This window comes from Myxococcus virescens, assembly GCF_900101905.1.
Taxonomy (GTDB): Bacteria; Myxococcota; Myxococcia; order Myxococcales; family Myxococcaceae; genus Myxococcus; species Myxococcus virescens.
The window spans coordinates 1,361,022-1,544,918 of record NZ_FNAJ01000001.1 but is presented as its reverse complement, the minus strand read 5'-3'; the positions used below and the strand labels follow the sequence as shown (position 1 = coordinate 1,544,918).

Here is a 183,897-nt window from a genome sequence, read left to right as displayed (position 1 = left end):
GCCCCCTCAAGGGGAGTAAGGGACTCGGGGCCAAGGCCGAGGCTCGAGTGCTTTTGGCACTCGCCTGGAAGACTCACACTGCGCACAGCGAGACTTCGCTCAGCAATGAATTGAAACTTACCCTTTGTATGCACTGTCGCTTGTTTTCCGGTGGCTATGTCGGAGGGGTCCCACCCGTTCCCATCCCGAACACGGAAGTTAAGCCCTCCAGAGCCGATGGTACTTCGCGGGAAACCGCGCGGGAGAGTAGGTCGCTGCCGGATTCTTTTTGAGAAATCCCCGGTGTCCCTCGTGGACACCGGGGGTTTTCTGTTTTGGGGCTGTGTGGGGTTTCCGCGCGTCACCGCGGGCGCTGGGCCTGGCGCCGCATGCGCAGCCGGCGCACGGCCCCCACCGCCAGCAGGGCCGCCGTGGTGGCCAGCACCAGCAGGTGCTCGGCTCGCGCCGCCCCTTTCGCCACCGCGTCCACGCTGTGCGAGAAGGCGTACCCCAGCGCCACCACCACCGGGGCGCTGAGGCACAGCGCCAACCCGTCCCACAGCAGGAAGTCGCGCAGCCGCATGCCATGCACCGCGGCCATGATGAACACGGCCCCGCGCAGCACCGAGAGAAAGCGCCCCACGAAGATGCAGCGCCCGCCGTGGCGGGCGTAGAGCCGGGCCAATCGCTCGCGGCGTTCCGGCGGCAGGAGCTTCTTCATCCGTGGATGCTCGTACAGCGTGGGCCCCAACCTTTGGGCGGTGAGGAAGAGGGCCGTGTCGCCGCAGAGCACTCCGGCCACTGCGACCGCGACCGCCAGGGCGATGGGCAGGACGTCCCGGTGCGCGAGGATGCCCAGCGACAACAGCACCAGGTCTTCTGGAATGGGCACCCCCATGCCTCCGGCGACCAGTGCGGCGAAGAGCAGGGCCGCTGTGCCATGAGTCAGCAGCCATGGGAGTGGACCCGCGGCCATCGTGTCCCCCTTTCAGGGCGTCATTCAGGTTCCGCGGGGTGGATTGCGCGCGCCGCCCTGCGCTCCTGCCGGAAGAGGAGGACCTCCCGGGCGATGATTTGAAGGGTCGCGGCCACGGGCACCGCCACCACCGCGCCCACGATGCCGGCCAGCTCCGCGCAGAACAGGACTGCCAGGAGGACGAGCAGCGGATTGACGTGGACCGTGCGTCGGAAGACGAGTGGGGCCAGCACGTTGCCCTCGAGGGGCCCGTACAGCAGGAAGTAGGCGAGCGCGACCGCCGCCGCCCAGATGCCCTGCGTGGCCCACGTCAGCAAGGTGATGACGCCCCCTGCGATGAGCGGCCCCACATAAGGGACCAGGCTGGAGAAGCCACTGGCGATGCCCAGGGGCAGGAAGTACGGCAAGCCCAGGAGCGCCAGCGTCACCGTGGTCAGGGTGGCGTTGATGGTGCAGATGAGCACCAGCCCGGACAGGTAGCCGCCCGTGGCGCTGTAGATGTTGTGGAGGACCCGGACGTATCGCATCCGGTGCTCGGGGCCGACCAGGGTCAGCCCCCTGCGAATCAGGTCTCCTCCGAATGTCAGCATGAACACGACGAGGAAGAAGACGGTGAGGGCCGAGATGACCACCCCCACCACGCCTCCGATGGCTCGGATGAGCAGCGTAGGCAGGGCGCCGGTCGCGAGCCGGGGAGTTGCTTCCTCCAACCGCCGCGCCCAGCCGAGCGCCTGCAGCCGGTCGCTGAGCACCTGGATGAGCCGAGAGCTCCGCAGTTCCGCCATCAACTGCGGCCACTGGCGAACCAGGGCGTCCAACTGGTCCGCCGCGGCCGGAATCACGAGCAGCGCGAGGGCGGCGACGACGACCAGCAACGCCGTCATCACCAGGGCAATGGCGGCCAGTCGAGGCAGCCTGCCGCGCTCCAGTCGCGCGACGCCATGTTCCAACGCGAGCGCCAGGATGGTGGCGATGCCCGTCAGTGTCAGCGCCACCCGCGTCTTCGCCACGAAGGTGACGAGTACGACCACCGCCAGCACGGAGGCGCAGACGGTGAACACCGTCGTCGGTGTGACTTGCGAGCGTTGCCCCCCGCCGTCTCGCTCCGCCACCACCGCCCACGCTCCCGTGCCATAACGCGGCCCCCGACGTGCCCACCCTGCCGGGAACGGGCCACCCACCCCGCAGTTCAGGGTCGTTGCGGACCTGGAAGGGTGGCTCGTGGGGACGGATTCGCGGCGGCCGTCCGCGTGGCTCCCCTGCGCCTCGCACGCGTGGATGGAGCGAGGCGCTGAGCCCTTGGGGCTCACGGTGCGTCAGTTGCGCGACGGGTAGATGCCTTCCAGCGCGATGATGAAGTTGATGCACAAGAAGGGCGACATGTTGTTGTGCGGCTGGCTTCCCCCCGCGACGCCGATGGCCGCGGGGTTCATGGTCCCGTCGATGGGGGCAGCCCGGTAGTTGAGCACGGTCGCCGTGGAGTCCGACGCGAGCACGGTGCCAATGGGCGTTTCGGTATCGCCGTGCTGACTGCTCACATTCAGGGTGTGATTGTGCGCCGGCATCTGCGTCGAAATCAGCGTCACGGTTTCGGTTCCACCCTGTTCGCCCAGCGTGCGGGGGGACAGCCCGGGGCCCTGGCCCGGCTGCATGGGATAGCGGCCCCGCAGGTCCGGCAGGGCGAACGTCGTCTGTCCATTGCCTCCATAGGTGGTGCCAAGAATGGAGAAGAGCGCCGAGTTCTGGGCGATGGAGAGAAGCTGCCCTTGGCAGAATGCCCAGCCCCGCGGAGCGAAGTTGCCTGCGAACATCATGATCTGACCGATGAAGGGCTCTGACACGTGCGTCTACCTTTCGAGGAGAGGACTGCCTGACTGCGCTTGCTGCGCTTCCTCCCTGAGCAAAGGTCCGGCCAGCGCTGAAATCGCGCGTGTTTCATGTGCGTGTGACGGCGGCATGCAATGAAACGTGAGACGCGGTGCCTCCATGTCTCGCTGTGTCACGCGCGCTCGTGCGTCCGATACAGACGCGCATGCGTCCAACCCAGACGCCGCAGCGGATCCGCGTGCCGATGAAACGCGGGTGCGTCTGACCCGGACGCCGGGGCAATGCCTCGTAGGTTCTCTCCCACGAGAGAATCTGCCCGGTTACCGCCGAACCTCTTGGGGGCGCCCCGGTCTTCTTGGCGTGGCGTGCGGCTTGCTCAGAGGCCTGCGGCGTGACGTTCCACGACGAGGAGGCCGGCAGATGACGCAAGAGAACTGGCGACGCCCGCTGTATCAGAAATGGTTTCAGGCGCTTCCGTTGACGGCACTGCTGGTGCTGTCGGCGTGTGAGGAAGGCACGCCAGGACCGCAGGGGCCGCAAGGTCCCGCGGGCGCAGAAGGCCCTCCGGGAGCGCCGGGCGCCGAGGGGCCCGCTGGCCCTCAAGGCGAGCCAGGTGCGCCTGGCGCTACGGGCCCACAGGGGCCGCAAGGTCCTCCGGGCCCGGCAGGTGGGCCGGAGGGACCTCCAGGGCTGACGGCGCTGGTTCGGACCGACTCCGAACCCTCCGGTGAGAACTGCGCCCAGGCGGGTGTGGTGGTGGAGACGGGCATCGACCTCAACCGGAACGGTGAGTTGGAGGATGAGGAGGTCGACGCCTCGCTGACCCGTTACGTGTGCAACGGGGCACAGGGGCTCATGGGGCCCGAGGGGCCGCAGGGCGCCATGGGCCCGCAGGGCCTCCGGGGTGAGCAGGGCGTGCAGGGGCCAACCGGTCTTCAGGGCGAGACGGGCATGCAGGGTGAGCGGGGACCGGAGGGGCCCGCTGGCGCGGTCGGACCTGCCGGGCCGGCGGGACCGCAGGGCTCCGAAGGACCTGCGGGCCCGATGGGCCCAGCGGGTGCCACGGGCCCCCAGGGGGATGTCGGTCTGGGCACGGTGACGCGGACCACCGTGGAGCCGGCGGCCGGCAACTGCGCCACCGGTGGCGTGCGGCTGGAGATGGGCGTCGACGCCAACCGCAATGGGACGCTGGATGCCGGCGAGGAGAATGTCGCGCTCACCCGCTTCGTGTGCAACGGGCCGGCGGGACCGCAGGGAGGGCAAGGTCCTGCGGGCGCGACGGGACCTGCAGGGGCCCAGGGCCCTTCGGGACTGGTGGGTCCGCAGGGTCCGCAGGGGCCCACGGGCTCGCTTGGTGCCTACGGTGATGGGTCGGCTGGGGCGTACAACGTCCCCAGCGGCAACACCGTGGATCTGACCACGGCCTCTGGCTACGGCACACTGGCCGGCCGGCAGCACCTCCAGTTCACGAACGTCACCATCTCCGGCACGCTGATTGTCCCGAGTGGAACGGTCATCCGGGCCACCGGCGACGTCACCGTCAACGGTACGATCATCGTGGACCCCAGTGCCGAGGACAACGGAACCGGGCCTGCGGAGGCAGGCGTGGCGCGTGCGGCCGCAGGCGAGCCCCAAGGAGGGCGTGGGCTGTTGCCGCTCCAGGCCGCGCAACTCCTGCGACCCGGCGGCCTGGGCGGCGGCGCGGGGGCCAAGCAGGTCGGTGTGACCGGTGGCCGGGGTGGCGGCTCCCTGGTCATTCTCGCGCAGGGAGCGATCCGCATTCCCCCGGGGGGCGCCATCAATGCCAATGGTGAGGCGGGTGGAACCGCCGCCAACCTGCCCGGCTCGGGCGGTGGCGCGGGGGGCGCCGTCGTCCTCGTGGGCAAGGGCTCCATCACCGTGGGGGGATTCGTCCGAGCGGTGGGCGCCAATGGTGGCGCTGGCAACAACGCGGGGGGCGCGGGCAAGGGCGGCGGCGGCGGCGGCGGCGGTGGCATCGTCCAGCTCCTCTCCAGCACGACGCCCAGCGTGACAGGCGGCATTCTCGTGACTGCGGGCGCCGCGGGTGCCACCGCGAATCCCACGGGCGCAAGCCAGGCCATCTCCGCGGGCGGTGGGGGCGGCGCGTGCGGTGGAAATGGTGGCTCGGGTGGTGGCGGGACGCTGGCCGCGCCTCAGCCGTCCGAGGCGGGTGCCGCCGGATATGACCTCCGGACTGTCACGCCCACGCCGGAGAACGTGTTCCTGTAGGTCCTGGCGGTTTGGGGGGATGCGGGCGGCTCGCGGGCAATCAGCTCGCGGGCCGTTCGTGTTTCCGGAGCATGGTTCCGCTGTGCATCAGTCCTGACGTGGTGCGGGGTTCCACGTCATGGCGACGTAAGGGGCGGCGGCCTCCTCGGGAGGCTCGGCGTCCACCTCGAAGCCCAGGCGCTCGTACAGCCTGCGCGCGGGGTTGGTTCGTAGCACTCGCAGCCGGAGGGGGACGCCTGCTTTCCCGGCCTCGTCCCGCACCTGGGTCAGCAGCCGGGTCCCCACGCCGCGGCCTTGGTGCGCGGGCAACAAGGCGATGTCCACCACCCGCCACGCCGCCGCGTCCTTCGCGACCAGCAGGCGCCCCACGGGTTGGCCTTGGAGACACACCACCTGGTGGTCGGCGCGAGGATGGCGGGCGGCCCAGTCGTGCGACTGCGCCACCCACTGCATGCGGAGGAAGGCGTCGCGCTGTGCGGGCGCCCAACCCCAGGCCGCGAGCTCGGACTCCCGGGTGCTGGCGTACAGCGCGAAGAGGAAGGGGTCGTCCGCAGCCGTCGCGGCGCGCAGGTCGATGGACACGGTGGCGAGCAGCATGGCTCGACGGGCGACGACGCGTCCATCAGCGGACGGCCACCGCGGTGCTCCGTCATCCGCCCAACGGCGGATGCAAGCAGCGGTAAATCCGGACGTCCTCGCAATCGTGGTTGGACGTCAGACCCGGATGAGATTTTCGGGAGCAGTTCCCGAAGGAGCCACACGATGAAGAAGACGCGAGACGAGGCACTGAACCTCCAGGAAGTGGGGGACATGGAGGCGCGGTGGCGGGGCCTCGCCACCCAGCTGCTGGAATTGGGGGACGACGCGATGGATGCGCAGCTGCTGGTGGCCTTCCGCGCCGCGCGTGAAGAAGGGGTGGTGCCTCCCGATGCGGGCTTCTTCCTGGTGGCCCACATCCTCACCTCCATGGCGGACGAGGCGATTGGTGACGAACCCCGCGTGTGCCGCCTGGCGCTGGAGCTGGAGTTGATGGAGCGGGAGTACGGCGTGGAGCAGGGCGTCTGGCTCAGCGGCGAGGAGACTCCACCCGAGGACTGGGAGGCCCTGCGCGCGGCGTATGAGGCCGCTTGCGACGAGGCCCGCGCCACCTTCTTCACGGCCTATGGCGAGGAGGAGATGGCCCGCCTCTACCTGGATGACCGCATCTGCTTCCACCGCCGCTTCGAGAGCGGGCGCCGCTTCTTCCACGGCCTGCCCATGCTTCCCGAGCACCTGCACTGACTCTCCGTTCTCAAATTCTCTCATTCAAATGATGTGAGCCGTCTTTCACGCATCTCAGGCGGAATGTTGCGGCTACAAAGTTTGGATTAGCAGGACTTCAAGCTAGCTCAACGCTGCGTTGGTGAGGCGGCTTGCGGCGTCCTGGCATTTTCCTTCGCCACACCCTATTCCGGCGCTCGCTTCCGGGTGGCGGGTGGAGTGGCGGGGAAGAAGTCAATGCATACCAGACCCTCGGTGTGAAGACTCGAAACTCCAAGGCGAGTCTTCAGCAGCTTCGCTGCTCGGCGGCGCGCGTCTCTGGCTGAAGTCCCCTCCAAGGACCCGGGGCCGCGCGCCGCCGCTCTTTTTTCCGCGGGACGGTGGCTCGGGCCGTCAGGCGGCCTGCGGCGGGTGGTGGCGCTAGATTCGCGCGCCATGACCACCGACTCCGCCCACCGTCTCCTGGACCTGCTGTGGGAGCGCTACGCCGCGGAGGTGCCCTATGCGCGCACCTTCGTGCAGCTCTCCGGGGGCCGCTTCCGCAATGACCACGTCGCGCTCCGCTCGCTGGCCCGGCCCGGTGGTGGCATCGCGCTCTTCTCGCAGCCCTTCATCCGGCTCGGTTGGAAGGCCGCGGGCGCGTACACCTTTCCGGATGCGCACCTGTCCGCCATCTACTTGTCACATCCGGCGGGGCTGCCCCGCATCTTCATCTCCGAGCTGAAGCAGGAGGAGCTGTCCCCGCGCGCTCGCGAGCTGCTCGCCCGGCTGCCCGAGGACCCCGCACCTCCCGAGGATGTGGACGCACTGGCCGCGTGGTTCGGCCCGCCGTCCCCTCCAGACGAGGCCGCGCTGCTGGAGCTGGAGAAGGAGTCCCAGTATGGCGCCTGGCTGCTCGCCTTCGGCCGCAAGGTGAACCACTTCACCGGCTCGGTGGACGACGTGGAGGCGTGGCAGCGACGCATGCGCGAGGCCGGTGTGCCGATGAAGGCCGACATCGAGGGCGCGCCCGGGACGTCGCTGCGGCAGACGGCCACGCAGGCCGCGCTGCTGCCCGTGCCGCTCAAGGGCGGTGGCTCGCGCTCCTGGCCCTACGCCTACTTCGAGATTGCCCAGCGCACGCCGGACTTCGACGGCTTCCTGGGCTCCCAGGCCCGGGCGCTCTTCGACATGACGAAGCGCGGCGAGTAGCCCCGGGTCATCCCCGCCGGCCAGGGGCAATCAGCGCGTTGAGGACGTGGTCGCGCCACTGGCCGTCGATGAGCAGGAGCTCCCGCGCGATGCCCTCCACCTGGAAGCCCAGGCGCTTCAGCACCGCGGCGCTGCGCAGGTTCTCCGGCAGGTGGTTGGCCTGGAGCCGGTGCAGGCCCATGACGTTGAAGGCGTAGTCACACAGCGCGCGCAGGGCCTCCGTCATCAGGCCCTGGCCTTCGTAGTGGTGGTCCAGGCCGTAGCCCAGGTCCGCGGACTGCAACGGGCCCCGGCGGATGTTCGTCAGTGAGGCGTTGCCAATGATGGGCGATAGCTGGATGGGCTGGTTTCGCGGCAGCAGGAACACGCGCAGGGACAGGTCGAGCCGGAAGTCCTCGCGGTCCTGCGCCAGCCGCGTGCGCCAGTACGTTACCGAGAAGAAGTTGGCCGGCCGTGCCGGTGACACGGTGGAGACGTGCTCCCGGTTCGCCTCGTGGTACGCGAGCACCCGCCACGCCGCATCCGGTGGGAGCTGCACCAGATGCAGGCGTTCGGTGCTCAGCAGGTTGAAAACTGCGCCTGGGCCCATGGCGGGCATTCAACTCCGGCGTCCGTGGGATTTCAGCGCCGAGGCGTCGTCGGGGGCTCGGCGCCGCTGCCGCCCGTGGCCTCCTCTCCTCCACGCGGGAGGATGATTTCAACGCGCCGGTTGTTGGCGCGGCCCTCTGGGGTGGAGTTGTTGGCGACGGGGCGGTACTCGCCCAGGCCGCGCACCTGGATGCGGTCGCGACTCACGCCCTGGCTGATGAGGAACTCCCGCACGTGCTCCGCCCGCCGGTAGGACAGGGCTTCGTTCATCGCGTCCGAGCCCATCGAATCCGTGTGGCCTTCGATGACCAGGGGACTGTCGGACACCTTGAGCGCGTTGGCCACCTCCGTCAGCTGCTCACGCGCCGTCGGGAGCAGGTCCACGGCGTTCGACGCGAACAGCACCTGCCCTGACATCGTCAGCACCAGGCCTCGCGCCTCCTCGCGGACCTTCACGTCGCGCGCCGTCGACTCCAGCTGTGTCAGCGCCTCCGTGGCGCGCCGTTCCGCGTCGAGCCGCGCCTGTCGCTCGCGTTCCAGCTCCCGCTCCACCTGGCGCCGTGCCTCCTGCTCCGCTTCCAGCTCCGCCGAGCGCTGGAGCAGTTCGTGGTTCTCCTGGGCCAGGCGCCGGGATTCGGACTCGGCCCGAGCCCGGCGCTGCTCTTCTTCCTGGAGCCGCGTGGTCTTCGCCTCCAGCCGCCGCGACTCCGCCTCCTGCTGCTGGGCCAGCCGCCGCAGCTGTTCCGCTTCGTGCTGGCGCCGCTGGGCATCCATCCGCATGCGCTCGGCTTCCTGCTGCTGCGTCACGGCGTGCTGCCGGGCTTGTTGCTGTTGCTGGAGGGCTTGCAGCCGCTCACGCTCGGCCTGGGCGAGCTGCTGCCGCGCCGCATCCAGCTCCGCCTGCGAGCGCTGCCACTGCCGCGCCTGCGCTTGCTGGAGCGTGGCCTGGGCCTCCGCCTGACGGCGCGCCGCCAGGTCCGCGGTGCCGCGTGCCCCCGCCGTCTCGGACTTGCGCAACGCCACGTAGGACAGCGAGCGGGTGCGAGGAGAGTCCTGGCTGCGGTCATACTCCCGCTCGGCTTCCAGCAGCGCATCTCGCGCCGCCGCGACGTCTCGAGGACGCTCTCGGCCCTGGGGGCTGGTGGAGACCTCCTGGTAGGCCGCGCGCGCGTTGAGGAGCTCCTGTGGCGGTGGTGCGTGTGCACACCCCACGGCGGCCAGCGCCGTGACGCCAGCGAAGGCCTTCCATCCACGCTTCAGCATGTCGCTCTCCTGTCGAGGTTGTCTGCTCACGGCTGGCCGCGGCGCAGGGACTCCGCCTGGGCGGCCGTGCGTCGCGACTCGCGCTCCAGCGGGACGGCCCGGGCCAGCGCCTGCGCCAGCTCCGCGTCCGCCTCGGCCTGCATGAAGCGCAGCTCCGCGGCTTCCTGTTCGCCTTCCACCCACAGCCGCTCCGCGTCGGCAATCTGCTGCCGGGCGAACTCCAGGTGGAGGGCCGCTTCCGGGACTCGGGCGGCGCCTGCGCCTTCCGCCGCGCGCAGCGAGGCTTCCGCCTGCACACGGCGCTCATTCGGCGCGGGAAGCACCTGCCGCCCGGCGCATCCCACCATCGTCAGGCCCAGCAGCACCGCCGCCAGCTTCAGGCGCATGGTTTCACCTCCTGCCGCTCGAGGACGTGGACACGCGTCATGGCGCGCCCAGACGTAGAGGTGAGGCCTCGGAGACAGGCCGGCAATCCGACCGTGGCAGGGTTGGCCGAAGGGCGGGCGGGCAGCCTGGCAAGCGCCTTCCGGGCGCACCGGGGCACTGGCCGGCGTGCGCCACCGGGGGTAGAGAGGGCGACATGCGCCTGCACCTGGTCGACGGCACCTACGAGCTCTACCGCGCCCACTTCTCGCCCCGTCCGGGCCATGCCGCGCCGGATGGACAGGACGTGAAGGCCACGGTGGGGCTGATGTCCTCGCTGCTCGCGCTGCTGCACGACGCGGACGAGGCGGTGACGCACGTGGCGGTGGCGTTCGACAACCCCATCCGCTCGTTCCGCAACGCGCTGTTCGACGGCTACAAGAGCGACGAGGGCGTGCCCCCGGAGCTGCGCGCGCAGTTCGACCTGGCGGAGGAGGCCGTGCGCGCGCTGGGCGTCACCGCGTGGTCCATGAAGGACCAGGAGGCGGATGACGCGCTGGCCACCGCCGCGGCGCGCTGGGCGGACGCGGTGGAGCAGGTGCGGCTGCTCACGCCCGACAAGGACCTGGGCCAGTGCGTGCGTGGCAGCCGCGTGGTGCAGGTGGACCGGCGGCAGGAGAGGGTGCTCGACGAGGACGCGGTGCGCGCGAAGCTGGGCGTGCCCCCCGCGAGCGTGCCGGACCTGCTGGCGCTGATGGGCGACGCGGCGGATGGCATCCCCGGGCTGCCGGGCTTCGGGGAGAAGGGCGCGTCGGCATTGCTGAGCGCGCATGGCCACCTGGAGGACATCCCCGCGGAGGCGTCCGAGTGGAAGGTGCGTCCCCGGGGCGCGGAGAAGCTGGCCGCGACGCTGCGCGAGCACCGTGACGCCGCGCTGCTCTACCGCCGGCTGGCCACGCTGGTGACGGACGCGCCGCTGCCGGGCACGTCATCGCTGGAGGACCTGGCGTGGAAGGGCGTGCCGGCCGCCGTGTACGAAGCGTTCTGTGACCGGCTGGGCCTGACGACGCTCAAGCGCCGTCCCAAGCGCTGGGCGCCGTGAGCTCGTGCACGGGCAGCGCCGTGGGCGCATGGCGTGGCAGCCGCACGGTGAAGGTGGTGCCCGTCTCCTCCTGGGAGTGGGCCTCCACCGTGCCACCGTGGGCCAGGACGATGCTGCGCACGATGTAGAGTCCCAGGCCGATGCTGCGCCGGCCCTGGTCCTCCGGGCGCACCGTGGCGCGCTCCAGCGGCTCGAAGATGCGCGGCTGCCGCTCCAGGGGAATCGCCGGGCCCAGGTTGTGGACCTCCAGCACGACGCCGTCGTCATCGCCTCGGGACGTCACCCGCACGGGCGTGCCGGGCGGGCTGTACTGCAAGGCGTTTCCCACCAGGTTGCCAATGAGCTGCGCGAGCCGGTCCGGGTCCCACGTGCCCAAGCCATTTCCGGTGCGTTCCGTCTCCAGGTGACGGTCGGGCCAGCCGGCGTGCACCTCGTCCAGCACCGCGCGAACGACTTCGTGCAGGTCCATGGGCTGCGGGTACACCGGGAGCCCCGTCCCCTGACGCGCGCGGGTGAAGTCGAGCAGGTCGCGAATCATCCGCGTCGCGCGGTCCGCCGAGCTCCGGATGCGCTGGGCCTGACGCTCCTGCCGCTCATCCAGCGGTCCGCGCTGGAGCATCATGGACACCGCCAGGGTGATGGCCCCCAGCGGGTTGCGCAGGTCGTGGCTGACGATGCCGATGAGTTGCCGCTCGAAGTCCGCGCGGGCCTTCATCTGCTGCGCCAGCTCCGACTCCTTGTGCCTCGCCAGGACGGAGTCTGTGACTTCCACCGCGAACAGGATGACGGCCGCCAGCCGTCCGCTGGCGTCCCGCATCGGCTGGTACATGAAGTCGAAGTAGCCCTCCGGCGGAAGGGTGCCGGGCACCTGGGCGATGCGCACGGGCAGCTCCCGCGCGCTGAAGGGCTCGCCAGTGGCGAAGACGGTGTCCAGCAGCTCGAGGACGTTCTGCCCCTCCAGCTCCGGCAGGGCCTCGCGGAGCGTGCAGCCCACCAACTGCCGCTGGCCGAAGCGCTGCCGCAGCCGCGCGTTGGCCACCACGCAGCGTTGGTCCGGCACGCTCAGCACGCCGAGCAGCGCGGGCACCTGTTCAAAGAGCGTGGCCAGCATGGCACGCTGCCGGTCCGACTCCTCCCGGGCGCCGCGCTCCAGCTCCAGCAGCCGGGCCCGGGCGACCTCGGCCTCCTGGCGCACGGTGACGTCTTGCATGGCGCCCACCACCTGCGTGGCCTTGTCCTGCGCGTCGCGGATGATGTGGCAGCGGTCCGCCACGTAGGCCCAGGAGCCGTCTCCGCGCTGGAAGCGGTAGGTGGCCTGCCACTCGTGCTCGGGGCCTTCCAAGGTGGCCTGGAGGCTGGCGACGACGCGCGCGCGGTCGTCCGGGTGCAGCCGTTCCTCCCACCAGTGATGCTCGTCCCGGATGGTGCCGGGGGCGTAGCCGAAGACTTCGTGCAGGCCGCTCGTCCAGTCCGTGAGGCCCGTGCGCGGGTCCCACTCCCACACCGCGTCCCGCGTGGCGCGCGCCGCCAGCCGGAAGCGCAGCTCGCTGCGCCAGGCGCGCTCCTCGGCGGCCTGGACCTCCGTCAGCGTGCCTTCCAGTTGCCGGCGTCGCGCCCGTTCGTCCTCCAACGTCTTGCGTCGCGTGCGCTCCCACTGCGCCAGGGCCTGGACGCGCGCGGCGAACTCCACCGGGCGGAAGGGCTTGAAGACGTAGTCATTGGCCCCCGCGGCCAGGCCCTCCACCACGTCCTCCGCGCGCGTGTTCCCGGTGATGAGCAGGACGGGGACGTGCTCGGTGGCGGGATTGCTCCGGACGAAGCGGCAGACCTCCAGGCCCGACATGCCGGGCAGGTGCCAGTCCAGCACGAGCACCTCGGGAATGGGCCCCTGCGTCAGGGACTCCAGCAGCGAGGCTCCGTCCAAGAACCCGGTGACCCTGCAGTAGGGCTCCAGCGCGCGGCAGATGGCCTGGGTCTCTACCGGACTGTCGTCGAGCACCCAGGCCACGGGAGGGGAGGGTGCGACGCGGGGGGGAATGGGCACGGGTGGCCGGCTCTAGCAACCGCCTCTCTCCCAGGTCAAATCTTCCAGGGCAAGCGGACCCTGGAGCGCCTGCCTCTCTGTCCGCCGGAGGTCAGCCGGGCGTTTCGAGGGGAATGACGAGTCTCCATGAACCCGGGCGCTTCCAGCGGTAGAAAGAAAGCATGTCCGTACAACTGAAGATGCCCACCGAAGACGACTGGGTGCCGAGCCCGGACGACCTGCCGTACCACCGGCTGGGCGGCACCGACGCGGCCATGGCCCTGGCCGAGGCTTTCTACGACGCCATGGACGCCCACGAGCCGGAGCTGGCGCGCCTGCACGAGTTGGACGCCGAGGGCCGGGTGAACCGCGGCACGCGTGAGCGGTTCGGCTTGTTCCTCGCGGGATGGCTGGGCGGGCCGCAGGACTACACGGAACGTCATGGCCACCCCCGCCTGCGCATGCGTCATGGCCACCTGTCCATCGGCGTCGCCATGCGGGATGCATGGGTGCGCTCCATGCAACGGGCCATGGACGCGCGGGGCATCACCGGGGGCCTGCGCCGCTTCCTCGATGGGCGCTTCGCCCACGTGGCGGACTTCCTGCGCAACGTCGAGGAGTGAAGCACGCCCACATCGGAGCGTTAGGCCCGGCGTAGGGCGAGCACGCAGAGGCGCCGGGTTCGACGAGGCTCCGGACGGCGCGGGCGGGCGCCCGGACGCGGCGGCAGGTGAGCCAGCGACTTCACGTCATGCACCAGCCGCAGCGCGGCCAGCCCGCGCACGGCCCACCAGCCCGGGTCCGGCTGTCGCCACCCGAGCCCCATCTGCGCCGAGGCCGGGTAGACGTGGTGGGTGTTGTGCCACGACTCGCCCATGCTCAGCAGCGCCAGCCAGCCGGCGTTGCGTCCCTGTTCGGCGCAGCCCGGCAGTTCGTAGGGCTGCTCGCCCTCCACGTGGCTCACGTAATGGACGCACCAGAAGCCGTCCTGGGTGAGCGCCAGCCGCACCAGGATGCCCCAGGCCACCCAGGGCGCCCCGCCCAGTGCGTACAAGGCCAGGGCGAGCGGCACCTGGAGCCACAGGCCCGCGCGCTCCAGCCCGCGGAAGAACACGTCCTGCGTCACATGGGGCGCCGCTGGCACGTCCGCGGCGCCGCTTCGCGGGTGCCAGGTGTGGAAGAGGGCGTAGGCCATGGCGCGCGTGAAGCCCTCGCGGTAGCCGAAGTAGGGCGGACAGTCCGCTTCCGGCTGGTTCTGGTGGAAGTCGCGCAGGTCATGCATGCGGCTCATCGCGATGGGGCCGCCCAGCCCGGCCAGGGTGCCGAGCAGCGCCAACGCGCGCTCCACGGGCGCCGAGGCACGAAATGCCCGGTGGATGAGTCCCCGGTGCAGGCCCACCGACACGCCCAGGCACATCGTCACCGCGGTCATCCCGGCGAACACCGCCACCGCGCTCCACGAGAAGAAGCAGGTGCCCCCCACCAGCGCTCCCGCGTGCAGGAGGCTCCAGCGCAGCACCTTGCCTCCGTCCAGCCTCGCCGTTCCCCACCGCGTGTTACCCGTCTCCGCCATGGCCCGCTCCTTTTGGAGGGGCGCCATCGCAAGGGGCCTGCCACCGGAGGACGGGCCTGTTTCCGCGGAGTTGCGCGAGCGGGGTGGGCCTGGGTGTCAACGTCGTTCACGGCGCGTGCCCACGGCGTGGGCGGTGGACTCCCGCCGGCCCCTCCCTGGCGGGATGGCCACCGCGCCGAAAGCAATTCCCGGGGGTTACCCCAAGGTGCATGACGGGCCGGTATCCGGTGTCCACACTGCCGTTAGTCAGCTGGGGATGAAACCGTACGAGGAGGTCTCCACATGAAGCGCATGCTGATGCCGCTCCGCCGGAGCGTGCTGGTGTTGGGGGTGGTGCTGGGGGCAGGCGTGGCGATGGCCGAACGGAAGCAGGACGCCATCAACATGAAGATTGCCTACCAGTCGTTCAATCTGGAGATGACGCCAGAGGCGGTGACGGGGGCGGACTTCCAGGTGGCTCGCTCGCCCGGGATGCTGAAGGGCCGCGGGCTGAAGGGCAGCTTCGCCCTGACGCTGAAGGACGGGGCTGTGGAGGGCGCCGTCGGCGGCGCGCCGGTGAACCTGACGGTGACGAAGGAGGGGGACGCCATCGTGGCCAAGGGCGGATTTGGCGGACGCCCCGTCAACCTGAAGCTGAGCCCCAGCGAGCTCACCCTCTACGTCCGCGACTGCACCTACCGGCTGAAGGCGCAGAACACGAACCGCTTCTACACGGGCCGGCGCAGCTGCGACCGGGCCATGACGCCCGACTCGGAAATCTGGCTGCCGGACGAGTTCCTCGCGGCGAGCCCCGAGGAGAAGGCCGCCATCCTGTTCCTCGCGCTGTGAGGGGCGCGCCCGCGCGGGTGGGCCCTGGGCGTCCTCACCCGCGCGCACGCGGCAGCACCACGGTGAAGGTGGAGCCCACGCCCAGCTCGCTGCTCACGGTGACGTGGCCACCCATGGCCTCCACCACCTCGCGGACAATCCACAGCCCCAGGCCGACGCCGCTGTAGTCCCGGCCGGACACGGCGCGCTCGAAGCGGTGGAAGAGGCGGGACAGGTGCTCCGGCGGGATGCCGATGCCCGCGTCGCGCACGTCCAGGCGCACGTGGGTCTCGGTGCTGGACAGCGCCACCTGGACGGGGTTGCCCCGCCCGTACTTCATGGCGTTGGACACCAGGTTGGTGAGCACCTGGTCCAGTCGCAGCCGGTCCCAGTGGCCGTGGGCCTCCAACGGCAGCGTCAACGTCAGGTGTGTGCCCGCGCCCGCCAGCTCCGGCTCGAAGCGCTCCGCCACTTCGCGGACCAGGGCGCCCAGGTCCAGCGGCTCCGGGTTCAGCTCCAGCCGTCCGGCGTGGATGCGCGACACGTCCAGCAGCGCGTCGATGAGCTTCGCCTGACGCTTCGCCTGCCGGCCCACCAGGTCCAGCCCCCGGTGCAGCCGCTCCCAGGGGACGGCGTCCGGTGAGCGCTCCAGGGCGGTGCGCAGGTTCTGCACCTGGAGCTGGAGCGCGCTGAGGGGGGACTTCAGCTCATGGCTGGCGATGGCCAGGAACTCCTCGCGCGCGCGGATGGCCTGGCGCGCCTCGTGGTACTGGCGCGCGTGGTCCAGGGCGAGTGACGCCCGGCGCGCCAGCTCCCGAGCCAGTGCCATGTCCCGCGCGTCGAAGGTCCGTCCGGTGCGCGAGAAGACAAGCGCGGCGCCCTTCCGCCCCGGCCACGCCAGCGGCACGCCCAGCCAGGACGGCGGCTGCGCGTCGTGCAGCGCCGGCTCTCCGGACGCGATGATTCGCGACACCGCCGCTTCGTCCGGGACCTGAGGCGTACCCGCATCAAGGGGCTCCCGCGCGTCCAGGCCCGCGGCCACCACGCATCGCACCTCACCCGGGGCCTCCTCGAGGAACACGCGGCAGGAATCCGCGCAGCCAGGCACGGCGAGCCGCACCAGGTGCTCCAGCGTCGCGTCCTGCTCCAGGCTGGCGCCGAGGACTTCACTGGCCTCTGACAGGAGCTGTCGGTGGGCCTCGCCCCGGCGCCGCTCGGTGACGTCCACCAGCATGCCCAGGCACTGGGCGGGACCGGTGGTGGACGGTGGCATGGGCGCCGCCCACAGCTCCACGTGGAGGGGCGTGCCATCTCGCCGGTGGAGCTCCAGCTCCAGACAGGGCGGCTCCAGGCCCTGCGTGGCCTGCTCCTGATGGCGGCGGAACTTCTCCCAGCGGGCGTCGGTGGCCCAGGGAGCGCGGTGGCCCAGCACGTCCTCCCGGCTCCAGCCGAAGAGCCGCTCGGCGGCGGGGTTCCACAGCCGCACCGTGCCATCCAGGTCCATCAGGTGGATGGCCAGGGGGGAGACCTGGAGGATGGCTTCCAGCATCGCTGGACCTCGTGCTCCGGACCGCCGGGCTTCTGCCTGACCAAGTGCCGCCACCATCGTCATCGAGTCCCCCCACCCATCGTGTTGCATGGGAGCATGGCTGTAACGGGGCGAGGAGCGTCCCTCCAGGCAGGGCGGCCGTGCCGTCGCGAATGTCGAACATCCCTGGCCTGGGAGTGTTCGTTCCAGACGCACTCCCCGCCCTAGGGCCCTGTGACGCCGAGGCGGGGAGGCGTCAGGCGCACAAGGGAATACTCCGCGCGCGACACGGTGGCGGTTGCTCCAGGCCCGGGTTCAGCTAAAGCGCGGTTTCGTGAAAGCGACCACCACCGGAGTGCCGGGCGGCGAAGACGTCAAAAAGGGCCCGGACACCTTCAAGCGCTCGGCGCTGCTGGCCCTCGGGGCCTTGGGCATCGTCTACGGCGATATCGGCACGAGCCCGCTGTACGCGTTGCGGGAGTGCTTCACGGGGGCGCATGGGATTCCGCCGACGCCCGCGAACGTGCTGGGGGTGCTGTCGCTCATCTTCTGGTCGCTCATCATCATCGTGTCGGTGAAGTACCTGCTGCTGGTGATGAAGGCGGACAACCGGGGCGAAGGCGGCATCCTGGCGATGATGGCGCTGGTGATGCAGCGGCAGCGCGCGCAGCCGTCCCACCGGGCGCGTCCGGTGTTGATTACGCTGGGCATCTTCGGCGCGGCGCTCCTTTATGGAGACGGCATCATCACGCCGGCCATCACCGTGCTCAGCGCGGTGGAAGGCCTGCATGTGGCCACGTCCGTTTTCGACCCCTACGTCATCCCCATTGCCCTGGTCATCCTGGTGGGGCTCTTCCTGGTGCAGCGGCACGGTACCGCGGACATCGGCGCTGTCTTCGGTCCCGTCATGTGCGTCTGGTTCCTCACGCTGGCGGGGCTGGGCGTGAAGGAGCTGGTCCACAACCCGGCGGTGCTGGGGGCGCTGTCGCCCTGGCACGCGGTGGAGCTGTTCCGCCACAACCACCTGCATGGCTTCCTGGTGCTGGGCGGCGTGTTCCTGGTGGTGACGGGCTGTGAGGCCCTCTACGCGGACATGGGCCACTTCGGCCGCAAGCCCATCCAGCTGGCATGGTTCTCCATGGTGCTGCCGGCGCTGATGCTCAACTACCTGGGGCAGGGGGCGCTGCTGCTGCGCGACGCGAGCGCCGCGCGCAATCCCTTCTTCCTGCTGGCGCCGTCCTGGCTGCTGTACCCGCTGGTGGCGCTGGCCACGGTGGCGGGCGTCATCGCCTCGCAGGCGCTCATCGCGGGGGTGTTCTCCCTGACGCGCCAGGCGATGCAGCTGGGCTACAGCCCGCGCATGGAGGTGGTGCACACCTCGGCGGAGGAGATGGGGCAAATCTACCTGCCCGGTCTGAACTGGGCGCTGCTGGTGGGCGTGGTGGCGCTGGTGCTGGGCTTCCGCTCCTCCAGCGCGCTGGCGTCGGCGTACGGCATCGCGGTGTCCACGGCCATGGTCATCACCACCCTGATGGCCTACGTGGTGGCCCGGGAGCTGTGGGGCGTGCGGCGGTGGGTGGCCATGCCCGTGGTGGGGCTGTTCCTGACCGTGGAGCTGGCCTTCTTTGGCGCCAACGCGGTGAAGGTGGCGGACGGCGGCTGGTTCCCGCTGCTGATGGCTGTCGTCGTCTTCACGCTGATGACGACGTGGAAGCGGGGGCGCGACATCCTGGCGGCCAAGCTGCGCGCGTCCAGCATCCCCCTGAAGGAGCTGCTGGGCAGCTTCGGCGACCACCCTCCGGTGCGGGTGCCGGGCACGGCCATCTTCATGACAGGCAACGCGGAAGGCACCCCGCCCGCGCTGCTGCACAACCTCAAGCACAACAAGGTGCTGCACGAGCAGGTGGTGCTGCTGACCATCCTCTCCGAGGAGCTGCCGCACGTGCCGCACAGCGAGCGCGTGGAGGTGGAGCCGCTGGAGCAGGGCTTCGTGCGCGTGGTGGCGCGCTACGGCTTCATGGAGAACCCGGGCATCCCCGACGTGCTGAAGCGCTGCCGCGAGAAGGGGCTCCAGTTCCAGCTGATGGGCACCAGCTTCTTCCTGGGACGGGAGACGCTGATTCCCACCAAGCGCCCGGGCATGGCCGTGTGGCGCGAGGCGCTGTTCGCCTGGATGAGCCGCAACGCGCGCAGCGCCACCTCGTACTTCCGCATCCCGCCCAACCGGGTGGTGGAGCTGGGGGCGCAGGTGGAGTTGTAGCCCCGTGAACGCCTGAGCCAGGGCGGGTGTGCTTCACCCCACATCTGCCTTGACTCTTTGCGTTGAATGACGATTCTGTGTCCTGGGCTGCGCCTCCCTGCCACATTTGCGTCCAGTTTTACCTCTCGGACGGAAAATTACGGCAGGAAGCAACAAATCGGACCGTATGCCGATAATCATTTTCGTCCGCCGGAATTTGTCTTCTGTCGGCGGAACGAAGCTCGGCATCTCGAAAACTGGTGTCCCCCGGCACCCCTTGTCCGAAATCAGGTCAGTCCATGCTCCTCGACATTGCGCCCTCGTCCGCGAATTCCGCTGTTGCCCCTGTTTCTGCCTGGGCTTCGTCGGAGCAGACGCTGGAGACGCTGTCGGGGCTGGCGCCGCACACGCTGCTGACGCACGCGGACCTCTATCCGCGCATCTGCGTGCGGGACCCCTACTACGCCCTCAAGGACGTGACGGTGATGGGGGAGGGCGAGGTGGTGGCGCGCATCCCGGTGCAGCAGGACCCGGACGCGGAAGCGGGCCCCATTGGCCTGGGTGAGGCGGGGCGGCACCTGGCGATTCTGGGCTCGTGCGCGTCCGCGCTGATGTCGCCCAAGGACGGCCAGCACTTCTACCTGGCGTGCGGCGCGCGCGGGCAGTGGCTGCGCCCGGAGCCCATGGCCCGCGCCACGGACCTGCTGTGGGGGCTGGCGAAGGCGGAGTTCACCGGCCGCCGCTCGGCCACCGCGCACACGCTGCTGTCGCTGCCGGACGGCACGCCGTTCTTCCGCCTGGAGGTGGACTACAACGTGCTGTCCGCCGCCGCCTTCACGCGCCTGTTCGGCGAGGCCCGGGTGGACATGCGCCGCGAGCCGCGCCGCGACGACGGCGTGCAGCGCACCCCCGAGGAGTGGGCCAAGCTGCGGCAGAACCCCTACAGCAAGCCGCTGGCGCTGCGTGACTGGCGGCCGGATGGTGAGAGCCTGTCGGCCACGTTGGGGCCGGTGACGGCGGAGATGTGCAAGGGGCACTTCGCGCTGCACCCGGTGATGCCGGTGGCCGTGGTGGCCAGTGGGATGACGCGTGTGGCCACCACGCTGCTTCGCCGGCTGGAAGGCGCGCCGTGGGCCCGCTGCATGGCGAAGGACGTGCGCCTGAAGGCGGACACCCTGGCCTACGCGGGCCAGACGGTGACGTTCGGCGCCGTTCGCAGCGCGCATGACGGTGACGCGCACACCTTCACCTGCCAGGCGTCGGTGGGCGAGCGCGTCGTCGCCGAGCTGGACGTCACCTACACCCGCGTGGACTGAGCGCCGCGCCTCAAGCCCATTGGATGTCGTAGTCCGCGCTGTCGATGCCTCGCGGCGTCGCGCGCGCGGTGCCTTGCAGGCCCAGCACCTTCAGCGCGCCGGTGAGGATGCCCTCGTGGTAGGCGGGCGGCAGCATGTCCCGGCGCATGTGCAGCGTGCCGGAGGTGGGGCCGGTGGGCACGTAGTCGCGGCTGCCGTAGCTGACGGCCGCGCCGTAGCCCATTTGTGCGCCCGCGAAGAGCTTCTGCGGGTCCCCGCGGGAGATGATTCCGAAGATGAGCATGCCCGGCCCGGTGGAGAAGCGCGTCACGTCCTTCTCGCCGCAGGCGTGGAAGACGGCGTCCTCGGGACCCAGCAGCGGCTCCAGCGCGTCCGCCGCGCGGTAGAGGAGCGTCAGGAAGTCCCGCGCCGGGTACGTGAGCAAGTCGGTGTACGCCGCGCCCAGCGCCCCCTGGCGCACCGTCTCCAGCGCCGTCAGGCCCGCCTGCTGCTGGACGAGGCTGAGCACCGACTTGAAGAACAGCCCGCGCACCGAATCACCAGGGTGCACGGCCGCGAGCCGGGCCTCGAGCTCCGCCTTGTTGGACGGCATGGCGCGCCTCCTCACACCTCGTCGAGCAGCACCGGGGCGAAGCCCGCCGCGTCACACGAGGCCAGCACGTAGCGTACGCCGCCGCGCTCGCCCGTGAAGCCCGCGGCGATGCCGGCCGCGTGCAGGTGGCCATAGACGCACACCTTCGGTCCGAAGGCTTCAATGGGCTCGCTGAAGGCGGTGGGCTTCTCGTTCGCGTACACCGGCGGGAAGTGCACGGCCACCACCCGCACCAGCGGCGTGGCGCTGGCCGCCTCCTTCTTCTTCGCGTCCTCCATGGAGGCCGTCAGCCGGCGCGTCTCCCGCTCCACGTAGCCGGTGTCCGCCGCCTCGTCCCCCATTTCGCCTCCGGGCATGGGCGGCGCCTCCGGCGCGGTCCACAGCCGGCTGCCCGCAATCACCCACGGGCCCATGACGACGGCGTTGTTGTGGAGGAAGCCCTCCAGGGTGCGGAAGGGCTCCAGCAGCTTGCGCAGCTTGGACGCGGAGTCGCCCCACCAGTAGTCGTGGTTGCCGCGCACCAGCACCTTGCGGCCCGGGCGCGCGTCCAGCCACGCCAGGTCATCCATCACCTCGTGGGCCCGCGTGGCCCAGGAGATGTCCCCCGCCACGATGACCACGTCCTCCGGAGCCACCCGCTCATCCCACGCGCGCTGCAGCGGCAGGGGGTGCTCGGACCACCCGAAGCGGTGCATGTCCTTCTGTCGCGTGGAGGGCAGGTGGGTGTCGCCGATTCCGAAGAGCCGCATGGCCCCCTCATAGCGGAAGCCCTCGCCCCTGTCGGCCCCCTCGTCCTATCTCCTGCATCCGGTGTCACGCCAAAAGGTGGGGAGGACTGGAAAGGTAGTAAAATATTTTTACGCGAGGCTGTCTCAAAACACGTCAGTGCGACATCGGTTGGCCAATCCGATGCCTTCGTTGTCAGGGCTTACATGTGCGTCATCCCTGATTCCAGGGGGTTGCGCCGTCAGGGGCCCGGGTTCGGGGGCGGATTTCTTGACAGGAAGGTGGAGCATCCATGCTCCACCTGAGGTCGGGGAAAAGAGGTGCTCCCTGGGAGCGCGTGGCTGGCATGCATGGTGCTCAGGCATGGCGCCCTGCGCCGCTCCCGTGGGACGGGAGCGACCGTGGAGCTGCTGACCCCCCTTCAAGGAGTTTCCATGCACGTGTTGCGCAAGACGTTCGCGGTGACGGCCGCGGCCATGGCCCTGACGGCCTGTGGCCCCCAGACCGAAACGTCTCCGGAAGAAACGGCACCTGAGTCGCAGGTTCCCGCAGGCGCGGTGGACGACGCCGCCCGCGCGGTGGCCGATGCGGCTCGCCGCACGCCCAACGAACTGGACGCGCAGTTCGCGAAGGCCGCTGGTGAGTTCAACGTTCCGGTGAGCCTGCTCAAGGCCATCTCCTACGCGGAGACGCGCTGGGAGCACGTCCGCGGCGAGGAGGAGTTCGAGGGCCGCCCGGCGGCCTTTGGTCTGCTGGCCCTGCGCGGTCAGCTCATCACCGACGGCGCCGCCCTGGCGGGCGTGTCCGCGGACGCGGTGCGTGACGAGCCGCTGGCCAACCTGCGCGCCGGCGCCGCGCTGCTGTCGAAGTACGCCGACGAGGCGGGCATCGACCGCGCGGACCTGGGCGCGTGGGCCCCGGTGGCCGTGCGCCTGACGGACATCTCCGACCCGGACATCCAGGCGCACTACATCCACAACGACGTGTACGCCGTGCTGCGCGAGGGCGCGGGCGCGTTCACGCCGGCGGGCAAGGTGGCGGTGTCGCTGGATGCCACCCAGGTCGAGCCGAAGTTCGCCCTGCCGAAGATGCAGGCCCTGGCGGCCGGTCCGGACTACGCGGCCTCCATCTGGCGCCCGTCGCCCAACTACAACGCGCGGCCCGCTGGCATCGGTCAGCAGATGGTCGTCATCCACACCTGTGAGGGTGGCTACTCGGGTTGCTGGAGCTGGCTGACCAACTCCGCCGCGGGCGTGAGCGCGCACTACGTGGTCAACGAGAGCGGCACCGAGGTGTCGCAGTTGGTGCGTGAGTCGAGCCGCGCCTGGCACGTGGCCGCCGCCTACCGCAGCAGCCTCAACGGCGGCGTCAAGTCGCACCTCAACGGCCGGTCGACGAACGACTTCTCCATCGGCATCGAGCACGGTGGCTACGCCAGCTCGGCCTCGTTCTCCTCGGGGATGATCACCACCTCCGCCAAGCTGACGTGCAACATCACCCGGGACCAGGGCATCCCGCGCGACAGCTACCACATCGTGGCGCACGGCCGGCTGCAGCCGGAGACCCGCACGGACCCGGGCCCCAACTGGCCGTGGTCCACGTACATCAGCAAGATTCGCAGCGAGTGTGGTGACGGCGGCGGTGGAACGAACCCGGCCATCGTCGTGGACAGCAACAACGCCAACAACGACTCCAGCAAGGGCTACATCGCGGTGCCGTCCTCCTGGGCGCGTGGCACCAGCGCGGGCTACTACGGCAACGACTACTACTACGCCTCCACGCAGCCCATCTCCGAGCCGGCGGTGTTCCACTTCCACATGCCTGCGGCGGGCAGCCGGACCATCCAGGCCTGGTGGGTGCAGGGCACCAACCGCTCTCCCGCGGCGCCCTTCATGATTACGCACGCGGGCGGCAACAGCACGGTGACGGTGAACCAGCAGACCAACGGCAGCAAGTGGGTGACGCTGGGCACCTACAACTTCAACGCCGGCTGGAACAAGGTGCAGCTGAGCCGCTGGGCCACCGAAGGCTACGTCGTCATGGCGGACGCCCTCCGGATTCAGTGAGGTGGTGATGCGGGGCCTTGAACGGCTTCAACGTTCCTGGCCGTGGCGGGCGCGGTGTCTGACCGCGCTCGCCGTGCTCGGTGTCGGGTGTTCCGGCCGGTGTGGCGGGACGTCCGGCTCCGGGCCGCTGTCCAAGGAGGAGGCTCGCGCCATTCCAGGCGCGGTCATCTTCTTGTCGGAGCGGGCAGGGCGGAAGGATGTCTGGAAGGTGAGTCCGGAGGGCGTGGAGACGCAGCTGACTCGCGGCGAGGAGGACATGTACCCCGGTCCCCTGTCGCCGGACGGCAAGTCGCTGCTCGTCATCTCCGCGACGGAGGAGGACGGGCTGCACCGCCAGCAGATGCGGGTCCTGCCGCTGGATGGCAAGAGCCCGGCGGTACCGCTGCACCCGCCTCGGGCGCGTGCGCGCAACGCGAGCTGGGCGCCGGATGGCACCTGGTTGGTGGCCGAGTCCGACGCGGAGGGCTTCAGTGACGTGGTGCGCCTGGAGCCCCGCGAGGGTGTGCCGGAGGTGCGCCTCACGCAGGTGCCGCAAGGCTGCTTCGAGCCCGCGGTGTCTCCGGATGGCAAGGAGGTGGCCTTCGTGTGCAGCCGCGAGGGCGACCCCGAAGTCTACGTGGCGAACGCGGACGGCAGCGGTGAGCGCCGCCTCACCTTCTTCCACCATGAGGACCGCACGCCGAAGTGGAGCCCGGACGGCAAGTGGCTCGTCATCGTCAGCGATCGCGAGCGCAAGGACCGGCTGTACTTCCTCCGTCCGGACGGTTCGGACCTGCGCGCCGTGTCGGGCGAGTCCTTCGAGGGCGACGAGCGCGAGGCCGCCTGGAGTCCGGATGGGCAGCGGCTGGTCTACGTGAGCCGTCTGCCGGATGGGAACGCCCGCATCTGGATGGTGCCGGTGGCGGGCGGCGCGCCGGTGGCCCTGACGGATGGCAAGCACCGGGACGACATGCCCGCGTGGAGTCCGGACGGGAAGTACCTGGCCTTCGTGTCCGAGCGCCAGGGCGACACGGACGTGTACCTCATGCGCGCGAATGGCAGCGGGCAGACGCGTCTGACGACCGCCAAGGGGCCGGACTGGCTGCCGCGCTGGGCCCCTACGCGCTGACGGCCGAGCCGTCTCCCGCCGCCGGGGCCTGGTCATCCGGGACCTGGGGCGGGAGCGGGTTCGCGCCGGGCGGGGCCACGGGCAGGCTGAAGCTGAAGGTGGAGCCCTGGCCGGGCTCGCTCTCCACCCAGATGCGCCCGCCGTGCGCTTCGATGATGAGGCGGCTGATGTACAGCCCCAGGCCCAGGCCCTTCGTGTCCGACGCGCCGCTCTTCTGCGTGCGGAAGTACTTGTCGAAGACGCGCGCGGCGTCTTCCGGGCTCAGCCCCGGGCCCAGGTCCTTCACCGACACCACCACCTGTTCCGGCTGGAGCTGGGCTCGCACGGTGATGGGCTGCCCGCCGGGGCTGTACTTGGCGGCGTTGCTCAGCAGGTTGGCCATCACCCGCTCCAGCCTCGCCGCGTCCATCCAGATGGGGGGCAGCGCGCCTGGGACCTCCAGGTGGAAGCGCTCGCGCACGTCGGGGGCCACGTCCCGCTCCATCACCTCTTCCAGGAAGCGCGCCAGGTCCCGGGGCTCGCGGCGCATCGTCTCCCGCTGGGACTCCAGCCGCGAGCCTTCCAGCAGGTCCTCAATCATGGTGTTCATCCAGGCCACGCTGCGCTGGATGGCCTCCGTCATGGATTCCTCCTGCTCCAGGTTCCGCTCGCGCAGGGCGCGCCGCAGCAGTCCCACGCGCAGGCTGATGGTGTGGAGCGGATTGCGCAGGTCGTGGGAGATGAGGCTGACGTATTCCTCGCGAAGCCGGTCCAGCTCGTGGCGCGTCGTCACGTCCTGCGCCGTGGAGACCACGCCGCGCACCTTCCCGCCGGGGCCGAAGACGGGAGCCGCGGTCATCAACACCGGCAGCCGGCTCCCGTCGGGGTGGAGGATGAGGAACTCCTCGGGTCCCGCGAGCTGGCCCGTGAGCAGCGCGCGGACGATGGGCACGTCCTCCCTGCGGACCGGCTTGCCGTCGGTGGTGAGCACGATGGGGTTGACCCCCGTCATCTCCAGCGACACCCCCTTCAGCGGACGCCCGAGCAGCTGCTCCGCGACGGGATTGGCCACCAGCCCGCCGCCGTCCGCCTGCGCGAAGACGATTCCCACGGGCGTGTGGTCCAGCAGGGCCTGCACCTGGCTGCGCTGCATCTCCGCTTCCTCACGGGCGCGCTGGACCTTGGCGAGGTACCGCTCCCGCTCCGACACGTCGCGGACGACGGCGAGCACGCTGGGACCCTCCGGGCCTGATACCGGGCTCAGCCGCACCTCCAGCGACAGCAGGCTGCCGTCCTTGCGGCGGCCTTGGATGGCGCGCTCGCCCAAGCCGGTGTCCAGGCTCCGGCCACCGAAGAGTCCTTCGGGGACCAGCACCTCCACCTCGCGTCCCAGCAGCTCCTCGCGCGGGTAGCCGAACACCCGCTCCGCCTCCGCGTTGACGAAGCGCAGCAGGCCTTGCGCGTCCACCGTCAGCAGCGGCGCGGGGGTGGTCTCCAGCAGGCCCCGGTAGCGTGCTTCGGAGGCCTCCAGCGCCGCGGTGGCCTGTTGGCGGTGGGCTTCAATGTGGTCCAGGGCCCGCGCGGACAGGAGCACGAGCGCCGCGCCGCCCGCGCTCACGAAGGTGGCGAAGATGGGGAGCTTCGCCTCCAGGTTGATGGCGCGCACCTCGTGCAGGAGCATCAACACCATGCCCAGCACCGAGGGGCCGATCAGCGTCACCGGCACCAACCGGCGCGCAAGGAAGCCGCCGAGCGAGTCGCGGGTGATGCGGCTCATCAGCCCCAGCGCCGGCCGTGCGCAGAGCGTGCCCACCGCCAGCAGCATCAGCGTCAGCGCGGTGGGCAGGCCCATGCTGCGCTCGGCGAGGAAGGGCAGGGTGCCCACCGTCAACAGGGGGCCCATCAACAGGCCGTTGAGGCCCAGCGTCGAGGTCACCAGCGACAACACGACCAGCGTGTCACGCAGCCGGACGGAGTGGCTCCGCTCCGGGAGGGCCAGGGCCACGCCCAGCAGCGTCATGCAGGTGGCGGACAGGGGGGAGGGCCGAGGGAGCACCGACGAGGCGTGTCCATCGAGCAGGCGCAGCATGAGGTGCTCCATCCCCACGTCCCAGCCGGTGATGTCGCGCAGGAGACTCATCGCGCCGATGGCCACCATCACCAGCGCGCAGGCGGTGGCCGTGGATTCCTGATGGCGGAACGGGCGGGAGCGCAGCCGCAGGCCCAGTGCGGCGCCGCCGAAAATCATGGCGATGCCTGTCACCGGCGTCATGGGGATGCCGGCCATGCCGGGCCTCAGCATCTCCACATCCCAGGCCCAGCCCAGGAGGTACAGCACGCCCACGAGCGGGGCGCCCAGCGTCGCGAGCCAGGCAATGCCGTAGGCCATGGCTGCGCTCCGACGCTGCGGCCTCCAGCACTCGTTCATCGTGGCGTCCCCCACGAACGCACAGGGCTCCTCCCGTGACGCCACCGGCCCGAGGCCCCCGGTCGAGACGCTCCTGTGAGAGATGCGTCGCGCCCTTGCTTCCGGCATCGGACGCGAGTGCGGCGCAGCGATGGGTGCGGACGGTGGGGGCGCCGCCAGTCATTGGCTCGGGCCGTGCGCGCCTCCGTCGGAACATGGGGGCGGCCAGCGCGCGGGGCAGCAGACCCCGAGCAGCCGAGTCGCGAGCGGAAGGCCGGGCGCCGCGCTGTCTAGGGAGGCGGGTGGAGGCCGGGATGGACGGTGAGCACCAGTCCCCAGCCCGGCGCCACGCCCACGTTGCGCGGCGTGTAGCCGTCCGTGCCCGTGACGGACAGGAGGAAGGCCTCCGCGTCCGCGCCCGAGTGGACGTAGACGAACAATCCGTCCGGGCCGGTGCCCTCCTGGTTCGCTCCCTGGAGGTCGGCGGTGGGGTAGTAGATGCGACCGGCCAGCGCCTCGCCGTCGGGGGCGACCTTCGCGCCAGCGACGGGATGGCCGCTGGCATCCACCACGCGCCCCAACACGAAGCCGGCGTCGCGCAGGGTGGCCGCCCGGTTGTCGGTGTGGCCCCGGATGGCGCTCTCCCCCACGGCGACGCTGAGCGCGTCATGGAAGGCGTCCGGCAGCGCCCACACGCGCGCGCCGATGATGTCCGTGCGCGGCCGGGCACCGGTGAAGGCGGAGTCGTAGACGACGGTATGGGCGGGCACCAGGCCCGCGGCCTCCGCGCCCACCGCGAGGCTCAGGTGCATCTCCCGCACCGCCACGTCGCGCACGGTGAAGGCGCCATCCGCGGCGGCCGGCGCGGTGCCGAAGGTGGCGTTGGCGTCATTCACCGCCAGGCGCAGGGGCTCCGCGGCGGTGAGGGGCGCTCCCTCCAGCGTGGGCAGGGGCAGGCCCCGGGCCTCGAGCAACCGCCGGGCTTCGGGGAGCAGCTCCACCGTGCCGCTGACACCAATGCGGAGGTTGTCCAGGTCCACGGCCTCGGCGTCGTCGGTCTGCACGCCAGGGTCGGGTGTGTAATCGCCAGGGCCGCAGCCCAGTGAGAGTCCCAGCACGGCACATGGAACCATCAGGAGAGGACGCATCATCGCGGGAAAGCTCTCCACGGCCTCACGTGGCGGCAATCCACCCCACGCTCCGTTCGTCCCCTGGTCGACGCCGCGGTGGTGCTGGCCATCGGGCTGGAGGGCGCCGCGCTGTCCGAAAAACATCAGCGCCGCGCCCCGGAGTGGGACGCGGCGCCGGTCATGTGGAAGCCAGGTGTTGTCCGCGGGCGTGGCCCGCCTCAGCGCCAGCGGCCGTTGCCGCCGGAGGAGGACGACGAACCCGAGCGGCCGGACGGAGGCGCGCTGGAGCCCGAGGACGACTTCCCGCTGCTGCTCCCCCCGCGTCCCCAGCCCCCGCTGCTGGAGCTGGAGCCCGAGCTGCTGCTGGAGCTCCGGTTGCTGCTGCCGGAGCTGCTGCCACCGCGTCCCCAACCGCTGCCGCTGGAGCTGGAGTTGCTGGAGCCCGAGCTGCTGGAGCCCGAGCTGCTGCCTCCCCGCGTGTTCCAGCCGCTGCCGCTGTTGGAGTTGCCGCTGTTGGAGTTGCCGCTGCTCCCGGAGTTGCCGCTGCCCCAGCGGTTGCCGCTGTTGTTGTCACGCGAGTCGTCGTCCTTCGACGCGGCGTTGTTCGAGGAGCGTCCCGCGGGAGGGCTGCTCCAGCCGCTGCCGGAGTTGTTGCTGGGCGCGACGTTGTTCGAGGAGCGCCCCGCGGGAGGGCTGCTCCAGCCGCTGCCGGAGTGGTTGCCCTGGCCACGCGACGGCCGGTGGTTGCCGCCCGAGCTGGAACCGCGCGGCGTGGTCCAGCGCGTACCTCCCGGGGGCGGCCGGGTGCCGCTGTACGTGTTGCCGGGCACCACGGGGCGGTTGGAGGGGCGCGTCGCCGGGCGCACGTAGCCGTAGCCCGCGGAGGCGCTGTGCGTGCGGCTCCACACGTAGCCGCGGTTGCGCTCGTAGCGGTAGATGCTGCCCGTGCTCGGGTAGTAGTCGTGGGAGTGGCGCCCGTGCATGTTGCAGAGGCCGCCGTGCGCGTGTGGGTGGTCGTTCCAGTACCAGACCACCGACGGGCCACTGTAGTAGTACGCGTTGTCCGAGTAGACGTAGTACGTCGTGGTCGGCTCGTAGTCGTGGACGTGCACGTGCGAGTACGGGCACCAGCCGCCGCCGAATTCATCGGGGATGGGGTGGTCGCTCGAATAGCTGTACTCGATGACCTGAACCGGGGCGTGGTGCCGCGCCGGCCCGTGGACGTGGGCGACACAGCCAGTGCCCATCATCAGGGCAAGCGGAACGGCGAGGGCGAGCAGGCGGCGCATGTGGTGACTCTCCTGGGCGGAGTGGACGGCCGGGCCGTCCACCTTGCGGCCACGCGAGGAAGACGGCTGGGCGTGGAGAAAATTCACGCCCGGGGCAGTCCCGCTTTCGTCCACCCGCCAGCCCGAGGATAACGCCCTTCGTCCTCTGGTGGACACCGCCTGGGTGGTGTAGGGGGAAATGTGCGTGCCGCCTGTCCCAGAAAGGTGAGCAGCGGCGCGAGGGGAGACGCACCATGGCGGAGACTGAGTTCACTTCGGGCGCGAGCTGTCCGCTCCACCCGGGATTCGATGCGGTGGGCACCTGCTCCCGCTGCGGCAACTTCATGTGCCGCACCTGCGGCGAGGGGGGCTCGCAAGCCTGGTGCCCGGCCTGCCGTCAGCGCGAGGGCGTGGGGCAGGCCTTTCCGCTGAACCGCGAGAACTGGAGCGTCTCCGGGTTGATGGACCTGTCCTGGGATGCGTTCAAGCGCGAGTGGGTGATGCTCTGTGTCGGCGTGCTCATCTTCCTGGCGGGCTCCTTCGCCGGGCAGGTCGTCTCGCAAGTCTCCTCGATGGCCGGTGGCGCGACGGGGAACATCGTCATCACCGTCCTGGGCTTCTTCATCGGGATCATTGGTTCCTACGCCATCCAGGGCGGGATAACGCTGGGTTTCCTCCGGATGAGCATGGACGTGCTCAACGGACGGCGCGCGGACCTGGGGCGGATGTTCAGCCAGTTCGGCAAGATTCCCACGTACCTGGGGACGCTGTTCCTGTCCTTCCTGTTGATGCTCCCGCTCCTGTTGCTCATCGTCGTGGGCGCGTTGGGCGCGGGGCTGGCGACTGGCGCCGTGTCCTGGTCGGAGCTGATGGCGCTGAAGGACCTGCCTCCCTCGGAGCTGGACGCGGCCGTGACGCCCCTGTTGCCGGGCTTCGCGGTGATGGGGTTCGTGGCCTTCGCGCTCTACGTCTTCCCGGGTGGGTGGCTCCTCACGCCGCTCATCCTGATGCAGCCGGAGCTGGCCCGGACCGAATCGCCCGGCGCCGTGGAGACGCTGCGCCGCTGCTTCGCCTACTCGCGCGGTCAGCGCCTGCCCATGATTGGAACGGTGCTGCTGGGGGGCTTGCTCGCCATGGCGAGCGTGTTCCTCTGCTGCGTGCCCGTGATTCCCGCCCTGGGCTTCTTGCAGGTGCTGATGGCCGGGCTCGTCATGGCGCTCAGCAGCGGCGCCGAAGAGGCCTGAGCCTTCCCTCCACACGGGGCCTTGCGCGCCCGTCGCGCGCAGGGCCTCCGGGAGGGTGGGGCGCCTCAGTGCACCACGCGCTCGGGTGAACCCGAGCGGGGCACGGACACCTTGCCCAGGCACGCGAGGATGTGCTCGCGGTACTCGGCCAGCTCACGCAGGCCGCACAGCATCCACCGGCCGCCGATGACGAGCGTGGGCACGCCCCGCACGCCACGGTGGGTGGCATCCCGGTGCTCGTCGAGGATGAGGCGGCGCGTCTCCTCCGAGCGGAAGGCCGCGGAGAATTCGTTCATCGCCAGGCCCACGCGCGAGGCCAGCTCGAACACCACGTCCGGGCGGGACACGTTGACGCCCTGCTCCAGCGCCGCGCGCTGCATGGCGCGGGCGAGGAACGCGCGCGCCTGCGGGCCCTGCAGCCGCGCCGCTTCCAGTGCCGCCAACGCCGGCACGCTGGTGCGCGGTGGATCTCCCCCGAGCCACAGGTCCGTGGACAACATGCGCGCGGCGGCATCCGGTTCGCGCTGTGCGCGCTCGACCTCTTCCACCAACGCGCGTTGTTCGCGCATCGTGGGCAGCACGTCATGGACGCGCAGCGGATACGGCCTGACGCTCCAGCGAACGGCTTCGCCCAGCTCCTGGCGCAAGACATCGAGACGCAGGTCGGCGAGGTAGCACCAGGAACACAGCACGTCCTGGTAGACGGTGATCTGCAGCGGCTTGTGCAGCGTTTTCATTTGAGGGCCGCCAGATTAGAGGGGCACCCGCGTCGCTGCCAACTCCTCAGGACACGCGGGCCACGGAGGCATTCCTGAGTTCCTGAGGAGCATGCAAGGTGCCTTGCCCCGGCTGTGTGTCTGCTCGAAAGCAGGCGAGCAACCTCACGTGACCCGGGTTCGCGCTCACCCGGCGCGCTTCGCCTCGGCGTACTTCAGCGCGTGGTCGATGATGGCCCCCGCGATGTCCATGCCCGTGGCGCGCTCCAGGCCCTCGAAGCCAGGGCTGGAGTTGATTTCCATCAGCCGGGGGCCGGCGCGGCCCTCCAGCATGTCCACGCCCGCGACCTCCAACCCGACGACGCGCGCGGCCCGCACGGCTGCTTCCGTGTAGGGCTCGGTCAGCTCGATTGCCTGCCCTTCGCCGCCGCGGTGGATGTTGGAGCGGAACTCGCCGGACTTGGCCTTGCGCCGCATGGCGCCCACCACGCGGTCACCCACGACGAGGGCCCGCACGTCCCGTCCCTCGCTCTCCGCGACGAACTCCTGGAGCACGATTTCCTGTCCCAGGTCCCAGAAGGTGTCGAGGATGGTCTGCACCTCCGACAGCGTGTGGGCAATCATCACGCCCACGCCCTGGGTGCCCTTGATGAGCTTGATGATGACGGGCAGCCCGTTGACCTCCTCCACCAGCCGGCGCACGTTGCTGCGGTCGTGCGCCATGACGGTGCGAGGGATGTCCAGCCCGGAGCGCGACAGGTACTGCAGCGCGCGCAGCTTGTCGCGGCTGCGCGCGATGGACGTGTGCGGGTTGAGGACGGGCACGCCCATCATCTCGAAGTGGTTCACCACCGCCAGGCCATAGGCGGTGATGGACGCGCCGATGCGCGGCACCACCACGTCCACGCCACGCACCTCCACGCCGCGGTACGTCATGCGCGGCGCGTCTTGTGCGAGCAGCAGGCAGCAACGCAGCGTGTCCAGCACCAACGGGCGGTGGCCCCGCGCGCGGATGGCGGCCACCAGCCGCCGCGTGGAGTACAGCGCGCGCTTGCGGGACAGGATGACGACCGTCTTCTTCGCGTGCCCTCGCCGGGGGGCCCGTTCGGGACGGTCGAGTGCCTGGGACCCGGGCAGGACCGGGACCTTCTTCGGCTTCACTTTGCGCGGAGGCATGGGCGGGGCGCGAGAGCCTAGCACGGACGCCCGCGAGGGGCGGGCCTCGTGGGGGGCCTTTGCTATCCTCGTGCGAAGATGAGTGCTCCCCCTCTGCACCCTGACGACATCCACACCAGTCCCGGCGACGTCGGACAAGACCTGAACCACTCTCCGTTGTTGAGCGAAACGCTCGTGGTGGACCCGCGCACCACGGTGAAGCTCCACAAGTGCCGTCTGGCCGTCACCTCCGGGCCAGACACCGGCCGCTCGGTGGTGAGCGACAAGGAGCGGCTGCGTTGCGGCGCGCATCCAGGCAATGACCTGGTGCTGGTGGAGGACCGCACCGCCAGCCGTCACCACTTCGAAATCCAGTTCACCGAGCGCGGCTATCTGCTGGTGGACCTGGGCTCCACCAACGGCACCTTCCTGGATGGCCGGCGCATCGAGCGGGCCTACCTGTCACCGGGCTCGCAGATTCGCGCGGGCTCGTCGGTGCTGACCTTCGCGCCACTGGATGAGGAAGTCACCATCGAGCCCGACCGCGAGGGCGAGCTGTGCGGCATGGTGGGGCAGAGCATGAAGATGCGGCAGATATTCGGCCTCATCAAGAAGATCGCCCCCATGGGTGTGTCCGTCATCATCCAGGGTGAGACGGGCACCGGGAAGGAGCTGGTGGCGCGCGCCATCCATGAGCTGTCCGGCCGCACGAAGGGGCCCATGGAGGTACTGGACTGCGGCGCCATTCCCCCCAACCTCATCGAAAGCGAGTTGTTCGGCCATGAGAAGGGCGCCTTCACCGGCGCGGTGAGCAGCCGGCCAGGCGCCTTCGAGCGTGCGCATGGGGGCACCATCTTCCTGGATGAGCTGGGCGAGCTGCGGCTGGACCTTCAGCCCAAGCTGCTGCGCGTGCTGGAGAACCATGAAGTGCGGCGCGTGGGCGGCAACGACGTCATCGAGGTGGACTGCCGCGTCATCGCCGCCACCAACCGCGACCTGATGAAGGAGATTCAGGGCGGCGGCTTTCGCGAGGACCTCTACTTCCGCTTGTCCGTCATCACCATCCAACTGCCGCCGCTGCGACAGCGCCGTGACGACATCCCCCTCATCCTCAAGCGCGCGCTCGCGGATCCGGAAGTGGTGGGCAAGCACGGCAAGAAGCGCTTCTCCGCGGAGTCCCTGGGCCTGCTGATGTCGTATTCATGGCCCGGCAACGTGCGTGAGTTGATGAACGTGTTGTCTCACGTCCTCACTTTCAGTGAGGGCGAGGAGATTCAGCCCGCGCACCTGCCGCCCCGCGTGCGGGGACAGGTCCGCGAAGGGCCGCTGCCCTTCAATGAGCACCTCTCCTTCAAGAACGCCAAGGAGCAGCTGCTGGAGAACTTCGAGCGCGAATACATCACCAGCGTTTTGACGCGCTGCGAAGGGAACCTGTCTCGCGCCGCGCGTGAGAGTGGGCTCCACCGGAAATCGATTGAACGGCTGGTGAAAAAGTACCAGTTGGACACAAAGGGGATGAAGTCACGCTAGCCCCATGAGTCATCGGTGGATGTTGTAACTCGGTTGTTTCACGCCAGAAAAGCGCGTTTGTCGCAGAGCCGTGTTCTCCTGTTCTCGATGCAAGGAACGTCCCGTCAAGTTGACGTATGTCCGATCTGGACTGAATTCCCGGAACATACGCCCGCCATGAATTCAATGCGCCCGAGCGGAAGACGCGAATCCGGACAGGCGATGGTGGAGTCCGCCCTGACGCTCCCCTTGATGGTGTTCCTCATCTTGGGAACGCTGCAGCTCTTCCTGATGCTGCAGGGGCGGCTGTTGGCGGAGTACGCCGCCTTTCGCGCGACGCGGGTGGGCAGCGTCAACCATGGCGACTGTCAGGCCATGACTCACGCGGCCATCCTCGCGCTGATGCCCAGCTACTATTCGTTCCTGGGCGGCGCGGGCGGCTCACCGGGGCAGAAGCTGGCCAATGCCTTCGCGGCCCGCCGCGACAACCAGTACAATGGGGCGACAGGGCGGGCCAACCGGGTGTCGATGCCCGATGGGAATCATACCGGGGCCATCGTGTGGATCATCCGCGACAGCCCACTGGCCACGGCGGTGCCGAACGAGGACGCGCTCTTCGACCAGTTCGACAATCCGGCGGGCATCGTGCGGCTCGAAACACGGCTGGTTTACTGGTTTCCGCTCAAGATTCCCTTCGCCAACTGGGTCATCGCCCGGTTGACGATGGCGCGCTGGGGCTGGCGGGATTACACGAACCAGAACCCGTTGATGCAGACCCAGCGCGCCCGGTGGACCCAGGGCCCTCCGTCCATGGGGCTGGAAGGGTTGATTCGTGAAGAGGCGCTGCGGCGGATGAACTCCGAGCAGTACGTCATCCCCATCCACGCCTCCGCTTCCCTTCGGATGTTGACGCCGGTGCAACGGCGCTTCTTCCAGACGCAGAACTGCGCTCCTGCTCCCGAGGCACTATGACGCACAAGCTCCTGAGCCGCGGACAGACGCTGGTGCTGTTCGCCTTGACGCTGTTGCTCCTCACCCTGCTGGTGACCTTGACGTTGTCGTTTGGCTCCAAGGTGAAGGAGAAGATGGAGGTCCAGGCCGCGGCGGATGCCGCTGCCTACAGCCAGGCGGCGACGACGGCGCGCGTCTTCAACGAGATGGCCTTGATGAGCCGGGCGCAGATTGGCCACCTGGTCTCCAAGGCCGCGGTGAACAGCCTCATCGACTGGAGCAGCTACTACCGCGCGCAGATTGGCGCCACGCGGAATGCCTACACCATCGCGATGCTTCCCTACATCGCGTTGTTGCCGTGCTGCATTCCCTATTCGGGGTGCAGCAGCTTCTGCAGGTGCGCCATCCAGGGCGTCCGGGACATCACCCGCAGCCAGAACGCGCTCTCTCGCTACGACCGGACGGAGATTGCTCCTCAGTGGGATCAGCTCGAGCGGCCCGCCGCGCAGCGAGCGTTGCGGCTCAGCCAGGCCGCGCAGCAGATGTTCGTCGTGGGGCAGGTCGTCCAGTACGGACGCATGATGCTCGAATTGAACAACCAGTCCGCCGCGAACGACATCATCGACAGCGCCGGCGCGGGCAGCCGCTGGGCGGGTGAGCTACGCGTGGACGGTGTCTCGACGACGCGCCGCGAGGTGACGCCCTACCTGGGGGCCGTGGCGTGGCCCAACCTCATCAACGGGCATCACGTCTACGCGGCCATGGGCAGCCGGGGGCACAGCTTCGTCGCCAACCGTGGCATCTACCCCACCGATGACTGGCTCGTCACGGCGGGTATCCAGCGGCGGTTGACTACCCCGGACACGGTGATGATTCAGGGGGATGGCAGCACCTACTGGGCCCGCACGCCGCTTCATGGCACGTATCTGGGCACGACGGACACGTACTCCATCGCGGATGACCATGGTCTGGCCTTCGTCACCTTCGCCCGTGGCCGGTCCCCGTGTCCCACGCAGACTTTTGGAGTCGGTGTCGCGGAGTCGCTGCTCATCGCTTCGGATTCGAGCGACCCCAGGGACCGGCACCGCTGGTCTCCGCGCCTGGGAACGGGTGACCAGGAGCCGGCGCAGACGCGTCACAACATGGGGACCTGTTATGGCCGCAACCGGATGGGGTGCCCGTCCGTCTGGCCCATGTTCGTCGACTACAACGGCGTCAAGGTCATGGACAAGGATGACAACTGGGGCCAGCCGAAGAACTTCGCGGTCATCCAGCGGGACTATGCCGTGCGTGGCACCCAGGCGGACCCCTGGAACCTGCTGTTCCGCTTCCGGTTCGGGGGGACGGACAGCGGGTTCGACAACAGCGGACTCGTCCTGGGGCCGGCGGGCGGTGGGTTGAACATCAGCCGCCAGACGGCGGTGTCCACCGGGTTGGCCTACTACCATCGTCGCGAGCACTGGCGCGAGCCTCCCAATCTGCTCAATCCGTACTGGCGTGCCACGTTGGTCCCCGCCACCGTGGACTCCAGCGGCGCGGAGGATTTCGTGGATGAGCTGAACGGCGCCGGCGTGGGCTGGGCGGCGGAGGCATACGAGGCCCTGCGTGCACAGGGCTACAGGGGAGGGCCGTGACATGGAGCAGTCTCCTTCGCGTCGCACCCAGCGAGGCCAGGCGATGGTGGAGATGGCCATCGGCTCGCTCGTCTTCATCACCATCCTCCTCTTCGTCATCCACTTCGCCGAGGTGTCCTTCCTTTCGGTGAAGGTGACCGAAGCGGCGCACTCCGCCTTGTTGGAGGCGCCGGGACACAAGCTGCATGAGTGGCCCAATGACTCATCGCCTTCTTCCGCGGCGGCGGAGCGCGCGGGGCAGGACGCCGCCATGCGCTACCGGGACTTCGACAGCCGCACGACCACCAACAGCGCGGGCGTCATCACGCTCGCGTTGACCCGGACGGACGGGATGCAGGTGTCGTGTACCCAGGGCGGTCCGACCTTCGACCCGCATCCCGTCTTCACGTCGGTGGCCTACCGCGACGGCGGCGGCATCTCCTGTACCGCGCAGGCGGACCTCACGGCCTTCCGGATTCCGCAGCGTGTTGCCCAGCGGGAGACGGGGGGCTTCTTCCAGGCGGAGCACTACGAGATGCTCCCCATTCGCGTGTGCGCCATGGGGCGCGCCCAGGGCGGCAACTGCACGGGCCGTCTGACCAGCATGCTGGATGACTGGGGACTGACGGGCTCGGGTGAGTCAGGCTCGTGCCCCATCATCCCCGATTTTCCCGGCCCCTGCCCCTTGAACCTGCCGTACTGGGGAATGGCTTCCAGCGTCTATGGCGTCAGCCTGATGGTGAATGCCTTTGGACCGGACTTCTCGGCGAGCCGTCTAGCGCAGACGGTTGTCGGAGGGCTGCCGCTGCCCTTCTTCTTTGGCGCGGAGAACATGTTCTGGATGAGCGCCGTGGGAGAGGAAGCCTTCTTCGGTCAGCCGCTGCCCGCTGATTCCATGGGCGGCCTGGCGACCATGGGGTTCAAGGGCTGGCCCACGTCTCCGGGCTTGTTGCCTCCGGGGCTCAACTGGCAGGCCATTCCGTACCCCGTTTCCTATGGCCGCCGGGACTCGTGCTTCCTGGGGAATGAGTGTCCCTGATGCGCGTGTGGCTGATGTGCGTGGCGCTCGCGACGGCGCCCTCCGTGGGGCTGGCTGAAACGTCGAAGAAGCCCGCTGACCCGAAGGTGCGTCCCTCGGCGGAAGCGAAGGCGGGAAAGCCTCCTCCCAAGAAGGCTCCGGCCGCTGGCGCCAAGCCTGCGCCGGCGCCGCCGCCCGAGCAGGACGCAGGCACGCCACCGGCTCGCCCGTCCTTCCGCTGGGACATCCCCGCCGTGACAGCCTGGGTGGAGTCTCCCGGGCTCCAGGTGACGGATGGTGTGCCCATGCACCTTCAGCTCGCGCGCTCGTCCTGGCAGATGGACCCGCTCATCCAGCACATGGTGGACCGCTTCCGGGCCGCGGGGCTCTTCATCTCCACTTCACCGGAGGCGCTCAACTCGCCGATTGCCGAGCCCATGCTCACGGCGCTGGATACCGAGACGCTCACGGCCTACACGGTCATCTTCCAGAAGAACCAGGACAACACCGTCACGTTGATCCTGGGGACCTCCGATGTGTCCAAGTACACCCCGGGCGGCAGCACTCAGCTGGACTGGGCACCGATGATGGCTGGCGCCGAGCAGGTGACGCGGTCCAATCTGGAAGGCTCGCAGATGGCCATGTACGCCGTGAAGGCCACGTCCGCGGAGGTCCGGGAGTTCTATCAGGTCGAGTTGACCCGGGCGGGCTTTGTCGAGGACCCGGAGCAGCCCGGTGTGTTTCAGCGAGGCACGGAGCAACTGACCATCCGCACTCAGCCCGAAGGCGACATGCTGATGGTCGGGCTCTATCGCAAGCTGGGGGTGCAGCCGAAGTGAGGCCCCGGGGCCCGCCCCGTCAGAGCTGGACGCCGCACTTTCGGGCGCAGCGCTCCATGGTCTGCGCACAGCGCAGCTGGCATTTACGGTCTCCCCCTTCACATCCGCTGATGCACTTCGCGACAGGCTCCTGGCACTTCGCGATGCATTGGGTTTGTTTGGCATCGTGCTTGGGCAGCTCGATGTCATTGCCATCCTCGTCCTTGACGGACGAGGTGTCGCTGGCCTGGCCAATGCTGACCGGCGCCTCCGCTCCCGAGATGGGCGACGCGGCTTCGACGGAGCCTGCCAGGAGCAGGACCGTCAGTGGGAAGAGCATCAGTCCAAAGGTCTTCATCGTCAGTTCTCGCAGTGGTGTTGGGCGGAGGGGCTGACAGGTTCCTCCTTGCCTGGCTGTCCAGCATAGCGTGGGGATTGAGCGCATTGAAGCCCTGGGGGCCGCGTGTTACGGCCGCTGTCGACATGAGCGACACGCCCCCGAAGGACAAGGACTTCAAGGACTCGGTCAACCTGCCGCGCACGGATTTCCCCATGAAGGGGAACCTGGCGCAGCTCGAGCCGCGCATGCTCGGCTGGTGGGCGGAGCGGGGGATTTGGGGGAAGATTCTGGAGCAGAACGCAGGCGCGGAGCCCTTCGTTCTGCCTGATGGTCCGCCCTACGCCAACGGCCATCTGCACGCGGGCCACGCGCTCAACAAGGTCCTCAAGGACATCGTGGTGAAGTACCGGAACATGTCCGGCCGCCGGTGTGACTTCATCCCCGGCTGGGACACGCACGGGCTTCCCATTGAGCAGGCGGTGGAGAAGCGGCTCAAGGACAAGAAGATCGACAAGCGCACGCTGTCTCGCGACGCCTTCCTGGAGGCGTGCCGCGCCTACGCGCTGGAGTTCGTCGACATCCAGAAGGCGGAGTTCCAGCGCCTGGGCGTGTTCGGCTCGTGGGAGCAGCCGTACAAGACGCTCGACTTCACCTACGAGGCCCAGGAGATTCGCGAGCTGGCCGTGTTCGCGAAGCGGGGCATGCTCTACCGCCGCAAGAAGCCCGTGTATTGGTGCCTGTACGACCAGACGGCGCTGGCGGAGGCGGAGGTGGAGTATGAGAATCACACCTCGCCCTCCGTGTACGTGGCCTTCCAGGCCGGGGCGGAGCTGGCCGAGCGCGTGCCTTCGCTGAAGGGCAAGGACGTGGCCTTCGTCATCTGGACGACCACGCCGTGGACGCTGCCGTCCAACCTGGCCGTCTCCGTCAACCCGGAGTTCGAGTACGTCTTCTACCAGCTCGGCACGCGCGTCATCTGCGTGGCCCGGGAGCTGCTGCCCAAGGTGCTGGCGGAGGTGAAGGCGGACGAGCTGGCGGTGAAGCACGTGGAGCTGCCCGGCGGTGAAGTCTCCGCGGCGGCGCTGGTGGACCCGTCGCGCATCCTCGCGTACGCGCGCGGCGAGGAGCTGGAGCACCTGACGTACCAGCACCCGTTCTACGAGCGCCGGGGCCGCGTCATCCTGGGCGAGCACGTGACGCTGGAGGCCGGTACGGGCCTGGTGCACACCGCACCGGGGCATGGCCAGGAGGACTACGAGGTCGGCCTGAAGTACGGGTTGGACATCTACAACCCCGTGCGTCCGGACGGCCGCTACGACGACACGGTGGGGCCGGTGCTGGAAGGCCGGCGCGTGTTCGATGCGAACCCCGTCGTCATCCAACTGCTGGTGGAGAAGGGCGCGCTGCTCAACGGCGCCACGGACACGGTGGCGCACACGTATCCGCACTGCTGGCGCTGCCGCAATCCGGTCATCCTGAGCGCGACGTACCAGTGGTTCATCCCCATGGACGCGCCCTTCCATGGGACGCAGACGTTCCGGCAGGTGGTGCTGGAGCAGGTGGACAAGGTGCAGTGGGTGCCCTCGTGGGGGCACAGCCGCATCCGCGGCATGCTGGAGACGCGGCCGGACTGGACCATCAGCCGGCAGCGGACGTGGGGCGTGCCCATCTGCATCGCCTACTGCGAGGGCTGCGAGGAAGCCGTGGTGTCGCCGGAGCTGATGGAGCGGGTGGCGGCGGCGGTGGAGAAGGAGGGCGTGGGCGTGTGGTACCGCACGCCGGTGAAGGACTTCCTGGGCGCGGACTTCCAGTGCCCGCGCTGCGGCAAGGGTGAGTTCCGCCGCGAGACGGACATCCTCGACGTGTGGTTCGACTCGGCGTGCATGTTCTCCGCGGTGCTGGAGAAGCGGCAGAGGATTCCGGCGGACCTCTTCCTGGAGGGCAGCGACCAGCACCGCGGCTGGTTCCATTCGTCCATGCTGGTGGCGGTGGGCACGCGCGACATGTCGCCGTACAAGGCCTGCCTCACGCACGGCTTCGTGGTGGATGGTCAGGGCGAGAAGATGTCCAAGAGCCGCGGCAACGTGGTGGCGCCGGACAAGGTCATCCAGCAGTACGGCGCGGAGGTGCTGCGCCTGTGGGTGGCGGCCAGCGACTACCGCAATGACGTGCGCCTGTCGGACCAGATTCTGAAGGGCCTGTCGGAAGGCTACCGGAAGATTCGCAACACCGTTCGCTACGCGCTGAGCAACCTCTACGACTTCGACCCGGCGAAGCACGCGGTGCCGGAGGCGGAGCTGCTGCCGTTGGACCGCTGGGCGTTGGGGCGGCTGGCGGAGGTGGTGGCGCGGGTGCGCAAGGCGTACGAGGACTACGAGTTCCACCTCGTCTACGCGACAGTGGTGGACTTCGTCGCCGGTGACTTGTCGGCGGTGTACTTCGACATCCTCAAGGACCGGCTCTACACGTGGCGCGCGGACGGGCAGCCCCGGCGCGGCGCGCAGACGGTGCTGTACGAGGTGGCCTCGGTGCTGCTGCGCCTCCTGGCGCCGGTGATGAGCTTCACGGCGGAGGAGGCGTGGCAGACGCTGCCGGGGAAGCCGGCGGAGAGCGTCTTCCTGGGCGGCTTCCCGGTGGTGTCCGCGAAGTTGGACCCGGCGCTGGCCGAGCGCTACGCGAAGCTCTTCGCGGTGCGCGGCGCGGTGCAGGGCGTGCTGGAGGCGGCGCGGCGGGACAAGCGCATCGGCTCATCGCTGGAGGCGCGGGTGGTGCTGACGGCGGAGGGCGCGGCGCGCGACTTCCTCCAGGCGAACCTGGCCGAGCTGCCGGGCCTCTTCATCACCAGCCAGGTGGAGCTGGCGGACGTGAAGGGGGATGCGGCGCAGACATTGGAAGTGGCACAGGCCTTCGGAGAAGGCGTCCGCGTCACGGCCGAGGTGCTCCCAGCGCACGGCGAGAAGTGCCCGCGCTGCTGGACGTACTCGGAAGCGGTGGGGCAGGGCGGCGACGTTTGCCTCAAGTGCCGCGAGGCCCTGGCGGCGTAGCGGGCCGTCTTCGAGGAGCCCTCCCCGGCGTGTGTCCGGGGAAGGGTCCTCTTCAGGTGCCAGCAGTGCTCAGTTCAAGCACTCGATGACCTGGTTCTGGGTCGATGCGTGAGGGTCGCAGTCGAACACGTTGGCGAGGCCCGTCCGTGGCTCCACCTGGATGAGGCTGCGTGCGCGGCCCGAGGTGAAGTCGAAGCGGAGGTTGCCGGGGGCCGCGGCGTCCAGCGCGGGCAGGTCATCGAGAAAGTCCCGCATGCAGGTCAGGTCGCCCGGGCTGACGGGGCGGCCGGTGCCGGGCATGTAGCAAAGCCCGTGAATCGCGGCCGCGTTCATGGAGACGGGAATGACGATGTCCGGTCCCAGCTCGCTGCAGCAGTCCGGGTTGGCGCGGCAGGTGGTGTTCTCACAGCCGTTCGCGGGGCAGCTCGCGTTGTCCCAGTCATTGTCGCACCGAAGCTGCTCCCACCGGGCCACCGTGCGCGAGGTTCCATCGCCGCGAGGGACGTTCTCCTCCACGACGATGCGCACGGGTTGGTTGGTGGTGAGGGCGCGCTGCCGGGCGCGGAGCGTGGAGGCCCACAGCTCGCGCGTGGCCTCATTCTCGCGTTGACGGTTGACGGGCGTCTGGATGCCCATCAGCGCCGCTGCGAGCAGGATGCAGGCGATGGCCACCGTGACCATCATCTCCAGCAGTGTGATTCCGCGTGTGTGCCTCATGCTCAATTTTCCGTCAGGAGGGGCTGAAGTCCACCCGCCGCGAAGTTCCGGAGCATCACCCGGAACGTGAAGGTGCGCCGCTTGAAGCCATCAATCGGGAACCGCTCCCCGTCCACACCAATGGGCTGGTCCGGGTCGAAGGCTTCACGGTCCTGCCGTGGCGTGCGGACGACCAGGGTGACCTCCACCTCACGGACGCGCTGGAACAGCCGCTGGCGCAACTCCTCGTCCGTCGCGGGCGCGACAAGTTCATTGGGGTGCTGTTCAATGGGGCAGGTGGTGATGGTGCAGGCATCCAGCCCGTTCGGTCGCCCGTTGTCCACATCCGGGAACCAGCGCATGCCTCCGAATGGCTGTGTGATGGCCGCGACCCCCAGCCGCACCGAGAGACGTTCGACGTCCCGGCTCAGGACCACCCAGTTCGCTGCGCCCGGCCCCAGGTACTCCAGCGTCGGCGTTCCACTGGCCCAGTTCACGCGGTAGGTCGCGCTCTGGGCCGGCATGATGCGCCAGGATTCCCGGTCGGGCTCGGTGTTCCAGAAGTTCGGCTCCGAGGCGAAGTCACCACAGCGGCCTGTCGTCGTGGTCTCGATGCCAGTGCCCGGAACGACGTTGATTCGCCGCCCCGCGGTGTCCACGTTGGTGACCTCAACATGGCAGGCCAGATTCCTGGCGGGATTCACGAGCAGGGCCGGAGTCGTCGGCGCGATGGTGGGCTGGAGCCTGGGCGAGGGATTCTCAACCGTGCAGAACGTCCGTGTGTCTTCGCGCACGTTGGTTCCAGCGCAGGGACTCAGCGTCACCATGCCTCGCGTGTCCCCCCAGTGAATCCGCAGGACGTCCGACACTGATTCTTCAAGGTGCCCCGCGGGCGGCAGCGCGAAGGCGGGGACCTCGGGGAAGGGACGCGTCAGGTCCGGAATGGACAGGTCGGGCTCCGTCCACATCTGGATGGCTGGATGGGTGCGCGTGTCACTGAAGACGATGGGGGCATTCCCCATGCCTGAGCCGGCCCGCTGCAGGTCGGCGGCAATCAACTCCTTCACCGTGCGCCCGGTGACCTGCGCCAGCATCGTCTGCTCTTCGAAGAGGGCACGCCGCTGCATCTGCATGGCCGCGACCAGTCCCGCTCCCAGCACGATGAGGCCAATGGCAGTGGCAATCATCACCTCGAGCAGCGTGAAGCCATGGAGCGACCGGCGGCGATGGCGCGTCAAAGTCGTCTTCACGGCGCCATCCTCGTCTGGAGCACCACCACCTGCCGGTCGCTGCGCTCCTGCTCCTGCCAGCTCACGACGACGCGCACGTTGGCGATGTTCCCCGCGGTGTCTGGCACACCCGGGACGAGGTCCCGCTGCAGTTCCTCCGGAACCAGGGAGCCCGGCTCGATGGTGCTCAGGATGGAGGGGACGTCCACGTCCACGACGACCTGGTACTCACGCGCGATGACGGTCGGGTCGGCGGGACGCACGTTCCTCAGCGCGCCCGCGCTCGTCTGGAAGAGGACGTAGCTCTCATCCAGTCCTTCCAGGTTGCCGCACGGGGGCTGCAGCGAGCAGCCCAGCAGCGTGATGTTCTCCAGCGCCTGCTCGGCGATGAGCTGCGCCTGGGTGGCGCTGAGGCTGCGGCGGTTGGAGTAGCTGGTCTGGGTCACGACCAGCATCGCCGCTCCGACGCCCATCAGCAGGATGGCCATGGTGGCCAGCACTTCCAGGAGCGTGATGCCCCGGTGCTGGCGCCTCTTCAGCGCTGTCACTGCGGCATCCTCCCGTCCGGGCTGGGGGCGTAGATAAGGACCTTCGAGCGGGCCGCGCCGCCGTTCGCATTGCCGTTGCCCCACTTCCCGCTGCCCTGCACCTTGACCTCTCCCGTGACAGTGGGGATGAGCAAGTGATTGTCATGCACCACCGGGGCGCTCACGCCGTGGCCACCGAGCGAAGCGCTGGTTATCGCGGGGGCGCTGTTGCCATCCGGAAGCAGGCCGGACTCGTAGAACCGGCCGCTCTCGTCCTGGCTCAGGTTGCAGACGTCCGCCGCGGCTCCGACGGCCGTGGTCGCGTAGACCTTGTCGTCCGAGAGCGTCACGCCGCCCCACACCGCCTGCCCCGGGTCCAGTTGCTGGACCCAGAGCGGGTCCAGCAGCGCGCACGCGCGGGTGCCGGAGGGGTCCGTGTCCTCGTAGCCCAGCAGGTGGTAGCGATAGGCGTTCTTGTTTTCGGGGCCGTCGGAGAACTCGTCCGGGTTGTCACCCGTGCCGAAGTAGAAGCGAACCACGGGGCTGCCAGAGTTCCGGACGATTCTCACGCCCAGGTTGGAGTGAATCTGCTGGTAGACGGGGTCCTGTCCCTCGGCCGCGTCGTCATGGTCCGACAGCGTGACGGGCGCGCTGGCGATCTTGCAGACCTTCACCTTCTGTCCCAGGGGCGCGCTCGGGTTCACCTGGTCCAGGTTGACGCGGTAGACGTTGCCCGCGGTGGTCGGCACGTACATGACGTCATAGTTGCCGTCTCGGTCCAGGTCCACCAGCGCGGTCTCCGCAGCGATGCCAGAGCCCGTGTCCAAGGTGATGATGCCTGCCATGGCTCCAGCCGGTGAACTTCCGTAGTTGAGCGGCTGCCCCGTCTTCATGTCGATGAGATAGAGGGCGCCAGCGCGGCCCGGCGACGAAGGCACCTGGCTGGTGCCCACGACGGCCGTCCACTTGCCCTCCGCCTCCGAGCCCCACGTCAGGCGGCCAATGGAGGGTGCGTGATTCGTGCCGGAGTTGTCTGGCAACTGCACCTCCGGGGTCGTCACCTTGGCCGTGGAGAAGGCGTGCTCGATGTTCGGGGACCGCAGGTCGAACTCCCACAGCGGGAGCGGGTACCACGCGTCATCGGGGTGGGTGATGTCCAACGCGATGACGGCGGGGCTGTTCTTGCCCGACCCGCTGACGAGGACCGTCTTGGCGCCCTGCGTCTTCGATTCGGTGGGCGAGCGCGTCCACGCGGCCGTGTTGGGGATGCCGAAGTCCACGTTGGCGATGCTGGGGGATGCGTCCATGGAGGGCCTGGACAGGGCACCCGAGCCGTTGAATCGCACGTAGAGGTTGCGGTACTGGCTCAGCAGCATTCGCGGCAGATAGGCGAAGCGCTCCTGGCCGGAACCGTAGTCGCGGTTGTTGATCTGGTTTTGAATGCAGGTCGTCGTCTCGAAGTAGCCGCGTGCCTGGGTTTGGCTATTGCACGGGTCATGCGTGGAGTTGCGGAATTCGCCCGCGTCGAAGGCGTGCAGGTATCCATTCATGGTGCCCACGAAGGCCACGGTCGGCCGGTCCGCCAGCGGCTCCAGGAAGTTGCGGCGATACAGGTCGCGCTCGCTCGCTCGGGCATTGTTGGCCCAGGTGTCGAGATACGGCGGCAGGCTGATGGCGACCGTGGACATGTTGATGCCGCCCAGCGCCCATGGCCGGCGGTCGTCACGGGTGCCCGGGGCATGGCGGTCCTCCCAGCCATACAGCCACTCACGCAGGAAGTTGCGGTCGTTGGTGACGCCCTCGATGCGCTTCTCGTCGGACTCGCTGGACGGCGTGCCGCACTTCCCATCGTTGTTGAGGTCGTAGAGGTACCGGCCATTCCGCTCCTCGTCGCAGAGCGCGTCCGGGAAGAGCAGGCTGTTACTGCTGGTGTCCGACATCTCGTCGGTGATGGTGCTGCGTCCACCCGACGCGCCCATCGTGTAGAGCTTGCGCTGGAGCGGCTCAAGGCTATGGCCGTTGGTGCCGAAGGACAAGGCCATCACCTTGCCCGCGTCCCACCGCTGAACGGCCCGGGTGACGCTCGGCTCCTCTGGGTCATAGAGCGAGCGGAAGTAGAGCCGGCCGCGGAGGGTGAAGTCCTTCTGTCCGTCATAGGCGCGGGTGCCTGGCGCGGGCATGCCGACGCCGGGCCATGCCCCATCCCGGCCCCAGGCGCTGCCCGGCGTCTCGTTCACGCCCCAGACGATGACGTTGGCCAGCGCGGACGGTGAGGCACGCGAGTAGCTGCCGGCGCGGACGGCCTGATAGCCCACCTCGACGTCGTCGATGATGGGGCGGCACTGCTCGTTGGGGCTGGTGATGTCCACCTTCCAGCAGAGCTGGGAGCCGGTGAAGCCCATGGCCATGATGTCCAGCTCCACCTCCTGCGTGGGCGGCGACGTGTCGGGGAAGTGGACCGGGAACCACGTCGGTGAATTCGGATTGGCCACGCACTCCATCTGTCCGGTGTCCGGGTGGGGACGGCAGACGCGGCAATCCACCGCCAGTGAGTAGGTGATGGTGGGCTCGGGCCCGTCCTCCGGCGTGCACGCCCCTGGGGAGTCTTCACTGAAGCAGGGGGCTCCGCCGGCGCAGGTGCGAGGCGCCGGCGCGAAGTCGTCCTGCCGCTTGAAGCGCACCTTGGTGATGACGAAGTCGTTGGCGATGTCCGGGGAGAGGTCTCCCGACACGGTGGCGGAGCGGGTGCTGCCGCCATTCTGCTTGTTGACCACGAACACCACGTCGTTGAAGTCGCGGTCGCCGCCGCCAGGGATGTCCTCGAAGCCTAGAATCCAGCGGAAGGGGTCCGTGGAGGGCGCGCCCACGATGACGTGAGGCATGGGGTTGCGCACGCCGCTGGGCCTGGGAATCGTCACCCGCTCCATGGGCATCACGAGCCGGCCATAGAGTTCGTCGTTCGCGAGGCGGTAGAGCGTGGTTCCCGGGGTCCCGATGGGGCCGTCCAGCCAGCCACAGAGGTAGTCGTTGGTGCCTTCGACCCGGCATGCCTCGTCAGGCGTGCTGGCGGGATCGTCCGGGTTGCAGCCCTCGCGGTACCAGCACCCGATGTTGCGCTCGGCCGTGATTTCGCCGCCCACGGGGTTCTGGTCCATGTTCCACGCCGCCTTGGAGAAGAACACGTTGATGGACGTGCGCAGGTGCAGGGCGCACCGGCCATCAGGGTCCTGCTTCAAGCACGGATAGACATAGCCTTCGTTGGGGCCGTGGTTGCGGCTTGAATAGAACACGACGACGAAGAAGATGACTTCCTTCCCGCCCTGGATCATCCCCAGGTCCACGGTCCGGTCGTAGGGGGAGATTCCTCGGTCCGGATTGTTGGCGCGCACCAGGCCCCGTGGGTCGTAACGGGAGACGTCGTAGTCCGGGATGCCGTCAGGGTAGGGGCCATCGTCCGGAACCGGCGCCAGGTTTCCGTACGTGGTGCGGCGGTCATCATCGTCGGCGAGCAGGAAGACCATTCGCCCCAGGCCCAGGTTTCCATTGTGGTCTGAAGGGGGCTCCAGGAGGTTGGGGAGATGGGGAAAGAGCCCTCCATCTGAAAAGGCGCCGCCGGGGTTGTCGCTGTCGTTGGCGAAAGTCCCCACCACGTCCGTGATGTTGTATTCGAAGGTGTAACCCGGGCGGGCGTCCGCGATCTCGCGGTGGTTCTCCTCGAAGGTGTTGCGGCACTCGGAGTTCATCGCCAGTTCGGGCTGGTTGTACGTCTCGCCGTCCGAGGTGAAGCTCCGCGTGCAGCGCCGGTTTTTGCCAATGTAGGGGCGGGCCTTGTCGCCGCTCCGGGGCGCGAGGTTGAACAGGTCCTCGTGCAGGTCGAAGATGCCGTTGCTGTTGCTGTCGACGAGGTTGCCGTTGTTGTCGACATAGCCCCTGACGCGGAGGTCATCCATGTACATGTAGCCGAGCGCATGCGAGGCGCCTGCCGACTCGTACACGTAGCTGATGGTGACGTTCTGATCGAACGGGAAGTAGATGTTCTCGACGTTCAGCGCCGTGCGGTTCGTGTTGAGCTGGAGCCGGGCTGGCGATTCCTCTGTGATGAGGACGGTCGATGACTCGATCTCCAGGTTCTCTTCACTGAATTCGGGCTGCTTGTTCTGGTCGAGCTGGTTTTCACACAACTGGGCCGGTGCCGACCCCGGCGTGGTCTGGGCGGAGGCCAGCGGCGCGGTCAACAGGGTGACGGCGGCCAGTGTCTGGATGAGGGTGCGCATCACTTCTTCCCCTGCGAACGGCGGGCCGGTTCATCCGCCTGGCGCTGCTTCTGCGCCTGGCGTGCTGCGAGGTCCTGCTTGAGCTGCAGGCGAAGTTGCTCCTCGCGCGTAGGAGGTGTGGGGTGGAGGCTGAGCGCCAGGTAGCTGAGGAGCAGCTCCCTGTCGCCATCGGGTAGCAGGCGCGTATCGCAACTCGTCTTGGGTTTGATCTGGTTGGGGCCTGCCAGCCATGCGCGCAGTTGGTCGGGCGTGCGCATCGGGACCACGGGGCCCAGGTCGACGCTCGGTCCGCGCCTGCGGTAGTTCGGGGCCTTGGCCGCGGCCTTTGTTTTCTTCTGTCCTTGCGCGGTGACGACGTGACAGCGGGCGCAGGCCTTCTCGAAGGCGAGCTTGCCTTCATCCGTGGCGCTGCTGGCCAGTCCCGGCAGGAGCAGGAGGGACAACAGGATGAGTCGGTTCATGGGGGCGCTCAACGAGAGGTCAAGGGGCGGGGGTGATGTCCACTTCATTTCCGACGTCGGTCACCGTGCCGGAGCCGTCGAAGGTGCCTGCGGGGCCGCCTCCCTCCTGAGTCGGGCCAGGGCTGGTGACGGCCGGCGCGTTCTCGTTAGAGATGAGGGCCTGGATGACGGCACGTGTAGGCCGGCTTCCATCGCGGCCCACGACCTCTCCGACGGCGATGAGCCAGACCTGCCCATTGTCATCGTCGAGACCTGACGCAGTGGCGTCCTCGTCATCGCGGACGAAGACGCGATAGCGCACGTTCGTTTGGAGCGGGAAGGCGGCGTAGGCATCTCCCGAGGGACTCTGGCGTTCCGTGGGCGCCAGGTCCGACTCGTCGATGGCCAGCGAGTTCCAGCCTCCGACCCCGCCTGGTCCTTGGAGGACCTCGAGATAGGGACGGTCGCCGCCTGCCGGCAGGCCCGGCTCGTTGACTTGAGGCATCGCCGCGAGCGCGGACGAATAGCTCTGCAGATTGCCCAGCCGGATGCGCATCGCCTCGCGCCCCTCGGCCAGGCCCGCCTCCGCCGCGAAGTAGGCCTCCTTGTAGCGGCGGCCATCACCCTGGACTTCCGCCTCGCGGCTCACCACGCCGTAGCTGAGGAGCACCGCGAGGGTGACCATCGTGACGACGCCCATGGCGACCAGCAGCGTGAAGCCACCTTGCCGCCGTCGGGTTGTGGGACGTTGCACCATGTCGCGGGACTCCCTTGGATTCCGGCCCGTGAGGGCGATGCCAGTGTTGCCCACTAGGCAATTGCCATGCCTGAGCGGCGGCGCTGTAACTGGCCGGAACTCGTGGACAACGCTTGGGTCGTACTTCAGGGCTGAGTCTCAAGAGACCTCGCAAGAGTTGCGGAGTTGCAATTGCTTGCGAGGTTTCCGTTACGCCCTGGTGACTTCTCGGGTTCCGATGTACTGAGCGAACCGGGCGCCTAGGGGGCGCCTTCGAGCTCGCGCAGTCGGTTCACCAGGGCCTGCATTCGCTGGTGGTGCGTGCCGGCCCAGTAGACGCGCTGGCAGTCCGGACACTGCTGGAAGCGCGAGTGCCGCTCCGCCACGCGCTCGGGGACGCGGCCGGCCACCTCGGACGGCTCGGCGGAGGTCAGCGCGGCGTTGCAGGCGACGCAGCGCGAGAAGGGATGCATGCGAGACGTCAGCCCGTAGCGGCGCACCACCTCAACCAACTGCTCTGCTGGGTCCGTCGAGCGGGGGAAGTAGCCACGCAGGACCTCGCCGCGCTTGAGCACCCCGATGTCACGCGAGAGGAGGATGCGGTCCTCGTCATGCGAGAGCCGCGCGAGCGTGTCGTCCGCGAAGTCGTTGCGCCACAGGGCGTCGAAGCCCAGCATCCGCAAGAAGCCCACGAGCCGTCCCAGCCCCACGTCGAGCACGAAGCGGGGCGTGTCCTGGAGCGGAGGCCCCACCCGGACGCTGGGCGCTTCGTCCATGGACGCGGGATAGACCTCCACGCACGCGCCCGGCTGCACCCGGTGGGTGAAGTCCACGGCCTCGCCATCCACACGCACCACGTCCACTTCCGGGTGGGGCGGACCCAAGGACTCGATGAGGTCCTTCACCGACGGGCGGCCTCGCAGCACATGGCTGAACGCCTGATGCCGGTGCGCGGGAGACAGGAAGTCATTCAGCGCGCCATGGAAGCGCATCGTCACCTGGGCCTTCGGCTGTCCCATGTCCACCCTCCGGCCCGCGTTGTCGTGGCCCTCCGTGCTTCACGGGGATGTTTCTGTGACTGTCGTGCCGGGTCCGCCAGACTTCCCGTGACGTTTCGGGGTGACTGCGTAGATAAAATCGTTCAGCTGTGCCATAAGTCACAAGATCGTCACATCGAGGGTTCCTATACTCCCGCCGCCGTCCGCACCTGGGTGTCGTCGGCGATTTCCCCCCTCTCGACTCCTGAGTCCGACAGCATGAAGAAGACGCTCACCTCTCTCCTGTGCGCGGCGGTTTCGCTCACCCTTCTGTCCCTGGCGTGTGGTGAGGGCAGCCCGCCCCAGGTGCCGCAGCCGCTCGAGGATGGAGGGGTTCTCTGGACGGAGTGCAGCCCCGAGGGCGCCAGGGAAGACTGCTCGCAGGGCGAATCCTGCATCTTCGTCGCGTCCCATGACCGCCACCTGTGCGTCCGGGCCTGTGATTCGCAGACCGCGTGCGAGCACCCGGATGCGGTCTGCTGCCCCTCGTCCGGAGAGGAGGCCGAGGGCGGCCACTGCGTGCCGAGCAACGCGTGCGTGCCGACCGACGCGGGCGTGGACGGCGGTTCGAACGAGGAGACGGACGGCGGCGCCCTGGAGGATGGCGGCACGTCCACCGATGACGGTGGCACCCAGGAAGAAGACGCGGGCGTGGACCCGGAGCCGGATGCCGGCACCGACCCCGAGCCGGACGCGGGCGTGGATCCGGAGCCGGATGCTGGCACCGAGCCCGACGCGGGCACGGATGCCGGTACGGACGCGGGGACGGATGCCGGCACCGACGCGGGGACCGACGGCGGCACGGACGCGGGCCACACCCCCATTCGCGTGATGGCGTCCAACCTCAGCAGTGGCAACTACCAGTCCTACGATCCGGGGCACGGCATCCGTCTCATCAAGGGCGTGGATCCGGACATCGTGCTGATGCAGGAGTTCAACTACGGGAGCAACTCGGCGGCGGACATCCGCTCGCTGGTGGACCAGATTGCGCCGGGCTTCCACTACTCCCGCGAGACGGGCGCGCAGATTCCCAATGGCATCATCAGCCGCTGGCCCATCATCCAGTTCGGCCAGTGGCCCGACCCGCAGGTGTCCAACCGGGACTTCGCCTGGGCGCGCATCGACATCCCCGGTCCCCGCGACCTCTGGGCGGTGAGCGTGCACCTGCTCACGTCCAGCTCCAGCAACCGCAACGCGGAGGCGCAGGCCATCGTCAATCAGGTCCGCTCGCAGATTCCCGAGGACGACTACCTCGTCATCGGTGGCGACCTGAACACGGACAGCTTCAGCGAGTCCTGCTTCGCCACCTTCCGGCAGGTCGTGACGACGGCGGGGCCGCACCCGGCGGACCACAACGGCAACACGGGCACCAACCGCAACCGCAACAAGCCCTACGACCAGGTTCTGGTGGACCAGGACCTGCGCCAGTACCAGCAGGCGACCGTCATCGGCTCCAGCACCTTCCCCAACGGGCTGGTGCTCGACAGCCGCACCTACCGGCCGCTGTCGGAGATTGCCCCGGTGCAGTCCGGCGACAGCAGTTCCTCCAACATGCAGCACATGGGCGTGGTGAAGGACTTCCTCGTCCCCAACTTCTGAGGGGACACCCTTTCTGGCGGGTTCGCGGCGGCCATCCTGGGCCGCCGCGGGCCTCGGCTCAGAAGCTCCACTTGTGCTTGTTCCGCTCGATGAAGCGCGCCACGGGAGGAATCCGGGCGATGAGCGGCGTGAGCACGAACACCGCGGCCAGGCGCAGCGGCTTCACCACCTGCGACGCCGCGTAGGCCGCCGCCCAACTGCCCGCCTTCTCGCCGGTGCTGCTGGGCTGGAAGCCGAACTCGATGGCGGCATAGAAGCCGACGATCACCAGGCCGAAGATGACGTAGTTCACCACCAGCGCCAGCGGCCCGAATTCGAGCATCAGGTTCTTGAAGCGGGCCATCAGCGAGGGCTTCGCTGGCTTGGCCGCGGCCTCGGTGGGTGGGGGCGTGTCGGAGACTGAAGGATTCACGTCGGGCTCAACAGGCGGCATGGTGACACCATGCCCCAATCCCGTGCCGGCCGGGAGATGGAGCGAGCGGACAAGGAAGGGGCGGGTGGGCACTCTTCGTTGTCAGGACTCCGGGGAGCGGGATAGAGGAGGGCGCGCGACATGAAAGTCTCCCATCGATTCGTCCTCCTCGTGATTGTCGCGGTGCTCGCCGCAGACCAGGTGACCAAGTACCTGGCTGTCTCTCGGCTGACGGATGCCCTGGATGGGCGGGAAGGCCTGGCGCGGGTGACGGGCTTCGTCACCGAGCGGAACCTGGACAACCGCCCGCCGCCCGAGGACGGCTCGTACCGGGTGTTGCGGCCCTATCGCTTCATCGAGGACTACTGGCACTTCCGCTACGTGGAGAACCCGGGCGCGGCCTGGGGCATCTTCGGCGACATGCCCGAGGGCGTGCGGCGCCTCTTCTTCCTCGTGGTGAGCCTGGCGGCCATGGGCTTCATCTTCGTGATGTACCGGCGCACGCCCATGGAGCAGCGGCTGGCCCGGGTGGCCCTGGCGCTGGTGACGGCTGGCGCGCTGGGCAACTTCGTGGACCGGTTGTTGCGTGGCTACGTCATCGACTTCATCGACTGGCACTGGCGCAACCAGCCGGGGATGCGCTGGCCGACCTTCAACGTGGCGGACGTGGCCATCACCGTCGGGGTGAGTCTCTTGCTGCTGGACTCGATGCGGGCGCCGAAAAGCCCCAATCCGTGACGGGCGGGCGGCGGCTGGTGTAAGTCCCGGCCCGTGCCGCGCAAATACATCATCCTCCTCGCCGTCACCCTTGGCGTCATCGTGCTCGACCAGTGGACGAAGTACCTCGTCGTCCGCGAGCTGACCACCCAGATGGAAGGCAAGGAGCGCCTGGGCGAGCGCCTGGCCGCGATGTACTCCGAGCCGCCCCCCAGGGGCTTCACGGGGATGCACTACCAGCCCCGGCGGCACATCGAGATTTCGGAGTCGTTCTTCCGCATCCGCTACCTGGAGAACCCGGGCGCCGCGTGGGGCATGTTCCGGAGCATGCCGCCGGAGGCGCGGGTGCCGCTCTTCCACGTGGCCATCATTGGCGCGCTCATCCTCATCACCTTCAGCTTCCGCAAGCTGACCGGCACGGACCCGGAAGAGAAGTGGGCGCTGTGGGGGCTGCCGTTGGTGCTGGGCGGCGCGCTGGGCAACTACATCGACCGCATCGCCCGGGCCTTCGTCATCGACTTCCTCGAGGTCCACTGGTTCGACAAGGCGACCTTCCCGTCCTTCAACATCGCCGACGCGGCCATCTGCATTGGCGTGGGCATGCTCATCGTCGACTCCTTCGTCCGCAAGGAGAAGCCGGCCCAGGCCCCCACCCAGGCCTAGGCCGCCGAATCGGGCCGAGCAGCCGGGCGGGCCCGGATGCGCGCATGCGTGTCGTCCCGCCCGCGCAACGAGGGTAGCCTTCGTTGCCATGCTCCCTGTCCTCGTCCACCTCACCTTCACTTCGCTCTGGTCGCAGCTCCTGCTGTACGCGATGGCCGCGGGCACGGTGGGCTACGTCGTCTTCAACGGCTGGCGCAGCGCCGAGGGCGAGCTGGATGCTCGGACGGGCACGCGCGCGCCAGTGCCCTCGCAAGACCGGCTGCTGCGGGCCGCGGGGTATGGCGTCGTGGGCGCGGTGCTGGCCTGGTTCGCCCTGCAGTACGCGCTGCCGCCCGGGGCCTTTCCGGGCGCCAAGGGCGAGGGCATCCCCGTGCACACCTACGGCCTGCTGCTGGCCCTGGGCTTCATCACCGCGGTGACGGTGGCGGGACGGCTGGCGCAGGACGAATGGCGCACGCTGGAGCTGAAGGACGGGGCGTGGGTGGACGTGGAGGGGCCGAAGAAGCGCGAGCAAATCATGGACATGACGGTCTGGATTCTGCTCGGCGGCATCGGCGGGAGCCGGCTGCTCTTCGTGCTCGTGAACTGGCAGGACTACGCCCGTGACTGGACGCAGGTGTTCTCCCTGGGCGGAGGGCTCGTCTTCTATGGCGGCTTGATTGGCGCGTCCGTGGCCGCGTTCGTGTTCGCGCGGATGCATGGCCTGGACTTCTGGCGCCTCGCCGACGTGTGCATCCCCACCGTGTCGTTAGGCCAGTGCCTGGGCCGCCTGGGGTGCTTCAGCGCGGGGTGCTGCTGGGGGGACGTGGCGCCCGCGCATGCCGCCACCGCCGTGCACTTCCCCGGCAGCGGGGTGGCGCAGGACCTCCTGGGCGGGTCGGGCAACACGTCCAGCCTGGCGTATTCGTCCCAGCTCCAGGACACGCGGTACGTCGTGGAGGCCACGGGTGAAATCTTCCACCACGCCGCGCCTGGCGCGGTGCGCATCTCAGATTGGGTGGCGCAGCAGGGCCACACCCTGGGGGTGTACCCCACCCAGCTCTTCGAGTCCGTCGGGCAGCTGGTGCTCTTCGTGGGGCTGCTGTACGCCCGGCGCTACCGCCGCTTCCACGGCCACGTCCTGGCGTTCTGGCTGATGGCCTACGCGGTGCTGCGGAGCACGGTGGAGCTGTTCCGTGGGGACGTGGAGCGCGGCACGCTGTACGGCCTGCTCCAGTCGCTGGGGGCCGGGGAGCTGGCGGCGGCGGTGCCGCTGGAGGCGTGGTACAATGTCTCCACCAGCCAGTTCATCTCCCTGTGTATGTTCACCTTTGGCGCGGTGCTGCTCGCCCAGAAGGGCCGCCGCCGGGAGAGCGAGGCGGCAAGCCTGGGGCCTACCCCCTCGGCTGCGTGAGGTTGAATCGCGCGGGCCTCTTGGGGACACTCTGAGGAGTCATGCCGCCCCCCGACGCCCGACAGTCCGCTTCCAAGAGCTTCGCTGGCAGGTCCACCCCGGCCGATCCCGGCTCCAGCGAGGCCGTCCTCCAGGAGTGCGAAGCCCTGGAGGCGGAGGTCGCCGTCCTCCGCAACCTCTACGAACAGTACTTCCTGGGCAACGAGCGTCAGGCGCCGTCGCGCGCTCACGAAGACCTCAAGAAGCGGATGAACAAGCTGAAGGGCGCGTTCATCCGCAGCACCTCCGCCAAGTTCCGCGTCGCCGGCCTGTACAACAAGTTCCTCACGTACGAACGGCTGTGGGCGCGCACGCTCCAGGAAATCGAAGCGGGCACCTATCGCCGGGATGTCTTCAAGGCGCGCCGCCGCGCGGAGGGCCGGAAGACCAGCTCGACGGGCGCGGCGGGCCAGAAGGGCGTAGTCGAGTTGCCGGAGGACATCTCCGACATGGACTTCGAGGAGGTGGAGGAGTTGATCCGCCCCCGTCCCGTCAACGAGCCGCAGGTGGCCGCCAGCTTTCTCCAGGCCACGGGTGGAGCGCCGTCGAAGGGCCCGCCCGCGGTCGCGCCGCTGACGCCCGCCATCGCGCCCGTCATGCCCGCGGTGGGAAGCACGCCGCTGCGAGGCACCCCGTCCGTTGCGCCGCTGGCAGGGATTCCCTCCGTGGCGCCCGTGGCGGGGACACCGCCGCGCGGTCAACCCACCGTGACGTCCGCGGTGGGTGGCACGCCTGCGCACGGCACGTCGGTGGCGCCGCCGGGCATGGCGGCGAAGGCGCCGGGCGCCGTGGCCGGCACGCCGCCTCCGTCGCGGCCCGTGGCTGCTGGCGCGAGCAGCACGCCGCCTCCGTCGCGGCCCGCGGCTACCGGCGCCGGGAGTATGGCTCCTTCGTCGAGGGCGCCCGGCACGGGCGCGGCCGGCAGCATCCCTCCGCCGCCGCGGCCCGCGTCGACGCCGCCTTCCTCCGCCGCGTCCCGGCCTCCTTCGGCGAGCGGCGGAGGCGGGTTGGCGGACGACAAGCTGCGTGCCGTCTACGACGCGTACGTCACCGCGAAGCGCCGCTGCCAGGAGGACACGTCGAAGCTGTCCTACGAGTCGGTGGCGGCCACGTTGCGCAAGCAGGTGCCGGAGCTGCTCAAGCAGCACAACGCGAAGGCGGTGGAGTTCAAGGTCGTCATCAAGGACGGCAAGGCGTCGCTCAAGGCCGTGCCGAAGTAGACATCACTGGACAGTGTGCGGGGGCCGCACGTCGTTGGCTGGACGCAGGTGTGTGCGCACCCCCTTCCGCCGCCGACCTGCCCCCCGCGCCACCAGTGTCGGGAATCGTCGCCTGCTGAAAGAACGACTGCCTCTGCTGCTGGAGCGGGTTGTCGCCCCGGGGGTGCCTCCCTAGCTTGCGTTTCGCGTAAGCGGCCGGTGGGCGGCGCGAGACACTGCGGGAGGCGACGTGGGGATTCGGCGGAGGTGGCTCGGGCTTTCCATGGTGATGGGACTCTCCCTGGGCACGGGGTGCATGTCGCCCTCTCAGGAGGCCCAGGAGCGTCTCGCGGCGCTGGAGGCCGAGGGCGAGGCGATGGACGCGGTGCTCGACTCCGTCGAGGAGCGGCTCCTGGGCAACCAGGCCATGCTCCAGACGTGGCAGGAGCTTGGCCGCCGCCACCAGCAGGTGACGCAGCTGCACTGCGAGACGTCCGACCCGCACATGGTCGCGATGATGAAGCACTACAAGAAGCAGGAGGACCGCGCGCGTCAGCTCAAGCGGCGCGGCAGTGGTGTCGCCTCGGTGGACAAGGCGGTGCTCACCTCCGGCAAGGCGCCGCGCGGCAACAACTGACGGCGCTCAGACGCTGAGCCTTTCGCGGAAGCGCTGCGACTGGCGGCGGGCGCAGCGACCGGACGAACAGCGACGAAAGGGCGTGGCGAGATGCAGCCCATCTGCAAGCCGGGCGAGGACGGGATGCCGCCGCCGAGCCTCATCGAGCGCGGCCTCTGTCGGCCAGCGCCTTGAAGGGGCTCAGCGTCGTCGCAGAAGCCACGCGCGAGCGGAGCGGTCCATCGCGGCGACGGCGCGGAGGAAGAGGCTGGGGGACATGCGGCGCAGGCGCCAGCCCCAGCGCGCATCCGCCATGGGGACGGTGTAGAGGCTTCGCGCGTCCACGGCCTTCAGGAGCCTGCGCGCGACGACCTCCGGACCCATGCGGGCCGCATCCATCATCCCGACGGCGAGGGTGCGCAGCGTGTCGTTGGCGTAGGCGCCCGAGCTGGCAATCTGGGTGCGGAAGAAGCTGGGGCACGCCACGGTGACGCCGATGCCGGTGGCCCTCAGCTCGGCGTGGAGTGTCTCGGAGAGCGCGACCACGCCCGCCTTGGACACGTTGTAGGCCGCCAGGTCGGGCACGTACACGAGCCCCGCCGCCGAGGCGATGTTGAGGATGTGGCCGGACCCCTGCCTGCGCATCCGGGGGACGAAGACATGGCAGCCGTGGATGACGCCCCACAGGTTGATGTCCAGCACGCGCTTCCATTCGGAGAGCGACAGCTCACCCACTGGGCCCGCGCTGACGACGCCCGCGTTGTTGACCAGCAGGTCCACGCCGCCCAGGAGCCGCTCCGCGGCGTCGGCCATGGCTTCGACCTGGGCCGGCTCGGTGACATCACAGACATGGACGTGGGCTTCGCCTCCCGCGCGGGTGACGCGCAGCGCGGTCTCCTCGGCGGAGGCGGCGTTGATGTCGGTGACGAGCACGCGGGCCCGTCTGCGTGCGAGCTCCTCGCAGAGCGCGCGGCCCAGGCCGGTGCCTGCGCCGGTGATGACGGCTCTTGGATGGGATGGAAGGCTCATGTGTGTCGTTGGCGCGATGGCGCTCAGCATGACCCTGTCGCGGCCTTCGCCGCCATCACCCCGGCGGCGCCTTGACGCGAGCACCCAGAACGGCCCTGACACCGGGTGCTCCATGACACACCTGACATCCCTGTCCCAAAATCGCGAACGCGGCTCCTGGCGCCAGGCAAGCGAGCGGGGCGTCAGTGACGACGCGGGCGAATCCGGGTACAACCGCCGCCGTGAGACGCGCCTTGTGCGGAGCGTTCGCCGCCATCGCGGTGGGCCTCTTCGGATGCAACGACTTGGAAGTCTGTGGCTCGACGGCCAGCGACATCACGCGTGATGGCGGGGAGCCCTACCGCTGCGTCACGGCCGAGGACTGCCCGCGCACCTCGCGCGTCAACGTCTGCGTCACCGACGTCTCGCCAGTGGAAGTCTGCGTCCGCTGTCAGGACACGAAGTGCGTCACCGTGACGCCGGAGGCCTGCGACTGATGAAGTCCTTGCGGCTCGCGCTCGCCGTGCTGTCCCTGGCCGCCACGGCGTGCCGGGACAAGCCCGTGGACCATCTCCAGCGGGCCCGTGATGCCACCTTCGAGAAGCGGCCCGACGAGGCGCTCGTCGAGTACCGCAAAGCCTTCGACGCGCTTCGCCACGACTCCTCACCGGAGGCGCTGGTGCTCCGCGCGCGCGCCCTCAAGGGGGCCGCGGATGTCTACTGGCTGGAGCAGCGCAAGGTGAAGGAGGCGGTGGGCGTCTACCGCGAGCTTATCCAGCAGTGCCCCGAGTCGCCGGAGGCGCTCGAGGCCCGCATCATCCTGGCGGACCTGCTGCGCGTGCATTACCGCGACCTGCGCGGCGCCATCGACCAGCTCACCGCGGCCCTCAAGCTCAATCCACCGCAGGGCGCGGAGCTGCACTACCTGGTCACCAAGCTCTACTTCGAGCTGGGCGACTATCAGCAGTGCGAGCTGGAGACCCGTCGAGTCATGGAGCGCTTCCCCACGAGCGCCTACGTGGATGACGCCCTGTACCTCCAAGCCCAGGCCATCGCGATGATGGAGGGCCGCCGCCAGGAGGCCTCCCGCACCTTCGCGGACCTGCGCACGCGCTTCCCGGACTCCGAGCTGGCGCCGCACGCCCTCTTCGAGATGGGCAAGCTGCGCGCCGACGCCGGAGAGAACGAGAAGGCCATCGAGACGTGGGTGGACGCGCTGAAGACACACCCCGACCCCGCGCTGGTGCAGGACTACATCGCGAGGGCGCGTCGGCGCATCGCCAACACCACGGCCGCGGGCGTGGGGCAGCGCGAGGTGGCCTTCGACCGCGTCCGCCCGGCGCGTACGTCGCTGGAAGCCGTCGGTGGCCGCCCCGAGGAAGCCGCGCACGAGCACGACTGACGCGGGGCGGACACGCCGCCCTACGCCGGGACGTCCAGCGTCGCTTCCAGCAGGTTCGCGGGGCCCGCCCCGTCTTCGGAGAGGGCCGCCAGGAGCAGCCGCACGCGTCCCTGTTCCACCCGGGCATCGACGCCTGTCACCGTCACGTGGCCCTCCAGCGCGTCGAGGAACTGCGGCGAGCCATCCGGAGCCAGCACGCCCACCACGGAGCCGCCCACGGCTGCCGTCGGGCCGGTGCTCCCCGCGGTCGCGGTGAAGACCATCCGCCCGCCAGGAAGCGGCGATGCCGCCGTGAAGGACAGCCGCATGCCTCCGGCCTGTCCCAGCTCCCAGCGGCGCGTCATGCGCACCACGTCCGGGCCCAGCGTGCCGGCTTCCAGTCCGCGCAGCACCCGCTCCGCGTCCAGGTCCACGAGCGCGTCGGTGCCGGGCTCGCCGCTGCCGCGCTGGAGCAGCCGCATCAGTCCGCCCGACATCGCCGCCCCGGCGATGCGGAGCGGTCCGAACTCCCGGCTGAGCTGGGTGTACAGCGCGGTGACGTCCACGGGCCGGGCATCTCCCGCCAGGGTGCCGTCCGCGCCCAGGGCGACCAGCGCGCCGCGCTGCCTGCCCGAGGAGGTGCCCGACGGCAGCATCAGCAGCGAACCGTGGGGCGCGCTGCCCTGGGGCACCAGCAGACAGGGCACCTCCAGGTCGGGCTGCGACGACTTGAGGGAGACAGACGCGTCGGGCTGGTGGTTCGCGACGAGCACCACGCCATGACCGGGACTTGCCTTCGACAGGGAGAACGCGGCCAGGTGCAGCGGCTCATCCGCGACGGTGTAGAGCCAGTCGCCCGAGCGGACCAGTCCGCTCGAGGCGGTGACGTGAGACGGACGTCCTGGCGCGGTGGGCGCCTCCAGGTCGAGGGTGCGCCGTGGGGTCAGGTGAAGCATGGCCGTGTCTCCCGCGAAGCCGCGGCCTCACGGGCCCCGGCGCTTCAGAGCAGCGTACCGCGCAGCAGGAGGCTGGCGACGGTGAAGTAGATGAGGACGCCGCTAACGTCCACCAGTGTGGCCACGAAGGGCGCGGAGGCGCTCGCGGGGTCGAAGCCGAACTTTCGCAGCACCAGGGGCAGCATGGAGCCGGCCAGGGTGCCGAACGTCACCACGCCCAGCACGGACAGGGCAACGGTGATGCCCAGCACGAAGGCGTGCTCCCCGTAGACGCCGGAGATGGAGTTCCAGATGAGGATGCGCGCCAGGCCCACCACCCCCAGCACTACGCCCAACACCAGTCCGGAGAGCAGCTCGCGGCGAGCCACGCGCCACCAGTCCCTCAGCCGCATCTCGCCCAGCGCGAGCGAGCGGATGATGAGCGTGGAGGCTTGACTGCCGGAGTTGCCTCCCGAGGAGATGATGAGCGGCACGAAGAGGCTCAGCACCACGGCGGTGGCGATTTCGTCCTCGAAGCTGCTCATCGCGGTGGCGGTGAGCATCTGCCCCAGGAAGAGCACCAGCAGCCAGCCGATGCGCTTCTTCAACATGCCGAAGAAGCCGGTCTCGAAGTAGGGCGCCTCCAGGGCCTCCATACCGCCGGCCTTCTGGATGTCCTCGGTGGCCTCTTCCTGGACGACGTCGACGATGTCGTCCACCGTGACGATGCCCTTCATCCGCTGCTGGACGTCGAGCACGGGCAGGGCCATGAAGCCGTGCTCGGTGAAGAGCCGGCTCACGGCCTCCTGGTCGGTGTCTTCCGACACGGTGATGACGTCGCGCTGCATGACGTCCGCCACGCGCTTGTCGCTGGCCGTCTGGAAGAGCTGACGCAGGGACAGCACGCCCAGCAGGTGCTGTTCGGCGTCGAGCACATAGGCGTAGTAGACGGTCTCCACCCGCTCCCGCGCCTGCTTGCGCAGGTAGCTGATGGCCTCGTCGATGGACATGTCCGGCCGCACGCGGGCGAAGCGCGGATTCATCAGACCGCCGGCGTCGTCCTCCGCGTAGGCCAGGAGCACGTTGACTTCGCGGCGGCTGGCGTCGTCGAGCTGCGAGAGGATGGACTCCGCCTGCTCGGGATCCACCGCCTGTACCAGGTCGGCCAGGTCGTCCGGGGGCAGCAGCCGGACCCAGGTCCGTCGCTCTGCCGGCTGAAGGTGGAGGATGAGCTCCGCCTGCTCACGCGCCGACAACGCCAGGAAGAAGTCGTCCGCCACCGAAGCGGGAAGCAACCGGAAGCCCTCCAGCCGCTCATCGATGGAGAGCACGGGCCACGCCTCGTGCAGTTCCTCCATGGAGAGCGCGGCGCTCTGGGGGCTTTCCATCATGGGGGCTCACCTCCGGGCGTGTAGGGTGGAGCGCGTGGTGCCGCGGCGCGCGGGCCTCTCTACACCCGGAAGGCCAGGTATCGCGAGAGGCAGGCAGGCGACATTTCGCGCTTTCCTTCCGTGTGTGCCCCAACCGTCTCGTTATTTCAACGAAGACGCACGCCGTTCGTACACCCGCGTCCCACCGAGGCCCTGTCCGCCGCCGGCCTCCCAGTAGAAGCGCGGAGAGAGGGTTCGCAGTCCGGGAGACAGGTCCGCGTTGCCTGGCAGCAGCTCCAGTCCCAGCGGGCCCTGGGACTCGGGCGGCACGGGCACTGCGGAGCCGACGCGGGACTGCCGCCACTGGAGGAAGGGGATGGCGAAGCCGGGGCGGAGGGGCGCGCTCACCAACTCGAGCGGCGCGTCCACGACCAGGGTGCCTCGTTCGGTCAGCGCGCCATCCACCGCGGCCCACCGGTACAGCGTCTGTCCTGGCTGCGGCAGGAGCAGGGTGTCCACGCGGGTCCACACCGCGCCATCCTCGATGCCCGCTGGCACGCCCGGCAGGCGTTGACACGGCGCCTCCGAGGCGACGAAGGCCCCGCTCGGGCCCAGCCGGAACGTGCACGCGCGGCTGTCGGGTTCCTGCGTCACCTGGATGACGCTGACCGTGTCGGGGCCCAGACGCACGAGCAGGCCCAGCACCATGTCGACGCCGAAGGGCAGCTGGTTGACCCGTCCCCACGGAGTGGGGGTGGCACCGATGACGACACCTTCTGAGGTGAAGGCGAAGCGGTGCAGGCGCTCCGAGTCGAGCACCCACAGCTCCTCCGCGGTGGCGAGCCGGTTCTGGATGACCTTCACGGTGTCGCGCTGGTTGAGCAGGAGCGAGCCCGTGAGCTCGAGTTCCGAGCCGGTGTCGACGAAGCGGCGCACCCGGTCCTCGCCCACGACCCAGACGACATCTCCCGCGACGGCCACGTCGGGCATGCCGGAGACGCCGCCGAGTGGTGTCTGGGTTCCGTTCGACGCGTGCACCGCCACGCCGTCACACAGCCAGGTGCCATGCGTGGTGCGGTCCAGTTGCGTGCAGCGGGGCAGCGGGAGCACTGTCGGCGCTCCTCCGGTCCACGCGCGTGACACGTAGGCGCCGAACTGCTGGAGGCTGCCCACCGGGGCGAAGGCGACGCGGACGTGGTGGCGTCCGGTGGTCGTCGGGGTGAAGCGGACGGTGGCCGCCTGTCCATTGCCGGTGAGGGACGCCTCCGCGGCCACGGCGTGGTTGTTCGGGTCGAACACCTCCGCCGTGATGCTATCGGGGACCTGGGAGGTGTCGGGGCCCTCACAGGTGGAGTTCAGGCTCGGCTGGACTTGGAGCTCCGCGGGGACCTCCAGCGACAGCAGGGGCGGGGTCTGTCCCATGCCTCCTGGCAGCGGGACGACGCCGCATTCATCGCCGGTGTTCGCACACCCGGACAGGGACAGCATCGCGGACCATGCGAGCAAGCAGGGAACGGTCTTCATCGAGGGGGGCGCCGCCCGGGTGACCTCGGCCTGGGGGAGGCGGCGCAGGCTCCAGGGCCTTCTTACCCCATCCGCGGGCCGGGTCGGTGACAGGCGTGGCGCCGTGTCAGGCCCCGTGCTTCCAGCGCGTCATTTTTCACAGAAAGGAGCGGTGACATGCAGACGACGAACCTGACGAGCCCGATGAATCCCGACACCTTGAACGACACGGTCATCGGCATCGGTGTGCTCGCGCCCGTCGCCCTGCTGCCCGCTCCCGTGCTGCCCGGTCTACCCATTGGCGGTAGCTGGCCCGGACTCTGACGCCTTTCGCCCGTCCATCGACGTGGCATGGCAGGCCAGAGGCCGGGCTCCCCGAGGGAACCCGGCCTCTTTCTTTTCCGGGTCGTGGCAGCACATGCGGTCGTGGCCGAGTGGTCAGGCCCCTGGTCGCCATCCAGGTGAACACGGGTTCGAATCCCGTCGTCCGCTTTCCGGCAGCCCACCCGGGTTGCCGTCATCGAAGAACGCCGCGGTAGCCCAATTGGTAGAGGCGCTGCACTCAGAATGCAGAGGGTGCGGGTTCGAATCCCGCCCGCGGCAAGGTTGTTTCCGGGACGTCGCTCAGCTTGGACAAGAGCGCGCGCTTGGGGTTCGCTGCTACTACCCCTCCATTGGAGAGCAGAGCTCCACCAGGACGCCGTTGAGGTCTCTCACGTAGGCCACCGTCTGTCCCCAGGGCTTCTGCTTGGGAGGTTGCGTCGCCTCGGCGCCCGCCGCCACGGCGCGCGCGTACGCGGCGGCCACGTCGGCGGTGACGAGCGCCAGTTCAATGGCCGCGGCTTCCTCCTTCGGCCGCAGATGGCGCACGGTGAAGCCATGCTCCTTCGCCGCGCCTTCCTCGACGAAGGCCAGGGCGGTGGTGCCTGTCTCCATCTCCGCGTAGCCACCGCTCTCGTGGATGAAGCGGCGCGCCAGTCCGAAGGCCTTCTCGTAGAAGGCGATGGCGCCGCTCACGTCCGGTACGTAGAGAATGATGTAGCCGAGCTTCATGGCGGACTCCTGTTGGTCAGTGGGACGTCTGTGTGAGTGCGTCGTCACACGGATGGCGCGGGCCTGTCTTGAAGGAATCGGACAGCGCTCAACCTACGAGTGCGGTGGGCGACACGCCGGCCAGTTCCCGCACGTCTCGTGACAGATGCGCCTGGTCCGCGTAGCCGCATTCGAGCGCGATGTCACACAGGTCCGTGCCCTCACGGGAGCGCAGCAGGGACACCGCCCGCTGGAAGCGCAGCACTCGCGCGAGCAGCTTCGGTGGTACGCCGGCTTCGTCCAGGATGTCCCGGTGCAGGGTGCGCTCACTCACGCCCAGCTCGCGAGCGAGCGCGGCCATGCGCACCTGCCCCGATGAGGCTTGGAGGTGTCCCAGTGCCTGGACGGCGCGCGGCTTCGCCATGCTCCGGAACGAAGCCCAGCGTCGGGCGATGGTGCGCTGGAGCAGGGCCATGGCCTGGGCGGGCGAGGCGCAGTCTTCCATCCGCCGCTGAAGCTGCATGAGGGCGGGCGAGCAATCCTGGGCGGAGACGTTGAGTCCGCAGAGTTCACGCGGACTGACACCCAGCAGGGCCTGCGCCCAGCCGGGACGGAGCCTGACGCCCAGGCTCACCCCGCCGGGCTCGAGGTCGACGAGGATGAAGCGCTTCATGGGGCCGACGACGGCCAGCCGGGGGGCGGCCAGCCACACCGGGCCTGGGGCATGTTGGAATCCGAAGATGAGGTCGGTGCAGCCATCCGGAAGGACCCGGTGCTGCCGGGGGAGGGGGACGTCGTGGGGCTTTCGGGGCACCCAGAACTGCCAGAACGCGTCCACCGCATCCGCCATCTCGATAGGCGGTGCCCACTGGGTGTAGCCCTGCTGCTGCGCGTCCTCCGCCATCGCGTCCCTGTTTCAGCCCGTGCACAGCCTGTCAGGCCCTGTGCGGCCATTGCGTCCATTTCCCATGAAAGGAGCGGTGGCCATGAAGACGGCGAACCTGACGAGCCCGATGAATCCCGACACCCTGAACGATACTGTCATCGGCATCGATGCGCTCGCACTCGCTGGCCGGGCCACCGCTCGTGATTCCAAGCGGGGGGCGACCTCCCGTCGAGATCTCCCGCCTGGGTTCTGACCCACCGTGCTCAGTCGAAGGACAGGGCATGGCAGGCCAGAGGCTGGGCTCCCCGAGGGAACCCGGCCTCTTTCTTTTCCGGGTCAACCCCACTGCTCCGGGATGCGATTGGAATCGCAGCACGGCCGTCTACCGTGTGAACAGGGTTCGATTCCCTGTCGGAGCGCTCATCCCCGAGGTGACGCCCATGAATCCCCTCTCCACTGATTCCGAGCCGGAAGACCTGTTCGACGGCATCGCTTCCTTCTGACACCGCGCCCCGTGGCTGGGGCGCTCTCGCAGTCGCAGTTCCGGTCTTGTCGCTCAGAGGATAGAGCACTCGGTTGCGGACCGAGAGGCCGCAGGTTCGACTCCTGCCAGGACCATTCCTCCTTCAGTTGTCTGGTGCACCGTGGGTATGGCAAGTGAGGGCCACTCCGTCATGGATGACGCGACCTCCCTCTTGCTGGACACCCCGTGAGCCCGGTCACCCTGCAAATCAACCTCGCGCCCACGGACTATCCGCACGCGCGCCTCATCCTTCCGCATCAGTTGCGCCAGCTCGGGCCCTCCGTGCAGGAGGTGCTGCTCGTGCTGGACCTGCACCGCAGTCAGGGCAGCCGCTTCGCGGGTGCGTGGCTGGAGCGAAAGCCGAAGATGGACGCGCTGCTGTCGGAGCTGTCCTCGGCGGATCCGCGCATCCGGCTGGTGGAGGTGGACTACTCCCCCGCCGCCACGAAGGCACTCTCCGAGCAGTTCTTCGGAGGCTCCCGGCTGCCCATGAAGGACTCGCGCGGCGGGCCCTTCCATTCCTACTTCTTCGGGCTCGCGGCGGCGAAGCACCCGCACGTGATGCACCTGGATGCGGACATGCTCATCGGCGGAGCGTCACGCGCCTGGATGGCGGAGGCGGCCGCGCAGCTCGCGTCACGCGAGGAGTTGGTGAGCTGCAGTCCTTTGTCGGGCCCGCCGCGCGCGGACGGGACGATTGCGGGAGACAGTCGCTGGTACGAGCCCGATGCACAGGGCTCCCACGCGTTCCGTTTCCGGCGCTTCAGCAGCCGGGCCTTCTTCGTGGACCGCGATGCACTGGTGCGCCGGGTAGGCCCGCTGCAGGCGAAGCTGGCGCCGCCCATTCACGTGCTGCGTGCCTTGCGTGCGGGCAATCCGCCGTACCGCGAGCCGGAGAACCTGGTCACCCGGAGGCTCAAGCGTCGCGGCTTGTGGCGGCTGGACTTCCTGGGCGCCGCGCCGGGCCTGTGGACATTGCATCCCCAGTACCGTTCGCCCACGTTCTACGAGCGGCTGCCGGAGCTGATTTCGCGCGTGGAGTCAGGGGACATGCCTGACGCCCAACGCGGCCAGGAGAACGTGCACGACTGCCTGGTGGACTGGTCCGACGTGAGGGCCGCGCGGCGGAAGTGGTGGCGACGCGGGTAGTGCCAGCATTTCCGCCCGGAGCCCCTGGTTTCAGCCCAGAGGTGACTCGGAGGTGACGATGCCGTCCAGGTCCGCATAGACGTAGTGGCCGGGGCGGAAGGTGACTCCGGCGAAGCGGACCTCCACGTCACGTTGTCCCTCGTTGCGCTTGAGGCTCTTGAGCGGGTGGGTGCCCAGCGCCTTGACGCCGATGCGCATGCGGCCCACGTCCTCGGCGTCTCGGATGCAGCCATTCACCACCACGCCCGCCCAGCCATTCTGCTGGGCGAGCAACGCGAGCTGGTCTCCCACGAGCGCGCAGCGGCGGCTGCCTCCGCCGTCCACCACCAGCACCCGGCCCTGGCCGGGCTCCTCCAAGGCCTTGCGCACGAGGGAGTTGTCCTCGGGCGCCCGCACCGTGCTGATGGGACCCGCGAAGGTCCGGACGCCGCCGTAGTCCTGGAACCCAGGCTCGGCAATCTGGAACCGCGGCGTGCCCGCGTGGGCATCGCAGAGGTCGGCCGTCTTGAAGTCGGTGAACGTGCTCATGGGCTTCGAGCCTTCTCAGGCCTCGCGGGACGACGCAACGTCCAGGGCGCGGAGGTCCTCCTCCGTCAGTTGCAACGTGAACGCCCCCAGCAGTTCCTGCGTCTGGCTGGCGGACGTCGCGCTCGCGATGGGCGCCACGATGGTGGGCTGAGCCGCGAGCCATGCGAGCGCGACCTGGGCGAAGTTCGCTCCCGGATGCCGACGCGTCACGGCGTCGAGGGCATCAATCACTGCCCAGCCGCGCGCGTTTCCATACTGCTTCAGCACGCCTTCGGCGCGGGCCGACTTCGGAGGTGGCTGGTCCTTGCGGTACTTGCCCGTCAGGAAGCCCGAGGCCAACGCGAAGTAGGGCGCCACCACGAGCCCTTCCCGTTCGCAGATGCCCCGGAGCGAAGACTCGAAGTTCTTGCGCTCGACGAGGTTGTAGTGCGGTTGCAGCACCGCGTATCGGGCGAGGTTGTTGCGGCGGGACACCTCCAGCGACTCGGTGAGCCGCTGCGGGGAGTGGTTGCTGGTGCCCAGTGCGCGGACCTTGCCGGCGCGCACCAGCGCGTCGAAGGCCGCCATCGTCTCCTCCACTGGTGTGTCCAGGTCCTCGTAGTGCGCGTAGTAGAGGTCGATGACGTCCACCTGCAACCGGCGCAGCGAGGCCTCCACGCTGCGCTGGATGTGCTCGCGGCCCAGGCCCTTCCCCAGCTCCGTCTGCGAGCCCACCTTGGTGGCGATGACGACGCGCTCCCGAGCGCCGCGGGACTTCATCCACTTGCCGATGAGCGTCTCCGACTCGCCGCCGCGGTTGCCGGGGACCCAGCTCGAATAGACGTCCGCCGTGTCGATGAAGTTGCCGCCGTTGTCGACGAAGGCATCGAGCACCGCGAACGAGGTCGCCTCGTCGGCTGTCCAACCAAAGACGTTTCCTCCCAGGCACAGAGGGGATACCTGAAAGCCGGTGGTTCCGAGTGCCTTGCGTGCTTCGAGCTTCGTCTGGGGCATTGCCTGTCGCTCCCTCGGTGAGTGGTAGGCCCGCGGGCCGTGGCCGGCGTAGCTAACGCGTCCCGAAGCAGGGTGCAGGTCAAAATGCCCCGTTCATCGGTGAGAGTGTCGCCGTGCGGTATCGAGCATTTCCCACCGCTGGGGATGCTCCGCGAGCAGTGCAATCCAGGGACTCACTTCGTCTCGAGCCGCGGCGTGCGTGTCACGGAGCCGCTCGAGGACGGGGACGGCGCGGCTCAGGCCCAGCCGGGAGATGGATTCCAGCAGTGCCTCGCGCACGCTCGCCTCGGATTCGACGCTGTAGCGGGCGGCGAGTGCGTCGAGGCTCGCGGAGAGCTCTGCCACGGGTGAGGTCGCCAGGGCGCGTGCAGCCGCGGCGCGCACGACGGGGGACTGTGCTGACTGGAGCAATGTACGGACCTGCGCCAAGGACGGTCCTCTCACCGCTTCGATGGAAGACGCGCCCAGGAGTCCCGCTGCCGTGGCCGGGTCTTCCGCGACGGTGGCCAGCGACACCGCTCGCTCCGCCACCACGCGGTAGCGGCCGGCGTTGCGAGCGGCTTCCTCCCGGAAGTTCTCCACCGCGGCCGCGCGGACCTCGGGCGCTGCGTCCGTCACCCAGTCGCGGTAGACGTCTCGGCCCTTGAGGACCTGGATGCCCAACAGTTGGGTGGAGGGCTCCCCCGTCTGTTGCAGTGAACGAATCAACACGGCACGCAGGCGCGCGTCGGGTGTCTCACTTACGCGGTCCACCAGCCGCTCGAGGATGCGGGCCTGTCCCTCCAGCGCGTAGCGCAGCACCCAGGTGTCGGAGAGCAAGGCCAGCACGTCAGCGTCCTGCTCGTCGCTGAGGTGCTGCCAATGCACGTCCTCGGGCAGTGACTCCACGAGCCCGCGGAGTTGTTCTCGGACGTAACGCCGATACGCCGGCGAGGCGTGGCCCTGGCGATACTCCGCGAGGAGCGCGGTGAACTCACACGGCACTTCCTTCAGCGGCTGCGCATGGGCGGGCAGGGGCGGGAGCGTCGAATGTCCGTCGTCAGTGGTCTGCGGCGTCGAGGCGTCGAGGACAGGGGCGGTGTTCCTTTCTGGAGCACGCCAGAGGCGTGTGCCCACCACGGCTGCGCCCAACGCCCCGGCGAGGAGGACCCAGCCGAGCCTTTCACGCGGATTCCTCATGGCGTCAGGGCCTCCGCGTCCTCAGGGCAGCGGTGATACACGCGCTTGTTCAGCCACAGCCTGTCGAAGTCCACGTGTCCCGCGTCGTAGAGCGCCTGGAAGTCGGCGACGTCTCGAACGAATCGGCGGTCCTGCTTCGCGTAGTCCCGCACTTGGGGAAGGGCCTCGGCGCCACCGGCCCGGAGCGTGTAGCGCAGGAGCGCCCAGCGCACGCACAGGCGCTGCTCTCCCGGAAACGCGGCGCTGAAGTGATTCAGCACCGCGCGCGTGTCGCGGCCATCGGACAACGCGAGGGCCGCCAGCTCCCGGACGTTGGCGTCTGCGTCATTCTCGAGCACCCAGGCCAGTTGCTCCACGGCCCGCGCATCCAGTCGCATGGACAAGGAGGCAGCCAGCTCCACCGCCAGGGCGCGGACGTGACGGTCCTCGGACTCCCGCGCCAGTGTCAGGAGTCGCGTGAGATAGGGCTCCTCCGAGCCCCCGGCCTGGAAGTCGTTCTTCATCACCCTGCCCAGGGTTCTCACCGCGAGCAGGCACACGCCCTGAGGGGCCGTGCTTCTCCTGGCCAACGCCATCAACCGGTCCTGCGCAGGGGCGTCGAAGCGCGCCTGGGTCTCCAGTGCCTGCAGCGCCTGTGCGCGGTGGTCGATGGATGCGTGCTGCTCCGCCATCGTGAGGAGCCGCTCGGCCACCCGTGCATCCCTCACCGCGGAGGCTTCACGCAGGCCCGACAGCAGCACGGATGCTTCGGGCGTCGGTGCGGTGTCAGCCCAGTCGAGCACCTGAAGCGCGGCCTGGGCGTCTTCACCCAGGACTTCCGGAATCCGTTCGGTGAGGAAGGTGAGGGCAGCAGGGGCGTTCTGCGCCAGGGCCTGCTGGATGGCGGCTCGCACCGTCGGCAGCCCGTGACGTTGTTCGAAGTCCAAATAGCCCGCGTGGCAGGTGAGGCGTGGAAGACGTTGGAGGGGCGGCTTGGCGGCCATGGCGGGAGGGACGCCACACATGAGGACCGGCCAGAGCGCGCGGGCCCAGCCTCGGGCTCGTGTGCGAAGGGCCTGACTGTAGGGAGGGGAGGCGGGCATGGCGCGTGTCGAGCCCCGGACGATGCGTCGCTGAAACCATCCAATTTAGTCAGATTTACAAGAAAGGCGGTTTCTTCCGCACTGCCTGAGACTGTCCATAATGTGTCGACGACGGCACGAAGAAGCGGGGGGCATGGGAGCGGGCGTGTGGGGACGCAGACTGCCTCGTGCCGCATGTTATGGAACGAGCCATGAACCACGCTCACAGTCAGGCTCTCTTCGCTCGCGCGCAGGCTCGCATCCCCGGCGGAGTGAATTCCCCGGTGCGCGCCTTCCGAGGCGTTGGCGGCGACCCTGTCTTCTTCCGTGAAGGCGCAGGTGCCTGGCTCACGGATGTGGACGGCAACCGCTACGTCGACCTCGTGGGGAGCTGGGGACCGCTCATCCTGGGCCACGCGTATCCGCCCATCTTGGACGCCATCATCGACGCCGCGCGCCGGGGTTCGTCCTATGGCGCGCCGCATGCGGATGAGGTGGAGTTCGCGGAGCTCATCTGCGCCACGATGCCCGCGGTGGAGATGGTGCGCCTGGTCTCCAGTGGCACCGAGGCCACGGTGGCGGCCATCCGCGTCGCGCGGGGCTTCACCGGCCGCGAGCACATCCTCAAGTTCGAAGGCTGCTTCCACGGCGCGGGAGACCCGTTCCTGGTGAAGGCGGGCAGTGGCGTGGAGACGCTGGGCCTGCCGGACTCTCCGGGCGTGCCGTCGGCGCTGGCGAAGCTCACGCTCACCGCGCCCTTCAACGACCTGGCCGCCGTGGAGCGCATCTTCGCGGAGAATGGCCAGGACATCGCCTGCGCCATCATCGAGCCGGTGGTGGGCAACATGGGCGTGCTGGTGCCGAAGCCGGGCTACCTCGAAGGGCTGCAGGCGCTCTGCCAGAAGCACGGCGTGCTGCTGGTGCTGGACGAGGTCATGACGGGCTTCCGGCTGTCGCGAGGCGGCGCGCAGGAGCTGTACGGCCTCAAGCCGGACCTCACCACCATGGCCAAGGTGATTGGCGGGGGCATGCCGATGGGCGCGTATGGTGGCCGCCGCGACATCATGGAGAAGGTGGCTCCCGCGGGCCCGGTGTACCAGTCCGGCACGCTGTCGGGGAACCCGGTGGCGGTGGCGGCGGGCCTGGCGTGCCTCAAGGCCCTGGCGGCCCCCGGCACCTACGCGCGGCTGGAGGAGGTCAGCCGCATGTTGGAGGTCGGCCTGCTCGCCGAAGCGAAGGCCGCGGACGTGCCCGTCACTGTCAACCGTGTGGGCAGCATGCTCACGGTGTTCTTCACCGGTGAGCCCGTCTACGACTACGCCAGCGCGAAGAAGGCGGACACGGCGCGCTTCGGGAAGTTCTTCCACGCCATGCTGAACGAAGGCGTCTACCTGCCGCCCAGCCAGTTCGAGGCGGCGTTCGTGTCGCTGGCCATTGGCGAGCCGGAAGTCGCGCACGTCCTCGCGGCGGCGAGAAAGGCCTTCCGTTCGCTTGGCAAGACCGGTTGAGCCCGCGCCCCTCGAGGGGCCCGTTCGCTTCGGTCCCTATACCCTCGTGCGCCGCATCGGCGCCGGGGGGATGGGAGAGGTGTTCCTCGCGCGTGAGGAGGCGCCTCGTCGTGCCTGTGTGGTGAAGAAGGTCCTCCCGCAGCTCATGGCAAGCCCGCAGTTCGCCGGACGCTTCCGGGATGAAGCCCGCGTCGTGGTGCGGCTGCACCATCCGAACATCGCGCGCGTGTACGCAATGGGCGAGGTGGAAGGGCAGCTCTACCTGTCCATGGAGTACGTGCAGGGCAAGACGCTCAGCCGGCTGACGTACCGGTTGCGGCAGCTCGGGCGGACGCTGCCGCTGGGCATCATGCTCCACCTGGGGCAGCGGCTCTGTGAGGGCCTGGCGTACGCGCACGACGCGACGGACGAGTTCGGCAATCCGCTGCACCTGGTCCACCGGGACTTGTCTCCCGCGAACGTGTGCATCAGCTACGCGGGCGAGGTGAAAATCATCGACTTCGGCGCGGCGCAGTCCACGCTGAAGGAGCAGCAGACGGCGCCCCGGGTGGTGATTGGCAACCTGACGTACATGGCACCGGAGCAGGCACGGAAGCGCTTCGTGGACCGGCGCGCGGACGTGTACGCGGTGGGCGCGCTGCTGTGGGAGTTGTTCGCGTGGAAGCCCCTGGCGCAGCGGGGCGACCCGGTGGAGCGGTGGCGGCGCGCGGCATACCCCCAGTGGGAGCCAGCCGGGAGCGTCCGGCAGGGCGTGCCTACCAGCGTGGATGCGTTCCTGATGCGCGCGCTGGCCTCCGAGCCCGACAATCGCTTCCCGGACGCGGCCGCCATGGGCGCGGAGCTGGCGCGGATGAAGGCGAAGCTGGCGCCCAAAGTGGGGGATGCGGATGTCGCGCGCCTCATCGCGGCCGCGTTCCCCCGCGAGAAGAAGGCGGAGGAGCTCGTGCTCCGCGAATTGCTGCGGGAGCCGCGTTCCCGCGCGCTCACCGAGCCCGCGTTGGCCACCGTGCTCGCTCCGCCCACCGCGCTCGCGTTCGAGCACGAAGGCATCGACGCGCCCGAGGACTACGTCCCGGCCGAGCGTGGCGACGCTGAGACGTCGAAGGCGCCGCCGTCCGCCCACCCGCCTGATGCGAATGTCCCAGCCGCGCCGGATGCCTCTGGGCGAGGCACGCCAGCGAAGGCAGCGCATGACGCGGATGAACTTGAAGTCACGGTGCGAGGGATTCCTGGAAGGGCGCCGGAGGTGCCTCGCGCTGCCAATGCGCCTCGCGTCACCGCGCTGTACGGGACGGAGGACGAGGCGACCGTGGTGGAGGGCGGAGCCTCGCGAGCGCGACGGGGCCTTCCCGGCGGCGAACGGGCACACCTCCATCCATCGCGAGGCCCGGTCGCGAGCGCGCCACTCGGTGCGGACGAGGAGCCGACGGTCGTTCAGCCCGAGCGTGCCCGGATGGCGGCGGACGCTGGCGTGGCGTCGAAGTCCGAGGTGGGCCCTGGGGCCGCGAACTCCGGAGCCAGCCTGGGCGGAGACGCGGCGGCCACCGAAGCCGTCGATGCGGCGAAGCTGATGGTCGCGCTCGAACGAGCGGAGGCCAGCCGAAGCCAGGGCGCCCGTGCCGCCGCGTCCGAGGATGTCACCGTGACGGAGGTGAATCCCGCCAGGGCGCTCCAGCCCTTGCCGCCCCAGGCCGCGCAGTTGCGCCGAGCCACCCGCGAGACACAGGTGGGCTTCGGCGTGGACATCTCCCAAGCGGTGGATGCCGCGGCGGTGGAGGCCCGTCGTCAGGAGTTGGTGCGCGCCATCACGGGGGATGAAGCGCTGCCCGTGCCAGAGCCCGAGGAGGACTTCGGCACAGGGCTTCGCGGTGGTCGTCCCTGGCTCGTCGCGGGGCTCTGCGCGGGCGCGTGTGCCCTGGGGCTCGCGCTGGCCTGGGCGCTGGCCTGAAGCCCGCAGCGGGCGTCAGCTTCCCCAGGGCAGCCGGTAGCTGAAGCCCAGGCTGAGGGTGGCGGTATCAATCCAGTTGCTGGTGAAGCCGTCGCCAAACTCGTCTTCGTTGTCGTCTGACGTGCCTCGCGCGCCGCCGCCCAGGTAGCGCAGGTTGAGGAACACATCCACCTTGTCGGTGAGGCGCACGCCACCGCGCAGGGACGCGTCCAGCAGCGCGCCCGTGGTGTTGGAGTCACTGTCACCGTTGATGATGGCCGTGGGCGCGTAGCTGCCGTCCGCCTCGAAGCCCAGCCACCAGCCACCACCCAGTCCCCACCGTCCGCGCACCTTCAGCAGCGGCACCGGCCCCACGTCCCGCGCGGTCCGCCGCAGCGTCCCGTCCGCGGAGGTGAAGACATAGTTCGCGTTGCGCAGTTGGAGCGACACGCCCACGGACAGCTCGCGGTCCGGATCGGACAGCAGGTCATACAGATAGCTGGCCCGGTAGAAGGGGAAGCTGTAGCTCACGTCCAGCGGCGTGCCCGCGGGGAAGTCCAGCGCGTCGATGCGCACGTCCCGCTTGAGCACCACCTGCGTGTCAATGGCCAGCGGCTGGTAGAGGAACACCACCGAGTGCCGGCCCTTCAACGTCAGCTCCGCCGACAGCCGCATGAAGTTGTAGAGGTTGTCCTGTCCGCCGTCGTCCGTGTAGCGGAACAGGGTACCGTCACTGCCCTGGCGGATGCTGTGCGCCAGCACGTCCAGGAAGCCCAGCTCTCCCACGAACTTCAGCTGCACCCGAGGCGCGTCCGGAGCTGTGGGCGCCTGGGCCTGGACGGTGAAGGCGCTCAGACAAAGAAGGACTCCCAGGACGGCGGCATGGCGGTGCATTTCTGCTCCTCGCGAAGGGATTTGCGCCCCGGACGCGTGAGCTTCAAGTGCGTTACCAGCCTTCGCTTATCGCCGCGGCGGAGGTGTCCAGCGGGAGATAGAGCCGGAAGGTGGTGCCCTGGCCCGGCAGGGATTCCAGCGCGACCCGGCCCTGGTGCGACTCGATGATGCGCTTCACCACCGCCAGCCCCAAGCCGGTGCCCTTGGCCTTGGTGGTGAAGAAGGGCTCGAAGATGCGCGCCCGCACGTCGGGGGAGATGCCCGGCCCGCTGTCCACGAACTGAACTTCGACCTCGGGAGTCCCCGTCGCGCGCCGGACACTCGCGCGCAGCATGCCGCCCTGAGGCATGGCCTGCACGGCGTTGATGGCGAGGTTGAGGAAGGCCTGACGCATCATCCGCTCGTCCACCGTCACCGAGGGGACATCGTCCGCCAGGTCCAGCTCCACGCGCACCTGGCCCGGCGCCTCCGCCAGCGCGCCTCGCACCGCGTCCTCCACCAGGGGGGACAGCGGCACGGCATAGGGATGCGGCGCGGGTGGCCGCGCGAAGGTGAGCAGGTCCGCGACGATGCGGTTGAGCCGGTCCGACTCCTCCCCGACGATGTCCAGCAGCGGCACCGCCGCGCTGTCCGGCCCGACGATGCGGCGGATGGACGCCACCGAGTTGAAGATGGCACCCAGTGGATTGCGCACTTCATGGGCGACCACGGCGGACAGCTCGCCCAGCGCGGCCAGCCGTTCGCGGCGCACCAACTGGGCCTGCGTCCGGGCCAGCTCCACGTAGCTGGCTTGAAGATCCTCCACCAGCCGCGCGCCCTCGCGGGCCAGCGCCAGTTGGTTGGCGATGGCGCTGGCTCGCTCCACCTCCGCGAGCGTGAAGCGCCGTGGCCGCCGCGTCTCCACCGCCATCATCACGCCCATGGGGCGCTCGTGGACCACCAGGGGGAGCACCAGGAATGCTCGGGCACCGGGCAGGCGCCGCACCTCCTCGTTGACGCGCAGGTCTGAGCGGGCGTCCTCCACCAGCACCACCTCGCGCGTGTGGAACGCCACCGACGCGAGTGACGCATCGGCCGGGAGGAGTGGCAGGGCGGGCCCTTGAAGCTCCGGTGAGCCTCCCGTCATCGCGCGAAGCTGGAGCCGTTCTCCCGAGGCATCCGGCAGGAACACGTAGGCATCCGACGTGTCCACGATGCGCGCCAGGCTGGTGGCGCCAATGTGCAGGAGCTTGTCCAGTTCCAGGGTGGCCGCCAGCGCCTTGGCCACCTCGTGCAGCAGCGCCAGGTCCTCGGCGCGGCCACGAAGCTCATGCAGCAGCCGGTGGGATTCGATGGCCGCCGCGAAGTGGCTGCCCATGGCCTGCAACGTCTCTCGTTCGAGCGGCGTCAGGGGCCGTCGTTCCCGGAAGAGGGCGGACAGGGTGCCCACGCCCCGCGAGCGCACCCGCAGGGGGACGACCACCACGGTGCGGAAGCCCTGCCGGCGCAGTTCCTCGCTCAGGTCGTCCGGACAGGACTCCACCTCGCGCTCCAGCGGGATGCCTTCTCGTTGCGCCTGGAGGCACAGGTTTCCATCCCGCCAGCGCCGCGTGAAGTCCTTCGCGCCTTCGGTGTCCAGGCCGCTTGAGTACGCGAGCTCCACTTCGCCATCGTCCGCTGGCAGGAGCACCGCCACCGCGTCGCAACCCAGGAGCCCGGCGATTTCGTCGGTCCCCGGAGCGAACAGGGCCTGGGGGTGCGGCGCGGAGGCCGTCACCGAGGCCAGGCGGTTGAGCGCCGCCAGCGCCGTGTTCTGCGCGGACAGGCGGGAGATGGTGAGCGCCGCGTCCAGCGCCGCGGACACCTGCGCGCCGAAGAGGCGCACGGGTGGAAGCTCCTCCTCGCGCAGCCAGTCCGCCACCAGCGCGAGCATGGCCCGGGGCTGGCCCTCCACGTCGATGCGCACCGCGATGGCGCGCGTCTGCCCGGCGCGCTGGATGCCCTGGCGAACCAGCACACCCCGGGCGCCTCGGAGGAAGCACTCAGCCTCCTGGGGCAACTCGTCTGTGTAGGCCGCGCCGTCGCGCCAGGCGCGCTTCAGCAGGGGAGGCCACTGGCCCACCACATCCCGTACCCAGCGGCCACTCAGTGCCGCGGCTTCCGTGGGCACCATGCCGGGCGGCACGAATGTCTGCCCCAGCCGGACGCCCAGCCGGTCTGGCGAAAGCCACGCGCAGCCAAGCCCCAGCTCCTCCACGCTGGAGAACATCCTGCGCAGCACCTCGCCCTCGGTGCGCAGGGAGGGCAGGCTCGCGCCCAGCTCGGCCAGCCGCTGGAGCACGCTGCGGCGCCGGGCCCTCGCCGACACGTCGCGTACCAGCACGACCCACTCCGTGCCGCTGGGGATGACGGTCAGCTCCACCCGCCGCTCCCCTTCGGTGGTGCGCAGCATCGTCTCGTACGTGGTGGGGACGGGCTCGCCGCGCTTGCGACGGGCATGGCGGGACGCCAGCTCCGCCGCGCTCGCCGCCGAGACGAGGAGCGTGGCGGGCTCACCCAGCACGCCCTCGCGCGGGTAGCCCGACATCGTCACCAGCGCTTCGTTCACATAGACGAAGCGGCCGTCACGGACGACGCAGACACCCACGGACATCGCATCGAAGGGGCCGTAGGCTGCCCCGATTTCGGCGGCGGTTTTCACGGCAGGCCTGACTCTTCCACCGCTGCCAGTCCGTGCGAAATTGCTGACCCGCCGCTTCGCCCACCAGCCTACATCCCGGTGTCAGCCCTGCGGCTTGTACTTAGAACGGGCCCGGCCGCGCAGGGCAGCCGAGCCCGTGTCCTCAGGGGGGCTGTCGCCCGAGCAGCATCAGGCGGGAGTGGCCCCGGGGGACTCCGCGCCGCGGTGGTGGACCTTGGTGTACAGGCCGATGAGCTCCGCCTGTCCCACGATGTGGCCTTCCATGGCCTCCCGGAGCTGTGTGCGCGTGGCGCGGCCCAGGTCCGGCAGCACCGTGTCCAGGGCGAACAGGCGGAAGTAGTACCGGTGCATGCCCACGGGCGGCATGGGGCCCCCGTAGTTCTGGCGGCGGAAGTCGTTCTGACCCTGGCGGGCGCCCTCTGGGAGGACGTCCGGCGTGGCGCCTTCCGGCAGGCCCTGGGCCGAAGGTGGGATGTTGTAGACAACCCAGTGGGAGAAGGTCATCTGGGGATTGCGCGGGTCTGGCGCGTCCGGATCCTCCACGATGAGGGCCAGGCTCTTCGTCCCGGCGGGCATGTCCGTCCATTGCAGCGGCGGTGAGATGTCCTCGCCCTCGCCGGTGTAGGCAATGGGGATGAGGTCGCCGTCCTTGAAGCGGGGGGACGTGAGCACGAGCGGCTTCGGCATGGAGTCCTCCAGAGGTGTCGCGGTGGGTTGACGCGTATCGGGTGCAAGCTGGCGACGCCGGCGCCCGGGCGCCGAGGAGCGGGCCGGCTGGCGCCCGGAGGCCGGCCTCCCGGGCGCTGGGGCAGGCGCCCCCATCCCCATGCGTCTGCTCAAGCCGCCGGACCCCAGCGCCTCACCCAGAGGCGAGCCCGGGCCCTGGCGAGCCCACGGGAGGGGCCCCTCGATTCCATGCGGGGCAGATCGGCGGTAGCTGAGCTTGCCGAAGCGGCAATCGCCACTGGGGGCCAGGGGGCCGCTGCCCATGGTACCGGTTGCGTGTGCCGCGTGTTCGGTGTTAAGCGGCGCCCCGCGTAGAGGGGTTGGGTTGGCGGGGTTGGAAAAGCGAGGTTTTCCCGGGGTTTGGGGAGGCGTCCGAATGGAAGTGAAGGAGCCCCGGAAACCGGGCGGTTCGGACAGCAGCGAGTTGGGGGAGACGGCCCGGCAGATGCGGGCGGCGCAACCCTACATCTCGGCGGTGTGGAAGCTGGTGGGTGGAGCGGTGGTGGGCGTGCTGGGCGGCTACTGGCTGGATGGGTGGTTGGGGACGGGCCCCTGGTTGATGGTGGTGCTGAGCCTGGTGGGTATCTGCGTGGGCTTCTATGGGTTCCTCCATGAGATGGCCCGGCTGGGGAAGCGGAAGTGACGGCGCGGGGCGGCGGTAGCGGGACGGACTCGTTCAAGAGTCATGCGGCGCTGGCGGGTGGCGTGGCGGTGGTGGGCCTGGCGCTGGCGGCGTTGATGCCGCAGGTGGTGGAGGACCGGGTTTCGGCGGTGTGGGGCGTGGGGCTGGCGGCGGTGACGGGCGCGGTGGCGCTGGTGCTGAAACGGCGGGCAGTGCGGCAGGACCTCAATGCCGCGCTGAAGGTGGTCGGAATCATCTTTGGCCTTCGGGCCGTGGGCGTGCTGGCGGGGCTGTTGGGCGTGGTGTCGCGGGGAATGGCGGCGGTGCCGTTCATCGCCGGCTTCTTCGGCGTCTACTTCGCGCTGCAGTGGATTGAAGTGAGCTACGTGATGGCCGCGTCGAAGGAATCGGCGGGCGGAGACGAGTGATGCGCAAGGCAATGGTGCTGTTCGCCAGTCTGTTTGCTGCCACGGCGTGGGCCGCGGGGTCTGAAGACGACGTGCCGGGGTACATCCTCCACCACGTCGTGGACTCGCCCTATCTGGAGATCGAGGTCCCGCTCAGCAGCCCCATCCACGCGTTTGACTTCCCGCAGTGGCACGTCCCGCTGAAGGCCAATGGGTGCGCGCCCCGGATGACGGAGCACGGTGAGGAGATTCCGGGCCTCATGGACGGCTGCCTGGACATGTCCATCACGAAGCACACCCTGATGATGTGGCTGGCCGCGCTGCTGCTGATGGCCACCCTGTTCATCTGGGGCAACCGCGACAAGACGAAGCTGGTGCCGCGCGGCGCGGGCGCCAACATCCTCGAGATGCTGGTGCTGTTCGTTCGTGACGAGCTGGCCATCAAGAACATCGGCAAGGAGGAGGGCCCCCGCTACGTGCCCTTCCTGCTCACCGTGTTCTTCTTCATCCTCTTCATGAACCTGCTGGGCATGGTTCCCTGGATGGCGACCGCCACCGGCAACCTGGCCGTCACCCTGGCGCTGGCGCTGTGCACCTTCGTCATCACCCAGGTGGCGGGTATCCGCGCGGCGGGTCTGGGCGGCTACCTGAAGCACCTGACGGGCGGCGTGGCCCCCTGGTTGTGGCCCATCATGGTTCCGGTGGAGGTGCTGGGTCTGTTCACCAAGCCCTTCGCCCTCACGATGCGTCTGTTCGCCAACATGCTGGCGGGCCACATCGTCTACTTCTTCCTCCTGGGCCTCATCTTCCTCCTCGGCCACCCCGCGGTGGCGGCGGTGAGCGTGCCCTTCGCCTTCGCCATCTTCCTGCTCGAGCTGTTCGTGGCCTTCGTGCAGGCGTACGTCTTCGCGATGCTGTCGGCGCTGTTCATCGGCATGAGCGTGGCCATGGGTCACCACCATGACGACCACGGCCACGACCACCCGGAAGCGGGCCCCAGCCACGACCATGGCAAGGCGCACCACGTCTAGGCCGTTCTGACGAGTTAGCGGGGCGCTGAAGTCCAGCGCCCCGGTCGAAGACCCGGCGGTTCGAAAGGCCGCCGGAGGTAGTCCTCAAGGGACATCACGACCCCCCCACAAGCGGGTCCACGCTACGAAAGAACAAGTGTCACCATGACCAACCTCGCTCTTGCCTTCCTCGCCGCCGGTCTGGGTGCCGGTCTCTCCATCATCGGTGCCGCGCTCGGCATTGGTAAGCTGGCCGCCGCCGCCATGGACGCCACGGGCCGTCAGCCGGCCGCGGGCGGCGACATCCGCACCACGATGATCATCGCGGCGGCCCTCATCGAAGGCGCCACGCTGTTCGCGCTGGTCGTTTGCATCCTGCTCGCCACCAAGGCTTAAGGCGAGCGCAGGTCGAGTCATCGCTGGACGGTCGCCGGTGCCCGTAGGGAATTCCACCGCGGGCGCCGGCCGCTCCTGCCGCGGAAACCGAAGTCTTCGCAGCATCCCTCCCTCACGCTGGACATCCCGCCATGTTCCTGCCCTCCGTCCTCGCCGCCAGTAACCTCGTGAAGGTCCAGCCGGGCCTCATCTTCTGGACCCTGGTCACCTTCGTCATCGCCGCCGTCGTCCTGAAGTGGAAGGCGTGGGGCCCCATCCTTTCGCTGGTCGAGGAGCGCGAGAAGCAGATCGCCAGCTCCATCGAGAGCGCCAAGCGTGAGCGCGCCGAGGCGGAGAAGCTGCTGGCCGACCAGAAGACGGCCATCGCCGAGGCCCGTCGCGAGGCCGCGGAGATGATGCGCCGCAACACGCAGGAGATGGAGAAGTTCCGCGAGGAGCTCATGGCCAAGAGCCGCAAGGAGGCCGAGGAGCTCAAGCTGAGCGCGCGTCGCGAGATTGACGAGCAGAAGGCGAAGGCCATCGCCGAGGTCCGCGCCATGGCGGTCGACCTGGCCATGGAAGTCGCCGGCAAGCTCATCAGCGAGCGCATGGACGACAGCAAGCAGCGCGCGCTGGCCGAGCAGTTCGTCCAGGGCCTGCCGCTGAACAGCACCAGCGCCACTGGCGCCGTGCGCCGCACTGCCTAATCCCCTTCTTGGGGAAGCGCGCCCCCCGGCGCGCGTGTTCCAGGGAATCACCATGGGTCTATCCATCGGAATCGTCGGGCTGCCCAACGTCGGCAAGTCCACCCTGTTCAACGCGCTGTCGGCCGCGGGCGCGCAGGCGGCCAACTATCCCTTCTGCACCATCGAGCCCAACGTGGGCGTGGTGCCCGTGCCGGATGACCGCCTGGACCAGCTGTCCGCGCTCATCAAGCCGCTGAAGAAGGTGCCCACCTCGCTGGAGTTCGTGGACATCGCCGGCCTGGTGCGCGGCGCGTCCAAGGGCGAAGGCCTGGGCAACCAGTTCCTGGGCAACATCCGCCAGGTCAACGCCGTGCTCCACGTGCTGCGCTGCTTCGAGGACGACAACGTCACCCACGTCGAGGGCGGGGTGAATCCGGTGCGGGACCGGGACGTGGTCGATACGGAGCTGTGCCTCAAGGACCTGGAGACGGTGGAGAAGCGCCGCGAGCGCACCTTGAAGAACACGAAGGTGGGCGGCAAGGCCGGCGAAGAGGCCAAGGCCGAGGTGGCGTTGCTGGACCGCATCAAGGCGGGCCTGGACAACGGCATCACCGTGCGCGCCCAGAAGCTCACCGAGGAGGAGAGCGCCGTCATCCATGACCTGTTCCTGCTCACCGACAAGCCCGTGCTGTACGTGGCGAACATTGGCGAGGCGGAGCTGGGCAAGGAGGACGCGAACCCCCACGTGAAGGCCGTTCGGGAGATGGCCGCGAAGGAGGGCTTCGAGGTGGTGGTGCTCGCCGCCGCGCTGGAGTCCGAAATCCAGCAGCTTCCGGAGTCGGAGCGTCCGGGCTTCCTGGAGAGCGCGGGCCTGTCCGAGCCGGGCCTGCACAAGGTGGTGCGCGCCGGCTACAAGCTGCTGGGCCTGTGGACGTACTTCACCGTGGGCGAGCAGGAGTGCCGCGCGTGGACCATCCACCAGGGCTACAAGGCCCCGCAGGCGGCCGGCGTCATCCACTCCGACTTCGAGCGCGGCTTCATCAAGGCCGAGGTGATGCGCTGGGAGGATCTGGTGAAGCTGGGCAGCGAGTCCGCCGTGAAGGAGAAGGGCCTGCTGCGCGTGGAAGGCAAGGAGTACGTCGTCCAGGACGGCGACTGCATGCACTTCCGCTTCAACGTGTAGCGGTCAGCACACGGCAGTCATCGCGGGCGCTGTGCTTCCGGACGGTTCAGTCTGGAGGCGGCGCCCGCGAGCCGTTTCAGGGCCTGGCGGCTCAGAAGCCGCGCGGGCCTTGCAGCACGGTGTAGACCCAGATGCCCACGGCGATGAGCGCCAGCACGGTGGTGAGGGTCGCCGTGCGCCGCATGCGTGGGCGTTCCTCCACCGGGTGGCGCGAGGCGAAGAGCCACATGCCGCCCACCCGCAGGACGAGGAACATGAGGAGCAGGAGCGGGCCGACCACCTGCCAGCCCGAGGGGCGCATCAGCACCACACCCCAGGAGGCGAGGAAGGCGACGTTGCCGAGCAGGGAGGCGATGGCGAAACGGGGATATACGCGTCGAGTGTCCACGGCGCGGGAGTTTCCCCTCGCGCGTGCGTGGCTCCAACGACGGACTTCGTTGGGTGCGCGGCAGGCGACAGTGGCCGTTGGCGCAGTCCCGCGTCACGCCGTGCCTGGACGCTTCGCTTCCACGTAGCGGGCCCGAGGGCGCAGCAGGTGGCCTTGCTCGCGTTGCTCCAGGACGTGGGCCACCCAGCCCGCCGCGCGCCCCACGGCGAACAGCGTGGCGCCCGCGCCCGGAGGAAGACTCAGCGCACCGGCGAGCATCACCAGCCCGAAGTCCACGGACGGGGGCGGATGTCCCGCCGCGCGCATGGCTTCCAGCACGGCGCTGGCGATGCGGACACTGGGGACTTCGGGGCTCACGGCACGAGCGGCCTCCACCAGCGGCGGCGTTCGCGGGTCTCCGTCCGGGTAGAGCTGATGGCCGAAGCCGGTGATTGTCTCCCCGCGCCGCAGCCGCTCCCGGATGACCTCCGCGGCACGCTCCGGCCGTCCCACCTCCACGAACAGCGCCTCCACGCGGTCGCAGGCCCCTCCATGCTTGGGGCCGGAGAGCGCGGCCAGCGCGGCGCTCAGGCAGGCGTAGAGGTCCGCGCCCGAGGAGGCCACCACGCGCGTGGCGAACGTGGACACGTTCAGCTCGTGGTCCGCGCACAGCACCAGCGCGCGGTTGAGCAGCTCCGGTGCGCGCTTCATGCGGGTGTTCCAAGCGCGCGCCAGGGATTGCGCCACCGTGGGCTCGTTCAAGGCTTGCGTCACCCGCCCCGGCGCGTTCGCCACGCAGACCCAGGCGGACAGGTGGCGCAGCAGGCTCCGGGCGCGGGTGCGCTCCTGCTCAGGCGGAGAGGCAAAGCGCGCCGGGTCCCGTGCGCCTAGGAGCGGCACCAACGCAGACAGCGCGGCCACGGGAGGTGTTCCACGGGGCAGCAGCTTCGCCAGCTCGGACGGTGGAAACGCCGGCTCGGGTGAGGGCCACCGTGACGCTTCTTCGGGCAGCGTGCCTGTCCACAACAGCTCGGCCACGTCCTCGAACGCGCGTCCCTCCACCGCGAGCGTCACCGCCGAATGGCCTCGGTACGCGAGCCCCTCCGCGCCCACGCGGGACACCGACGAGTCGATGACGGGCTCGCCCCAGCGCAAGGCGCCCGAGGCGACTGCCGCGTGTCCCGCTCTCGCGTCGTGCCGCGCTTTCAGGCGCTCCAGGTCGGAGCGCACATAGCGGTTCTCCTTGGTGCCTCGCTCCGGCACACAGCGCACGAGGCCTCGGCTCACGTAGGTGTAGAGCGTGGCTCGCTTCACGCCCAGGAGCGCGGCGGCCTGTGCCGCGCTCACGAGCTCCTCCTCAGGTCGATGGTCGAATCGAGATTGAGAGCGTCCGCCCTTGGGCCTACTCATGTCTCACGCACCTCGCGAAGGCCATTGTCGACTCGACTGGATGACGTGTCGATACGTCCCCAGGTCGGCCGGGCTCGCGTGTGCCCGCGAGGAGAGGAGCCTGTCATGCAGGTGGACTTCGGACGCACGTCGTCGGACTACGTGAGGCACCGGGCGGGCTTTCCGGAAGCCTTCTTCGAACGGCTCGACAGGGAGGGCCTCCTTCGTCCGGGCCTCCGCGCCGTCGACCTGGGGACGGGCACGGGCACGGTGGCCCGGGGATTGGCCCAGCGCGGCGCCGTGGTGACGGGGCTGGATGTGTCCGCGGACATGCTGGATGCCGCGCGTGGGCTCGCCTCTGGGATGGGGCTGGGCATCGACTTCCGACAGGCGCCCGCGGAGAACACGGGTCTGCCGTCACAGGCGTTCGACGTGGTGGTCGCGGGGCAGTGCTGGCACTGGTTCGACCGGGCCGCCGCAGCGCGTGAGGCCGCGCGGTTGCTCGTTCCCGGGGGCCGTCTGGTCATCGCCCACTTCGACTGGCTGCCGCTGCCCGGCAACGTGGTGGAGGCCACCGAGCGGCTCATCGAGCGCTTCAACCCAGGGGCTCCCGCGCCCTTCGTGTCCTTGAGCCAGTCTTCCGGTGTCTATCCTCCGTGGTACCGCGACGCCGCCGAGGCGGGCTTCACCCAGCTCACCTCGTTCTCCTTCGACGTGTCCGTGTCGTACAGCCCCCGCGCGTGGCGGGGCCGCATCCGCGCCAGCGCGAAGGTGGGCGCGTCCATGCCTGCGAGCGCGGTGAGCCGCTTCGACGCCGCGCTCGCGGACCTGCTCGCCGAGGGCTTTCCAGCGGACCCGCTCGACATCCCCCACCGCGTCTTCGCGCTGCTCGCGACGCGACCCTGAACAGGAGCGCCTGTCCATGTCCTCGCATCCTCACGTCGTCCACGAGCCTGAGCTTCCCTGGACCGAAGTCACGCAAGGTCCCCGGGTGGCGTACCGCCGCAAGCAACTGGGCGCCGCCGCCAAGGGCCGCAAGCTGGGGTGCAGCTTGATGGAGCTGCCCCCCGGCAAACACGCGTGGCCGCGGCACTACCACCTGGCCAACGAAGAGGCCTATTTCATCCTCGCGGGCACGGGCCGGCTGCGGCTGGGGGACGACACCCTCGCCGTCACGGCGGGCGACTATGTGGCGCTCCCGGTGGGGCCCGGGGGCGCGCACCAGCTCCTCAACGACGGGACTGAGACGCTGCGCTACCTGGCCTTCTCCACCATGGTGGAGCCGGACGTCATGGTGTACCCGGACTCAGGGAAGGTGGTCATCTCCGCGGGCAGTGCTCCCGGGGGCGACAAGGCCGCTCGGAGCCTGTTCACCACGCTGCCCCTCTCCGCGGAGGTGGACTACTGGAGCGGCGAGGAGCGATAGGCTGTGCGCCGAGATGGCCCCATTGCTCGACGTGCTCACCCGAGAGCGGCTCCTCAAGGACCGCGATGCCGCCGCGGCGCTGCTGCCGCGTGGCGAGCCTCCCCATGTGTCCATGCTGCGCCTGTGTGACGCGGGCCTGCTCGAAGGTGGCTTGTCCGTGGGGTACGGCGTGCGCGCCGACGAGCTGGTGGGGCCGCTCACCACCGCCATGGGCGGCGCGGCCCGCCGCTTCAAGGTGGTGGACGTGCGCGAGCGCCCCGTGCTGGAGCTCCACGTCATGGCTGGCGACGTGACGGAGCGCTGGGAGGTGGAGGACCTGTCCGCGCTGGTGCACAACCTCAACAGCCTCTACCGCGATGCGCCGGACGTGCGCGCGGTGGCCGAGCTGGGCGAGTGGGAGGATGCGCTCCAGCTGTGGTGCGTGGACAAGCGCGCCCTGACGAGGCTCGCGCGCCAGTCCTTCTTCGCACCGCGCAACGCCCGGGCGCTGATGAACCCCTCGGGCGAGTGAGCCTTCAGGGGGCCTGCACTCGCGGTAGACCCGGCTTCTGAGGCAGCATGTGGGGGCATGCGCTTCGTCCTGTCCTGCCTGCTCGTGTTGCTCCCTGCGTCCCCCGCGCTGGCGGAGCTGGATTCCTTCGGCCTGGGCTCGGGCCGTGATGGCGCGCTGTCCGTCACGACGGTGGGGCGCGTCCTCAACGCCGCCACGCCGCTGACGGACCTCGTGGTGGTCGGCGCCCACGACGTTCCGGTGCAGCGCGTTTCGGGCTTCACCGCGGGCACGCTGGTGCTCCTCCACCAGAGCGGCGGGTCGGAGGAGGCCGTGGTCTCCAGCGATGGCGGCACCCTGGCGCTTCGGCGGATGGGCCACTGGGAGCTGGCGCGCGTGGAGGCGGTATCGGAATCGCCGCCCGGGCTGCGCTTCTCCGCGCCCCTGGTGCATGCCTATGCCGCGCCGGGCGCGCAGGTGGTCTCCGTGCCTGAGTACACGGACGTCCTCGTGTCCGCGGGTGCCTCGGTCGTGGCCCGTCCATGGGATGGGCGCAGCGGCGGCATCCTGGCCTTCCTCGCCACGGGCAGCGTGACGAACCAGGGCCTCATCAGCGCGGAAGGAATGGGCTTCCGGGGCGGGCACTTCGTCAATCACGCGGACCTCCTTGGCTGCTCCGACCTGGACAGCCCTCCCGAGGCAGGGGGGGCCTACAAAGGTGAGGGCCTGCGGATGGGCCGCTTCGGCACGGCCTCGGGGCGTGGCTCCGTGGCGGGTGAGGGTGGCGGTGGCAACTGCCACAACGCGGGTGGTGGCGGAGGCGGGAATGGAGGCCGGGGCGGTGTCGGCGGCCGCACGTCGGAGGCGGACATGATGCGGGACGTGGGCGGTTTCGGTGGCGCGCCCGCGAAGTACTCGCTCATCGACACGTTTGTCTTCGGGAGTGGCGGTGGCGCGGGGGAGGGCAACGATGACCTGGGCTCGAGTGGCGGCGCGGGCGGCGGAGTCGTGCTCATCCGGGCCAGGGCGTTCTCGGGCGCCGGGCGCTTCTCCGCGGATGGGCTCGCCGCCAGCCACACGCCGGGCGACGATGGCGCGGGCGGTGGTGGCGCGGGGGGTGTCCTCATCCTTCGCGCGCAGGACGCACTGTCCTGCGGGAGCGCCCAAGCCGCGGGCGGCAACGGCGGCAACGTCAGCTACCCGGGCTGGGTGCTCGGTCCGGGTGGTGGCGGCGGCGGCGGCGGCGTGCTGCTGCAAGGGACGACGGCGTCGTGTCCCAGGAGCGTGTCGGGCGGCGCTGCCGGGACCCTCACCCCGTCGGATGGCGGAACGCATGGCGCGGGGACGGGGAGCGAAGGCTTCGCCGAGGAATACCACGTGGCCTACCGCACGCCCGGGACGCCGTCTGTCAGCGCTCCCGTGTCCGGAGCGGTGGGTGTTCCTCACCGTCCTCGCTTCGAAGGCCGGGCGGACCCTGGCGTTCGAGTCCTCGTGTTCGTCGATGGCGTGGAGCGGCTTCAGGTGAGCTCTGGCGCGGATGGTGTGTTCATCGCTGGCATCCCTCCGCAGCAGGCGCCGCTCGATGTCGGCACGCGCACGGTCCACGTGGTGACGGAGGCGATGGGGGCGTACAGCGCGCCCTCCGCGCCTGTGTCGTTCTCTGTCGCGGCCACCCTGGAGGATGGTGGCGTGGTGGTGGAGCCCATCCTGGTGATTCCGCAGGACGGGGAGACGGTGGGAACCACGCCGCTGTTCGCGGGCGTCGCGCCCAACGGGCCGACGGTGGGCATCGAGGTGGACAATGGCGCGGAGGTCATCATCCCCGTGGATGGCGCGGGCCGCTTCCGCTACCAGTGGCCTGCTGAGTCGCCGCTGGCGCCGGGCCCTCATTTCGTCACCGTTCATTCGCACAACGAGGCGGGAATCAGCGGGCCCTACTCGCAGCCCATCCGCTTCGAGTCCCAGGTGGTGAGCGGCGAGGGTGACGGAGGGACGTCCGGGCAGGATGCGGGCACGTCCCAGGGAGATGGCGGCACCCAGGTCCCGGAGGACGGTTGGCCGGTGCTGGTGGTCCCCGCTGATGGCGAGGTGGTGGACTCCACGCCGCTGTTCGCGGGCGCGGCGACGGCTGGCGCCACGGTGGTCATCGAGGTGGACGGCGTTGAAGTCGCCACGGTGACGGCCGATGACACCGGGGCCTTCCGTTACCAGGTGCCCCGCGAGCGCGCGCTGTCTGTGGGCTCGCACGATGTCGCGGCGCAGGAGCACCTCGTCACCTCCAGCCGCGTGCCGGCGCGCTCGCGGACCACGGGCTTCGAGGTGCGGGGGCCCGCGGCGCTCGACGTGGGGTGTGGCTGCGGCGCATCGCCCGTGGGCGTGGTGGGCTCCTGGGTGCTGCTGGCGGGACTGGCCGGCCTGTCGCGGCGGCGGCGCGGATAGCGGTCCGCGAACGGCCGGCCTGCCCGGTGCGCTAGTCGTCGCCGAGCAGGCTGCCCAGGCCGACACCCCCCAACACGCTGCCCTCGTCGCGAGCGCCACCCGGGCGCGAGGCGGAGAGGATGCGGCCCGCGAGCCGGCTGAACGGGAGCGACTGGAGCCACACCTTGCCGGGGCCGCGCAGCGTGGCGAAGAAGAGGCCCTCGCCGCCGAAGAAGGCCGTCTTGATGCCGCTCACCATCTGGATGTCGTAGTCCACGGTGGGCTGGAACGCGACGATGCAGCCGGTGTCCACGCGCAGCAGTTCACCCGGGCCCAGCGTGCGCTCGTGCAGCGTGCCGCCGGCGTGGATGAAGGCGAGCCCGTCACCCTGGAGTCGCTGCATGATGAAGCCCTCGCCGCCGAACAGGCCGGTGCCCAGCTTCTTCTGGAAGGCGATGCCCAGCGACACGCCCTTGGCCGCGGCGAGGAAGCTGTCCTTCTGCGCGATGAGTTCGCCGCCGAGCTCACGCAGGTTCACCGGGATGATTTTTCCCGGGTAGGGCGCGGCGAAGGACACCTTGCGCTTGCCGCCACCACTCTTGTTGAGGAAGACGGTGGTGAAGAGGGACTCACCCGTCAGCAGGCGCTTGCCCGCGCCGAGCAGCGAGCCGAAGAAGCCGCTCGTCTTCTCCGAGCCGTCACCGAAGATGGTCTCCATCTCGATGCCGTCCTCCATGTACATGAGGGTGCCGGCTTCGGCGACCGCGGCTTCTCCGGGGTCCAACTCCACCTCGACGAACTGCAGGTCCTCGCCGTAGATGTGGAAGTCCACTTCGTGCATGCGTGCCATGGATGCGCTCCGTCGTGAGGAAACGGCGCGCACCATAGCCGCCCAGCGGTGGGGCTACCGCGACAGAATCAAAGCCAGGGTGGCCACGAGCCGGGCGTCGTCGCCGCCAATGGCAGGCGGAATCGACAGGGATACCGGGTTCTCCAATCCGGCGAGACACGAACGCCAGCCTTGATAGCGGCCTTCCTCGGAGGCCTTGAGCTGGTAGCTGCACCGGCCCACGTCGCCCTCGAACGTCTGCGGCGTCACCTGGAAGTCGGTGAGCTGCCCTCCGAACGTGCCCTTGGCGCGCAGGGCTCCTTCTTCCTGCGTCATCCGCAGGTCCACGGGACCACTTCCATAGATGCCGCGGATCCGCGTGGCATCCAGCGTGAGGTTGAGCGGCCTGCCGAAGGCGCGGCCTCGAAGGGAGCCGTCGCTGAAGCCGACCTGCAGGTCAGGGCTGGTGAGGTCGCGGTCGGTGACACGCGCGTTGAGCGCGACCCGAGGCGTTCGCAGGTCCAGGTACTGGACGGGCTGGGCCCAGGCGGAGCCTGCCGCTGCAAGCAGTGCGGCTGTGAAGATACGTGAAGTTCTCATGCTTTGAACGTAGTTGGCTCGCCAACCCGTCACCCGTGTCTTAGGTGTGGTGCACGAGTTGAGGCGTTGGCTCGCCTGGCGTACGGGCGGGTTGCCGGGCATTGGCCATCGAGGTCGTTATGTCCCCGCGTTCCGGGCGCGGTCATGGCTGGCGCCGGTGAGAAGGAGGTTGTCGTTCGTGGCGGAGCTGACCCCAGGTGTGGAGCAGGAGGCCCGGCGGCCCAGAGTGTCCCTGTCGCTGGCATTGCGGTGGTTGATGTCGCTGGGTGGCATCCTCACGTTGATGGGCGGGCTGCACGCGTACATCGCGGTGCGCCTGTTCGTGAGCCCGCAGCTGCCCCTGCCGTGGGCATGGCTGGGGCCCGTCCTGGTGGCGCTGCTCTTCCTGTCGCTGCCGGTGGGAATGGTGGTGTCGCGCCGCGAACCGACCCTCTGGGCACAGATGCTCCAGTGGACGTCCTACGTGTGGCTGGGCGCCTTCGGCATCCTGCTGAGCGCGGTGGTGGTGGCGGACCTGGTGGGGTTGGGCCTGTCGTGGTCGGGCGTGGTGGCGGATGCGTTGGCCCTGGCCCGGGGCAAGGCCCTGGTGGCGGTGGGGGTGACGGTACCGGCGGTGGTGTACGCCTTCATCACGGCGCGTGGCCGGGCGACGGTGGAGCGGGTGACGGTGCCGATGGCGGGCCTGGCGCCCGGGCTCAGTGGTCTGAAGGTGGTGCAGATTTCGGACATCCACGTGGGGCCCACGTTGGACGGCCGCTGGCTGCGGCGCGTGGTGGAGCAGGTGAACGCGCTCCAGCCGGACGTGGTGGCGGTGACGGGCGACCTGGTGGACGGCACCGTGGACGCGCTACGGGACGAGGTGAAGCCCCTGGCGGAGCTGCGCGCGTCACTGGGCGTCTTCTACGTCACCGGCAATCACGAGTACTACCACGGGGGACCGGCCTGGGCAGCGGAGGTGGCGCGCCTGGGGCTCACCGTCCTTCAGAACGAGCACCGGGTGGTGGAGCGCGACGGAGCGCGGCTCACCATCGCGGGGGTGACGGACCATGACGCGGGCCACATCATTCCCTCGCATGCCAGCCGTCCGGAGCTGGCACTGCGCGGGGCGCCGCAGGGCGTGCCGCGTCTGTTGTTGGCCCACCAGCCCCGGTCCGCCCTGCGCGTGGCGGAGGATGGGGTGATGGTGGACCTGCAGCTTTCCGGGCACACGCACGGCGGACAGGTGTTTCCCTTCATGTTCCTCGTCAAGTTGCAGCAGCCGGTGGTGCGCGGTCTGGCAACCATTGCCGGGGTGCGCGTCTATACCCACAGGGGGACAGGCTATTGGGGGCCGCCGCTGCGGTTGGGGCCCTCGCCTGAGATTGCGGAACTGACCCTGGTGTCTGCCCCGGGTTGATTGCGCACCATGTGCAACTGTTGAGTATCCGCCTAGAGTCCGGGGCCTTCTTTACTGAAGAGGGTCACTCCCCTGGATCTGGCAACGCTCAACAAGCTGCTCGCAGTCGGTGTGCAGAACGGTGCATCGGACATCCACTTCCGGCCGGGGGACCCGCCCATCTACCGGGTCAATGGCGCGCTCCGGCCCTTGAAGATGGAGAAGCTTCACGCGGACCACACGCGACAGGTGGCAGTCCATGTCGTGTCGGACCCCGAGGTGAAGAAGCAGATTGACACGCTTCAGGAGTGCGACGCGTCCTACAGCCTCCCAGGCGTGGCGCGCTTCCGGGTGAATATCTACCGGCAGCGGGGCTCGCTGGCGTGCATCCTGCGCATCATCCCGGACGAAATCCCAACCATTGACGGACTGGGATTGCCGCAGGTGTTGAAGAAGATTGCCGGCAACGAGCGCGGGCTGGTGCTGGTGACGGGCGCGACGGGCTCTGGGAAGAGCTCCACGCTGGCGGCGATGATTGACCACATCAACCGCACGGAGAACCTGCACGTCCTCACCATCGAGGACCCCATCGAGTTCATCTACAAGAACATCAAGTCCTCCATCTCCCAGCGAGAGATTGGTCCGGATACGCAGAGCTTCGCGATTGCGCTGCGCGCGGCGCTGCGCCAGGACCCGGACGTCATCCTGGTGGGCGAGATGCGCGACACGGAGACCATCGACATCGCGCTCAAGGCGTCGGAGACGGGCCACCTGGTGCTCTCCACGGTGCACACGACGGATGCGTCACGCACCATCAACCGCCTGGTGTCGGTGTTCCCCGCCGAAGAGCAGACGATGGTGCGCATGCGCCTGGCGGACTGCCTCAAGGCCACGGTGTCGCAGCGCCTGCTGCCCCGGGCCAGCGGCAAGGGCCGCACGGTGGCGCTGGAAATCATGGTGCAGACGAAGACGGTGGAGCAGTACATCCGCGACGACCGCGCCAACGAGCTGAAGGACGTCATCGAGAAGGGCCGAGACATGTTCGGCATGCAGTCCTTCGACCAGCACCTGACGCAGCTCTACCGGGAGGGGCTCATCACCCTGGACACGGCGCAGAGCGCGGCCTCCAACCCGGCTGACTTCCAGCGCGCGCTCGAGTTCGAGTGAGCGGCGCGGCTGTTGCCCTCGGAGAGCCCGCGAAGGCCGCGGGCACGCGGTAGTCCCCCGTGGAAACAACAGGGTCACTCCAGACCCGATACGCCTGGATAGGTGTTACTTCTGACTCACTGAACGGGTGTGTCAAGATGCCCAACTCCACGGGGTTCGAGCTCACGAAAAACAGGAATTGCGCCCGGAAATTGAAGCAAAGGTTGATATTTCCGCTATTGCTGGTTATTGTCGCGTTGTGTCCAGCGCCCCCGCCCCCCTGATTCGCCGTGCGCAGTCCCTCCTCGATGCCCGCCATCTGGTGGAGGCTGGCGCACTGCGTCTTCCCATCGAGCCCACTCCCGCGCCCGCACGGCGTCACCGGAGCGTGCCGAAGGGGCCTCGGGTGATGCTCGTCTCGGAGGAGCCGCTCTTCCGGCTGGCGATGGGCCGCGAGCTGGCGTCAGACTTCGAGCTGGTCCCCACGTTGGGCATCGCGTCGGCGGATCGTCGGATGGACCTGGGCGTGGTGCCCGAGGCGGTGATCGTGGACCTGGACTCCGTGGAGCGAGCAGCCGTGCCGGCCTTCCTGGCTCGGCTGGTGGAGCGCGACCTGGCGGGGCCACGCATCCTCGTGTCGTCCTACTTCCGTCCCGAGGTGGCGGCGGCCTACAGCGCCTCCAGCCTCACGCACTTCGCGCTTTCCCGCCCGTGGCGCCCGGGCGCGCTGCGCTCGCTGGTGGAGTCCGTCATGGGGCTCTCCGGGCTGCGCGCCATGACGGCGGGGCGCTGAGGAGCATGGCATGAGCCACGCGGCCACCTTCTCCGAGCGGCTGGTGGATGCGGGCCGGGGTCTGCTCACGGGTGTCTCGAGCGCGTCGGTGGGCGTGGCTCGCAGCGTGGGCGTGGTGCTGAAGGCGATGGGCGGAGGCGTGGCGCAGTGCGCGCGCGGCCGGCCTCGCGAGGGACTGCCCCAACTGGGGCAGGGCCTGACGCGTGTGGCGCAGCTTCCCGCGGATGCCGTGTTGATGGTGGGCGGGCGCGTGCTCAGCTCGGTGCAGGTGCTGGTCGGTCTGGAGCCGCCGGGCCGCCGCCTCTCGGCGGAGGAAATCGTCCGCCTGCGGCCCATCTTCGGAGACAGCCTGAACTACGCGGTGGTGCGGGTGAAGGTCGGCCGGCTGGGCCTGCTGGGTCTTCCCGGGCGGGCCTTCGCGCACGGCAACACCGTCTTCGTCCCGCCTCGGAGTGGGGGCGTGGACTTCGGCCTGCTCGTTCATGAGCTGACGCACGTGTGGCAGCACCAGCACGGCGGCACGGCCTACCTGAGCGCCGCGCTGGCCGCGCAGTGGTCCGGCGATGGATACGACTGGCGCAAGGGCGTGAGCCGCGAGAAGCGTTGGGCCCAGCTCAACCCCGAGCAACAGGCCCAGCTCATCGAGGACGCCGCCGTCGCCGGCCTCATCCCCTTCACCACGTCTGTGTCCCCGCGCATGAAGCTGCGGGGCTGGTCCGACGCGGCGCTCGACCTGCTGGATGAGGCCGTGGTCTGCCTGCACGCGGGCCGCGGCGCGCCCTGAGCGCTCACAGCTTGGGCGGGTCGTGCTCGGAGAGGAGCCGGGACGCTCCTTCCGGGAGGGCCTGGCGAAGCCGGCGGGGTGTCCAAGGCGCCGCCGAGCGCGCGCAGCCCGCTCATCCAGGCCGCGCTGTCCCTGGCGCCGCGGCGCTGAGTCATCACGGGGCCTGAACGCCAGCGGGGCCCCGGGCCCGACGAGAAGGTCGGACGCGGAGCCCCGTGGGTGCTCGCTCAGGTTCGGGCGGGCGCTCAGCCCCGGTACTGGTGCACCGCCATGATGGGGTAGTTCATGCTGGAGATGGTGACGCGCTGCGAGCCATCCGAGTTGACGTTGTTGGAGCCGATGAACGTCGGCTTGCCGTCCTTCCAACCCGCGAACATCACCACGTGCTGGCCGCCGTTGGTCTTCATGGAGACCACGTCACCCGGCTTCGCGTCCTTCAGGTCGATGCGCTTGAAGTTGGGGTCCCTGTCCAGCTTGGCCATCAGGCCCATCACGCTGTTGTCGTGCTGCGAGTCGGAAATCTGGCCGGACTGCTCCAGCACGGCGGACACGAAGTTGGCGCAGTTGACGTTGTTGGGGACCCAGTCCTCCATGTCCGCGCCCACGCCGTTCTTCTCCAGCTTCAGCGAGCCCGCGTTCTTGCCCAGGTGCTGCGACGCGATTTCGAAGGGGCTGCCCTTGGGGCCGCGGACGCCGGGGCCGGAGCTGCTGGGGCCCTGCACGTCCTGCGCACCGCCGCTGGTTCCGCCGCCGCCCGTGGCGCCACCCGCGCGGCCCGCGGAGCCGCTCTCGAAGGTGTCCTTCGAACCGGGGATGTTCAGCGACTTGCCGGCGTAGATGAGGTCCGCGTTCTTGATCTGCGGATTCGCCTTCATCAGCGCGCTGACGCTGGTGTTGTAGCGCTGCGCCAGGTGGGAGAGGGTGTCGCCCGACTTGATGCGGTGGATGTTGCTCACGGGGGGCTCCGTAGGGTCTGGAGCGGCGCGAGGGCGCCGCATGTACGTCTTGTACCTATTCTCGGAGCCTGAGACCCGGAGTTGCGTGCCTCTTGATTTTCAAGGCCAGCGCCCCGGAACCCCCCGTGATTCCAGCGAATTCTCCAGAAGGTGGGTCGAAAAACACTTCAGAAAACGTCCTGGCGTCCGCGGAGGCTGCCAGCGCCAGCGAGCTGCCCTACCTTGGGTGGCATGAGCGCGCTGTCCCGGAGATTGAACCTGGACTGGGTGCTGCCCTCGCTGGCGGTGGGGGGCCGCTTTCCCATCGATACGGCGGAGCACCTCGCGGGGGCGCTTGGCATCCGCTGTGTGGTGGACGTGCGGGTGGAGGCCTGTGACGACGAGCACGTCCTGCGCGAGCACGGCATCACCTTGTTGCACCTGCCCACCGAGGACCTCCGGGCCATCCGTGGCGACCGGCTGGATGACGGCGTCGCGTGGGTGACGGACCAGCTGGCCCGGGGCAACAAGGTCTACATCCACTGTGAGCATGGGGTGGGGCGCAGCGCGCTGCTCGCCTTGTGCGTCCTGGTGGCGCTGGGGCATCCACCGTTGGAGGCGCTGTCCCTGGCGAAGCAGCGGCGCTGGCAGGTGTCACCCAGCACGGAGCAACTGCGCACCTTCATGGCGTGGGCGGAGGCCTGGCGTCAGCGGAACGCGGCGACGTGGCGTGTGCCTAGCTTGGAGGAACTGGCCGCGATTGCGCACAGCCACCTGACCCAGCCGCCACCCGCTTCCCGCGGGAATGAGGACTGAGGGAGCGCCACTAGGGCCGACTTCCACTCCTGGAGTTGCCGCGCTTCCACCGGCAGGCCTGCCTGATTTTCCAGTTGGGGGCCATGCGCTGACCGCCGCGTCCTACGACGCCCACGCTCCAGACGAGGCGGCCCGGCTGCGGCATGCCGCGGCTCGCTACGCGGAGTTGCTGCGTCGTGAGCTGGCCCCGGCCAGCAGCCGTCCTCGGCTGGGCGGAGTGGGTGTGGGCGCGCGGATGTAATGACGCGCAATCCCGGCTTTACTGTCGTCCCCTGACATCTGGTGGCCCGCGGACGCGGAGGCGCTTGAAGCGGGCGAGGGCTCCGCGCATGGTGCTGGTGTGAGCTCCATTCCTCATCCTGACTTCACGGCCGCGCGTTTCGCCTCCTGTCCGGACGCGCGCTTCCAGCCTGCGCCCGCGGACGGCGTGTTGCCGGAGGGCTTCTTCACCACGACGAATCTCCCCACCTACGTGCGCGTGGGCGGCGCGTGGCGCATGCCGCGCGAGCCGCGCATGGACGGGGCGCTGGTGCTGGATGCGCAAGGCGAGCTGTGGATTCGCGAAGGCCGTCGCGTGCGTGCGGGCGAGCGCGTGGTGGTGGGCCTCGCGGAGGACGGCAGCGAAGGCGTGTTCGTGAACGCCGCCTACCTCGCGGATGATGGCGAGGGGGAGTTCAAGTTCATGACGAGCGCGGTGTCCCGCGAGAAGCCCATCGACTACGCGCACATGGCCCGGGTGCTGGTGGACGAGCGAGAGCGCGGGGGCTACCCCATCTGGGTGACGGGGCCGGCGCTGGTGCATTCGCGGGCGCGCGCGGACATGACGTGGTTCGTCGCCAATGGCTTCGTGGGCGCGCTGCTGGCGGGCAACGCGGTGGCGGTGCATGACATCGAAGCCTCCATCTTCGGCACCACGCTGGGGATGAGCGGCTCGGGCGAGGCCACCTCGGGCGGCCACGGCTTGCACATGCGCGCCATCAACAAGGTGCGGGCGGCGGGCTCCATCGCCAAGGCGGTGGAGGCCGGGGTGATTACCAACGGCATCATGCACGCGTGCGTGGTGCACAAGGTGCCCTTCGTGCTGACGGGCTCCATCCGTGACGACGGGCCACTGCCGGACGTGGTGACGGACAACCTGGAGGCGCAGGTGGCCATGCGCGAGCACGCGGTGAAGTCCACCATGGCGGTGATGATCGCCACGGCGCTGCATGCCATCGCCACCGGAAACATGCTGCCGGCGTTCGTCACGGAGAAGGACGGCTCGCTGCGGGAGCTGCCCACCATCTGCGTGGACTCGTCCGAGTTCGTGGTGAGCAAGCTGAAGGACCGCGGCACGCACCAGGCCTTTGGCGTGGTGACGAACGCGCAGGACTTCATGCATGTCCTGCGGCTGTACGTGGAGCGTGACCTGGCGGCGCGCGGGCTGCCGGTGCCGGGGGACGCGCTGAGGAAGTAGCGAGCGCCTCCCGGCCGCGACGGCGGGCCTGGCATCCGTGGCCAGGCTCGCCTGGGTGCCTCCGCGTCAGAACGACTCTTCCGGCACCTCCATCAGGTCCAGGTTGCCGTGCTCCACCATGCGGGCGGCGTGGGCGACGCCGGGCAGCACCTCGTGGCAGAACCAGCGGGCGCTGGCGAGCTTGCCCACATAGAAGGCGCGGTCCCCGGGGTTGCTCTTCATGCGCTCCAGCGCGACCTCCGCGTGGCGCACCAGCAGCCAGCCGATGACGACCTCCGCGACGGCGGCCAGCACGCGGTTGCCCTGCAGGCCCACGTGATAGACGGACTCGCCCAGCTTGCCCATCAACGTGCCGAGCATCGTCTCCAGGTCGCCCAGCGCACGGCCCAGCGCGGCGCGCTCGGCCTCCAGCTCCTTGCCCTCTCCGGTGCGCTCGGCCGTCTCGCGAATCTGGGACAGCAGGCCCTGGAGCGTCGCGCCGCCGTCGCGCGCCACCTTGCGCATGAGCAAGTCGAGCGCCTGGATGTGCGTGGTGCCCTCGTAGAGCGTGTCGATTTTCTGGTCCCGGATGTACTGCTCCACCGGGTAGTCCTGCAGGTAGCCGGAGCCGCCGTGGACCTGGAGCGACAGCGCCAGCAGCTCGTAGGCCTTCTCCGAGCAGTAGCCCTTCACCAGCGGCAGCAGCATGTCGTTGAGCGTGTCCAGCTCACCCGCCTCGGTAGCGCGGTGGCCGCCCTTGCGCTCCACGCCGTCCTGGATGAACGCGGTGTAGAGGCACAGCGCGCGCATGCCCTCCGCGTGGGCCTTCTGCGCCATCAGCATGCGGCGCACGTCGGGGTGACGGAAGATGGGCACGCGGGGCGCCGTCTTGTCCCGGGCCTGCATCAGGTCCGCGCCTTGGAGGCGGTCCTTGGAGAAGGCCAGCGCGCGGCCGTAGCCGGCGGACAGCGTGGCCATGGACTTCACGCCCACCGCCATGCGGGCCTGCTCGATGATGTAGAACATCTGCCGGATGCCGTCGTGGACCTCGCCCAGCAGCAGGCCGCGACAGGGCTTCCCGTCGCCGAAGGTCAGCTCACAGGTGACGGAGCCCTTCAGCCCCATCTTCTTCTCCAGCTTGGTGCACACCACGCCGTTGGCTTCACCCAGGCTGCCGTCCTCGTTCACCCAGTACTTGGGTACGACGAACAGCGACAGGCCCTTGGTGCCGGGCGCCGCGCCCTCCGGGCGCGCGAGCACCATGTGGATGATGTTCTCGGACATGTCCGAGTCGCCGTTGGTGATGAAGCGCTTCACCCCTTCGATTTCCCAGACGTCGTCGGAGACGCGGCGGGCCTTGGTGCGGGCGGCGCCCACGTCACTGCCGGCGTCGGGCTCGGTGAGCACCATGGAGCCACCCCAGCGGCGGTCCAGCATGTGCGGCAGGAAGCGCTGCTTCTGCGCGTCCGTGCCCAGCCGGTCGATGATGCGCGCCAGCAGGTTGCCCAGCGTGTAGAAGGCCAGCGAGGCATTGGCGCCCACCAGCAGCTCGAACGCGGCCCAGCCCAGGGAGGGCGGCGCGCCCAGGCCGCCCAGGTGCGGCGGCTGCTCCAGCAGGTGCATGCCCGCGTCGAAGAAGGCGTTCATCGCCTTCTTCAGTCCGGGCGGCAGCGTCACCTCGCCATTCTCGAGCTTCGGCGGGTTGTGCTCCGGCTCCTCGAAGCTCTGGGCCAGCTCGTTGGTGCTGAGCTGGGCGAACATCTGGAGCATCTGGCGTGCGGCCGTCTCGTCCAGGTCCCCAAAGGGTGCGTGGCCCAGCGAGGCTCGGCCGATATCGAGGAACTCGAAGAGGTTGAACTCGATATCGCGCAGGTTGGGGACGTAGTGGTTCGAAGACGACATCTCGGGCTCCTCGCGGGTGTGGGGCCGCGAGGCTAACCCGAGATTGATTCGCGAGTCAGTGACTCTTGAGCTGCAGGGTGGGCACCGCGCCCTCGCCGAGGACGAGGTGTACCTGCCCCACCTTGGACGCGAGGTCCTTGTAGGCTTCCAGTTCCTTGAGGCGCACCAGCAGCGGGTTCTCCGCCAGCACCTTGGCCGTCTGCGCCATGGAGCGGGTGGCGGCCGTCTCCTCGCGCCGCAGGATGACGTTGGCCTCCGCTTCCTTCTGCGCCTGGATGACGCGGTTGAGCAGCTCCTTCATCTCACCGGGGAGGACGACGTCCTTGATGCCGAAGCGCAGCAGGTCCAGGCCCACCGTGTGGGCGCGGTCCTTCACCTGGGTGAAGAGGCTTTCGGCCACGGCTTCTCGCGAGGCGAGCAGCTCATCCAGCGTCCGCTCCGACACGGCCTCGCGCGCGGCCAGCTGCATGGCCAGGTAGAGGACGTCATCCGGAGCGCGGGACACGACGGCGAGCCGACGCGCGTCCGAGACGCGGAAGGCCGCTGACAGGTTGAGGCGCAGCGTGACGCGGTCCTTCGTCATCACCTCCTGGCCGGTGACGTGGAGCAGGCGCTCGCGCAGGTCGATGACGGCCAGCTGCACCTTGCGGGCGACGGTCCACGCGGCGTGGCGGCCCGGAGGAAGTTCGGCGTCCAGCACGCCATCCACGTAGCGGAGCACGACGGTGCCCTCGGTGGCGGTGGCCTCCGTGTAGTCGCTGGCGGGGACCAGGGCGCGCACGTCGTCACGCAGCGGCGCCGTGGTGACACCCGAGGTGTCCACGCGCTCCACGCGCACGGTGGGCGCGCCGGGCGTCAGCTGACGGCTGGGAAGGCGCTCCACCGTCCACACCTGGTGCAGGCCCCGGCCGAGCCACCGCACGGGGCGGCCTTTGTGGAAGAGGATGGCGCGCTCGTCGGCGCTCAGCTCCACGACCTGCAGGTCCGTCTCCGGCACGAGGGCCAGGAACGCCGGGTCGAGCTGGACGAGCGGCTGCTCGGTGCTCACGCGCACCAGCCGCACCTTTCGGAAGGGGTGGATCAGCCAGTACCGGCCGGGAACGAGGTAGCGCTCCGGCTTCTCGTCCACCAGCACGAACGCCCGCTCATTCTGCCCGACATCCACACGCATGATGCTCATCGCGCACCTCCTTTCCCCCGCCGGGGGGGCTTGAAGAACCGGGACGTTTCAGTGCGCGCGTCGCGCGTGTCCCGGGTACTGCTGAAAAGCGAGGGCCCCACCGTTCACGGACGTGGAGCGCGGACTGCCTGTCCTGGCCGCTTCCTGGCTGCTCGCGCCTGCGCGCCGGGCACCTCCGCGGACGGCGGCAGGGGCTTCCGTTGACGGCTCGGAAGGGGCCTTGTCGCCCTGGCGGAACACCGGGCATCGAGGTGGGAGGAGTGGGAAGCGGTGGACCCGCGCTCGCGTCAGCTCGCGGCGGAGCCCTCTGGATTGAACGAAGGAATCGAACCTTCTCCGCAGGATTTGGACCTGTGCTCTACCAGTGAGCTAGTTCGGAGCCAGGCGCATCAGGCGCCTGCTTCCTGTTGGACCCGACGGGGGCCCGGCCGGGCGGTCCGACATGAGGAAACCACTGCGAGCGATGGACACGGGAACACCCTGGCCGGAACCTGGGCGCAGCGCGCCCCTGCCCGGAGTTGGGAGCCCGGGGACAGCCCCGTGACGCCTCTGGATTCCGCCGAGGTCGAGCGACGGGACGCGGCGTAGAGCCTGACATGGCGAAAGGCGCCGGTGTCCAGGCTGCCCTTGTGCATGCTGGAATGGGCGGGTCGCGCTCCGCATCGGGACCCAGGCATCGGAAGTCGGGCGCAAAGCCTTCCTATTCGCATGCGCGAGGAGTGGTTCCATTGCGTCAGTCGAGACTTGTTCCGATGGGCGTCGCACTGCTTCTGCTCCAGTGTGCCTGCGTCGCTGGAAAGGAGGCTTCGTCATCGCTGGAGACGGGCGCTGCCTATGTCGTGGCGCCGCCACTTGAAGGGAAGGGGGAGTCCCGCGGTGCCTTCTTGCCCCTGGGGTGGGATGAAGGCGCTGGGTATTCCGGAACGGAGCCACTCGCGCTTCGGCCCGTGAGACGAGGAGGTGGTGGTCGCCCGAGTCGCCAGCCGCCAGCGCTCAACCCTCGGCCATCAACCATGCAGACCCAGGTCGCTGCTCGCCGGAGCGCGGACCATGCGGTGGTCGTCCAGGCTCGGCAGGTCTATCAGCAGCGGCTGCAGACGGCTCAAGCGACCTACCCGAACAGCATTGGGTATGAGAACCACCACTTCATCCCGTTGTACCTGGGCGGCGCGAATAACGGGCAGACGTACCGGTTGCCGACCGCGTACCACAAAGCCGTGACGCAGCAGTTCCGCCGAGCCTGGCCGTATGGTCAGGGGCGTCGCCCCACACCGCAGGAGCTTCGCATTCCATCCCCCAGTTGATTGGCATCACGCCTTGAGCATGCGAGAGACCATCGAGTTCAGAATCGCCGAGCGGGATGCTCGGGAGCACCTTGACCCGGGGCTCGGCGTCTCGTTGGGCGGCTCCATCCGCAAGGTGGTGCTGCCCGTCGATGATGCCTGCGTCGCACGGATTGCACAGCTCAACCACGCTTACGCGAAGCAGGGTGGCGCGTTCTTCATGTCCTGGCGCCTGCACCGACGCTACACGGCACGGGAGCTTCAATCCGCGGAGGTGCTCAATCTCGTCGTTCGCGCGTACTTCGAGCCGACAGGGGCCATGTGCGGTACGGCGTATGATGAGTCATCCACCTGCCGGCACTGTGGCGCAGGCGCTCGGCAAGTCTCCGACCTCATTCTCGACACCCGACGCATTCCGAAGGGCAAGGACATCGCCCAGACCCTCGCTGGAGAGGTGGTGGTGTCATCACGGCTCGCGTCGGCCTTCCAGATGCACGGTCTTCGCGGTGCGGAGTTCCGGCCGGTGCTTCATCAGGGGAGAGGCAAGCGCCTGCCTTCGGATTGGTTCCAGCTTGTCGTCACTTCGAAGCCCCTGACGCTGAATGCGAGGACGGTGGCGGGAAACAATCCGTTCGACCTCGACGAGCGCAACGTATTCCGCTGCCCCTCGGGCCACACCGCTGGTCTCAACCCGATTTCGGAGCTGTACGTCGACCGAGCCAGCCACGATGGCGCTGACTTGTGCGTGACCGACAAGTTGTTCGGGGACCGGCGTGGAGAACTGAGGCCCGAGCCGCGCTTGATCATCTCTCCGCGCTTCCGCGACGCACTGCAGGCGATGCGTGCGCAGGGATATGCACTGGAGGCCGCCCACTTCGTGTGAAGGGGCGGCCCCGCGGTGGTGTGTCCCGGCGTTACTTCACGGCGTCAGCGTCCTGGGGCACCAGTGGGATGGGCGCCTTCGCGGTCTGCTGCGCGGGTGTCGCTAGGATGGCCTCCTCCGGCTCGGCGGGCTGGAAGGATGGTTCAGGCTTCATCTGCGTGCACTCGGACGCGTTCCGGACACCGGGCCGCTTCTTTCCCGAGGACGCCCGCGACTGATTCGCCTTCGCCACCGTCGCCGAAGACAGCTCGCACATGGGCGGTGTGTCCGTGTCGATGATGGGCTTCATCACCTTCGGCGGTGGCGCGGTCTGTGTTCCCTGGGACGACGAGCTCCGTCGTGCCGAGGACGACACGTCCCCCCGGAGCGCCGCGTCGCTGCGCTGCGTGGAGTCGGTCTGCGTGTTCGCCAGTCCCTCGCTGCTGGACGTGGAGGTGGCCGTCGCCACCGCCGAGGGCGCGGGCTTCTTCGCTGCTTCACCCAGCGCCTCCGCGAGCAGGTTGTTGCTCTCATGCATCTGGTTGCGCGCCCGCTCCATGCTGGCGTCGTGACGCGTGAGCTGCTCCGTGAGGGTGGCTTGATGCTGGTTGCGCTCCTTCTCGATGCTCGCCTTCAGCGTGTCCCGCTCCTGCGCCACCTCGCTCAGCCGCTGCTCCAGCGCGCCCTTCTCCGTGTTCAGGATGGTCTCCGCCCGGGCCATGCACGCCGCGAGGACCTTCTCCTCGGACTCCCGCTCCGGCAGGGGTTCACTCCGGTTCCACGCCACCAACGCGCTGCTCTGCCAGCGGTAGTCCGTGTGCATCACGCACTCCTGCACCAGCCGCGTGAGCCGGTCCTCGGACCACACGGGCACGGGCCGAGCGCAGGGCCCCACTTCCTCCTTGAGCGTGGAGGGAAAGGCCCGGGTCTGCTTCACCCAGCAACCGTCCCGCTGCTCCATCCGCACCGAGGTACACGCGCTCGCCACCATCGCGAGCGACACCGCAGCCACAAGCCTCATGTCTCCCTCCGTCCCCTACGCCCATTGGCCCGTGCTTCTCCGCGGGACGGTAGGAACGGCAAGGGCCCGCGCCCATGTCTGTGAACCCTGGAGCCGTGTGGGAATGTCCAGGGACAGACCTTCAACGGCAGGCGAGCGAGCGTGGAACGACCCACCACGGTGTGTTGGCCAACGCTCCTGCCCGTGCGGGCGAGGCACCGTCACATCGCCCGCGCCTGCCCGGTTGCTCCGTGAGGCCGCTCAGCGGAGCAGCGCTTCCGTGTGGCCCAGCAGCTCCGGCCCACCGGCCTGTCCGTGCCCCGGGACCACCACGCGCGCCTCCGGAAACCGCTGCCGCGTCCGCGACAGGCTCGCGGGCCAGGCCGCCACGTCCGCGTCCGCCACGTTGCCCAGGTTCGTCGAGGCGCCGTCCTTCACGAAGCAGCCGCCAAACAACACGCCGCTGTCCCGGTGCCACACGACGATGTTGTCCTTCGCGTGGCCCGCCCCCGGAAAGAAGAGCTCCAGGGAGCCCACCGTGCTCGCTTCAGCGAAGGTCTCCGTGGGGCCTGGCAGGCCCAGGAACGTTGCAATCCGCGCCGTCTCCTCCAGGCCATGAACGGGGATGCCATGCGGGACGAGCGCCGGAACACCGCCGAGGCGATCCTCATGGAAGTGCGTCACCACCGCCGTGCGGACCGGGCGCCGAAGCGTGTTCCGGGCCCAGTCGAGCAGCAGCGCGCCCTGCCTTGCATCCCAGCCCGTGTCGACCAGCAAGGACGTTTCACCGTCCTCGATGATGAGCCCGTTGGTGGAGACGCGGCCGAATGGTTTCAACGTCACCACCGTGACGTGCAACCACACGCCAGGCGCCAGCTTCCGCACGCTCACGTCATCCGCCAGCACGTACTCGTCCGGACCCTGGGATTGCGCCTCCACGGGGATGTTCCGCTCCACCGCCGCGGCCGGCGTGGTTCGGGTGCAGGCGGTGCTCAGGGGGATGAGCAGCGCACCGGCACAAAGCCAACGAGGGGGAAGAAGCGTCATCGTCAAATGGCCTCGGCAGCGGCGATGCCGCGTCGGAGTGGAGGGATTCGAGCGGCACGCCGAGGACGGACTGGGACCTGGCGCGGTGTGCCCCGGTTGTACCGAATCAGTGCGTCTCGGAGAGATGGGAAGTGGCGAGCCAGCCCTTGCCGTCGAACCGGTAGAGCCAGGTGGCATTCCCTTCACCCCAGTCGACCAGTCCTTGTCCCGGCGGCAGGGACGCGTCGTTGGAGACGTAGCGCTGAAGGCAGCTCAACTTGCGCGGCAGCGTCTGGACTTCCCGCAGGTGCCCGCCTCGCGTGAAGAGCACCCGCACCGGGACGGACCGGTTGCACGAGTAGCCCTCGCCCGGAAAGGCATAGTCCTGCTCTCCGTCCTGGTCGAAGTCGCCTGGTACGCACGGCCAACCGTTCTTTTGCAGGGCGCCCAGGTCCACGCCGATCTCCTGAAGGTGGGGCGCCGCGTCTCCGACGTTCCCTACACACAGGCACCGGAAGTTCGTTTCCGGGTCGCATCCGCCCTCCACGAGCGCAATCGACACGCTCGGCGGCGTTGTGTCGTCGCGGAGGGGGGCCTCCGCACAGCCCACGGCCATTGCCAGCAGAGACGCCCCGATGCAGGTCCAACGCAGCCGAATCACGTGTCGATGCCTCCTGGGCGGAGTCCAGTGCAAGCCTCGTGCACACCCTGGAGTGGCAGGGCTGTGGCCCTCAGGCACCGGAAGTGCGGTCCAGGAGCCACGCGCTCAGCGCCGCTCCACCTCCCACCACCCGAACCACATGGTCCGCTGTTCCGTGAGCTGCACCCAGCCGGGCGCATGCACGTACGTGCGCGGGAGTAGCCCTGCTTCCGTGACGGCCCGGGCGGTCTCCTCGAAGGAGTACAGGTGCAGCATCACCGCCGGCCCCGCCGTTTGAATCGGCTGCACGGGCGCCTCGTGCCCGTCCAACCCCGGCCGCCGCTCCAGCACGGTGAAGAGCAGCTTGCCGCCCGGCTCCAGCGCCTCCGCGAGGTGTTTCAGCACGCGCGGCAGGTCGTCGCAGAAGTCCAGGCAGCCAATGGCGAGCGCGACGGTGAAGCGGCCCCAGTCAGGAGGAATCGGCTGGTGGTAGCTGTGTACATGCCACGCGCCACCCGGCCGCGCTGTCCGAGCCAGCGCGAGCATGTCCTCGGAGAGGTCGGTGCCAACCACGGCGATGGAGGCGTCCAGTCCCCGGGTGTGCAGCCCCGGCCCGCACCCCACGTCGAGCACGCGGGCGCCGGGCGCCACCACCGCCGCGAGGAACCGCTCCACCCGCTCCTCGTACCGGTGCAGGGCAGGGAAGAGCGCCTCGTAGGCCGAGGCAATCTCCCCGTACACCTGCTTCACGCCCTCTTCCTGTGCATCCCGCGACACGGTTCCTCCGGCTCGTGCGAGCGCCCTGGCGGCGGACCTGCTTCGCTCAGGCACCGGCATGCCGCACCCGCCGGGGAAGGCCTCGGCGGAGAGCCCTATAGCATGCGGCATCCACCTCAGTCCGCGACCTGCCGGAACACCGCGAGCGAGCGGCCGATGAGCTCGAACGTCTCACCTTTCACCGGCTCCGGTCCCCGGTTGTCGTCGGTGGTGCAGAGCTCCAGCTCCCAGCGCTGGCCCTGCGCGGTGGGTGGCAGCTTGTATGTCACCGGCTCATGGTGCGAGTTGAGCAGTATCAGCAGCGCGTCACCGATGATGCGCTGCCCGCGCTCGTCCGGCGTGGGGATGGCGTCGCCGCCCAGGAGGAACGCCAGCGAGCGCACGAAGGGCTTCTCCCAGTCCTCCGCCTTCATCTCCGAGCCATCCGGCCGGAACCACGTCAGGTCCTTGTGCTCGGAGTCCCACAGGTGCTGGCCCTTGAAGAAGCGGCGGCGCTGGAGCACCGGCTGGCGGTGGCGGAAGTGGATGAGCTTGCGCGTGAACTCCAGCAACTTCCGCCGCCGCTCATCCAGGTTCCAATCCACCCACGACAGCGCGTTGTCCTGGCAGTAGGCGTTGTTGTTGCCACCCTGCGTGCGGCCCATCTCGTCACCCGCGACAATCATCGGGATGCCGGTGGACAGGAAGAGGGAGGCCAGCAGGTTGCGCTTCTGCCGCTCGCGCAGGGCGATGACGTCCGCTTGGTCCGTCTCACCCTCCACGCCGCAGTTCCACGACTGGTTGTCGTCCGCGCCGTCACGGTTGTGCTCGCCGTTGGCCTCGTTGTGCTTGTGGCTGTACGTCACCAGGTCGTGCAGCGTGAAGCCGTCATGCGCGGTGACGAAGTTGATGCTCGCCTGGGGTCGCCGGTGTGCCTCCGCGTACAGGTCCGCGTTGCCCGTGAGCCGGTAGCCCATCTCGCTGGCGAGGTTCTCATCCCCCTTCCAGAAGCGGCGCAGTGCGTCCCGGTACTTGCCGTTCCACTCGCGCCAGGGCGGGGGGAAGCCGCCCACCTGGTAGCCGCCGAGGCCCACGTCCCAGGGCTCGGCGATGAGCTTCACGCGGCCGAGCACCGGGTCCTGGTGGATGATTTGGAACAGCGCCGCGTTGCGGTCGAACGCACCTTCGCCCGTGCGGCCCAGCACCGTGGCGAGGTCGAAGCGGAACCCGTCCACGTGCATCTCCGTCACCCAGTAGCGGAGGCTGTCGATGATGAGCCGCGCCGCCTGCGGGTTGGACGCGTTGATGCTGTTGCCGCACCCGGTGAAGTCCAGGTAGTGCCGCCCGTCCGGCATCAGCCAGTAGTAGCTCGCGTTGTCGATGCCCTTGAGCGACAGCGTGGGCCCCAGGTGGTTGCCCTCGCAGGTGTGGTTGTAGACGACGTCGAGGATGACCTCGATGCCCGCGGCGTGCAGGTCCCTCACCATCGCCTTGAACTCGGCGACGGCGGCGCCGGGCGTCTTGCGGCTGGCGTAGTACTGCTCCGGCGCGAAGTAGCCCAGCGTGTTGTAGCCCCAGAAGTTGGACAGCTTCTTGTCGTCGAGGAACGAATCGTCCGCAAAGGCATGTACCGGCAGCAACTCCACCGACGTCACGCCCAGCTTCTGCAAATGCTCGATGACGGGCGGGCAGGCCAGGCCCGCGTAGGTGCCGCGCAGGTGTTCGGGCACGCCGGGGTGGCGCATGGTGAGGCCGCGCACGTGAGCCTCGTACAGCACCGTCTTGCGCCAGCTGATGTCCGGGCGCCGGTCATTGCCCCAGTCGAAGTAGTCGCTCACCACCACGGACTTGGGCACGCCCGCCGCGCTGTCGCGTTCGTCTCGCGCCAGGTCCTGCTGCTCGTGCCCCAGCGGATAGCCGAACACCGGCTGGCGCCAGTCCACGTCGCCGTAGAGCGCCTTGGCGTAGGGGTCCACCAGCAGCTTGTGCGGATTGCAGCGATGGCCCTGGGCGGGCTCGTACGGGCCATGGACGCGCAGACCGTAGAGCGTGCCTGGCTCCAGGCCCGGCACGTAGCCGTGGTGCACGAAGTCCGTGGACTCCGGCAGGCTGAACCGTTCGATTTCGCGCGCCGGGTCCGCGGGGTCGAACAGGCAGACCTCCACGCGGGTCGCGACCTGGGAGTAGATGGCGAAGTTGACCCCTGAACCATCGAAGGTGGCGCCACGAGGCCAGGGCTTGCCCGGCCAGACTTCCCTACTCATTGCAGGCTCTCGATTCTGATGGAAAGGCCTGCCCAATGTGGGATTGCACCTCTGGGCTGGCAAGCGTCACGCGGCGACAGCGTGGTCCAGTGAGCGCCAGGTCCCCAGCGCCCAGTCCTGCTCGTCCGGGTCGTCGAAGCTCACCACGCACAGGGCGCGGCGCTTGCCCGAGGTACACAGGGCGGTCAGTCGGCACTCGCCCGGCTCCATGTGGAGTGAGGCCCGTCCACTGACCCGCTTGCCGTGGTGCTCCAGGTCCATCGCGCGGCGCTCCATGAAGGAGGGCATGAGGTTGTCGGCGCCACCGTCCTCCAAGGGGACGAAGCGCACGCTGCGCCGATGGTCCCGGGCCACCCATGTTCCATCCTGCAGATGCGCCTCCGCGAGCGACCCCGGGATGCGAATCTCCCAGCCCGCTGGCAGCGCCACCTGGACCTCGCCGCGCCGGTAGCCCATGGGCGGGCCGCCGGGTGCCTGCGAGGCGCGCTGGTGGACTTCCTCGGCCAGGGTGCCTCCCACGCCCAGGAAGCCGAGCACCTCCTGCCACTCCCGCCATGGATAGGCCAGGGACGGGTCCTCGCGCCAGGCCTGCTCCAGCAGGCGGGCCACGTCGCGCATCAGGTGACGCTCGCCGTCCAGCAGCGGTGGCCGCCAGACCACGTCCGTCCACAGGCGGCACCGCGCGCGATTGAGCCGCATGCGCGCGTCGATGCCCGGCGTCCACCAGGGGAACACGTCGATGCCCCTGCGCGGGTCCTCGTACACGTCCACCAGCCAGCGCGCGTCGCGAGGCCCCAGCGGCGTCAGCAGCGCACCGGGATATTCGAAGGTGTGGCCGAAGCGCATGGACAGCGCGAAGCCGGACTCGCCCTGACGGCGCATGCGCAGCACCCACCCCACGGCTTCCTGGAGCGACGCCAGCATGTGCACATCCACGGGACCGGCGTCTCCGGTGTGGAAGTAGCCGGTGGGGTCACCCCCCTTCGAGGACGCGCGGCCCTCCGCCCAGAGGAGGCCGAGCGCGTCACCCATGGCCCTCAGCGTGTCGCAGAGGAAGCGGTGGTAGCCGGGGCCCACGGCGGACGTCTCCGCGGACACGGAGACGTGGGCGCCCGAGGTGGCCGCCAACACGACCTCGCCCGCCGCCGGATGCAGCCGCAGCCGGAGCGTGGGGGCACCCAGGGGGCCGGTGCCCAGTACGGCGCTTTCGAGCAGCTCGCCATGGTGCTCGTGGAACCACGACGACATCCGCTGGAGCCAGGGGATGGGGCCCTCAGGAGGGGAGAACAGGTGTTCGCTTCTCCGTCGCCTGCCGGCCAATGCCAACTTCACGCTCATCGCATCCCACCCAGCTTTTGAACCGAGGTTCAGGTTCGGTTGACTATTTCAGCGTGGCTCTCATTGAAGGTGCCACTGACGGGCAGTGGCTGCCCGCTCGTCCTCAACGTGGTCACGCACGGCAGGCGTGGGTTCATCCATACGGCGGGCCGTGTGCGGGTCTCCAAGAGAAAGTCATAAGCATCCGTTCGGGCAGGCGGCCAGATGCCAGGTGCCCATTTCGGAGGGGGGCCCCAGGTTGGAGGAAAGGAGGCCGCCATGAGCAAGAAGGACGTGTTGCACATTCCACCTGAAGCCGTACCCACCGCGCCTGACCGGAATGCAGACACGGAGGACGCGCAGCGCTCGCCGCGCGGCAGTCCGCCCGTGTTGCAGCCGGAGGGTGGTCCCGCCGGCACGCCGGGGACGGGTGGCAGCCAACGCATCATCGAGCCGGTGAAGTCACCGCAGCCGTATCCGGGCTTCAGCGTGAGCTGAGTCCCACGCTGATGACACACGGGGCGATTCCCGCGGCACAGGCGCCGCGGACATCGTCTCTTTCGCTGTCGTGTCTTGCGCCACAACGGGCAATGCCCGCGGCACGGTCGCCGCGGGCATCGTCTGGTTTCCGTGAAGTGAGGGCCGGCTTAGCGCGTCGAGCCCGTCTCCGGGAGCGGCGTGGGCGGCGTCATCCGGGTGTCCGGGTCCGTCATGCCGCTGCCGCCGGTGCCCGGCTCCAGCGTGGAGTCGTCATTGGCATCCATCTCATCGGTGTCCGTGTTGTCGAGCGGCTCCACGTCACCCGCGCCGCCCGTGCCCGGCTCGCTGCTCATGTCCGGGTCGAGGTTCGGGTCCACCTCCGTGCCGGTGCCGCCGGTGCCTGGGTTCAGCGTCGGGTTCGCGTTGGGGTCCACGCTGTTCGGGTCCACGGTCTCCGAATCGGGCGACAGGGCCGGGTCATCCATGCCCGTGCCGCCCGTGCCAGGTGGTGTCGTGGTGTCCGTACTCGTGCCGGTGTTCGGGTCACTCATCGTGCCCATGCCGCTGGTGTCAGTGGTGTCTGTCGTTTCTCGGGTCGCGCTCGAGTCGGACTTACAGGCGGTGCCAAACGCGAGGGCACCGGCGGCGAGAGAGGCAAGGACGGCCTTCGTCTTGAGGCGCTTCGTCATGGTTCGTTCTCCGGTCGGTTTGTGTCTGACTGCTGCTGGCCGGGAACGTGAGCAGCCGATGGGCGGTCTGCTAGAGGCCCCTCCCATGGCCGCCTGCTCTTCAGGCGGCGGCGGAAATGAGACGCGGGGACGGCTTGCCGTGCGGGCAATGTCTTTCAGTCGGCGCTGTTGGGGCCCACCAGTCGCGGGCGGTCGTCTCCCCGGTTGCCCTGCGCGCGTCTTCGGAGCGAGTCACGCCAGTTCGGCGTCAGCAAGGGACACTCCGCCAGCAGCGCGGCGTCCTCCGGCGCGTGGCCGTGCATGGCGTGGTTGGCGAAGGCGATGGTGAAGGTGGGAAAGGGGCGCTCGAGCAAGGCCACCGCGTCGCCTTCCTGGACGGGCCCTTCCTCCAGCACGCGGTAGTACCAGCCGGTGCGGCCGGTCTGCTGGAGCAGCAGCGACAGGTCGCGCTGTCCCCAGCGGCGCGCGGGCTTCCAGCAGGGCTGGCGAGGTTGGGATACCTGCACGCGTGCGCCGCCCACGCGCAGCACGTCTCCGATGCAGACGTCTGCTTCCGTGACATGGGAGAGCACCCAGTTCTCGCCGAAGGCGCCGGGGCCCACGTCGGCGCGCGCCAGGCGTTCCCGCCAGAAGTCGTAGTGCGTGACGGGATAGGCGAAGACCGCCTTCTCCGGGCCTCCGTGGACCTTGCGGTCCGCCTGGCCATCTCCGGCGAGCCCCGTGCGTGACAGCCACACCGGGCCCGTCACCGGCTCCTTGAAGATGGCGCTGGTCCAGGGCCGCTCCAGCGGCGAGGCGGCGCCGGCCACGCCCAGCTCCCGGGGCATGCCCACTCGCAGCGACAACAAGCGCGTCACGAGGGTCTCCATGCCCGCGGACAAAGCAGGCGCGGACGCGCCTGTCCAGGATGGCAACGCCCCATCCGCGGCGCCGCGAGTCCCGCGGTGCCGGATGGGGCGCTGCTTCAGGGTGATGCCGCGAGGGCTAGAAGCCGGTGCCGCCGTCGTTCATGACGCCGGAGGGCGCGGGGACGGTGTTGGACGTCCCGGTGCCCGTCGGAGTGTCGAGTCCGGGCGTGGTGCCGATGCCTGGCGTGGGCAGCGCCCCCGAGCCGCCCGTGCCCGCGTCCGTGTTGTAGGGCGTGGTGCCCGGAACGGTGGACGTGGCGCCCTCCGCGCCCGTGTTGTAGGGCGTGGTGCCCGTAGCGCCGGAGCCGCCCGTGCCCGGCGTCGTCGTGGACGTTCCCGGGGGCAGGGTGTTGGGGTTCGTCGCCGGGGGCAGGGTGTTGGGGTTCGTGTTCGTCGAGCCCGTCTGCGGCGTCGTGCCGGAGCCCGTGCCCGGCGTGGTGTTGCTCGGCGCGGTGCCTGGCGTCACCGTCTGTCCGGTGGACGGGTCCACCTGCGCCACCTGCACCGGAGCCTCCGTCGCGCTACACGCGGTTCCCAACGCCAGGGTACCCGCCAGTGCTCCGGCCCACATCCAACCCCGCTTCATCTGCTTCGCCATGCTGCTCCCTCCGTCGTGGGTGTGTGTGTCAGCTTGCGTGCGTGGGCTCGCCGCGCCCCGAATGGCGCGGCGGCTCCCGTTTCTGCGATTCCTTTCGGGCGGAATGGCGCTTCAGCCTGCGCTCCGACAGCACCAGCAGCAGGGCCGGGAAGGCCACCAGCATGATGAGGAGGTTGGTGGCGAAGCCCAGATTGGCAAGTGCGCCAATGGAGTTGAGGCCCGGGTGGTCAGCGAGGAAGAGTGCACCGAAGCCCATCGCGCTGGTCAGCAAGCCGCCGCAGATGGCCTTCCCCGTCTCCGAATACACCGACACGAAGTCATGGCCCGGTGACGACAATCGCGTCAGCAGGTGCACCCCCGCGTCCACCGTCGTTCCGATGAGAATCGGGATGACGAGGATGTTGAGGTAGTTGAACTCCAGCCCCAGCAGCGGCATCAGCCCCAGCAGCGCCACCAGTGACACCACGGTGGGCGCCATGCACAGCAGGGCGATGCGCAGGCCGCCCAGCGTCAGCCACATGGCCAGCAATACCGCCAGCGTGGTGCCGCCGAGGATGCGTGGTGCCTCGTGCGTCACCATGTCGAGGATGTCCGCCATCACCATGGATTCGCCGGCCGCGGAGACGCGCGTGCCTTCCGGTGTCCCCACGCCGCGAACCTCCCGCGCCAGCGCGCGGACCGCCATCCCGTCCGACTGGTTCACGGACGGGTAGACCATGACGAATCCCCCCGACGTGCCCTGCCGGCCCAGGAACTGTTGCTGGACGCTCGGCGGCAGGTCGTCACGGGTGAAGGGGGGGGAGGCCGCCTGCCTGCGCAGCGACGCCACCTGCTCCCGTTGCCGTGCATCCAGCCGGCCCTCCGGGACGCGCTCCAGCAGCCGCGAGATGTCCTGGAGGACGCGCTGCTTGCGCGGCTGGTCCTCGGGCACCAGCGAGGATAGCGAGGTCACGAAGTCGATGGTGGAGTCCTTGCCCCGCTCGCGTTGCCGCGCGTGGAGCCGCTCCACCATCGCCTGTTCCTCCTCGGGCGATTGGGTGAGCACCACCACCGGCGTCTGCGAATAGCCAATGAGCCGGTTGACCTCGCGGTCCAGCGTGAAGGACGGCAGGTCCTGGTCCTCCAGCGAGCCAAAGTCGAAGTCGAAGCGCACGCGCCCCGTCTGGCTCAGCAGTCCCAGCAGCAGCACGGCGGACACGGCGGTGATGACGTGGCGGCGCCGCATCAGCAGCTGGCCCGTGGGGGAGCGCGCGGTGGTGACGGAGGAGCGCCGGGGGGTCCATCCCCAACGCGAGGCCAGCCCCAGCAGCGCGGGCAGCACCAGCACATAGGCGGCGATGAGCACCACCATGCCCACGCCCGCGATGACGCCGAACTCACGGAACGCACGGAAGCGCGAGGTGCCCAGCACGAAGAACGTGACGGCCGCCACCAGCGCGGAGACGAGCGCCGCGCCGCCAGTGTGCGTGAAGGACGCGCGCGTGGAGGACTCGGACGTGTGGCCTTCGCCGCGCAGGTGCAGGTAGCGCCCCAGCAGGTGGATGCCGTGCTCCAGGCCCAGTCCTCCGAGGATGGCGCCCAGGAAGCCCGTCAGGAGATTGACCTCGCCGAAGACGAGCGCCACCAGGCCGTACGTCCACGCCAGGCCCGCGCCCACGGGCGTCAGCACCAGCCCCACCGCCAGCGCGCTGCGGAAGTGGAAGAGGAGGTAGAGCAGCATCAGCGCGGTGGCCACCGCCGAGGCCACGCCGATGTCGCGCGCAATCTGCTTCTGCTGGTCCAGCTTCTTCTGGAAGGTGCCGGTGATGTCTACCTTGAAGCCGGGCCCGTACTTCGACAGGTCCTGCGCGGCGAGCAGCCCGCGCACCTCATCGGTGACCTTGCGCGAGAAGCCCAGGTCCGCGGACGTGGTGTCCGGCTTGGCCAGGAGCACGATGCGACGCTGGCCCTCATCCAGGTAGTAGTCACCCTGGCTGGTGGACAGCCGCTGTCCGGCCCCGCCCGCGTACTTCGCCTCCAGGTCGGAGAAGTCCAGGGACGGCGGCTCCTCCTCCACCAGCGGCACGTAGAGCGGGTTGGCCTGCTGCTGTTCCCACCGGAGCCGCGCCTCCAAGCGGCGGTGCACCTCCCGCAGGTCCTCTTCCGACAGGAAGTACAAGGCCCGGTCGCGGAAGAAGGCGCCGGGGCGCTGCGCCTCGACGAAGCGGATGCCGGGCAGGGCCTCCAGCTTGGGCGCCAGGTCGTCCGCGAAGCGCTTCAGGGACTCGGGGTCCGCGCCTTCCCCCACCACCGCCACCCAGCCGAGCGCACCGAAGCGACGCTCCAACTCCCGCAGGTCCTGCACGCTCTCGAAGGAGGACGGGAGCAGGTCCACGAGGTTGGCGTTGAGGTGCAGCCCTCGCGCGAGGAAGCCACCCAGGGCGGCCAGCACCAGCGCCAGCAGCAACGCCAACACCGGACGCCGGTGGTTGTGCGCGGCCGTCGCGCCCAGTGCGCGCTCCACGCGCCCCATCCAACGCGGCTCGCCCGGGGGTGTCGTGTCGTTCGGATGCGGTCCCATCGTCGGCTCGCGGCCACCACCCGCGGCCCCGGACCTCCCGGTCGCGCGGAGGGCGGAGCGGCTTCCCCTCCCTCGTGTGCTCGCATGCGCGAGCCCGTGTCGCCGGGGAACGTGACCACGGTGGGGGTGTGATGCAGGCGTCCACGTCCGCTTGTCTGCCCACCAGGTAGGGACATCCAACAGCGCGGATGGGAGCCATCCAACCCGTCACATCCTCCAGGGCGGCGGCATGTCGAGTGCCACAAGCAGGCGAGCATTCGCCCAAGGGGTGCGTTACATGAGGCAGGTGATTCGCAGCCTTACTTTCCGCCTCACGGCATAAACGCGTTGACTCTCCCGTTAGCGCGTGCCCAAGGTGTCCGGCGATTCGGCCAGTCAACAGATGCAGGTGTCGCAAGCATGAGTGAGAAGCGTTGGTCGGAGCGGTTCGAGGGCGTCATGGGCCGCCTGGCGGTGCGGAACCACCGGAAGCCCTTCCAGGCGCTGCTCCTGGCTCTGGTGCTCACCGTGCTCGGCGCGTACTTCGCCAGGACGCTGACGCTCAACGCGGACTTCGTGGGACTGCTGCCGAAGAACTTCCCCAGCGTTCAGGACATCGAGAAGCTGCGCAAGCGCTTCGGCGGTCAGGGCAACGTGGTGGTGGTGGGGATGGGCGCGGATCCAGAGGTGCTCAAGCGCTTCGCGGACGACATGGCGCCGAAGCTCGGGGCGCTGTCGGAGATTCGCTACGTCTCCCACCAGCGGCCCCGCTCCTTCTTCGACGAGCATTCGCTCTACTACGTGGACGTCGAGGACCTGGAGACCATCCAGGAGCGCATCGACGCGCGCATCCTCTGGGAGAAGCAGCAGGCCAATCCGCTCTTCGTCTCGCTGGTGGAGGAGGACCCTCCGTCAGTGGACTTCGCTGACATCGAGCAGAAGTACACCGGCCGCGCCAACCAGCGCCTCTCCGGGCAGGGCGACCTCTATTACATCAACCCCACCGAGCGCATGGTGGTGCTGATGGCGAAGCCCCGGGGCAGCGCCGCGGACCTGAACTACTCGAAGAAGGTCGTGGGCCAAGTGGAGGACTTCCTGGCGCAGCAGGACCTGTCGAAGTACGGGCCCGGCTTCAAGACGGCCGTCACCGGCACCTTCAAGAAGAAGATTGATCAGCAGCGCGTCATCGTTGGCGACCTGGCGAGCGCGTCCACGCTGGCCATGGTGTTGCTGCTGGCGTACCTGGCCTTCCACTTCCGCAGCGCGTTGTCGGTGGGCCTCACCATGGCGCCGGTGATGGCGGGCCTGGGCTGGACGTACGGCTTCGTGGGGCTGGCCTACGGGCAGGTCAATCTCCTGACGGGCTTCCTCGCGGCGGTGCTGGGCGGCCTGGGCGTGGAGCACGGCATCCACCTGTTGGGGCGCTACACGACGCTGCGCTCGGAGGGGATGAACTCCGAGGAAGCGGTGGATGAGTCCTTCCGGCACACCGGCTTCTCCGCGCTCATCGCGGCGCTGGTGGCGGCGCTCACCTTCCTCAGCCTGGCCATGTCGGAGTTCAGGGCGTTCCGCGAGTTCGGCATCATCGCCGCGGTGGGCATGCTGGTGAGCATCTTCTCCTACGTGCTGCTGCTGCCCGCGTTGCTGGGGCTGGCCACGCGCTTCGGCTGGTCGCCGCGGGTGCAGCAAGAGGGGACGGCCGGGCCGCTGAGCCTGCTGGCTCGCTGGTTGCCGCGCTCCTACCGGGGCGTGGGCATCGTGGTGGGCGTGGGCGTGCTGGCGCTGGTGTCACAGGCGTACCGCATCTCGTTCAACTACGACTCGCGCACGCTGGAGGACTACAAGCAGGCGTCAGCGGTGCTGGACCAAAAGGTGAACGACATCCTGGGCTACTCGCAGACGCCGGTGGTGGTGCTCACCGATTCGCAGGAGATGGAGCGCGAGGTGGTGCGCCAGTTGGAGGCGCGCAAGGCGGCGCGGGGGAAGGAGTCCACCATCGACTTCGTGGGCGCGCTGGATGACCTGGTCCCCAAGCGGCAGGACGAGAAGCAGGCCATCCTCCAGGCCATCTCCGCGAAGTTGGAGAAGCTGGACCCGGAGCGGCTGCCCGAGGACACGCGCAACACGCTGGTGCGGGCGCTGAACATGGCGAAGGCGAAGCCCTTCACCCAGGAGGCCCTGCCTACCAGCGTGCGGCACCAGTTCGAGAGCCTGGATGGCAGCACGGGCGGCGTGGTGCTGGTGTACGCCGGTGGCGTCAGTCTGTCGGACGGTGAGGGCACGCGGAAGTTCGCCAAGGAAGTGCGTGGCCTGCAGATGCCGGACGGCAGTCAGGTGTCGGCGGCGGGTGAGGCGCTCATCCTGGCGGACATCCTGGACATGGTGTCGCGCGAGGGGCCGCGCATCCTCGCGGCGGCGGTGCTGAGCGTGCTGGTGGCCATGTGGCTGACGCTGGGCAAGCTGCGCACCGCGCTCATCTGCATGTTGCCCACGCTGCTGTCCGTCGTCGGCCTGGTGGGGCTGATGTCGCTGCTGGGGCTGCAGTTCAACTACCTCAACATCATGGTGCTGCCGGTGCTGGTGGGCACCACGGTGGACGCGGGGGTGCACCTGGTGCAGCGGCTGGGCGAGCGCGGCGCGGACTTCGTCTCCGTGTACGCGGAGACAGGCCGGGCCATCATGGGCGGCCTGCTGACGAGCGCCATCGGCTTCGTCGCGCTCATCCTGGCGAAGCATCCGGGCCTCAACTCCATTGGTGACCTGGCCAACCTGGGCTTCGGCATCAACATGGTCATCGTGCTGCTGGGCTTCCCATCGCTGCTGCTGATGGTGGAGCGCTGGCGCCGCAAGCACAGCACGTCCTCGGAAGAGCAGACCGAGCAGCCCGCGCCGGAGGCGTGAGGGCCTTGAGGTGGGCGATGACACGGATGTGGATGCGGAGCAGTGGGCAGCGGTGGCTGATGCTGGCGACCGTCGGAGCGGCGGCCCTGGCCGGCTGCCGTCACGGCTCGGAGCGCGAGGAGAAGAGGGGCGAGACGCGCTGTGCCGAGTCTCGGAACCTCACGTGTGTCACCGGGGTGAACTGCACCATGGACCGCGAGCGCGGCTGTGAGGTGTGCCGGTGCTCCACGGCGAGCGGGCTGGAGCCCACCGATAATCGCAGGCCCGCGGCCATGGAGCCGGAGCGGCGCTGGTAGTCGCCGCGTGCTTCAGCACCCGATGACGGGATAGTCCGCGGGGCGCAGGAGGAGGCGCCACGCGTTCCCCTCGCGGAAGAGCAGCCCGGTGACGGCCTGCCCCTTGAGTCCCACGTGGACCAGATACTGCGTGTCGCCGCCGACGCGCAGCGAGGCGACGAGCTCCGTGCTGGCCTCGCCGTAGTCCGCGAAGCTGACGACGAGTGGCCGCCGGTCGACGTAGAGCAGGGATGCGCCAGGGGAGTCGCCCGGCGCGATGTGCGGCGCGCCCGGGAAGCACTCCAGCCGGGTGAAGGGGCCCTGTCGTTCCTGCGTGCACGAGTCCAGCGGGACGCGTGTGTCGTCGCTCTGGCCATCGAGGTTGGACTCCAGCGTCACATGCCCTTCGGGCGAGGTCTTCCACCGGTAGCCAGGGGCGGGGAAGCCCGCGGGCGTGAAGGGGGAGGCGCCTTCGTCCACGGGACGCTCGAACGCGTCCGAGATCCACTGCCCCGGGACAGGACGCTCCCGCGCCGTCTTGGGCGCGGGCATGCTCACCGTGCCGGTGACGGTGCCCGCCAGGGCCACGATGTACTCACCGATGTCCGGCGTCCCCTTCGCCTGTGTGTAGACGCCCACGGTGTGGCAGACGGGCGGCAGGTCCACGTCCTCTTCGCCCGTGCACACGGACTCCGTCCGCTGGAAGCGCGCCACCGCCATGCCCTGCGTGCCAACGAGCGTCATGACCTGGAGCCGTGTGGCCACGTCCTCCGGCGCCTGCTCGCCCAGGACGACGCGGGCGATGCGGCCGGAGAACGCTTCAATTTGATACGGCGCGGTCCACCGCTCCTCGGCAGCGGCCCCGAACGAGGCCAGCGTGACTCCCAGCACCATGGCGTAGCGCATGACGTCCTCCTGTTGAGGGCTGGGATAGCAACGCGCGTACCAGGGCCTGGAGGCTCGGACTGCGGCCCGCCAGCCACACCCTGGCGTCAGGCAGGCCACCCGCCGTGGCGCCGCTCGAGGGCGTGCCGCAACGAACGCGCGAATCCGCCGATTCGGCGTGAAGCCGCGCCCTCCCGGGGCCGGGGGCCGCCGGTTAGCACTTCTCCATGACGAATCGGGCGGCGTGGACGCGCCGTGAGGCCCTGGCCCTCGCCGGGCTGGGACTGGCCGGTGCCGCGCTGCCCCTGGGCTGCAGACACGCGATGGACGCGACGAGGACGGATGACATGGAGCGCAAGGACGTGAAGGACGTGGTGGTGGTGGGTGGTGGCCCAGGGGGGGTGAGCGCGGCGCTGGCGTTGGGGCGTGGCCGCAAGAAGGTCCTGGTGTGCGACGCGGGGACGCCTCGGAACGCGGCGGCAGAGGAGGTGCACACCTACCTCACGCGGGATGGCATCCCGCCCCGGGAGTTCCGGCGTGTCGCCTGGGAGCAGATGCGCCCCTATGACGTGGAGCTGCGCGAGGCGCGGGTGCTGGACGTCGAGCGCGTGGGGACGGTGTTCCGTGTGGCGCTCGAAGGGGGCGGCGTGGTGGAGGCCCGCCGGGTGCTGCTGGCCACGGGGATGGTGGACGTGATGCGCGAGCTGCCCGGTTACAGCGACTTGTGGGGCAAGGCCATCTTCCAGTGCCCATTCTGCCATGGTTGGGAAATCCAGGACCGGGCCTGGGGCGTGCTGGCCACGAACGAGGTGTCGCTCGACTTCGCCGTGATGTTGACGGGGTGGACCCGCGACCTGGTGGTGTTCGTCATGGACGGTTTCGAGGTGCCCGCCGACAAGCGTGCGCTGCTGGAGAAGGCGGGGGTTCGGCTCGAGACGCGGCGTATTCGCGGCCTCATCGCGGCCGGGGAGAAGCTGGAGGCGGTGGAGCTGGAGGACGGTACCCGGGTGCCCCGGGAGGCTCTCTTCGACCGTCCACCCCAGCGGCAGTCGTCGCTCGTGCAGCGGTTGGGGCTCGAGCTGAACGAGGAGGGCTTCGTGAAGCTGAAGGGCCCGGGCGAGACGTCGGTGCCGGGCATCTACGCGGCGGGGGACCTCGGCACCCGGGCGCAGGCGGCCATCGTGGCCGCGTCCGCGGGGATGCTCGCGGCGGGCATGTTGAACCATGACCTGAACCTGGAACGGGCGGGCGCCGCGCATGGACCTGCTCAGGGTTGAGCCCGGCGGCTTCGCTCGCTACGAAGGGGCGATGCCGTCCGAGCCACGACAGCCGTCCTGGGGGCCCGATTCGTCGTCGCGCCTGGACTTCGAAAAAGGGCGGCTGCCGATATGGGCGGGGCGCCTTCAGGTCCACCCTCGGGGCGGGCGCGCCACCGCCGTGCACGCCTACGCCGTGGTGATGCTGGTGACGCGAGGCGAGTCGAAGATGCGGCACGCGGGGGACCTGGTGGTCCGGGCGGGAGACGTCCACCTGATTCCGCCCGGAGATGCGCACGGGGCCGGCGCTTCGAACGCGGAAGGGTGGGGCGTGGCCTTCCATCCGGATGCCTTGGGTGAGGACGGTGGGGCCGCGAACCGCCTGGGGCCGTTGCTGCGGGTGCGCAAGGGCTGTCACCCCGTGCTGCGGCCCACGCTGCCGCAGCGCCGGAGGCTGGCGCGGTGGATGCGCCTGCTGTCGGAGGAGGTGGCCCGGAACGAGCCGGGGGGCGAGGAAGCCGCGCGCTCGCTGCTGCGGCTGGTCCTCATCGAACTGGAGCGCATGACGGTCCAGACGGGCGCGAGCGAGCCGCCGTCCCTGGGGCTGAGCCGCAAGGCGCTCACGTACATCGAGACGCACTGTCTGGAGCCGCTGTCGCTCGCGCAGGTGGCGAAGGCGCTGGGGCGCTCCTCCGCGCACGTCGCGGGCGTGGTGCGGCAGGAGACGGGCCGCACGGTGGGCGAGTGGATTCTGGAGTGCCGGATGGCGGAGGCACGCCGCCGGCTGCGTGGCACGGACGAGCGCGTGGACATCATCGCGGAGCGCGTGGGCTACGCGGACGTGACGCACTTCATCCGTCAGTTCCGCCGCGTCCATGGGGTGACGCCGGCCGCGTGGCGGCGCAAGGCGACGGCTGGGGCTCCATGAGCCGGCCCCTCCGAAAGTCACGGAGGGGGATGCCGAGATGTGCGGGGGTGAAGTAAGGGTTCTCTCTGGGCCCGGAGCCGAGGGAGAGCCATGAAGAAGGCGCTGGTCATCGTCGTTGGCGCAGCCGTGCTGTTGCTCGTGTTCATGTTCGTCGCCGGTGAGCAGCCGCCGGGGCAGCCGGAAGCCAGCGGTGGTGGACGCCAGTTGGACCTGCAGGGCTTCGACCTGGCCCGCGTCTCCGGGCTGGAGCTCTCGGGCGTCCGCCGCGCCACGCTGCAGCGGGACGGCAGTGGGTGGACGGTCGCGGAACCGGGCTCGCCGGAGAGCCGCTTCCTGGCGGACGAGGCGATGGTGAAGGGTGCGCTGGAGTCCCTGACCCGGGTGGCTGGGGCGAAGTTCGTCACCGGCGAGGCCGGCCGGCTGAACGAGTTCTGGCTGGATGACGCGCGCGGGCTGAAGGTTCGCATCCTCCAGGAGGGCCGCCCTCCGCTGGAGTTGGTGCTCGGGAAGGATGGGGCGTCGAACGGTGGAACCTACGTGCGCAAGGCGGCCAACGCGGACGTCTTCGAGCACCCCTCGTTGTTGGGCTGGTTGTGGCGTCGGCGCGTCATGGACTGGCGTGACGCGCGGCTGGTGCGGGGGGCGCCTGGGGACATCACGCAGCTGGTGTTTCGAGTCGGGGACGAAGCGCCGGTGACGGTGACGTCGAATGGCGCGCCCGGCGGCTGGCGGCTCGCGGAGGGGACGCAGGTGCCGGAGGGCTTCCGGTTCAGTTCGCACGTGGTCGAACAGGTCGTGCGGGACTTGTTGGAGGTCGAGGCGCAGGACGTGCTCGCGGGGGAGGCCGCCACGGAGGCGAAGGCCGCGCTCACCCAGGCGCATGACACGGTGGAGGCGCGGCTCAAGAATGGGAAGACGGTGGTGTTGCGGCTGAGCCGTGCGTCGGAGTCCCAGGACACCGTCTTCGTCCAGTTGGAGGGAGATGCGCGGGTGTACGAGGTGTCCGCGGTGGCGGCATCGCAGGTGCGCAAGCGGCTGGTGGACTTCCGCGACCTGCTCCTGCTGCGGTTCGCGTTGGAGAAGGTGAACCAGGTGCGCATCCAGGCCGGTGACACGACGGTGGTGGTGGCGAAGGAAGCGCAGGGCTGGGTGCTGCGTGAGCCGCAGTCGCCGCCGGAGTCCTTCCGGTTCGACGCGTCACAGGTGGAGGCGCATCTCCTCTGGCTTCAGCGGATCGAGGCCTCGCGCCTCCTCGACGCGGCGGTGCAGGACGCGCAGGCGGGCCTGTCTCCGCCCGTGGCCTCCGTGGAGGTGAGTGAGGAGGGCGGCGCCGTGCAGACGCTGTGGCTTGGGAATGCAGTGCCGGACGCACCGGCGGGCTACCAGGAGGTCTACGCCCGAGGCTCGCGCGACGGATTCACGTATGCCGTGGAGGACAGGGCTCGCGCCTGGTTGTCGCGTGGCCTCGCGCTCTTCAGTGGGCCGTAGCATCTGCACGAGCGTGTGCGGCCTCACAGCGGAGCCAGTGGTCAGAGTTCGCTCAGAATCCGTCCGTTCCCATCGATGGCATAGGTCGCGCCCGCATCCATGATGGGGGCGGCGAGCTCGATTCCGCATCGGGAAAGCCTGGGCAGGAAGCTGACGAAGTAGAGCTGGTCGTCCTGCTTCAATACCGTCACGTCGTAGGTGCTTCGCTGTGACAGGCACCGTGCCAGTTCCTCGGTGCGAGCCTCTGCCTTGGCGTCAGGAGGGAGGAAGTCGTTCATCGCGACTTCGAGTGCCGCCATCGCTGGACCGTCCAGGTGCGTTCCCTGCTCCATCGAGTCAGGGAACGTCACTTTCGCTGCCTCCTCCGGCGATGCCCGCTCGGCTTTGGGGAGCTTGTAGTAGCCAAACAGGGCGCAGCCGTGCAGCAGGCTGGAACAGGCAATGAGTGCGACCAGCGGAAGCATTTTCATGACGAGGTTCTCATCATTCGACGTGCCAGCCCATGCTCTCGAATTTCCTGCCACAGAGTGGAAACTCAAGCTGGCATCGACAGCAGTCGAACTGGAGGATACGTAGATGAAACCAGTCGGCTTCATCATCCTCATGAGCCTCATGAGTGGATGCATGTACCTGCGGTCCAAGACGCCAGTTGCGCCGCCCGAGGTCTCCGCCGGTATCCAGTTCCCGGAGTGGACAAAGGAAGCCTCGACCACCGTGGATGGCACTCAGTTGAAGGCGCTCCAGCTCGCGATGGAGGACTTCCTGCCTCCCGGAACGAAGCCCCCCAAGAACGCGGATGCCATGACGCAGTGTCTCTATCGCATCGAGACGTATGACGCCTGGCTCCAGCGGGGCGAGAAGATGACCTTCGTTCACTTCACGCCCAGGGAGCAGGAGCGCTGTGGCCTGCAGCCGGAAGTCATGGACCCTGGCGCGAGCTATGCCATCAGCGATGACGGCGTCATCTTGAAGCGAGACTGAGCTGGGCGCGGCCTACGCCGCCCGCTCGGACGTCCGCGCCTGCCACGCGGCGACGAAGTCCGCGAGCCCGTTCAACTGCCGGTCATTCAGCGTGGACTGCCACCGCGCCTGCCGCAGCTCGCGGTACGCGGCCGGCGCCTCCCAGCCGCGCGCCACCATCACCGCCAGCCCCACCAGCGGGCCCCGGCCCACGCCGTGCTCGCAGTGGGTATACAGCGTGCCGCCCTGCTCCAGCCGGGGCAGGGCCCATTCCACACCCCGCATCAGCTGCTCCACCGACGGCGGATAGCGGTCCGTCACGGGCAGGTTCAGCAGTTCGATGCCCAGCGCCTTCAACGCCTCCGCGTCGTCACAGCGCTCGCCCCGCACGTCAATCACCGCGGTGATGCCGCGCGCCTTCAGCTCCGCGTACCGCGAGCGAGGCACCGCGCCACCCACGTACAGCCAGTCATTCACCTGAGACACGTTCAGCCCGCGCCCCGGCAGCTTCGTGGTCCACTCCACGCAGCGCGCCACCGAGCGCAGCACCTGCTTGCGCACCCAGCCGCGCACACCCGGCACGTGGTGCACTTCCCGCAGCAAAGCAAAACTCACAGGTCGCCCTCGAGCGTCACTTCCATCAGCCCCGTCACCGGTGCCTTGCCCTCACGCTCCAGCACCGCCCGGTGCAGGTACGTCACCGGCGAGCCCACCACCGAGCGCACCAGCCCGCCCAGCACCGCGCCCAAATCCTCCACTGGCGCGCTGCGCTGCATCAGCGAGGTGGAGCGCAGCACCATGGCAGAGGCGCCATCCGCGAACAGCTCCACCGTCCACGAGCTCCGCTCCTTCACGCCTTCCCGCGCGAGCGTGAAGTGCTCCAGCGAGCGGGCCTTGGCGCCTTCCTCCCACGTGTACACGGGGCCGTATTCACCGTCCTGCCCCTCGCGCGCCAGCAGCACCAGCTTCTCGCCGCCGAGCAGCGCCCGGAAGCGCACCCACCGCTTCGCAAGCTTCGCTGGCGCAATGGTGGAGCGCGTGTGGTCCGCGTACCCGCCACCCGTGTAGACGACGTCCTCGCCCTTGGGCCGCTTCACCGTCGCCTTCAACGCGCTGAAGGCCAGCGTCACCTCGTGGTGGTAGCGGTCCTTGCCCACCTCCACCTCGGTGCCTTCCTGGCCCTGGGGCGTCATGGGCGCGGCGTACTCCAGCAGCACCCGCCCGCCATCCAGCGGGACTTCCACGCGCGTGGCCCCGTCCGCGGAGCGGGCCGAGCACGGCCCCATCTTCAGCGTGGAGCTCTCCTTGTCATAGCGCCAGTCGCGCGCCTTGACCTTCGTCTGCGCCGACCAGGCCTTCTGCCCCGGCGTCAGCACCGTGGTCCGGCACAGGCCGGTGCGCGAGCCGGGACCGATGTTCGTCACCGTCAGCTGCACGAAGATGAAGGTGCCGCCGTCCAGGTCGCCGATGAAGGTGAAGTTCTCCCCGTAGTTGTCACTGGGGGACAGCTTCGGCTCCAGCACCGCGCCCGCCGCCGCCACCGAGGGCAGCACGAGCGCGGCGGCCACAGCCAGGCCCTTCAGCGCCTGGAGGCGCCCTTCAGGCCGCATGGGGGCGCTGCTCCATGAGCGCGTCCTCGGAAGCCGCCGCGTCGTTGTTGAAGACGTAGTCCCGCTGCAGCGGCAGGTTCCACGCGAAGTACACCACGCCGCGCACCAGCCACCACCCCAGCGCATAGGCCAGCTGCGGGTGCAGCGTCAGCAGCGCCACGCCGCCCGCGTTGAGCAGCGCGCTGGTTCCACTCACCACCGAGTAGCGCGCCAGCTGCCGCGCCACCGGGCCATTGCTCTTGAAGGTGAGCACCCGGTTGATGGAGTAGTTCACCACCGCGCCCAGGCCGCAGCCCAGCACCGTGGCCCAGGCGGGCAGCATGCCCGCCCACTCCACCAGCGCCAGCACCAGCGCGAAGTCCACCGCCGTGGCCACCGCGCCCGCCAGGGCGTTGAGCCCGATGATGGCCTTGCCGGAGCGCGCCTCCTGACGCTTGGGCGCCAGCGCCTTCACCAGGTTGCGGAAGCGGGAGAGCGCCGTGACGTTGCTCATGACGGCCACGAAGACGAGCCCCACCACCGCGAGCCAGTGCATGGGGTGCTTCTCCTCGGGCCAGAAGACGGCCTCCAGGATGGGCGACAGCGCCGTGCCCGCGCCCATGAAGAGCACCCGCTCCAGCCGCTGCATGGCGCCGTCGCGCACGTTGACGCCCAGGCCCTCGCCCTTGGCGCGCACGTAGGGCACCAGCGAGGAGCCGAGCAGCGCCATCAGCGCGGGCAGCAGCACCCAGGTGTCCCGGTAGTACCAGGCCAGACCCATGAGCATCGCCGAGTCCACGTACCGGTCCAGCACCGAGTCCAGCGCCGCGCCCGCGGGGTTGGCCTCCTTGCGCGTGCGGGCGATGCGCCCGTCCATCACGTCCAGGATGCCCGCGAACAGGAAGAGCCACCCGCCCAGCGCGAAGCGGCCCGCCGCCACCGCCACGCCGGAAGAGATGCCCAGCAGGCCCGACAGCATGGACAGCGCGTTGGCCGGCAGACCGGAACGCAGAATCACCGCCCACAGGGGCTGGATGACCCAGAAGAAGTAGTGCCGCAGGAAGAAGCCCACCAGCCCGTTGCTGCCGCGCTTGAGCGTCTCCTCGTCGCGGGGAATGCCCTTGAAGGCGCAGCGGATACAGAAGAGGAGCAACCCGCCGATGAAGTACGTGCAGGCGACGATGGCCGGTGCCAGCGCCGTCCAGATGCGGGCGGACGGAGACAGGTTTCCGGTCAACCACGCCATCAGGTTCTCAAGCACGGGTGTCTCCTCTTGTAGTCAACGACACGGCCCACGGGGCGCTGGCCGTCCAACGGGCGTAGACGCTTTCGACCGCCAGGAATGCAACCGCCGCCACGCCCAGGCCCGCGAGCACGTCCAGGATGTAGTGGTGCGTCAGGTATACGGCGGAGAAGGCGACGAGCAACGCGAACAGCCCGGTGGAGATGCGCCACGCCCAGCCGCGCGACCACACGAACAGCATCACCAGGAAGGGGTACGCCGCGTGCAGTGAGGGCATGGCCCCGAACACGTTGGTGCTGCGCGAGTAGAAGCTCGCGAAATAACTGATGCCCAGCAGCTCGTCGAAACGGGCGGTCCCCGCGGGGCTGGGGGGCGCGGCCAGGTCGGCCGGTCCCGGGCCGTACTGGAGCACGTACCAGGGCGGCGCTGCGGGGTAGAGCACGTAGATGACGACGCCAATGGCGTTCGCCGCCAGGAAGCCCCAGCACAGCCTTTCGAAGAGCGAGTCCTTCTTCACGAAGAAGAAGATGGCCAGGATGAAGACCTCGTACAGGTACGCCGCGTAGGCGAAGCCGCACAGCAGGTCCAAGGCCGGGGTGAAGCGCGTGGCCCACCATTCGGGCCAGTGGGTGCCGCCGGGCGCCGGGAACCACTGGCGCTCCAGCTCCCACAGGTCGCCCGTGTGGATGGGGCCCCGCAGGAACAGCCAGAGACCCTGGCTGTCCAGCAGCATCCCGGTCAGCCAAAGCGCGAGCCCACCGCGGAGGAAGCGCTGAAGGCGGGGGCCCGACCAGGCCACCCCCAGAATCAGCGCGTCCGCCGCGACGTGGTCCCACCGCAGCCGGCCGGTGGCGTACACCAGCGTCAAGTGGCTCAACCCCAGGACGGTGGAGAGCCACGTGAGCGCGGTGACCTTATTTGGAGAGCGGGAGGTCATCTCCGTAATAGTCGAGCCCGAGGTGGGTGATGGGGTCCTCGCCCGCGACGACGCGCAGCGTGTTCTTCAGCTTGGTGAGCTGGATGAAGAGGTCGTGCTCCACCGGCAGACCCGGCTGCGCCATGGGGGTCTTGAAGTAGAAGGACATCCACTCCTGGATGCCGCGCCACTCCAGCCGCTTGGCCAGGTCCAGGAACAGCGCGATGTCCAGCACCAGCGGGGCGGCCAGGATGGAGTCGCGGCAGAGGAAGTTGACCTTGATCTGCATCGGATAGCCGAGCCATCCGGTGATGTCGATGTTGTCCCAACCCTCCTTCGCGTCGCCGCGGGGCGGGTAGTAGTGGATGGACACCTTGTGCGCGTACTTCTTGTACAGCTCCGGGTACAGCTCGGGCTGCAGGATGGTGTCCAGCACGCTCGACTTGGTGACTTCCTTGGCCTTGAAGGCCGCGGGGTCGTCCAGCACCTCGCCGTCGCGGTTGCCCAGGATGTTGGTGGAGAACCAGCCATCCAGGCCCAGCATGCGGGCCTTGAGCGCGGGCGCGATGACCGTCTTCATCATCGTCTGGCCGCTCTTGAGGTCGCGGCCGGCGACGGCCACCGACTCCTGCTTGGCCAGCTCCTGGAGCGCCGGCGTGTCCACGCTGGCGTTGGGCGTGGCGTTCGCGAAGGGCACGCCCTCCTTGATGGCCGCGTAGGTGTACAGCGCGGTGGGGTTGATGTCCGGGCTGTTCTCGTCCAGCGCCTTCTCGAAGGCGGCCAGCGTCTTGAAGGACTCGGGCAGGGGACGGAAGGTCTCCACGCTGCTGCACACCACCATCACGGCGCGCGTCGCGTTGAGCTCCTTCTTGAAGTCGCGGATGTCCTGGCGCAGCGCTTCGATGCTCTCGCGGTGCGTCTTGGTGGCCTTGATGTGGTTGGCCTCGATGCGGCGCACGAACTCAGGGTCGTGCACGCCCTGCTTCGGCTTGATGCTCTGGAGGAACGGCTTCACCTCCTCCAGGTGCTTGTCGCTGAGCACGCCCGAGCGCACGGCCACTTCGTACGCGTCCTCACGGATGATGTCCCAGGCGCCGAAGGCAACGTCCTTCAGCTCCGCCAGAGGAACCAGCTCGTTGAGCTTCACGGTGCGCCCGTCGGTCCGCTTCCCCAGGCGGGCGGTGCCCATCTGCGTGAGCGAGCCAATGGGGTGACCCTTGCCCTTGCGCGCCAGCTCGACACCCGCCATCAGCGTGGTGGACACAGCGCCCAGACCCGGAATCAGGACCGCGAGCTTGCCGTCCGGCTTCGCGACCGACCTCTTGTTTTCCATCGTGATGTTCCTTCGTTAGACGTATTCGAGTCGGCCGTATGCGGGTCGGTACGATACCGGTCGTGCATGCGGAAAATCTCGAAAGCGGATGGTTGATACTCTAAAGCGTTCGGCACTTCAACGTCATGAGCGTGGCGGCTCTTACCACCCGAGGGCGCCGCACTCATGGATCAGGCCAGCCCGAGGTACAAGGCGAGGCGATCGACGCTGTCAGAGAAACACCAGGTCGTCAGAAGGACGACATCCACGGCACACTCCTCGGACAGGTTCGCCATGGGTTGATGGCGACCCACCCTGCTTGAAGGATGAAGAAGGTGTCAGTGGGACAGGGGAGGCGGAGCCGTCGCGAGGCGCCGCCCTACCTTGATGACGGGTCCATTCCGGTGGGCCCGTCCGGCTCAGTGGGGCAGCGGGGCGTTGTCGTCCAGGTCGAGCTTCTGGTGGTCGCCCGGTGCGTAGGGCTGTCCGGTGAAGGCGGCCTTCACCATGCCGGTGAGCTGGACCATGCGGCTGCTGGGCGTGTCCCAATACTCGGCCTTCTCCACGCGGACGCAGAGCAGGGCGAGCTCGGGGTCGTCCAGGCCGTCGGGGAACCAGGCCTTGAGGGTGGGGTTCCACAGCGCGCGGGCCTTCTCCTTGTCGAGCACCAGCCGGCAACGGCCGCTCACGGAGACGTAGCGGTCCCGGGTCGGGTCCGAGTACGCGAGGTTGACGTGGTGGTCGTGCGTCACCTCGTCGACCTTGGGGGAATGCTCGCGGGTGAAGAACCAGAGCTCTCCGTCGAAGTCTCGCGCGTGCGTCCACATGGGGCGGCTGCGCAGGCTGCCATCCGCTTCCACGGTGGTCATCATCGCGACCTTGATGTCCTTGATGAGGTCATCGAAGTGCTCGGTGACGTCTTGGGTGTCCTTTTTCTTCCTGGCCATCGCTGCCTCCCTTGGGAGCACAAGGTAGGCAGCGTGGAGGTCGGCGGGCACATGGCGGTGGGTTGGTCGCCGCCAGGGCAGGCGGGCCTGTGGTAGGTGGCCGAGCAGGAAAGCGAGGGTTCGGATGCTGAAGACGGCGTGGAACGAGTGGAGCCTCAAGGCGCTGCAGTTGGAGACGGCGGTGCTGGCGCTGGAGGAAATCGACCTGCCCGAGGAGATGCACGCGCTCCAGGAGGCGGCGGAGGAGAAGCTGCTGGCGCTGGCGCGCGCGTGGAAGGCCCGTCAGCCGCAGCGCGAGCCGCGCACGTGGGAGCGCCAGACGCTGCCCGACGGCATGCCTCGCGACGCCGAGCTCAAGGACCTGGTGGAGGGCTTCAAGGAGGACGGCAAGTCGTGGACGCTGCTCCGCGCCACCAGCGACCTCAAGGAAGTGGTGGAGACGGTGGTGTCGGAAGGCCGCGCCTGCATGGCCGCGGGCGGCGAGTACTACCTGGGCCAGTGGGACGCGAAGGAGTCCGTGCTGGAGGTGGGCCGCGACGACGAAGCGGACGAGCCCGGCACGGGCCTGGTGCTGGAGCCCACGGGCGAGCTCCAGTACACGCCGGACCCGGAGCTGTAGCCGCCGCTCAGCCCTCCAGTTCCTTCACGATGCGGGCGCGGAGCTTCTCGTCGGGCATCCGGCCGAAGCCCGCGCGCACGTTGTCGGCGGCGTGCGAGGGTTTGCGGGTGGCCGGCAGGGGGCAGTGCACCGCTGGATGCCCCAGGATGAACTTGAGGAACACCTGGGCCCAGCTGGTGCAGTCGATGTCCGCGGCCCAGCCGGGCAGGGGACGGCCGCGCACGCGCTCGAAGAGGGTGCCGCTGGAGAAGGGCTGCATGACGAGCACCGCCACGCCGTGCGCGGCGGCGGCGGGCAGCAGGCGTTTCTCCGCGTCGCGCTCCAGCACCGAGTAGGGGAGCTGGACGAAGTCCGGCTTCTCCTCGCGGATGATGCGCTCCAGGTCATCGAAGGCGCTGCGGGCGTAGTGCGTGATGCCGAGGTAGCGGATGGCGCCGCGTGCCTTCCAGTCCCGCAGGACGGGCAGGTGCGTGCGCCAGTCCACGAGGTTGTGAATCTGCATCAGGTCCATGCGGCCCTGGCCCATGCGCCGGATGGACTCACGCATCTGCGCGATTCCTTCGTTCTTGCCGGTGGTCCACACCTTGGTGGCGAGGAAGGGCGTCTTCGTCGCGTCGAGCTTCCGCAGCAGCTCGCCCACCACGGACTCCGCGCGGCCGTACATGGGCGAGGAGTCGATGAGGCGCGCGCCCGAGTCGAGGAAGGTGCGGAGCACTTCGGCCAGGGGGGCTCGCTCGCCCGGTGCGGCGTCGAACGTCTGCCAGGTGCCGAGGCCGATGATGGGCAGCGCTTCGCCCGTGCTGGGAATGGGGCGTGTGAGCATGGCATCTCCTCGGCCGCGCGAGGGCGCGGCGGTCTTCTCCGGGGGCTTCACGGCGGACGGGCCCGGTGCGGCCTTCTTCGCGGGCTGTGAGGCGGCGACGCCGGGCAGGAGCAGGCCACCCAGGGTCGCGGTGAGCACGTCGCGGCGGGACGGGGCACGGGAGGACATGGCGGCCGATGATAGCGGCTGCGCTGAAGTGGACAGGTGACAGTTCCGCGCGGTGCCGGTGTTCTCTTGCACGAGCGGGGCGGCGACGCCTCCCGATGATTTTTCCTGGCCCGGGTGACCGCGCGATGCGGGCCGGGCCGCATTCAAAACAGTCCAGGAAGGTCCAGGCGATGAATCGCAAGGTCTCGGTGTGCGCGGGGATGATGGCGGCGGTGGTGGCGTTCTCGGCCTCCGCAGAGGAGACGGCGGGCGGGCCGTCCTCGAGCGCCGCGAGCGGAGCGGCGTCTGTCGATTGGCCGGGCGTGGCGCGTGAGCTGTCCGCACCGCCGCTGGTGGCCGCGGCGGAGCAGCCGGTGGTCCACACCTTGGCCGCCGGGGCGCCCACGGGGAGCCCGTCCGCGTCCGGCGCTGTGAGCCCTGTGGCGCCGTCGAATGACGCGTCCTCCATGCCCGTCGTGCCTGACGGTGCCCATGCGCCTTCGGCAGGCGTGCCCGAGGCGAAGGCGGAGGCCGACGCGAACGAAGTGCACATTCCGTTCAGCCTCACCCTGGTGCCGGGGCTGAGCACGTCGGGTTTCCACACCGGCAACGTGGTCAACAACGTGTCCATCGGCCTGGTGGCGACGCATGCGAAGCGGGTGGACGGCCTGGCGATGTCGCTGGCCGGCAACTGGGTGGGGGAGGGTGGGCTGAGCGGCGCGCAGCTCGCGGTGGGCGCCAACCTGGCCCAGGGGCCGGTGACGGGCGCCCAGTTCTCCGTGGGCGCCAACGTGGCCGGCGCGGACCTGCTGGGCCTCCAGTCCACGGTGGGGGTCAACGTGGTGCGCGGGAACGCGGAAGGCGCGCAGCTCGCGGTGGGTGGCAACATCGCGCCGGGCGAGGTGAATGGCACGCAGGTGGCCGTGGCCGTCAACGTCGCCGGGAAGGGCCTGCTGGGCGCGCAGCTCGGCGTGGGCGCCAACGTGTCGGGCGGCCCGGTGCGCGGGCTCCAGGCCGCGGTGGGCGCCAACATCGCGACGGAGCGGGTCCACGGGCTCCAGGCCGCCGCGGGCCTCAACGTGGCGGGGCAGATGACGGGGCTCCAGATGTCCTCGGGTGTCAGCTACGTGCGGAGTCTCTCCGGCGCCCAGCTCTCCATCATCAACGTGGGCGGCGAGGTGGATGGCGCGCAGGTGGGCATCGTCAACATCGCCAACAACGTGGCGGGCGCGCAGGTGGGCATCCTCAACGTGGCCCGCGAGTTGGACGGCGAGGCGGTGGGCATCCTCAGCTTCGTCGGTGGCGGTCAGGCGCATGTGCAGGTCTGGGCCAGTGACGTGGCGCTCACCAACGTGGGCGTGAAGCTGGGCGGCCGTCACATCTACTCGCTGTTCACGGTGGGCTACAGCCCCTCCATCGACGAGGACCGCCGCCGCTATGTCATGGGCGCGGGCCTGGGCGGCCACATCCCCGCGGGCCGCTTCTTCTTCGACATCGACGCGGTGAGCAGCACCGTCCACACGAAGCGGCTCTTCGACGACTCGAAGCATGTCCTGGCGCAGCTCCGGTTGACGGCGGGCTGGCAGGTGGCGCGGCACTTCGCGGTGTTCGGTGGCGTCAGCGCCAACACGCTCGTCACCTGGGATGACAGCGACCCGTGGAAGGAGCTGGGCATCGGGCCGCAGTGGCGCCACGTCGCGGACGAGGGCCGCACCACCGTGCGCATGTGGCCGGGCCTGCTCGCGGGGGTGCAGATTTGAGGAGCCCCTCCCATCTTCCTCCCGGGTGCGCTGCGCTGGAGCGCGCGGCGTCAGGGGGTGGAGCATGGAAGGGAGCATGCGCGCGATGGTGCTGCGCGAGGTCGGGCAGCCCCTGCATGAGACGCGGCTGCCCATTCCTCGCCCCGGCCCGGAGGAGCTGTTGCTCCGCGTGCGCGCCTGCGCGGTCTGCCGCACCGACCTGCACGTCGTGGACGGTGAGCTGCCGAAGCCCAAGCTGCCGCTGGTCCCAGGCCATGAAATCGTGGCCACGGTGGAGGCAGCGGGCGAGCGGGCGACGGCCATTCCCGTGGGCACGCGAGTGGGCGTCCCCTGGCTCGGCTGGAGCTGCGGCCACTGCCGCTTCTGTCTGGCGGGCCAGGAGAACCTCTGCGAGCAGGCACGCTTCACGGGGTACCAGCTGGATGGTGGCTACGCGGAGTTCACGGTGGCCCACCAGCGCTTCTGCTTCCCCCTGCCGCCCGAGTACACCGACGTCCACGCCGCGCCGTTGATGTGCGCGGGCCTCATCGGGTTTCGCAGTCTCCGCATGGTGGGGAGCGAGCGCCGTCTGCTGGGGTTCTACGGCTTCGGCGCCGCGGCGCACCTGCTCATCCAGGTCGCGCGCCACCAAGGCCGGCGTGTCTTCGCCTTCACCCGGCCGGGGGACGTGGAGGGCCAGCGGTTCGCGCGGGAGCTGGGCGCGGAGTGGGCCGGGGATTCGGACACGGTGCCTCCGGAGCGGCTGGACGCGGCCATCCTCTTCGCGCCCGTGGGCGCGCTGGTGCCCGCCGCGCTCCGGGCGGTGGACAAGGCCGGCGTGGTGGTGTGCGGCGGCATCCACATGAGCGACATCCCCGCGTTCCCCTACGCGCTGCTGTGGGAGGAGCGGGTGGTGCGCTCGGTGGCGAACCTCACCCGGGCGGATGCGCTGGACTTCCTCGCGCTCGCGCCCAAGGTGCCGGTGCGCACCCGGGTGCAAACCTTCCCACTGTCCGCCGCCAACGACGCCCTCACCGCGCTGAGGCGAGGCCAGGTGCACGGCGCGGCGGTGCTGGAGGTGGCGGCCCTGGGTTGAGCGCGGAGCCGGGCGGGCCTACATCCGCCTCTCAGGGGGTGGGGCAAATCGCCCCGCAGAGACTGCGCGGTGTCCCATTTCGCCGCAAACGCAGCGTGTGGCTTGCGTGGCGTTTGATGGAATTTCGCGGACCTGGCGCGCTGGCCGCGCAAATGCATCCGGAAGGGAAGGCAACCCGATGCCCCCTTCCCGGGGCACCACCACGCGAGGCGGACGATGAACCGAGCGCTGCAAATCACCTATCGGGGCATGGAGACGAGCGAGGCCCTGAGCGAGCACATCCGCGACCACGCCGGCAAGCTGGAGCAGTTCTACGACGGCATCGTGGGGTGCCACGTGGTGGTGGAGGAGCCGCACCGGCACAAGCAGCACGGCAGGCATTTCCATGTGCGCGTGGATGTGAGTGTGCCAGGGAGGAACATTGTCGCCAGCCGGGATCCGCAGGCGCGCACCGGGCACGAGGATGCCTACCAGGCGGTAACGGACGCGTTCGACGCCGCCAGGCGCCAGCTCCAACACTACGCGGACGCGCTCAGCACGCACCACGGGTGACGGTGTCGCTCGCGCGGCGCTTCATTCCCATTACAGACATCCAGCTGGGCGGTCGCGCGACGCACATTCCGAACATTTGCCATTCAAACCCATGACAGACCTGGGGGGCTGGGCGCTATCGTGTGGCTTGTCACGCCATGAAAGCCCAGCGCCTCCAGGTGCTGCGGGTCGACGCCGAGGCTCCCCACCTCGTCACCACCGCCGCCGTCCACTCGACAGCCTCACTTGCCAAGTCCGCCACGGTTCCGTGCGCGGGGCGCCTGCGTGGGTCGTGGGCGAACCCGGGGGGTGAGCGATGAGGCGCCCCGGGGGCAAGCGTGGGTGGTGGGTGGTGACCGGCGTCGTCTGGCTCGGCGGCATCGTGGCGGGTTCGCTCGCCATGGCTCGCTACTCCCTCACGCCCGGCGAGTCCCTGGCGGCACCCGCGCGCTGGCCCGGGGACTCCACCGTGCCACGCGTGGAGGGCCGTCCCACGCTGGTGATGCTGGCGCACCCGCTCTGTCCCTGCACGCGCGCGAGCATGGGAGAGCTCTCGTTGGTGATGGCGAAGGCACAGGGGCGGCTCGACGCCTTCGTGCTCTTCCTCAAGCCCGAGGGCACCGGCAAGGATTGGGAGCAGGGCGAGCTGTGGCGCTCCGCGGCGGCGATTCCGGGCGTCACCGCCCTGCGCGACGAGGGCGGCGTCCAGGCGGAGCGCTTCGGCGCCGTCACCTCCGGTCAGGTCCTCTTCTACGACGCGGGTGGGGCGCTGCGCTTCAGCGGCGGCATCACCACGGCCCGGGGCCACGCGGGCGACAACGCCGGGCGCGCCGCGGTGGAGGCGCTGCTGGGTGACGCGCCGGCGGAAGCGTTGGCCGGGCACGCCGTCTACGGCTGCGAGCTGGAAGACCCCCGCGGGAGCGCGCCATGAGCCCGGCGCGCGACGAGACGTCCAGCCCGCCCAGTCCGCCCATGGCGCTCAAGGAGCGCGCCGCGCGGCTGTTCCGCGAGCACCTGTCCGCGGTGCGCGTCCGCACGGACCGGCTCTTCGCGGGGCTGATGCTGGGCCAGTGGGCGGTGGGCATCGTCATCGCGCTGTTCGGTCCGCGGGGCAGCGGCGCGCAGCTCCAGGCGGCCGTGCTGGTGGGGACGCTGCTCAGCGCCTTCCCCATGGTGATGGCCCGCTGGCGCCCGGGCTCCACGCCCACGCGTCACGTGGTGGCCGTATGCCAGGCGCTCTGGTCCTCGCTGCTCATCTACCTGACGGACGGCCGGGTGGAGACGCACTTCCACATCTTCGGCTCGCTGGCCTTCCTGGCGCTGTACCGCGACCCGTGGGTGCTGCTCACCGCGAGCATCACCACCGTCGTGGACCACGTGATGCGCGGCACCCTGTGGTCACACTCGCTCTACGGCGGGCTTCCGCCGGAGCTGTGGCGGTTCGTGGAGCACGCCTTCTGGGTGGCCTTCATCGACGTGGTGTTGGTGTATTCGTGCCGGGGCATGTTGCGCGAGCTGCGTGAGGTGGCGGTGCGCCGGGCGGAGCTGGAGCTGGCCCGCGAACGGGAGCACGCGAAGGCGCGCGAGCTGGACCGCGCCCTGCGCGAGCTCAGCGGCTTCCAGGAGCACCTCATCCGCGTGGAGAAGCTGGCCGCGGTGGGGCAGCTGGCCGCCAGCGTGGGGCACGAGCTGCGAAACCCGCTGGCCGCCGTGCGCAACTCCCACGCCTATCTCTCCCGGAAGCTCACGAGGGACCCAGCAGGGGCCGCGGATGACCCACGGGTCCCCCAGTTCCTGGGGCTGATGGAGCGCGAGCTGAACGCCTGCGCGAAAATCATCTCCGACCTGCTCGACTTCGCCCGCGAGCGCCCGCCCGCGCTCCAGCCGTGTCCGCTGCGTCCGTTGGTGGACGAGGCCATTGGCGTGGTGCCGCAGCGGGAAGGGGTGCGAATCGTCAATGACGTGCCGGAGTCGTTGCCGGTGCCGCACCTGGACAAGGAGCAGTTCCGTCAGGTCCTGGTGAACCTGGTGCAGAACGCGGTGGAGGCCATGCCCGTGGGGCGCAATGGAGTGGTTTCAGTCGTAGCGGAAGGTGGAGACGCGAGTCCCTGGCGCATCCGGGTCATGGATGACGGCGCGGGGATTCCTCCGGAGGTGTTGCCCAAGATTTTCGAACCGCTCTTCACCACGAAGACGCGTGGCACCGGCTTGGGACTGGCCATTGTCGCCAACATGGTGCAACGTCATGGCGGCACAATCTCTGTGCGCAGCGAAGCGGAGCGGGGTAGTGAGTTCCTCATTGAGCTCCCCGCGGCAGCGGCGGCCCAGGCCGCATGATGGAGGACGTCGCAGTGGCCCCCGCGCGCATCCTGCTGGTCGACGACGAGGAGTCGCTTCGCATCACCTTGGCCGCGAACCTGGAGCTGGAGGGCCACACGGTCCTCGAGGCGGCCAATGGTGAGGAGGCCTTGCGCCTCCTGGAGAAGCAATCCGTGGACGTGGTGCTCACGGACATCCGCATGCCCGGCCTGCACGGCGTGGAGCTCTTGCGCCGCATCAAGCAGGAGCGCCCCGACATGCCGGTGGTGCTGATGACGGCCTTCACGGCGGAGGAGCTGGTGGATGACGCGCTCGCCGAGGGCGCCTTCACCGTGCTGCCCAAGCCCTTCGACGTGGCGCACGCGCTGGACACGGTGCTGCGCGCGGCGGCGGCGCCGCAGGTCCTGGTGGTGGACGACACCGAACAGGTGGCGCGCGGCATGGTGCGCGCCCTGAGCACGGTGGGCCTGCGCGCGCGCGCCGTGTACAGCGGCGAGGAGGCGTTGTCCTCGTTGCGTTCGGGGGAATACGACGTCTGCGTGCTGGACCTGGTGATGCCGGAGATGAGCGGGCCGGAGCTGGTGTCCAAGGTGCGCGCGGCGAACCTGTCCGTCGCCATCATCGCCGTGTCCGGCCACGTGGTGCCGGAGATGCTCCGCAGGGTGGCGGCGCAAGGCGCGGTGGTGTGCATGACCAAGCCGGTACCGTTGCGTGAGCTGGTGCAGGCGATTGCAAGGGTGCGAGGCCGGCCTCAACAAGGGCTGCAAGGCGCGAGGATTTGACCCATGGCAGGCAGAGACCTCCAGGCGCGTGAGCGGGCGGCGGTGGCGGACGTGGTGGCCTCCACCCTGCGGCACGACCTGCGCAACAAGCTGGCCAGCATCCGCAACGCCTCGTTCTACTTGATGCGGCAGGTGAAGAAGACGGACCTCTGGAGCGCGGACCCGCGCGTGGAGACCTTCTTCCAGCTCATCGAAAAGGAGCTGACGTCCGCCGAGGACGTGCTCTCCAAGCGCGCGCCGCCGCCCACCGGTGGCACGCGTCCCCGGTGCAGCGCCCGCGATGGCGTGGAGCACGCGCTCGCCGAGGCCCAGGTGCCGCCGTCGGTGGAGGTGGTGCGCGACCTGAAGGAGCAGGGCGGCGTCCCGCTGGAGGTGGAGGACCTGGCGCTGCTGGTGCGCTGCCTCGTGGACAACGCGCTGGAGGCCATGCCGCGCGGCGGGACGCTCACGGTGCGCACGCGTGACGCTGAAAGCGGCGTGTGCCTGCGCGTGGAGGACACCGGAGAGGGCCTGGCGGCGGAGGCGTACTCGCGCGCCCTGGAGCCCTTCTTCACCACGCGGCCCCACCACGCCGGGCTGGGGCTGAGCATCGTCCACCGGACGGCCGTGCGGCATGGCTGGCAGCTGGACCTGGGTGCGGGCCCCTCCGGGGGCACCTACGTGGAAATCCAATTCACGGGCCCGGAGGCGGGGGCCCATGACCGGAATGATGTGACTCGGGGGAGCAAGTGATGGAGACGAACTGGACGTTCGGGCGTTGCCTGCTGCTCGTGGAAGACGACCCTTCCAACCGGATGACGCTGTCCGCGCTCTTGGAGGATGCGGGCTTCGCGGTCGTCACCGCTGGCTCCTATTCGGAGGCCGCGGGATTATTGAACCGGCCTCGCGCGTATGACGCCGTGCTGTTGGACCAGAGCCTGGGTGACGGCTTTGGGACGGGGCTGATTCCGCTGGTGCGCCACCACATGCCGAAGACCAAGGTCGTCTTCGTCACCGGTCATGACGGGAAAATCGACATGCCGGTGGATGCCGTCTTCCGCAAGGGCGGCCACTTCGACGACCTCCTGGCCTTCCTTTTCAAACTGTTGCCCCAGCGCCCGCTGGGTGCCTGAACGCGAGGTTCCAGAATGCTGCTCCCTTCCGTTTCCGAGCGCTCCGCTCTCACCCGACGGCGGGAGCAGCTGGCGAAGGCCCTGGGGAGCGCAGCCGCGCTGCTGGCGTCGAGCCGCCCCCGCCCGCGCAACTACGCCGCCGACCAGTTCCCCTTTCGGGCGTCGAGTCACTTCCTCTACCTCTTCGGGCTCGCGGCGCCGGACGGCGTGGGCCTGTATGACGGCCAGGGCTGGACGCTGTACCTGCCCGAGCCCGGTCCCGACGACGCGCTGTGGGACGGCGCGGTGCCCGGCTTCGCTGAAATCGCGGAGCGGACGGGCTGCACCGTGCGCTCGCGCGCCGAGTTGCCCGCGGCGCTGAAGGGCCGCGACGTGGCGACGCTGCCCACGCCGGACCTGGAGACGTGCCTGGACGTGGCCGCGCTGCTGGGCCGCGAGGTGCGTCCCGGTCACCTGGCGGCGGTGGATGTGCCGCTGGCGGACGCGATGATTGCGCTGCGGCTTCGCCACGACGACGCCGCGCAGGCGCAGTTGCGTCAGGCCGCGGAAGTCACGGTGCTGGCCCATCTGGCGGGCATGCACGCCACGCGGCCGGGCATCCTGGAGGCCGCGGTGCGCGCCGCGATGGAGGCGGAGTTCGTCTCGCGCGACATGCGGCCGGCGTATCAGCCCATCGTCACCGTGCACGGCGAGGTGCTGCACAACCTGCGCTATGACCACACGCTGCGCGAGGGAGACCTGCTGCTGGCCGACGTGGGCGGTGAGAGCCCCGCCGGCTTCGCCTGTGACGTGACGCGCACGTGGCCGGTGACGGGCCGCTTCAGCACGACGCAGCGCGAGCTGTACGACGTCGTGCTGCGCATGCAGAAGGCCAGCATCGACGCGGTCCAGCCGGGGACGCGCTATCGCGACGTGCACCTGGCCGCGCACCGGGAGATGGCGCGAGGCCTGGTGGCGCTGGGCATCCTCCGTGGGGACCCGGAGGAGCTGGTGGTGGACGGCGTCACCGCGCTCTTCTTCCCGCACGGCGTGGGCCACCTGCTGGGGCTGGACGTGCATGACATGGAGGACCTGGGAGACCGGGCGGGCTACGCGCCGGGCCGCACGCGCTCGCCGGAGTTCGGTCACCGCTCGCTGCGCTTGGACCGGGATTTGGAGCCCGGCATGGCGGTGACGATTGAGCCGGGCATGTACCAGGTGCCCGCCATCCTGTCGGACGCGCGGCTCATGGCGCGCGCGAAGGACAGGCTCCAGCGCGACGTGCTGGCGCGCTACGCGGACGTGCGCGGCATCCGCATCGAGGACGACGTGCTCGTCACGCCGGATGGCAACGAGGTGCTCACCGCCGCCATCCCCAAGGAGGCTTCGGACATCGAGGCCGTCATGACCAGCTCTGCCCGTCCAGCTCCGGGAAGGTGACCTGGCACTGGCCGGGATTCACGCCGTCCACGCGCGCGTAGCCATTCTTGTTGAGGGTGCCTTCGCGCGTGCTCCCATCCGGGAGCGTCACCAGGTAGCGCGCGTGGGGGATGGGGGTTCCCTCCTCGTCCTTCAGCTCGATGGCCAGCCACGTCTGTTCCTCGACGGGGGCTTCCTCGGACGTCAGCGGCGGTGGTTCCGGCCAGGGCGTGGGCAGCAGCACCGGCCGCGCCATGGGGAGCGCCACCAGTTCTCCATGCACGAAGGCCTCGGTGAGCCGCTGCTGAAGGCGCTGCTCGTACCGGCCGCGCTCCAGGCCGGACAGCCCCAGCGGGCGGCTGCCTCCGAGCGCTTCGTACATCGCATACAGCGTGTGCGCGGCGGAGGTGGCCAGCCAGCGCTTCAAGGCGGAGCTGACGAAGACGTCGGGGACCGGTGCCTGCGGGTGCTTCAGCCGCTCCAGGTCGACGGACGGTACGATGAGCCAGTCTTCCCCCTGGGCCGGCAGGCGCCACCGGCGCTCACCGTGCAAGAGCTGCATCATGACGGCCTCCCTGTCTCGGAGTGTATCAGGATGCGCGCTCCGCGTAGGAGGCGCTGCGATGTGAGGTGCGCGGCGCCTGACGCCGCGCATCGGGGTGTGGGTTGCGGAACGTCCTCGTGGGACGGAGGGGCAGGGTTAGTGCTGCTGCGGTGCGCCTTCGGGCGCCTGCTGAGCCTCGGTGGGCGCGGCCGGGCTGCTGTGCGCGAACACCATGAGCCACTTCCCGTCGCGGCGCTGCCACACGTCGGTGAAGTACACGGCGTCGGTGACTTCGCTGCCGTCCGTCATGCGCAGCCGCGAGCGCTGGATGCCGGCGAGTACGCCCGTGTCACCGAAGACGTGAGACTTCATTTTTTCGGCTTCGACGGACGTGATGTCACCGGGGATTTCGGCGATGCCCACGATGAACGCGTCACGGTTCATCTCCGCGCCGTCCGCGCCGCGATAGATGAAGTCCTCGGTCGTGAGCGACTTGATGGCCTCCAGGTCCTTCGTCTGGATGGCGCGCATGACGCGGCCTTCGAGCTCCGTCAGCGTGCGGATGTCGTCGGTGGAAGTCGTGCTCATGGGTGACTGACTCCGGGTGGAAACATGACCGCACGCAGAGGCGGCCAGTGGGGTGGATGCAGGCGTGATTGATACATGAGGTGTCGTGAGTCCAGCGCGCATGCTCGCGTGCGGAATGAACTTCCAGAGCGCGAAGTTGCGGGGCCGCGTGCGCCATCCGCCGTGAGTTGACCCGGTGAAGCAGTGGACAGGCGCGGTGCCTCCAGGGGGCACAGCGTTCTAGGACGAACAGTGGGGGGTGGCGCGACGAGGACCGGTTCCTACGTTGCACGCCCAGTCGAAGTCAGGGCCGGTGAGTGCAGCGCGGGCGAGGGAGGGCGTGTGGACGAGCTTCTTTCCGGAGCTGAAGGGCAGTTCCGTACTCAGGGCAACGGCACTCCAGGTGCGTTGGAGCCGCGCGGCACGGTGAGCGTGAGCGAGGCGCTCGAGGGAGACCTCGACGCGTATCTCGACCGTGAGCTTCTCGAGGCGTGTGAAGACGACGCAGCCGTGGAAGACCCTGCACCCGTGACGGATGTTTCCGCGAGCATGCGCGCGCTGCTCGCACTCGCGGAGGAGGAGACGGAGTGGCTGGAGCGCCTGCCGTCGTCCACCTCGCACACGCTGGACGTGTTGCCCGAGCCCACGGTGGAGATTCCCGAGTGGATGCGCACGTCACCTGGAGCGAAGCAGGTGACGTCCCTGGGCGCCTTGTTGCCGCCGCGTGCGGAGCATGTGCTGGCGCGTGCGCCGGATGCGCCCATGTGGGGTGATGCGCCGCCGCATGCGCACCTGGAATCCGCGCGGTGGCGCGCTGCGAGCGCGACCGAGACAGGCCGTGTCCTGGGACTTCGTCCTGGGGAGTTGATGGGCGCGGCGGCCGTGGGCGCGCTGGCGGCGGGCCTGATGCTGGTCGCGGGACTCTACGTGCGTGGTGACTTCACGGGGACGCAGGTGAGCGTCGACGATGCCATCCGGCGCACGGCGAACGGCGCTGTCCTTGGCGCGAGCGGTGACGCCCAGGCGGGCCTGTCCTCGGCTGGCGCTGGCGCCGCGATGTCCGGGCACTCCATTGGAGCGAGCACGTCCACGCAGGCCGCCGTGAGCGGTTCATCGCCGGACGCGGCGCTCGCTGCCTCGCCGCACGTCTCCGGTGCTGCGTGGTCCGTGGCTGTCTCCAGCACGCCGCCGGGCATGGGTTCGGCGCTTCTTCAGGACGCGGCGGAGGGACTGCGCGCCTCCGTGTCTGCCTCGGAGCCGGTGCGAAACCCTGGCACGCCCGTGGCGGAGTCGCTCGCGGTGGTGAGCCCCGCGCCCTTCAAGCGCAAGGCCCTCGCGAAGCCAGACGAGGCGGCGGCCCTGCCGCCCGCGCCCGTCGAGCTCGACTTCGGAGACACGGGGGCGGAAGGCGCCGCGTCTCAAGACGCCATCGCGACTTCACCGGGTGATGTTGTCGCGGAGGCCGTGGAGGAGGACACGTCGGAGAAGGGGCCGTACGCGGACCTCGATGAGACCTTCGCGCGCGAGCTGGGTTTCACGGAAGACGCGGACGCGGAGGTCTCGAAGGCGGAGGAGCCCGCGCGCACCGTCTACGTGCCGCCCGCGGTGGACGTGAAGGAGCACCTCACACCGGAGGACGTGAAGCAGGTGGTGCTGACGAACCAGCCCGCCATCACCGCATGCCTGCGTTCACACGCGCAGGGCACGCCGATGGAGGCCGGTGGCCGCTTCATGGTGCAGTGGTCGGTGCTCCCCAGCGGTGAGACGCTCAACGTGTCCATGGATACCGCCGCGCTGCGCGCCACGCCGCTGTCGCGCTGCATCGAGGACGTGGTGCGCCGCTGGAAGTTCCCGGTGCATCAGGTGCGGATGCAGGAGCCCATCCGCTTCCCCTTCATCTTCTGAGGTGCGCGCGGACCACTGGCTTCTATGCTTCCACCTGGAATGCCAGCGACCGAGCCGCCGGAGCCCACGGAGTTGCACGTCTGCCACCGCTGCCTCGTGCGGCTGGAGGCCAGCGCCGGAGGCGTGGACCTGCCACGCCGGCTGCGGGAGGCCCTGGCGGGACGGGGCCTCGCCGAGCGGACGCGGGTGGTGGCGTCAGGCTGCCTGGGGGGGTGTCCCCGGGGCCTCGTGAGCGTGCTGGTGGTCCCGGACAGTGGCTCCGGGGCGCACGTTCAGCTCATCGACCCGGCGAAGGACGGAGCGGACCTGGCCGAGCATGTCGGCCGGTTGCCGGGTGGGCAAGACGGGCCCCCGCGAGCTGGGCGGCCTTGAGCAGCGCTTCCACCATGGGCACGCAGCTCGCCTCACCCTTGCCGGCGATGGCGTAGGCCGTGCCGTGGTCGGGAGACGTGCGCGGCACGGGCAGGCCCAGCGTCACGTTCACCGTGCGCTCGAAGTCCAGCGCCTTGGCCGGGATGAGCCCCTGGTCGTGGTACATGGCCAGCACCGCGTCGTAGCGTGCGCCCACCGCGTCGGGCTTCGCGAAGAGCCCGTCCGCGGGGATGGGCCCATGCGCGTCCACCCGGGCCGCGCGGGCCTTGCGGATGGCGGGGCCAATCACCTCCACCTCTTCGCGTCCCAGGAGCCCACCTTCGCCCGCGTGTGGGTTGAGCCCCAGCACGGCGATGCGCGGCTTGTGGCCCACCACCGGCTCCAGGCTGCGCGACAGCAGCTTGAGCTGCGCGGTCAGTCCGTCCACGGTGAGCAGGCGCGGCAGGTCCGCCAGGGGAACGTGGTTGGTGGCGAGCGCCACGCGCACGCGAGGCCCATCCATCAACATCATCACGTCCACGCCGAAGGCCTCCGCCAGCACTTCGGTGTGACCCATGAAGGGGATGCCCGCGCGGGAAATCTGCTCCTTCGACACGGGCGCGGTGCACAGCGCGTCCACGTGTCCGGCCCGCATCGCGTCGATGGCCGCCGTCACGAAGGCGTACTGCGCGCGGCCGCCCTCGCGCGAGGGCTTTCCGGGCACGCGGTCCTTCTCCGCGAGCCGCGTCACCTCCACCACGGTGGGGCCTTCCACGCGGCCCAGGGCGGAGGGCTCCACGCGTGCGTAGCGGCGGATGGCGGTGAATCGCTCCAGCGTGGGGCCGTCCCCGAAGATGACGGGGACGAGCACCTTGCGCACGGAGGGCTTCGTCAGGGCCGCGGCCGTCACCTCCGGCCCGATGCCCGACACGTCCCCCAGGGAGATTCCGACGAGCGGAAGGCCCACGGCGGCTACAGCTTCACGTCGACGTTGGCCTTCTGCCGCAGTTCCTGCACGTACTGGTCGAGGAACTTCTCCGTCTTCTCCTGGAGCAGCTTGCCCTCCAGCTTGGAGCGCATCTCCTCGTAGGACGCGGCGGCCACCGTGCGGCGCTCCTCCACCTTCAGCACGTGCCAGCCGAAGTTGGTGCGCACCGGCTCACTGACGCCGCCCTCGGGGAGGCCGAACGCGGCCTTCTCGAAGGCTGGAACCATGACGCCCCGCTTGAACCAGCCCAGGTCACCGCCATCCGCGGCGCTGGGGCCTTCGCTGCGAGCGCGGGCCAGCGAGGCGAAGTCCATGCCCGGCCGGCGCGCTTCCGTGGCGATGGCCTCCGCCCGCTTCTTGGCGGCCTCCACCTGCTCCGCCGTGGCCTTGGCGTCCACCTGGACCAGGATGTGGCGCGCGTGGACCTCCGAGTCACCGCTCTCCATGCGCGTGTACTGCGTGTACGCGGCCTTGAGGTCCTCCTCGGTGATCTTCACCTGAGGGCCCACCTTCATGCGCAGCAGGCGGTCACGCAGGATGCGCTTGCGCATCATGTCCCGGTAGGTGGCCATGGTGAGGCCTTCACCCAGCAGGAGCTGCTCGAACTGCGCGGGGTCGGTGATGTTGTTCTGCTGGCGCACGTCCGCCACCAGCTCATCCACCTCCGCCTCGGTGGCGGTGATGCCCAGCTGCGCGATTTCGGACTCCATCAGCTTCTCGCCGATGAGGGTGTCCAGGGCCGTCTTCATCAGCTGCAGCCGCTGCTCGCCGCGCTTGCGCGGATCCGGGTCGTTGACGCGGGCCATCTCCGGCGCCGCGCGCTGCTGCACCTCGGACAGCGCGATGATGTCGCGGTTCACCACCGCGGCCACCTTGTCCACCAGCTCCGCGTGCGCCGCCCCGCCGCTCCCCAGGAGCGCCACCGCCGCGATTGCCGCCACCAGCTTCTTCATTCCCGCCATCCTTCCGTACCACCCCGGGCGCGTCCAACCGCCGCCCCGGTCTTCGATTTCGTCGTCACTCCGCCGTCGCCTGCTGAGGCGCCGGACGCCCGCGGATGGCCTGCAACGTGGCCTCGTTCACCTGGACCTGCGCCTTCTGCCGCAGCTCCTGTTCGAACGTCTCCTGCGCCTGCGACCGCTTCTGCTCCAGCAGCTTGCCCTCCACCAGCGAACGGACTTCCACGAACTCCCGCTTGCGCGCCGGCTTGCGCTCCAGCACGCGGAACAGGTGGAAGCCGTACTCGGTGGACACCACGTCCGAAACCTGCCCCACCCCCAGCTTGAATACCACCTCGTCGAAGGCGGGCGGCATCTGCCCCCGGGGGAAGAACCCCAGGTCGCCCCCCACCTTGGCGTCCGCGCTGAGCGAATACCTGCGCGCCAGGTCCGCGAACTTCTTGCCGGACTTGAGCTGGGTTTGCAGCCGCCGTGCCTCGTCCAGGCCCTTCACCACGATTTGCGCGGCGTGGACCTGCTCGGGCTCGTGGAAGTCCTTCTCGTGCGCGCCGTACCAGGCCCGCAGTTCTTCTTCCGTCACCGCCACGCGCGAATAGACGTGGCTGGCGAACAGCTTCTCGATGGTCAGCCGGCTTGCTTCCCGCGAGCGCAGCTCCGCCATGGAGAGCTGCCCCTGGGCCAGGACCTCGTTGAAGTTGCCCGCCGGATAGTCCCCGGACAGCCGCAGCACCCCCCGGTCCACCTCCTCCGGGGTGACGGTGATGTTGTGCTTGCGAGCCTCCTGCAGCAGCAGCATCCGGTGGATGTACGTGTCGAGGAGCGCGCGCTTGAAGGGCTCCACGTCCTCCAAGGTGCGCTGGGACATGTCCGTCAGCGCCAGCTCGCGCCACAGCTCCTGTTCGAAGTCCGCCCGGCTGAGCACCTCGCCGTTGACGCTGGCGACCACCAGGGCCTCCGGCGTCTCCATCACGGGCTTGGTGCAGGCGGGCATGCCCACCCCCGCGGCCAGGGCGATGGCGAGTGGGACCAGGAAGGCGCGGGTGGGAGAAAAGCGCATGCGCGGGGCCTCGTGAGGGGGAGGGCTCCAGATTGGCAAGCCGTCAGTCATGGCGCGAGGCCCGTTCCGGTAGCACGCCGGGCAGGGCCGGACAACCTCACCGGGCCTACGGCTGCGTCGCGTGTGCGGAGAGGAACGCCTCCACCAGGGGGAAGATTTCGTCCGGGGCCCGGCGGCCCAGGACCAGGTCCGCGTGCCCGTAGTCCGCCCCGAAGCCGTGGGCCTTGCCGGCGACGAGGACCTTCACCGGCCCGCCCAGGTACTCCTTGGCGCGCGCCACCGCCATGGGTGGGGCCAGCAGGTCCTTGCTGCCCGCCAGCAGCAGGAAGGGGATGGTCACCCGGGACAGGGACTCGCGGTAGTCGAACTCGCCGTTGTAGGACGTGAAGCGGTTGGTGGTGATCCACCGCGCGAACTGGCGCCCCACGCCGCCGGCGATGTCCGCGGGCACGTTGGCCAGCGCGCGCCGCACCACCTCCGTCTCCATGTTCTCCGCCAGCATCATGTAGCGGCTCATGGGCCCCGGCGGCGCGCCGAACAGGGCGATGCTGGTGACGCGGCTGGTGGGGATGACCCGCAGCTTCAGCACCGGCTCCACCTTCTGGATGAAGGTGCGCAGGCCCGGCTGCACCGCGAAGGTGAAGGGGCTGCCCAGGGTGACGGCCGCCCGCACGGGCGCCTGCGGCGTCTTCGCCAGGTGGGCATAGAGCATCAGCCCGCCCTTGGAATGACCAACCCAGAGCACTTCCTTCGCACCTGTGGACAGGACGGTACGCACCGCCGTGCGCACGTCATGCTCGGCCTGGTCATCGAAGTTGAAATCCGGGCAGTCGCCCGCCAGCCCCCGGCCCCGCAGCTCCAGCACCCACGTTTCGAAGCCGGACCGGGCCAGGTAGCGGGCCAGGCTGTACTGCTCGTCGAAGTCCATGTGGAAGCGGTTGGCCCCCAACCCGTGGCAGAGGATGACGGGCTGGGCGAAGCGCTTCTCGCCTCGGGCGTGGTAGCGGCCCAGGGCAATGGAGGCCCCGTCGTCCGTGGGCACCCGGTACAGCTCGTCCGGGCGGAAGGTGAGCGTCAGCAGCCCCTCCTTCCCGCGCACCATCGTTCGCGAAAAGAGGTCCGCCATCCGACCCAACCGTGCCACCTGTCGACGAGTCACGTCGCCAGTCTAAGCCGGACCGCGGGGCCATGCCGTGTTCATTGGTGAGCAAGCACCCGCCCGGCAGGACTGTTGCAGGGAGATGTAGGCAACGACTCGAAGGAGGTGGCATTGCGGCGGAAACCGGCTTGGAAGGAAATGTGGTCCTCCCTTTTCGCCACCGTTTTTCCCACGGATACCCTTTTGGCGGCCCTTCGGAAGATGGAGCGGCACCAGGTGCGGTTGTTGGGCGTGGTGGGGGAAGGGGGAGGGTTGTTGGGGGTGGTCAGCGAGGAGCACATCCTCGCGGCCTGGAGGGGAGATCCGCTGGCGCCGGTGTCCGGCGTCATGGCGCGGGCGGGGGTTCCCGGAGAGGGGCGGGCGGGGGCGCGGCGGTCGCGGCTCCAGGGCGCCCAGCCTCACGGCGCGGGGTGAGACGGCGGTCCGCGGGGGCGGTAGAGTGCGGCACGCCGTGCCGGACGAATCGCCCTCGTGGACTGTCTACATCCTGCGGTGCCGTGACGGCACGCTGTACACCGGCGCCACCAACGACCTGGAGCGCCGGCTGGCCACCCATGGCCGGGGGCGCGGGGCGGCGTACACGCGGGCGCGGCTGCCCGTCACCCTGGTGTGGAGCGAGGCCGCGGGGGACCGCGGCGCGGCGCTCCGGCGGGAGGCCGCCATCAAGCGGCTGTCGCGCGCGGAGAAGCTGCGCATGCTGGGGCGCCCCTGAGCGCTCGTGGCACGCCAGTGGGGCAATACCTCTCCCGATGCAGGCGCGTTACTCTGGCGCCACCATCCAAAGGGGCCGGTTCATGTCTCACTCGTACTCGAAAGTGTTCGGGGCGCTGGTGCTGTTGGGGCTCGCTGTGTCCTGCCGGGCCAATCACGCTCCCAAGGTCTCCACGGGGCCTCGGCCTTCGCCGCAGGTCGTCGGGCCGGGGGGCGTGGTGTCCTTCGTCTTCGAGGTCGAAGACCCGGACGGAGACGCCATGACCTTCCAATGGCAGCAGCTCCCCGCGGAGCCCGCGGGTACCTTCAGCGACGCGACTGCGCGCAACCCCACGTGGGTGGCGCCCGAGGTGTCGGAGACGACGACCTTCGCCATCATGGTCACCGTGGAGGACAGCGAGGGCGACGGCATCCTGGCCCAGGGGCCGGGCGTCATCGTCCACGCGGCGGCGTCCCAGGCGCCCTGAGCGCCGCCGGGCCGTGCGTCAGGCGGTGGCGCGCGGCTCCGTGGGGGGCGGCGTCTGGTCGGCCTGCACCCGGGCCTTCCGGTGTGAGCGGCGCACGACGACCACGCCCAGGATGAGGAAGAGGCCGGCGCCCACGCCCCCGCCGATGACCTGGTACGAAATCAGGTCCGCGGACGTCTTGCGGACGACCTCGGGGAGGTTGCACATCGTCTGGGTGGCGTAGGGCGTCTCGTTGTACCAGCCCAGGTAGTTGGGCCCCAACCAGGAGGCGACCACGAAGCCCAGCAGGGCGCCCGCGAGGATGAAGTTGAGCAGCGTCTTGGCGGCGTTCATCGGGAGGCACCTCGGCTGGTTGACGTCGGGGCGTGCTTAATATGTGCACGCCAGCGCTGCAAAGCGCGGAACGTGTTAAGGGGGTGGACGTGCCGCTGCTCCCGCTCGCCATCCTGTTCGCCGCTCTCGCGCTGGGCTGCGCCGCTACCCTGCTCGTCCACGCCTTCCGGCGGAGTGTGGGCACGGGGGTGATGGTGCTGCTGATTCCCTGCTACATGCTCTTCTACGCCTTCAGCCAGTTCGAGCACCGGCGCAAGGGCCTCATCGTCGCGGGCTTCATGGCCAGCACCGTGCTGGCCGCCGTGTTCCTGGGACTGGGCCTGCACAGCCTTTCGGCGCTGGCCTCGCGCGCCCCGCCCACGGGCTTCTGACGGCGGGGCGCCCGGCGTGGAAGGCCGCGTGCGGACACCCGTCGGCGCCGTCTGCGCCACCCACCCGGACGAGGCCGCGGTGGCCACGTGCGCGCGCTGTGGTGGCTTCCTGTGCGGGGACTGCACGGAGCTGGCGGGCGAAATGCCCTACTGCGCGCCCTGCGTGGCGGTGCTGCGCAGGGAGGCGCGTCCGTCGCGGGTGATTCAGGTGGCGCTGGTGCTCAACGTGGCGGGGCTGATGTGTCTGCCGTGCTCGCTGGCATTGCCGCTGCCCACGCTGGTGGCGGGGCTGGCCGGCGTGGTGCTGGGCCTGCGGGAGCTGCGGCGCATCGCCCGGGGCGAGGGCGCCGTGCGCGGACGGACCCTGGCGCGGGTGACCACGGGGCTCGGCTGGGTGAACCTGGGGCTGGCCTCGAGCTGGCTGGCCGTCGTGTTCTGGGGCTTCGGACCTTGAGGGCCGGGCGCCGCGCTCACACGCCGCGCGCGTTCGGGTCCCACATGTACTTGTGCATCTGCAGCTGGAAGCGCACGGCGAGCCTGTCCTCGATGACCCATTCGGCGAGCTCGCGCGGGTGGAGCTTGTCGAACACGGTGGAGAACAGGCTGCCGTAGGGCTTCTGGAGCAGCTGGTGCTCGGCGATGAGCGCCTTGGCCCAGTCGTAGTCTTCGCGCGAGCCGATGACGAACTTCAGCTCGTCGTTGGCGTTCATCGACGTGAAGTTGCGGTAGTCGTTGCGCAGGTGCTCGCCCGAGGAGGGCGTCTTCATGTCGACGATTTTGTGCACCGCCGGAGGCACCAGCCGCACGTCGATGGCGCCGCTCGTCTCCAGCAGCACCTTGAAGCCGGCGTCGAGCAGCGCCTCCATCAGCGGGTAGACGCCGGGCTGGAGCAGGGGCTCGCCGCCGGTGACCTCCACCATGGGCGTGCGCAGGTCCCGCACCTCGCTGACGATGTCCGCGATTTTCCGGCGCGCGCCGCCGTGGAAGGCGAACTCGCTGTCGCAGTAGGTGCAGCGCAGGTGGCAGCCCGTGAGGCGGATGAAGGCGCACAGCAGCCCGGCGTGGGAGGACTCCCCCTGGACGCTGAGGTAGATTTCCTTCACCACCACGGAGTCCGCGGTGGGGACGCGTCGGGGCTCGATGTGTGGGCGCGCTGCGGGCATGGCTTCTTCGCTGATTCGAGGGAGGCGTGCTTCAACCCCAACCTGCCGCGCCAGGTCAAGCGCGGCCTGTTGCCTCGCCTGGGGAGGGGTCAAGGGGCGGCGGGGCCCTTCACGCGTTCGACGAAGGCGTCGATGAGCTGCCGGGCGATGCTGAGCTTCGGCGGGATGCGCGGCAGGTTGTCCGGGCTGAACCAGTGGGCCTCGGAGATTTCCTTCTGGTCCACGGTGATGTCGCCGCCCGCGTACTCGGCGGTGAAGCCCACCATCAGCGAGCGGCCGAAGGGCCACGGCTGCGAGCCGAAGTAGCGGATGTTCTTCACGTCGATGCCGACTTCCTCCTTCACCTCGCGCGCCACGCACTCTTCCAGTGACTCGCCCGGCTCCGTGAAGCCGGCGAGCGTGCTGAACATGGGCTCTGGAAACTGGGCGTTGTGCGCCAGCAGCATCGTGTCGCCGCGGGTGATGAGGACGATGATGGCGGGGGCGATGCGGGGATAGAAGGGCGTCTTGTCCACCGGGCAGCGGCGGGCGCGCTCCCCCGGAACCAGATGGGTGGGTTCTCCGCAGCGGCCGCAGAAGCGGTGGGTGAGGTCCCACTCGACAATCGCGAGCGCGCGTCCCGCCACGGCGAAGCGGGCGTCATCCACTCGCTTGAAGAGCGAGCGGGCGGCGACGGCCTTGTAGCCTTCCGGCGGGACGAAGTCCTGGGTGAACCCCGCCGCGTAGCAGTCCAATCCGTCCAATGCTCCCAGGTAGTGCGCGGCGGCGGCGAGCTCTGGGAAGGCCGCGCCGGTGGGAATGGCGACGCCGTCCGCATGCTCCTGGACGAGCACGTCCATGCCCCGGGCGAGGAAGAGCAGGGCGCCCTCGCGGGGCCGGTCGGGCGGGGTGTGGTCGGGGACGAAGCGGGGGGTGGCGTTCACGGGGCCACACTAACGGGCCCGGGCCGGGTGTGCAGGCGTTGCGTGCGCTTCGGCCCTGGGGCGGTGGTGGGCTCAGCGGTCCTTCTGGATGAGCTCTACCTTGTAGCCGTCCGGGTCCTCGACGAAGGCGATGACGGTGGTGCCGTGCTTCATGGGGCCGGGCTCGCGGACCACCTTGCCACCGGCCTTCCGGATGGCCTCGCACGTGCCGTGGATGTCACTGACGCCCAGGGCCACGTGGCCGTAGGCCGTGCCGAGCTCGTACTTCTCGACGCCCCAGTTGTACGTGAGCTCCAGGGCGGGGTGGGTGTCCTCGGGGCCGAAGCCCACGAAGGCCAGGGTGAACTTGCCGTCGGGGTAGTCGTGACGGCGCAGCAACTTCATGCCGATGACCCGGGTGTAGAAGTCGAGCGAGCGCTCGAGGTCACCGACGCGGAGCATGGTGTGCAGGATTCGCATGCGGGCTTCATAACGCCATCATCGCGTCGCGTCATGCGTCCCCGCCGCCCGCTGTCCGATGGGCTCAGGGCTTTTCCTCGGACTGTGCCTTGGGCGGCACCGCGAGTGTGCCCACCTCGACATGGGATGACGTCAGCGCCTTGCCGTCGGCGCCCCGTCCGCCGATGCGTGAGCCATCACCCCCGGCGTGCCACAGGCCCACCAGGACCTTTCGCTCGCCCGCGTCCCAGTCCTTCGTGGACACCGAGAAGGCATCCCGCAGGAGCGTGTCCCGGGGTGCCTCGGCGAAGAAGTAGGTGCCGCCCAGCACCGGGTGGTCCGCGTTCTTCCGCTTGCTGCCCGGCGGGCCGGGGAAGTGGACGAAGATGCCCGCGGAGCGAGGCACCGGCCCAGTGACGCGCCAGTAGAGCACCAGGTGGAGCAGCCCCTCCGCGTCCGGCGCCAACGGTATCTCCGCGCCCACCAGCTCCACCGGCACGTCGAAGCGTGCGTCCACGGGCTTCGCGGTGGGCGGCAGCGCCGCCACGCGCATCGGCGAGCCATCCGCGTTGAGGGGCACCGCGCGCGCCAGCGGCTCAGGTGACGTCGCCAGCAGCACGCCCCAGGCCACCAGCGGCACACACGCCACGCCGATGGCCGCGGGCCCCAGCCGCCCACGCAGCCGCCAGGCCACGAAGCCCAGGCCCAGCCACGCGAGCGCGGAGACCAGCGCTCCGCCCAGCCCGGAGCGCGGCAGGAAGCGCAGCACCACGCGGTGCGTCCCTTCCGCCACGCGCACACCGAGGAGCCCGTCCTGGGACACCACCTCGCCCTCCGAGGACTTCCAGCCCGGGTGCCAGTTCTGGTTCACCAGCAGCACCGTGGGGCGCGTGGCCGTCACGTCCACCGTGACGCGGTTGGGGGTCCACTCCACGCGGCGCGCGGTGCCCGCGGAGGCGTCCTCCAGGTACTCCTCCTGGGGCAGGTCGCCCCGCAGGCGCTCGGACATGGGGACAGGCCACGCTTCGCCACAGGCGATGGAACCTCGGTTGAGCGCCAGGAAGTAACCCTGTGCCCAGCGGTTGCCGCGGGCCTGGGCGAAGGGGCGCTCCGCCTCCTCGGGAACGGGGCCGGGCGCGGGCACCATCTGCGACCAGCGGCTGAGCCGGTCGAAGGCGCGCACCTGGAAGCCCCAGCCCACGGCGATGACGACGCAGGCCACCACCGCGGCGGTGGGCCACCAGGATGTCGCCGTGCGCGCGGCCGGCACGCGCCACACGCGGACCAGCAGCACGGCGAGCCCCAGCGCCACCAGCTCCGCCAGGAAGAGCCCCGCGGGCACGAGGAAGCGCTCCGGATAGCGCAGCGTTCCGAAGACGGGCAGCAGCCGCAGCGCGCCGAACAGCGAGGGCACCGCGGCGTAGCCGGCCGCCATCCACACGCACAGCGCCGCCAGCACCGCCGGGTACAGCGCGCGGCGCCAGGCCCACGCGGCCAGCGGAATCAGCGCGAGCACCGCGGGCGCGAGGAAGAAGTTGCCCGGGTCGCTGTAGCCGGAGCTCGCCGGCATCTGGAGCAGCATGCGCGCCAGCTCTTCGGCGGAGTTGCCCGGCGTGCCCGCCATGATGCGAGGCGCCGAGCGCATGGTCTCCACCAACGGCCACAGCCGGAACGCGCAGGCGCCCAGGGTGAACACGGCGGTGGCGCCCAGGGCCCACAGCGCGGACTTGCGCCGCGGCGTCCCGCGCAGTCCGTACAGCGTGCGCCCGGACTCCAGCGCGACGAAGAGCGCGCCCATGGGCACGGGATACGTGCCGCCGAAGCCCAGCAGCACCGCGAAGGTGCCGGCCACCACCGCGGCGCCCCGGAGATGGCCCTCCGCCGCGCGGCGCGTGCCCCACAGCAGCCAGGGCAGCAGCAGGAAGCCCGCGAAGTTGAGCCAGCCAATGGACCACGACAGCGCGGTGAAGCCCGCCAGGCCGAACAGCGGCGCCGCGCCGAGCGCCCCCAGCGCGGAGCCCACGCGCCGCCGCGCGTAGTGGAAGAAGCCCTCCATGCCGAGCACGAGGAAGGCCCAGAGCAGCAGCGGCTCCGCTGGCCGAGCGCCCATGAGCGCGGACACGAGCAGCGTGGGAGACGCCACGCGCGTCTGCGGACTGCCCAGCGCGTACTGCCCGCCGCAGGCCCACGGGTTCCACAGCGGGAGCTGCCCGTAGTGCGTCACCGTGCGCGTCCCCGCGTCCTCGTACGAGTGCAGCAGGTGCGCGTCGCGGAAGTCGTTCATGCCCCCGGCCTGCTGTAGCGGACGCCAGGCGGCGGCCAGCGCCAGCGCGGCGAACAATGCCAGCCGCACGCTGGTGAGGGTGGCGGCGCGGTGGGCGAAGCGGAGCAGCCTGCGGGGAGGAGGCATCATGGGCGGAGGGCGCCGGAGCTCAGTCGTAGAAGGGGCGGGGCTTGCAGGGGCTGGCGGTGGCCTTGCGCGGGGGCAGCACGGGCTGGCCGTGCAGCTCCTCGTCGATGGCGCCCAGGACGTCCGTCACCGGCACGCGGCGGCGGCGGGCCTCGTCCAGCGCCCACTGGCGCTCGGACGCGCCGAAGTCATCGTCCTGGGACCAGCGGTCGCCGGGGAAGGACTGGCGCGACTTGCGGCGCCACTCCGGCTCCTGGCTCGCGGCGGCGCGGCCCACCAGCTTGCGCTCGGCCGCGGTCAGGGTGCGTTCGCGCGGCGGCAGCTCGGCCGTGGAGGCGCGCACCACCGCGATGGCACCGCACAGCGCGAAAGCCAGCCATCCGACCTGTGCCGTTCGACGCCACCTTGCACCCATGAGGGCGCTCTACTCCAATTCAGCCCCGGCCGTCCTCATCCGCGTCGGCGTCCAGGCCATGCGGATCGGCGAGCACCCGGCGCGCTCGCTCCATCAGCTCCACCACGATTTGTCCGGCGGGCAGCACGCTCTCGATGCGCGCCATGCTGGCGCCGCTGGCCGGCATGGCCATTTCTTCCAGGTCCCCCTCGGTGTCCGGGGTGGGCACGAAGGCGCTGTGCCGCGGCACGTCGACAAGGGGGCCGCCTGGGGTCCCGGGGAACAGCCGGGTGGTGCCGACGCGCTCCGGTGTCGCCATGGGCATGGGCACGCGGCCCTCACGTCCCGTCCACTCGCGCACCACGCGGTTGCGCAGCACGCGCATGCGATGACCCGGCCACTCCCGTCCGAAGACGGTGGTGACGTCCGTGTCTCCCGCGTCCCCATCGACGATGCGCTGCTTGTAGGCCGGGTGGGCATGCGCTTCCACGGAGGCCACCATGCGCGTGCCCACCCAGACGCCGTCCGCGCCATGGAAGAGGGCGCGCGCCGCGCTGAGCCCGTCGGCGATGCCGCCCGCGGCCAGCACTGGCACCGAGTCCGTCAGCGCGCGCAGCTCACGCACCAGCGCCAGGGTGGGCGTGGTGCTCTGGTTGAGGCCGGACGCCTGCCGGCCCTGGGCGATGAGCCCGTCCACGCCGAGCGACAGGGCCTGCCGCGCCATGTCTCCCGAAGGCGCCTGGCCCCAGACCCGGATGCCCGCGGCCCGCAGCGCCGCGACCCACTCCGAGGGAGGCAGGGCGCCGTGGAAGGAGACGACGGGCACGCGCCGGGCGATGCACACCTCGATGTGCTCGCGCGTGGTGGAATGCCGGCCCTCCCGCTGGGCCATGAGGAAGTTCACGCCGAAGGGGCGCCGCGTGCCTGCCTGGATGGTCTGGAGCCGGACATCCAGGACGTCCGCTGGTTCCGGCGCGGCGCCGAGCATGCCCACGCCGCCGGCCTCCGACACGGCGATGACCAGCGGCGGCAGCGACACGAAGGCCATGCCGTCGCTGACGAATGGATAGTTCACCCCCAACTCACGCGTCAGCCGCGTGTGCAGGGTGTTGCCTTCCAGGACATAAATCGGAGGCCGCCGGGGCTCAGGACTCGAGTCACTGCGCTCGTCGTCGGGCTCGGATTCACGAGAAGAGGGCGGGAAACGTCCATCATTCGCTCCGTTCATCGGGTCTCCTGAAGCTGGCGGGCTCTTCGGCTTCTCCAAGGTTACCAGCAACCCTCTCGACCTAGAGGCGGGGAGCGGAAGAGGGCCTTCCAGGTTGGTTGCCGGGTAACAGCCGCGCGCCGGGCTTGGTGAGAGTACGGGACATGAACCCGGGGGGGAGGGCAATGGCAAACCCCAGGCAGGACGTGCTGTTACCCGCTATTGCCTTGAGCGCACGCCGGTTCGTTGTGCCGCCCTATCCCGTTACGCCCCGTCTTGTCCCGTTCTCGGCCCCGCTGGAGGGGCACACTGGGGACACATGCGGCCCACCGGGGGCAACCCGCTCACGGACGCGCGCGGCCCGAATTCCCCAGTCTCGCAGGGCTCACGAGAAGCCCGTGGGAGCCTGACGGGAGCGTGTGCCCTGGCGAGGTGGCGCTGGCGCGGTGCTTCATGGCGTTTTCTTCGCAAGGACGGCGCAGCGGCCGAGGTGACGCCGGAGGTGTCACCCGCGACGGAGAAGATGCTGCTGGCGCATCATCCTTGACAGGGCAACGTGCGGAAGCAGTGCAACGCTGGACGAGGCCGCCAGGGGGCTCGGCATCGACGCGCCCACACACTGTGGTGCAAGCGCAAGAAGTACGAGTCCGGAGGCAAGGGCGAGGGCTGAGCGCACCGCATGGCGCGAGCAGCCCTCGCCTCGGACCGGTCTCAGCCGGCGACTCCGGCGGACCAGCGCTGCGTGAGGTACAGCTCCACGAGCTGCGCGGCGGTGAGCTCGTGCTCCTCGCCCACCGTGGTGCGCTCGGTGGTGACCCCCACCTCGGCGCCGACCACGCCGGCGTGAACCCCGACACCGATGTCACCGTTCACAGTGGTCTTGTCCTGCACGGTGGCCTTGATGTCGACCTTGCCGCCAAGCTGCGTCACCGCCTGACCCACGTCGCCGTTGGCGATGCTGGTGAACGCGCCGCTGTTCGCGATGTCCTCGAGGTTGCCGCTGATTTCCACATTCACCTCGCGGCCCATGCTCCCGCCCAGGCCGAGCGCCTGCGCGGAGCCCTGGCGCGAGTCGGTGAGCGTCACCTTCACCTCGCTCGACTGGCCCAGCTCTTGCGCGGCGCTCTTCGGGTCCCTCAGGAAGTCGTCCAGGTTGAAGTTCCCCGACAGGTCGATGCTCTGCTCCAGCTCCACCTTGAGCGACCCCTCGACTCCGGCCGAGGCACTCGTCGGCAGCGACGCGCTGGGGCCGCCCTTGCCCTGGCTCGGAACCCCCAGGCCCACGTTCGCGCCCACGTCGGCCGAAACGTCCTGCGACTGGGTGAGCGTCAGCGACGTCGGCTTGCCCCCCTCCATCTCGATGCGCGCCGTGGTGGACTGGTTGATGTCCACGCCCGCGCTCGCGCCCGCGCCGAGCACGTCCTGCAGGCCCTTCATGCCCAGCTCGCCCGCGAGGTTCCCCTCCGCGCCCAGCTCGAACTCCACCGCGCTCACATGGTCGCGCAGGCCCGCCAGCTCCGACCGCGGGTCGCCCAGCACGAAGTTCAACCCCAGGCCCAGCAGGGGGTTTTGCCCCGAGGCGCCCGACACGGCGGCGTTGGCCGCGATGATGCCAGCGGCGCGCTGGGCCTCCTCCAGGGTGTCGAACTTGTACTCCACCGTGCCGCCCGCGGTACCGAACACGCTGGCGCCCGCGTCCGCCGCCCCCTTGCCGCCCATCTTCCCGATGATGCCCGCCCCCACATCTCCGCTGGCGGAGACGGTGTAGCCCCCGCCATCCTCGGCGCTACGGCTGACGGTCAGGTCACCCTTGCCGGTGATGCCGACGGCGTAGACATCCACCTCGGCATTGAGGCCCACGGAGACGCTCTCGCCCGGCTTGAGCTGTTCCACCTGCGTGTTGAAGTTGAGCGCGTCCGTGACCGCGCCCACGGTCTTCGCTGAGTCGCGCACCGCGCCGGCCGCGCCCTGGAGGATGCCCCCGGCGAGGTCCTGGGCGAAGTCCTGCACCGGATTCTGCGCCGGCGCGTCCTGGATGGCCTGCCCCAACTGGTCCAGCCCGTTGGCCAAGTCGTCCGTCGCCTTGCCCAGCTCCTCGCCCACCTTCTGGGCCGTGTCCTTGAGCGCGTCGCCCGCCTTGGTCCTCAGGTCCTCGAAGAAGTCGCCCACCGTCTCGCGGTCCTTCTGCTTCACGTCGCGCCCGCTGTCGCCCGGCGCCTCGTGTCGCTCGAAGACGTCCTGCGTGTGCTTCTTGGCGACCGACTCAATCTGCTCCGTGGTCTTCGTCGCCGTCGCCGTCGCCTTCGCGGCTGCCTCCGCGGCCTTCTTCGCGGCTGCCTCCGCCGCGCGCTTCGCCGCTTCCGCCGCGCGTCGAGCGGCATCCGCCGCGCCACCGATGATTCCGCCGATTCCCATGGGATGTCCTGGTTGGGGCGGGCGTCCGCGTCCTCCTGCTCCTCACGGAGTGACGCGGGCACCGCTGGTTCACTGGGGTTGGGGTGGGAGCGCGAGGGGTGTCATGAAGCGAGTCGCCCGTTCGCGCGGGAGTGCGAGGCATGCCGCCCCGACACGCCCTCCTCGAGCTTCAGCAACGGCCTTCGTCCTCTGAACGCATGCGGGTTCAGCACCATGGACTGAGGCCCCCCGCGAGATGCGAGGACGTGGACCACGACATGGAAGGCTCCTGCCCGGGGGATGGGCATTCGCATCGAGGAACTTCCGTCATTTTCCTGAGGCTGCGGCGAAAGTTTCGTCGGTTCTTGAGAATTCGGCGGCGGGCCCTGTGGCTCTTTGAGCCTCCCGCCGCGGCCCAGCGGAAGCGCTCCCTTGTCCCCTCCTCGCACGGGACGGGGGCACGGCGAGGCGCGCGATTGCCGCGGCAGGGGCGCATGCGGACCGTTGGGGATCGGCCCCATTCCGAGAAGGGTCTCGGCATGTCCTGCAAGGAGCTGGTCCGCGACTGGTCTGCCCCCTGATTTTCGGACCAGTTGGAGCGTGAGAGAGTCCTCGCGGCCAGGAGGTAGGTCGGTCGTGAGAAAGAGCAGGTTTACCGAGGAGTAGATGGTCCTCGTCCTGCGAGAGGCAAAGGCGCCTGGGGCCAGCGTGGAGGAGGTGGCCCGGAAGCACGGCGTCGCCGAGCAGGTGCTCTACCGGTGGCGCCAATGCGGACGACAACTGCATCGTGACCGCGAACCCGGGACAGGCGGACCTCAATGGCAATGGATTTGGGGATGCCTGCGAGCCTGCCTCCGCCGCGACCGACTTGTCAGCGACGATTTCCGCCTCGCCATCGACGGCACAAGTGGGCTCCAACCTCACGCTGACGCTCACTGTGACAAATGGCGGAACCCGTCCCGAAGGTCAGGTCTTCCTCTCACAGGTCCTGCCCGACGGCGTGACCTTCGTCTCTGTGACGTCCTCGCAGGGAAGCTGCCAACGCAACGGTTCGGCGGTAGGCTGTGATCTGGGGGCATTGGGCGCGAGCGCCAGCTTGACCGTGACGGTGGTCTTGCAGCCGCTGAGCATTGGGAGCATCACCACCTCCGTGGAAGGCACCAGGTCGCTGGTGGACATCGGTCCAAGTCCGATGTCCACCGAGGGCTCCTATTCCGCCTGGTCAGCGAGGCCGTCGGTGAGACTGGAATCAAAGGTGCGAAGGGGGTTGAGAACAGCCGCATTGCTCCTGCTCCTCGCCGGAGGATGCCGGAGCCCATCCCTGCTCACCGACGGGCGAACCCATGAAGCCCTCCCCGGACAGGAAGCCTCGCCCGCCAGGCGCATGGGCGGAGGGCCCTGGCTGCTTCAGGTCCGCAAACAGGACTTGTGGGTCCGCACCCCTGCTGGGGACAGCGAGTACGCACTGACACGGACCGGGCGGGTGGTGGCCACCCGCCCCTACGGAAACGGGCTGGGATGGAGCGGCGTCGCCATCTCTCCCGATGGGCGCCAGGTGGCCTATGTCGAACGCCCGGAAGCGCAGGAGCACGAATCCCCGGGCCGATGGGCCCTCCTGTGGGTCGTCAATTCGGATGGCTCGGGTCGACGCATGCTGCTGGACCTTCGCGAGCACGCGCTGACTCCGGGGCCGTTCCGCGCGGGCCCCATCCTCTGGTCCTCGGATGGCGCCCGGATCGCATTCTCCCTGGAGTCCTTCGCGCGAACCGGTCCGGAGTCGCGGCCCTGCCCGCTCGCGGAGGTCCACACGGTGGAGGTGGGTTCGGGCAAGGTGGAGCGGCTCTTCGAGAGTCCAACGCACGGGATGCTCACCCCCCAAGGGTGGAGCGCACAGGGGACCGTCTCCTTCTCGCTGCTCTCCTGTGAGGCAACCGCCGAGGTCGGGAAGGACGGCCGCTTCTTCGAATTCGAGCCAGGAAGAGGCATACGAGACACGCACGCGCGCGGTGCGGTTTCCTCCGACGGGGTGCATACGCTCCTGCTGCCATCGACACCGGAAGCCGGGGTTCCCACCGCATTGCTGGATGGAAGGAAGGTGGATGCCCCTTCCGAGGTCGACACCCGACTCCTGCGCCACGTGGCCTGGATGCAGCACCAACCCGTGGCCTATCTCACGACCTACTCAGGACAGCCTCGCTCCTGCGCCTTCGACCGTGTGCCCGCGCCAGCGCTCTTCCAGGCGAACTTCGACGCGTCGCGACCGGGCATCGAGCCGAGAACGGGACTGGGTGGACTCATGGTCTTCGCGTTCTCACCCGACGACGCACACGTCCTCGCCGCGACGGTCCTGCTGCGCTCTCAGGCAAGCGAGGTGTGCTGGCCGGACACCTTCGATTCGCTCCTGGTGATGGAACGCGTCCAGTTGGAGAACAGCCCCACCCTGACCGCGCTCTCCGCTTCCAGCATCCGGCTCGACGTGCCGGCATCGCAGATGGGACCAGAGCTTCAGGGCTTCGTGGGCTGGGTGCGGTAGCACTCGAACCCACGAAGAACGCAATTTTTCGGCTCGGCCTTGCAAGTGACGCCTCACGACCATGCGCTGGTGCCGAAGGCGTCTTCGTGCCGGGGGAGGGCGGCGTGCGCTTCGAGGCGTTGCCGCCGCCCACGCAAGCACGTGCATGCCAACGACAGGCAGGGACTGGAACGGCGATGCCGCTACGGGGCGTGCGGTGCGCTGGCGCTGGAGCGGCTGTCACGAGCGGAGGACGGCCGCATCGTTATTATCGGATGAAGCGCCCGCTGCCGGACGGCACCACGCACCTGCTCTTCACCGGGCAGGAACTGTTACGGCGTGTAGCGTCCCTGGTACCTCCGCCTCGGGCAAACCTCACGAGATTCCACGGCGTCTTCGTTCCAGGCGCCAGACTGCGGCCATTTCTGGTCCCTCAAGCAGGTGCGCAGGAGGCGAGCGCGGGGCATGAGGCCGCGGCCAGGAAGGAGCGGGTGAAGGAGAGGCCACCGCGAGTGGACTTACGCCGAGTTGCTCAGGAGGACGTTCGACTTCGACGTGTTCGGCTGCGTGAGGTGTGGAGGCAGGCTCAAGGGTGTTGGCGAACGTGAAGGGGGCCCCCGGGTTGCGGGCGATTGTGGAGCACCTGGGCTTGCCCACGGCCTGTGCGAGGTGGGCCCCGGGACGAGGGCCACCCCAGGCCGTGTGGTGTTGAGGCTCAAGACAGCCAACTCCTCTTATGCGCTGTGGGGCACAGCGTCGGCTTCAACTCGCCCACCACGCTGCTGGGCAACCCCAACTGCGGGCACCTGGTCTCGGCGAGCTTCATCCAGAACCCTCATGCGCCGCCGGACACCTCCTGCCTCGCGGCGATGTCGCCGGTGCCCTTCGATGACCGTGGCGCGGCGCGCATCTACTTCGGCGCCGCCTTCACCAGCGTCTGGGACAACCCCGCGGCGCCCTGAGGACACCAGACCCGTCGTTGCTCAGGCGGGCCCGGCGACGCAGTAGACGTCGAAGCTGATGGTCGACCCCGCCCGTGCACCGCTGGGCCAGCCGATGATCCAGGACCATTCGTTGTAGCCCACGGGCGTGATGTCCAGACGGGGCCCATCACCGAGCACGACCATTCCAATCTTGGCGGCGAGGTTGGGGAGGAACCCACCGCTCGTGGCGACCGGGTAGGCCGCTGGGCACGCGTAGTGGAAGAACTGGTCGACCTGGCCGGTGGGAATGGTGAGCGTGTACCTTCCCTGCCAGCCTTTGCCGCCAGGGATTGCGTGGCTCGCGCCAGGCAGGGTCACCCCCAGGGCCACGGCCCCGGTGAGCACGAACGTGAGAAGAGAACGGCTCCTGCGGCGCGCGGCCACTTCACGGGTGCTGAATGGCGACAGGCTCATGACGACCCCTTGCGATTGATTGTTTTGCTGTTTTGGCTGACTAATCAGCTATTGGACAAGGTGCGCTTCCTTGTGTTGTCTGTCAAGCGAATGGGATTGGTTTTGGATTGGAGGGAAACGCGTACGTGATTGTGCTTACGGATGTCTCACTAGCGCGTTTCCCTGAGGTGGCGCCGTCCTGCTCACTGCATCATTTGATGTAGGGCTGGATGGTGAAGACCTGGCTGGGAGAGTCCGTGCAGTTTCCCGCCAGGTCGCACGCCCTCACGAACCAGGTGTGCTCGACGTAGGCCAGGAACTCCTCCAGGTATCGCACCGAGTCCGAATCGGAGACCGCGTACTCCTGGTCATCGATGACCACCGTGTATTGGACGCAGTGCTGGGCGTCGTAGGCGGGAACCCACTCGAAGATGTAGAGAGGATTTTCCCAGACGACTTCCTCGGGAGACGGCGCCAGGAGGAAGGGCGCGGTCGGCGCCTGGAGGTCCACGGAGAAGGACGCCCAGACGCTGCTCGTGCACTGCGCGCTGGCATCGCAGGCGGTGACCCGCCAGGTGTGGGCGCCTTCGGCGAGGTCCACTGTGGGCGTGTCCCGCGTCACGGCTCCCCCGAGCGTCACCGGCGTGCCCCCGCTCCATTCGAGGACATACGACGCGATGCCCACGTCGTCCGTGGCGGGCGCCCAGGAGAACTCGGGTCGGGGGCGGCATAGGTGCTTCCCGTGGGGGCCAGGGGCGCCGGGGCGGTGGGCTGCGTTCCGACGATCTCGAACGAGCGGACCGGCGTCGACCCGCAGTGGTCGAAGCGGTCACCCGCGGTGACAATCACGAAGTGGACGCTCGGTGACAGGTCGGCGGTCAGGACATGGGAGGTGACGCTCCCTCCAAGGGTGATGGCGGCTCCGCCATCGATGCGCAATTGCTGGTACGTGACGCCCGTGGCGTCTTGCGCGGCCTGCCAGGAGAACGTCGGCCGGGTCGCGGTGAGCGCGCCTTCCGCGGGAGCCTGCTATGCGCAATTTCGGGTTGGAATCTCCGCGCTGCTTCTGAGCACGTGTGGTGGCCCGCTTGAAATGGACGGCATCGTCGGATCGTTCATCCCCGCGACCAGCGCCCGCTACATCCGCCTGCGCAGCAAGACCGACAACGGCGGGCTGCCGCTGAGTCTGACCGAGCTCTCGTTGTGGTGACGCCGTCCCCAAGGCATCGGCGCGCTGGCTGAGCGATGGCGCATCCCTGCGGTCGACGGTCGAGATACCAAGAGTGCGCTTGCAGGGCGAGCGGGCGGACGAGCGGACGTTGTCAGGGCGCAAGGCAGCTCGAGCGTTGACATCCACGGTCAAGTCTGGTGAAGGTTTGACCCCATAGGAATCCGTTCTCGCGCGCTCAGGTATGCGAAACGCTCCTGCGTCGATGGCGCCCTCGCTCGCGTCCGACGTTCCTTGCCCCGGCCTCTGCGCCGCTCGGCATTCCATCCACCCGGAGTCCACGGACTCCGGTGCATGGGGCGCGTGCGCCCACGTGCATGAACCTGCGGGACGGTCGCCGGCGCGCAGCTGCGCCGGGCAGCTCCCCTGCTCGAGGTGTGTCCAGATGGCTCTTCGTGTCGCGATCATCGGAGCTGGCCCCAGCGGCTTGGCCCAGTTGCGTGCGTTTGAATCCGCTGCCCGCAAGGGAGCGGAGATCCCGGAAATCGTCTGCTTCGAGAAGCAGGAGGATTGGGGCGGGCTCTGGAACTACACGTGGAGGACCGGCCTGGGACGCTACGGCGAGCCGGTGCACGGCAGCATGTACCGGCACCTGTGGTCGAACGGTCCGAAGGAGGCGCTCGAGTTCGCCGACTACTCCTTCGATGAGCACTTCGGCCGGCCGATCCCGTCCTATCCGCCGCGCGAGGTGCTCTACGACTACATCCGCGGGCGGGTGGAGAAGTGCGACGTCCGCAAGTACATCCAGTTCAACACCATCGTTCGTTGGCTCTCCTGGTCCGAGGAGACCCGGAAGTTCACCGTGGTGGTCGACGACCTCGCCAAGCGCGAGGTCCGCGAGGAGTCGTTCGACCGGGTGGTGAACGCAACCGGCCACTTCTCCACGCCGAACGTGCCCTTCTTCGAGGGCATCGACTCCTTCCCCGGTCGCGTGCTGCACGCGCACGACTTCCGCGGCGCCGAGGAGTTCGCGGGAAAGAATCTCCTGCTGATCGGGAGCAGCTACTCCGCCGAGGACATCGGCGTGCAGTGCCACAAGCTGGGCGCGAAGTCGGTGACCATCAGCTACCGGTCCGCCCCCATGGGCTTCAGGTGGCCCATGGGCATGAAGGAGGTACCACTGGTGAAGCGGTTCGAGGGGAACCGCGCGCACTTCGCGGATGGGACCTCCGCGACGCTCGATGCGGTCATCCTGTGCACGGGTTACCAGCACAAGTACCGCTTCCTTCCCAATGCGCTGCGCCTGGAGAGCCACAACCGGCTCTACCCGCCGGGGCTCTACAAGGGCGTGTTCTGGCAAGGCCAGCCGGAGCTCGCCTACCTGGGGATGCAGGACCAGTACTACACCTTCAACATGTTCGACGCCCAGGCATGGCTGGTGCGCGACGTCATCATGGGGCGCACCGCGCTGCCGTCCGCCGAGGAGCGCGAGGCGGACATCGCGGCGTGGGTCGAGCGCGAGGAGGGGGTCCAGGATTCGTTCGGGGCGGTGGACTTCCAAACCGCCTACATCCGGGACCTGCTCGACCGCACCGACTACCCGGGCTTCAGCGTGGAGAAGGTCGCGGAGCTGCTGAAGCAGTGGCTGCGCGACAAGCAGGAGGACATCCTCGGCTACCGCGACCGCACCTTCACGTCGATCGTCACCGGCACCCGCGCCACGCCGCACCGTCGCAAGTGGATGGACGAGCTGGACGACTCGGCGGAGAGCTTCCTCGCCGAGGCCCCGGTGCGCAGGACCGGGTGAGGGGCCCCGGAGGAATGGGCCCCGGCGCCGGGACCGCGCGGCCAGGAAGCGTCGCTCGACGATGACCTCCTTGGGCCTTCCGCCGCCGGCATCCCTAACAGGCGGCAAAGGGCGTTTCCGTGCAGGCATTGGCGTAGACGGGGCGACAGGTCCGCAGCGGTGGACCCAGCGGCGTGGAGGGCCTCGTCTTCGGCGGAGCGCTCGAGGCCCTCCGCTGCGGAGCGAAGCGCGAGGGCGCAACGGAACGGGGCATCAGGGTTCCCCCACTCCCGGAGCTCTCGCGCCACCTCGCCAACTCCTGCGCGTGCAGTCACCGGGTCCGGATGGAGGACGGCGACGCGTCCGGCCATCGTCGCGTATCGCCCGGAGACCCGAGAAGTCCCCAGCGCAGACGTGGACCTGCTTCACGCATCCCCGCGCGGGCGCCAGCGGAGAGCAGCCCTCCGTGGGGGCGAGCTCCCCGCCCGGGAGCACAAGGTTGAAGGCCGAAACGCTGCCTCAAGCAGGTGCGCAGGAGGCGAGCGCGGGGCTTGTTCACCAAGGCCCTGTCAGAAGCGCAGGTGAGGGCTGAGCACCACCGTCGGCCCCGCCCCCGTACAGATGTTGTCATGGGGCCGGGTGTTGATGTCGCAGCTCTGGAAATACCCTGCCAAGGTGAGGCCTAGCGGGCCATGGATTCGGACTTCCAGACCGCCGCCCGCGGCCAGTGCCTGGTGCGAATTGGTGTATCGATAGGGAGCAAACGCGTCCGTTCTGATTTTGGAGGAGGTGCTGCGTCCCACGCGCAGCGCCACCCAGGGCGAGACACGCCGGTCCCGGAAGAAACGGTAGCGTGCCTCTCCGGCAATCCCCCGGAACGCGCCCCACGGGTGCTTCCGGAGTTCGGCTTGCTCGGACAGGGCCGAATCCAAGGCCCAGGTGGTTCTGAATCCGCGACCCCACTGCAACGCGAGCCCGAATTCCAAACCCACCGGTGTCGCCACGAGCAGATGGGCGCTCAGGAGATGGCCTCGCGTATTGGCGTTCTTGCCGGCGAAAAGGCCTCCTCCGCCGGAGAGCAGAAGCCCCCACCCTGGCGACGGCCATGGCTCCGCGCTCGCAGCGACAGGAAGCAACAGGCTGAGAAACAGGGCTAACGGCATCCAGCGCGCAGGCATCGATTCAATCCCCCTTGAACACGCACACCGGCCCGAGTGCGGGGTGAACATACCCCAAGGCGACGCTGGGCGGGCACTGGGACAGCGTGTGCCCAAGGTCGATGGCAACGGGTTGCGCCAGTCGGTGGGGATGTCTCCGTCGACAACGCGCCATGCGACTGGACGTCTCAATGCACCGCCCCCGCAATCACTTTCACCCAACCCGGTGTCAGAAATACACCATTGCAGTACGTGGAAATCCCCATACACAGCGCGCGTCCTTGATTCGGGGACAATTCGCAATGAGGGGGAAGTCATCAAGAGGTTCAATACGTTGGGAGTTGTGGGTCTGCTGTCTCTGGCCGCTGTGGGTTGCGGTGGCGAGTACACGCCGGAGGAAGAGCAGGCGATGCAGCAGCCGGAGCTGGGGGATGTGGAGCAGGCCGCTGAGTCCGCGTATGTCGACGCGGGCCAGACGCGGGACTTCTCTGCGTGGTTGTTTGGCACCACGCCGTTCACCATCGAGAACCCCTCGCCCATTGCAACGCCGTACACCGCCTACTGCGGCGGCAGCAGCATCAGTGGCACCGTCCCCGCCAACGGTTCACACAACAACATGAACCTCAACTGCGCGGGGCTTGAGGCAGCGGCCGGGAAGGAGCGGGTGAAGGAGAGGCATCAGGCCCGGCGATGCGCGCGGGGACCGGTGCTCATGCTCCGGCCCGCGGGTGTGCCTGGGCTTCAGGCGGGACGCCGTGTGTACGACCGCGTGAACGGCGGCACTGAGCGCGAGCTCCCAACTCGGAACAGCAAGGCCGGCCATGGGGACGTGCCCCACGACCGGCCTTGCTCCTCGGCGTGTCGACGCGGTCCTATTGCAGGGGCACGCGCTTGAGCTTGAAGGGCGAGGGGCTCTCGCTCATCGTGAAGTAGCTCGCGCCGTTGGCCTCGTACTCGATCGCCTCACCCTGGCCCTCGGTGGTGTCGGTCAGCGTGACGGGCGTCGCGAAGACGGCCGACTCGAAGCCAAGTCCCGGCGTCGCACGGAACTCGTAGACAGTGCGGTAGGTGCGAAGGAGGAAGCGATCCGCGCATGGGTGGATCGCCGCCGCGGTCGCGGCCGAGAAGTTGGCGTCTCCGTTCAGCGGCAGCTGGATCGTGTGGACGTGAATCAGCGTGGCCTGCACGCCCGGCGTCAGCGGCTGGGGGAACTTGTACACGCCGCTCTGCCCCGTGCCCCCGTTCTTGGTGACGACGTAGATGTCCCCGGTGGTGGGGTGCACCATCAGCGACTCCGCGTCCTTCGCGCCGTCCGGATAGACGAACGGGAAGGCCTCGGCGACGAGCCCCCCCGAGGTCTGGCCGTTGGCGAGATCCGGCTCGGGCACGCGGTAGATCGTGAACGACGTGGGGCTGCCACCCGGAGGGAAGTTGGCGCTCCACTTCCCGATGTCACCAATGAAGATGCACGAGCCGCTCGGGCAGGGCCCGGTTGCGAGGTCCTCCCAGTCGGCCGGCGTCACGTTGGTCACGTTGAACGTGCCGATCGTGCTCGCGTTGAGCGTGTCGATCGCGACGATCGCGGTGGTGTCCTCGTTGTGCACGTAGAGCGCGTTGCCGACCACGCGGCTCGCGGCCAGGCCCGAGGGCTCCACGATTTCCGGCGCGGTCACGGTGCCCTGGAGCGTGAAGGTGCTCGCGTACGTGTCGCCGACCATGCAGGCGGGGGCGTTGGCGGCGCGCAGGACGATCACGTGCGCGGTGTTGGTCTGCACGAACGCGGAGCTGCCGGAGAGGCCCGTCTGGAGGCCCGGCGCGGTGAGCGACCGGTAGGCCGCATTGAAGAGCAGCCCGTTGGTGTGACCCAGGCACGCGTCGAAGGCCTCGGTGAAGCCGAGCGGCGGCTCGATGCCGGTGGCAGGGCAGGTGGCGTCCGGCCAGACCTGTGAGCCGTACCAGACGGCGAGGCCACCCGCGCTGCCGGTCACCACGTCGGGCACGGTGAACGACGCGGAGTCGCCGTTCTTCTGGCCTGCGTGCACGTCGATGGGCTGGACCGGATCGACGCCGCTGAAGGCCTCCACGCTCCCCGCCATGTGGGTGGTCGCGTCCAGTTCGAACGCGTAGCTCGCAGGCTCGGAGGCGCCCGCGACGCGGTAGAAGATCCAGGTGCGGATGGCCCAGGCGCTCTGCTCAGAGCGCAGGAACGTCCAGCCGGCGGGCGGCGTGACGGTCGCGGAGATGTTGTTGCGCACGGTCACCCGCGCGATGAGCGCGTCGTTGGCCTCGGTCCCCGATGGCTTGGGGATCGACAGTGAAGCGATCGACAGGCCGCTGTGGTGCGAGCTCCCACGCAACGCGACCCCCGAGGACGGCGCGACCGCGGCGCGGCGAAGGGCGACGACCTGCGCGACGTTGGTCTCGGCGAACGTCGAGCTCCCGTTGAACGGTCCCTGGAGGCCGGCACCGGCGAGGGGCATGAAGGCGGCGTTGAAGACGAGGCCCTGGGACGAGGACACCAGGCAGGTGTCGTAGGTCTCGGCGAAGCCCACGGGGGGCTCGATCGCCGGGGTCGGACACGCGGCGCCGGTCCACGCCTGCGCGCCGAACCAGACGGCAGCCCCGCCCGCGGTCGAGGTGCTCAGCTGCGGCGTCGTGAAGGCCGTCGAGCCGCTGTTGCTCTTGCCGGCGTGCGTGTCGATCGGGTTGGCCGGATCGACGCCGGCATACGCCACGAGGTTGCCGACGAGGTAGCTCGCGATGGAGCTCTGGAAAGTGTGGCTCGCGGGCTCGCTGGCGGTGGCGACGCGGACGAAGACCCAGCCGCGGATGCTCCAGGTGCTCATGTCGGTGCGCACCAGCGTCCAACCTGCAGGCGGGGTGAGCTCGGCGCCGATCTGGTTCCGGTTCGCAAGGTGCGCCAGCAGCACGTTACCGGCGGCGACGCCAGTAGGGGTCGAGAGGGTCAGGCTGGTGACCGTCTTGCCGCTCGCGTGCGTGGTGCCGACGAGGGTGATCTCCCCGGTGGCCGGCGGCTGGACGGGACGCAGCACCACCGCGTGCGTGATGTTGGTGTTGGGGAGCGTGGAGCTGCCGGTGAAGGCGGGCTGGGCACCTGCGGCCCCGAGCTCCGAGGTGGCGGCGCTGTGCAGCACGCCGCGCGACGACGAGATGAGGCAGGTGTCGAGCTGCTCGGTGAAGCCCGTCGGAGGGGTGTGGACCGCGGGGCACGCGGCGCCTCCCCAGACCTGGGCCGAGAACCACACTGCGAGGCCGTTCGCGGACGACGTGGTGGCGACGGGCAGCGCGAGGCTCGCGCTGTTGCCATTCTTCTGGCCCACGTGCACGTCGATTGGCTGGATCGGATCCGCGCCCGACACCGCGACCAGGGTGGCCGCCATGGAGCTGGCGAGGTCGAGGGTGAAGGTGTGACTGCTCGGCTCGGCCGCGCTGGCCACGCGGAGGAAGAGCCAGGACTTGATGGCCGAGGCGCTCTGCTCGGAGCGCAGCAGCGTCCAGCCAGCGGGTGGGGTGGCGACGGCGGCGACGGCCTCGCGATTGCTCAGCTGCATCACCAGCACATCTCCGGCGGCCGTACCGACGGGGGTGGGGATGGAGAGGGCGGTGATGGCCAGGCCGCTCGCGCTGGTGGTTCCTCGCACGGAGAGCGTGGATAGGCCCTGGGCCGTCGTCGCATCCTGTACGTCGTCGGGCTGCGCGAGCTCAGTCGTTCCACAGGCGGCCATCAGCAGGGCGGCCGCGATCCACAGACTTCGGAATGGGGGCATGGGGTTTCGATCGGGTGTCGACTCACCGGACTGGAGGTCCGGGACTCGGCCATGTGAAGGACCCCGAAGCGAGAAGCGCAATCGACTGTCATGACACGGGAAAGCTGCCGTGAAACGGTTGGGATCGTTGGGTGGGATCGAAAGAAGGTGGCAGTCCTGTCCATGTGGTCACGCGGAGTCCTTGGAGAACGCGAAGCCCAAAGACACCTGCGCACGGTGCAAGGGCCGAAGGGCGGTCGGCACCCCGAGGGGTGGCATCCAGGCAAGCCTCGTGACCGTGGCTGTGACCGGCTCGTGACGCCATCAGAACGGTGCTGACAGCCTGTGATCTGGTGCGTGCCTGAGGGCTTCTTGTCAGCGTCCGAGCACGCGCCGAGCACGGCGCACGCGGCGAGTACGGCGCATCGATGGAGGGCCACCCCAGGCCGTGGGGTGTTGAGGCTCAAGACAGCCAACAGGCCAAGGCCCCTGCCTCGGCATCAACCGGCGCGTGGGCGTGCAGGGCGCGCAGTTCGCGGCGCTGGACGTGGCCACGGGCGGGCTCGCGCGGCGTCGGAGTGGATTCCCCTGACGCCGTGAGCCAGCATGGGGGTCCAATCCTTGAAGGAGCACCCGTTGCTCCTCCCGCTCCGAAGAGGTCGCCCGGAATGACGCTCTTTCGTGCCCATGCAACGCCCCGTCGTCTCGCGCGGCTGCTGCTCTGTCTGGTGACGGCCGCGACAGGCGGATGTCGCTCCGAGGGCGGAGAGGAAAAGCGCCCCGAGCCATCCCGGACGCCGGCGGAGGCCCCCGCGGCGGAGCAGCCCGCCGACCTCCATGGCCTCGGAGGGGTCGAAGGCGTGCAGGCCTCGTATGACCAATCCCGTCAGCCTGCCAGGTTCATCGCCGCGCTGGGAATTACGCCGGGACAGCGGATTGCCGATGTCGGAGCGGGCCTGGGCTACTTCACGCAGCGACTCTCGGAGGCCGTTGGTCCGGCGGGACAGGTGGTCGCGACCGACATCAACGACGAGGCCCTCAAGCGGCTTCGCGCACGGATGTCCGAGCGGAAGAACGTCGTGGTGCGCAAGGTGGAGCCGGACGAGCCAGGCCTCGAACCCGGCGCGTACGACCTCATCCTTCTCTCCGAGGTGGACCACTTCCTCTCGGACCGTGTGGCCTACCTGACCAGGCTGCGTCTCGCCCTCACCCCGAATGGCCGTATCGCGGTGACGCACCTTCGGGCGATGCGCCCGCCGCTCGTCGCCGCCGCCCAGCAGGCGGGCTACTCCATCGTGTCCGAGTACGACGGCCTTCCGGACCACTACCTGCTGTTCCTTCAGCCCGCGTCCAGTCGATGACCCTGAGGGAGCGGCGGCGCGAGGGCCTCGCCTCGCGCGGGTGACGTTCCACGAGGGCTCGTGCACACGCACGGGCCCTTCGTCGTTTCAGGCGACGGTCCATCCTCGGACGTCGTGGCGAAGAAAGACCTTCGAGGGCTCCGCCTCGACGACGCGGGTGGCCATGGCCCTCAGCCGGAGCTTGTCCCGCTTGCTCAGGTCCCTCCAGGGCAAGAACAGGTGCGAGTTCCGCGAGCGCCAGAGCACCACGCCCCTCCAGCCACCCTTCATCGCCTGGTCGTGAAGGAAGGAATCGAGCTTCTGGGTGAGCGTCACGGGCTTCAGCTCGGGGCTGAGCAGGAAGTCGAGCACGGCAACCTGTCTGGATTCGACGGCCCTCACGATGGCGCTCGCGACGACCACCGAGCGCAGGTTCGGGAAGGCCTGCTTCGAGAGGATGGCCAGGACCTCGCTCACGGCCCCTTCGTCGATGGCGCGGTAGAGCGTCTGGGTGTGCCGCTTCTCGCGCGAGACCGAGAAGCGCCAGAGCAGGACCAGCGCCGTGAACGGCAGGACCGCCAGGAGCCACTCCTTCAGCGTCGTCATGCGTCTGTCATAGCATCGGGTCCTGGCTTGCAGGAGTACTGGGGAGCTGACTCTCACCGCTCCGATTCCGGACGTGCTCGGACGAATCCAGATAGCCGATGTAGTCACCCGTGAGCGAGATGACGCGGGTTGCGCCGCCCGCTGCCTCGAGCAGGCGGCTCGCTGGAAGCGTCACTTCGGCTGGCACGAACAGCACGCTCACGGACCCCAGGCTCAGTCGAGAGGCCTCGGCCTGGCGAGGGCCCAGGTGGCACAGGGCGTTGGAAGGGGGGCAACAGCTCCGTCGAGACGATGGCCACGCGGACGTCGCCAGACTGGAGCACCAGGGCCCTGACGGCCAGTGGAGTGGTTGCTTCCGTGGCCGCGGGGCGCAAGGGGCCATCACCGGCGGAAGCGACTGGCAAGGGCGCGATGATGTCCTCCACTCCCGCGCCAGCCTGGAGCGGCCCCTTGACCACGTCGGCGGCGGCAACGCGGGGGCTCTCGGAAAGGGGCGCCGGGCACCACCAGTCCACGGCTGCGATGGCATAGAGGCCGAGGATGAAGAGGAGCGGCGCACCCAGTCTCTTGAGCCATGGCCGGAGGCGGTGCTGTGGGCTCGGGGACATGCGCCGGATTGAGAGGGTGGGGAGCGCCCGGCGATAGCAACCTCGAATGGGTGCGTCAATCCATCGGGTCGCCTCTCGGAGGAGCATGCCGTGGCATGCTCGCCCCGAGAGGCAGGAGCCAGTGGCCTCGCTCACCCGGCGTGGGGCTCGGGCGGCTTAGAGCTCGTTTCACAACCTCCGTCCAACTCGGCGCAGGAGCACGATGCAGCAGCCGAGCTGAAGCAGCGCGAGGTGGAGGTCGGCGCGCCGCTCCTCGCGGACGCGCAGCCGCTTGAAGCTGTGGAGCCAGGCCAGGGGGCGCTCCACCACCCAGCGGCAGCGCGCGCTTCTTGTCGTGCACGTTGGCCGCGGAGAGCAGCACTGCCAACGGGCTGCCCTTCCGGTCGGTCAGGACGTGGTGCTTGCAGCCCTTCTTCCCTCTGTCCGTGGGGTTCTTTCCCGTTTCGGGCCCCCCTTTTTCGCCCGGACACTGCCCGAGTCAAACCAGCCTGTTCTTCACGGTCGCGGACGAGATGCTCGGCTCCGCAGCCCGGCCCATGCCGAAGCCCGCCACCAAGCGGCCCTGATGCACGGGGACGTCGGACGCATCCTGGGCGAGAGACAGCTCGTCGGTGGTGCATGGGAGGATGAGCTCGTAGGGGAGGAAGCCAGACCTCGCGGTCGTTGAAGTAGCCCCACGGGTGTCAGAGACCGGGTAAACGGAGCGCGCTTGGGGCGGCTGAGCGGATCGTATCGTCTGATCGATCAGGACTGGCCACTTGCGGACGATTGCTCTCCCCGTTCGCGGCTGTGCCATGGAACTGTCATGGTCAACGCCAATCATCTGACGCGCCACGTTGCCCTCCAAGCCGATGGGCTCTTCACTCTCCCGGAACATGGCCATGCCATCCTCTCGCCGCGTCATGAGCCATCATTCCGGTGACTCCTCCCACACCCCCATGCGAATCCTCCTCACCGCTCTGGTCCTGCTGAGCGCTCCAGTCCTCGCCCAGCCCAAGTCCGTGCCCACTCCGAAGGCGGCGCCGAAGTCGGACGGCTTCATCCGCCAGCTCGTGGAGACGCGCTACTTCAACATCGGCCGTCCCATGGGCACGAGCTTCACCCCGGACGAGCAGACGCTCTTCTTCCTGCGCAATCCGGAGGGCTCACGCGCCCTCGCGCTCCACGCGTTCGACGTGGCCACGGGACAGACGCGCGAGCACCTCACCGCGGAGAGCCTTCTGCAGCGTGCCCGGGAGAACCTCACCGTCGAGCCGAAGGCGCGCCAGGAGCCCGCGCGTGTGTCCTCGCGGGGCCTGAGTTCCTATGCCCTGTCCGAGGACGGCGAGAAGTTGCTCGTGGGCTTGTCCGGCAAGCAGTACATCGTCACGCGCGCGTCCGGGAAGGTGACGGAGCTGAAGACGGGCCCCGGCGCCATGGACGTGCGCTTCTCTCCCGATGCCACCCAGGTGGCCTATGTGCGGGGGCATGACGTGTATCGCCTGGACCTGGCCACGAACACCGAGCACCCAGTGACGAAGGGCGGCACGGAGGAGAAGAGCCACGGGCTGGCGGAGTTCATCGCCACGAGCGAGATGATGCGCTTCTCCGGCTACTGGTGGAGCCCGGACGGAAAGGCCCTGGCCTACACGGAGTCCGACACGAGCGGCGTGGAGAAGCTCGCCATCGCGGACGCGCTCCACCCGGAGAACGATGCGCGGCGGCTCGCCTTCCCGCGCGCCGGCAAGGCCAACGCCCGGGTGCGCCTGGGTATCATCCCCATCACAGGCGGCAAGACGACGTGGGTGCGCTGGGACGTGGAGAAGTATCCCTACCTCGCCACGGTGCGCTGGCCGGCGAAGGGCCCTCTGACGGTGCTGGTGCAGAACCGGCTCCAGACGGAGGAACTCCTGCTCGCGGTGGACCCGAGGACGGGGAGCACGCGCACGCTGCTCGTGGAGAAGGACGACGCCTGGCTCACGCTGCACCAGACGTTCCCCCACTGGCTGGAGGATGGAAGCGGCTTCCTCTGGTACACAGAGCGCAACGGCGCTGGCGAAGTGGAGCTGCGCGACGCCTCGGGCAAGTTCGTGCGCTCGCTCGTGCCGCCCGGCGCGGGCTTCTATGACATGGTGGGCTACGTGGAGAAGGACGGCACCGTCTACTTCACCGGCGGCCCAACCTCCGACGAGCGCTACGTGTGGCGCCTGAGCCCGGGCGGGAAGCCCACCCGCGTCACCTCGGAGAGCCCGGCCCTGGAGCTGGCCCGGATGTCCAAGCGGGCCGGCTTGCTGGCCATCACGTCCGAGGGCCCCCGGCGCATGCGTCACACCACTGTGATGAAGGCGGACGGCACTCGCGTGGGCGAGCTGCCTTCGGTGGCGAAGGAGCCGCCGTTCCAGCCGCGAGTGGAGGTGCGGTACGTGGGCAAGGAGCGCTACCCCACGTCGCTGGTGCGTCCTCGCGACGCGAAGCCCGGCGTGAAGCTGCCCGTCATCGTGGACATCTACGCGGGGCCCGGCATCCCCATGGTGTACCAGAGCATGCAGCAGCACCTCACCAACCAGTGGCTCGCGGACGAGGGCTTCATCGTGGTGAAACTGGACGGGCGAGGAGTTTCGCCCACCGCCGACGCGAAGCTGCGCAAGCCGAAGTACGACTGGCCCCGGCTGCTGCTGGACGAGCAGGTGGCCGCGCTGCGCGCGCTCGCGGCCGAGGTGCCGGAAATGGACCTGAGCCGCGTGGGCATCACTGGCGCGAGCAACGGCGGCTACATGTCCGCGCTGGCCGTGCTCACCCGCCCGGACGTCTTCAAGGCCGCGGTGGCCGTGTCCTCAGTGACGGACTGGCGCGACTACGACTCACACCTGACGGAGCGCTTCTTCGGCCTACCCGACGAGCACCCCCAGGCCTACGAGCAGGCCTCGCTCCTCACTCACGTGAAGGCCGACCAGCCCATGGGAAAGCTCCTGTTCATCCATGGCACTGCGGACGACAACGTCCTCTTCTTCCACGCCCTCAAGCTTTCGGACGCGCTGTTTCGGGCGGGCCAGCCCCACGAGTTCCTGCCCCTCAGCGGCATGTCGCACATGGTGTTCGACCCGGTGCTGGCCGAGCGCATGTGGGAGGAGACCGCGCGCTACTTCAAGCGGCACCTCTAAACCACCTCGGCAAGTCCGCTAGACATGGAGCCCGGCATGCTCGAAGAGGACGCGGAGGACATCGGGACGATGCTGTAGGGCACGGAATTCCCTTCGTGCCAAGCGCATGAGGTCCGAGATGGCAGGGGGCGTTGCGTTGAGCAGCGCCTCCTTCACCACGCCATTGCAGCCCTCCTCTGGTTTGAGGTCAGGGGCGTACGGGGGAAGCCATTCGACGCGGAAGTCCTTCGCGGGTCGCCGCAGCCAAGCGCTGACCGCCTTGGAACGGTGCGCCGGACACCTCACGGTGCCTGCTCAGACGCTTGAGGACTCGGACTTGTCCCACCGGCGCCCAGGTGGTGCCCAGGCGGGCCCGAAACGTGTGACCCGCCTCATCCAAGAAGGCAATCGTCCTCCTGCTTCTTCGAGCCCCTTTTTGATGCGAGGCCAGTCTCTTCTTACCCAGGCTTCGATGAGCGCATCATCCCGCTCGCGAGCCTGGGGACGAGGGCGGTGCGCGGAGAACCCCAGCCGATGCAGTGGCCTCGACAAGGAGCGCGGGTGGTACCGCACGCCCCAGCGTTGCTCGATGAGACGTGCGATGCGTGGAAGGGTTCATCGCTCCGTGGGAAAGACGGCCCGAACGGCGCCGGCCTTGAATGCTCGGGCCACTTGCTTCCACTCCGAGGCGCTCAGCCATGAGGGCCGGCCCTGATGCGGCTTGCGCCGCAGCCTCCTGACGCCTCCTTGCGCGAGGGCTTTGCACCACTGCGGCACCGCTCCTCGGGTGACGCCGCACTCGTCCGCTACGTCCACTGGGCGCCAACCCGATTTCAGCAGCGAAGCGGCGAACAGTCGCCGCTCCTCCATCTGCCCGAGCGTCAGTCTGAATGGCTGCTGCCCCATCACCACCACCCCTTTCATCGGAACAAACGCTCCGGTGTTTAGGGGATTCATCGAGCGGTCTAGGCGCTCGTAGGTCTGCTAGGCCCCGAGTGTCTTGCGCATGTTCCGGTGGGGGACGCCCACCTCGGTGTAGGGGGCGCCGAAGACGGCGTAACCCAGCCGCTCATAGAACGGGACCGCCGGTTCGCGCGCGTGCAGGTGGACATGGGTGAAGCCGCGCCGCACCAGCTCCGCTTCCAGCGTACGCACCAGCCGGGCACCCAGCCCCTGCCCCTGGAGGTGGGAGGCCACGGCCATCTGGAACAGCCGTCCGCCGTGGGCATCCTCGGGGTTGAAGAGGACGCAGCCGAACACCCCCTCCTCCTGGTGCGCCACCAGGTGCAGGCTGTCCGCCTCGAAGGGAAAGGCGACGTCGTCACGCGTGTAGCCGAGCGGCTCGCGCAGCACGCGGAAGCGCAGCTCCAGCTCGCCCGCGTAGAGCGGATGCCCGGGCTGGATGAAGGTGAAGGTGGCGCCGGCCGTCACGTCAGAAAGTCCCCGTGAGCTGGAGCGTGAAGGTGCGGCCGTACTGGGGCACGGGGGCGATGGAGTTCTCGTCCGACACCGGCAGCGAGTAGCGGGCGTCCAGCAGGTTGTGCACGCCGGCGAAGTAGCGCAGGGGGCCGTAGTCACCCGACAGGCCGAAGCCCACCAGCAGGGCCTCGCCGCTGTCCGCGCCGCCCGGGCCGGTGGGCCGGGCGCTCTGGTAGATGGCCTGGGTGGCCACGCGCATGTCGCCGGCGCCAATGGGCAGCATCATCCGGCCCGCCACCAGGTGCGCGGGCGCCGCGGAGGCCACTTCCTCCGAGGCGTTGCGCAGCGTCACGTAAGAGTAGCTCACGTCCACCAGCAGCCAGCGGCCCGGCTGCCAGTGCACGCCGGCCTCGGCGCCCCAGGCGAGTGTGGTGCCGTCGGTGTTCATGAAGCGCAGACAGGCGGCGGTGCCGCAGTCGCCTGAAGCCGCGTCCTCCGCGGTGAGCTGCACCAGGCTGGAGATGCGGTTGTGGTAGCCGGCGACGGTGAGGCGCAGCTCGTCCGTCAGGTCGTGCGAGTGCTCCAGCTCGAAGGTGGTGATGGTCTCCGGCCGCAGGTTCAGCGCCGCGCCCTGGGAGATGCCGTCCGCGTAGTAGAGCTCGTAGACGTTGGGCGCGCGGAAGGCGTTACCCGCCACCAGCTTGGTGAGGCCCCGCTCGTAGGGCCGGGCGATGACGGCCAGGCGCGGGGTGATGGGCGTGCTGTCCAGGTCCACGTACTTGTCCAGACGCAGACCGGCCGACACGCTCAGCCGCGGGTGGATCTTCCACTCGTCGAGCAGGTACGCGGACACCAGCGTGCGCGCCTGGGTCTCCAAGGGCAGATCACCGGCGTCCTGCCGGACGCGAAGCTGCGCCTGACCTTCCACGCCGAGCGTGAAGACGTTGCCCTCGAACAGGCCGATGCGCGCGCGGGCCTCGCCGGTGAGCCAGTCCGCCGCGCCGCCCTCGGTCCGGGCGCCGCCGTCCTCCTCCGGGTAGACGTAGGTGCCCTCGTAGCGGCTGATGTCGAACGCGCCGCGCACGGACAGGCTGAAGCGCTCGGTGAACTGGCGCTCGTAGCGGGCCTCCGCGAAGGCGCGCAGGTCCTCCACGATGTTGCCCTCCGTGCCGGGCACGGTGCCGTAGGGCGCGGTGGGCAACTCCTTGGTGCGCACGTTGAACTGGGCCTGGAAGGACAGGTCGCCCACGCGGGCCCGGAGGGAGCCACCGGCGGCGCGCTCCGCGTCCAGCCCGGTGATGATGGGACCGCTGGAGCCCAGCCGGGTGGTGTCCGCGCCCGTGGACGTCAAGGCGGCGGCGCTCACCAGCACCGACCGGTTGCCGTCCTCCCACGACGCGGTGGCGTGTCCCCGGGTGGTGCCGAGCGCGCCCACCGCGCCCGTGACTTCCAGGTGCTTGTCCGAACCCAGCGACTCACGGGGGACCACGTTGATGACGGCGAAGAAGGCGCCCGTGCCGTACAGGGCGCTGCCAGGGCCGCGCACCACCTCGATGCGCTCCACTTCCTGGATGTCCACGCTGAGGTCGCGGGCGGCGAAGCCCTGGCCGGCCCAGACGTCGTTCATGGAGTGGCCATCCCAGAGGATGAGGATGCGCGTGTTGAGGTCGCCCGGCGGGGAGAAGCCGCGCACGCCCATGTACGTATAGGTCCGGTCGTCGGTGAGATAGAAGCCGCGCACACCGGCCACGGCCTCGGCGACGGTGCGCCAGCCGAAGGCGCGCAGCTCCTCCTGTGTGAGCACGGTGGTGGAGGCGGGCGCTTCGTCGACGGCGACCAGGCTCTTGGATGCGGCGCGCACCGGAGGCGGCGCGTAGCGCAGCTCGGCGTGGACCTTCACTTCTTCCTCGGCCACCACCTTCACCGTCTGGCGGAGCGGGCGCACTTCGCGGCTCTCCACCTCCAGCGTGTGCTCGCCTTCGGGGAGGGTGACGACGGTGGGCGTGAAGCCGGCGGGCTTGCCATCCACGCGCACCGTGGCGCCGTCGCGGTTGGCGGTGACGACGAGTCGCCCGGTGGGCCGGTCCTGGGGACGCAGCGCCACGGCGACAGGCACGTTGCCGTCAGCGGGGACATCCACCACGTACTGGCTGGGCGCGTAGCCGGGGGCGCGCACGTGCAGCACGCGCTGGCCGGGAGGCAGCCGCACGCGGCCGGGCACGCGGGCCAGGAGGTTGCCGTTGGGGGCGTCGCGAATCTCGGCGCCCTCCGGCGTGCCAGTGATTTCCACGCCGCCGGTGATGAGCGTGAGGTCGAAGGTCTGGTCCGTCTCACGGCCGCGGACCAGGGTGAGCGTGGCCTCCGCGGCGCGGTAGCCTTCCTTCTTCACCATGATTTTGTGACGGCCGGGCGTCAGCGCGAGCGTCTGCGGAGAGCGGCCCCGGCTGCCCAGGTCCATGCGGTCCACGTAGACATCGGCGCCCTTGGGGTTGGAGGTGACGCGCACCAGCGCGACCTTGGGACGGAGCCGGTCCACGGAGCGGGAGACCTCGGCGGCGTCCTCCTTGGGCAGGTCCTCTGCGAGCAGGTCGTTGTAGTAGCGGTACGCCTCGTTGAACTTGCCCAGCGCCTCGAAGCAGCGGGCGATGTTGAAGAGGACGTTCCGGTTGGGCACCAGGCGGTAGCTGGTGAAGTAGGAGCGCAACGCCTCGGCGTACTGCCCCTTGGAATAGGCATCGTTGCCGAGCTCGAACGCGATGTCCGCTTCATCCGCGTTGTTGTCCGCGAGCACGGGCGCGGACAGGAGGAACACCGAGAGGACGAACGCGAAAGAACGGGAGGAACGCATGGGACGCCAAGCATTCTTCCCTCTCTGGGGTGAGAGGTCCATGGGGGCTTATGGGTTGGCAACAGGGTGTCGGACCTGATGGGTAATGTCGAGCCTGGACATGCAACGAGGAGTGGGGTTCCACTCCGGGGAGGCGGGGGCCATGATTCAGGAGCTGTCGGCCATCACGGTGAGAGAGGAACGGGACACGGGAATGGGCCACGAGACGAAGCGCCCGGCGACCTACGAGGACCTGGTGGCGCTGCCGGAACACCAGGTGGGGCAGATTATCGACGGGGAGCTCATCGCTCAGCCCAGACCGGCGAGCCGACATGCGCGGGCCACCTCCCGGCTGGGTGGAGAGCTGTACGGCCCTTTCGAGCGGGGACGCGGCGGGCCTGGAGGTTGGTATTTCCTGGATGAGCCGGAGCTGCACTTCGGCGCGGATGTCCTGGTGCCAGACCTGGCGGGCTGGCGCCGCGACCGGATGCCGGAAGTCCCGGATACGCCCTTCTTCACGCAGCCACCGGACTGGGTCTGCGAGGTGCTCTCTCCCTCCACGGCTTCCCTCGACCGCTCGCGCAAGAAGCGCATCTACGCGCGGGAGGGCGTCGGGCACGTCTGGCTCGTGGACCCTCAGGCGCGGACGCTGGAGGTGTTCCGGCTGAGCGGGGGACAGTGGCTCGAGCAGGGGACGTGGTCGGACGACGAGCGCGTCCGCGCCGAGCCCTTTGAAGCGGTGGAGCTGGAGCTCGGCGTGTTGTGGCTGCCGGAGGCGAAGGCGAAGTGACGCCGCCTCCGCCTCAGTGCACCACGCCCCGCGCGGACATGGCCGCCTGAGGCGAGGCGGAAGGCTCGCGCATCAGCTTGTCGCCCGCGGCCTGGAGGACCTGGGTGGTGGCACCCTCGGGGTCGCGGAAGAAGGAGGGCGTCCACATCCGCACGAGCTGCCAGCCCTGGCCTTCCAGCACGCCGGTGCGGAAGAGGTCCCACTCCACGCGGTCCGCGGCCTTGGGGTAGCGCGTGCCGTCACACAGCACGCCGACGGTGACATCGCCTGGGCGGGTGGGGTGCCGGAGCGCGACGTCCACGCAGAAGCCGTCATTGCCCCAGTGGACCTCCGAGGACACGCGGTGCTGCGTGGCCAGATGTCCTGCCAGGGCCTGCGCGAAGGCCGAGCCCGCGTCCGTGGGCCTCACGAACACCTCCGCTGTCTCGGCGGGCCGCGACGCCTCGGACACGGTGTCCTCGGGCTCGCGCTGGGCGTCCTGGGCGTAGGCCGATTCCAAGGCCTCCGCGAAGCGCAGGTACGCGAAGAGGAGCCAGCCGCCGTTGGGCTGCCGGCCCGCTTCCATGGGGGGCGCGGACTGGTAGGACTCGCGCGGAATCGAGGTGACGAGGTGAATCTGCTCCCGCGCTCGCGTCACCAGCACGTTGAGCCGCCGGCCTCCGCCCGCGCTGCCCAGCGGACCGAAGCGCCGGTAGAAGCGGCCGTGCCGGTCCGGGCCGTAGGTGGTGCTGATGATGAGGTGGTCCCGCTCGTCGCCCTGGACGTTCTCCAGATTCTTCACGAAGAGCCCCTCGAATGAGCCCGAGCCCCGGCGCACGCGCGCTTCGGCCAGCCGCGCCGCGAAGGACGCATCGCTGGCGGCCATCTCATCGAGGACGTCGTTGATGGCGTCGCGCTGGGTGAGGTTGAAGCACGCGATGCCAATGGACGGCGGCTGCGGCCGTGAGAGCAGCTCCTTCACCAGCGAGCCCACGGCGCGAGCCTCCACCAGGTTGGTGCGCTTCTCATAGGTGCCGCCCACGGGGAGCAGCCGCAATGGCGCGTGGGGCACGCTGTGGGACGGGTGCGCGGGAATGGCCTGGAGCCGCTTGTCGTAGAAGTGGTCGTTGCTGAAGGCGATGAGGTCCGCGTTCTGGGAGCGGTAGTGCACGTCCAGGTAGCACTGGTCGATGTCGAGGTTGAGCGCCGCCGACAGCAGGTCCTCCACCTCGGATTGCTGCTCCTCGAAGAGGCCCTGCTCGCTTTCGGCCTCCTGCTCCGCGTTCTGCACCACGGCGGATTCGAAGAAGCGCGTGGGTGGCAACTGCTTCGGGTCACCGGCGATGACCACGCGGTGGGCGCGGGTGAGGACGGGCAGGGCCTCCTCCAGCCGGCACTGCGAGGACTCGTCGAAGATGACGACGTCGAAGATGGGGCGGCGGGGGAAGATTTGCGCCACGGTCTGCGGGCTGGCCATCCACACGGGGCGGACGTCGAAGAGCGGGTCGCCCCCTTCGATGCCTTGCCCGGTGGCGATGACCTGACGCACGCGCAGGGCGCGCTCTCCTCGCAGCATCAGCCGTCGGCGGAGCTCCGCGCCCTGCCCGTTGAGCCGGCCGCCCGTGCCCGCGAGCAGCCGCTCGCGCTGGCGCTGTGTCCAGCGGTGGACCAGGGCGTCGCGCACGAGGACCCGCTTCTTCTCCTCCAGCATACGGTAGTGCGAATGGGTGGTGCGCACGCGCTCGGCGTCGATGTGCTGGAGCGCCGGAGCCTCCTTCAGGCGCGCGGAGGCTTCCGCCGCCAGCGTCGCCTTCAACACCGCGCGCCAGCCGGCCTCGGCCTCCGCGCCCTGGCGCGCCAGCCGCTCCACGGCGGACTCCAGCGCCGGAGGCATGCCCGTCAGCACCGCGCGCATGCGTAACAGACCTTCCACGGTGGGGAGCCGTGACACCAGGGCGGTGGTGACGGATGCCAAACGCTCGCCCGAGCGCAGCCCACGCGAGCGCGAGTCGAGCCACGACGCGGAGAAGAGCCCCGCTTCGGTGAGCCGGGCCTCCAGCCGCGCGACGGCGTCGCCTCGGGCCGCGGACAGCCGCAGGCCCGCCAGCAGCGCCGCGCGAGCCTCCGCGTCCGCCGTCAGGGCCGCCCGCACCGCGTCCCGGCACGACGCGAGCAAGGGCGTGCGCTCCAACTCCTGCAGCAACTCGAAGAGCGCCGCGTGGGTGCGAAGCGTCTGGGACAAGGACTCGTCGGTGAGCGTCGCGGTATCGCCCGGGACGAGCGTGGTGCGGTGGTACTCGGTGAGCAGCGCGCGGGCCTTCACACCCGTGAAGAACCGCGTGACGCGCTCCGCGGCGAGGATGCTCAGCGTCAGACCGAACTGCTGGAGCACCCGGCGCGCCCCGGCCTTCCGCGCGAAGTAGAAGAACGCGTACCACTTGCGAGCGATGTCCAGGTACGAACCCAGCGCGGCCATC

At 69.4% G+C, this 183,897-nt stretch carries 169 protein-coding genes, 4 tRNA genes, 1 rRNA gene and 4 pseudogenes (1 of these 178 cut by a window edge); 86 read left to right on the top strand and 92 right to left on the bottom strand.

Annotated elements, in window-relative coordinates:
• Nucleotides 1-146 precede the first annotated feature (146 nt).
• A 5S ribosomal RNA gene (gene rrf / locus BLU09_RS06420) occupies nt 147-263 on the top strand.
• Between the two features lie 77 nt (nt 264-340).
• On the opposite strand, the gene BLU09_RS06415 is transcribed toward rrf, so the two are convergent.
• From BLU09_RS06415 to BLU09_RS06405, 3 genes are all read right to left on the bottom strand, one after another.
• The gene (locus tag BLU09_RS06415; RefSeq protein ID WP_090486895.1) at nt 341-955 is read right to left on the bottom strand and encodes a DedA family protein; all 615 of its coding nucleotides are present in this window, start codon (nt 953-955) and stop codon (nt 341-343) included.
• A gap of 20 nt (nt 956-975) precedes the next feature.
• Nucleotides 976-2,136, bottom strand: a complete 1,161-nt coding sequence (locus BLU09_RS06410) for an AI-2E family transporter (protein WP_090486892.1) — start codon at nt 2,134-2,136, stop codon at nt 976-978.
• A 135-nt stretch (nt 2,137-2,271) separates the two neighbouring features.
• Nucleotides 2,272-2,796, bottom strand: a complete 525-nt coding sequence (locus BLU09_RS06405; protein ID WP_090486889.1) for a phage tail protein — start codon at nt 2,794-2,796, stop codon at nt 2,272-2,274.
• 406 nt (nt 2,797-3,202) lie between these two features.
• On the opposite strand from BLU09_RS06405, the gene BLU09_RS06400 reads away from it, so the two are divergent.
• Entirely contained in the window at nt 3,203-5,032 is a 1,830-nt protein-coding gene (locus BLU09_RS06400; RefSeq protein WP_261770673.1) for a collagen-like protein, read from the top strand.
• A gap of 87 nt (nt 5,033-5,119) precedes the next feature.
• Here the strand turns inward: BLU09_RS06400 and BLU09_RS06395 are convergent, their stop codons facing one another.
• On the bottom strand, nt 5,120-5,629 hold the full coding sequence (locus BLU09_RS06395) for a GNAT family N-acetyltransferase (protein WP_090487085.1): 510 nt from the start codon (nt 5,627-5,629) through the stop codon (nt 5,120-5,122).
• 165 nt (nt 5,630-5,794) lie between these two features.
• Between BLU09_RS06395 and BLU09_RS06390 the strand changes: the two genes are divergently transcribed.
• Both BLU09_RS06390 and BLU09_RS06385 read left to right on the top strand, forming a co-directional pair.
• Nucleotides 5,795-6,313, top strand: a complete 519-nt coding sequence (locus BLU09_RS06390; protein WP_163884510.1) for a hypothetical protein — start codon at nt 5,795-5,797, stop codon at nt 6,311-6,313.
• A gap of 414 nt (nt 6,314-6,727) precedes the next feature.
• A complete protein-coding gene (locus BLU09_RS06385) occupies nt 6,728-7,483 on the top strand; it encodes a DUF1338 domain-containing protein (RefSeq protein ID WP_090486883.1) in 756 nt (251 codons plus the stop codon).
• A gap of 7 nt (nt 7,484-7,490) precedes the next feature.
• Here the strand turns inward: BLU09_RS06385 and BLU09_RS06380 are convergent, their stop codons facing one another.
• The 3 genes from BLU09_RS06380 to BLU09_RS06370 are packed head-to-tail and all read right to left on the bottom strand — an operon-like array spanning nt 7,491 to nt 9,720.
• Nucleotides 7,491-8,081, bottom strand: a complete 591-nt coding sequence (locus BLU09_RS06380) for a GNAT family N-acetyltransferase (RefSeq protein ID WP_090486880.1) — start codon at nt 8,079-8,081, stop codon at nt 7,491-7,493.
• Nucleotides 8,082-8,104: 23 nt separating this feature from the next.
• The gene (locus BLU09_RS06375) at nt 8,105-9,334 is read right to left on the bottom strand and encodes an OmpA family protein (protein WP_090486877.1); all 1,230 of its coding nucleotides are present in this window, start codon (nt 9,332-9,334) and stop codon (nt 8,105-8,107) included.
• Nucleotides 9,335-9,360: 26 nt separating this feature from the next.
• On the bottom strand, nt 9,361-9,720 hold the full coding sequence (locus tag BLU09_RS06370) for a DUF4398 domain-containing protein (RefSeq protein ID WP_090486874.1): 360 nt from the start codon (nt 9,718-9,720) through the stop codon (nt 9,361-9,363).
• 194 nt (nt 9,721-9,914) lie between these two features.
• Here BLU09_RS06370 and BLU09_RS06365 point away from each other — a divergent pair, with 194 nt between their 5' ends.
• Nucleotides 9,915-10,799 (top strand): 5'-3' exonuclease, encoded by an 885-nt coding sequence (locus BLU09_RS06365; RefSeq protein ID WP_090486870.1) that lies wholly within the window; start codon nt 9,915-9,917, stop codon nt 10,797-10,799.
• Here the strand turns inward: BLU09_RS06365 and BLU09_RS06360 are convergent.
• Nucleotides 10,768-12,843 carry a hybrid sensor histidine kinase/response regulator gene (locus tag BLU09_RS06360; RefSeq protein ID WP_090486868.1) on the bottom strand — a complete coding sequence of 692 codons (2,076 nt, stop codon included), beginning with the start codon at nt 12,841-12,843 and terminating at the stop codon, nt 10,768-10,770. The genes BLU09_RS06365 and BLU09_RS06360 overlap by 32 nt on opposite strands.
• 161 nt (nt 12,844-13,004) lie before the next feature.
• Between BLU09_RS06360 and BLU09_RS06355 the strand changes: the two genes are divergently transcribed.
• Nucleotides 13,005-13,445 carry a group II truncated hemoglobin gene (locus BLU09_RS06355; protein ID WP_090486865.1) on the top strand — a complete coding sequence of 147 codons (441 nt, stop codon included), beginning with the start codon at nt 13,005-13,007 and terminating at the stop codon, nt 13,443-13,445.
• A 20-nt stretch (nt 13,446-13,465) separates the two neighbouring features.
• Here BLU09_RS06355 and BLU09_RS06350 read toward each other — a convergent pair whose 3' ends face one another.
• Entirely contained in the window at nt 13,466-14,395 is a 930-nt protein-coding gene (locus BLU09_RS06350; protein WP_244171460.1) for an acyl-CoA desaturase, read from the bottom strand.
• A 282-nt stretch (nt 14,396-14,677) separates the two neighbouring features.
• Here BLU09_RS06350 and BLU09_RS06345 point away from each other — a divergent pair, with 282 nt between their 5' ends.
• On the top strand, nt 14,678-15,223 hold the full coding sequence (locus BLU09_RS06345) for a hypothetical protein (protein WP_090486859.1): 546 nt from the start codon (nt 14,678-14,680) through the stop codon (nt 15,221-15,223).
• A 34-nt stretch (nt 15,224-15,257) separates the two neighbouring features.
• Here the strand turns inward: BLU09_RS06345 and BLU09_RS06340 are convergent, their stop codons facing one another.
• Nucleotides 15,258-16,751 (bottom strand): sensor histidine kinase, encoded by a 1,494-nt coding sequence (locus tag BLU09_RS06340; RefSeq protein WP_090486857.1) that lies wholly within the window; start codon nt 16,749-16,751, stop codon nt 15,258-15,260.
• Between the two features lie 277 nt (nt 16,752-17,028).
• On the opposite strand from BLU09_RS06340, the gene BLU09_RS06335 reads away from it, so the two are divergent.
• Nucleotides 17,029-18,990, top strand: a complete 1,962-nt coding sequence (locus BLU09_RS06335) for a potassium transporter Kup (RefSeq protein WP_090486855.1) — start codon at nt 17,029-17,031, stop codon at nt 18,988-18,990.
• 278 nt (nt 18,991-19,268) lie between these two features.
• Nucleotides 19,269-20,285 (top strand): hypothetical protein, encoded by a 1,017-nt coding sequence (locus BLU09_RS06330; protein ID WP_228558111.1) that lies wholly within the window; start codon nt 19,269-19,271, stop codon nt 20,283-20,285.
• Between the two features lie 10 nt (nt 20,286-20,295).
• Here the strand turns inward: BLU09_RS06330 and BLU09_RS06325 are convergent, their stop codons facing one another.
• Nucleotides 20,296-20,877: a DUF2378 family protein gene (locus tag BLU09_RS06325; RefSeq protein ID WP_186817723.1), complete on the bottom strand. Its 582-nt coding sequence runs from the start codon at nt 20,875-20,877 to the stop codon at nt 20,296-20,298.
• 11 nt (nt 20,878-20,888) lie between these two features.
• Complete coding sequence (locus BLU09_RS06320) at nt 20,889-21,626, bottom strand: metallophosphoesterase (RefSeq protein WP_090486847.1); 738 nt, start codon at nt 21,624-21,626, stop codon at nt 20,889-20,891.
• 411 nt (nt 21,627-22,037) lie between these two features.
• Between BLU09_RS06320 and BLU09_RS06315 the strand changes: the two genes are divergently transcribed.
• Together BLU09_RS06315 and BLU09_RS06310 are read left to right on the top strand one after the other, a co-directional pair.
• Complete coding sequence (locus BLU09_RS06315; RefSeq protein ID WP_167371035.1) at nt 22,038-23,669, top strand: golvesin C-terminal-like domain-containing protein; 1,632 nt, start codon at nt 22,038-22,040, stop codon at nt 23,667-23,669.
• Between the two features lie 7 nt (nt 23,670-23,676).
• A complete protein-coding gene (locus BLU09_RS06310; protein WP_090487079.1) occupies nt 23,677-24,777 on the top strand; it encodes a TolB family protein in 1,101 nt (366 codons plus the stop codon).
• On the opposite strand, the gene BLU09_RS06305 is transcribed toward BLU09_RS06310, so the two are convergent.
• Complete coding sequence (locus BLU09_RS06305; RefSeq protein WP_244171459.1) at nt 24,767-27,145, bottom strand: sensor histidine kinase; 2,379 nt, start codon at nt 27,143-27,145, stop codon at nt 24,767-24,769. The two genes, BLU09_RS06310 and BLU09_RS06305, sit on opposite strands and share 11 nt — an antisense overlap.
• Before the next feature lie 308 nt (nt 27,146-27,453).
• On the bottom strand, nt 27,454-28,437 hold the full coding sequence (locus tag BLU09_RS06300; RefSeq protein ID WP_090486844.1) for a hypothetical protein: 984 nt from the start codon (nt 28,435-28,437) through the stop codon (nt 27,454-27,456).
• On the opposite strand from BLU09_RS06300, the gene BLU09_RS06295 reads away from it, so the two are divergent.
• Together BLU09_RS06295 and BLU09_RS06290 are read left to right on the top strand one after the other, a co-directional pair.
• Nucleotides 28,390-29,163, top strand: coding sequence for a hypothetical protein (locus BLU09_RS06295; RefSeq protein WP_244171458.1), 774 nt, complete (start codon nt 28,390-28,392; stop codon nt 29,161-29,163). The two genes, BLU09_RS06300 and BLU09_RS06295, sit on opposite strands and share 48 nt — an antisense overlap.
• 652 nt (nt 29,164-29,815) lie before the next feature.
• The gene (locus BLU09_RS06290) at nt 29,816-30,805 is read left to right on the top strand and encodes a hypothetical protein (protein WP_090486841.1); all 990 of its coding nucleotides are present in this window, start codon (nt 29,816-29,818) and stop codon (nt 30,803-30,805) included.
• Between the two features lie 65 nt (nt 30,806-30,870).
• Here BLU09_RS06290 and BLU09_RS06285 read toward each other — a convergent pair whose 3' ends face one another.
• Together BLU09_RS06285 and BLU09_RS06280 are read right to left on the bottom strand one after the other, a co-directional pair.
• Nucleotides 30,871-31,542: a DsbA family oxidoreductase gene (locus BLU09_RS06285; RefSeq protein WP_090486838.1), complete on the bottom strand. Its 672-nt coding sequence runs from the start codon at nt 31,540-31,542 to the stop codon at nt 30,871-30,873.
• Nucleotides 31,543-31,707: 165 nt separating this feature from the next.
• Nucleotides 31,708-32,697, bottom strand: a complete 990-nt coding sequence (locus BLU09_RS06280; RefSeq protein WP_090486835.1) for an ATP-grasp domain-containing protein — start codon at nt 32,695-32,697, stop codon at nt 31,708-31,710.
• Nucleotides 32,698-32,775: 78 nt separating this feature from the next.
• Between BLU09_RS06280 and BLU09_RS06275 the strand changes: the two genes are divergently transcribed.
• From BLU09_RS06275 to BLU09_RS06255, 5 genes are all read left to right on the top strand, one after another.
• Entirely contained in the window at nt 32,776-34,206 is a 1,431-nt protein-coding gene (locus tag BLU09_RS06275) for a sigma 54-interacting transcriptional regulator (protein WP_186817724.1), read from the top strand.
• 165 nt (nt 34,207-34,371) lie between these two features.
• Nucleotides 34,372-35,157 carry a TadE/TadG family type IV pilus assembly protein gene (locus tag BLU09_RS06270; protein WP_020478445.1) on the top strand — a complete coding sequence of 262 codons (786 nt, stop codon included), beginning with the start codon at nt 34,372-34,374 and terminating at the stop codon, nt 35,155-35,157.
• A complete protein-coding gene (locus BLU09_RS06265; RefSeq protein WP_090486828.1) occupies nt 35,154-36,770 on the top strand; it encodes a pilus assembly protein TadG-related protein in 1,617 nt (538 codons plus the stop codon). Before BLU09_RS06270 ends, BLU09_RS06265 begins: the two co-directional genes overlap by 4 nt.
• A 1-nt stretch (nt 36,771) precedes the next feature.
• Entirely contained in the window at nt 36,772-37,788 is a 1,017-nt protein-coding gene (locus BLU09_RS06260) for a TadE/TadG family type IV pilus assembly protein (protein WP_090486825.1), read from the top strand.
• The gene (locus tag BLU09_RS06255) at nt 37,788-38,606 is read left to right on the top strand and encodes a hypothetical protein (RefSeq protein WP_090486822.1); all 819 of its coding nucleotides are present in this window, start codon (nt 37,788-37,790) and stop codon (nt 38,604-38,606) included. The genes BLU09_RS06260 and BLU09_RS06255 overlap by 1 nt, the downstream gene beginning before the upstream one ends.
• A gap of 19 nt (nt 38,607-38,625) precedes the next feature.
• Here the strand turns inward: BLU09_RS06255 and BLU09_RS06250 are convergent, their stop codons facing one another.
• Entirely contained in the window at nt 38,626-38,943 is a 318-nt protein-coding gene (locus BLU09_RS06250; RefSeq protein ID WP_090486819.1) for a hypothetical protein, read from the bottom strand.
• 125 nt (nt 38,944-39,068) lie between these two features.
• Here BLU09_RS06250 and ileS point away from each other — a divergent pair, with 125 nt between their 5' ends.
• Entirely contained in the window at nt 39,069-41,969 is a 2,901-nt protein-coding gene (ileS, locus tag BLU09_RS06245) for an isoleucine--tRNA ligase (protein WP_090486816.1), read from the top strand.
• A 69-nt stretch (nt 41,970-42,038) separates the two neighbouring features.
• Here ileS and BLU09_RS06240 read toward each other — a convergent pair whose 3' ends face one another.
• The 7 genes from BLU09_RS06240 to BLU09_RS06210 all read right to left on the bottom strand — a co-directional run bounded on the left by BLU09_RS06240 (nt 42,039) and on the right by BLU09_RS06210 (nt 50,890).
• Complete coding sequence (locus BLU09_RS06240) at nt 42,039-42,686, bottom strand: pilus assembly FimT family protein (protein WP_090486812.1); 648 nt, start codon at nt 42,684-42,686, stop codon at nt 42,039-42,041.
• Nucleotides 42,687-42,688: 2 nt separating this feature from the next.
• Nucleotides 42,689-43,915: a prepilin-type N-terminal cleavage/methylation domain-containing protein gene (locus BLU09_RS06235; protein ID WP_090486810.1), complete on the bottom strand. Its 1,227-nt coding sequence runs from the start codon at nt 43,913-43,915 to the stop codon at nt 42,689-42,691.
• On the bottom strand, nt 43,912-44,442 hold the full coding sequence (locus BLU09_RS06230; protein WP_090486807.1) for a type IV pilus modification PilV family protein: 531 nt from the start codon (nt 44,440-44,442) through the stop codon (nt 43,912-43,914). Before BLU09_RS06230 ends, BLU09_RS06235 begins: the two co-directional genes overlap by 4 nt.
• Entirely contained in the window at nt 44,439-48,695 is a 4,257-nt protein-coding gene (locus BLU09_RS06225) for a DUF4114 domain-containing protein (protein ID WP_090486804.1), read from the bottom strand. The genes BLU09_RS06230 and BLU09_RS06225 overlap by 4 nt, the downstream gene beginning before the upstream one ends.
• Nucleotides 48,695-49,156 carry a c-type cytochrome gene (locus BLU09_RS06220; protein WP_244171457.1) on the bottom strand — a complete coding sequence of 154 codons (462 nt, stop codon included), beginning with the start codon at nt 49,154-49,156 and terminating at the stop codon, nt 48,695-48,697. Before BLU09_RS06220 ends, BLU09_RS06225 begins: the two co-directional genes overlap by 1 nt.
• Nucleotides 49,157-49,175: 19 nt before the next feature.
• The gene (locus BLU09_RS06215) at nt 49,176-49,892 is read right to left on the bottom strand and encodes a type II secretion system protein (RefSeq protein WP_244171456.1); all 717 of its coding nucleotides are present in this window, start codon (nt 49,890-49,892) and stop codon (nt 49,176-49,178) included.
• A 239-nt stretch (nt 49,893-50,131) separates the two neighbouring features.
• On the bottom strand, nt 50,132-50,890 hold the full coding sequence (locus BLU09_RS06210) for a Mut7-C RNAse domain-containing protein (RefSeq protein ID WP_186817725.1): 759 nt from the start codon (nt 50,888-50,890) through the stop codon (nt 50,132-50,134).
• Between the two features lie 237 nt (nt 50,891-51,127).
• Here BLU09_RS06210 and BLU09_RS06205 point away from each other — a divergent pair, with 237 nt between their 5' ends.
• A complete protein-coding gene (locus BLU09_RS06205; RefSeq protein WP_186817726.1) occupies nt 51,128-52,507 on the top strand; it encodes an endonuclease/exonuclease/phosphatase family protein in 1,380 nt (459 codons plus the stop codon).
• A 58-nt stretch (nt 52,508-52,565) separates the two neighbouring features.
• On the opposite strand, the gene BLU09_RS06200 is transcribed toward BLU09_RS06205, so the two are convergent.
• A complete protein-coding gene (locus BLU09_RS06200; RefSeq protein ID WP_090486788.1) occupies nt 52,566-52,919 on the bottom strand; it encodes a hypothetical protein in 354 nt (117 codons plus the stop codon).
• Nucleotides 52,920-53,060: 141 nt separating this feature from the next.
• Between BLU09_RS06200 and lspA (BLU09_RS06195) the strand changes: the two genes are divergently transcribed.
• The 5 genes from lspA (BLU09_RS06195) (at nt 53,061) to BLU09_RS06175 (ending at nt 57,567) form a co-directional block, all read left to right on the top strand.
• A complete protein-coding gene (lspA, locus tag BLU09_RS06195; protein WP_090486785.1) occupies nt 53,061-53,657 on the top strand; it encodes a signal peptidase II in 597 nt (198 codons plus the stop codon).
• A gap of 33 nt (nt 53,658-53,690) precedes the next feature.
• Nucleotides 53,691-54,299, top strand: a complete 609-nt coding sequence (gene lspA / locus BLU09_RS06190) for a signal peptidase II (RefSeq protein ID WP_090486783.1) — start codon at nt 53,691-53,693, stop codon at nt 54,297-54,299.
• An 88-nt stretch (nt 54,300-54,387) separates the two neighbouring features.
• A complete protein-coding gene (locus BLU09_RS06185) occupies nt 54,388-55,692 on the top strand; it encodes a prolipoprotein diacylglyceryl transferase (RefSeq protein WP_090486780.1) in 1,305 nt (434 codons plus the stop codon).
• A gap of 41 nt (nt 55,693-55,733) precedes the next feature.
• Nucleotides 55,734-56,951 (top strand): MXAN_5187 C-terminal domain-containing protein, encoded by a 1,218-nt coding sequence (locus BLU09_RS06180; RefSeq protein WP_090486777.1) that lies wholly within the window; start codon nt 55,734-55,736, stop codon nt 56,949-56,951.
• Nucleotides 56,952-57,180: 229 nt separating this feature from the next.
• On the top strand, nt 57,181-57,567 hold the full coding sequence (locus BLU09_RS06175; protein ID WP_090486774.1) for a hypothetical protein: 387 nt from the start codon (nt 57,181-57,183) through the stop codon (nt 57,565-57,567).
• Between the two features lie 180 nt (nt 57,568-57,747).
• Here the strand turns inward: BLU09_RS06175 and BLU09_RS06170 are convergent, their stop codons facing one another.
• A complete protein-coding gene (locus tag BLU09_RS06170; protein ID WP_090487074.1) occupies nt 57,748-58,575 on the bottom strand; it encodes an SDR family NAD(P)-dependent oxidoreductase in 828 nt (275 codons plus the stop codon).
• Between the two features lie 185 nt (nt 58,576-58,760).
• On the opposite strand from BLU09_RS06170, the gene BLU09_RS06165 reads away from it, so the two are divergent.
• Nucleotides 58,761-59,051, top strand: coding sequence for a hypothetical protein (locus BLU09_RS06165; protein ID WP_090486772.1), 291 nt, complete (start codon nt 58,761-58,763; stop codon nt 59,049-59,051).
• Nucleotides 59,051-59,956 (top strand): tetratricopeptide repeat protein, encoded by a 906-nt coding sequence (locus BLU09_RS06160; protein WP_090486769.1) that lies wholly within the window; start codon nt 59,051-59,053, stop codon nt 59,954-59,956. The genes BLU09_RS06165 and BLU09_RS06160 overlap by 1 nt, the downstream gene beginning before the upstream one ends.
• A gap of 20 nt (nt 59,957-59,976) precedes the next feature.
• On the opposite strand, the gene BLU09_RS06155 is transcribed toward BLU09_RS06160, so the two are convergent.
• The 3 genes from BLU09_RS06155 to BLU09_RS06145 all read right to left on the bottom strand — a co-directional run bounded on the left by BLU09_RS06155 (nt 59,977) and on the right by BLU09_RS06145 (nt 63,662).
• On the bottom strand, nt 59,977-60,891 hold the full coding sequence (locus tag BLU09_RS06155; RefSeq protein ID WP_090486766.1) for a DUF6929 family protein: 915 nt from the start codon (nt 60,889-60,891) through the stop codon (nt 59,977-59,979).
• Nucleotides 60,892-60,935: 44 nt separating this feature from the next.
• Nucleotides 60,936-62,261: a magnesium transporter gene (gene mgtE, locus BLU09_RS06150; RefSeq protein ID WP_090486763.1), complete on the bottom strand. Its 1,326-nt coding sequence runs from the start codon at nt 62,259-62,261 to the stop codon at nt 60,936-60,938.
• Between the two features lie 141 nt (nt 62,262-62,402).
• On the bottom strand, nt 62,403-63,662 hold the full coding sequence (locus tag BLU09_RS06145; protein WP_244171455.1) for a hypothetical protein: 1,260 nt from the start codon (nt 63,660-63,662) through the stop codon (nt 62,403-62,405).
• Between the two features lie 258 nt (nt 63,663-63,920).
• Here BLU09_RS06145 and BLU09_RS38670 point away from each other — a divergent pair, with 258 nt between their 5' ends.
• From BLU09_RS38670 to BLU09_RS06135, 3 genes are all read left to right on the top strand, one after another.
• Nucleotides 63,921-64,067 carry a hypothetical protein gene (locus tag BLU09_RS38670; protein WP_167371033.1) on the top strand — a complete coding sequence of 49 codons (147 nt, stop codon included), beginning with the start codon at nt 63,921-63,923 and terminating at the stop codon, nt 64,065-64,067.
• Nucleotides 64,068-64,163: 96 nt separating this feature from the next.
• Nucleotides 64,164-64,235 (top strand) — tRNA-Gly (locus BLU09_RS06140).
• Nucleotides 64,236-64,272: 37 nt separating this feature from the next.
• Nucleotides 64,273-64,346 (top strand) — tRNA-Leu (locus BLU09_RS06135).
• Nucleotides 64,347-64,406: 60 nt separating this feature from the next.
• Here the strand turns inward: BLU09_RS06135 and BLU09_RS06130 are convergent.
• Both BLU09_RS06130 and BLU09_RS06125 read right to left on the bottom strand, forming a co-directional pair.
• Entirely contained in the window at nt 64,407-64,796 is a 390-nt protein-coding gene (locus BLU09_RS06130) for a VOC family protein (protein ID WP_090486757.1), read from the bottom strand.
• A gap of 88 nt (nt 64,797-64,884) precedes the next feature.
• Nucleotides 64,885-65,679, bottom strand: a complete 795-nt coding sequence (locus BLU09_RS06125; RefSeq protein ID WP_090486754.1) for an AraC family transcriptional regulator — start codon at nt 65,677-65,679, stop codon at nt 64,885-64,887.
• A gap of 82 nt (nt 65,680-65,761) precedes the next feature.
• Between BLU09_RS06125 and BLU09_RS38665 the strand changes: the two genes are divergently transcribed.
• The 3 genes from BLU09_RS38665 to BLU09_RS06115 all read left to right on the top strand — a co-directional run bounded on the left by BLU09_RS38665 (nt 65,762) and on the right by BLU09_RS06115 (nt 67,333).
• Complete coding sequence (locus BLU09_RS38665; RefSeq protein WP_153881173.1) at nt 65,762-65,914, top strand: hypothetical protein; 153 nt, start codon at nt 65,762-65,764, stop codon at nt 65,912-65,914.
• A 292-nt stretch (nt 65,915-66,206) separates the two neighbouring features.
• Nucleotides 66,207-66,279, top strand: a tRNA-Arg gene (locus BLU09_RS06120).
• A gap of 91 nt (nt 66,280-66,370) precedes the next feature.
• Entirely contained in the window at nt 66,371-67,333 is a 963-nt protein-coding gene (locus tag BLU09_RS06115; protein WP_090486751.1) for a hypothetical protein, read from the top strand.
• 30 nt (nt 67,334-67,363) lie between these two features.
• Here BLU09_RS06115 and rraA read toward each other — a convergent pair whose 3' ends face one another.
• The 4 genes from rraA to BLU09_RS06095 form a co-directional block, all read right to left on the bottom strand.
• Nucleotides 67,364-67,861, bottom strand: coding sequence for a ribonuclease E activity regulator RraA (gene rraA / locus BLU09_RS06110; protein WP_011550525.1), 498 nt, complete (start codon nt 67,859-67,861; stop codon nt 67,364-67,366).
• Nucleotides 67,862-67,876: 15 nt separating this feature from the next.
• Nucleotides 67,877-68,854, bottom strand: a complete 978-nt coding sequence (locus tag BLU09_RS06105) for an aldo/keto reductase (RefSeq protein ID WP_090486746.1) — start codon at nt 68,852-68,854, stop codon at nt 67,877-67,879.
• A 93-nt stretch (nt 68,855-68,947) separates the two neighbouring features.
• Nucleotides 68,948-70,033, bottom strand: coding sequence for a hypothetical protein (locus BLU09_RS06100; protein WP_244171454.1), 1,086 nt, complete (start codon nt 70,031-70,033; stop codon nt 68,948-68,950).
• Nucleotides 70,030-71,016, bottom strand: coding sequence for a hypothetical protein (locus BLU09_RS06095; protein WP_244171453.1), 987 nt, complete (start codon nt 71,014-71,016; stop codon nt 70,030-70,032). Before BLU09_RS06095 ends, BLU09_RS06100 begins: the two co-directional genes overlap by 4 nt.
• Nucleotides 71,017-71,306: 290 nt before the next feature.
• Here BLU09_RS06095 and hemL point away from each other — a divergent pair, with 290 nt between their 5' ends.
• Nucleotides 71,307-72,602, top strand: coding sequence for a glutamate-1-semialdehyde 2,1-aminomutase (gene hemL / locus BLU09_RS06090; RefSeq protein WP_090486741.1), 1,296 nt, complete (start codon nt 71,307-71,309; stop codon nt 72,600-72,602).
• Nucleotides 72,586-74,550: a serine/threonine protein kinase gene (locus tag BLU09_RS06085; RefSeq protein WP_090486738.1), complete on the top strand. Its 1,965-nt coding sequence runs from the start codon at nt 72,586-72,588 to the stop codon at nt 74,548-74,550. Before hemL ends, BLU09_RS06085 begins: the two co-directional genes overlap by 17 nt.
• A gap of 15 nt (nt 74,551-74,565) precedes the next feature.
• Here BLU09_RS06085 and BLU09_RS06080 read toward each other — a convergent pair whose 3' ends face one another.
• The 3 genes from BLU09_RS06080 to BLU09_RS06070 all read right to left on the bottom strand — a co-directional run bounded on the left by BLU09_RS06080 (nt 74,566) and on the right by BLU09_RS06070 (nt 78,790).
• On the bottom strand, nt 74,566-75,423 hold the full coding sequence (locus BLU09_RS06080) for a hypothetical protein (protein ID WP_090486735.1): 858 nt from the start codon (nt 75,421-75,423) through the stop codon (nt 74,566-74,568).
• A gap of 52 nt (nt 75,424-75,475) precedes the next feature.
• Nucleotides 75,476-78,103, bottom strand: coding sequence for an ATP-binding protein (locus BLU09_RS06075; RefSeq protein WP_090486732.1), 2,628 nt, complete (start codon nt 78,101-78,103; stop codon nt 75,476-75,478).
• A 168-nt stretch (nt 78,104-78,271) separates the two neighbouring features.
• Nucleotides 78,272-78,790: a YbhB/YbcL family Raf kinase inhibitor-like protein gene (locus BLU09_RS06070; RefSeq protein WP_090486728.1), complete on the bottom strand. Its 519-nt coding sequence runs from the start codon at nt 78,788-78,790 to the stop codon at nt 78,272-78,274.
• A 415-nt stretch (nt 78,791-79,205) separates the two neighbouring features.
• On the opposite strand from BLU09_RS06070, the gene BLU09_RS06065 reads away from it, so the two are divergent.
• The 6 genes from BLU09_RS06065 to ychF all read left to right on the top strand — a co-directional run bounded on the left by BLU09_RS06065 (nt 79,206) and on the right by ychF (nt 83,112).
• On the top strand, nt 79,206-79,472 hold the full coding sequence (locus tag BLU09_RS06065; RefSeq protein ID WP_090486725.1) for an AtpZ/AtpI family protein: 267 nt from the start codon (nt 79,206-79,208) through the stop codon (nt 79,470-79,472).
• Complete coding sequence (locus tag BLU09_RS06060) at nt 79,469-79,879, top strand: hypothetical protein (protein WP_011550536.1); 411 nt, start codon at nt 79,469-79,471, stop codon at nt 79,877-79,879. The genes BLU09_RS06065 and BLU09_RS06060 overlap by 4 nt, the downstream gene beginning before the upstream one ends.
• Entirely contained in the window at nt 79,879-80,889 is a 1,011-nt protein-coding gene (atpB, locus tag BLU09_RS06055; RefSeq protein ID WP_090486723.1) for a F0F1 ATP synthase subunit A, read from the top strand. Before BLU09_RS06060 ends, atpB begins: the two co-directional genes overlap by 1 nt.
• Nucleotides 80,890-81,033: 144 nt before the next feature.
• On the top strand, nt 81,034-81,264 hold the full coding sequence (locus BLU09_RS06050; RefSeq protein WP_002636238.1) for an ATP synthase F0 subunit C: 231 nt from the start codon (nt 81,034-81,036) through the stop codon (nt 81,262-81,264).
• 131 nt (nt 81,265-81,395) lie between these two features.
• The gene (gene atpF, locus BLU09_RS06045; protein WP_090486720.1) at nt 81,396-81,950 is read left to right on the top strand and encodes a F0F1 ATP synthase subunit B; all 555 of its coding nucleotides are present in this window, start codon (nt 81,396-81,398) and stop codon (nt 81,948-81,950) included.
• Between the two features lie 52 nt (nt 81,951-82,002).
• The gene (ychF, locus tag BLU09_RS06040; RefSeq protein ID WP_090487067.1) at nt 82,003-83,112 is read left to right on the top strand and encodes a redox-regulated ATPase YchF; all 1,110 of its coding nucleotides are present in this window, start codon (nt 82,003-82,005) and stop codon (nt 83,110-83,112) included.
• A gap of 91 nt (nt 83,113-83,203) precedes the next feature.
• Here ychF and BLU09_RS06035 read toward each other — a convergent pair whose 3' ends face one another.
• The gene (locus tag BLU09_RS06035; protein ID WP_090486717.1) at nt 83,204-83,500 is read right to left on the bottom strand and encodes a hypothetical protein; all 297 of its coding nucleotides are present in this window, start codon (nt 83,498-83,500) and stop codon (nt 83,204-83,206) included.
• A 93-nt stretch (nt 83,501-83,593) separates the two neighbouring features.
• Complete coding sequence (locus BLU09_RS06030; protein WP_090486714.1) at nt 83,594-84,889, bottom strand: citrate synthase family protein; 1,296 nt, start codon at nt 84,887-84,889, stop codon at nt 83,594-83,596.
• A 105-nt stretch (nt 84,890-84,994) separates the two neighbouring features.
• On the opposite strand from BLU09_RS06030, the gene BLU09_RS06025 reads away from it, so the two are divergent.
• Genes BLU09_RS06025 through agmC form a run of 4 tightly spaced genes read left to right on the top strand, consistent with a single transcriptional unit; the run spans nt 84,995 to nt 89,223 of the window.
• Entirely contained in the window at nt 84,995-85,774 is a 780-nt protein-coding gene (locus tag BLU09_RS06025; protein WP_186817728.1) for a class I SAM-dependent methyltransferase, read from the top strand.
• A 16-nt stretch (nt 85,775-85,790) separates the two neighbouring features.
• Nucleotides 85,791-86,294, top strand: a complete 504-nt coding sequence (locus BLU09_RS06020) for a cupin domain-containing protein (protein WP_090486709.1) — start codon at nt 85,791-85,793, stop codon at nt 86,292-86,294.
• 13 nt (nt 86,295-86,307) lie between these two features.
• A complete protein-coding gene (locus BLU09_RS06015) occupies nt 86,308-86,805 on the top strand; it encodes a hypothetical protein (protein WP_090486706.1) in 498 nt (165 codons plus the stop codon).
• A 57-nt stretch (nt 86,806-86,862) separates the two neighbouring features.
• The gene (agmC, locus tag BLU09_RS06010; RefSeq protein ID WP_090486703.1) at nt 86,863-89,223 is read left to right on the top strand and encodes an adventurous gliding motility protein AgmC; all 2,361 of its coding nucleotides are present in this window, start codon (nt 86,863-86,865) and stop codon (nt 89,221-89,223) included.
• Nucleotides 89,224-89,254: 31 nt separating this feature from the next.
• On the opposite strand, the gene BLU09_RS06005 is transcribed toward agmC, so the two are convergent.
• The gene (locus tag BLU09_RS06005; protein ID WP_090486698.1) at nt 89,255-90,052 is read right to left on the bottom strand and encodes a TIGR00266 family protein; all 798 of its coding nucleotides are present in this window, start codon (nt 90,050-90,052) and stop codon (nt 89,255-89,257) included.
• A 54-nt stretch (nt 90,053-90,106) separates the two neighbouring features.
• Complete coding sequence (locus tag BLU09_RS06000) at nt 90,107-90,631, bottom strand: hypothetical protein (protein ID WP_090486695.1); 525 nt, start codon at nt 90,629-90,631, stop codon at nt 90,107-90,109.
• A gap of 178 nt (nt 90,632-90,809) precedes the next feature.
• On the opposite strand from BLU09_RS06000, the gene BLU09_RS05995 reads away from it, so the two are divergent.
• From BLU09_RS05995 to BLU09_RS05980, 4 genes are all read left to right on the top strand, one after another.
• On the top strand, nt 90,810-92,027 hold the full coding sequence (locus tag BLU09_RS05995) for a metallophosphoesterase (RefSeq protein ID WP_090487064.1): 1,218 nt from the start codon (nt 90,810-90,812) through the stop codon (nt 92,025-92,027).
• Between the two features lie 72 nt (nt 92,028-92,099).
• Nucleotides 92,100-93,173: a type IV pilus twitching motility protein PilT gene (locus BLU09_RS05990; protein WP_186817739.1), complete on the top strand. Its 1,074-nt coding sequence runs from the start codon at nt 92,100-92,102 to the stop codon at nt 93,171-93,173.
• A 388-nt stretch (nt 93,174-93,561) separates the two neighbouring features.
• Entirely contained in the window at nt 93,562-93,945 is a 384-nt protein-coding gene (locus tag BLU09_RS05985; RefSeq protein ID WP_090486688.1) for a hypothetical protein, read from the top strand.
• A 10-nt stretch (nt 93,946-93,955) separates the two neighbouring features.
• Nucleotides 93,956-94,729: a hypothetical protein gene (locus tag BLU09_RS05980; protein ID WP_090486684.1), complete on the top strand. Its 774-nt coding sequence runs from the start codon at nt 93,956-93,958 to the stop codon at nt 94,727-94,729.
• A 245-nt stretch (nt 94,730-94,974) separates the two neighbouring features.
• Here BLU09_RS05980 and BLU09_RS05975 read toward each other — a convergent pair whose 3' ends face one another.
• A complete protein-coding gene (locus tag BLU09_RS05975) occupies nt 94,975-95,685 on the bottom strand; it encodes a C40 family peptidase (RefSeq protein WP_244171451.1) in 711 nt (236 codons plus the stop codon).
• A 150-nt stretch (nt 95,686-95,835) separates the two neighbouring features.
• On the opposite strand from BLU09_RS05975, the gene BLU09_RS05970 reads away from it, so the two are divergent.
• Entirely contained in the window at nt 95,836-96,480 is a 645-nt protein-coding gene (locus BLU09_RS05970) for a protein-tyrosine phosphatase family protein (protein ID WP_090486681.1), read from the top strand.
• Between the two features lie 340 nt (nt 96,481-96,820).
• The gene (locus BLU09_RS05960; RefSeq protein WP_090486675.1) at nt 96,821-97,936 is read left to right on the top strand and encodes a putative NPN-dependent ornithine cyclodeaminase; all 1,116 of its coding nucleotides are present in this window, start codon (nt 96,821-96,823) and stop codon (nt 97,934-97,936) included.
• Between the two features lie 66 nt (nt 97,937-98,002).
• On the opposite strand, the gene BLU09_RS05955 is transcribed toward BLU09_RS05960, so the two are convergent.
• From BLU09_RS05955 to BLU09_RS38660, 3 genes are all read right to left on the bottom strand, one after another.
• Nucleotides 98,003-99,817, bottom strand: a complete 1,815-nt coding sequence (locus BLU09_RS05955) for an acyl-CoA dehydrogenase (protein ID WP_090486671.1) — start codon at nt 99,815-99,817, stop codon at nt 98,003-98,005.
• A 55-nt stretch (nt 99,818-99,872) separates the two neighbouring features.
• Nucleotides 99,873-100,997 carry a slipin family protein gene (locus BLU09_RS05950; RefSeq protein ID WP_090486666.1) on the bottom strand — a complete coding sequence of 375 codons (1,125 nt, stop codon included), beginning with the start codon at nt 100,995-100,997 and terminating at the stop codon, nt 99,873-99,875.
• A gap of 312 nt (nt 100,998-101,309) precedes the next feature.
• Nucleotides 101,310-101,374: transfer RNA gene (locus BLU09_RS38660), tRNA-OTHER, on the bottom strand.
• 636 nt (nt 101,375-102,010) lie between these two features.
• On the opposite strand from BLU09_RS38660, the gene BLU09_RS05945 reads away from it, so the two are divergent.
• Both BLU09_RS05945 and BLU09_RS05940 read left to right on the top strand, forming a co-directional pair.
• The gene (locus BLU09_RS05945) at nt 102,011-102,301 is read left to right on the top strand and encodes a hypothetical protein (RefSeq protein WP_090486664.1); all 291 of its coding nucleotides are present in this window, start codon (nt 102,011-102,013) and stop codon (nt 102,299-102,301) included.
• A 19-nt stretch (nt 102,302-102,320) separates the two neighbouring features.
• Nucleotides 102,321-103,163, top strand: coding sequence for a hypothetical protein (locus BLU09_RS05940; protein ID WP_090486662.1), 843 nt, complete (start codon nt 102,321-102,323; stop codon nt 103,161-103,163).
• Between the two features lie 31 nt (nt 103,164-103,194).
• Here the strand turns inward: BLU09_RS05940 and BLU09_RS05935 are convergent, their stop codons facing one another.
• The 6 genes from BLU09_RS05935 to BLU09_RS05910 all read right to left on the bottom strand — a co-directional run bounded on the left by BLU09_RS05935 (nt 103,195) and on the right by BLU09_RS05910 (nt 110,166).
• Complete coding sequence (locus BLU09_RS05935) at nt 103,195-104,163, bottom strand: hypothetical protein (RefSeq protein ID WP_244171449.1); 969 nt, start codon at nt 104,161-104,163, stop codon at nt 103,195-103,197.
• A 240-nt stretch (nt 104,164-104,403) separates the two neighbouring features.
• Nucleotides 104,404-105,189 carry an MYX family subclass B1 metallo-beta-lactamase gene (gene blaMYX, locus BLU09_RS05930; RefSeq protein ID WP_090486656.1) on the bottom strand — a complete coding sequence of 262 codons (786 nt, stop codon included), beginning with the start codon at nt 105,187-105,189 and terminating at the stop codon, nt 104,404-104,406.
• Between the two features lie 106 nt (nt 105,190-105,295).
• Nucleotides 105,296-105,829, bottom strand: coding sequence for a hypothetical protein (locus BLU09_RS05925; RefSeq protein ID WP_090486653.1), 534 nt, complete (start codon nt 105,827-105,829; stop codon nt 105,296-105,298).
• A gap of 105 nt (nt 105,830-105,934) precedes the next feature.
• Nucleotides 105,935-106,585, bottom strand: a complete 651-nt coding sequence (locus BLU09_RS05920) for a class I SAM-dependent DNA methyltransferase (protein ID WP_167371031.1) — start codon at nt 106,583-106,585, stop codon at nt 105,935-105,937.
• Nucleotides 106,586-106,701: 116 nt separating this feature from the next.
• Complete coding sequence (glgX, locus tag BLU09_RS05915; RefSeq protein ID WP_090486646.1) at nt 106,702-108,828, bottom strand: glycogen debranching protein GlgX; 2,127 nt, start codon at nt 108,826-108,828, stop codon at nt 106,702-106,704.
• Nucleotides 108,829-108,894: 66 nt separating this feature from the next.
• Nucleotides 108,895-110,166 carry a hypothetical protein gene (locus BLU09_RS05910; protein ID WP_090486643.1) on the bottom strand — a complete coding sequence of 424 codons (1,272 nt, stop codon included), beginning with the start codon at nt 110,164-110,166 and terminating at the stop codon, nt 108,895-108,897.
• 258 nt (nt 110,167-110,424) lie between these two features.
• Between BLU09_RS05910 and BLU09_RS05905 the strand changes: the two genes are divergently transcribed.
• A complete protein-coding gene (locus BLU09_RS05905) occupies nt 110,425-110,643 on the top strand; it encodes a hypothetical protein (protein WP_244171448.1) in 219 nt (72 codons plus the stop codon).
• A gap of 149 nt (nt 110,644-110,792) precedes the next feature.
• On the opposite strand, the gene BLU09_RS05900 is transcribed toward BLU09_RS05905, so the two are convergent.
• The 4 genes from BLU09_RS05900 to BLU09_RS05885 form a co-directional block, all read right to left on the bottom strand.
• The gene (locus BLU09_RS05900) at nt 110,793-111,314 is read right to left on the bottom strand and encodes a hypothetical protein (RefSeq protein ID WP_186817729.1); all 522 of its coding nucleotides are present in this window, start codon (nt 111,312-111,314) and stop codon (nt 110,793-110,795) included.
• Nucleotides 111,315-111,469: 155 nt separating this feature from the next.
• Entirely contained in the window at nt 111,470-112,171 is a 702-nt protein-coding gene (locus tag BLU09_RS05895) for an MOSC domain-containing protein (RefSeq protein ID WP_244171447.1), read from the bottom strand.
• A 127-nt stretch (nt 112,172-112,298) separates the two neighbouring features.
• Complete coding sequence (locus BLU09_RS05890; protein ID WP_090486631.1) at nt 112,299-112,820, bottom strand: Erp protein; 522 nt, start codon at nt 112,818-112,820, stop codon at nt 112,299-112,301.
• A 28-nt stretch (nt 112,821-112,848) separates the two neighbouring features.
• On the bottom strand, nt 112,849-115,323 hold the full coding sequence (locus tag BLU09_RS05885) for an efflux RND transporter permease subunit (protein WP_090486628.1): 2,475 nt from the start codon (nt 115,321-115,323) through the stop codon (nt 112,849-112,851).
• Between the two features lie 456 nt (nt 115,324-115,779).
• Here BLU09_RS05885 and BLU09_RS05880 point away from each other — a divergent pair, with 456 nt between their 5' ends.
• A complete protein-coding gene (locus BLU09_RS05880) occupies nt 115,780-118,260 on the top strand; it encodes an efflux RND transporter permease subunit (protein WP_090486624.1) in 2,481 nt (826 codons plus the stop codon).
• A 17-nt stretch (nt 118,261-118,277) separates the two neighbouring features.
• Entirely contained in the window at nt 118,278-118,556 is a 279-nt protein-coding gene (locus BLU09_RS05875; protein ID WP_090486621.1) for a hypothetical protein, read from the top strand.
• Between the two features lie 12 nt (nt 118,557-118,568).
• Here BLU09_RS05875 and BLU09_RS05870 read toward each other — a convergent pair whose 3' ends face one another.
• Entirely contained in the window at nt 118,569-119,441 is an 873-nt protein-coding gene (locus tag BLU09_RS05870) for a hypothetical protein (protein ID WP_090486617.1), read from the bottom strand.
• A 206-nt stretch (nt 119,442-119,647) separates the two neighbouring features.
• Here BLU09_RS05870 and BLU09_RS05865 point away from each other — a divergent pair, with 206 nt between their 5' ends.
• The 3 genes from BLU09_RS05865 to BLU09_RS05855 all read left to right on the top strand — a co-directional run bounded on the left by BLU09_RS05865 (nt 119,648) and on the right by BLU09_RS05855 (nt 123,092).
• On the top strand, nt 119,648-120,697 hold the full coding sequence (locus tag BLU09_RS05865) for an NAD(P)/FAD-dependent oxidoreductase (protein WP_090486614.1): 1,050 nt from the start codon (nt 119,648-119,650) through the stop codon (nt 120,695-120,697).
• Nucleotides 120,678-121,604 carry a helix-turn-helix domain-containing protein gene (locus BLU09_RS05860; RefSeq protein WP_090486613.1) on the top strand — a complete coding sequence of 309 codons (927 nt, stop codon included), beginning with the start codon at nt 120,678-120,680 and terminating at the stop codon, nt 121,602-121,604. Before BLU09_RS05865 ends, BLU09_RS05860 begins: the two co-directional genes overlap by 20 nt.
• A gap of 90 nt (nt 121,605-121,694) precedes the next feature.
• Entirely contained in the window at nt 121,695-123,092 is a 1,398-nt protein-coding gene (locus BLU09_RS05855; RefSeq protein ID WP_090486611.1) for a DUF4340 domain-containing protein, read from the top strand.
• A 41-nt stretch (nt 123,093-123,133) separates the two neighbouring features.
• Here the strand turns inward: BLU09_RS05855 and BLU09_RS05850 are convergent, their stop codons facing one another.
• Nucleotides 123,134-123,562 carry a hypothetical protein gene (locus BLU09_RS05850; protein WP_090486608.1) on the bottom strand — a complete coding sequence of 143 codons (429 nt, stop codon included), beginning with the start codon at nt 123,560-123,562 and terminating at the stop codon, nt 123,134-123,136.
• 106 nt (nt 123,563-123,668) lie between these two features.
• On the opposite strand from BLU09_RS05850, the gene BLU09_RS05845 reads away from it, so the two are divergent.
• Nucleotides 123,669-124,073, top strand: a complete 405-nt coding sequence (locus tag BLU09_RS05845) for a hypothetical protein (RefSeq protein ID WP_090486605.1) — start codon at nt 123,669-123,671, stop codon at nt 124,071-124,073.
• A gap of 12 nt (nt 124,074-124,085) precedes the next feature.
• On the opposite strand, the gene BLU09_RS05840 is transcribed toward BLU09_RS05845, so the two are convergent.
• From BLU09_RS05840 to BLU09_RS05815, 6 genes are all read right to left on the bottom strand, one after another.
• A complete protein-coding gene (locus BLU09_RS05840; RefSeq protein WP_090486602.1) occupies nt 124,086-124,667 on the bottom strand; it encodes a protein-tyrosine phosphatase family protein in 582 nt (193 codons plus the stop codon).
• A complete protein-coding gene (locus BLU09_RS05835; RefSeq protein WP_090486599.1) occupies nt 124,664-125,662 on the bottom strand; it encodes a hypothetical protein in 999 nt (332 codons plus the stop codon). Before BLU09_RS05835 ends, BLU09_RS05840 begins: the two co-directional genes overlap by 4 nt.
• Entirely contained in the window at nt 125,652-126,902 is a 1,251-nt protein-coding gene (locus tag BLU09_RS05830) for a GtrA family protein (protein ID WP_090486596.1), read from the bottom strand. Before BLU09_RS05830 ends, BLU09_RS05835 begins: the two co-directional genes overlap by 11 nt.
• Nucleotides 126,895-127,821 (bottom strand): phosphatase PAP2 family protein, encoded by a 927-nt coding sequence (locus BLU09_RS05825; RefSeq protein ID WP_090486593.1) that lies wholly within the window; start codon nt 127,819-127,821, stop codon nt 126,895-126,897. The genes BLU09_RS05830 and BLU09_RS05825 overlap by 8 nt, the downstream gene beginning before the upstream one ends.
• A complete protein-coding gene (locus BLU09_RS05820; protein ID WP_090486590.1) occupies nt 127,799-129,133 on the bottom strand; it encodes an inositol-3-phosphate synthase in 1,335 nt (444 codons plus the stop codon). Before BLU09_RS05820 ends, BLU09_RS05825 begins: the two co-directional genes overlap by 23 nt.
• Nucleotides 129,134-129,531: 398 nt before the next feature.
• Nucleotides 129,532-130,059, bottom strand: coding sequence for a pyridoxamine 5'-phosphate oxidase family protein (locus BLU09_RS05815; RefSeq protein WP_090486587.1), 528 nt, complete (start codon nt 130,057-130,059; stop codon nt 129,532-129,534).
• A 124-nt stretch (nt 130,060-130,183) separates the two neighbouring features.
• Between BLU09_RS05815 and BLU09_RS05810 the strand changes: the two genes are divergently transcribed.
• Nucleotides 130,184-130,678, top strand: a complete 495-nt coding sequence (locus tag BLU09_RS05810; RefSeq protein ID WP_090486584.1) for a hypothetical protein — start codon at nt 130,184-130,186, stop codon at nt 130,676-130,678.
• A 7-nt stretch (nt 130,679-130,685) separates the two neighbouring features.
• Here the strand turns inward: BLU09_RS05810 and BLU09_RS05805 are convergent, their stop codons facing one another.
• A complete protein-coding gene (locus BLU09_RS05805) occupies nt 130,686-131,669 on the bottom strand; it encodes an aldo/keto reductase (protein WP_090486582.1) in 984 nt (327 codons plus the stop codon).
• 8 nt (nt 131,670-131,677) lie between these two features.
• On the opposite strand from BLU09_RS05805, the gene BLU09_RS05800 reads away from it, so the two are divergent.
• From BLU09_RS05800 to BLU09_RS05760, 9 genes are all read left to right on the top strand, one after another.
• Nucleotides 131,678-133,408 carry an LA_2272 family surface repeat-containing protein gene (locus BLU09_RS05800; protein ID WP_090486578.1) on the top strand — a complete coding sequence of 577 codons (1,731 nt, stop codon included), beginning with the start codon at nt 131,678-131,680 and terminating at the stop codon, nt 133,406-133,408.
• Between the two features lie 64 nt (nt 133,409-133,472).
• Nucleotides 133,473-134,483: a zinc-dependent alcohol dehydrogenase family protein gene (locus tag BLU09_RS05795; protein ID WP_090486575.1), complete on the top strand. Its 1,011-nt coding sequence runs from the start codon at nt 133,473-133,475 to the stop codon at nt 134,481-134,483.
• Between the two features lie 216 nt (nt 134,484-134,699).
• Nucleotides 134,700-135,035 (top strand): HPF/RaiA family ribosome-associated protein, encoded by a 336-nt coding sequence (locus tag BLU09_RS05790; protein ID WP_090486572.1) that lies wholly within the window; start codon nt 134,700-134,702, stop codon nt 135,033-135,035.
• 295 nt (nt 135,036-135,330) lie between these two features.
• Nucleotides 135,331-135,945 carry a thioredoxin domain-containing protein gene (locus BLU09_RS05785; protein WP_090486569.1) on the top strand — a complete coding sequence of 205 codons (615 nt, stop codon included), beginning with the start codon at nt 135,331-135,333 and terminating at the stop codon, nt 135,943-135,945.
• On the top strand, nt 135,942-137,351 hold the full coding sequence (locus tag BLU09_RS05780) for a sensor histidine kinase (protein ID WP_090486566.1): 1,410 nt from the start codon (nt 135,942-135,944) through the stop codon (nt 137,349-137,351). Before BLU09_RS05785 ends, BLU09_RS05780 begins: the two co-directional genes overlap by 4 nt.
• Nucleotides 137,348-138,115 (top strand): response regulator, encoded by a 768-nt coding sequence (locus BLU09_RS05775; RefSeq protein WP_090486563.1) that lies wholly within the window; start codon nt 137,348-137,350, stop codon nt 138,113-138,115. The genes BLU09_RS05780 and BLU09_RS05775 overlap by 4 nt, the downstream gene beginning before the upstream one ends.
• 3 nt (nt 138,116-138,118) lie before the next feature.
• Entirely contained in the window at nt 138,119-138,847 is a 729-nt protein-coding gene (locus tag BLU09_RS05770) for a sensor histidine kinase (RefSeq protein ID WP_090486560.1), read from the top strand.
• Nucleotides 138,847-139,227 (top strand): response regulator, encoded by a 381-nt coding sequence (locus BLU09_RS05765; protein ID WP_013936365.1) that lies wholly within the window; start codon nt 138,847-138,849, stop codon nt 139,225-139,227. Before BLU09_RS05770 ends, BLU09_RS05765 begins: the two co-directional genes overlap by 1 nt.
• A gap of 15 nt (nt 139,228-139,242) precedes the next feature.
• Nucleotides 139,243-140,646 carry an aminopeptidase P family protein gene (locus tag BLU09_RS05760; protein WP_090486557.1) on the top strand — a complete coding sequence of 468 codons (1,404 nt, stop codon included), beginning with the start codon at nt 139,243-139,245 and terminating at the stop codon, nt 140,644-140,646.
• Here the strand turns inward: BLU09_RS05760 and BLU09_RS05755 are convergent.
• Both BLU09_RS05755 and BLU09_RS05750 read right to left on the bottom strand, forming a co-directional pair.
• Entirely contained in the window at nt 140,609-141,190 is a 582-nt protein-coding gene (locus tag BLU09_RS05755) for a carboxypeptidase-like regulatory domain-containing protein (protein WP_244171445.1), read from the bottom strand. The two genes, BLU09_RS05760 and BLU09_RS05755, sit on opposite strands and share 38 nt — an antisense overlap.
• A 135-nt stretch (nt 141,191-141,325) precedes the next feature.
• Complete coding sequence (locus BLU09_RS05750; RefSeq protein ID WP_090486548.1) at nt 141,326-141,757, bottom strand: nuclear transport factor 2 family protein; 432 nt, start codon at nt 141,755-141,757, stop codon at nt 141,326-141,328.
• Between the two features lie 321 nt (nt 141,758-142,078).
• Here BLU09_RS05750 and BLU09_RS05745 point away from each other — a divergent pair, with 321 nt between their 5' ends.
• Nucleotides 142,079-143,641, top strand: a complete 1,563-nt coding sequence (locus BLU09_RS05745) for an AgmX/PglI C-terminal domain-containing protein (protein ID WP_090486543.1) — start codon at nt 142,079-142,081, stop codon at nt 143,639-143,641.
• 277 nt (nt 143,642-143,918) lie between these two features.
• Here BLU09_RS05745 and pdxA read toward each other — a convergent pair whose 3' ends face one another.
• The 4 genes from pdxA to BLU09_RS05720 all read right to left on the bottom strand — a co-directional run bounded on the left by pdxA (nt 143,919) and on the right by BLU09_RS05720 (nt 148,122).
• On the bottom strand, nt 143,919-144,959 hold the full coding sequence (pdxA, locus tag BLU09_RS05735; protein ID WP_090486540.1) for a 4-hydroxythreonine-4-phosphate dehydrogenase PdxA: 1,041 nt from the start codon (nt 144,957-144,959) through the stop codon (nt 143,919-143,921).
• 5 nt (nt 144,960-144,964) lie between these two features.
• Complete coding sequence (locus BLU09_RS05730) at nt 144,965-145,933, bottom strand: peptidylprolyl isomerase (RefSeq protein ID WP_186817730.1); 969 nt, start codon at nt 145,931-145,933, stop codon at nt 144,965-144,967.
• A gap of 64 nt (nt 145,934-145,997) precedes the next feature.
• Nucleotides 145,998-146,996: a peptidylprolyl isomerase gene (locus BLU09_RS05725; protein ID WP_186817731.1), complete on the bottom strand. Its 999-nt coding sequence runs from the start codon at nt 146,994-146,996 to the stop codon at nt 145,998-146,000.
• Between the two features lie 106 nt (nt 146,997-147,102).
• Entirely contained in the window at nt 147,103-148,122 is a 1,020-nt protein-coding gene (locus BLU09_RS05720) for an alpha/beta fold hydrolase (protein WP_011550603.1), read from the bottom strand.
• Nucleotides 148,123-148,293: 171 nt separating this feature from the next.
• On the opposite strand from BLU09_RS05720, the gene BLU09_RS05715 reads away from it, so the two are divergent.
• From BLU09_RS05715 to BLU09_RS05705, 3 genes are all read left to right on the top strand, one after another.
• Nucleotides 148,294-148,569 carry a CBS domain-containing protein gene (locus BLU09_RS05715; protein ID WP_261770694.1) on the top strand — a complete coding sequence of 92 codons (276 nt, stop codon included), beginning with the start codon at nt 148,294-148,296 and terminating at the stop codon, nt 148,567-148,569.
• Between the two features lie 25 nt (nt 148,570-148,594).
• The gene (locus tag BLU09_RS05710) at nt 148,595-148,867 is read left to right on the top strand and encodes a GIY-YIG nuclease family protein (RefSeq protein ID WP_011550605.1); all 273 of its coding nucleotides are present in this window, start codon (nt 148,595-148,597) and stop codon (nt 148,865-148,867) included.
• An 82-nt stretch (nt 148,868-148,949) separates the two neighbouring features.
• Complete coding sequence (locus BLU09_RS05705) at nt 148,950-149,333, top strand: hypothetical protein (RefSeq protein WP_244171443.1); 384 nt, start codon at nt 148,950-148,952, stop codon at nt 149,331-149,333.
• A gap of 18 nt (nt 149,334-149,351) precedes the next feature.
• On the opposite strand, the gene BLU09_RS05700 is transcribed toward BLU09_RS05705, so the two are convergent.
• A complete protein-coding gene (locus BLU09_RS05700; protein ID WP_090486529.1) occupies nt 149,352-149,666 on the bottom strand; it encodes an Asp23/Gls24 family envelope stress response protein in 315 nt (104 codons plus the stop codon).
• Nucleotides 149,667-149,698: 32 nt separating this feature from the next.
• Here BLU09_RS05700 and BLU09_RS05695 point away from each other — a divergent pair, with 32 nt between their 5' ends.
• Together BLU09_RS05695 and BLU09_RS05690 are read left to right on the top strand one after the other, a co-directional pair.
• A complete protein-coding gene (locus BLU09_RS05695) occupies nt 149,699-150,037 on the top strand; it encodes a hypothetical protein (protein WP_090486526.1) in 339 nt (112 codons plus the stop codon).
• A 28-nt stretch (nt 150,038-150,065) separates the two neighbouring features.
• Nucleotides 150,066-150,491, top strand: coding sequence for a hypothetical protein (locus BLU09_RS05690; protein WP_244171441.1), 426 nt, complete (start codon nt 150,066-150,068; stop codon nt 150,489-150,491).
• Between the two features lie 16 nt (nt 150,492-150,507).
• Here the strand turns inward: BLU09_RS05690 and BLU09_RS05685 are convergent, their stop codons facing one another.
• From BLU09_RS05685 to BLU09_RS05650, 7 genes are all read right to left on the bottom strand, one after another.
• Nucleotides 150,508-151,200 (bottom strand): radical SAM protein, encoded by a 693-nt coding sequence (locus BLU09_RS05685; RefSeq protein WP_090486520.1) that lies wholly within the window; start codon nt 151,198-151,200, stop codon nt 150,508-150,510.
• A gap of 89 nt (nt 151,201-151,289) precedes the next feature.
• Nucleotides 151,290-152,123 carry an NAD(+) diphosphatase gene (nudC, locus tag BLU09_RS05680; protein ID WP_090486517.1) on the bottom strand — a complete coding sequence of 278 codons (834 nt, stop codon included), beginning with the start codon at nt 152,121-152,123 and terminating at the stop codon, nt 151,290-151,292.
• Between the two features lie 72 nt (nt 152,124-152,195).
• Nucleotides 152,196-152,582 (bottom strand): lactoylglutathione lyase, encoded by a 387-nt coding sequence (gloA, locus tag BLU09_RS05675; RefSeq protein WP_090486514.1) that lies wholly within the window; start codon nt 152,580-152,582, stop codon nt 152,196-152,198.
• 64 nt (nt 152,583-152,646) lie between these two features.
• Nucleotides 152,647-154,974, bottom strand: coding sequence for a glycosyltransferase family protein (locus tag BLU09_RS05670; protein WP_090486511.1), 2,328 nt, complete (start codon nt 154,972-154,974; stop codon nt 152,647-152,649).
• A gap of 19 nt (nt 154,975-154,993) precedes the next feature.
• A complete protein-coding gene (locus BLU09_RS05665) occupies nt 154,994-155,386 on the bottom strand; it encodes a hypothetical protein (protein ID WP_090486508.1) in 393 nt (130 codons plus the stop codon).
• Nucleotides 155,387-155,405: 19 nt separating this feature from the next.
• The gene (locus tag BLU09_RS05660; RefSeq protein ID WP_090486505.1) at nt 155,406-156,593 is read right to left on the bottom strand and encodes an NAD(P)H-dependent flavin oxidoreductase; all 1,188 of its coding nucleotides are present in this window, start codon (nt 156,591-156,593) and stop codon (nt 155,406-155,408) included.
• A 690-nt stretch (nt 156,594-157,283) separates the two neighbouring features.
• Entirely contained in the window at nt 157,284-158,987 is a 1,704-nt protein-coding gene (locus BLU09_RS05650; protein WP_090486502.1) for a hypothetical protein, read from the bottom strand.
• Nucleotides 158,988-159,632: 645 nt separating this feature from the next.
• Here BLU09_RS05650 and BLU09_RS05645 point away from each other — a divergent pair.
• The 5 genes and pseudogenes from BLU09_RS05645 to BLU09_RS05625 all read left to right on the top strand — a co-directional run.
• Nucleotides 159,633-159,734, top strand: a pseudogene (locus tag BLU09_RS05645) (transposase); the annotation flags it as partial.
• A 19-nt stretch (nt 159,735-159,753) separates the two neighbouring features.
• Nucleotides 159,754-160,074, top strand: a pseudogene (locus BLU09_RS40055) (DUF11 domain-containing protein); the annotation flags it as partial.
• A gap of 174 nt (nt 160,075-160,248) precedes the next feature.
• A complete protein-coding gene (locus BLU09_RS05640; RefSeq protein WP_244171440.1) occupies nt 160,249-161,499 on the top strand; it encodes a TolB family protein in 1,251 nt (416 codons plus the stop codon).
• A gap of 176 nt (nt 161,500-161,675) precedes the next feature.
• Nucleotides 161,676-162,086, top strand: coding sequence for a transposase (locus BLU09_RS40050; protein ID WP_425270572.1), 411 nt, complete (start codon nt 161,676-161,678; stop codon nt 162,084-162,086).
• 135 nt (nt 162,087-162,221) lie between these two features.
• Complete coding sequence (locus tag BLU09_RS05625) at nt 162,222-162,440, top strand: hypothetical protein (RefSeq protein ID WP_090486496.1); 219 nt, start codon at nt 162,222-162,224, stop codon at nt 162,438-162,440.
• A gap of 21 nt (nt 162,441-162,461) precedes the next feature.
• Here the strand turns inward: BLU09_RS05625 and BLU09_RS05620 are convergent, their stop codons facing one another.
• Both BLU09_RS05620 and BLU09_RS05615 read right to left on the bottom strand, forming a co-directional pair.
• Nucleotides 162,462-162,875: a hypothetical protein gene (locus BLU09_RS05620; protein WP_090486493.1), complete on the bottom strand. Its 414-nt coding sequence runs from the start codon at nt 162,873-162,875 to the stop codon at nt 162,462-162,464.
• A gap of 190 nt (nt 162,876-163,065) precedes the next feature.
• Nucleotides 163,066-163,539: a hypothetical protein gene (locus BLU09_RS05615; protein WP_244171439.1), complete on the bottom strand. Its 474-nt coding sequence runs from the start codon at nt 163,537-163,539 to the stop codon at nt 163,066-163,068.
• 928 nt (nt 163,540-164,467) lie between these two features.
• Here BLU09_RS05615 and BLU09_RS05605 point away from each other — a divergent pair.
• A complete protein-coding gene (locus BLU09_RS05605; RefSeq protein ID WP_090486487.1) occupies nt 164,468-165,829 on the top strand; it encodes a flavin-containing monooxygenase in 1,362 nt (453 codons plus the stop codon).
• Nucleotides 165,830-166,377: 548 nt separating this feature from the next.
• On the opposite strand, the gene BLU09_RS05600 is transcribed toward BLU09_RS05605, so the two are convergent.
• The gene (locus tag BLU09_RS05600) at nt 166,378-166,986 is read right to left on the bottom strand and encodes a hypothetical protein (protein ID WP_143043107.1); all 609 of its coding nucleotides are present in this window, start codon (nt 166,984-166,986) and stop codon (nt 166,378-166,380) included.
• A 322-nt stretch (nt 166,987-167,308) separates the two neighbouring features.
• On the opposite strand from BLU09_RS05600, the gene BLU09_RS39265 reads away from it, so the two are divergent.
• Complete coding sequence (locus BLU09_RS39265; protein WP_244171438.1) at nt 167,309-167,860, top strand: hypothetical protein; 552 nt, start codon at nt 167,309-167,311, stop codon at nt 167,858-167,860.
• On the opposite strand, the gene BLU09_RS05590 is transcribed toward BLU09_RS39265, so the two are convergent.
• Complete coding sequence (locus tag BLU09_RS05590; RefSeq protein WP_090486481.1) at nt 167,838-170,753, bottom strand: cell wall anchor protein; 2,916 nt, start codon at nt 170,751-170,753, stop codon at nt 167,838-167,840. The genes BLU09_RS39265 and BLU09_RS05590 overlap by 23 nt on opposite strands.
• Before the next feature lie 647 nt (nt 170,754-171,400).
• On the opposite strand from BLU09_RS05590, the gene BLU09_RS05585 reads away from it, so the two are divergent.
• Nucleotides 171,401-172,093, top strand: coding sequence for a class I SAM-dependent methyltransferase (locus BLU09_RS05585; protein WP_244171437.1), 693 nt, complete (start codon nt 171,401-171,403; stop codon nt 172,091-172,093).
• Between the two features lie 87 nt (nt 172,094-172,180).
• Here BLU09_RS05585 and BLU09_RS05580 read toward each other — a convergent pair whose 3' ends face one another.
• The 3 genes and pseudogenes from BLU09_RS05580 to BLU09_RS40040 form a co-directional block, all read right to left on the bottom strand.
• On the bottom strand, nt 172,181-172,678 hold the full coding sequence (locus BLU09_RS05580) for a hypothetical protein (RefSeq protein ID WP_090486475.1): 498 nt from the start codon (nt 172,676-172,678) through the stop codon (nt 172,181-172,183).
• Between the two features lie 776 nt (nt 172,679-173,454).
• Nucleotides 173,455-173,598: pseudogene (locus BLU09_RS40045) on the bottom strand (IS5/IS1182 family transposase); the annotation flags it as partial.
• Nucleotides 173,579-173,766 (bottom strand): annotated as a pseudogene (locus BLU09_RS40040) (transposase); the annotation flags it as partial. The pseudogenes BLU09_RS40040 and BLU09_RS40045, both read right to left, overlap by 20 nt.
• A gap of 458 nt (nt 173,767-174,224) precedes the next feature.
• Between BLU09_RS40040 and BLU09_RS05565 the strand changes: the two are divergent.
• On the top strand, nt 174,225-176,426 hold the full coding sequence (locus tag BLU09_RS05565; protein WP_244171436.1) for a S9 family peptidase: 2,202 nt from the start codon (nt 174,225-174,227) through the stop codon (nt 176,424-176,426).
• 18 nt (nt 176,427-176,444) lie between these two features.
• Here BLU09_RS05565 and BLU09_RS40035 read toward each other — a convergent pair whose 3' ends face one another.
• The 5 genes from BLU09_RS40035 to BLU09_RS05540 form a co-directional block, all read right to left on the bottom strand.
• Nucleotides 176,445-176,711 carry a transposase gene (locus BLU09_RS40035; RefSeq protein ID WP_090486467.1) on the bottom strand — a complete coding sequence of 89 codons (267 nt, stop codon included), beginning with the start codon at nt 176,709-176,711 and terminating at the stop codon, nt 176,445-176,447.
• A 9-nt stretch (nt 176,712-176,720) separates the two neighbouring features.
• Entirely contained in the window at nt 176,721-177,008 is a 288-nt protein-coding gene (locus BLU09_RS40030) for a winged helix-turn-helix domain-containing protein (protein WP_090486464.1), read from the bottom strand.
• A 12-nt stretch (nt 177,009-177,020) separates the two neighbouring features.
• Entirely contained in the window at nt 177,021-177,275 is a 255-nt protein-coding gene (locus BLU09_RS40025; protein WP_425270574.1) for a helix-turn-helix domain-containing protein, read from the bottom strand.
• Between the two features lie 114 nt (nt 177,276-177,389).
• Entirely contained in the window at nt 177,390-177,836 is a 447-nt protein-coding gene (locus BLU09_RS05545; RefSeq protein ID WP_090486458.1) for a GNAT family N-acetyltransferase, read from the bottom strand.
• Between the two features lies 1 nt (nt 177,837).
• Entirely contained in the window at nt 177,838-180,672 is a 2,835-nt protein-coding gene (locus BLU09_RS05540; RefSeq protein WP_244171435.1) for a TonB-dependent receptor domain-containing protein, read from the bottom strand.
• A gap of 142 nt (nt 180,673-180,814) precedes the next feature.
• On the opposite strand from BLU09_RS05540, the gene BLU09_RS05535 reads away from it, so the two are divergent.
• Nucleotides 180,815-181,441, top strand: coding sequence for a Uma2 family endonuclease (locus BLU09_RS05535; protein WP_090486453.1), 627 nt, complete (start codon nt 180,815-180,817; stop codon nt 181,439-181,441).
• Nucleotides 181,442-181,454: 13 nt separating this feature from the next.
• On the opposite strand, the gene BLU09_RS05530 is transcribed toward BLU09_RS05535, so the two are convergent.
• Nucleotides 181,455-183,897, bottom strand: partial view of an AAA domain-containing protein gene (locus BLU09_RS05530; RefSeq protein WP_090486450.1) — the 3' portion only. 2,150 nt of this gene lie beyond the right edge of the window; only the last 2,443 of its 4,593 coding nucleotides appear in the window; its start codon lies off the right edge, out of view; its stop codon occupies nt 181,455-181,457.

Coding starts and splice junctions, on each gene's coding strand:
- BLU09_RS06415 (WP_090486895.1), bottom strand. CDS start 955: ATGGCCGCGGGTCCACTCCCATGGCTGCTGACTCATGGCACAGCGGCC.
- BLU09_RS06400 (WP_261770673.1), top strand. CDS start 3,203: ATGACGCAAGAGAACTGGCGACGCCCGCTGTATCAGAAATGGTTTCAG.
- BLU09_RS06395 (WP_090487085.1), bottom strand. CDS start 5,629: ATGCTGCTCGCCACCGTGTCCATCGACCTGCGCGCCGCGACGGCTGCG.
- BLU09_RS06390 (WP_163884510.1), top strand. CDS start 5,795: ATGAAGAAGACGCGAGACGAGGCACTGAACCTCCAGGAAGTGGGGGAC.
- BLU09_RS06385 (WP_090486883.1), top strand. CDS start 6,728: ATGACCACCGACTCCGCCCACCGTCTCCTGGACCTGCTGTGGGAGCGC.
- BLU09_RS06380 (WP_090486880.1), bottom strand. CDS start 8,081: ATGCCCGCCATGGGCCCAGGCGCAGTTTTCAACCTGCTGAGCACCGAA.
- BLU09_RS06375 (WP_090486877.1), bottom strand. CDS start 9,334: ATGCTGAAGCGTGGATGGAAGGCCTTCGCTGGCGTCACGGCGCTGGCC.
- BLU09_RS06370 (WP_090486874.1), bottom strand. CDS start 9,720: ATGCGCCTGAAGCTGGCGGCGGTGCTGCTGGGCCTGACGATGGTGGGA.
- BLU09_RS06365 (WP_090486870.1), top strand. CDS start 9,915: ATGCGCCTGCACCTGGTCGACGGCACCTACGAGCTCTACCGCGCCCAC.
- BLU09_RS06355 (WP_090486865.1), top strand. CDS start 13,005: ATGTCCGTACAACTGAAGATGCCCACCGAAGACGACTGGGTGCCGAGC.
- BLU09_RS06350 (WP_244171460.1), bottom strand. CDS start 14,395: ATGGCGGAGACGGGTAACACGCGGTGGGGAACGGCGAGGCTGGACGGA.
- BLU09_RS06345 (WP_090486859.1), top strand. CDS start 14,678: ATGAAGCGCATGCTGATGCCGCTCCGCCGGAGCGTGCTGGTGTTGGGG.
- BLU09_RS06340 (WP_090486857.1), bottom strand. CDS start 16,751: ATGCTGGAAGCCATCCTCCAGGTCTCCCCCCTGGCCATCCACCTGATG.
- BLU09_RS06330 (WP_228558111.1), top strand. CDS start 19,269: ATGCTCCTCGACATTGCGCCCTCGTCCGCGAATTCCGCTGTTGCCCCT.
- BLU09_RS06325 (WP_186817723.1), bottom strand. CDS start 20,877: ATGCCGTCCAACAAGGCGGAGCTCGAGGCCCGGCTCGCGGCCGTGCAC.
- BLU09_RS06320 (WP_090486847.1), bottom strand. CDS start 21,626: ATGCGGCTCTTCGGAATCGGCGACACCCACCTGCCCTCCACGCGACAG.
- BLU09_RS06315 (WP_167371035.1), top strand. CDS start 22,038: ATGCACGTGTTGCGCAAGACGTTCGCGGTGACGGCCGCGGCCATGGCC.
- BLU09_RS06310 (WP_090487079.1), top strand. CDS start 23,677: ATGCGGGGCCTTGAACGGCTTCAACGTTCCTGGCCGTGGCGGGCGCGG.
- BLU09_RS06305 (WP_244171459.1), bottom strand. CDS start 27,145: ATGGCCTACGGCATTGCCTGGCTCGCGACGCTGGGCGCCCCGCTCGTG.
- BLU09_RS06300 (WP_090486844.1), bottom strand. CDS start 28,437: ATGTTTTTCGGACAGCGCGGCGCCCTCCAGCCCGATGGCCAGCACCAC.
- BLU09_RS06290 (WP_090486841.1), top strand. CDS start 29,816: ATGGCGGAGACTGAGTTCACTTCGGGCGCGAGCTGTCCGCTCCACCCG.
- BLU09_RS06285 (WP_090486838.1), bottom strand. CDS start 31,542: ATGAAAACGCTGCACAAGCCGCTGCAGATCACCGTCTACCAGGACGTG.
- BLU09_RS06280 (WP_090486835.1), bottom strand. CDS start 32,697: ATGCCTCCGCGCAAAGTGAAGCCGAAGAAGGTCCCGGTCCTGCCCGGG.
- BLU09_RS06275 (WP_186817724.1), top strand. CDS start 32,776: ATGAGTGCTCCCCCTCTGCACCCTGACGACATCCACACCAGTCCCGGC.
- BLU09_RS06270 (WP_020478445.1), top strand. CDS start 34,372: ATGCGCCCGAGCGGAAGACGCGAATCCGGACAGGCGATGGTGGAGTCC.
- BLU09_RS06265 (WP_090486828.1), top strand. CDS start 35,154: ATGACGCACAAGCTCCTGAGCCGCGGACAGACGCTGGTGCTGTTCGCC.
- BLU09_RS06260 (WP_090486825.1), top strand. CDS start 36,772: ATGGAGCAGTCTCCTTCGCGTCGCACCCAGCGAGGCCAGGCGATGGTG.
- BLU09_RS06255 (WP_090486822.1), top strand. CDS start 37,788: ATGCGCGTGTGGCTGATGTGCGTGGCGCTCGCGACGGCGCCCTCCGTG.
- BLU09_RS06250 (WP_090486819.1), bottom strand. CDS start 38,943: ATGAAGACCTTTGGACTGATGCTCTTCCCACTGACGGTCCTGCTCCTG.
- ileS (WP_090486816.1), top strand. CDS start 39,069: ATGAGCGACACGCCCCCGAAGGACAAGGACTTCAAGGACTCGGTCAAC.
- BLU09_RS06240 (WP_090486812.1), bottom strand. CDS start 42,686: ATGAGGCACACACGCGGAATCACACTGCTGGAGATGATGGTCACGGTG.
- BLU09_RS06225 (WP_090486804.1), bottom strand. CDS start 48,695: ATGCGCACCCTCATCCAGACACTGGCCGCCGTCACCCTGTTGACCGCG.
- BLU09_RS06220 (WP_244171457.1), bottom strand. CDS start 49,156: ATGAACCGACTCATCCTGTTGTCCCTCCTGCTCCTGCCGGGACTGGCC.
- BLU09_RS06215 (WP_244171456.1), bottom strand. CDS start 49,892: ATGGTGCAACGTCCCACAACCCGACGGCGGCAAGGTGGCTTCACGCTG.
- BLU09_RS06210 (WP_186817725.1), bottom strand. CDS start 50,890: ATGGGACAGCCGAAGGCCCAGGTGACGATGCGCTTCCATGGCGCGCTG.
- BLU09_RS06205 (WP_186817726.1), top strand. CDS start 51,128: ATGAAGAAGACGCTCACCTCTCTCCTGTGCGCGGCGGTTTCGCTCACC.
- lspA (WP_090486785.1), top strand. CDS start 53,061: ATGAAAGTCTCCCATCGATTCGTCCTCCTCGTGATTGTCGCGGTGCTC.
- BLU09_RS06185 (WP_090486780.1), top strand. CDS start 54,388: ATGCTCCCTGTCCTCGTCCACCTCACCTTCACTTCGCTCTGGTCGCAG.
- BLU09_RS06180 (WP_090486777.1), top strand. CDS start 55,734: ATGCCGCCCCCCGACGCCCGACAGTCCGCTTCCAAGAGCTTCGCTGGC.
- BLU09_RS06170 (WP_090487074.1), bottom strand. CDS start 58,575: ATGAGCCTTCCATCCCATCCAAGAGCCGTCATCACCGGCGCAGGCACC.
- BLU09_RS06160 (WP_090486769.1), top strand. CDS start 59,051: ATGAAGTCCTTGCGGCTCGCGCTCGCCGTGCTGTCCCTGGCCGCCACG.
- BLU09_RS06155 (WP_090486766.1), bottom strand. CDS start 60,891: ATGCTTCACCTGACCCCACGGCGCACCCTCGACCTGGAGGCGCCCACC.
- mgtE (WP_090486763.1), bottom strand. CDS start 62,261: ATGATGGAAAGCCCCCAGAGCGCCGCGCTCTCCATGGAGGAACTGCAC.
- BLU09_RS06145 (WP_244171455.1), bottom strand. CDS start 63,662: ATGGGACAGACCCCGCCCCTGCTGTCGCTGGAGGTCCCCGCGGAGCTC.
- BLU09_RS38670 (WP_167371033.1), top strand. CDS start 63,921: ATGCAGACGACGAACCTGACGAGCCCGATGAATCCCGACACCTTGAAC.
- BLU09_RS06130 (WP_090486757.1), bottom strand. CDS start 64,796: ATGAAGCTCGGCTACATCATTCTCTACGTACCGGACGTGAGCGGCGCC.
- BLU09_RS06125 (WP_090486754.1), bottom strand. CDS start 65,679: ATGGCGGAGGACGCGCAGCAGCAGGGCTACACCCAGTGGGCACCGCCT.
- BLU09_RS38665 (WP_153881173.1), top strand. CDS start 65,762: ATGAAGACGGCGAACCTGACGAGCCCGATGAATCCCGACACCCTGAAC.
- rraA (WP_011550525.1), bottom strand. CDS start 67,861: ATGAGCACGTTCACCGACTTCAAGACGGCCGACCTCTGCGATGCCCAC.
- BLU09_RS06105 (WP_090486746.1), bottom strand. CDS start 68,854: ATGCCCCAGACGAAGCTCGAAGCACGCAAGGCACTCGGAACCACCGGC.
- BLU09_RS06100 (WP_244171454.1), bottom strand. CDS start 70,033: ATGAGGAATCCGCGTGAAAGGCTCGGCTGGGTCCTCCTCGCCGGGGCG.
- BLU09_RS06095 (WP_244171453.1), bottom strand. CDS start 71,016: ATGGCCGCCAAGCCGCCCCTCCAACGTCTTCCACGCCTCACCTGCCAC.
- hemL (WP_090486741.1), top strand. CDS start 71,307: ATGAACCACGCTCACAGTCAGGCTCTCTTCGCTCGCGCGCAGGCTCGC.
- BLU09_RS06080 (WP_090486735.1), bottom strand. CDS start 75,423: ATGCACCGCCATGCCGCCGTCCTGGGAGTCCTTCTTTGTCTGAGCGCC.
- BLU09_RS06070 (WP_090486728.1), bottom strand. CDS start 78,790: ATGCCGAAGCCGCTCGTGCTCACGTCCCCCCGCTTCAAGGACGGCGAC.
- BLU09_RS06065 (WP_090486725.1), top strand. CDS start 79,206: ATGGAAGTGAAGGAGCCCCGGAAACCGGGCGGTTCGGACAGCAGCGAG.
- atpB (WP_090486723.1), top strand. CDS start 79,879: ATGCGCAAGGCAATGGTGCTGTTCGCCAGTCTGTTTGCTGCCACGGCG.
- BLU09_RS06050 (WP_002636238.1), top strand. CDS start 81,034: ATGACCAACCTCGCTCTTGCCTTCCTCGCCGCCGGTCTGGGTGCCGGT.
- atpF (WP_090486720.1), top strand. CDS start 81,396: ATGTTCCTGCCCTCCGTCCTCGCCGCCAGTAACCTCGTGAAGGTCCAG.
- ychF (WP_090487067.1), top strand. CDS start 82,003: ATGGGTCTATCCATCGGAATCGTCGGGCTGCCCAACGTCGGCAAGTCC.
- BLU09_RS06030 (WP_090486714.1), bottom strand. CDS start 84,889: ATGAGTAGGCCCAAGGGCGGACGCTCTCAATCTCGATTCGACCATCGA.
- BLU09_RS06025 (WP_186817728.1), top strand. CDS start 84,995: ATGCAGGTGGACTTCGGACGCACGTCGTCGGACTACGTGAGGCACCGG.
- BLU09_RS06020 (WP_090486709.1), top strand. CDS start 85,791: ATGTCCTCGCATCCTCACGTCGTCCACGAGCCTGAGCTTCCCTGGACC.
- BLU09_RS06015 (WP_090486706.1), top strand. CDS start 86,308: ATGGCCCCATTGCTCGACGTGCTCACCCGAGAGCGGCTCCTCAAGGAC.
- agmC (WP_090486703.1), top strand. CDS start 86,863: ATGCGCTTCGTCCTGTCCTGCCTGCTCGTGTTGCTCCCTGCGTCCCCC.
- BLU09_RS06005 (WP_090486698.1), bottom strand. CDS start 90,052: ATGGCACGCATGCACGAAGTGGACTTCCACATCTACGGCGAGGACCTG.
- BLU09_RS06000 (WP_090486695.1), bottom strand. CDS start 90,631: ATGAGAACTTCACGTATCTTCACAGCCGCACTGCTTGCAGCGGCAGGC.
- BLU09_RS05985 (WP_090486688.1), top strand. CDS start 93,562: ATGCTCGTCTCGGAGGAGCCGCTCTTCCGGCTGGCGATGGGCCGCGAG.
- BLU09_RS05980 (WP_090486684.1), top strand. CDS start 93,956: ATGAGCCACGCGGCCACCTTCTCCGAGCGGCTGGTGGATGCGGGCCGG.
- BLU09_RS05955 (WP_090486671.1), bottom strand. CDS start 99,817: ATGTCGTCTTCGAACCACTACGTCCCCAACCTGCGCGATATCGAGTTC.
- BLU09_RS05950 (WP_090486666.1), bottom strand. CDS start 100,997: ATGAGCATCATGCGTGTGGATGTCGGGCAGAATGAGCGGGCGTTCGTG.
- BLU09_RS05945 (WP_090486664.1), top strand. CDS start 102,011: ATGCAGACCCAGGTCGCTGCTCGCCGGAGCGCGGACCATGCGGTGGTC.
- BLU09_RS05940 (WP_090486662.1), top strand. CDS start 102,321: ATGCGAGAGACCATCGAGTTCAGAATCGCCGAGCGGGATGCTCGGGAG.
- BLU09_RS05935 (WP_244171449.1), bottom strand. CDS start 104,163: ATGAGGCTTGTGGCTGCGGTGTCGCTCGCGATGGTGGCGAGCGCGTGT.
- blaMYX (WP_090486656.1), bottom strand. CDS start 105,189: ATGACGCTTCTTCCCCCTCGTTGGCTTTGTGCCGGTGCGCTGCTCATC.
- glgX (WP_090486646.1), bottom strand. CDS start 108,828: ATGAGTAGGGAAGTCTGGCCGGGCAAGCCCTGGCCTCGTGGCGCCACC.
- BLU09_RS05910 (WP_090486643.1), bottom strand. CDS start 110,166: ATGAGCGTGAAGTTGGCATTGGCCGGCAGGCGACGGAGAAGCGAACAC.
- BLU09_RS05905 (WP_244171448.1), top strand. CDS start 110,425: ATGAGCAAGAAGGACGTGTTGCACATTCCACCTGAAGCCGTACCCACC.
- BLU09_RS05900 (WP_186817729.1), bottom strand. CDS start 111,314: ATGACGAAGCGCCTCAAGACGAAGGCCGTCCTTGCCTCTCTCGCCGCC.
- BLU09_RS05890 (WP_090486631.1), bottom strand. CDS start 112,820: ATGGCGAAGCAGATGAAGCGGGGTTGGATGTGGGCCGGAGCACTGGCG.
- BLU09_RS05880 (WP_090486624.1), top strand. CDS start 115,780: ATGAGTGAGAAGCGTTGGTCGGAGCGGTTCGAGGGCGTCATGGGCCGC.
- BLU09_RS05875 (WP_090486621.1), top strand. CDS start 118,278: ATGACACGGATGTGGATGCGGAGCAGTGGGCAGCGGTGGCTGATGCTG.
- BLU09_RS05870 (WP_090486617.1), bottom strand. CDS start 119,441: ATGCGCTACGCCATGGTGCTGGGAGTCACGCTGGCCTCGTTCGGGGCC.
- BLU09_RS05865 (WP_090486614.1), top strand. CDS start 119,648: ATGACGAATCGGGCGGCGTGGACGCGCCGTGAGGCCCTGGCCCTCGCC.
- BLU09_RS05860 (WP_090486613.1), top strand. CDS start 120,678: ATGGACCTGCTCAGGGTTGAGCCCGGCGGCTTCGCTCGCTACGAAGGG.
- BLU09_RS05855 (WP_090486611.1), top strand. CDS start 121,695: ATGAAGAAGGCGCTGGTCATCGTCGTTGGCGCAGCCGTGCTGTTGCTC.
- BLU09_RS05850 (WP_090486608.1), bottom strand. CDS start 123,562: ATGAAAATGCTTCCGCTGGTCGCACTCATTGCCTGTTCCAGCCTGCTG.
- BLU09_RS05845 (WP_090486605.1), top strand. CDS start 123,669: ATGAAACCAGTCGGCTTCATCATCCTCATGAGCCTCATGAGTGGATGC.
- BLU09_RS05835 (WP_090486599.1), bottom strand. CDS start 125,662: ATGCGGCCTGAAGGGCGCCTCCAGGCGCTGAAGGGCCTGGCTGTGGCC.
- BLU09_RS05825 (WP_090486593.1), bottom strand. CDS start 127,821: ATGACCTCCCGCTCTCCAAATAAGGTCACCGCGCTCACGTGGCTCTCC.
- BLU09_RS05820 (WP_090486590.1), bottom strand. CDS start 129,133: ATGGAAAACAAGAGGTCGGTCGCGAAGCCGGACGGCAAGCTCGCGGTC.
- BLU09_RS05815 (WP_090486587.1), bottom strand. CDS start 130,059: ATGGCCAGGAAGAAAAAGGACACCCAAGACGTCACCGAGCACTTCGAT.
- BLU09_RS05810 (WP_090486584.1), top strand. CDS start 130,184: ATGCTGAAGACGGCGTGGAACGAGTGGAGCCTCAAGGCGCTGCAGTTG.
- BLU09_RS05805 (WP_090486582.1), bottom strand. CDS start 131,669: ATGTCCTCCCGTGCCCCGTCCCGCCGCGACGTGCTCACCGCGACCCTG.
- BLU09_RS05800 (WP_090486578.1), top strand. CDS start 131,678: ATGATAGCGGCTGCGCTGAAGTGGACAGGTGACAGTTCCGCGCGGTGC.
- BLU09_RS05795 (WP_090486575.1), top strand. CDS start 133,473: ATGGAAGGGAGCATGCGCGCGATGGTGCTGCGCGAGGTCGGGCAGCCC.
- BLU09_RS05790 (WP_090486572.1), top strand. CDS start 134,700: ATGAACCGAGCGCTGCAAATCACCTATCGGGGCATGGAGACGAGCGAG.
- BLU09_RS05785 (WP_090486569.1), top strand. CDS start 135,331: ATGAGGCGCCCCGGGGGCAAGCGTGGGTGGTGGGTGGTGACCGGCGTC.
- BLU09_RS05780 (WP_090486566.1), top strand. CDS start 135,942: ATGAGCCCGGCGCGCGACGAGACGTCCAGCCCGCCCAGTCCGCCCATG.
- BLU09_RS05775 (WP_090486563.1), top strand. CDS start 137,348: ATGATGGAGGACGTCGCAGTGGCCCCCGCGCGCATCCTGCTGGTCGAC.
- BLU09_RS05770 (WP_090486560.1), top strand. CDS start 138,119: ATGGCAGGCAGAGACCTCCAGGCGCGTGAGCGGGCGGCGGTGGCGGAC.
- BLU09_RS05765 (WP_013936365.1), top strand. CDS start 138,847: ATGGAGACGAACTGGACGTTCGGGCGTTGCCTGCTGCTCGTGGAAGAC.
- BLU09_RS05760 (WP_090486557.1), top strand. CDS start 139,243: ATGCTGCTCCCTTCCGTTTCCGAGCGCTCCGCTCTCACCCGACGGCGG.
- BLU09_RS05755 (WP_244171445.1), bottom strand. CDS start 141,190: ATGATGCAGCTCTTGCACGGTGAGCGCCGGTGGCGCCTGCCGGCCCAG.
- BLU09_RS05750 (WP_090486548.1), bottom strand. CDS start 141,757: ATGAGCACGACTTCCACCGACGACATCCGCACGCTGACGGAGCTCGAA.
- BLU09_RS05730 (WP_186817730.1), bottom strand. CDS start 145,933: ATGAAGAAGCTGGTGGCGGCAATCGCGGCGGTGGCGCTCCTGGGGAGC.
- BLU09_RS05725 (WP_186817731.1), bottom strand. CDS start 146,996: ATGCGCTTTTCTCCCACCCGCGCCTTCCTGGTCCCACTCGCCATCGCC.
- BLU09_RS05720 (WP_011550603.1), bottom strand. CDS start 148,122: ATGGCGGACCTCTTTTCGCGAACGATGGTGCGCGGGAAGGAGGGGCTG.
- BLU09_RS05715 (WP_261770694.1), top strand. CDS start 148,294: ATGTGGTCCTCCCTTTTCGCCACCGTTTTTCCCACGGATACCCTTTTG.
- BLU09_RS05705 (WP_244171443.1), top strand. CDS start 148,950: ATGTCTCACTCGTACTCGAAAGTGTTCGGGGCGCTGGTGCTGTTGGGG.
- BLU09_RS05700 (WP_090486529.1), bottom strand. CDS start 149,666: ATGAACGCCGCCAAGACGCTGCTCAACTTCATCCTCGCGGGCGCCCTG.
- BLU09_RS05685 (WP_090486520.1), bottom strand. CDS start 151,200: ATGCCCGCAGCGCGCCCACACATCGAGCCCCGACGCGTCCCCACCGCG.
- gloA (WP_090486514.1), bottom strand. CDS start 152,582: ATGCGAATCCTGCACACCATGCTCCGCGTCGGTGACCTCGAGCGCTCG.
- BLU09_RS05670 (WP_090486511.1), bottom strand. CDS start 154,974: ATGATGCCTCCTCCCCGCAGGCTGCTCCGCTTCGCCCACCGCGCCGCC.
- BLU09_RS05665 (WP_090486508.1), bottom strand. CDS start 155,386: ATGGGTGCAAGGTGGCGTCGAACGGCACAGGTCGGATGGCTGGCTTTC.
- BLU09_RS05660 (WP_090486505.1), bottom strand. CDS start 156,593: ATGAACGGAGCGAATGATGGACGTTTCCCGCCCTCTTCTCGTGAATCC.
- BLU09_RS05650 (WP_090486502.1), bottom strand. CDS start 158,987: ATGGGAATCGGCGGAATCATCGGTGGCGCGGCGGATGCCGCTCGACGC.
- BLU09_RS40050 (WP_425270572.1), top strand. CDS start 161,676: ATGCCGCTACGGGGCGTGCGGTGCGCTGGCGCTGGAGCGGCTGTCACG.
- BLU09_RS05620 (WP_090486493.1), bottom strand. CDS start 162,875: ATGAGCCTGTCGCCATTCAGCACCCGTGAAGTGGCCGCGCGCCGCAGG.
- BLU09_RS05605 (WP_090486487.1), top strand. CDS start 164,468: ATGGCTCTTCGTGTCGCGATCATCGGAGCTGGCCCCAGCGGCTTGGCC.
- BLU09_RS05600 (WP_143043107.1), bottom strand. CDS start 166,986: ATGCCTGCGCGCTGGATGCCGTTAGCCCTGTTTCTCAGCCTGTTGCTT.
- BLU09_RS05590 (WP_090486481.1), bottom strand. CDS start 170,753: ATGCCCCCATTCCGAAGTCTGTGGATCGCGGCCGCCCTGCTGATGGCC.
- BLU09_RS05585 (WP_244171437.1), top strand. CDS start 171,401: ATGACGCTCTTTCGTGCCCATGCAACGCCCCGTCGTCTCGCGCGGCTG.
- BLU09_RS05580 (WP_090486475.1), bottom strand. CDS start 172,678: ATGACGACGCTGAAGGAGTGGCTCCTGGCGGTCCTGCCGTTCACGGCG.
- BLU09_RS05565 (WP_244171436.1), top strand. CDS start 174,225: ATGCGAATCCTCCTCACCGCTCTGGTCCTGCTGAGCGCTCCAGTCCTC.
- BLU09_RS40025 (WP_425270574.1), bottom strand. CDS start 177,275: ATGGAGGAGCGGCGACTGTTCGCCGCTTCGCTGCTGAAATCGGGTTGG.
- BLU09_RS05540 (WP_244171435.1), bottom strand. CDS start 180,672: ATGCGTTCCTCCCGTTCTTTCGCGTTCGTCCTCTCGGTGTTCCTCCTG.
- BLU09_RS05535 (WP_090486453.1), top strand. CDS start 180,815: ATGATTCAGGAGCTGTCGGCCATCACGGTGAGAGAGGAACGGGACACG.